A 216,814-nucleotide genomic window follows, 5' to 3' on the forward strand; every position below is an offset into this window, starting at 1 on the left:
GCTCGACGAGGCGGAGACGCCGGTCGAGTACTCGACGCTGCGGGCCGCCACCTCTATCGACGACAAGGGGCGGTTCAACTACCACCTGCGCCAGCTCCGCGGGACGTTCGTCGCGAACCGCGACGGGGGCTACGCGCTGGGCCAGTCCGGTCGACGCTTCGTCGACGCCGTCGTCGACGGCGACTTCCTGCCCGACGACTGATACTGCCGGCTGTAACAAACTGACGGAATTCGCCGCCCCGGGGTGGCGAATATCGTGCCGGACTTACAGCCGGCAGTATGAGACGGATTGCAGCGGGAGTCGCCGGACCCGAGGTCGACGATATCCGGAACAGACCGACAGCGGTCCGTGTGAACGGAGAACGCTCGTTCCCCCCATCGTCACCGATACAGCGGGCCGCCGGGCGGTATTCGCCGGCGTCGTCGTCCCTGTCCCGGATACGTCAAATCCGGTGAAGAAATGGCGTTCTCCGAGCGCTTAGGGGGCGCTGGCCGCTGGATACCGTATGACCGGACAACAGCTTCGGCCCGGACTGGAGGGAGTCACTGTCGCCGAGACGCGCCTCAGCGATATCGACGGCGAGGCGGGTGAACTCGTCATCGGGGGCTTTCCCGTCGAGACGCTGGCGACGAACGCCACCTACGAGGAGACGGTGTTTCTCCTGCTGGAGGACCGACTCCCGTCGGCCGCGGAACTCGACGCGTTCCGCGCGGACCTCGCCTCGCGGCGCGAACTCTGTGAAGAGACCCACGCCGTCCTCCGCCGCGCCGCCGAGGACGGGGAGCCGGCGATGGACGCGCTCCGGATGGGGCTGGCGGCAGCGACGCTCGACGCCGACACCGACGAGCCCTCCGAGGCCGCAAAGCGCGTCGTCGCGGTGATACCGACCGTCGTCGCGGCCTACTGGCGCTACCGGAGCGGGGAGGCGCCGGTCGCGCCCGACCCCGAGCTCGGCCACGCCGAGAACTACCTCGCGATGCTCACCGGTGACCCGCCCGATGACCACGCCGTCCGTGGACTGGAGACCTATCTGAACACCGTCGTCGACCACGGGCTGAACGCCTCCACGTTCACCGCTCGTACCGTCGTCTCGACGGAGTCGGACCTCGTCTCGGCGGCCACCGCGGCGGCCGGCGCGCTCAAGGGCCCGCTCCACGGCGGCGCGCCCGGACCCGTACTGGAGATGTTGCGGACCGTCCACGAGTCGGGTGACCCGGAGCGGTACGTCCGGGAGGCCCTCGACGCGGGCGAGCGACTGATGGGCTTTGGCCACCGAGTGTACCGGGTTCGCGACCCGCGTGCCGAGGTGCTGTCGACCGCCGCCGAGCGGTTCTACGCGGCGGCCGCCGAGACCGACTTCTACGACACCGTCGAGCAGTTCGAGACGGTGGCGCTGGACCTGCTGGCCGACCACAAACCCGACCGACGGCTGGCGACGAACGTGGAGTTCTACACCGCCGCCTTGCTCCACGGCGTCGGCGTCCCGCGAGCGCTGTTCACCGCGACGTTCGCCGTCGCCCGGAGCGGCGGCTGGATGGCCCACGGGCTCGAACAGCTGGCCGACAACCGGCTGGTCCGGCCGGTCGGGCGCTACGTCGGAACGCGTGACCGCTCGTGGACGCCGGTCGAGCAGCGGTGACGCCCCGGAAAGGGCCGGGCTGGGTCACCGTCCAGTCGGCCGACGAATCCCACCGTCCGGCTGCTGTGTCAGCTGGCCGGTCGGCTGCTGTGGTGGCTGAGCCGTAGATTGCTGTGGCATCCCACCGGTCGGCTGTTGCGGCGGCTGGCCCGTCGACTGCGGTAGCGGGTGGCCGGTCGGCCCACCTGCGGGCCTGACGCCGTCGGGGAGGATATACTGTAACATCACGTCTGGAACGAACCCGATCTGGTGGTCGTCGGTGTCGGACTCGTAGCGCTCCGGGGCCTCGTCCGCGGCGCCGCTGTACAGTTTCACGCCCTTATCGGTCAGTTCGTAGCGGTCACAGCGAAAGCTGGTGCCGTCGGTGCATATCACGTTCATCGACACGTCGGCGGTTCGGGCTCGACGCAGTTAGCTGTCGGCCCGGCGCCGCTTGAGCTTCTCCACCCTGGTCGCGAGCGCGAGGAACGTCGCCAGAATCGTCAGCGTGACCGCCCAGCCCGCAGCGAGGTCGTGGGCCAACGCAGTGTGGTCGAACCCGTAGACCGAGACGCGAGGTTCGCCCCGCAGCCACGTGTGGTGTGGGCCGCCCAGCACGGGGACGAAGTAGTCCACGATGTCGTTGAAGCCGTACCAGAAGGCCGCCACCGCGACGGCCGGGACGGAAAAGGTCGCGTAGCGGTGGATGAGAAACGCCTCGACGGCCATGGCCAGATGCGAGAGGATGAGAAACCAGTAGAGCCACGCGGCGATGCCCTCGCTGCCGTTGATGACGAGCTGGACGTACGGCGTCCAGAGGCCGAGCTTGATACAGCCGAAGAAGGCCAGCGCGTGGAGCCACTGGAGGTCCCAGTCGAGTTTCCACGCCGCAAAGGAGAGCCCGATGAACATCGTCGCGACGGGCGAGTCCGGAATCAACGGGTACGCCAGGGGCGTGGCGGCGCCGAGCTGCCCGCCCAGCAGCGGCGGTGACAGGTCCGTCGGCTGGCCGGCGTAGTACCAGAAGCCAAACAGCGTCCCGACGAGATTGACGATCGCGATGGGCCAGGCGAGGCGCAACCCGACGTTTTCCAGCCACTGGGGGAGCGGCGCGACGTAGCGGGGCAGCCCCTCCGGGTCGGGGAGCGACCCGTCGAAGTACCGCGCGACGACAGCCTCGATTCGGCGCCCCACCCGGTTCACGACGGACATGGACAGGGGGACGCGAGGCTGGCTGAAAACGCTAGCGGTCGGCCGGTGGTCACTGACTCAGACCGCGTTCCAGCACCGAGAGAACGTCCGGCCAGTGCTCGCGGGCCGCCGTGGCGTTCGCCGCCGGCGAGCCACCGAGCACCAGCGGCCCGACCTGCGTCGAGCCGTAGGTCGGGGTGAACGGCGGCGTGATGGAGTGGCCGGCACCGTCGTACACCGTGAGGTCGAACGCGTAGTCGTACTCCGAGCCGTCCAGCCGGTCGGTCGCGAGCCGGCTGTATCGCGGGCTGTTCCAGAGCCGGTCGTCGCTGCCGGCGACGAACTCGACGGGTCCGTCGATGCGCTCGACCGGGATAGTCGCCGCCTCGACCGTCGACGCGGCGGCGGCCTCGAAGCCGTCGCCGTAGTACGCCCGGCCGTTCGACATCGTCGGCTGGCGCTCGGGGTAGGGGATGTACGGAACGGGCTCGCCGTCTATCGTCCACGAAGAGGCGTCCGGCGCCTCGCCGAGGGACTCGATGCCCTCCCAGACCAGGCCGCCGCCGGAGACGCTCACGACCGCGCCGACCACATCGCTGTTGGCCCCCGAAAGCAGCGCCAGTTCCGCCCCCTTCGAGGCGCCGTACAGCCCGACCTGCTCGCCGGCGACGCGGTCGTTCGCGGCCAGGGTCTCGCAAGCCCGGACGACGTACTCCACGGGGACCTCGACGAGCGTCTCCGGAACCGGTTCGGGTTCGCCGAAGTACTGCAGGCTCGCGGCGACGAACCCGTTGGCGGCCAGCAGGCGTGCCGGCCCTCGCAGCTCCCGCGGCTGGGAGCCGTGCAGGAGCACGACGCCGGGTGCCGGACCGTCCGACGGTGGGTAGTGGACCGTCCCGGCGAACTCGTCGCCCAGTGGTTCCTGTTCGACGGACGGGAGCACGCGCTCGGTCGTCGTCTCGGCGAGCGCCCTGCCCTGTGTGTCGGTGACCGTAATCGTCACCTCGTGGGTCCGGAGTGGGAACAAGGCCCGCCGAGCGGCGAGGTCCGTCTCCATGGCCCAGAACAACCCCATCGGGTCGGCGTCGTCGTAGTCGCCGGCGACGGGCGACTGTGAACCGAGTGTGACCGTCCCGCCGTCACCGACGGCGAACGTAGCGGAGGACGACCAGTCGACCGGACCGTCGGGTCCCGGTGTCGACGTCGCGGCTTCGACGGACACCCGTTCGCCGGGTGGCAACCCGGACAGCGTCGGGGATATCGACTCGTCGATGCGCGCGGTCGCGGGCACTTCGATAGCGGCGTCCGCAGGGTCGTTTCCCGTCGGGGTCCGTGGGCTGTCGGTCCGAGCGTCGTCCGTGGCCGTGCCGGTGTCGGACTCGTCCCCGAGGCCGCCACAGCCGGGAAGCGTGCCGAGACCGGCGGCCGCCGCCGCTGTGAGCAGTCGACGGCGGCCAATCAGCGGAGGGAACTGATTCTTATCCGTCATTATCTGGCAGATTTATTGACATGACGGCGTAATAAACGTTCCTCTCCCGGCGTCGCACTTCGCAGTAGACACCAGATACGCACAGTCAGGCGAAGGACACGCGTTAAGTAAATCCAGTCCTAAGCCCGGCGTAATGCCTGAAGCTACCGATTTGGAGGAACTCCGCCGCGGGACCGATCTCGTGAAACGCGGCTTCGCGAAGATGCAGAAAGGCGGCGTCATCATGGACGTCGTCACGGCCGAACAGGCCCGCATCGCCGAGGACGTGGGTGCAGTGGCCGTGATGAACCTCGAAGCGGTGCCCGCCGACATCCGCAAGCGCGGCGGCGTCGCGCGGATGGCCGACCCCGCCTCGCTGCAGTCGGTCATCGACGAGGTCTCTATCCCGGTGATGGGGAAGGCCCGCATCGGCCACACGAAGGAAGCCGAGATTCTGGAGGCCGCGGGCGCGGACATGCTCGACGAGAGCGAGGTGCTCACCCCGGCCGACGACCGCTACCACATCGACAAGCGGGACTTCACCGCGCCCTTCGTCTGTGGCGCGCGGAACCTGCAGGAGGCGCTGCGCCGCATCGACGAGGGCGCGGCGATGATTCGGACGAAAGGCGAGGCCGGTACCGGCGACGTGAACCAGGCCGTCCACCACCAGCGCAACATCAAGGGCTCCATCCGCAAGCTCGAAGGGATGAGCCACGAGGAACGCGAAAAGTGGGCCCGCGAGCACGAGGCGCCCGCCGACCTCGTCCACGAGACCGCCGAGATGGGGCGCCTGCCCGTCGTGAACTTCGCTGCCGGCGGCATCGCGACGCCCGCCGACGCGGCCCTGATGATGCACCACGGCTGTGACGGCATCTTCGTCGGCTCGGGCATCTTCGGTGCGGAGGACCCGGAGGCGATGGGGACGGCCATCGTCGAGGCCGTCAACAACTGGGACGACGCCGAGGCGCTGACCGAGATCAGCAAGAACGTCGGTAAGGGGATGAAAGGCGACGCGAACGCCGACCTCCCCGAGGAAGAGAAACTGCAGGGCCGCGGCGTCTGAGCGGCCGTTTGTCGCGGCGGGGTCGGGTCTATCGAAAGACGAAGAACCAAGTCGGTCGGTACGTGACTGAGGGGTGTGCAGCAGACGGAGACCGCGGCGACCGACGCAAACGAGGGTATCCTCGACCTCGTCAGAGCCTTTCAGGAGTCACTGGAAGGGCTCGCGGCAACGCAGGGTCGCCTCGTCGCGACTGGCCTGCTCGTGGCGGCGCTGTTCGTCAGCGTCGTCGTCGTCCCGGCGCTTCTCTCCCGGCTCCGGGCGGCCTCACTCGGTCGATTGGGGACGGAGCAGTCCGGGAACTGGCTCCAGGTCGTCGCGGGATACACGCCGACGACGTTCCGGGGCCTGTTGTTGCGGACGGCACAGCTTACGGTGTTTTCTATCGTCGTCGTCTCGTTTCTCGTGGTCTGGGGCGTCGCCGACATCGTCGAAGTGCTCCAGCCGTATCTGGAGGACAGGGACCCCACGCTCGTGCCGACGATTCAGACCCTCGTCCTCATCATGCTGGCGTTCGTCGCGTCGGACCAGCTCCAGCGGTGGATAGACCGGTTCAGCACGGCGCTGTCGGATTTCACCGAACACCAGGAGGAGATCCTCCTACGGGTGGGGCAGGTCACCATCTTCGTGACGGTCGGCGCGACGATCTTCGCGGTGTGGAGCATCAACGTCGGCGGCCTGCTCGTGGGGGCCGGCTTTCTGGGTATCGTCGTCGGCTTCGCCGCGCGCCAGACGCTGGGCTCGCTCATCGCCGGCTTCGTCCTGATGTTCTCCCGGCCCTTTACCATCGGTGACTGGGTGGCCATCGGCGAGCAGGAGGGTATCGTCACCGACATCACGATATTCAACACGCGACTGGAGAACTTCGACGGGGAGTTCGTCGTCATCCCGAACGACAGGGTGAGCGACAGCGCCATCACCAACCGGAGTCGGAAGGGGCTCTTGCGGCTGACCCTCGACGTGGGCGTCGACTACGACACCGACGTGGACGCGGCGAGAGAGCTCGCCCGCAAGGCGATGATAGACGTCGCCGACGTCGTCGATTCGCCGCCGCCACAGGTCGTCCCCAAGTCGTTCGGTGACTCCGCCGTGGTGCTCGAACTGCGCTTCTGGATCGACCACCCGACGCCGCCCCGGAAGTGGCGGGCGGTCTCGGCGGTCGTCCGGGCGGTCAAGACGGCCTTCGACGAGGAGGGAATCTCGATTCCCTTCCCGCAGCGCACACTCACAAGGCGCGGGGACGACGCGGCCACGGACCACCCCCACAGCGTCACGTCGGAGGACTAGTCGAAGAGCCCGTCCAGAACCAGCCCGGCACCCAGCAGCCAGCAGCCACTGAGCAGCGCAAGCGTCGCGACGTGGAACAGCCAGCGGAGGCCGAAGCCGGCAAACAGCGGTCCGTCCATCGCGTGCGTCGTGACAGCCACCGCGACGGCGGGCGAACCGGCCTCCGTGACCAGCCCCGCGGCGGCGCCCGCGACGAGGGGGACTGTGACGGCGATGAGAGCGAGTCCGACCCGTGTCAGAACGGTGCCCACGGTCGCCGGGTCGAGGCGACCGGTGGCCCGGACCGTCGAACCGCGATGTGCCATGTCTAGACACACCATCCGAGCGCCGATAAATCCCGGCACCGAACCAGGTGAGCATGAGTCCACAGGTCCGACTGCCGTCGCACGGTTTCCTCCTTACAGCCAAGGGAACCGCCTGTCGAAGCTATTATCCCCGGGCGCACGTACGGGGAGATATGAGCACGCCGCCGGGGGAGTACTACACCGACGAACGCTGGCAGAACTGGCTGGACCGTATCGAAAACGAGGGGATAGACCCCGAAGACGAGGACTCGGCGCGCCTCCTGTTGAACCTGCAGGACGACGCCGCCATCGCCGTCGCGAAGATACTCACTGACTACGACGACGGGGAACTGGACGAGGAGACGGCGCTGTCGGAGCTCGCGGGCGTCCGGGAGATAGTTCTCGACGATATCACCATCGACGACGAGGAGACGCTGATGCTTATCGACGGCGTCCAGACCTCGCTGGTCTGTGTGTTCTACGCCGCAGAGGAGTACACCGCCGAGGGCGTCGCGAGCGAGGCGACCGTCACGGACTACGTCGGCGCGGCCGCCGACGCCGAGGCCGAGGAGGACCTCGACGCGGCGCTTGGCTACTGCGTGCAGGCGGGGACGCGTATCATCGACGGCGACGAGCTCGCGATGGAGGTCGTCGAGGACCTCGAATACGGCCTCGTCTCCGAGTGGGTCAACGGACTGGACAGCCTCCAGACCGCGCTGTCGGACCCGGAAGTCGTCGAGGAAGACGAGGACTGAGACGGGCAGCCACGCGTCGGATATCGCTGACGCGAGTCGGCGGACGTCGCAGCGTCCGAGCCGGCGGATAGGCTTTTACGTGGTACTACGTAAGTAGTCGGCATGGATTTGGTCGGGGACCGGCGAGGGCAGTCGATTCAGATAGGTGCCATTCTCCTGTTTGCCGTCCTCGTCATCGCCTTCGCCAGCTATCAGGCGTTCGTCGTCCCCAGCCAGAACAGCGAAGTCGAGTTCAACCACAACCAGCAGGTCCAGTCGGAGTTACAGGACCTGCGCAACGCTATCGTCTCCGTCGGCGGCGTCGACCGGAGCCGGAGCGTCTCCGTCCGGCTCGGGACCCGCTATCCGAGCCGGCTGGCGGCCCGCAACCCCAGCCCGCCCTCGGGCTCGTTGCGGACGGTCGGGACGACCGACGAGCGCGTCGACCTGACCATCGCGAACGCGCAGGCCAGCGGTGAGGCCGGCGACTTCTGGAACGAGAGCCAGCGCTACAACACCGGTGCCATCACCTATCGGCCGAGCTACAACGTCTACACCAACGGCCCGACCACGACCTACGAGCAAACGGTCCTCTACAACCGGTTCCGGACCGGCAATACAACCGTCGCCAACCAGTCGTTCATCGACGGGACCGACATCTCGCTCGTGGCGCTCAACGGGACGCTGTCGCGGTCTTCGACCGGGACCACGTCGGTCGACGTCCGGTCGGTCAGCAGCTCGACCGAGCGAATCCGACTGACCGACGACGGGACACCCATCAACATCACGTTCACCTCTACGCGGCCCGCGACCTACTGGGACTTCCTCGAGAACACGCAGCCAAACGTCACGGACGTACGCCTCGCATCCAGCGGCAACGGGTTCTACAACGTCACCGTCGAACTCCAGCCCGATCAGAGCTACATGCTGCAGTTGACGAAAGTCGGTGTCGGGACCGGCGTCATAGACGAGCCGGCGGCGTACCTCACCGACGTCGAGTGGGACGGCGACTCCGTCCCGCAGGGCGGGACGAAAGAGCTGACCCTGGAAGTGCGAGACCGGTTCAACAACCCGCCGGGCGACGCCGGCGAGCTGACGGTCAACGCGTCCGTCGCCGACGACGGGTCGTTCCAGTCGTCCGGTGCCGGAGACGCGACCAAGACGCCCGACGAGGACGGGAAGGTGACGTTCGTCTACGAAGCTACTGGGTCGGCTGGTCGACAGGAGATACGTTTCAGCTACACGACCATCAACGGGAGCTTCGAGGCGTCGACGCCCGAGGACGTCTCGGTGAACGTCACGGTACAGCCGTCGAGTAGTGGTGGCGGCGGTCGACTGGTGAGCCTGAACAACGGACAGGCGTTCGACGGCAACGGTAACGGGGTCGCGGGGGCGTTCTCCGTCACGGTGGAGAACCGAGTCGGACGGCCAGTCGAACTCACCGACGTGGCGGTCGTGCCCGAGAACAGCGATATCAACGGGCTCTCGGACGAGTCGGATGGAACTGCGCCGGGCGAATCAGAACTCGCCGTCGAAAACCTCGCAACGGGCGAGACACGGGTCGTCGAACTGGGTCTGTTTACCGGCGCCCAGTACGGGTTCGTCTCCGGTCGCGGCACGGTGCTCTCGCTCGAGAGCCCGACGGACGAGGAGACGTACAGTGTTAGCAGCGGCTCCTTTGGCACCGTCGAAACCGACCTCACGGGTTCGGCTATCGAACTGGGGTCGGGCGAGTCGGCCGACGTCACCTTCGCGGAGTTCTGGACTGTCGGCGGCTCGACGGCCGTGCCCGCCAACGTCTCCGGCGAAACGTTCCGTCTGGCGGTTACCTACGCGGCGGGCGGCTCCCGGGTCGCCGACGAGTTCGTGGTCAACGTCGCCCCGCCGTCGGCCAGTCCCGGGAACTCGCCGCCGATGGCTGATATCGCCGGGCCGAGCTCGGCGTCCGTCGGCGACCCGCTCACCTTCGACGCGGGAGGTTCGAGCGACCCCGACGGTGACACGCTGAGCTACGAGTGGGACCTCGACGACGACGGCGCCTACGACGACGACACCGGTGAGACGGCCTCGACGAGCTTCGGCAGTTCCGGCGACCAGACTGTCTCCGTGCGGGTGAGCGACGGCAACGGCGGGTCCGATACCGCGAGTCAAACCGTGACTGTCAGTGGTGACAGCGGGGCGACGACGGTGTATCCGACTGCGTTCAACGACCGGGACAACGACAACACCGAGTCCGGCGAGGACGAGTCGCTTCCGCCGGCTCCCGCCGAGAGCGGGAACCTGGCTTCGTTCTCGAACATGCAAGCGGCCGACGGCTCGTTGACGCCGGTTCAGGACGGTGGACAGACCACCAACGTCGGAATCGAGCTCGACGGTATCACCACGAGTGCGGACGACTACCGCATCGAGACGCGGTACGAGAGCCGGGAGTACGGTGGCGTCGGAACGCTCGACCTGGTCGTCGTCGACAGCGACGGGAACGAGCTGCAACGCAAACCGCTCCGCAACACCGGCGAAACCGACACCCTGTCGTTCACGGTCAACGACGCCGCGGAGCAGGCCATCTCGAACTCGGGGGCCGTCTACCTCGTGGTCGAAAAGACAGGTGGTAACTACGCTCGCGTCGACTTCGATTACATCCGTGCGACGGCGCTGACCGACGGCGACGCGAGGGCGGGCGGACCGCCGTCTGCCTCGGTGACTGTCACGACCGGGAACTGCAACAACGGCAATGGCGCTGGCTACTGTGCCGCGTGGAGTGCATCCGACACCGACGGTGACCTCACGAACGTGACGACGGTCATCGAGGACAGCGACGGAAACGCCCTCAGTACGGTGTCGAACACGTTCGGACAGACCAACTCCCGGAACGGTGAGGACCGCCACGAGGGCATCAGCGGGACGGCGGCGAAAGTCCGGGTTATCGCGACTGACGCCAACGGTAACGAGGTCACGTTCACCAGACCGGCACCCTGACAGTTCGAGGGTGGTACCGATTTCTCACGGGGAATACTCGTCCTAACGGTCGTGCCGTGTCTTTCCCCAGTTCCAGCGGAGACGAGGGGACAAGTCCGCTCGGCGTCCGGGCCAGCCGACGGCGTGGTTCGACATCTGTCGAATGCATGGTCGACACTCATATATACGTACACGCTGACCCTCCGGTAATGACAGCAGTCGGCATCGACGCGATGGAAATCTGGACAGGAAAACTCAAACTGGACCTCGCGGAGACGTTCGCGCCGGCACAGGGCGACGACCCCGGCAAGTACACGAAAGGGCTCGGGCTGCACGCCTCCTCGTTCCCCGACGTCCACGAAGATATCGTGACCATGGCGGCCAACGCCGCCCACCGACTGATGGACCGGAAGGGGCTCGAACCGGAGGACATCGGCCGTATCGACGTGGCGACGGAGTCCTCCTTCGACAACTCGAAGCCCGTCTCGACGTACGTCGCGGGCTGTCTGGAGAAGGTGTACGAGGGCGACTTCCATCACGCCAACAAGGGCGAGCGGAAGTTCGCCTGCATCTCCGGGACCCAGAGCCTCGACGACGCGTACAACTGGATTCGCGCCGGCCGGAACCGGGGCCGGGCGGCCATGGTCATCGCGACCGACACCGCGCTGTACGCCCGGGACGACCCCGGCGAGGCGACCCAGGGCTCCGGTGCCGTGGCGATGCTCGTCGACGAGGACCCCGACCTCGTCGAGCTCTCGATGGAGCAGGGCTTTGGCAGCGCCGACGAGACGGACTTCCTCAAGCCCAACCAACAGTTCCCCTCCGTCGACGGGAAGCGTTCGGTGAAGGTGTACCTCGCCCGGTTGCGCGAGGCGCTCGACGACTTCGCCTCGGTCGCGGGCGACATCCACCCCGAGGACTACCCGCTCATCCCGTTCCACACGCCGTTCCCCGGGATGGTCCGGAAGGCCGCGGCGCTGGGCTACCGACACGTCACCCGTGACACCGAAATCGAGGACGAACTCGCCGAGGAGATCGGCTACCAGCCCGTTCCCGACGCCTACGACTCCGACGACGCCTTCTACGAGGCCATCCGGGAGTACACCGACGCGCTGACCGAGACCGAGCGCTACCGCGACTGGTACGCCGAGACCATCGACCCGACGCTCGAAATCTCGCGCCACGTCGGCAACTGGTACACCGGCTCGGTCCACATCGCCCGGGCGGCCGGCCTGAAACACGCCCGGGAGAACGGTCGCGACCTGAACGGCAAGAAGCTCCTGGTCGCCTCCTACGGCTCCGGCGCACAGGCGGAGGTCCACGCCGAGACCGTGGTCGACGGCTGGGAGGCCGAAATCGCCCAGCTGAACGTCGACGAGCAGATTCGCAAGCGGTACGAGATGTCCTTCGAGGAGTACGAGCAGATTCACGACGTCCACAACCACGACACCGAGGCCGACGCCGAGGCGTTCACGGAGCCCGAGGCGGAGTTCGTCTTCGACGGCTGGGGCCGGATGGGCGAGCGAACGTACACGTACGTCGACTAGTCCGATTTTCGACTGGCGTTCGTGCGGGTAGAGACTGTTGACAGCCGGAGAGCCCCGCAATCGACCGCTCCGCGAACGGCCAGAGAGCTCCGAAAGCGCCCTCTGCCCTCGCGGTCCGCTCACTCCAACCCGTACCGGTTGGTCGACCGCACGAGCGCCACCGGAGAGCGCGACTAGGGCAGCCCGCGCAGCCCGTCCAGCACCGTTTCCAGCTCCGCGTCGGTGACGGCGAGCGAGACGTCGTCGATGCGGGCCAGCTCCGAAGCGTGTTCCCAGATAGCGTCGCTGTCGAGGCCGTGCAAGACGACGGCGCTCGGCGTCGGTGAGAGGACGCGCATCGCGACCAGCGGCGACTCGCCGCGGGTGACGCCGGTGAAGACGAGCGCCCGGTTCGTCGACTGGCCGTACAGCTGGTGGAACTGGTCCGAGGAGAGCCGCGTGATGGCCGCGATGGAGTTGATGACGGTGTGGCCGGCGACGGTGTCGGCCCCGCCGCGGTGGATCTCCTCGGCGTCGATGGCGTCGTACACCCGCTCGACGCCCACGTTGGCCGGGTACTCCCGGAGGTCGTGGACGACGTCGCTATCGAAGCCCGACGAGAGGACGCGGGCGTACTGGCGGATGTGGTTGCCGCCGCGGCCCTCGTCGATGTCGAGCAGGGCGACGACCAGCCGGCGGACGACGCCGATACCGGGGTTGTCCCGGCGACCGCTCTCGTAGTCGGAGACGACCGACGGCGACACGTCCAGCCGGTCGGCGAGCTGGGTCTGTGCGATATCGAAATCGGTGCGCCACTTCCGGAGTGTCGCCCCGGGGTCGTCGCTGAGCGCGACCTCGCCGGCGATCTTCTCCGCCAGTTCGTCACGGACACCCCGTGCCATTAGGTGACGAGAAAGGTGGACGCGGACAAAAACGTACCGGAGCGCGGGCCCGGACGACGTCTCAGTCCGCGCGAACGGGCTGGTCGATGACGACGCTGTCGGTCGGTGTATGGACGACACGGACGGTGAAGCTGTCGCCGGTGTCGAGGGGGCACTCCCGCGTCGAGAGCCGGAACTGGACCGTCTCGCCGGCGGACCACTCGCCGTCGTCGTCCACGTCGCCGGTGCCGATGGGTCCCTCCACCGAGTTCGCGGCGTTGTCGAAGACGTCGTCGCCGCGGACGTACTCGCTCGTGGGGCGCGGGTCGTCGCCCGACGCCGGGAGGTTCACCAGCCGGCCCGTCTTCCCGCAGGCGTCGCTCGCGTCGACGGCGATTTCGATGTCGCGCACGGTCAGCGTGTCGCCCGCCTCGTGGGTGACGCGGACGACCTGCTCGTCGTAGCGCCCGCCGCCACTGGCGTAGCGCTCGTAGGTCCCGCTCGACTGGGCGACGGTGGGGGCGACCCCGGTCAGTTCGTCGGCGAAACCGAGCGCGGTGGCCGAGACGGCGGCGGCCAGCAGGAGCGCGAGGCCGACCAGCAGGACGGTACCCACGACCGGCGATAGCGCCCGGTCGTCCGGGGGAAGGCAGATCGCTCGTACCACGACCGACGCTGGCCGCGGCTTCCGATAAAAACAGTCGGGCGGCTTACTCCCCGGCGAGCACCGCGCCGACGACGGCCCCGACTGTGCCGAACACGACGGGGTAGACGACGCCGGCGAGGACGACGGCCGTCAGTAGCGTCGGCGACCCGCCGCTGTTCTCACCGATGCTGATGGCAAACAGCACGGCGCCGCCGACTGCCAGCGGGAGATAGCCCAGAGCGACCGAGGGGCCGACTCTGAGCGCGTCCGCGGCCTCGGTCACCCCGTCCAAGCGCGCCGCGGCGAGGCCGGCGGCGGTCAGGAGAGCGGGCGGAATCAGGTACAGCACCGCCGACAGCGAGTCGCTCTCGGCGACGAAGTTCACCGCGTCGGTCCCGCCGAACAGCGGGACGTCGATGGTGACAGTCGTCGTGACGAAGTGGGCGTTGAAGACGAGCCAGCCGACGACTTTCCAGTCGGCGTTCTCGTCGCCGAAGGCCTCGGCGACACCGGTCAACAGGGAGTCCCGGACCGTCGAGATTGTGAGCGCGTATATCAGCACGTACGTGATGGCGAAGGCGACGACACCCGCGACGGCGGCGGTGCCGTAGCGACGGCTGTTCAGGTTCATAGCGGATTGGACCCGGGCCGGCCCCGGTATAGGTCTTCGGGCCGCTCCGCAACCCCTAAACGACCCTCGCGCCAACCACGGACCAATGGACTGGACCGAGAAGTACCGCCCGAGCACGCTCTCGGAGGTACGGGGGAACAACAAGGCCCGCGACAGCCTGAAACAGTGGGCCGACACGTGGGCGGACCACCGTGAGGCCGTCATCCTCCACGGCACGCCCGGCGTGGGCAAGACCTCCGCGGCCCACGCGCTCGCCAACGACATGGACTGGCCGACCATCGAACTGAACGCCAGCGACTCGCGGACCAAGGACGTCATCGAGCAGGTGGCCGGCGAGGCCGCCAAGTCCGGGACGCTCACCGCCGGCGGGGCCGGCCGCCGACTGGTCGTCATGGACGAGGCCGACAACATCCACGGGAACGCCGACCGCGGCGGCGCGCGGGCCATCGGGTCGCTGGTCAAGGAGGCCAGCCAGCCGATGATACTCATCGCGAACGAGTACTACGAGATGTCGAACAGCCTCAGGAACAGCTGTCAGGACATCGAGTTCTCCGCGGTCCAGAAGCGCTCTATCGTCCCCGTCCTGCGGGATATCTGCCGCAAAGAGGGCATCGAGTACACCGACGCCGCCATCGAGGACATCGCCGAGCAAAACAGCGGCGACCTCCGCGGGGCTATCAAGGACCTCCAGGCCACCGCGGAGGGCCGGGACCGCATCGAGGCCGACGACTACGTCTCCGGCGAACGGGACACCTCCTCGGGCATCTTCGAGTATCTGGACGTGGTGCTCAAGGAGGGGGACGCCGAGACGGCGCTGAAGGGGAGCTACGACGTCGACGAGACGCCGGACGACCTCATCAACTGGATAGAGGACAACATGCCCAAAGACTACGAGGGGGCGGAACTCGCGCGGGCCTACCGCTCGCTCTCGGACGCCGACCGCTGGCTCGGTCGCGTGCGGGCGACACAGAACTACTCGTTCTGGAAGTACGCCGGCGACGCGATGACCGCCGGCGTCGCCGCCGCCCGCGACGGCACCAAAGGCGGCTGGACCCGCTACGGCCCGCCCAGTTACTGGTCGAAACTCGGCCGCTCGAAGGGGGCGCGGTCGACGCGGGACTACGTCGCCCGCCAGATCGCCGCCATCGACGGCGTCTCCATGCGCACGGCGCGCCGGGAGATCATGCCCTTCCTTGCGACGATGACACACCACTGCACGAACCGCGAGCTGACGGTTGCGATGGCCGCGACCTACGAGCTGGAGGCCGACCACGTCTCCTTCATCACCGGCTCGGGCGAGTCGACGAACAAGGTCCAGTCCATCGTCGAGGACGCCGAGCGGCGCCGGGAGGAAGCTGCGGTGGAACACTCCGGCGGGGCGTTCGAGGGCGGCGTCGCCGGCGGGACCGACGACGGTGAGCGCGCCGAGGAGTCCGAGAGCGATGCACAGGCGACGCTGGCCGGAGACGCGTCCGAAGAGACCGAGGAGACGCCCGACAGCGAGAGCGCGGACGACGACCAGCAGTCCGGGCTCTCGGATTTCATGTAGCTCAGCCCTGTCGCCGCCCGCCGAGACCCGGAATCGCCGTCCGTTCTTCGACGACGTTCATCGCCACCGACGCCGAGACGACCAGCGCGATGTAAAACAGCGCCGCGAGCACGTAGAGCTCGGTGTAGCGGAACGTTTCGTTGGCGATGCTTTCGGCCCGGAAGAACAGCTCCCGGACGGTGATAAAGGACGCCAGGGAGGAGTACTTGATGAGATAGACGAGCTCGTTCGACCAGCCCGGGATGGCGTAACGAAGCCCCTGTGGGAGCACGACGTAGCGGATGCCCTCGCGCTTCGAGAGCCCGATGGACCGGGCGGCGGTCAGTTGTCCCGCGTCGACGGATTCGAGCGCCGAACGGATGTACTCGGCCTGATACGCCGCGCTGTTGATTGTGAAGCCGACGATAGCGACCAGCGCCGCCGTCCCCGGGACGAACCCCGAGCCGACGCCGGGCACGTAGCGGAGTAGCTTTGTCGACGGCAGGCCGAAGTACAGCAGGAACAGCTGCGCCAGCAGCGGCGTCCCCCGGATGAGCTCGGTGTACGACAGCGAGAGCCAGCGCAGCGCCCGCCCGCCGTACACCCGGGCGACCGACAGCGGCACCGCGAGGACGAAGCCGAGCGCGATGCCGACGACGGTCAGGACGATGGTGAGCCACGCGCCGCGGGCCAGCGCCGGAAGCGAGGGGATGGCGCCGGCGACGAACGATAGCAGCCCGGCCGCGAACGCGAGCGGCGCGCCGGCGACCCCGAGTGAGGACGCCGTCGCGGTGAGGGACTCGGCGGCCGACGCGAACGGCGCGGCCGGGAAGAACGACTGGTCGCTCGGGAGCGCGACGGCGGCGGGAAGCAGGAAGTCGTTGGTCCAGCGGACGACCAGCCAGCCCCAGAACACCGCGAGGCCGAGCAGCGCCCACGGCCGGTCGGTGTCGACGTCGATGGTCGTCCGGACCTGCTCGGCCGCGGTGGGGTCCTCGGCGCTCATCGCTGCTCGCCCGACTGGAGGCCGGTGAGAAACGTCTCGGTTCGGTCGTGTTCCGGGTGCTCGAACAGCTGTTCGGGCGGCCCCGACTCGACGACGCGGCCGCCGTCGAGGAAGTGGATGTCGTCGGCGGCCGACCGGGCAAAGCCCATCTCGTGGCTGACGACGAGCATCGTCATCCCGCGGTCGGCCAGGTCACGCATCACGTCGACCACCTCGCCGACGAGCTCCGGGTCGAGCGCGCTGGTCGGCTCGTCGAACAGCAGTAGTTTCGGCTCCATCGCCAGCGCGCGGGCGATGCCGACCCGCTGTTGCTGGCCGCCCGAGAGCTCGGCGGGGTACGAGTCCGCCTGGGCCGCGAGTCCGACCTGTTCGAGGTGCGCCGTGGCCGCGTCGGTGGCGTCGGCCGCGGGCATACCCCGCACCCGTTTCAGCCCGAGCGTGACGTTTTCGAGCGCCGTGAGGTGGGCAAAGAGGTTGAAATCTTGGAACACCATGCCGACGTCCTGTCGGAGTTTGTTCACGTCCGTCTCCGGGGCGGCGACGTCGGTTCCGTCGAGCCAGATGTCGCCGCTGTCGATGTCGGTCAGCCGGTTGATACAGCGCAACGTCGTCGACTTCCCGCTGCCGCTGGGGCCCATCAACACGTCGACGTCCCCGCGGTCCATCTCGAAGCTGACGCCGTTCAGTACCTCCTCGTCCCCGTAGGACTTGTCGACGTTCTCGACTCGTAGCAGTGTCATCTGTTTTCTCCCGAGGGAATCGCGTAGTAGTCGGCCAGTCGGTCCAGCCCGCGGTTGGTCACGAACGTCAGGACGAAATACACCGCGCTGATCGCCAGAAACACTTCGAGGACGGCGGTCGAACGCCCGCTCTGGGTGAACAGGTCGTACCCCCGCGTCAGCAGCTCCGCGAGGCCGATGGCGAAGGCGATGCTGGTGTCTTTCAGAACGATAGTGAACTCGTTTTGGAAGCCGGGCATGCTGCGGCGCAGCGCCTGCGGGACGACGACGTGACGGATAGCCTCGAAGCGGCTCATGCCGACTGCGCGGGCCGCCTCCAGTTGTCCCTCGTCGACACTCTGGATCGCCCCTCTGAATATCTGTGACTGGTAGGCCGCGCTCCGCAGTCCGAGGCCGACAGTCGCCGTCACGAACGCCGACTTCGAAATCGAGACCACGAAGAACAGCACGAGCATGATGACGACGATAGGCGTGCCTCGGAGGAGAACGCCGCCCGTGCTCACGAGCCGCTGTAGCAGGCCGTCACCGTACACTTCGAGCGCCCCGGCGGGGAATCCCAGCAGGAACCCCACGGCGAGGGCCGCGAGCGTCAGCCCGACTGTGACGGTCGCACCGCCAAACAGGTAGCCGAGATTGTCGACGACGAACGCCCAGTCACCTGCCTGTAACATCGGTCTACTCGCCGAACCACTTCTGGGTCAGTTCCTCGTAGGTGCCCGACTCGCGGACCGTCCCCAGCCCCTCGTTGAGGGCGGACTGGCGGGCCTCGTCGCCCTCTCGGACGCCGAAGCCGAACTTCTCGCCTGTCTCGTAGACGAACGCCACCTCGACGGGGCGGTTCGCCGCGAAGGAGTTGGCGACGGGGACGTCGATGACGACGGCGTCGACGTTGCCGTTCTCGAGGTCCTGAATGGCCAGTACGTAGTTGCCGTAGGCGTTGTACTGGTTCTCGGTGATCTCGTCTCCGACGAGTTCGTCCTGAACGGTGCTCTCCCCGGTAGTTCCTTTCTGTGCCCCGACGGTTCGGTCCGCGAGGTCCGGGAGGCTCCCCGGCGAGAAACTGCCGTCCGACCGTACGACAATGGCCTGGTCGGAGGAGTAGTACGGGTCGCTGAAGTCGATGTTCTCGTCGCGGTCGGGGCCGATAGTCAACCCGGCGGCGATGACGTCGATGTTGTTGTTGAGCAGCGCCGGGGTCAGCGAGTCGAACTTGAACTCCTCCCAGCCCGACAGCGTGTAGTCGGTCTGCTCGACGACGGCCGTCAGCAAGTCGACGTCGAAGCCGACGAGCTCCCCGCCCTCTTTCATCTCGAACGGCGGGAAGCCGGGTGCGGTACCGGCCGTAATCGTCCGTTCGTCGCCGTTACTACTGTCGTTGCCGGAACAGCCGGCCACCGACAGGGTGACGGCTGCCCCGCCGACCGTGGTGAGATACCGCCGTCGCGAGAGTCCTCTCTCAGACATACCCGACCATCGGGGTATGCCGGGATGAGTGTTACGAACGGAACAACACGTGTTGTAAAACGGTCGACAGTGTGTGCCGTTCAGTCGGAGCTCGGTGTCGCGTCGGTGTCCGTCCCCGACTCGGCCGATGTATCGGCGGTCGCCGTCGTCGCGGACGCGTCGTACGACCACGCGGTCGCGGCGACCAGCGCGGTCAGGATCGCCAGCGCGGCGGCGTGGTGGAGCACCTGCGCGGCCGCCCCGAAGTTGACGATGGTGTTCGCCCCGAGCAGTATCTGGACCGGGAGCACCACCGTAGCGACGGCGGTAGCGTACTTGAGTCGGGACGAGTAGTCACCGCGCCAGGCGGCGGCGGTCGAGCCGAGGATGGCGAAGCCGGTTATCATCGCCACGAAACGGTGGAACCACTCGACGAAGCTCGCCCAGTTGGCCGGGAAGAGTCCGAGCCAGCCGTCACACAGCGGCCAGCGGCCGTCACAGGTCAGCCCGGCACCGATGGCCCCGGTGTACACCCCGAGCAGGATGAGACCGAAGGTCAGCGCCGTCGTCGCCGTGAGCAGCCGGCGGAAACGGGTGGTCATAGTTGCCACTGAGGACTCGACGTACTTAGGAATCGCTCTTTGCGGTCGCCGCTCCCGCCCCCGTCGTCACGGGGCGGCCGCTCGTCGTCGGTACGAGGGCGCAAGCGGTCGCTATCGCGGTCGGCGGTGACGACCCAGACGTGTCCGACGCACCGCCCATGTGCCAGCGTACATTTATACGGCCCCCTGACTCCCATTCCCTATGGGACTCGACGAGGACGCACTCGACTATCACAGCCAGGACCCGCCGGGCAAGATAGAGATCGCGACGACGAAACCGACCAACACCCAGCGGGACCTCTCGCTCGCGTACTCGCCCGGCGTGGCCGCGCCGTGTGAAGAGATAGCCACCGACGCCGAGAAGGCCTTTCGCTACACTGCGAAGGGGAACCTCGTCGGCGTCGTCTCCGACGGGACGGCGGTGTTGGGGCTGGGCGACATCGGCCCCGAGGCCTCGAAGCCCGTGATGGAGGGCAAGGGCGTGCTGTTCAAACGCTTCGCGGACATCGACGTCTTCGATATCGAACTCGACACCGACGAAGACGTGGACGTGATGGTCAACGCCATCGGGGCGATGGAGCCGACTTTCGGCGGCATCAACCTCGAAGACATCGCGGCCCCGGAGTGTTTCGAGGTGGAACGGCGTCTCCGCGAGACGATGGACATCCCCGTGTTCCACGACGACCAGCACGGCACCGCCATCATCTCCGGGGCGGCGCTGGTCAACGCCGCCGACATCGCGGGCAAGGAGCTCGCCGACCTGAACATCGTCTTCTCCGGAGCCGGTGCGAGCGCTATCGCGACCGCCCGTTTCTACGTCTCGCTGGGCGCCGAGCGGGACAACATCACCATGTGTGACTCCTCGGGCATCATCACCGCGGACCGCGCCGACCACGAAGGGCTCAACGAGTTCAAGTCGGCGTTCGCCCGCGACGTGCCGGAGGGCGACCTGGCCGACGCGTTGGCCGGCGCGGACGTGTTCGTCGGCCTCTCCGTGGGCGGCATCGTCGACGAGGCGATGGTCCGGTCGATGGCTCAGGACCCGATTATCTTCGCGATGGCCAACCCCGACCCCGAAATCGACTACGAGACGGCCAAACACGCCCGCGACGACACCGTCATCATGGCGACGGGACGCTCCGACTACCCGAATCAGGTGAACAACGTGCTGGGCTTTCCCTTCATCTTCCGGGGCGCACTGGACGTGCGGGCCACCGAAATCAACGAGGCGATGAAAGTCGCCGCGGCCGAGGCGCTGGCCGAGCTGGCGCGCAAAGACGTGCCCGACGCCGTAGTCAAGGCCTACGGCGACCAGCCGCTGCAGTTCGGGCCGGAGTACATCATCCCTAAACCGCTCGATCCCCGCGTCCTCTTCGAGGTGACGCCGGCCGTCGCGGAGGCGGCGATGGACAGCGGCGCGGCCCGGACGGAGCTTGACCACGACACCTACGTCGAGGAACTGGAGGCCCGCCTCGGGAAGTCCCGCGAGATGATGCGCGTCGTGTTGAACAAGGCAAAGAGCGACCCCAAGCGCGTGGTGCTCGGCGAGGGCGACGACGAGAAGATGATTCGCGCCGCATACCAGCTCGTCGAGCAGGGTATCGCGGAGCCGGTCCTTCTGGGCGACGCCGAGAAGATAGAGGCCACCCGCCGCCGGTTCGGCCTCGAGTTCGACCCCGTCGTCGTCGACCCCGAGACGGCAGACATCGAAACCTACGCCGACCGCCTGTACGAACTGCGCCAGCGCAAGGGCGTCACCCGCCGGGAGGCCGAGGAGCTGCTCCGGAACGGGAACTACCTCGGTAGCGTGATGGTCGAGATGGGCGACGCCGACGCGATGCTGACTGGGCTGACCCACCACTACCCGCGGGCGCTGCGCCCGCCGCTGCAGGTCATCGGCACCGCCGAGGACGCCGACTACGCGGCCGGCGTCTACATGCTGACGTTCAAAAACCAGGTCATCTTCTGTGCCGACACCACGGTCAACCAGGACCCCGACGCCGACGTGCTGGCCGAAGTGACCCGCCACACGGCGGACCTGGCCCGCCGGTTCAACGTCGAGCCCCGCGCGGCGATGCTGTCGTACTCGAACTTCGGCAGCGTCGACAACTCGGGGACCCAGAAACCCCGCGACGCGGTCGCCAAACTGCAGGCCGACGACCGCGTCGACTTCCCGGTCGACGGGGAGATGCAGGCCGACACCGCGGTCGTCGAGGACATCCTCAACGGGACCTACGAGTTTTCCGAACTAGAGGACCCCGCGAACGTGCTCGTCTTCCCGAACCTCGAAGCCGGCAACATCGGCTACAAACTCCTCCAGCGACTGGGCGGCGCCGAGGCCATCGGGCCGATGCTCGTCGGGATGGACAAACCGGTCCACGTCCTCCAGCGCGGCGACGAAGTGAAGGACATCGTCAATCTCGCCGGCGTGGCAGTCGTAGACGCACAACAGGAGTAGCGTACGCCGAGTAACGGTCACTTCAGCCGTTCAGTCGGGGGGTTCAGAAAGAGCGCGTCCGCGAGCACCGCGACACCGAGGACCGACCCCCCTGCGAGCGCGGTGGGCAGGGCCACGCCGAAGAGCCCGCTGGCGACAGCGGTCAGTAGGAACGCCATCGGGATAAGGGCCAGCACGATGTCGTAGCGCGAGACCTGCCAACGCCGCGCTCGCTGGTTTCGGTACTGTCCGTCGGGTCCGCGTGTTTGTCGTCCGGTACTCATTTTCGACAGCTCTCACCGGAGAGTATGTATCTCCCCTCACTTAAAATTTGAGCTGTGTGACGTTTCGGGAACGTCCTCGAAGTCACAAACAATCATCGCCATAACTTATCGGTCGCGTCCACAGAGCGACGGCGCTCACGCTAGCGGACCGCAGGAACCTTTCAATCTACCGGATGTACGCCGGTACATGACAGAGACGGTCGCCGTCACAGGCGGGAACGGTCGCATCGGTGGGGCAGTGCTCGAACACCTGTCCGGCGAGGGGTTCCGGACGGTGAACCTCTCGCGCGGGTCCCGCGAGGAGTCACACGCGGACGCCTACCTCCGGACAGACCTGCTGGAGATGGGGGAGGTGTACGGCTCGCTCGCCAAGAGCGACGCCGACGCGGTCTGTCACCTCGGGATGATTCCGACGCCCGACGCCGGACCGGGGTTCCGGACCTTCGAGAGCAACGCGATGTCGACCTACCACGTGCTGGAGGCGGCGGGCGAACTGGGCGTCGAGACCGTCACCCTCGCGTCGAGTCTGAGCGCCATCGGGGGCGGCTTCGAGCCCGACCCGATCACCGTCGACTCGCTCCCGGTCGACGAGACCCATCGGCTCACGCCGTCGACGGCCTACGGCCTCGGGAAACAGACGCTAGAAGCGGTCGCCGACGGGTTCGCACGGCGGGCCGACGGCCCGCGGACCATCAGCTCACTCCGGTTTCCGTGGGTGGTCGACGACGAACTGGCCCGGGAGACGTTCGTCGAACCGGACCGGCGCCTGGCTGCGTTGCGTGACTCGCCGCGGTTTCACACCCAGCGCAACACCCTCTTTGCCTACGTCCACGTCTCGGACATGGTCGAACTGGTCACCGAAACGCTCACCGCTGGCTTCGACGGCCACGAGCGGTTCTGGGTATCGGCGCCGGACACGGTGACGGAGACGCCGACGGCAGCGGTTCTCGCGGCGGTGTACCCGGACGCCGAACGCCGTGACGGGTTCCCCGGGGACGAGTACGCGTCGCTCGTCGACACGGGGAAGGCACAGTCGCTGCTCGACTGGACACCGCAGTGGCAGTGGCGACACCACCGCTGACGCCGAGTGGCCGGCCGCTCAGTTCGAGGCCTCGCCGCGGTCGGCCCGCGACGGCGGCGGGACCCGTTCCTCACCGCTCGCCGACTCGGAGCGCAGACAGCGGTCCGGTTCGGCGTTGACGTGGTCGTACTGGTCCGGCGCGTTCGCCAGCGGATGGGCCGGGTTCCGGTCGCTCGATATGCGCGCGGCCCTCACTTCTCCGAAGCCGTTGATGCGGGCCTGAATGCCCCGCCAGTGGAGCCCGGTCGCCGGCGGCACGCTGACGCCGTGTGGCGGGTCGTAGGCGGAGCCGTGTGTCGCCAGCACCTCGGCGTTGACGTTCTCGGCCAGCTGGTCGTGGTCGATGAGCAAGCCGACGCGGGCGTCCGTCGGGGCCCGCGACGCTAACACGTCGAGTCCCAGATGGAGCGCCCGATACTCCGCGACGTTGTTGTCCGGGGCGCTGTCGGGCACCGACAGCCGGACGACGCGCTCGCCGTCGAGCGTCTCGATGACGACGCCGAGCCCGCCGGATTCGGTGGGCGTCCGGTCGCCGTTGACGGGCCCGCCGCTGTGCGGTCGAAACGAGCCATCCGTGGCGATGTAGAAGTCTCGATGGTGGCTACGAGGCGGGTGAGCGATATGCGGCGTCGGTGACTCATCGAACAGGTCTCGTAAGGTCGGCCGGCCATAAGCGGCCATACGACAGGTAAGTCAAGCGGGATATTAAATATGTGGCCCGTTCGACCGGACAGACCGGGCCAGAAACCGCTCGATACCGATGGGTCCGTCGTGACTGTCGCTCACTCGCCGGCGTAGGAGTGACCGACGAGCAACGCGGCGACGTTCGCCAGCACCAGCAGACCGAACGCCGTCCGAACGGCGGACGACCCGAGACCTGTGGCGAGTAGCGGGACGTAGAGGAACGGGAGGGCGATGGCCATCCAGAAGGCGAAGCCCCGGACCGGTGCGACGACTGACCGGCCGAGGCTGGGGACAGCCTCGTCGACGAGCGCGAACAGTTCGTGTACTGACGAACTAGGCATGGTGGCAACTGCTACAATCTACAGGGGAGAGTGTCTTATAACCGAGAGAGGTTTCGCTATATTTCGGCCCGTTTCACGCTGCTAGGAGGCACATTGTGTACCTTTCATCACCGCCCCGTAGCAATCGAGAGCTTTTATCGGCACCTCTGAGCGCGTGAGAAGGTATCTGCCCGCCTATATACCGCTCCCCCGTGCTCCGGAGGCTATGGGCCGAGCACCGAGACGTCGATATCGCGGTCGAGAGCAGGAGGTGTCACGGTGTCGGTGACGTGGTCGAGTACTGTCTCCCGCCAGTCGTCGAGTCGCTGTTCGTGATACTCGCGGTGCCGGTCGACGGAGTAGGTCGCGTCGTCGGCCGAGCGGAGTTCGTCGGCCGTCTCGTCCGGCGTGGGATAGGGCGGCGCGTCGTCGTCGAGAAACGCCGCAGGCGGGACGTGTAACGTCGCGCTATCGGTCTCGTCCCGAACGACGTGCAACCGAGCGCGCATCCGCCCGCTGAACGGTGGGGTGACGCGCAGGACGGTCCGGGGACCCCCGCGAGCGTCGGCTTCCACTGCCGCGAGGAGGTCCTCGGCGCTGACGGCGAGCGACCGGAGCACCGACGGGTCGGTAGTCATCGACCGACCGTACGGGCGGGCGGTACAAAGCGCCGACGAAACGACTCACATTCGGTCACTGTAGTCCCACGAGTGGAGGCGGTCGGGCGCGATACTGACGCGGACCTCACTGCGGTCGGGCGAGAGCAGTTTCTCGGCGAACGGGCCGTCGGTGCCGCCGAGATATCGGTCCAGCAGCGCTCGAAGGACGGCTTTCTCCGGGTCGGGTTCGACCGTCGCCGTCCCGTTGCCCCGGACGCCGCGATAGGGCGGGTCGTTCGTCGACACCTCGAAGGAGACCGACGGGTCGTGGTCGAGATACGAGACGACGTCGGCGTCGGCGGCCGTCGCACACTGGAGGGCGCCGTCCCGGTACCGATACCACAGCGAGAGCATCCACGGGTCGCCGCCGGGCCGCCGGCAGCCGAGTCGGACCGGTATCGTCTGTTCCTCGAGGAACGTGGCGACCTCCTCCCGTGACCACGCGCCAGTGACAGTCACCATGGGGAGTTCGTAGGGCGGCCGCCGGTATCTGTGCTGGGGTGGCATCGAGGAGAATCAGTTCTGATAATTTTGAGGGTGGATTTATCATGGTGCTTATGTCATATATCGTACGCGGAGCCCAACCGAGCGGAGGTGAGAGCGTGCATTCAACAGCAACACAAGAGTCGGCGACTGTGCTCGTCGTCGACGACGAGCGCGACGTAGCGGAACTGTACATCACGTGGCTCGACGGGGCACACGAGGTACAGAGTGCCTACGACGGGACCGAGGCACTCGAACTCGTCGACGAGACAGTCGACGTGGTGTTTCTGGACCGGCAGATGCCGGATATGAGCGGCGACGAGGTACTCGCGGAGATAGCCGAGCGGGGAATCGACTGTCGGGTCGTGATGGTGACGGCCGTCGACCCCGACTTCGACATCATCGAGATGCCGTTCGACGACTACCTCACGAAACCGGTGAGTCGGAGCGACCTGCTCGAGACGGTCGAGTCGATGCGCACCCGCGACTCCTACGACGAACAGCTCCAGGAGTTCTTCGCGATGGCCTCGAAGAAGGCCACGCTCGAATCGGAGAAGAACCCGGTCGAACTCGACGCCCACGAGGAGTACCGCGAAGTGAGTCAGCGAGTGGAGCGACTCCGCGAGGAGGCCGACACGGCCGTCTCTGAACTCGACGACTTCGAGTCCGCGTTCCGCGATTTTCCCAGCGGGTAGTGCCCTACTGCGTCGCCCTGACCACGTCCTCGTCGGTCGGCCCCTGTCCGTCGTAGGCCGCGACGAGCTCGTCCAGTCGGTCGGGGTCGTCCGCGCCGGGCAGCCGTCGCGTCGCGGTCTCGCATTCGGCGTCGACGCCGAGCCGGTCGCAGACGAGGTCGGCGGTCGCCTCGGCCATCTGCCGGTAGGTCGTCAGCTTCCCGCCGACGACACTGACCATGTTCGAGACCCCGTCGTCGGCGTGGTCGAGCGTGAAAAAGCCCCGAGAGATACCTCGTCGGTTACCGTCGCCCTCGTCGGGCGCGTACAGCGGTCTGACGCCCCACCACTTCCTGACGACCGGGGCATCGGCGACCGGCGGCAGCATGTCGGCACACTCCTCGATGGACTTCTCGACTTCCCAGTCGGCCGTCTCGTAGTCGTCGGGGTCCGAGACGGAGACGCTCGTCGTCCCCAGGACGGCCTCGTGCTCGTGTGGGACCACGATGTCGCCGTCGTCGGGGTTCCGACAGCGGTTGAGGACCGGCCCCAGCCGGTCGTACTCGACAGAGACCATCACGCCCCGCGAGGGCGCCATCTCGACGTCGAGACCCGCCAACGCCGCTACCTTGCCGGCCCACGCGCCCGCCGCGTTGACGACGTATTCGGCCTCGACGGTGTCGTCGACGTCCCCGCCGAGTCGGGCGTGTGTGACCTGCCCGTCCTCCACGGTCAGCTCCTCGACCGGGCCGTGGGGATGGATGGTCGCGCCGTGGTCCTCGGCGTCGGCGGCGTTGGCCGCACCGAGCCGCGAGGGGTAGATGGCGCCGTCGGGGACCAGCATCGCCCGTACGACGTCGTCCGAGAGGTCCGGCACGCGCTCGCGGGCTTCGTCGCCGTCCATCACCTCGGTCTCGATACCGATCTCCTCGCAGGCGGCGTGTTTCTCGTCGAAGTAGTCGGCGTCGTCCGCCGCGAGCTGGACGAACAGCCCGCCCGTGTCGCGGATGCACGCCCCGGCGATGTCGCGGAGTATCTCGTTTTCCGCGATACACTCCTCGGCGCCCACACGGTCGGCCTCGGCGTACCGGGCACCGCTGTGGAGCAGCCCGTGCGAGCGGCCGGAGGTCCCACTGGATATCCCCCCGCGTTCGGCGAGTGTCACGTCGACGCCGCGGAGCGCGAGGTCCCGCGCGATACCAGTGCCCGTTGCACCGCCGCCGATGACCAGAACCGTGGTAGTGGTTGCCATCGGTACACATTGGACTGTGTACGTATGTGTCTAACGCCGCCGTTACGGAGTGACGAGTACCTTGATAGCATCCCGCTCGTCCATCGCGCGATACCCTTCCGGGACCCCGTCGAGGTCCACTTCCTTCGTGAAGATAGGCGAGGGGTCGAGCGTCCCCTGTAACACGTCGGCCAGCAACTCGTCGGCGTAGGCCCGCACCGGCGCCACGCCGCCCCGGAGGGTCCTGTTCTCCCGGAACAGCCCGAACACGTCCAGCCCGGCCTCGTCGACCCCGTGTGGGACACCGACGTAGCCGACGGTCCCGCCGGGCCGGCAGACGTCGACGGCGGTGTCCATCGCCGACGCCGCGCCCACGCACTCCATGACGTGGTTCGCGCCGCCGTCCGTCAGTTCGGTCGCCGTCTCGACGGCCTCGTCACCGCGGGCGGCGACCGTCTCGGTCGCGCCGAACTGTTCGGCCAGTTCGAGTCTGTCCTCGTGGTGGCCCATGGCGACGATGCGCTCCGCGCCCAGCCGCCGGGCCGCCAGCACGCCACACAGCCCGACGGCGCCGTCGCCCACGACGATACAGGTGTCGCCCTCGCCGACGCCCGAACTGACCGCAGCGTGGTGGCCCGTTCCCAGTACGTCGGTCAGCGGGAGCACCGACCGGAGGGTGTCCTCGTCGTCGGCGTGGCGCTCGGGAACCCGGACGAGCGTCCCGTCGGCGTGGGTCGCCCGGACGTACTCGCCCTGGCACCCGCCGTTCTCCCCGCCCCACGAGTCGCCGTTGACACAGGAGGTGTGCAGTCCCTTCCGGCAGAACTCGCAGTAGCCACAGCTGATGAGGAAGGGGGCGAAGACGCGGTCACCGGGTGCGACCGAGGTGACGTCGTCGCCCACCGCCTCGACGATACCCATCGGTTCGTGGCCCACCCGGGACCCCGCCTCGCGGTCGCTCTCGCCGCGGTAGAACCACAGGTCAGAGCCACAGATTGCCGTGTGGGTGACGCGGACGATGGCGTCGGTCGGTGCGTCGAGTGTCGGTCGAGGGACCTCTTCGACGGTGATGTCGCCGGGACCGTTGTAGATCGCTGCGCGCATGCCCCCGCTTGGGCCGGCCGCGCCTAATTCGTTCGCCCCATAGCGGTAAGTCCCTCCGGCCGAATTCTCCCGTATGGACGCCCGGGCCACGATTCAGGACTACTACGACTCGCTGCGCCACGGCGCACCGCTCGACACCTTCTTCGTCGACGACCGAGCCGCGGACGACCCCATCGTGAAGTTCGGCATCTCCGAGCGGCTGGTCGGTTCCGACAGCGTTCAGGCGGGGCTCCGCGACCAGACCGCCTCGACGAGCGACTGGACCGTCGAGAGCCGCGAACTGCGCGTCACCGAGCGCGACTCGGTGGCCTGGTTCAGCGACGCCGTCACGCTGGCGTGGGAGGAAGACGGGACACACCACGAGTTCGACACCCGCTGGAGCGGCGCCCTGGAACGCCGCAGCGGCGACTGGTCGTTCGTCGGGCTGCACGTCAGCGTGGCCACCGAGTTCTGAGGACGGGTTCGATTCAGCTTCAGGGCGCCGCATTTATCTTCCCGGCCCGTCACCCCCAGTTATGCCAGAGCGACGGACACGACGGCGAATCGTATCGCTACTCGGAGTGGTCGCGTCGGCGGGACTGGCCGGCTGTTTCAGCGACACGCAGTCGGAGTCGTCGGGTACCCCGACACCCACCGACGAGCGGACCAGTCCGACGGCGACCGAGGTCCCCACGCAGACCGAGGAGCCGACACGGACTGAGGAGCCGATGCAGACCGAGGAACCGACGCCGACCGTGACGGAGGAATCGGTGCCGCCCGAAACGGAGGGTCGACCGGCCGTGGACGCCCATCTCGCCGAGACCGACAACTACGACGGAACGATAGTCGACGCGCGCGGCCGCGAGCGGACCACAGTCCGGGTCGGCGTCGAGGGCAACGGCGGCAGGTTCGGGTTCGGACCGCCCGCGGTCCACGTGGACAGCGGCACGACGGTGGAATGGGAGTGGACGGGCGACGGGAGCGGACACATCGTCAGGTCTGTCGGCGACGGCCCGCTCGATTCGGGCGACGCGCTCGCGGAGCCGGGCGTCAACTACGAGTTCACGTTCGAGGACGACGGCGTCTACAACTACTACTGCGACCCACACCAGGGGGTCGACATGAAGGGCAGCATCGTGGTCGGGACGGAGTATCCCACGACCGAGCGGACCGACAGCCGGTACTGAGAGCGGGCTCCGAACCACGAGAAGAGCAAGCTCTTCTCTGCTCTCGGCTCGTTCCACTCGCCGAGACCCTACGGGTTCGTCGCCACCGGGACATTTCACGGCGTCACGACTCGCTGTCGCTCGTCGTTCCTTGGAAAATGCCCGGGGAGGGCTCCGAACCCTCGATCTCCGCATAACCCAGGTCCGGGGTGTGACGAGCACCCCACGGGTCATGCCGGTGTGGTACCGCATGAGTCGTAAGACCCTATGAGTGCGGCGCTATGTCCAGCTAAGCCACCCGGGCTCAGTTGCACTCGGTCGTTGGCCGCTTGCCGTCTTGAAGGTTCTCATCTCCGGGGACGCTGTGGCGCCCTCACACGGTCGGGGGATTTAAGCCACCGCGCTGGCATGCACCCTGCATGGATATTCCAGACCTCGTCCAGCAGGAGCTGGGGGACGAGGAGATCCAGGCCGGCGTCACGCTCGGCGACGAGGACGCGGTCTGTTTCACACGGACCCGGACGCTCGTCTACCGCGGCGAAGGCCTGCTGAGCGACGAGAAAGTCGAGACCTACCCTTTCGACTTCGAGCGACTGACCATCTCGACCGGCCGCCGGAAGACGAAGTTCACGCTTGTCTACACCGACCAGAAACGGGAGTTCGGCGTCCCCGGCAGCCGGGCCGACGCGGTCCTCGAACGCCTCATCGAGGGGACGCTGCGGGGCTCGACCGTCATCGGCGCCGAGGAGAGCGTCACCGGCGTCTTCCGCTTCAGCGAGCTCACGCTCGTCGTCACCGACAACCGCCTGCTGAAACACCTCGGCAACGTGACCTGGGACAACGACTTCGAGTCCTACGAGTTCGACGCCGTCACCGGGCTGGAGTTCGAGGAGGGCAGCGTCGCGACGGCCATCGTGCTCGGCGTCAACGACCGGCCCGAGCGCATCAAAGCGCCCAGCGAGCAGGCCCCCGCGGTCCGCAAGACGTTACAAGAGGCGCTGTTTGCCTTCCACGAAGTCTCGTCGCTGGCCGACCTCAACGCCAAGGTCGCCTCGAAACCGGAGGCGGAGCCCGACGACAACGACGGGCTCGGTCTGGAGAGCGGTATCGACCCGCTGGTCAGCGACGGCGAAGACGAGGCGAGCGACCAGCCCGCGGAGCCGGACCCGACGACCGACACGACGACGTCGGCACCGGACCGAGGGCCCGGGGAACCGTCGCCCCACAGCGGCGACAGCGGGGACATCGCCGCCCTCGAACAGCAGGTCGCCCGCCTCACCGCCGCTATCGAACGACAGAACGAGCGCATCGAGGCCCAGGAAGAGACCATCAAGACGCTCATCAACGAACTGCGGCAGGGTCGCTAGCCGTCGTCTTTTGCGAGCAGCCCTCCCGTCACTGCGTCTTCGCTCGCCGTTCCGCTTCGAGGCCTCCCTTCGGTCGGCCTCGCTATTCCTCGCTACTGCTCCACGGCTCGCTTCGCTCGCCGTTCCGCTTCGAGGCCTCCCTTCGGTCGGCCTCGCTACTCCCTCCCGAGCACTTTCCGAACACACGTCGAGCCGAAGGGGCCGAGTTCGCCGCCGTCGAACTGGACGAAGTGGCCGGTGCTAATCGACGCGCCACAGCGCTCACAGGCGAACTCGCCCTCCCGGACCACCACGTCGGACTCGAAACTGACGTAGGTCCCGCCCGACCGGGGGCGGACGAGGCCGTCCTCGCGGTCGATGACGCCGCGCATCGCCGCCGTGTCGAGAATCTCCCGCTGGACGCCGGGGTTGGTCGTCACCGTCTCGATACGGTCCATCGCCTCGGCGACCGACAGCGACGCCGCTTCCAGATGGGCGAGTAGTTCCACCCCCAGTTCCACGGGGTCGCGCTCGTCGTCGGGCACAGCAACACCTCCGGCTGCGACCGGATTAATTCTTCCCGCCGGCGGCGGGCACGCGAACAGTTCCCGTGACACCGGTTCGCAACTCGGTACCGGTCGAAGAGTAACTGATTATTACGATTGTGCACATATAGAACTATATATGGCGATAGTACGTGAATTAGCCAGACTTTTCGTGACATTTGTGTCGAATTCTGAACAAGAGTTATAACAATCGAAGCACTTTGTCCGAGTGCAATGACGTACACACCACTCAGCGAGTCGGTCGAACTGTACCAGACCACGGAGCTGAGTCTCTCCCAGGTCGCGTCCCGTGCAGGGGTCGACGAGAGCGAACTCGCGTCGGAACTTCGCGCCAGCGGTATCGCCCTGCGGTCCGAAGACCAGGACGCCGTGACGACGACACGCTACTAACACCGGACCCGTCCGGCCTTTTTATATACGTCCCCGCTGACGGCTGACCACAAGAGGTTTGCCCGCTGGTCCCACTGACACGTGTAGATGGACCGTCTCGCCAGACAACAGCTGCTCGGTTCGGCTGTTCTCGTCGTCGCGGTGGCCGCCGTCGCGGCCGTCCTCTCTCCGGCGCGGCTCGTTCGCGAGGCCATGCATCTCGCCGACCACCCGGTGTATCTGGCCGGCGTCATCGTCACGCTGTATCTCGTCCGGCCCTTCTTCGCGTGGCCGACGATGCCCCTATCGGCGTTCGTCGGCTTCGTGCTGGGTATCGGCTACGGCATCCCGGTCGCGCTGATGGGCGCGCTGGTGACCTGTCTCATCCCCTACCGGTTCGCCGAGCGGGCCGGCGAGCAGGGCGGGATGTTCGGCTGGCTCGGCGAGTCGGGCCAGCGCATCATCGAGGTGACCGGCGAGACCCGCGGGGTGCTGGCCGCGCGGCTCTCCCCGGTGCCCGCGGACCCGGTCTCCTACGGTGCGGGCTTTGCCGGCGTGTCGACCCGGGCGTTCGTGGTCGGCACCTTTTTCGGCGAGATTCCGTGGGTCGTCGTCGAAGTCGTCGCCGGCGCGTCGATGCGGTCGCTGACGCTCGAAGGACTCTCTATCGAGGCGCTGCCACAGCTGCTCGTTTTGCTCGGGTCGCTTTCGATACTGGTGCTTGCGGGCCCGACCTACCGACACTTCAGCGGTCGGCCCGACTCGTCGTGAACTCGAAGCGGGCACCGCCGTCGGCGCTCTCGGTCGCCCGCACCGACCAGCCGTGCGCCGTGGCGATGTCCTCGACGATTGCGAGGCCGAACCCGGTTCCGCCCTCGGAGGTCGTGTAGCCGCGTTTGAACACTTTCTCGCGGTCAGCGGCTGGGATACCGGTGCCGTCGTCGGCGACGTAGAATCCGGTGGTGGTGTCGGCGGCCGTGGATATCGTGCCGACGGTTACCGTCAGCTCCCCGCGAAGCGTATCGTCGGGCGGTCGACGGGCGAAAGCGTCGTCGGTCACGCTGTCGAGCCCCCGGCGGTGCGGGCCGTGCTCGACGGCGTTTCGAAACAGGTTCTCCAGCAACTCCCGAAACCGGTCGGGGTCCGCATCGACGGTGTCGGTCCCGGCCAGTTCGAGCGTCGCGCCCACGGTGTCGACGTTCGCCCACGCCCCCTCGGCGGCCGTCGCGATGTCGATGGCCTCGACGCTTCCGACGGCGTCTCCCTGACGGGCGAGCGTCAGCAGGTCCTCGATGAGTTGCTCCATCCGGTCGGCGGCCGCCGACGCCGCGCCGAGGTGGTCCACGTCGCCGGTCTCCTGGGCCAGCGAGAGCCGCCCCTGAACGACGTTCAGCGGGTTCCGGAGGTCGTGGCTGACGACCGAGGCGAACTCCGAGAGCCGTTTCTCCCGGGCCTTGCGCTCGTGGATATCCCGGATGACTCCGGCAGTGCCGACGAAGCCACCGTCCTCGGCCGGGAGCAGGGCGAGGTTGTTCTCCGAGGGGATTCGCTCGTCCCACCTCGTCACCACGTCCATCTCCAGCGTCCCGCTGTCGGTGTCGGGGTCAGCGAGCAGGTCCTGAATGAGTCGGTCGCCCTCCGCGACGTCGCTCTCGGTCATGATGCGCCCGATGTGCTCGCCGACGAGGTCGTCGGGACTGTATCCCGTCATCGGCTCGATGGCCTCGTTGACGAAGGTGAAGACGCCGTCCTCGTCGAGCGCGTACACGGGGTCGCCGACGGCCTCGACGATGGCCTCGTACCGGCCCAGCTCCCGGTCGCGCTGTCGGCGCTCGGTCACGTCCCGCATCACGCCGACGGAGCCGGTGACGGAGCCGTCTGCGCCGACCAGTGGCGCGACCTTGTTCTCGGTCACCGTCCGGGCCCCATCGGCGTCGACGGTGCGCATCTCCACCGTCTCCCACGTCCGGCCGGGCGACTGCAGGAGCTCGGTGAGGGTCGCCGTCACCCGGTCGACGTCCGCCGTCGGGATGAACCGCTCGGGGTCGGCCCCGACGATCTCGTCGCGGTCGTACCCCAGATGGTCGACCATCGCGTCGTTGGCCATCCGGACCGTCCCCTCGCTGTCCAGAATGTACATCGGGTCGCCGACGTTCTCGACGAGCGTCCGGTACTGTTCGAGCGTCCGCTCGCGGGCCCGCCGGTCGGTGATATCCCGGGCGATGCCGGCCACGCCGAGGATGTCGCCGGCCCCGTCCTCGATGAGCGAGCCGCGGAACTCGTGTCGGATGCGGTCGCCGTCGCTGGTCACCAGCGGCACCTCGAAGGTGGCCTGTCCGACCTGGACGGTCCGCTCGACGGTCTCTTCGACCGCCTCGTGGAACGCCTCGGGGACGAGGTCAAAGAGCGTCATCGTCGAGAGCGCCTCGTCGTCGTAGCCAAGCACCGCCGTCGTGGTGTCGTTCCAGCGCAGCAGTTCGCCCTCGAGGTTGACGAGGTAGAACACGTCGTCGAGCGTGTCCACGAGGTTCTCCGTGAACTCCCGCTCGCGTTCGAGTTCGCGCTCGCGTTCCTTGCGGGCGGTGATATCGGTGACGAACCCCTCGAGCAGTTCGACGCCGGCGTCGTCGGTCCCCACCACGCGCCCGCGTTCCCACAGCCACCGCCGTTCGCCCGATTTCGTCGTGACGCGGTAGCTCACCTCGAACGGCTCGTCGGCGGCGATGCTCGTCTGGACCTGCGAGCGTATCCGCGCTGCGTCCGCCTCGTCGATGAGCGAACCCCACGTGACCGACCCGGACTCGATGGCGTCGGCGTCGTAGCCGACCAGCTGTGCCGCCCCGTCGCTGACGAACTCCATCGGCCACCCGCGTTCGTTTCGCGCCCGGTACACCATCCCCGGGAGATTCGAGATGAGCGTCGAGAGCTGCCGTTCGGACTCTTCGAGGGCCGACTTCGCCCGTTTCTCGCCGACGGCACGCCTGATGCGGTTCGCCAGAACCGTGTACTGGTCGGTCCCCACGTCCTTCTGGAGGTACTCCGTGACGCCGGCGCTGATGGCGTCGCTCGCTATCTCCTCGTTCCCCTTCCCGGTAAAGAGGACGAAGGGGAGCTCCGGATACTCCTCGCGGACGGCTTTCAGAAACTCCAGCCCGTCCATCCCGGGCATATCGTGGTCGCTGACGACGCAGTCGACCGGCGAGGTCCGAAGCGTCGAGAGTCCGTCCTGTGCGGAGAACTCGGTGACGACACTGAGACTCCCGTCGGCCCGTTCGAGATGCATCGCGGCGACCTCGGCGAACTCCCGCTCGTCGTCGACGTGGAGTACGCGGATGTCGCCCTGACTCCTCATTGCCTGATACTACGGGCCCAACCCTATAAATCCGTCAGCAGTCTCAGTAGAACGTATCAGCGCAGTCGTACACGACGCCGTGTTCCGGACAGACGTACTTGCAGTGGCGGTGGTACATCGCCCGGTCACACAGCGGGCAGGGGCGCCCGCCGACTTCGTCACTCATACCGGCTCGGACACGCCGAGTACCCATCCGTCTTTGGGACGAAATTGGAACAGTGTTGGAAAAACACCTTTTGAGTAGTTCCGCCAACGATGAGGCATGAAAGACGCACTGCTCGACAGTCGAGGCGGCCGGCTACTGGTCGGATTCGCCGCCGCTGGCGCGGGGGTCGCCGGCTCCTACGGCGCGACCGGCTACACGCCGACCTTCGTCGCCTCGCCCATCGAGCGGACGCTCTCACGGACGATGCCCGGCGAGGTGGTCTCCGTCGCCATCACGACGCTGGGAAGCCTCGGCCAGCAGCTGAACCTCCTCACGGCCATCCTCCTCACGTGGCTGTTGTTCGCCGCCGGTATCACCGGCGCACTCCTCGCCGGTAGCGAGGCCAACAACCGACTGCTCCCGACCGTCGGCACGGCGGTGTTCTTGTGGGTAGTCACCGCCGCGCTCACCCGGGAGCTCGCCCTCTCGCTGGGACCGGTCGTCCCGGCGGTCGCCGTCGTCGGCCTCGCACAGGCCGTCGACGCCTATCGGGGCTCCGCGGACCCCATCTCCTCGAAGCGGCGGCGCGCCCTCTCGACGTTCGGCGTCGCCATCGGGGCCACCGCCGTCGGCTTCGCCGTCGGCGAGGGAAAGACCTCGATGGGCGAGGACGCCCCGCAGCTCGACGCCCCGGGCGCAGACACCGAAGACCTCCAGGCGAAACTGGACGCCGCCGAGGCCAACTCCCTCGACGTCAGCGGCATCGAACCGCTGGTCAGCGAGAACTTCTACGAGGTCGACATCAACTCCATCGACCCCAACACCAAGGCCGCGGACTGGTCGCTCTCGATCACCGGGGCCGTCGAATCGGAGGTCACCGTCGACTACGAGGAGCTCCAGGGGATGGCGGCGGTCAACCAGTTCTCCACGCTTCGCTGTGTCGGGGACTCGCTCAACGGCAAGAAGATAGACACCGCGCTGTGGACCGGGGTCCCGCTCCAGCGCCTCGTCGAGCGGGCCGGCGTCCAGAGCGACTGCAACTGTGTCCTGCTCAAGGCCCAAGACGGCTACGAAGTCGAGTTCCCTCTGGAGGCGTTCAACCGCGGTATCGCGGTCTACGGCATGAACGGCAAGGTCCTCCCGCGGGGTCACGGCTACCCCGTCCGCGCCGTGATTCCGGGCCACTGGGGCGAGGTCAACACGAAGTGGCTCACCGAAATCGAGCTGCTGAACAGCGAGGTGGACGGCTACTGGGAGCAGCGCGGTTGGGAGGGGACCGGCCCGGTCAAACCCACCGCGACGCTCAGGGCCGACACGATGCTCGACGACGGGACGCGACAGCTCGCCGGCCACGCCTACGGCGGGCTCCGGGGCGTCTCGACCGTCGAGGTGTCGACCGACGGCGGCTCGTCGTGGTCCGAGGCCACGCTCTCGGAGCCCCTGCCCGCCGTCGACGGCGAGGGCCCCGCCGAAGACGCGTGGCGCCAGTGGACGTACAGCTACGACCCGCCCGGCTCCAGTCACACGGCCGTCGTCCGGATGGTCACCCGCGACGGCACCGTCCAGACCATGGAAGAGACCGGGCCACGTCCGAGCGGGCCGTCGGGCTGGGTCCAGAAGGAGTTCCAGTCCTAGCAGCGGTCGTGTCCGATTCCCCTGTTCGCGGAGTGCTCGACGGAATACAGCACAACAGCGACCCCAACAGGAAACACCCATCCGACTAGACGCCAATCAGCGCGTATGCCCAGAGAGATAACGGGCGAGGTCATCCACGTCGTCCCGCCCGAAGAGCAGGGCGACTACGAACTCGACGGGACCGTCGCGGAGCTGGCGGAGTCCCGGTACCTCCTCGTCTGTCGGAAGGGGGGCGCACCGTCGTTCTTCGAGCGAGTGGTCGCCTTCTTCAAGCGCGACCCCATCAGGCCGGTCACGCTCGTCTCGGACGAGGGGGCCGAGGAAGGGACGGAAATCGAAGCGACGGTCGAGTTCACCACTGTCGACGACGTCTACGAAGTCATCGAATTCGAGTGAAAACGGGCAGCGAAGACGGCTCCGGTGTCACACGCTCCGTCCGGCCACGGATTAGTTTTTCAGCGATTCAGCACTCGGACCAGCCACAGGACTCGCACGTCTTGCAGCCTTCGGAGTAGTACAGCGACATCGAGCCACAGTCGGGACACTCGGGGCTCTCGCCCGCGTCGATGAGTTCCTGCTGGTCGCCGGTCTCCGTACCGGCGTCGGCCTGCGGGCCGGCGTCGACGCTCGTATCGGCAGTCTGTGGCCCACCGTCGGTCTTGTGAGAGGCGGACTGCTCACGAGCCTCCTCCTCCTCGGCGGTCTCTTCGAGGGTGACCTGCTGTGGGTAGGCCTTGTCGACGTCGCCGTCGAGGTAGCGACGCAGGGCCGTGCCGATGGCGTCCGGGATGGACTGGATCTGCTCGCCCTTGTCCCAGGCGACCTTCGGCGACCGGATGCCCTGCAGCTCGTCGGCGATTTCGCTGGGGTCGACACCCGAGCGCAGCGCCGTCGAGATGGTCTTTGCCAGCGCCTCGGTGAAGGAGGCGGTGAAGCCACCGGAGTTCCCGATGTTGGCGAAGAGTTCGAACGGTCGCTCGGCCTCGGGGTCCTCGTTGATGTTGACGTAGAGCTTCCCGTAGCCGGTGTCGATGCGCTGAGTGACACCGTGGAGCACGTCGGGTCGGCTGCGCTTGCGGGCGAACTCGCTCTCCTCGCCGTCGGCGGCCGACAGCATGCCCTCGACGGACGTCTGCAGCGCGTCCTGCACGGCGTCGTCTTCGAGGAATCCCTCGATGCCGCCGAAGACCTCCTCGATCTGGGCGACGAGCTCCTCGGTGTCCATATCGGCGAACTCGGCGTTCTGGGCCCGCGTGGTCAGCACCTGCTTGCTGCGGGTGCCGTCGCGGTAGTAGGTGACGCCCTTGCCGCCGTGGTCGTAGATGTACTGGAACACCTCGGCGGCGTCCTCGATGGTCGAGTCGTTGGGGGCGTTGACGGTCTTCGAGATGGCGGAGTCGACGCCCTCCTGACAGGCGACCTGGATGCCGGCGTGGTCGCGGGCCGAGAGGTCGCCGGTGGTGACGAACAGCTCACCGATGGCGTCGGGCACCGTCGTCAGGCCGTCGACGCCGTCGAACTCGTTGTTGGCCATCTGCTCCTGGGCCTCTTCTTTCACCGCGTCGACGTCGATGTCGTTGTCCTCCAGCGCGCGGAGGAAGTAGTCGTCGAACTCGACGAGCATCTCGTCGCCCTGGACGTCGTCGGAGACGTTCTTGTAGTAGGCGACGTTGTAGATGGGCTCACAGCCGCCGGTGGTGTTGCCGATCATCGACGTGGTGCCCGTCGGCGCGATGGTCGTCGTGTTGTGGTTGCGGATGGGGAAGCCCTCGGCCCAGTCGTCGGCGTCCTCGCCGGTCTGTTTCTCGAACCACTCGCGGTACTCGGTGGGGCTCGCGTACTTGGAGTTGTCCCACTCGTCGAAGACGCCACGGGATTCGGCGAGCTGGCGGCTCGCTCGTTTGGACCCGTGGTTGATGTGGCGCATCACCTGACGGGCGATCTCGTTGGCCTCGGGCGAGCCGTACTCGACGCCGAGCTGGATGTACAGCTGGGCGAGCCCCATGATGCCCAGTCCGATCTTTCGCATTTCCCGGACCTTCTCCTCGATTTTCTCGACCGGGAAGTCGGACATCGTGACGACGTTTTCGAGGAAGCGGGTGCCGAGCTCGATGCGGTGGTCGAGCTCGTCTATGTCCAGCGCTTCTTCCAGGAAGGCGTCGATAGCGGCCTCCTGAGAGTCGTACTCGTCGGCGTGTTCGTCGGCCCAGACGCGGTAGTCCGGGGCGTCGAGCGCGGCGAGCGTCGAGAGGTTGATGTGACCGAGGTTACAGGCCTCGTACTCCTCCAGTGGCTGCTCGCCACACGGGTTCGTCGCGAGAATCTGGTGGTCGGGGTGTTCCTCGACGTCGAAGGAGTGTTCCTTGTTGACGCGTTCGAGATAGATGACGCCCGGTTCGCCGTTCTCGTGGGCGCCCTGAACGATGCGCTCGAACAGCTTTTCGGCCGGAATCGAGAGCTCTTCGCCGACCTCGACGTGCTCGCCGAGGTCGAACATCGAGTACAGCTCCTTGGTCTCGGCGGTGGCGATGTGGGGCTCTTCGGTGCGCGGGTTGGTGAAGGTGAACTCCTCGCCGTTCTTGTACGCCTCCATGAAGTCGTCGGTGATGCCGACGGAGATGTTGAAATTCGAGAGGTGACCCTCGACGGCGTTGCGGAGGTGTTTGGGCACCTTGCCGTCCTCGTCGATGAGCTCGCGGGCCTCTTCGAGGGCTTCGGCGAAGGAGTTGTGCGTGAAGTCGTCGGGGTCGTTCAGGCGCAGCGTCTCGGCCAGCGAGACGTCCTTGTTCTTGGCGTGGATGAACTGGATGACGTCCGGGTGGGAGACGCGCATGACGCCCATCTGGGCGCCTCGTCGGGCACCGCCCTGGGCGATGGTCTCGCACATCTGGTCGTAGGTCCGCATGAACGTGATGGGGCCCGAGGCGATGCCGCCGGTGGAGCCGACGGGGTCGCCGTAGGGGCGGAGCTTCCAGAACGCGTAGCCCATCCCGCCGCCGGACTGGAACACCTGTGCGGCCTCCTTTGCGGTCTGGTGGATGTCGTCGATGTCGTCGCCGGGCGAGTCGACGAAACAGGCCGAGAGCTGCTGGAGCTCGTCGCCGGCGTTCATCAGCGTCGGCGAGTTCGGCATGAAGGAGAGCCGCTCCATCTGCTCCTGGAACGAGTCGGCCGTCTCCTCGACGTGGTCGCGGACCGAGTCGGGCAGCTCCGGAACGACGGTGTCGTAGGCGAACTTGTTGACGTTGTAGACAGAGAGCGTCGTCTCGGCGTCGTCCGTCGCCGTGGTCCCGGCGCCGAAGACCTCGGCGGCGAGTTCGTCACGGCGCGGGTGGCCCGGCTTCAGCTGGTCGGGCGTGACCGTGACCTCGATGTCCCGCTTGTCGGCCTCGAAGACGGCCTCGGCGAGGGCGATGTTCTTCGCCACGCGCTCGAAGAGGTCCTCGGGCGATTCGACGAGGTCCCCGTTCGCGTCCTTGCGGAGGTACCGCGCCGGCAGGATGTTGTGATAGGCGTTGCCTGTCAGTCGGTCTTCGAGGGTGTCTCCCTCGGTGCGCTTGATGGGTAGGGTGAGGTCGTCGGCGGTGAGCTCCGCGTCACTCATCCGTCGTCCTCCCGACTGTAGCGGCCCGCTGATGGCCGTTTTTCCGTCGTAGTGTAGTCCGGGCTCCGGTCATTTCTGGCGGCGAATAGGTAATCATGGATGCGGTATAACGCTTGCTTTCTCAGTTTCGTGTCAGTTCCCGTAGCTGTCAGATAGTGGATACTACGGTGGTTGTGAGTCGATGCCGACGACACGATACGGACTGTTCGTGTACGACCACTAGCAACGTCGGTTTCTTATTAATGGTATGTAGACCGCAGTGAAAGTGAAACGGACACCTCACTAACCGCCTGATGGAAGCGGGAAATCCAGTGGAAACTGGCGGGGGTTTCAGGTGGAGATTTGCGTCGAATCAGCGCGGATTGTCCGGTCTGAAATCCGCGTCAGACGCGACGCCCTCTGGCGGTTAGCTCGCGACACGGCCGCTGTCGGGCGATGCGCGATAGCGGTGGTCGGTGGACCGGCGATGAGCGTGGGCCGACCTATCATTTCAGACATGTGTTGTCAGGTTCGTTTCACTGGTCAGGCAGTTATCACTACCGCGAACGCAGCCACGAAGTATTTGTGTCCGCTGTGTGTCATAGCTCGTATGCTATCCCTGTTGCAACTCGGCGGCGGAATCGGGACGCTGCCGGCGGTGCTCGCTGGCCTGGTCGTCATCGCTATCGTCCTGCTCGTCGGTCGGCTCGTGATGAAAGTCGCGTGGCGACTCGTCGTTATCGCCATCATCGCGGTCTCCGTGCTGTGGGGTCTCGGACTGCTGGGTCTGGGGCTCTAGAGACCGGAGAGGAAGTTCTCGATGACGTCGTGGCCGACCGCCGTCAGCACCGACTCGGGGTGGAACTGGACGGCTTCGATGGGGTATTCGCGGTGACGGACGCCCATCACCAGTTCGGTCTCACCGTCTGAGTCGGCCGGGTCCGACGGGCCCTCGGTCGTCGTCGCCGAGACCACGAACTCCTCGGGGACCTCCGTCGCGACCAGCGAGTGATAGCGCCCGCCCTGCAGCCCCTGTTCGAGCCCGGCGAAGACCCCCTCGCCGTCGTGGTCGATGGGGAACGCCTTCCCGTGAATGGGCTCGGGGGCGCGGCCGACCGTCCCGCCGTAGGCGTAGACGGCCGCTTCCAGCCCCAGACAGACGCCCAGCGTCGGCGTCTCGGGGCTCAGTTCGCGTAACACGTCCATCGTCACACCCACGTCCCGGTCGTTCTTCGGGTGACCCGGCCCGGGGGAGATGACGATGGCGTCCGGGTCGAACGCCCGGACCTCCTCCAGCGTGGCCGTGTTCCGAAGGACCTCGGTCTCCGCGTGTTCGGAGACGTACTCGACGAGGTTGTAGGTGAACGAGTCGAAGTTGTCGACGAACAGGACGCGGGGCTGGTCCGCCGCCGTCTCGCTCGCAGGGCCGGCGCTCATCGGCGGACCTCCACTTCGTCCGCGGGCGATTCGACCGCGTCGTCGCCCCGCGCTATCCGTTCGAGCGCCGCCAGCACGCCGTCCATCTTCTGTTCGGTCTCGACGTACTCGCTCTCGGGGTCGGAGTCGGCCACGATGCCGGCCCCGGCCTGCACCGTGATGCGGTCGTGGACCGGGTCACCGGTACCGTCCGGCAGCGAAACGCCTTCCTCGACGGTCGCCGAGCGGATGACGATGGCGAAGTCGGTGTCACCGCCCCAGTCGAAGTAGCCGACACCGCCGCCGTACGGGCCCCGTGGCGAGCGTTCCAGTTCGTCGATTATCTCCATCGCGCGAATCTTGGGTGCCCCCGAGAGCGTCCCCGCGGGGAACGTCGCCCGAGCGGCGTCGAAGGCGTCGCAGTCCGGCGAGAGCGTCCCAGTGACCGTCGACTCGATGTGCTGGACGTGGCTGTATTTGAGCACGTTCATGAACTCCTCGACGCGGACGGAGCCGGCCTCGGCGACGCGGCGCACGTCGTTTCGCGCCAGGTCGACCAGCATCGTGTGTTCGGCGCGCTCTTTCCCGTCGGCGAGCATCTCGCCGGCCAGCCGGCGGTCCTCGACGGGTGAGTTCCCCCGCGGGCAGGTGCCCGCGATGGGGTTCGAGACGACGCGGTCGCCGGCCACCGACACGAGCGTCTCGGGACTGGCGCCGACGATACTCAGGTCGTCGTAGCCCAGCAGATACATGTACGGCGATGGGTTCACCTCGCGCAGCGCCGCGTACAGCCCCAGCGTGTCCACGTCGCCGTACAGCTCCCGGGTCCGGGAGATGACGCCCTGGTAGATGTCCCCGGAGAGAACGTACTCCTTGGCCCGGGAAACGGCCTCTTCGTAGGCGTCCTGTGGCCCGGCCGTTTCGGCCTCGCGCGTGAACCCGCCGGTGTCGAGCGAGTCGGCGCCCGACAGGGCCGCCTCGACGCGCTCGGCTTCCGCGACGAGTTCGTCGTAGCGCTCGCCCGCGTCTTCGTGGGCGCGGACGACGGGCGTGAACACGAGTTCGACCGCCGCTTGGGCGTGGTCGAACCGCAGCGTCGAGGTCGTCAGGACGAACTGCGCGTCCGGGAACCGGGACTCCGGTCGGTCCATCCCGACCTCGTCGAGCCAGAGGTCGTACACCGCGTCGTAGGAGAGGAACCCGACGAGCCCGCCGTCGAGGTGCTGGCGGTCCATCTCGGGGAAGGCCCGCAGTTCCACGTCGGGCATCGCCGCCCGGAGGTCGTCGACCACGTCGCCGCCGTCGGTGGTCACGAGGTCCGCGTAGCGGTCGTCGAACACCTCGACTGAGCTCTCGTCGCCCGTGACCGTGACGACCGCCCGCGGGTCGTAGCCCACGAAGGAAAACCGGGCGTGGCGGTCGTCGGTCTCCGGGGCGAAGGCGCCGTCGGGGTCGCTGGAGGCGACCTTCTCGGCGCTCTCTAGGAGGAAGGTGTAGTCGCTCTCGGCGGCGTCGCTGGTCCGGCCCGAAAGCGCCGCGTAGGCCGCGAGCGGTTCGATGTCCACGTCGACCTGTGCCGCGGCGCGGACCACGACCGGCCGGTCGGCCTCGGCGTGCTCGACGAACTGCTCGCGCGAGATGTCGAGCGTCACGCCGACACCTCCGTCGCAGTCGCCGCGGTCGCGTTCGCGACGAACGCCCGGACGGCGTCGTGGTCTTTCACGCCGCCGTCCGACTCGACACCACTGGCCGTATCGACGGCGAACGGGCCGACTGTCTCGACGGCCTCGGCGACGTTGTCGGGGGTGAGCCCACCCGCCAGAATCACGGGGACGCCGAGCGAGTCGACGACCTCGCGCGTGCGCTCCCAGTCGTGGGTCTCGCCGGTCCCGCCGGCGCCCTCGTCGTCCACCGAATCCACCAGCACGGCGTCGGCGTGGTTCGCGTAGTCGGCCAGGTCGTCGGCCGCGGCGTCGACCACGGCGATAATCTGCTGGTTCACGCGCCCGGAGAGCGCGCCCAGCTCTGCCGGGGTGAGCCCGTCGTGGACCTGCACGACGTCGGGCTTGACGGCGTCGACCCGCTCGACTGCCGCCTGTACCGTCGTGGGCATCGTCACGAGCACGCTCGTCGCGAGCGGCGGGACGCCGGCCACGAGGTCGGCCGCGGTGGCCGCGTCGACCTCGCGGGGCGTGTCGACGGGGACCCCGTGGATGACGCCGACGGCGTCCGCGCCGGCCGCGACCACGGCGTCGCGGTCCCGAGCGGTGGTGACGCCACAGATTTTCACGCGCGTCATGCCCCGATCAGGTCCTCCAGCTTCGCGGCGGCGTCACCCGACTCGATGGCCTCGCGAGCGTGGTCGACACCCGCTTCGTGGCTCCCGGCGACGCCCGCGACGTATATCGCCGCGCCCGCGTTCGCGAGGATGATGTCCCGCTTCGCGCCGGTGACCTCGCCGGAGACGATTCCCCGGAGGTCCGCGGCGTTCTCCTCGGGCGAGCCGCCCGCGATAGCGCCGATGTCGTGCCGTTCGAGCCCCATGTCGGCGGGCGTGACGGTGTACTCCGAGATGGAGTCGCCGGTGACCTCGGCGACCGCCGTCTCGTCGTGGATGGCGATTTCGTCCAGCCCGCTCCCGTGGACGACGAGCGCCCGCTCGGTGTCCAGCCGGGCCAGCGCCTCCGCGAGGACCGGGACGAGGTCGGGGTCGTACACCCCGAGCACCTGCGCGTGGGCGCCGGCGGGGTTCGTCAGCGGCCCGAGGATGTTGAACACGGTCCGCATCCCCAGCTCCTTGCGCGGGCCGATGACGGCCTTCATCGCCGGGTGGAACACCGGCGCGAGCATGAAGCCGATACCGTCGCGTTCGATGCGTCGCTCGACGGCCGGCGGCTCGGCGTCCACGTCGACCCCGGCGACCTCCAGCACGTCGGCGCTGCCCGACGACGAGGACACCGAGTAGTTGCCGTGCTTGGCGATGGGGACGCCGGCCCCCGCCGCGACGATGGCGCTGGTCGTCGAGACGTTGATGGTGTTGTAGTCGTCACCGCCCGTGCCACACGTATCGACCAGCCCCGCCCGGTCGGGCTCGATGGTCCGGGCCGCGTCGCGCATCCCCTGTGCGAAGCCGGCGATTTCGGCCTCCGTCTCGCCTTTCGCCCGCAGCGACGACAGCAGTGCTCCGATCTGGGCCTCGGTGGCTTCCTCGAAGACGAGCGTCGCGACCTCGCGTGCCTCGTCCTGTGTCAGGTCCTCGCCGTCCGTGACGCGCTCGATGTAATCCTTCATATTGGTCACCAATGGCCTCTTTCGTGTTGTAATGTACAAATCTGCACACTGACTTAAGCCTATCGGGCTGGGGGAACGAAGCGCAGGTGTGGGGCGAACCAACAGACGACGTGCGGGTCTCCAATCCGAAACCTTCAATTATACCCCCCGGCAAGGATTGGTTGCACGAGGCAGCGAGGGTTCGTGGTCTAGGTCGGTTATGACACCTCCTTGACATGGAGGAGGCCGGCGGTTCAAATCCGCCCGAACCCACTACTTCTGTCGCGAACATCACCGTGAGCGACGAAATCGTCCGCGAGTACCCACTCTTTGTCGGTATCGTCTCACTCTTTCACCGGTTCGCCGGGTGCGTCCGGTGGGTTCGACAAACCGCCACGAGATTCCGGAGTACATGAGCATCGTCTAGCGACGCGTCCCTGTCGCGGCGGTCCATCCCCGCGACGGGACTGGTTCCGCCCTCGCGTATACCGTTCAGTTGTCGAATCCGAGGGCGTTTCAGTAGTTTCTTGGACGGGCCAACGGGATTACACGTATGGACGCCACCCTCGATTCGATTCAGTCGTTCGAACAGTTCGTGCTGCTCTCGGTCGTCGAGCTGTCGGCGGCGGGAGCGACGCCGGCCCACTCCTACGAGGTGACGGAGACCGCGAAGGCGCGCCTCGACGATATCGACCGCGACCCCTTCGGCGGCGTCGAGCGCCAGGAGGTCATCACCGCGCTGGGGGCGCTCGCCGACGCGGGGCTGCTCGCGAAGGCCGAGACGGAGTCGGCGACGGGGAAGGGACGGCCGGCCTACGAACTCGCGGCCGACAGCGAGGCCGTGCTGGCGTCGCTCTCCGGTAACGACGACGTCGGCTCGTACGCCCGGTCGCTGCGCGCGTAATCAGACGAAACTCGCGCTGGTCGCTCGCTCTTCGAGGGCCGACGGCTCGCCCGCTTCAAGGCGCTCCAGCCGGTCGGTGATGGTGTGGACTTCCTCGCCCTCCGTGCAGGGCGCGACGTGCGTGAGCTCGTCCTCGTCGTACTCGGCCAGTCCCATCACCGGGAGGACCATCGCGTCGTACGCCGCCCCGGTGACCTCGGAGTCGACAGTGGTCCGCTGGTAGAACGACTCCAGCGAGACGTTGTTCGAGAGCGCCCACTGCTTGAACTCGGCGACGCGATTGAGGATGTAGCGGCCCTCTTCGGTGGCGGCGGCCCCGGACTCGGGGGCGATCTGCTTGCCCCAGACGACGACGTTGTAGCCGGCTATCTCGTCGGTGCGGTCCAGTTCGTCGAGTTTGTCGATGACGCTCTCCTGGCGCTCTCCGGCGCCATCGGGCAACATGGACCTGACGTACAGTTCGATGTAGGGGGATGGCTGATTCATGGGTGTCTCGGAGATGAAGACGAGTCTACAAATACGTTCCGTGGGGAATGTACCCATGCTCCAGTGGAATATATACTCCTAGAACCTGATTTGGCCGGTCGTCAGCGTCGTTCGCACTCGTGAAGCGTCTCGTGAATCCCCACGATGAACGCCGGCACGACGACCATGAAGATGTGCTCCTCGATTGGGATGCCGAGCAGGTCGACGCCCGTCCGCAGTTTGATAGCGAACACGCCGACTTGGAGCGTGTACCAGTCCCAGACGTAGGCGATCGGGTAGAGCGCGACGATTGTCCGGCCGGCCCGTCCGAGCGCGTCGACCCGCCAGAGGAGCAAAAAAGCGAAAGTCCCGAAGACCACTTCCGTTACCAGATACGTGTAGGGGCCGAACACACTGATGTCGGGGAGCATATCCGACAGAGGGCGCGGACATCCTAAACGTTGTCCCAACCCCCACGAGGTGGGAATGTAACCAACCTTGATAACCCTTCACGTATAACCTCAGGTCGTGAAGCACGATGGATATTTCTGACATCGCCACGAGAGAGTTTGTCGAAGTCGACGCCAGCAAGCGGCTCGGGAAGGTCCGCGCGATCTTCGAGCGGGAGAACCCGAAAGGCATCATCGTCACCGAGGACGGTGCCTACGCCGGCGTCATCACGCAGAAGCAGTTGGTTCAGTCCCACGTCGAGGACGACGCGAAAGCCGGGGCGATGACGCGCTCTGCGCCGAAGGTCGAGCGGACGGCCGACGTGCGCAAGGTCGCACGCGTGCTCGTCGAGGGCGGGACGAAAGTCGCGCCGGTGTTTCAGGGCGAGGAGCTCTGGGGTATCATCACCGAGGACGCCATTCTCGAAGCGGTCATCGAGAACCTCGACGCCCTGACCATCGAGCAGATCTACACGGAGGACGTCATCACCGTCGACGAGGACACCAACGTCGGTCAGGTCGTCAACCTCCTGCGGAAACACAGCATCTCACGGCTCCCGGTGCTCGACGACACCGACGGCCTCACCGGGATGGTCACCCGCCACGACATCGTCGACGTGGTCGTCCGGGACATGGACAAGGCCACCCGCGGCGACCGCTCGGGCGAGATCGAGCGGGTGCTGGACCTGCCCGTCTACGACGTGATGAACAGCCCCGTCGAGACGGCCGAGCTGAGCGATTCGGTCCGGGACGCCGTCGAGCGCATGCTGGACCACGACTTCGCCGGGCTGGTCGTGACCGACGACGTGAACCACGTCATCGGCATCGTCACCAAGACGGACGTGCTCCGGGCGCTGACCTACACCGAGGAGGACCACATGGACGTCCAGATCACCAACATCTCGCTGCTGGACACCATCTCCCGGGAGGACATCCGCGCCGACATCAGCAAGGTCGCGGACAAGTACCAGGCGATGCAGGTCCAGCACGCCCACGTCCGGTTCCACGAGCACAAGGAGAAGCTCCGTGGCACCCCGCTCATCCAGTGTCAGATTCGCCTCCGGACCAACAAGGGTCAGGCCGCCGGCTCCGGCGAGGGGTACGGCGCCGAGATGGCGTTCAACGTCGCGCTCGACAAGCTAGAGCGCAACGTCCTCGAACGGAAAGGCGTCCAAGCTGACGAGGAGTACCGCGGCCAGTTGCTCCGGAAGCTCGGCGAGCTGTAGCGGTCAGTTCGCGGTGGTGTTGCCCGTCGGGGTCTCGTCGGTGACGCCACCGTTGCCGCCATCTGTCTCCTGCCACCAGTCCTGCGCATCGAGGAGGGCGTCCTCCTCGTCTTCCGCCAGCGGGCTGGCGTTGATGGTAACGAGCCGCTCGTTGTCGCCGAAGGGCGTCCACTCCTGATTCACCTCGTACACCTGGGGCTGGTCCGAGTCGTCGTCCTCGTCCGGGATGAACCCGAGGTCCGAGTCGTACTGGCCGACAGGGGCGTCCTCGGCGACGAACAGCGGGACCACCTCGTCGGTGTCCAGCCACCGAATCTGATACGTGTTGTAGTCGGTGAAGAAGCTGTCCCGGACGTCGCCGTAGTTCGGGGTGAATTCGACCACGTCCGAGACGAAGACGAACCGGCCGTTGGGGTGGAAGTTCGAGATGAAGATGAGCGCCTGCCACCCCTCGCCGAGGATGCCGCCGTCGTCCTCCTGCGCAGCGGCGGTCCCGGACGCCCCGAGCAAGAGCCCGCCCGAGGCGAGCGCGCCTTTCTTCATGAACTCCCGTCTGGAGTCGGCGATGCGATTGAGCAGTGTCTCGTTCGTGTCGTCGGTCATAACAATGGCCTCCGCCCTTAGTAGCCGGTGTACGGGCCTAAGAACTGGGCCTGCGTACGCTGGCGGACGTGCGACGACGCCGCGTCCGGGACTGCGGGCGACGACCGGAGTGGGCGCGCTACGGAGCGGTCTGCCCGCCGTATGCCACCGGGAGCTATTTGCATTTGCCACAGGTGGAGCCACGCATGGGTCGGTCTCACCACCGCGCTGTGCTCCCGTGTACCCTCCTGCTCGTCCTCCTCGGCATCGCGCCGGTCGTCGGCAGCGCCGCCCCGCCGCCGCGGCCGCTCTGTGACGCCTGTGGCGACTCCTTCGAGACGACCGCCGAACGGCACGGCGTCTCGCTGTCGGTCGAGCGGAGCACGGCGACAGTCACCGTCCACGGCGACGGGACGGCGACGTGGGTCGTCCGCAACCGGCTCGCGGCGGGGACAGACCGCCTCCGGTCGAACGCGACGCTGCGACGGGCCATCGCCGAGCGGGCGATGTGGGACACCGAGTTGCGCGGGTCGACCGTCACCGCCGACAGCGTCATGCTCCGGTACCGCGAGCCCGGCTTCGCCGACCCCGCCCCCGGCGACACGCTCCACTCGGGCGAGTTCACCGCCGCCTACGGCTACCGGAACCTCGACGGCCTCGGCGCGGACCGTCTCACCGTGGTCGCCCCGCCGGGGACCCGAATCGACCGAGCAGTGCCCGGTGCGACGGTCGCCGACGACGGGTCGCGGATGACCCTGACGGCGCTGGACCGGGGTACCGTCGTCACGTTCGTCCCTCGTGACAGCGCCGTCGGCCCGCTGTGGAGCCTCGTCGCCCTGGCCTCCCTCGTCGGCCCCGTCGCGGTCGTAAACGCCGTCGTTCTGGTCGGACTGCCGGCGGTGGTCGCCGCGGCGACCGTCTCTGTCGTCGGGTACGGCCGCGACCGGGCCGACGCGAGGCTGGTCCCGGAGCTCGACCCCGCCGGGCCGGGACTGGCAGTGTGGGGCGCTGCGCTGGTGGCGCTGTCGCTGGTCGGCGCCAGACTGAACGCCGGCGGACCGGCGATGACCGGGGTCGGTATCGGTGCCACCGTCGCCGGCCTCGGCGGTGTACTCGGCCGCCGCGGCGTCCGCGAGGTCGTTTCGTACCGCCTGCTCGTCGGTGTCGCCGCCCTCGGTGCCGGGCTGGCCGCCGCTGTCACGCTGGTCGCAACGACCCTTGTATCCGGGAACAGCCTCACGTGGTCGGCCGTCGGCAGCCTCCCACTGCTGGGGCCGCTGTTCGCGCTCCTCCCGGCGGGGTACGCGCTCGAACGGGGGCGGACGGACCGCGCCGTCCTCACCGCCGCCGCCGGGGTCGCGGTCGCGCTGTTGCCGGCCGTCCCGCTGTTCGGGCCGGTCACCGGTCTCGGGTGGCTCCTCGTCCCCTACGTGCTGGGCACGACTGGTCTGGGGCTGCTCCTCGGGTCGCCGCTACTCGCCGTCGGCGTCGCACTCGGTCGGCGGTGAGAAGCGCGGGACGAGTAGCCGGTCGGTATGTCGAACGCACCCGGCCGCAGGTGGCACTACGCCTCTTTGAGTGACCGTGTTGTATGCTATCACTGGTGATCTGCAATGCACACGACCAAACAGGAGCTCCCGACACTGATGGAGACGCCGGACGCCGTCGTCCAGCAGCAGACCGACTTCGGCGAACTCCCCGCTGATACCACGCTGAGCGCCGAACACATGCAATTCACGGCCGGAACGGACATCACCCCGCTGCTGGAGGGGCTGCCGGAGGACCACTGCCCGGTCCCACACTGGGGCTACGTCGTCGAGGGCGAGATAACCATCCGGTACGTCGACGGCAGCGAGGAGACCGACCGCGGCGGCGACGTGGTCTACTGGCCGCCGGGCCACACCGCCGTCGCGGAGCGGGACACCGAGGTCGTCCTCTTCAGTCCGCAGGACGACCACCGAGAGGTGTTCGACCACATGGCGGCGAAGATGGAGGAGTGAGAGGGGGTCGGGAACCCGGAATTATACGTTCCGCTTCGGTAGGTCTCCGTATGACCGTCCGGCTTCGTGACGCGACGCCAGCGGACGTAGACAGGCTCTGTGAGGTCAACAGAGTCGCTATCGAAACGCTCGGGACCGAGCCATACGACGAGCACCAGATTGCAGCGTGGAAGCGCGGCGTCGACCCGGAGCTGTATCCGATCGAGGCTGCCGAGACGCATTTTCTCGTCGCCGAAACGGACGAGCGAGTCGTCGGATTCGGCTGGATGAAACCCGAAGCTGACGAGTACTTCACGATCGACGTCAGCGGAGAGATCACCGGTATGTACGTGCATCCGACCGCCGCGAGGAACGGGGTCGGAACGCGGCTCCTCGGTGAACTCGAACGGGCGGCAAGAGACCGCTCGGTGGAATCACTCGGCCTCTGGGCCTCGCTCAACGCGGTGTCGTTCTATCGAAAACACGGCTACGAGACGATGGGCGAGCAAGCGCTCGAATACGACGACGGAACCGAACTGCCGGTCGAAGAGATGCGAAAGGTGCTTTAGCTGACCAGCCGCGTGGCCGTGAGCGGCCTGTGTTTTTCCCCAGAGTGGCGTCCACAGGGCCTCGGAGCGGCCCGAGAACACCCGACGAAGTGAAAAGTGGGCTTACTGGAAGCCGATGCGGCCGCTGCCGCCGGGCTGGCGCTGCGGGCTGGAGCCGCCCTTGAACTCCTCTTGCATCTGCTCGTAGTACTCCCGGATCTCGTCGTTGATGGTCGGGCGAACGCTCTCCATGGCCTGTCGGAAGTGGCGCATCTCGACCTCCTCCGCGTCGTCGGCCTCGCGCAGGGCCTCGATGGCCGCCTCGCGGGTGATGGACTCCAGATCGGAGCCGACGAACCCGCTACTGCGTTCGGCCAGCTCGCGCAGGCTCACGTCGGGGGCGAGCGGCGTGTCGTCGGTGTGGATGCGCAGGATCTGTTCGCGGCCGTCCACGTCGGGCTCGCCGATCATCACGAGGCGGTCGAACCGGCCCGAGCGGATGAGCGCCGGGTCGATCATGTCGGGACGGTTGGTCGCGCCGATGACCATCACGTCCTCCATCTCTTCTAACCCGTCGAGCTCCGTCAGGAGCTGGTTGACGACGCGCTCGGAGACGTTCGACCCCATCTCCCCGCCCCGCCCCGGTGCCAGCGAGTCGAGCTCGTCGAAGAAGATGATAGTCGGGGCGACCTGCCGCGCCTTGCGGAAGGTCTGGCGGATGGCCTTCTCCGATTCGCCGACCCACTTCGAGAGCAGTTGCGGGCCACGGACGCTGATGAAGTTGGCGTCGGTCTCGTTGGCGACGGCCTTCGCCATCAGCGTCTTGCCGGTGCCGGGCGGGCCGTAGAGCAACACGCCCGAGGGCGGCGTCACGCCCATGCGCTCGAACTTCTCGGGGGAGCTCATCGGCCACTCGACGGCCTCCTGGACCTGCTCTTTGGCCTCGTTGAGGCCGCCGACGCTGTCCCAGGACATCTTCGGGAGCTCGACCAGCACCTCCCGCATCGCCGACGGGCTCACCTCGTTGAGCGCGCCCTTGAAGTCCTCCCGTTTGATTATCATCCGGTCGATGAGACTGGGCGGGATGTCCTCCTCGTCGAGGTCGATTTCGGGGAGGTACCGGCGCAGGGCTTTCATCGCGGCCTCCTTGGTCAGACTCTCGATGTCGGCGCCGACGAAGCCGTGGGTGTCGGTGGCGAGCTTCGAGAGGGTCACGTCGTCCGACAGCGGCATCCCGCGGGTGTGGATCTGGAGTATCTCCTCGCGGCCAACCTCGTCCGGAACGCCGATCTCGATCTCGCGGTCGAAGCGGCCCGGGCGACGCAGCGCCGGGTCGACGCTGTCGACGCGGTTCGTCGCCGCGATGACGATGACCTGCCCGCGCGATTCGAGGCCGTCCATCATCGTCAGGAGCTGGGCGACGACGCGGCGTTCGACCTCGCCGGTCACGTCCTCGCGTTTGGGCGCGATGGAGTCCAGTTCGTCGATGAAGATGATGGCGGGGGACTCCTCGCTGGCGTCCTCGAATATCTCCCGCAGCTGCTGTTCGCTCTCCCCGTAGTACTTCGAGATGATCTCCGGCCCGGCGATAGAGAAGAAACTGGCGGATGTCTCGTTGGCGACGGCTTTCGCGAGCAGGGTCTTCCCCGTGCCCGGCGGGCCGTGCAGCAGGACCCCCTGTGGCGGCTCGATGCCGAGTTTCTTGAATATCTGGGGGTGTTTCATCGGCAGCTCGACCATCTCGCGGACCCGCTGAATCTCGTTTTGCAGCCCGCCGATGTCTTCGTAGGTGATGCCACCGCCCGTTTTTTCGAAGCCCGAGATGGGCTCCTCGCGAAGTTCCACTTCAGTGTCCTCGGTGATGAGACAGACGCCCTCCGGCTCGGTTTCGACGGCGATGAGCGGAATCGCTTGCCCGGGCGAGCGCATGAACGGGTGGTTCGTGGAGCTCATGACGGGGACGATGTCGCGCTCGACGACCGGCCGTTTCAGAATCTGCCGTTTGACCATGCCGGCCGCGTCGGAGCCAAACTGCACCGACGCCTCCTCGGGCGGAGCCAGCACGAGCTTGTCCGCCTTCTCCGCTTCCGCCTTGCGGATAGTCACGCGTTCGCCGATGCCGACGTCGGCGTTCTGTCGCGTGAACCCGTCGATGCGAACCGTGTCCGTGTTCCAGTCCTGCCGGTCCGCACGCCACACCTTCGCAGCCGTCGTATCGCTACCCTCGATTTCGATGATATCACCGGGCGAGAGCTTGAGATGCAACAACGTATCGGGGTCAAGACGGGCGATGCCACGACCCGAGTCGTTCGGGTACGCTTTCGCCACTTCTAGTTGCACTTCGTTCATAGAGTGAGACTACCACGAACTCCGTCACGGCGGGAGATATGCTTTATGCTACCGGCGGGCGCGACGAGCAGCGACGGGTTTTTATGTTGACTGGTATCACACACCATGTCTTCGGCCCGAATCAGGTGAGTACGTCGCCCGTTTCCGCCGATTACTCGTGCGTGGACCGTTCCGAGACCTCAATCGAGAGCCAGCGGCGCGGCCTGCTCGATTGCGGCTCCGGTGAGGTCACCCTGTCGGAGAATCGTCGCCGTCCCGGCCCCACCAGAGGCGAGCGAGAGGATGGTCGAAGCGCGGGTGGTGCCGTCCGGTTCGCCCCCGAGGATGTAGTCGACCGACCCGCCGACGTGGTCGGCCGCCAGTTCGACGTCGACCAGTCGGTCGTCGGGCACCGTCCCGGAGCGGTTCGCCGAGGTCATCGCGACGGGGCCACCGACGGCGTCGGCGAAGGCCCGCCACACCGGGTTCGAGAGACAGCCGACACTGACGGTCCCGTCCCGACAGCAACGGTCGTCCAGGTCGGGGGCGTCCCGTTCGAGCACCAGGTTCAGCGGTCCGGGCCAGAACGCCTCGGTCAGTGCGTCGACGACAGCGGGGTCGTCGTGGCGGGCGAACCGACGCCAGTCGTCCGGGTCGCGAACGAACAGCGTCAGCGGCTTGTCCCTCGGCCGGTCCTTGCTGTCGTAGACGCGCTCGATGGCGGTCGGGCTGTCGGGCACGACTGTCAGCGCCATGTTCGTGTCGCTGGGAGCCACGACGACACCGCCGTCGCGGACGCAGGCGGCCGCGAGCGAGATGTGCTCGTCCGACGGCGAGAGTATCTGCGCGGACATGTCAGGGGAGAGTTACGCCATCTTCAAAACAGTCCGGGTCTCCGGTCGGTGTCAGTGTGGCCCGTCCACCGACCGTCCGGCGTCGAGTGGGACTGAAAAGGCGACGCGGACTGCCGCCACCGCCGCGTTTGATAAGGCTGGACCCGGAATGCGCGGTATGGTATTTCTCGTTCCCTTCGACGGGTCGCCGCTGGCCGACGCCGCCCTCGACCGCGCGGTCGACTACGCGGCCGCCATGGACGCCGAAGTCGTCGCCGTCAGTCTGGTCCCGACGGGCGCTGACTACGCCGTGCGCCGTCGCCGGGTCGACCCCCACGAGGACTTCGCCGCCGAGACCGCGGCCAGCGACCTCCGGCGGAAGATCGAGGAGGCGACCGACGACGCCGAGCTCAACTACGAGGACGTGAGCGCCTACTCGGCCAACGAGCTCTCCGACACCGTCCGGCAGGTCGCCCGGGACGTAGACGCCAGCGTGGTCTTCCTCGGCAGCGCCGACACCGACGACGTCGTCGTCCCGATCTCCGAACTCGACGACGAGGACGCCTACGACGTCCACATCGTTCGTCGAACCTAGCGACGGCCGGAGCGAGTTGCGCGAGCGCGGTCCTGAACAGCCGGAAAGCCCCGCGGTCCGGGCTCCCGCAACGAGTCCCGCGAGCGGTGCTTTCTGGCTGCTTGCGATCTCGTCCGCTGAACGATAGCCTGCGGTGTGGTAGCCTTTTGATTCTCCGGGGCGAGATGCGGGTATGCGAACACTCGCTTTCGACGGCCGAATGGGGGCCGCCGGCGATATGATTCTCGCCGCGCTGCTCGACGCCGGCGCCGACCGGGACGCGCTCGACCCGGTCGAGCGAGCGCTGGACGTGGAGTACGTCGTCTCGACGGTCGACCGGAACGGCATCAGCGCAACCGGCGTCGAAGTGGTGCTGACAGACGCCGCGCCGGACGGCGGAAACGGCGACGAGAATCGCGACCACGGGGACCGCGCCGCCGAGGGCCACGGCCCACACCGCACGTATCCGGAGGTCGTCGACATCGTCGAGGGGATGGCCCTGCCCGACGCCGTCGCGTCGGACGCGCTCGGAATCTTCGAGATTCTCGGCGAAGCCGAGGCCGCGGTCCACGGCACCGACCTCGAAGAGACGCACTTCCACGAGGTCGGGGCCGACGACGCCATCGCAGACGTCGTCGGCGCCGCCCTGTTACTCGCCGACCTCGACGTCGAGCGGGCGGTGACGACTCCGCTGTCGACCGGCGGCGGCACAGTCACGATGAGCCACGGGACCTACCCGGTGCCGACGCCCGCGGTCGTCGAAATCGCCGAGCGGGCCGACTGGGCGCTGCGGGGCGGTCCAGTCGACGCGGAACTGCTGACGCCGACCGGCGCGGCCATCCTCGCGGGCGTCGCCGACGGTGTCGAACACGTCCCGTCGCTGACCGTCGCGGGGTCGGGCTACGGCGCCGGGGCACGTGAGTTCGCGGAGCACCCGAACGTCCTCCGGGCGATGGTCGGCGAGCGCGAGGGTGGCCTGCGTCGCGACGACATCACGGTGCTCGAGACGAATCTCGACGACGCGCCGCCGGAAGTGCTGGGCGACCTCCACCGCTCGCTGAAGGCCGTCGGGGCGCGGGACGTGTCGGTTCTCCCGGTGACGATGAAGAAATCGCGCCCCGGCCACCTGGTGAAGGTCGTCTGCAAGCCCGACGACGCCGACCGGGTCGCCCGCCGTCTCGCCGAGGAGACCGGCACGCTGGGCATCCGTGAACACGGCGCTGGCCACCGCTGGGTGGCCGACCGGGCCTTCGAGACGGTCGAGGTGGCGATCGACGGCGAGACGTACGAGGTGGCGGTGAAGATAGCGAGCGACACTGACGGGACCGTCTACGACGTGAGCTGCGAGTTCGACGACGCGGCGGCCGTGGCCGAGGCGACGGGCGCACCAGTCCGGCAGGTCATCGAGCGAGCCGAGCGGCTGGTCCGGGAGTGAGACGCGGTCACAGCGCCGTCAGCGGTCGGTCGGGTCCGCCCCGTCGAGGGGTCCACCGCGGTGTTCGACCAGCGCCTCCTCGATACTGAGTTCGCCCGCCGCGACCCGGCGAGCCAGCTCGGCGTCGATGGCCCGGTTAGTGTCGCTCGCCTCGCGCGAGCGGTCCTTGATACGCTGGAGTTCCCCCGCCGTGGGTTCGATATCCCGGCTGGTGATTTCCTCGCCCGCCCGACGGGCGATGTTCGCCGCCGCCAGCACGTCGCCCATCCCGCGGGCGCCGCTTCCGAGATAGGGCGTCGTCCCCGTCTCGTCGACCAGTTCGACCGGGACGTCGTCGATGTCGTCGATGACGCGTGACCCCACCAGCCGGGCGCCGTCGCCGATGCGCACGAGCGGGTCGGGGGCGTCCTCGACCTCGCGACGGACCGCCTCGGCGGCCTCTGTGGCCGGCACCTGAAACGCGGCTACGACCGTCTCGCCGTGGAGCACGGCGATGCCCGGCCGCTCGCCCGGGTCGATACCGACCACGGTGCGCCCGGGTTCGCCCCGGAGCGCCTCGATAGCGTCCTCGACCGCCCGCCGGGGGCGCTCGGGGTCGGCTCCCACGCGCTCGACGCCGTCGGGAATCTCCACGGCCTCGCCCGCCGCCACGACCGCGACCGCGGTGTCCTCGGGCCACTCGTCGCCGGGCTCGATGGTGGTAAAGTCGACGCCGCGGTCGCGCAGCTCCGTGACCACGCCGTGGTACACCTCGAAGTCGCCCGTGGCAACGACTATCACAGCCGAGCTTGGTCGGGAGTCCACTTACGACTGCTGGCTCTCCCCGGCGGCGACGAACACAGTTTTGTTCCCCGGCCGAGAACTCGAACCGATGTCGCCCTCCTCGCCAGCCAGTCGGTCCAGCGACTCGCTCTGGGGCGTCCTCGTCGGGACGTATCTCGGTCTGTTAGCCACGCCGCTGGCGCTGCTCGCGGTCGTTCGTCTCGGTGTGGAAAGCGCTGGCCTGCTGTATGGCGTCTCGCTCGCCGCGCTCACGGCCGTCCTCGGACTCGGCTGGTGGGCGACCGCACGCTGGGACGGGACGGCGGTCCGGCTGGGCGCGACGCGACTGCGCTGGCTGCCGGCCGCACTGCCCGTGCCGTACGCGGTCGGGGGCTTCGCCAGCCTGTCGGCCACCGGGGTCGTCGGGCTGCTCGCGTTCTTTTTCGGGCTGGGCGCGACTGTCCTCGGGCTCGTTCTCGGGGTGATGGCCCGGACCCGATACACCGACGCGGTACTCGACGGGGTCGACATCGCGTGTGCGTTCCACGCCGGCTGGCCGGCCGCCGCCCGCCGCCGACTCGGCGTCGTCGCGGGCGCGGTAGTCGTCGTCGGGGGCGCCTGTTTCGTCGGAAGCCTGTTCACAGACGGAAGCCTCCTCCAGTTGGCAGGACAGCTGCTGTTCCCGGTCGGCTTCGTACTGTACACGTCGACCGAGAAACGGGAGTACACGGTCAGTCCCGCCGGGCTGGAACAGCGCATGCCCGTCGCCAGACGGCTCTCCCGATGGGACGCCTTCGAGAGCTATAGCCGGACAGCCGACGCGCTCGTTCTCCACCGGCCCTGCCGGCTGGACGCGCGGTTCGCCCTCTCGGACCTCGACGACCCGGACGCCGTCGAGGCCGCGGTCGCCCGGCATCTCCCGGCAGCCTGACGCCTCGGTGCGAGCGTTTTTATCCGAATACGTCCAACTCGCGTTCGTGAGTGAGTACGTTCCGACCGGCTGTGGCCCGGTCGACGAGCTGCTGGGCGGGGGGCTCGAACGCGGCGCCGTCACGCAAGTGTACGGGCCGCCCGCCGCCGGCAAGACGAATCTGGCGCTGTCGGCGGCCATCGAGGTCGCGGCCGCGGGCGACGCCGCTCTCTACATCGACACCGAGGGGCTCTCGCCGGACCGGATGGCACAGATCGCCCGAGGCCGCGCCGACGGTACCGACCAGACCGTCGACGACCTGGCCGGTCGGCTCATCGTCTCCGAGGTGTACGACTACGACGAACAGACCGAGGCTGTGCAGGACGCCGCCGAGTTCGCCGCCGAGGTAGAGCTCGTCGTGCTCGACAGCGCGACGGGACACTACCGACTGCGACGGGACGACGGCGACGGCGGCGAGACCCTGCGCGACGTCGCCCGCCAGATAACCCACCTGCTCTCGCTGGCCCGCAAACACGACATCGCGGTCGTGTTCACCAACCAGGTGTTCACGGACCCCGACAGCGACCGCTCGACGGCGCTCGGCGGCCACACGCTGAACCACTGGTCCGGCGCTATCCTCCGGCTCGACCGCTTCCGCGGCGGGAACCGCCGCGCGACCCTGGAAAAGCATCGCGCGAAACCCGCCGGCGACACCGTGCAGTTCTCCATCACTGACGCGGGACTGGCCGGCGAGGAGACCGTCGAGCCGACGCGGAATCTGGACTGACGGGAAATCGCCGCGGTCGGCGCACACCCTCGCGGCGACGGCCGCGAGGTACGTATGAGGTCTTCGGGAGCAGCGCGACCGAAGGGAGCGTGAAGGGAGTTTTTAGCGTAGATTTCTGCAAGCGGAGGTGCCCGCAGCGAGCACCGCGAGCGAGGACACCTCCCGTAGTAAAAGGTACTCTTAGTAGATGAGCGCCGCGTCGTTCTCGACCATATAGAGGGTCCGTGCGGCGATGTTGACGGCGTGGTCGCCGACCCGTTCGATGTCCCGGATGGTCAACAGGAGCCGCGACACGTCGGCCATCAACTGCTCTATCTCCGCGTCGCTGGACTCGGTGTCCATCTCGCGTTCGATGAGGTCGCGCACGACCGCTTCGGAGGCGGCCTCACACCGCTCGTCGACCAGATCGTCGGTCTCGCTGATGGTGTAACACAGGTCGGGGTCCTCGCGGTCGTAGGCGTCCATCGACTCCTCGATCATCTCGATGACGACGGTGGCGATGTCCTGGATGTCGACCTCCGGGAAGACGTCGCGTTCGGCCTCCAGAGAGTACTCCCCGAGGTTCGTCGCCAGGTCGCCGATGCGTTCGAGGTCGGTGATTATCTTGAACGACGCGGCGATGAAACGCAGGTCCGAGGCGACCGGCTGTTGCAGCGCCAGCAGGTCGATGCAGTCCTGTTCGAGGTCGAGATACAGCTGGTTTATCTCGTCGTCGCCGTCGATGACCTCCCAGGCCAGCTCTTCGTCTTTCTGCTCGATGGCAGAGAGCCCCAGCCGCAGTCGGTCCAGAACGAGTTCGGACATGTAGAGTACGTCCTCCCGGAGTGACTCCAGGAGTTCCTGATAGGATTCGCGTGGCATTGTCGGGACTCTCCGGGCCGGCCGTATCAGCCTTTCCCTTCTCCCAAAATACGCCGTCAGACGGGCGTTCGACGGTATTGTGGGGTATATAGCCCCGGGGACGGCTGGGGAGGGTGTGGCTGTGGTGAGGAGCATACCGCGCCGGAGGCGCGGTTTCACCGGACGCGAGCACCGCGAGCGTCCGGCAGTTTTTCCCCAAGTTCTTGCGAGGAGCCCTCCCGCAGCGCGCTCTCTGAGCGCGCGAGGAAGGGCGACGAAATAAAAAGTGGGTGCTAATAGATGAGCGCCGCGTCGTTCTCGACCATATAGAGGGTGCGGGCGGCGATGTTGACGGCGTGGTCGCCGACGCGTTCGAGGTCCCGGACGGTCAGCAGATACCGTTTCGTGTCCGCCAGCGTCGCCGCCACGTCGTCGGGCGAACGGTTGACCAGCGAGCGGACCAGGTCGTTCGTGGCGGCGCCACACCGCTGGTCGAGGTCGGTGTCGGCCGCGGCGACGTCGTGACAGCGCCCCGGGTCGCCGGTCTCGTAAGCGGTCAGGGCCGCCTCCAGCTGTGCCAGGGCCATCTCGCCGATGTCGGTGATGGGCACCGACGGGACGGTGTCGCCGGCCATCGCGTCGACGGCGCCGCCGAGGTTGCTCGCGAGGTCGCCGACGCGTTCGAGGTCGGTGAGAATCTTGAACGACGCGACGACGAGCCGGAGGTCCGAAGCGAGCGGCTGGTGGAGCGCCAGCAGGTCGATGCACTCGCCTTCGAGGGCCAGATACCGCTCGTTGATATCCCCGTCGGTCGTGGCGACCGCGCGGCCCGCTGTCTGGTCACGCCGCTCGTACGCAGTTACCGCTCGTTCGAGCCGCGCGGTAACGGTCCGGCCCATCTCGCAGACGTCGGCCCGCAGCGCGTCCAGTCGCGCCTCGAACGTGTCATCGGGCATGTAGGTGAACTGTGGGAGAGCGCTCGCAAAGGCGTGTCGGTGGTCGGGCGGCTACTCGTTCCAGAAGGCCCCGGTGAAGATGACGAAGACGGGGATTATCTCCAGCCGGCCGATCCACATCAGGAATATCATCAGGAGCTTGCTGGTCGCCGGGAACTCCAGGTAACTCCCGAACGGCCCGAGAAAGCCGAATCCGGGGCCGATGTTCCCGACGGTGGCGATGCTCGCACTCGCCGCCTCGAAAACGGTGAGTTCGAGCCCGACGCGGCCGGCGTCGAGCGCCAGCAGGACGGTCGCGAAGCCGAACACGAGGAAGTAGAGCATCGTGAAGCCGTAGATGGCCTGCACGACGTCCTCGTCGATGACCTGCCCGCCGAGCCGGACCGGCTTGACGGCGCTGGGGTGGGCAGTGGTAAAGAGCTGGCGGCGGATGCCCTTGAACACGACCAGCCAGCGGACGATTTTGATACCGCCGCCGGTCGACCCCGCGGAGCCGCCGATGAACATCGCCAGCAGCAACACCGCCTTGGAGGTGTCGTCCCACTTGGCGAAGTTGCTGGTCGCGTAGCCGGTGGAGTTCAACAGCGAAGCGACCTGGAACGTCGCCTGGCGCAGCGAGTTCTCGATGGCGCCCTGTGTCACGCCGCCGATGTCGAGCGGCGGGGCGGAGCCGGTAAAGAGGAGCCCCCAGAGCATGAGTGCGAGCCCGGCGTTGGCACCGAGATACACCTGGAACTCCCGGTCTTCGAGCACCGCCCCGAACTCGTCGCGCAACAGGAAGAAAAACAGCGCGAAGTTGGTCCCCGCGACGAGGATAAACGGGACGATGACCCACTGGACGGCCGGCGAGAACGCGGCGATGCTCTCGGACTGCGGGGAGAAGCCGCCGGTCGGCAGCGTCGAGAAGCCGTGGGCGACGGCGTTGTAGACGTTCATATTGGGGGCCAGTCCGGCGTAGTGCAGGGCGAGCAGGAGGACGACGAGCAGGACGGTAAACCCCAGATAGAACAGCCAGAGCAGCCGGGCGGTCTCGGCTATCTTCGGCGTCAGCTTCTGGAGCTCCGGGCCGGGCGCCTCGGAGTCGATGAGCTGGGCGCCGTTGACCGCGGCCTCCGGGAGGATAGCCACCATCAGGACGATGATACCCATCCCGCCGAGCCACTGGCTGAGCTGGCGCCACATGAGGATGGCGTGGGAGTGGCGGTCGAGCGATATCTCGCCGAGAACTGTCGCCCCGGTCGTCGTAAAGCCCGAGGTGGACTCGAAGAGGGCGTTTATCGGATGGCGCAGCGTCGACTCGGTGCCGTAACCCGCGATGAGGTAGGGGATGGCACCGATGATAGCGACAGCGCCCCAGGAGAGCGCGACCAGCAACAGCGCCTCCCGCGGGCCGAGCTGGGTGTCGTCGTCGAGGCGCTCCAGTACGAGACCGACGGTGACCGTAATGATGATAGACGCCAGAAAGGTGACGATGTCCTCGCCGTAGACGATACTGACCGCCAGCGGCACGAGCATGGCGACGGCGAGATACTTGATTACCGTGCCCGTAAACGCGACACTCTGTCGCCAGTCGACGCGGAGCGACATCACCGAACACCGTCCATTGGCCTACGGTGCCACCCCGACCCGGAAAAACCCCCCGCTATGAGCGCGGTGTCCGGAAACCGGCGTGTCGTGGCCTAGAGCTGGCTGCTCGCCGCTTCGAGCACGTCGGTGTCGACGAAGACGACGACGTGGTCCCCGCGCTCGATGACGGTGTCACCGCGGGGGATGACCAGCTCGCCGTCGCGGGTGATGGCACCGATGACGACCCCCTCGGGGAGGTTGGCGACCGACTCGCGGATGGGACGGTCGGCCAGCGTGCTGTCGCCGTCGATTTCGATCTCTAACACCTCGGCGCGGTCGGACTCGATGATGGCGACGTTCTCGGCCTGGTGTTCGCGGGTGAATCGAGTTATCTCCTCGGCGGTCGCCTCACGCGGGTTGACGGCCACGTCGACGCCGACCGCCTCGAACAGCTTGACGTACTCGCCCGAGTCGACGACGGCGACGGCCCGCTCGGCACCGAGTCGCTTCGCCAGCAGGCTCGCAAGCAGGTTCTTCTCGTCGTTGTCGAGCGTCGAGACCACGATGTCCACGTCCTCGACGTGTTCCCGTTCGAGGAACTCCCGGTCGGTGGCGTCGCTCTCGAGGACGGTCGTTCCGGGGAGGTCCTCGGCAAGCTCGCGGGCCCGGTCGTGGTCGCGCTCGATGAGCCGCGGTTTCAGGCCCCGTTCCTGGAGCAGGCGGGCCGTGTGGTAGCCGATGTCGCTGCCGCCGACGACGAGCACGTTCCGGACCCCCTCGACGCCGGGCGAGATCTCGTTTGCGAACGTGTGGACGCTCTCGGGACTGCCGATGACGACGACGTCGTCGGCCGGTCGGAGCTCGGTCTCGCCGGTCGGGATGACGACGTCGTCCCCGCGAATCAGTGCGGCGAACGTGAGCGACTCGTAGCGGTCGGCCTCCCGGACCGTCTGGCCCGCTATCGGGCTCTCGGCCGGAATCTCGAACTCGGCCATCTGGACGGTGCCGTCGGCGAACGTCTCGACGTCGTGTGCCGCCGGCATCCCGACGACGCGGGAGATGGTCTCGGCGGTCAGCAGGTTCGTCGCGACCATGTGGTCGACGCCGAACGCCCGCGAGGACTGTTGCCAGGTCCGCAGGAACTTCGCGCTCTTGACGCGCGAGATGGTGAAGACGTCAGTCACGGTGTTTGCGGTGCCACAGGTGACGATGTTCGTCTCGTCGTCGTCCGTACTGGCGATGAGGATGTCGGCGTTTCTGACGTTCGCGTCCTCGAGCGTCTCGAGGTCGGCACCGTCGCCGGCGACACCCAGGATGTCGGTCTCGTACATCAGCTCCTCGACCCGCTGGCCGTCGATATCGATGACGGCGACCTCGTGCGTGTCAGCGAGGCTGGCCGCGATGGTCGACCCGACTTCGCCGGCGCCGACGATTACGACGTACATCGGCGTCCCTCTGCCGTGTTCATAGCAGGTGCGTTCAGTCGGCCCGGTCAAGTGTATTACTATCTCCCAGCACGTCCCGAGGGTGAGTCTCGGCGCGCGAGGACTGGTTTCCGTCGGTCTCGGCGTCGCGGACCTCGCGCTGCGGGTAGCGACGAAGATGACGCGGCGCGGAAACGACCGACGGCCCTCTAGGATGCGGGATACACACTCTTAACAGAGTGCGCACTCAGTGGAGTGTATGAGCAGTAACCCCGAGGGGGCCACCGAGGACCTCCTCGACCACGTCCTCCTCCCAGTGGCCAACGAAGCGGACGCGTTGGCCACGGCGACCGCACTGAAACCGTACGGGCCGACTCGCGTGACAGCGCTCCACGTCGTCGAGAAGGGCGAGGGCGTCCCGGACAAGACTCCGGTCGAGCAGTCCGAGGAACTGGCCGAAGAATCGTACGCGGCCGTGCGGTCGGTGTTCCCCGACGCCGACGACCACACGGCCTACGACCGGCATATCGCCGAAGCCATCTTCGAGGCCGCCGACGCGGTCGGCGCCAGCGCCATCGCCTACCGCTCTCGCGGCGACGGCAGCCGGCTCATGAAGTTTCTCTCCGGCGACATCTCCCTGAAACTCGTGACGAAAGCGAACATCCCCGTGATTGCACTTCCGCACGAGAACGACCATGAGTGACGAGGAACTCGCGAAAGACCTCGGCCCGCTTGCGGCGCTGACCATCGGTGTCGGGACGATGATCGGCGCGGGTATCTTCGTCCTGCCGGGCGAAGCCATCCTCAACGCCGGTTCGCTGGCGTCGGTGGCGTTCGTCCTCGGCGGCGTCATCGCGATGTTCACCGCGCTGTCGGCCAGCGAACTCGGGACGGCGATGCCCAAGTCCGGCGGGGCCTACTACTACGTCAACCACGCGCTCGGTCCGCTGTTTGGCTCGGTCGCCGGCTGGGCCAACTGGCTCGGGCTGGCCTTTGCGAGCGCGTTCTACATGGTCGGCTTCGGCCGCTACATCGCCCGCATCTTCGGGCTGTCGGGGTCGGTCGGCGTGGGCCTCGTGTCGATGTCGGTCGTGAAACTGGTCGCGCTCGTCGGAGCGGCGCTGTTCGTGCTCATCAACTACGTCGGCGCGAAGGAGACCGGGCGGCTCCAGAACGTCATCGTGGTCGTGCTGGTCGCGATTCTCGCCGTGTTCACGTTCCTTGGGACCCTTCGGGCCCAGCCGGGGAACCTCCCGCCGGCGACGGACGTGGTCACGACGCTGGAGACGACGGGCCTCATCTTCGTCTCCTATCTCGGCTTCGTCCAGATTACGAGCGTCGCCGAGGAGATCAAAGACCCCGGCAGGAACCTCCCGCGGGCGGTCATCGGCAGCGTCGTCATCGTGACGGTCATCTACGCGCTCGTACTCGTCATCATGAGCGCGGCGGTGCCGGAGGGGTTTATCGCGGACGTCATCACCGACCCCAGCACCGAGAACCCCATCGCCGTGGTCGAGGTCGGGCAGTATCTCCAGGGTGCACTGATGGGCGGTGCACTGCTGTTTGGCGGCCTGCTGGCGACGGCCTCCAGCGCGAACGCCTCCATCCTGGCCTCCTCGCGCATCAACTTCGCGATGGGGCGTGACCGCATCGTCACGCCGGCGCTCAACGAGATTCACCCGCGCTTTGGGACACCGTATCGCGCCATCGGTATCACCGGCGGGCTCATTCTCCTCTTTATCGTCGTCGGCGACCTGACGCTACTATCGGGCGCGGCCTCGGGCCTGCACCTCATCATCTACGGCCTCCTGAACCTCGCGCTCATCGTGATGCGCTACGTCAACCCCGAGGAGTACGCGCCCGACTTCGTCGTGCCGCTCTTTCCCCTCCTCCCGATTCTGGGCGCCGTCCTCTCCTTTGCCCTGCTGGTGTTTGTCGCCACCGACGCGCTCTTGCTCACCTTCGGCATCGCGGCCGCAGCGATAGTGTGGTACGGGCTCTACGCCCGCTCCCGAACGGAGAAACAGGGTATCCTCTCGAAACACATCCTCTCGCGCTCCGAGAATCTGCCGGACGCCGCCGTCAGCGCCGCCGCGGGCGTCCAGCCCGACGGCGGGCAGTACCGCGTGATGGTGCCGCTGGCCAACCCCGAACACGAGAAGGAGCTCATCACGCTCGCAAGCGCCATCGCCAAGCAACGGGGCGGCACCGTCGTCGCCACCCACATCGTCACCGTTCCGGACCAGACGGCCCTGGCCGGCGCCGCCGAGAAGGCCGACGAGCTCGACGCCACCTCCGAGCGGCTCCTGCAGAGCGCCCGCGAAGACGCCGAGACCTTCGGCGTGGAGGTAGAGCAACACACCATCATCTCCCATAAGTCCTACGAGGCCATCTTCGACGCCGCCCGCAGCCACACCGCCGACCTCGTCGTGATGGGCTGGGGCCCCGACTCGCACGGCTCGCCCGGGCGGGCCGAGTCGGCGATGGACGAACTCACCGAAGCCGTCCCCTGTGACTTCCTCGTCCTTCGGGACCGCGGCTTCGACCCCTCGCGCATCCTGCTGCCGACCGCCGGCGGCCCGGACTCGGAGCTGTCCGCGGCGATTGCGAAGCTGCTCCAGGCCGAATACGACTCCGAGGTGACGCTGCTCAACGTCGCCGACGACGAGGAAAACGCCCAGCAGTTCCTCCAGGAGTGGGCGGTCGAACACGGGCTCGAAGACGCCAGCCTCCGAATCGAGTCGGGCGACGTGGAGACGGCCATCGAGGACGCGGCCGCCGACCACACGCTCTTGCTCATCGGCGCGACCGAGGAGGGGCTGCTCCGGCGGCTCGTCTCTGGCTCGCTCGTGCTCGACGTGGTCGACGACGTGGACTGTTCAGTGCTACTTGCGGAGAAACACCGCGACCGCGGCCTGCTCGAACGGCTACTGTAGCCGTCTGCGATTCGGCGGCGGGGACCGAACGCGGTGGGGGACGCCCTTTCCCGGCCGGGGCAGTTGACTCATCGCCGTTCGCCCCCGATTATTAATCTGTGAAATTTGGACGCGAGCCTTAAGACCACCATAATAGATGTACGAGTATGCCGGACAATCGCAGCGGCCAGAACACCCGTGACGAGGTGACCGCGGACGGCGGCGTGGTCGAGCCCAAATCGGACGGCGAGGAGGCGGTAGACATCGAGTCGCTGTCCGACAGCGAGCTCCGGGCCGCGTTCAGGGAAGTCGAGAACGAACGGGACCAGGCCCGGAACCGCGTCAGCGAACTCGAAGACACAGTCGACGACCAGCAACACCGGCTCTACGACCTCGAAGGGTCGCTGGCCGAGCTTCAGGGCGTCGTCGAGGCCAACGCGTCGGGCGACCTGACCCGCCGGGCCGACATCGACTCGAACGTCGACTCCGTCGTCGATTTCGTCTCCAGCTACAACCGGATGCTCGACGAGTGGAACTCGATGCTCAAGCAGGTCAAGGAAGTCAGTACGTCCGTCGACGAGTCGACCTCCGAGGTCGAGGAGGAGGTCGCGAAGGTCGACGAAGAGGGCGAACAGGTGAGCCAGTCCATCGGCGAGATCGCCGACGGCGCCCACGAGCAAAACGAACACCTCCAGCAGGTCGGCGACGAGATGCGCTCTATCTCCGCGACCATCGAGGAGGTGGCCGCCTCCGCGACCGAGGTCGCGAACACCGCGGAAGACTCCGTCGAGAGCGGGGACAGCGCCCAGCAGGCCGCCACCAAGGCGATAAACGACCTGGAGTCCATGGAGGTAAAGACCGAGGAGATGGTCCAGCAGGTCGAACAGCTCTCCGACCTGATGGAGGACATCGAGGAGATAACCGAGTTCATCAACGACGTCGCGGACGACACGAACATGCTCGCGCTGAACGCCAACATCGAGGCGGCGCGGGCCGGCGAGGCCGGCGCGGGATTCGCCGTCGTCGCCAACGAGGTCAAGGACCTGGCCAACGAGACGAAGGAGGCGACCGACGAGATAAGCTCGACCGTCTCGGAGGTGCGCGACCAGACCGAGACGACGGTCGAGAACATGTACGAGACACAGGAGGTCGTCTCGCAGGCCGGCAGCGCGGTCGATTCGACCATCGACGGGCTGGACGACGTGGTCCACATGATAGACCAGGTCAACTCCAGCATCAAGGAGATAGACACCGCGGTCGACGAGCAGGCCCAGACCACGCAGTCGGTGGTCTCGATGGTAGACGAGGTGAGCGCCGTCAGCGAGGAGACGACGGCGGAAGCGGAGACCGTCGCCGACGCCGCCGAGAGCCAGGCCGAGTCACTCACCGACGTGACTCAGGAGGTCGGCGAGATGTCCCGGAAGGCCGAGCAGCTGGGCTCGACGGCCTCGCAGTTCACGACCGGCGAACGACAGCACCACACCGTCTCGAAGGGCGATACCGTCATCGACTTCTGGCACGCGATGGGCGGCTCGAAGTCGCTCCTGTTGCACGACTTCGCGCGGGAGTTCGAGGAGCGACACGGCTCCGTCCACTTCCGGCTGTCCTCGCTGGGGAGTTACGACGGCGTCTTGGACGAGAGTCTGGCTGCGGCCGGGAGCGACGAGATGCCCGCCATCGCACAGATAAACGAGATCGGTAGCATGAAAGCGCGGCTGAGCGGGGCGTTCAAACCCGCCGAGCGCGTCCTGCCGGGGGCGTCGAAAGCCTCCCTGACGGACTCCGTGTCGGACTACTACACGGTCGAGGGGGAGCTCCAGTCGGTGCCGTTTAACTCCTCGAACCCAGTGCTGTGTATCAACAGGGACGCGTTCGAGGCCGCCGGGCTGGACCCGGAGAACCCGCCCGAGACCTTCGCTGGGGTCCGCGAGGCGAGTCAGCAACTCGTCGACGCCGGCGTCTGTGACTACGGCATCACCTTCGCGAACTACTCGTGGTTCGTCGAGCAGTGGTTCGCCGAGGCCGGCCAGGAACTCGTCAACGAGCAGAACGGCCGGGCCGGCGTGCCCGACAAGGCACACCTCGACAGCGACTTCGGCCGCGAGTTCTTCCAGTGGTGGACCGATATGGAGGCCGACGGCCTCTACCACAACAGCGGTATCAAGGCCCGCGGGAAGGCCAAGAAGGCGTTCCACGACGGGCGTGCGGCCATGCTCGTCGGGTCGACCTCGTCGCTGGGAAGCATCCAGTCCGGCGCCGACTTCGAGCTGAAAACCGGCTATCTACCGGTGCTCGACGAGCGCAACGGTGTCCTCGTCGGCGGCGCCTCGCTGTGGATCGGCGACGAGCTCGACCCGCAGGTCGAACAGGCCGCCGGCGAGTTCCTGGCGTGGCTGCTCGAACCGGAACAACAGGCACGCTGGCACCGCGAAACGGGGTACTTCCCCGTCTGTGACGGCGCGGCCGACCTGCTGCGAAGCGAGGGGTGGTTCGAGGAGAACCCGCACTTCGCCACCGCCTTCGACCAGTTCCAGCAGTCCTCGGACACGCCCGCGACCAACGGGGCCCAGATGGGGCCGTTCCCGGAGGTCCGGGGCATCATCGAACAGGCCCGGGCCGAGATGCCCGTCGGCGACGACGTCGACGACGCGCTCCGCGCGCTGAACAACGAGATAGAAGCGGAGCTGTACAGCTGGGAAGCGCGATAGGTCGCGGGCCCGGTAGATACTGTCCGCCATCGCGTCGAGCGCTCGGGTTGTAGCTCGGCCACGAAGTCGAGCGGACCGGCGCGGCAATCGATCGGTTAGAGGTCCCCGACCAGCCGTGCCTGTGTCAGAATCAGCTCGGCGTTGTCCGCCACCCACTCGGGGTCGCGGTGCTCACACATCGAATCGAGAATCCGCTGTTCATCGGCCGACCGCTCCGACGGTGTCTCACTCATTGGCACGTCTGTTCGGCTGCGTCGGTAATAACCGTTTCTCGGCCGCGGGCCACAGTCCGATGGGCACGTGGCTTCGGCAGCCGTCAGACGCGTACGCGGCAGTTTCTGTCTGCTCGTGTACCACGGTCGCGTCCATAGCCACCTCCCGCAGGTCCGCCTGACAGTCCTCACAGACCGACCCACTGTGTCAGCACAGACGCGCCGCTGGCGGGTCAGTGTGGACGAGAGAAATAGTACCGGTGAGCGGATTGTCGGCTGGCTCAGCCGAACATCTGGCACATTATACGCCAAGATTCAAACAGGATGTTACTATCGCGTTCCACACTATAGTGAAAAGGACCTAGCAGATAGCTAGAAATGATTGGATTGGTGCAGTATATTACAACGATTAGAGGTCGGGAATCTGTCTGGTACAAAACTGACGCATAGCACAGTAGTCGAAGTTTCCACGGGTCATAATGTCAGATTCGACGAACAAGTCGGTGAGGTTCCGTTTTGACAGCCAATCTCGCCCATTCGCTATCTTACCCGTTTCTTCGCGCTTTTGTTGCTCTGTCAGTTGGCTATCTAAATATGTGAAAACCGAACTGACAACGTCGAACCTTGGGGGAGGGTAATTCAGTCGACCCATAACGTTCTTCATGTCACTGTCAAAAAACAACACAACTGCCACATCTTTGTCCCCATACATGATATAATCGTGGATACTCTGTTCACCTTTTGTGTCATCTCCACTGTCGTGAGCGACCCGGTGCTGCGTGAGTGCAGTATCGAAATCAACGTGTGAGTTCGCTCTGAGGCAGGATTCCACCTCTTGTGCAGCGGTTTTAGTATCGCTGTTGCTTTGCAGTCCGCAGATCTCTTCTTTTACCCCCGCCGTGATCCGGAGAGAGTTTGCCTTCTTTAAATAAAGCTGACCGACTCTCGAATATACGAGACCGAGGAGTGAATCTGTATCGATAAGAACGACAGCACACATTAAAGAGGAGAACCGATTCTACAACTCTACGCCTTCAGTCACCACATCAGCAACATCGTCTCGACTCTTCACGTTAGTCCGCTCTGCTTTGGCAACGGCGATAGAACGCTCAATACCCGGGACGTCCCCAAACTGGCGCATAATGAGTGATTCACCGATCGCGCCACTTTTGAAGGCGTCGAGAGCCACCTGAACGTCGTCGAACTGGTGATTCCGAGTGGCGTGTTCGCTCATACGGTGGGGTAGTGCTGTGGTTATTATAGACTTTGGGGTTGCTTTGGTTCATAATCGCATAGTGGATTGCTCCAGAATCGCTAAGGGGCGGTAAATTTGGCCTTTTGCGAGTAGCCCGATCACAGTGGCGGTTTCGTGAGCTGTGGACACTTTATCGCTTCCCGGGTTCAAAATGAGTTTCATATTCGTAAGTGAGGAGTGGTCTCGATAGGTGTGACTGAAGGCTCCATCGGACCTACGAGTAACCCGGAGAGAAAACCCGAGTCCCGTTCGCCGACCCACTTCATTAGCGTGGGCGTCGAGGCCGACAACCCGACTCCGGTACCGATGTCGACATAGATGGGGTCCACGAGTGACTGAATAGCATCCAAGATGAGATGCGGGAGATGGCCGTACCACCGACGAGACCCAATCCTCGTTCGAAATGACGAGATAACCGATTACACCCGAGATACGAACGCAGAGACGCACCGAGTGGATTGGCTTCGGGCCGTCGACTCGGGCGTGTCCGGTGAAGCAGAGCGGGAGCGCGTGGACGAACTCCTCGTGACGTAGGCCGGTTCGTGCGTCGGACGGGTGCTGCTGCTAGATAATTATGACGTTCGCAAAGAAGTGTACCGCCGGAGTTGGTGGATTCAAGCCACCGATCGAAACAGGATTGTAATCCTATCCGAACATCTGGCGCATCATCGGGTGCATCTCCATGAGCTGCTCCTCGGCGATCTCCTCGTACAGCTTGTACGTGATGGAGACCGTCAGCAGCAGGCCCGTACCGGAGACGTTACCGATGGTGCCCATCATGTTCGCCATGACGGCCAGCAGTCCGACGAGGGCACCGCCGATGACGGTGACCTGCGGAATGTAGCGTTCGAGCACCTTCTCGATGACGCCGACGTTCTGGCGGAAGCCGGGAATCTGCATCCCGGAGTTGTGAATCTGCTTCGCGGTGGCTTCCGGGCCCATGTCCGTGGTTTCGACCCAGAAGACGGCGAAGATGGCCCCACCGATCAGCATGAACGTCAGGTCCACGCCGATGCGGATGAGGATCTGCCAGACCGGGTTCGTCGTCGCGTCGAGGAACCACATCCAGTCACCGGGCGACTGGATGGGGTTCAGGTAGTAGAAGAACCCGCCCACTGGCTGTCCGTTGTTGTTGTAGACGCCCAGCCACGCCGGCAGGCTCCCGAGCTGGTCGTTGAGGATCTGGCCCAGGAACTGGATGTTCTGCTGGAGCGCCCGGACGAGGATCATCGGCAGGACGCTCGCGTAGATGAGCTTCACCGGGAAGCGACCGCGCGCGCCTTTCACCCGGGCGTTCGAGAGCGGAATCTCGACGCGCACCGACTCGGCGTAGACGACGACTGCGAAGATGAGCAGCGTCGTCAGCAACGCGAGCAGTCGGCCGCCGCCGGGCGAGAGGAACAGCGTCTGCAGCCCGTCGATTGCGAGCACCGGACCGGTCGCCTGCTGTCCCGTGATGTACAGATACCACGTGTAGAGGATCCCGTTCTGATTGCCGAGGAACGGGGTCGACAGCAGTCCGCCCAGCAGTCGCTGACTCACGCCGGCGACGATGAACAGGCCGATACCGGAGCCGACGCCCCACTTGGAGATGACCTCGTCCATGAAGAGGATGAGGACACCGCCGACGAACATCTGGGCGAAGATGAGCGCCCGCACGCCGTCCGCACCGATGCCGAGCGACGACGCAACGGCCATGTTCGGCGGCAGGAAGTCCGCCGCGAACACCATCGGGATGCCGGTCAGGCAGATCATCACGAGCACCAGCAGCTTCTGGAGCCCCTGATAGAGGATCTGGTCGCGCGGGTCGTCCTGCGTATTCAAGCCGAGCAGGTTGGCCCCACCGAGCAACTGCAACACGATGGAGGCGGTGACGATGGGTCCGATACCCAGCTGCATGATACTCCCCTGCCCCGACGCCAGAATCGACGCGAACTGTCCGAAGACCTGCTGGCTCGCGTCGATATCGAGGCCGAACAGCTTCACGTTCGTCAGGAAGAAATACAGTATCAACACGCCGCCCGTCCAGGCCAGCTTCCGCTTGAACGGGACGTGTCCTTCCGGACGACGGACTGCGGGCATGCGGACGAGCAGCGGTTCGGCGGTGTCCTTCCAGCTCATAATTCCTTACTCCTCGTCGTCCGCGTCGTCTTCGGTGTCGGCGCTCTCCTGGCGCTCCTCACCGAAGTCAGTCAGTTTCGTGGTGCCACCGGCGGCCTCGACTTTCTCGACGGCGCCGTCGGAGAAGTCGTCGGCGATGACGGTGAGCTCGTTGCGAACCTGCCCCGACCCCAGCACCTTCACCAGGTCGGCGTCGTCGGACTCGTCGACGACCTCGCGGGCGTCGATGATGTAGCCGTCGCCGGCGTCCTCTGCGAGCCCGTCGGCCACGAGCAGCGGAGCGTCCTCGTCGAGTTCGCGGACGTCGACCGTCGCGACCTCCTCTTGGACCTTCTGGGGACGCTTGAAGCCGCTCTTGCCGAGCGGTTCGTAGTTGTGGAACTCGTGTTTGTCGCGGCCAGCCGCACCGCGACCACCGCGGTGACCGGCACCGCGTCGGTTCTTGTGCGAGCCGCCACCGTGCGTACGCGAGCCGCGCTGTCGTCGTTTCTTGCTCGTCATTATCGCATCGCCTCCAGGAGCGCGTCGATGCCCTCGGTGTCGTGTCGACCGAGTTCACCGCCCTCCTTCGTTGGGTGTTTGATGCCGTCGTGGCCGCCACGTGGCGGGTGCAGACGGAGTGTCGGGGAGAGACCCTGCTCTTGCAGCGTCGTCTCCTCGGAGACCAGCGCCCACGCCAGTCCCTCGATGTCGTCGAACTCGGTGTTCTCGGCGACCCACTCGTCGTCGACGTCGGCGTCGCCCTCGGCGGGCTCGGCGCGCGTCTCGATGAGCAGCTCGACCGTCTTCTGGCTGGGTTCACCGAAGGCGACGAAGTCGTTGACCTTCGTCACCATCCCGCTGTACGTGTCCGTATCGGGGACGAACGTACAGTGGTTGACGTGGTGGACGTTCAGCATCTTCAGCGTGTCGTGGATGTCCGTATCCATGTTCACGTCGCCGCGGATCTGGACGAGTGCGTGCATCACTCGATCACCTCTCGCTTCTCGAAGGTGCGCTCGGGGACGCGGGCCTCGGCCGTGTTCTGCAGGGCGTTGAACGTCGCCTTCGCGAAGTTGACCGTGGTTCGCGTGTTACCCGACGAGCGGGTCCAGATGTCCTCGATACCGGCGAGTTCGAGCACCTTGCGGACGGTCTCCCCGCCCGCGAGACCCAGACCGCGCGGGGCGGGCTGGAGCTCGACCTCGACGCTCCCGGCCTTGCCCTCGGTGCGCAGCGCGACCGTGTGTGGACGGCCACAGCCACACTCCCAGGACCCGCAGCCGCGGGAGACGTCGATGATGTTCAGTTTGGCCACGTCGATGGCCTTCTGGATGGCACCGCCGACCTGGTCGTCACGCCCTTCTGCGTAGCCGACCAGCCCGTCGCGGTTGCCGACTGCGACGACACAGCGGAACTTCACCCGCCGGCCGGAGTCGGTCATCCGCTGGACCATGTTGATGTCCAGCACTTCGTCTTCCAGATCGGGAACGAGCTGGTCGACGACTTCCGATTCTTTCAGGGGAAGACCCGAGTTCAGCGCCTCCGTCATGGAGTCGATTTCGCCCTCGACAACCTGCTTGCCGAGGCGTGTCCGGGGTTCCCAGCCGTTGTTACCACTCATAGTTCGATGTCACCTTCCAGTAGGGTCTCCCGGACATCGTCGAAATGCTCCGGGAGGTCTGCTGCGTCGAAGTCACCGCTGTACAGCGGTTCGTCCAGCTGCTCGGCGTACTCGGCGATGTGGCTACCGCGCGTGCGCTGCCAGTCGGCGAGCACGTCGTCGTTGTGCGGGACTTCGAGGCCGGCGTCGATTGCGCCTTCCTGTATTGCGAACACTTTGCTTCCGGGGGTCGGTGTGTTGAGGCCGATGTCGAGCACCGCTTCCTCGACGCCCGCGTCCAGCGCGCGGAGCCCGGCGAGCAGGCCGGTGAGGTAGGCCGCGGGCATGTTGCCCGTCGGCGCCTCCCAGCCGTACTCCGCCAGGTCACCGGACTGTGCGGCCGCCAGCGTGCGGTCGCCCTCGGGCCCGAGGGTCACCAGCTGCGCCCTGGTGTGCTTGTTGCTCTTTCGAGCGACGAGACGGGGCTTGCCGGATTTCAGCAGGCGCAACCGCTGATGGTAATCTGTTCGGGCCTCGCGGCGTCGCCGCATCGGCACCTTGTATCGTGGTCCTGTCGCCATTATTCGTCACCGTGGTTTGCGTCGATGTATCGTTCGAGATCGGCGACACTGTCGAACTCGCCACCGCCGGCCTTGTCGTACAGGTCGCGGTAGACGGACTTCGACAGCGTGCCGTCGTCACGCAGTTCGCGCAGCTTCGACCGCTGTGCGCGAATGCGGGACTCCCAGTCTTTCTTCTTGTTCTGTCGGGCACCGGCCTTCCCCTTCCGGGAACCGGCTCCCTTCTGGTGGCCGTAGGCCTGTTTCTCCTTGCGTTCGCGAGCGCGACCGCGGGAGTTGCCCTTCTTGTCTTTGGCCGTGATAGCGCCTTCGTCGACCAGCTCGCGAACGTCCTCGCGAGTGATGGCGTCGGCGATGTCTCCCTGACGCTCGGGGTTGAACCAGACGCGGTTCTTCCCGACGTCGAGGATGTCCGATGCGAGTCGCTTCTGTGCGGAGAGATCCGTCATTCCTCGGTCACCTCGACTTCGACGTAGGTGGGGTTGAGCACGCGGACGCCCGCGTCCTCGGCCTCTTCTTCGATGCGCTCGCGCTTGCGGGCGCCGACCTTCGAGGCGATTCGGACGGCTTCGACGTCGCCGTCGACGCCCTCCAGATCGTCCACGTTGTGGACGCGGACTTCCTCGAAGCCCGAGGGGTGTTTGCCGCGGGCCGCCTTCGGCGTTCGGAAGCCGGCTTCGACGGTGGCACCCTTGCCTTTGATACCGCGGCGCTGTTTCGAGAGTTGGCCGCGCGGGCGCCGCCAGGACGTCGAAACGCGCTTTTTCTTGTGGTGGTCCTGTCGGTTGAACTGCGGGCCGCCGACGCGGTGTCGCTGGGCCAGCAGTCGGGCCGTCTCGTCGTCGAGGTCCGGCGTCTTCTCGGTGAGACCGCGGGGCTGGAGTTCCGTCTCCACGTCCGCCCCTGCCTCGGCCTCCTCCTCGCCTTCCTCTTCGACCTCGGCCTCGGTCTCGGTCTCGACTTCGAGACCGCCGACGTCGGCCTTGATTCGGGCGGCGAGAGCGTTCCCGACGCCGTCGGCCTCGGCCAGTTCGGACTGGTCCGCGGCGCGGACGTCGTCGACCGTCTCGAAGCCCGCCTCGCGAAGCGACTCGGCCTTGGCGTCGCCGACGCCGCTGATGTCGGTCAGTTCCTGGGCCTCGACTGCCTCGTCGTTGGATTCGTCATCTGCCATCAGGCGTCACCTCGGTTCGGTTTCTGGGTGATGTACACCCCGTCCTGGAACACACGCACGTCCTTGTCGTTGATGCGTGTGAGCTGTTCGATGTCCGCGGCGGTCTGACCGACGGCCTCGATGTCGGGGCCGGTGACGGTCAGTTCCTCGCCGTCGACCGACACGTCGGTCGCACCGTGGACGGTGGTCCGACGGGCGGCCTTCTCGCCGAGGAAGTTCTCGATGACGACTTCGTCACCCTCGACGTTGACCTGCATCGGGAAGTGAGAGTAGAAGACTTCCATCTCGTACTCCCATCCCTCGGTCACGCCGTGGAACATGTTCTCGATGTGGCTCTCGAAGGTCCCGATGGTCGACATCGTCTTGGCATCGTCCTCGCTGGACTCGACCGCAACGGCGTCGTCCTCGACTGTGACGTCGATGTCGGGATACCAGAGCCGACGTGTGACGCTCCCCTGGGGACCCTCGACCGTGAGGTCGAGATGGTCCTGGGAGACGGACACGTCCTCCGGAATCTCCAGTTCTACTCGTGGCATTGTTAGTACACGTACGCGATTACTTGGCCACCGACGCCTTCCTCACGAGCCTCGTAGTGGCTCATGATTCCGTGGCTGGTCGTCACGACGAGGGTCCCGTAGTCACGGGCGGGGAGGAACCGCTTCTCCCACTTCTCGAACTCGTCTGCGCCCGCAGAGTAGCGGGGCTTGACCGGGCCACACTCGTTGATGGCACCTTTCAGTTCGACCTCGAACTCACCGGCTTTGCCGTCGTCGACGAAACTGAATCCGTCGATGTACCCGCGGTCGTAGAAGACCTCGAGCACGCTACCGATTTCGTTCGAGGCGGGCGCTACCGTCTGCTCCAGATGCCCGACGCTCTCGGCGTTGTCGAGTGCCGACAGTGCGTTGGCGAATGGGTCGTTTCCTGTCATTGTTAGCTGTACTTCTTGAAGCCCATGCCCCGGGAGATCTCCCGGAAGCACTGGCGACACAGCCAGATGTCGTACTTGCCGACGAGACCCTGCTCGCGCCCGCAGCGCTGGCAGGACTCCAGCTGGCCGGTCCGGTCTGCTGTTTGGGTTTCACTTTCGCTCATTCGCTCACCTCGACGTCGAAGGTCGACTCGATGAAGGCGACGGCGTCGTCGGGGTTGAGTCGATGGTTGGACGGAATCGAGCGGGACGCCTTGTCCCGCTTTGCGACGCGGTAGCCGGGGCGGACGAGGTTGACCGTCACGTCCAGCCCGTAGATTCCGATGGACGGGTCGTACTCCTGGCTCGGGAACTCCGTGTGTTCCTCGACGCCGAAGCTGAAGTTGCCGGTGTCGTCGAACTGCGACGACGAGAGCTCGGCAAGTCCCAGCGCGGTCTCGAGGAACTCGGCGGCGGTCTCGTCACGCAGCGTGACCTTCGCGCCGATTGGGTCGCCCTCGCGGATCTCGAACTCGCCGACAGTCCGCTTGGCTCGCGTCCGAACGGGGCTCTGGCCGGTAATCTCGCCGAGGATGTCCTCGGCGTTGGCCAGGTCCTGGCCACCGTGGCCGATACCCATGTGGACGACGACCTTCTCGATGCTCGGTTCGCGCATCTCGTGGAAGTCGGCCGAGTCGGCGTCGCTACTCATCGTCATCACCCGTGAAGTTCTCGTCGATGACGACGACGTACTCTTCGACCGTCTCGAAGCCGTCGCCGTCCTCTTGCGAGACCAGCACGTTGTTCTGTGCCGAGCCGGGCGTCACCTGAATCTCGTCGATCTGGCCGATTTCGCCGGCGTGTGCGCCGTCGACGGCCGTGACGAGTGCGCCCTCTTCGTACTCGAAGTGGGCGATGACCTCGCTGGTCTCGTTGTCGACGACGACGGAGTCGCCGCCGGAGTAGTCGTCGGCGTCCTCGACGACGAGCGTCTCGCCGTCGTGGAGACCGAGCTGGACGTCGCCACCGGGAACCTGCGTCTTGTTGACGATCTTCCCGAGCTTGGACTCGGCGGCGTCGGGCTCGATAGCCGTCAGCGCCAGCCGACCGCCCTCGCCGGGGAAGACACGGTAGTACTCCTCTCGCTGGGTGAACGCGAGGATGTCGAACATCCCGACGGGGCGTTCCTCGTCGGAGACCGCCTTCCCGTTGATGAGGACGTTGTCCTCGTTGAGCGCGTAGCGCGCTTCCTTCCGGTTGTCGGCGTAGCCCAGCACGTCCCGCAGGACGATGAGCAGGGGGACCCCCGACTCACCGTGCGGGCCGGCGCCGGCCTTGACCGTAAACGTTGCCGTCTTGCGCTCGACGGGCCAGCTGTTTGGCACCGACAGGCGCTTTTGATGCTTGCTCATGCGGAATCATCCTCCGATTCGAGACGCGCTTCCCGGCGGTCGTCCTCGAGGTTCAGGTCCGTGACCCGGACGTTCGAGGTGTCGAGCGGGCGGGGGACCTCTTCACCGTCGGTGGTCTCCAGGGTGACGTCTTCCACGTGGATGACGGCGTCCTGCAGGTCGACAGTGAGGACTTCCCCGTCCTCGCCGGCGTAGTCGCCACGGAGCACCTCGACGGTGTCCCCTGAGTTGACGCGGACGTTGCGCTGGCCGTACTCCTCGCGGAGGTCGGCCGACAGCGTGGCCCGCACCTGCTTGTGTCGCTCGTGCAGCGGGGCGTCTCGTTGACTCGTTCGCTGTTTGTCTGGTTGTGTTGTCATGGTTCTATACGATCATCGTCGCTGCGGAGGCGACACTCCCGAACCGTTCCGCGACTTCCCGCGAGATGGGCCCTTTCAGCTCGGTCCCGCGCGGGTCCTCGTTCTCGTCGACGATGACAGCCGCGTTGTCCTCGAACTTGACGCGGGTGCCGTCGGGACGGCGGATCGGCTTTCGCTGGCGGACGACGACGGCTTCGAGCACCTGACGACGCATTTCGGGCGTCCCCTTGGTGACCGAGACCGTGATCTTGTCGCCCAGCCCCGCCTTCGGATGGCGGTTCTTCGTCCCCGAGTAGCCGTGGACGGAGATGACTTTCAGCTGGCGTGCGCCCGTGTTGTCGGCACACGTTATCAGCGAGCCCTTCTCCAGGCCCTGGGTGACGTCAGCGTTGAGCGCCTCCATTATTGCTCACCGTCCTCGATCGCCACGACGACGTGGCTCTTGGTCTTCGAGAGCGGTCGACACTCTGCTATCGTGACCGTGTCACCGACCGCGAGGTCGAGACAGTCCGGTGCGTGAGCCGGAACGCGGCTCCGCCGCTTCATAAAGCGGTCGTATTTCGGCACCTTCACGTCGTACTCGCGTTCGACGACGACGGTCTTCTCCATGTCAGTGGAAGCGACCGTTCCGTCCAGTGTCTGACCGCGCACGGAGAGCTCTCCGTGGAACGGGCAGTTAGGGTCGGAACAGGTCGTCTCCGGTTCCTGTACGTTCAGTCCTAGCGCCATTTGGAATCACCTGCGTTCGCTGTGCGTCGAGCGGGACGGGCGACGAGTCGCTCGCCGTCGACGCGGACCCGCTGTCCGCCGTCGAGGGTGAACGCGAACGTCGCGTCCGCCTTCGGCACGTGCCACACCCGAGTGTCTCGCTCGACGGACAGCAGCTGGGTCGTCTCCATGACGACCGAGCCGCTGATACCGATCGCGTCCGGGTTGGACGCAGCGACGACCTCGACGTCGAGGCCGACGAGTTCGTGTCGTGTGAGCGTCTCGGGTGTCAGTGGCATTATTCGTCCTCCGACTGGAGGTCGCCTTCTTCGCCCTGAATCGTCTTGATTCGGGCGATGGCCTTCTTCAGTTCCTTGATGCGGCCCGGGTTCTCCGGGGCGCCACCCGCGGCCTGCACGGCCCGGGCGTTGAGCAGTTCCGTCTTGAGCTCGTCGAGTTCCCCCTCTCGCTCGGCGGGGGTCATGTCGCGGATCTCCTGGACGTGGAGGACGGCCATTATTCGTCAGCCTCCTCGTCGTCCTCGGTGTCCGCGTCGTCCATCTCGTCCATGAGCTCCTCGGCTTCCGCTTCGACGTCCTCGTCGAGCTCTTCGTCGACGGCGTCTTCGAGTTCGTCGACGTCGACGTCCTCGACATCGTCGTCGGTCGGGACGTCGACCTCCTCCTCGATGACCTCTTCGTCGGGAGCGGTCTCGTCGGCGTCGGCGGCTTCGACAGCCGCCTCGTCGGCCTCGTCGGCCTCCTCCGGCTCGCCTTCGAGGAGTTCCTCGACGCTCTCGCCGTCCGTGTCGGCGACGTAGTCCTCGACCTCGACGTCGTCGTAGATCTCGAAGTCGTCGGGGAGTTCCGCGTTCGGCGGGATAATCTTCACGCGCACGCCGATGGTCCCGAGCTTCATCACGGCGACGCCGACACCGCTGTCGACGATGTCCTCGGCGGGCTCACCGTTGTGCTTGATGTAGCCGCGGTTGAACTTCTCGACGCGCGAGCGAGCACCGGTGACCTTCCCGGAGAGGACGATTTCGGCGCCCTTCGCGCCGGCCTCCATGATTCGGTCGATGGTGGTGTGACCGGCCTTCCGGAAGTACCAGCCGCGTTCGAGGGCGTTGCCCAGACGGTCCGCGACGATGCGGGCGTTGAGGTCCGGCTCCTCGACTTCCTGGACGTCGATCTGTGGGTCGTCGAGGTTGAACCGCTCCTCGAGTTCCGTCGTGATCTTGCGGATGTTCTTCCCGCCCTTGCCGATGACCATCCCGGGCTTCTCGGCTTTCAGGACGATCTGGGTCCCCATCGGCGTCTTGGCGACATCCATGCCGCCGTAGCCGGCGCGACCGAGTTCGTCCGCGAAGAACTCGTCGATCTGGGTCCGCTGGAGTCCGTCCTCGATGAACTGCTGTTCGTCGGCCATTAGCTGTCGACCTCCTCGAGGACGAGTTCGACGTCGACCAGCGTGGAGTTCCAGGCGGATGCCCGGCCCATCGCACGCGGTTTGCGACCCTGCGACTCGCCGACCTTGTGGGCGGCGACGTGCATGATCTCCATGGCTTCACCGTCGAAGCCCTGGTGGTCGGCGTTCCCGATTGCGTTCTCCAGCAGGTCGATGAAGGCCTCGCTGGCCTTCTGCGGGTAGCGCCCCGCGTCCCAGCCGTCGACCTTCGATTTGTGGCCGACGCCGGAGTTGTGCTGTTTGAACGCGACCGGCTGGTCGCCCTCGATGACCGCTTCGAGGAACTCGACGGCCTCGCCGGCCGTCTTGCCCTTGATCTCGCGGGCGATGGCCTTGCTGTGCTTGTTGCTCATCTGCCGCTCTCGGAGCATCGCTTTCGCGGTGGTGTCCGGGTCGGCGTCGACTGAGTAGCTGATTCCCATGATTACTTGAGCGGTACGAATTTCGAGGAGCGTGTCGCCCCGATACCGGCCTGACCGTGTTCGACCGAGTTGCGGGTGAGCTGGAACTCACCGAGGTAGTGGCCGAGCATCTCGGGCTCGACTCGCACGCGCTCGAACGACTGGCCGTTGTGGACGGCGAAGGTCAGGTCGACCATCACCGGCAGCACCGGCATGTCGCGCAGGTGCGTGCGGATGGGGTCGTTGGCCGTCGCCTCCTCCTCGGCGCCACGGGCCTTTTCGAGGAGCTTCTGCTTTTCCTCGGTCAGACCGCGCTGGATACTTCGCCGCTGGCGTGCGGGGAGCAGTTCCGCGACTTCCTCGAGCTCCATGTCCTGCAGCTCGTCGAGCGTGTGGCCTCGGAAGGAGAACTCCCCTTCGTGGCCGATTTGATACTCTGAACTCATTCGTTACCACCTCGACCGGTCCGCTTCGAGGCGATGTCCCCGACTTTGCGGCCCGGTGGGGCGTTGCGGGAGATGGACTTTGGCTTGCCGGGGTGCTGTCGGCCACCGCCACCGAAGGGGTGGTCGACGGCGTTCATCGCGACACCACGGACGCGTGGGTACTTCGTCCCGCGGGCTTTCATCTTGTGATGCTTCTTGCCGGCCTTGACGAACGGCTTGTCCGTTCGGCCGCCACCGGCGACGACGCCGATGGTCGCGCGACACTGCGGGTCCAGTCGCTTCATCTCCCCGGAGGGGAGTTTGACGACTGCCACGTTGCGGTCGTGGGTCAGCAGCGTCGCGTTGACGCCCGACGAGCGGGCAAAGCGCCCACCGTCGCCGGGGCTGGACTCGACGTTACACACCGGCACACCCTCGGGAATCTCCGCGAGTGGGAGCGTGTTCCCGGGGGCGATTTCGGCGCTGACGCCGACCTGCAGTTCGTCGCCCACGCCCACGCCTTCCGGCGCGAGCACGAGGCGGTGGTCGTCGTCCTCGAACTCGACGGCGGCGATGGGTGCCGAGCGGGCCGGGTCGTGTTCGATGTCGACCACGGTGCCGGAGATGACGTCGCCGTCTTCGACTTTTCGGTGCTCCAGGTCTGCTTTGTAGCGGTGGGAGGGCGCCCGGAACGTGGACGTCCCGCGACCGCGTCGTTGTCCCTGAATTCGTCGTCCCATCGTTAGAACACCCCGATTCTGGAGGCGACTTCCTGGGCGTCGTCGTCCTCGGAGAGGCGAACGACGGCCTTCTTTTCGCCGTCCATCGTGTTCTGCGTGTTCACGTTGATGACGGTCACGTCGTACTGGGTCTCGACGGCCTCCGCGACCTCGGGCTTCCCAGCGTTGTCGTCGACGACGAACTGGAGCTTGTTCTGGAAGTCCATGTCGTTCATCGCCTTCTCGGTGACGTGTGGGTACTTGATGACGTCCCAGCTCATTTGTTCTCACCTCTGGTGAGACCAATGAGGTTGTTGCGCGCGAAGCGTGCAACAGAACTCATCGGGAACCGACCTCCTCGATGGCGGACTCGGTGAAGACAGTGAGTCGACCGGGCGCGGCGCCGGGCGCGAGGTCTTCCGTGTTGACCTCCCGGGCCGTGGCCACGTCGACGCCCGCGAGGTTGCGGGCGGCCTTCGAGGGCTCGTCGCTGGTCACGAACAGGATCGACGATGGGCGGCGGTACTTCCGGCCGCGCATCGAACCCTTGCCAGCTTTGATCTTCGTGTCGTCGGCGCGCTCGATGTCGGCGTCGACGTCGAGCGCTTCGAGCAGTCCGAGCACCTCCTGCGTCTTGACCAGGTCCTCGAAGTCGTCGGAGACGACGACGGGGACCTCGTCGCGGTCGAACTCGTGGCCGCGCTCGGCGACGAGTTCGGCGTCCGTCGTGGCGGCGAGTGCCGACCGGACGGCCAGCTGGCGCTCCTTGTCGTTGATGTCGACGGAGCGGTCTTTCTCGGCTTTCGGCGGGTGGGCCGCGCGGCCCTTGACCGCCTGTGGGACGCGGCGGGCACGACCGTCCTGCTGTGGGACGTGTGCCTGACCGCGACCGCTACCGAACGACTCTGCGGGCGTTCGGAGGCCGGCGTACTCGTCGGCCCCGTAGTCCTGCTTTCGGTTTGCCTGGGCGGCGTGTACGGCCTTGGCGATGAGGTCCGAGCGCACCGGTGTCTCGAAGACATCGGGGAGCTCGACCTCGCCGTCGGCCTCGCCGTCCAGATTGTAGATAGTTGCCTGCATGGATTATCCCTGATTCGATTCCGTGGAGACGAAGCGCACCTCGGGGTCGAGGCGCGGCTGGTCGTTGGGCCGTACTGCGGGCCGGAACCGGACCAGACGCTTGTCCGGACCGGGCACCGAGCCCTTCACGAGCGTGTACGGACCGTCGACCTCGCCGTAGTTGACGAAGCCGCCGTCGACGGAGGCGTCGTCGCCCTCGCCGATGTCGATGAGGCGCTTGTTCAGTTCGGTGCGCTGGTGGTAGCCGGTCTGCCCCTGCTGGGGGACCGTCGAGCGCACGCGAGATGGGTTCCACGGGCCGAGGTTACCGATTCGGCGCCGCCAGCCCTGACGGGCGTGTTTCCCCTTCCGCTTCTGGACGCCCCAGCGCTTGACGGGACCCTGTGTCCCCTTGCCCTTGGTGACGCCCGCGATGTCGGTGTACTCACCGGCGCGGAAGACGTCGTTCATCGAGTGCTCGCCACCGTCGTCGACGAGTTCGAGGGCGTGACTGAGGCGGTCCTCGAGGGACCCACCGCCGACGCGAGTCTCCATCACGTCGGGCTTTTTCTTCGGGACGCTCGGGACGGCGTCAGGGACGGTGTGCGTAATCAGTCGCACGTCCCCGAGAGTGCCGGCTTCGAGAGCGTCTCGTACCTGTTCCTCAGCAGCGTCCGGGTCGTGGTCCTCCGGCAGGTTCAGGGTCCGGTCGAGATCCGAATGGAACTCGTCGGTCCAAACCTCCGTCAGCGGACGCTGACCGTACGGCGTGTCTTCGTACGCACGCAGGGCGACGGCGCGCATCGGCGGCGTCTCGACGACTGTCACCGGGACAGTCTCCTCCATCCCTTCGCGGGGGGAGTTAGGTTCGTCGTTGACGAGCACGACGTGTGTCATGCCCGCCTTGTAGCCGGCGAACCCCTGGACGCCCGGCTGTCCGTCGTCGGACGGCCAGCTGTTGAAGCGAGGCGTCTCGCTCGTCGAGCGCTTGCGCGGGCCGAAGCCCAGCGAGCCTTTGCGTGGTCTGCTTGGTTGTGGCATTCGTTTACTCCGTGAGGGTTAGACAGGCGAGAGAGGCGAACAGTGCTTCTTCCGTTCGCACGACCTCGCTGCCCTGGTTCGGAACCGTATTCAGCCAGAGGTCGAACCCTGTGGATTCGTCATCTGCTTGGTCTCTGCCGACGGAGCCCGGGTCCACGTCGAGTATCGACGGTAACCCACGCTCGGGTGCCCCGAAGGCGACTGTCATGCCGCCCTCGCGGTCCCGCCGTTCGGCCAGACGGCCGAGCCGACGAGTCGTTGCCAGCTCACCGTATCGCGACGATGCGATGGTGAGTCCGGCGTCGTCACGCGAGAGTGCCGTATCGAGGTCCGCGGAAACGACGTCGAACCCCGGCGTGGGGTGGTCGACGAGTTTCGCCCGGACCGGCCGTCGCGAAGAGACCCTGACGGTCACGCGCTCCCCGGCTCCCACGTCCATATCCGCTGGAACGGGGAGGGAGATCGGGTGTTGCATGCCGCAATTGACCCGGACGCGCCCATCAGCTCCGACCTCGGTCACGATTCCCTGTCTTAACGACCCCGAACCCTCGGATCCGGAGCCGGTCTGTGAACGCACGCGGAGCGGCGGCAGGACGCCGACGTACTCTAGTTCGTCCCGCTTGCCCCACATCTCCTTTCGGAGGTGCGGCGGCGTCGCGGCGTACCGCAGCACGGTTTCGACGAACCCGTCTTCCCATTTCCCCTGACCATCGGGGTCGGGGAACACCGTCAGCCGATCGACCCGGAACACGGTGGCCGCGCGGGCCACGTATCCCAGTTTGCGAGTCGCCTCGCGTCTGTCCTCGGCTTCCCGTGTGAGGGAGTCGGGCACGAGTACGCTGGTCGTCATGCCGTGACGCTTCCACGTCACGCCACTAGACTGTAGCGATACATCTCCGGTCCTACGGTAAAAAGACCCCGCTTCGCGCACGCGTTGGCATGCGTTCACACGCACCCTCGACGCCCGTGGCGTGCGAACGGCCCGCACGCCGATTGCCGCTTCCGAAAGCTGTCGGTGTGGGCCCAGTGTGCATACCAGTTGGCACCAGGATACCCACGCTGCCCCCCAATTTTCCCCGCGAAACGCAAGGCTTTTTACTATCACCCTCGCCACATTGGAATGCAGAGAGGCGACGTGCGAGACGATGCGCGCTGGTAGTGTAGTTGGTATCACGTGACCTTGCCATGGTCACAACCTGGGTTCAAATCCCAGCCAGCGCATTTCTCGTCATCCAAAGTTTCAAGCGGCGCGTTTCATCGCGCTGCGTACTGGATGTTGTGAAATCGTTCTGGATTTGAGCCCTGCCAGACGCAGCGCCCGCAGCGAGTGAGGACGACCGTCTGGCTCCGGTTCAAATCCCAGCCAGCGCATTTCTGCCGAAGCAAACCGACGAGCGTAGTGAGTCGCGTTTCGAGGCGAAATCGCACTTGGATTTGAAGGAGAGAAGTCGCAGCCCGCACAGCGAACGAAGTGAGCGAGCAGGACCGTCTTCGCGCGGTTCAAATCCCAGTCGGCGCATAGCCTGTAGACGTGGGGCCGCGTCGCTCACTGGGTCAGTCTCCCGGTCGCATCCCTCCGAGCGTCTCGACCTGCTCGTCTATCTCGGCCTCTAACCGCTCGATTTCGGTCTCCAGGCGTTCGATTTCGGTAGAGAGACGGTCGATTTCGGGGCTGTGTCGGAGCTCCGTCGACGCCTGTTCCCGGACCCTGACGCTCTTTTCGACGCGCTTCTGACTCAGTGTTCGGTAGGCGGCGTCGTACTCGGCCAGCGAGAAGAGCCGGTCGACGGTGTCTCGCAACTGCTCGATGGTCAGGGGCCTGACGAGATAGTCGTCGACGCCCAGCCGGCTGATATCGAACGGCGGCGCCACGCCGGTCACCATGGCCACGTAGCAGTCGTGGTGTCTATTCTTGAGTTCGCTGACGAGCGTGTCGACAGTCACCGCCGGGAGCGGTCGGTCGAGGACGACGACGTCGGTGTCGTCAGTGATAGTCTCGACCGCGTCCGCCCCGCTCGCGGCCGTCGAGACGGCGCAGAACTCCGAGAGCACCCGGTGGTACGCCTGCCGGAGCTCGGCGTTGTCCTCGACGACGAGGACGCAATCTCTCCCACCACCCATTTGATATATCGATTTGTCGCCTGATAATAAATGTTCGTGATATGGATATTATCCCGACGAACTGTCTACGTTCATACCGATACGGCCCGAACTGTGAGTATGTCTATCGCAATCGGTCACTTCGTGGTGGGCGCGGCGCTGACCACGGCGGCCGTCACGCTGTTCGTTCCGGACGTCAGCTATCCGCGGACCATCGTGCTCGCGGGCGGTGGGTGGGCGATGGTCCCCGACTTCCATCAGGTGAGTCCGGTGGCCCGCGAGGCGCTGTTCGAGTTCCACCAGTCGTCGCCGTGGGCCGACCTGTTCTGGTTCCATCGGACGCTGGACACGCTGGACGCGACGGACTCGAACGCGATCGCGGCGGTGTTGCTTTCCGGGTTCATCCTGACCACCGCGGTCGCCGAGCGGCGGAGCTACCGGACGCCGACGGCCGTCGCCGAGAGCTACGAGACGTATCTCGACATCGAGACCGACGAGTGAGCGGACCGGTGTAGCGATTTGCCGGTAGAGGCTGACCGCGGGGTCGGCGCTATCCGGGGATGATCTACAACGTCCCCTGCGAGTCACCACGCTTAGGACCGCGCCGGCCCCAGTTGTCGGTATGACCTGCATCGGATTCCTGTCCGTCGCACCGGTCGTCGAGGAGAGCATGGCCCCGTACGTCGCCGACGCGGTGGCGGCGCTCGACGAGTTCGACGTGGCGTACGAGACGACGCCGATGGGCACAGTGATAGAAGCCGACGACAGCGAGGAACTGTTCGCGGCCGCCCACGCGGCCCACGAGGCCGTCGGCGCCCGATCGGACCGCGTCGAGACGTTCCTGAAAATCGACGACAAGCGCGGGGTCGACCAGCGGGCCAGCGAGAAGGTCGACGCCGTCGAGCGGGAGCTGGGGCGTGACGCGAAAAGCGACGCCGAAGGCGGAGACTAAAAGGCCGGCTGGCGAAGGCGGGGTATGAACACGCTCAATCGGATGGCCACGGAGCTGGTCGACGAGGCCATCGACTTCGCCGACGAACTGACGATAGACGTCCACGCGCTGTCGGGCGACGCCGCCGTCCTCGACTTCGGCGTCGAGGTGCCCGGCGCCGTCGAGGCCGGACTGGTGCTCGCGGAGCTCCAGACCGCCGGGCTGGCGACGGTCCAGACCACGATGGACAGCGTGGCCGACGTGCCCCTGACCCACGTCGAGCTCTCGACTGATCATCCCGCGCTGGCACTGCTCTGCTCCCAGAAGGGCGGCTGGGAGCTGGCGACCGAGAGCTTCGAGGGGCTGGGCAGCGGCCCGGCCCGGGCGCTGGTCGCCGAAGAAGACATCTTCGGACGCATCGGCTACCAGGAAGACGAGCAGTTCGCGGTGCTGGCCGTCGAGACCGACCAGCTCCCGGACGAAGCCGTCGCCGCGCAGGTCGCCGAGCGCACCGGGGTCCCCGAGACGGGCGTGTTCCTGCCGGTGTTCGCGACGGCGAGTGTCACCGGGAGCGTCGTCGCCGCGGCGCGAGCCGCAGAGATCGCCGTCTTCAGGCTGGCCGAACTTGGCTTCGACCCGGCCGAAGTGCTCTCGGCGAACGGGCGCGCACCGGTCGCACCGGTCGCCGCCGACGAGGAGACGGCGATGGCCCGGACAACGGACGCGCTGGCCTACGGCGCCGAGGTACACCTCACCGTCGACGAGTCGTTCGACCGCTTCGACGAGGTGCCCTCCGTCGCCGGCACGGAGTACGGCCGGCCACTGGTCGACGTCTTCGAGGACGCCGACTGGGACTTCGCCGAGCTACCCGTCGAGCTGTTCGGCCCGGCGAAGGTGACCATCGACGTGGTCGGCGGCGACACCCACGTCGTCGGCGAGACCCACGAGGACGTGCTGGCCGAGAGCTTCGGACTCTGAGACGGGGGCGAGACTCGCGATGACGCGCTACAAGGTGGCCCCGCCGGCCCGCTCGGTCGAGTTCCTCGAAACGGCGCGGGCCGCGATACCGCTCGTTCCGGACAGCGAGGCCGACTGCTGTGGGGCCATCCGGCGAGCGACCGGCGTGGCCGACCGCGAGACGGCCCGTGAGTATCTGACCTTCCTGCGGGCGCTCGGGCTGGTCGCCGAGAGCGACCGCGGCTATCACCGGACCCGGGAGGACCTCGACCGGGACTCGGTCGCGGCGGCGTACCGCGAGCGCGTGTTCCTCGTCGCCGAACTGCTCGATGCCGTCGCGGTCCGGCCCCGGAGCGCCGAGTCGGCGTTCGAGGCGGTGCGCGACGAGATTCCGAACTGGGAGCGCCAGCGCGACCCCGACTGGGAACGCCACTGGCTGGAGCGGGTCGACCGCCTGCTCGCGTGGGCGGTGCTGTTCGACTGTCTGGCGGTCGAAAACGACCGTTTCGCGCCCGCTCAGTAGCCGATACCGACGGGGTCGCGGCCGTAGCTACCTGTCACGGCCGCGTCGTCGACGAGTAACTCCGTACGAACGGACGATGTGGCGACAGAAGCGAGGTACCGAACAGCTCAGTCGGTCCGGACCTCCGTGACCGTCCCCACGCCCTTCGAGCGGCCCTCGCGGAACACGAACTTCTGGCCCTCCTCGACGAGATACGACCGGAACTTGAACGCGACGGTCGTCGTGCCCGCGTCGCCGGGCAGGAGCTGGCCGTCGTCCGGGTAGAACCGAGCGGCCTCGCTGATTGTCTCCAGGTGGACGACCGGCTCGTAGCCGTCGCCGATACGCGTCGGGTGGTTCAACACCATCACCTCGGCCTCGAACTCCCGGACCGGCTCCGGCTCGGCGTCGCGCGGGAGCAGGACCATCCCCCGCTCGATGTCGGCCTCTCGCACCCCTTTGAGCGCGATACCGACGATGCGGCCCGCCTTGGCCTCGTCCACGCGGTGGTAGTGCATCTCGATGGAGCGGACCTCCACCTCCCGGAACTGCCCGTCCTGCATCGGGCCCAACAGCAGGTCGTCGCCGGCCTCGACTTCGCCCGATTTCACCGTCCCGGACGCGACCGCGCCGACGCCCTGGACGTTGTACGTCCGGTCGATGTACATCCGGAACTCGCCGACCTCGCCGCCGGTCTTGGGCAGGCGCTCGAACATCTCGTCGAGCGTATCGAGCCCCCGCTGTGTCACGGCACTGGTCGTCACGACGGGCACCACGGTCTCGGAAATCTCCTCGATGGCCGCCTCGACGCCGTGGCGTTCGACCCGCAGCGGCGTCTTGTCGACCTCACGCAGCGCCCGCTCGACCTCGCGTTCGACCTCGCTGACGCGGTCGTCCGTGACGAGGTCCGTCTTCGTCAGCGCGACGATGGTCGGCAGTTCGGTCGCGAGCAGGATACCCAGATGCTCGCGGGTCGTCTCGGTGACGCCGTCGTCGGCGGCCACGGTCAGCAGGCCGTAGTCCAGTTTCTGCCCCACTAGCCCCCGAATCGTGGTCCGCAGCCACGGCTCGTGCCCGACGGTGTCGACGAAGCTCACGAGTCGGTCCGACTCCTCGACGATGCGGGCACGGTCGGTCTTGCGGTGGGGATTGTCCATCCGGACGGGCCCGTCCTCGTCGAAGCCGTAGACGCCGTAGGAGAGGTCCGCCGAGAGCCCCCGCTCGACTTCGTGGGGCTGGACGTCGAGGAACCCCCGGGTGCCGCCCTCGCCGTCGTCGGGCTCGCCCGTGACCAGCGACCCCACGAGCGTGGACTTGCCGTGGTCGACGTGGCCCGCTGTGCCGACGACGATGTGGTCGTCGTCCTCCAGCACCGTCCCCTCGCGGACGGTGGCGACGCCGACGATTCCCTTGTTTTCCCCGTCAGCGTCGCTCCCGACGCCGTCGACACCCCACGTCTGTACCTCCTCGATGTGAGCGCCCGCCTCCTCTGCGAGCAAGCTGAGTACGTCCATCGACTCGGAGAACTCGTCGGTGGAGATACCCGCGAGGCCGCCCTCGTCGGTCACGCCGACCACGTAGGTCGCCTCGCCCTCCCCGGAGAGGACGCGGTGTCGCAACTGTGCGGCCAGTGACTCCAAGCGCCCCTCAGAGAGGTGCAGCTCCTCGGTGAGCCGTTCTTTGAACTCGACGCTCCCACCCTCCTCCTCGCCGCGGTCCAGCGCGCGCTGGAGGACGGCCCGGTCAGGGCTCATGGGATTCCGTAACGGAGGGTCAGATAAAAGCTTTCCCCGGGTATGGGGTCGCTTAACGCTGTTGAGTGCGATGAGTGTCTCTGTCTCTCACAGTAGGGTCTGCCGAGAATTTATCCGCCAAGCCGAGACCAGCACGACCCATGTAGGACCGTCGCCGACGGGAGCCAGCGGGCGCGCGATGTCACTCCCGTCGCCTCGGCCGGACATCGCCAGTTCGCCCCTATCGGTACGGTTCGACCGCTTCCAGAAAGCCGTCGGCGTAGGGGGCCGTCGTCACGCGGTCGGCCCGTGACTTCGCCGTCTCGTCGGCGTTGGCCACCGCCACCGACTCCCCGGCCACCTCGAACACCTCCGCGTCGTTCTCGGAGTCGCCGACCGCGAGGAACGACTCCGGCTCGCGGTCGAGTTCTGCACAGACCGCGTGCAGGCCCGTCCCCTTGTCGATGCGTGCGTCGGTGACGTGGTAGGCGAACCCGGTGTCCAGAAATTCGAGTCCGTGCTCCTCGGCCAACCGCTGAAGCGGTTCCTCGGGCTGGGACAGGTTCACCACCACCTCGGTCTCGCGCCAGCGGTTCGCCAGGTCGACCTCGCCAAAGCCCATCTCGTAGCCCAGCTCCCGGTACGCCTCGGCGACCGCGAGACACGCCGCCTTGTCGCCCTCTATCTGGAGCGTGTCCGTGGCTTCGACGAACACCACGCCGCCGTTCTCCGCGATGACGGTGTAGTCGATACCCAGGAACTCACACAGCGCGATGGGGTACGGCATGGCTTTCCCCGTCGCGATGACGACCTGCTCGGGCCACTCGGAGAGCACCGGGAACACGCGCGGGTCGACGGCCCGGGATTCGTCGGTGAGCGTCCCGTCGATATCTACCACCAGCGGCGGCGTCTCGGTCATACAGGGAGTGACATCGGCACGGATTTGACGGTTGCGGCCCGCCGTCAGTCGTCGCTCAGCCTCTCGTAGGCGGCTTTCACCCGCTTGAACTCCCGTTCGCTTCCGCTGTCCGTGTCCGGGTGCGTCTCCTTGACCCGCTCGCGGTAGGCCTGTTTCACCGCGCTCTCGTCGGCGCTGGGGTCCAGCCCGAGGCGGTCGTAGGCCTCCGCTGGACTGGGGCCCGTGGACTGCTGGACGCGGCGTCGCTGCTTGGTACCTTGCCGGGCCCGCTGACGACGGGTGCGCTCCTGACGGACTCGCTCTGCGGTGCGACGCGCCCGACCGTCGCGCGGTGGCTCCCACTCCTCCCGTGGCCCCGCGCCGAAGCCGCCGCGGCCATCGGTCGCGGCCCGCTGCTCGACGCGCGCGTAGACGCTCGCCGCCATCTTCCCGCTCACATGGTAGTACATCAGATACGTCGAGGCGCCGAACATCAGCGCCAGGAAGAGCACGGACGGACTGGCTAGCAGCCCCACGACGGTCAGCACCGCTGTGAGGCCGGCGAAGACGACCGCGACACCTGTGATGAGCCGGTCGTACTGCACGAGCCAGCTTTCGGTCCAGAGAACCGTAAGCGTCTCGGGTACTCAGCAAGTGAGCGTCAGGCGCGCTCGACAGTCACCCGGCCGTTATCGACTGCGAGGTCACATCCGGCGTCGTCGAGCCAGTCGGCGGCGGCGCCGTCGCTGTGGAGCATCACCTCCACGAGGTCGCCCGGCTCGTCGATATCGGTCGCCAGCCGACGGGAGTCGACCTCGGCGACGGTCGCGCCGGTCTCGCGGGCGATGCGTCGGTGGTCCCGGATCGACGCACCGTGGTAGTCGACACGGAAGCCCGGATGGCGACAGACGAACGCGTTGGTCCCGCCGCCCAGCCCGGGCGCCAGTACGACATCGGCGTCCGGTTCGAAGAGCCCCTCGACGGTCGGCGGCGTGAGCAGCGGGAGGTCGGCCATCACGACCGCCAGCTCGCCGTCAGTCTCCGCGAGCAGGCCGTTGACGAGCGGGTCGAGTCCGCGGTCGTCGACGGTCACCGGCGCGTCACAGGCCACGGGCGCCGTCGCGACCACTTCGGGACTGTGGCCGGCCGCGCCGACTGCGGCCAGCACGTCCGCGAGCATGGCTTCGGTGAACTCGCGGCGCTCGTCGGGCGTGAAAACGGAAGAGAGCCGCGTTTTCGGGTCAGACCCCGAGACGGGGACGACGAGTCGCATTACAGCTTGCTGTAGTTGTCCTCTTGGGACTGGCTGTAGAGGTAGTAGCCGCCGCCACCGAGCAGGAGGAGCAGGACGACGGCGCCACCGGCAATCAGCAGCGTCTGCGTGGTCTGCTGGCTCTGCTGGGCCTGTTGGGCCGTGTTCTGGGCCTGGTTCCCGAGGTCGATGGCGTTCTCGAAGTTGCCGTTCTCGTAGGCGGAGATAGCGTTGCCTCGCAGGTTCTCGGCCTCGCTGTTCCCGCCGGCTTCCTCGATGGCCGTCCCGGCGGCGTCGATCGCGTTCCGGGCTTCGCTGCTCTGGTTCGTGTAGTGATGCGCCGAGTCGCTACGGAACTCGTTTTCGTTGCTCCCGGTCACGCGAGCGAACTCCGCGACCGTGTAGTTCTCCCGGGGCTCGTACGTGTAGTTCTCGACTGCCGGGACGGTCCCTTCGAGCGTGATACGTACCTCGTCACCGTTCTGCCCCCCGTCGCGGTCCATAGGGTGGCTGAAAGACTGCTCGCCGTACGTCTCTTGGTCGACGCCGTCGCCTTGGTCGAGCACCTCGACAGTCCAGCTCACGTTCTCCAGTGCGGTCTCACCCTGAAGCGTGTACTCGTTTGGCGGCCCGTCGTAGGGGTCGTCGATGACGTACGTGACCGATACCTCGCTACCGACGGCCGTTTCGTTGGGGACAGCACCGTCTGTGGAGACGCTGAAGGCACCCGCTGTGCCCGCAACGGCCAGCAGTCCCGCGACACAAAGCAGTGCTGCTGTCGCCCTAGAATAACGGATCGAGTTCATCTTCATCGTCTTCAACCAAGTTCTCTAAGTTATCTTCGCTTTGCTGGCGGATGTCGTCGATGTTGTCCTGTGCCTCGATGGCGACCTGCTGGAGCTCCTTGATTCGGGGGACGTTGTGGACGCCGGCCAGCAAGATAGAGGCGGCGACCTTGGGGGCGTTGGTCGGGTAGTCCCCGCCGCGGACCTCCATGGAGCCGGTCTGCTCTTCGAGCCACTTGCGGCCGCGCTCGATACCCTTCCGGTTCAGGTGTTTCGGCGGCCCGGCCATCACGAGCAGGGCGCGTTCGGTGCCCTCGATCTCGCAGGGCAGCGTCAGCCGACCGAGTGCGGCCTTCCGGACCAGCGAAGTGATGCGGTTCGTCGTGTTGGCCGTATCGATGCCGTCGTCGCCGCCGTCGTCCCCCTTGAACCGCGAGAGCAGCCCGCCGCCGCCGGAGCTGACCTCCACGTCCTCGGAGGCGTAGCCGACGGTGGAGACGCCGCCGCCGTCGAGCGTGTTGATGATCTCCGAGGAGTCGACGACGCTCTCGGCGATGTTGTCGCCGGCCTCGACTTCGCCGGCACCGAAGAGGACGCCGAACCGACGGACGATCTCCTCGTTGATGTGGTCGTAGCCGCCCTCGACGGACTCGCCGGTCTGTCGCCAGGCGTCGTTGTCGAACACCATGAGGTTGTCCACCTCACGGACGAACGTCTGGAACGAGCGCGCGGCGTTGAGCGTGTAGATGCCACCCTCGTCGCTGCCCGGCAGGACACCGAGCCCGTAGACGGGTTCCGTGTAGATGCGTTTGAGATGTTTCGCGACGACAGGGGAGCCGCCCGAGCCGGTCCCGCCCCCGAGCCCGGCCACCACGAGGAACGCGTCGACCTCGTGGACGGGGATGTTGTCGATAGCGCCCTGGACCTCGTCGATGTCCTCCTCGGCGATTTCGGCGCCGAGTTCGTTGTCCGCGCCCACGCCGTGTCCCTTGACGCGAGCCTGGCCGATGAGTACCCGATTCTCCTCCGGAATGTGTTCTAGCCCCAGCAGGTCAGCTTTGGCCGTGTTGACCGCCACGGCCGAGCGAACAATCCCCGAGCCCGTCTGCTCGTCGTATTCGAGGAATTTGTCCACGATTTTGCCACCGGCCTGCCCGAAGCCGATCATCGCGAGTTTCATTGATATGGTGCTCCAGTTAAAAGGGCTAAGTAGGAATATGCGTATAAGTTTTTTGCCCAAATCTCATCAATGAAAGCCCGACGGAGAAAGTAAAGTACGCTGACGTTCTCGGCTCGCGAAAATCGGGCAGTGGCTCCTGCGGGCGACAGCCGGCTGTTCACGGCAGTTGCGGAACCGGCAGGCCCGTTCCAGAATCTGTCAGGACAGCGATGGCCGATTATCTGCCCTGACAATACAGGGATTTACGATACGCCGAGATACGAGCGGAACGTCCGCATCGAATCCGGGTCGCGCCCGAACGCTTCCGCGTCGTTGGTCGCGGGCGTGTTGTCGAAGTCTAGACCCTCGTACTGGTCGCTGCCCATCGGGAAGCCGAGCGACCCGAGCACGGGGAGCCCGATTTTCGCGAGCGGCATCGGGAGCGGCACGATGGTGATAGACTTGCCCTCGGCCGCGAAGACGAGCTCCGTGGCCTCCCGCAGACTGAGCGTCTCCGGCCCGCCGACCTCGTAGGTCTGGCCGACGTGCTCGTCGCCCTCCAGAGCGTCGGCGAGCATCGGCACGAGGTCGTCGATCCAGATGAGCTGGAAATGAGCCTTCTTCCCGCCGCCGGGCAACGGGTACAGCGGCACCGCGGGGGCGAATATCTGCTTGAGTCGCTTGGTGAAGTAGACGAACTCCCCGCCCTCGCCGAAGACCACCGAGGGCCGGAAGATGACCCAGTCGAGGTCGGAGTTTCTGACCACGTCTTCCGCCTTCCCCTTGGCACGGAGGTAGTGTGTCGCGCCGCCGGGGTCCGCACCCAGCGCGCTCATCTGGAGGAACCGAGAGACCCCGTGTGTCTCGGCCGCGCGAACGCAGTTCTCGGTGCCGCCCAGATGGACCGTCTCGTGCATCTCGTCGCCGCCGTCGGGCTTGAACAGCGGCGAGAGCGCGGGCAGGAAGACGACGGCGTCTTGCCCCTCGAAGGCGTCCTCGATACTGTCGTAGTCGGTCACGTCGCCCGTCTTGCGGGTCACCCCGTCGGGAAGCTCCGCGTCGTGGGGGTCGCGCGACAGGGCGGTCACCTCGTGGCCCCGCTCGTCGAGTTCCCGGCACAGGTGCTGTCCAACGAAGCCAGTCCCGCCGGCTACAAGTACGTCCATATCGCTTCCTTTCCGCCGAGAGACTGTAAAGATAGGGAGAAACCAGTATGGGCCGCAGGTGTTCGGGGCGCTTACGTACCCCGCTACCGAGGATCCGATATGCTCGTCACGCTCGAAGGACTCGACGGCAGCGGCAAGACGACGGTCTTGGAGCGGCTCCGGGCCGACGACGCCCTGCCGGCCGACACCGCCTTCACCCGCGAACCGACCGACAGCTGGTACGGTGAGACCGTCACGCGCTCAATCGAGGACGACGACGCCGACTCGCTGGCCGAACTCTTCCTGTACACCGCCGACCACGCCGCCCACCTGACCGACACCGTCCGCCCCGCCCTCGACGACGGCCGGCTGGTCGTCTCCGACCGCTACTCGGACTCCCGATACGCCTACCAGGGGGCGACACTCGCCGACAGCGAGTGGTTCGACGACCCCCTGGCCTACGTCAAACAGGTCCACGAACCGTGGACCCGCCCGCCCGACAAGACCGTGTACCTCGACCTCGACCCGGAGACGGCCGCCACGCGGAGCGGCGCCACCAACAAGTTCGAGACCGCGGACTATCTCGCCGACGTCAGGGAGAACTACGAGCGGCTCGTCGACGCAGAGCCCGACCGGTTCGTCCGCGTCGACGCCACCGCGTCCCTCGACACCGTCTACGAGCGGGTCCGCGAGGCGGTTGTCGACTAGTTCGTCGACGTCGGCAGGTCGACCTCGTCGGGCGAGGGCATCCAGACGTAGTCGAAGGTCATCCCGAGCGCGAGCGGTATCAGTATCGTCAGCGCGACCGCAGCGACGTTGCTAAGTCCCAGCCCGGCGCCGAAACCCAGCACGGCAAACAGCATGAACACGACGAACATCGCGAACGGACAGAGCAGCACGGAGTAGACGAACCCGCCCCACCGAGTTTTCAGCCGTACCCGGAAAAAACGGGTCATGAGTGCCGTCAAAGCGCTGTTCAGCAGCACGATGACGAGCAGTCCGGCGAGTCCGACGACGCTGACCATACCGGGCCTAGCGAGTCGACGCCCTTTGCCGTATCGGAACGGCGCTACTCCAGACAGATGTACGTCCTGGTGTCCGCGACCCCGTCCAGGTCACGCACGCGAGTCGACACCGACTGCATCACGTCGTACACCTCGTCACCGCTGGCTTCGGCGATGATGTCGTACTGTCCCGCCACGATATGCGCCTCGGTGATACCCTCGGAGTCCCGGACAGCGGCCAGCAGGTCCTCCGATTTGCCCGCGACAGTCTTGATCATGATGAACGCGGATGCCATACTTTGGTACAACGTACCATAGTATCAAAAACTTTCGCGCGGCTGTCGGCTTCCGGTGTCAGGGAACCCGCCGGTGAGTGAGCCGGCGAGCGGGGTACTTTTATTCGTCCCGGTTACGTACTGCCGTCTATGCTATACGTTATCGTGGGTGCAGGCCGTGTGGGACTCCGGACCGCACGGGTACTGCGGGAGAGTGGCCACGACGTCACACTCATCGAACGCGACGAGGGCGCCGTCGAGCGGGCGGAGGCCGCGGGCTTCGACGTCATCTCCGGTGACGGGGCCCTCGAAGAGACGCTCGAGTCGGCCAACCTCGACGCGGCCGACGCGCTGGGCGCGCTGACCGGCGACCTGAACGACAACTTCGTCGCCTGCATGATCGGCAAGGAACACGGCTGTCGCACCGTCATGCGCATCGACGAGGACTACCGCGAGGAGATATACCGCCGCTACGCCTCCGAGGTCGACGAAGTCATCTACCCCGAACGACTCGGTGCCATCGCCGCGAAGAACGCGCTGCTGGGCGGCAACATCCGCGCCATCGCCGACATCGCCCAGCACCTCCAGCTCGTGGAGTTCACCGTCACCGACTCGGCGCCGATGAAGGGGTACACGCTGTCCGAACTCGAACTGCCGGCCGACACCCGACTGCTCGCCCACGGTAAGGGCGAAGCGCCGCTCGACATCCCCGACCCCGACGAGACGCTGGAGGCGGGCGACCACCTCGTCGTGCTCGCCGACTTCGATACGCTCGCGGACGTCCGGAGTATCGTCGTCGGTGAGAGCGGCCCCGCGAAGGCCCTTGGAGGTGCTTGAGAATGGTCACCGCCTACGTCATGGTCAAAGCCCACACCGGCGACGCCGACCGACTGAAACGGGAAATCGAGGGCATCGACGGCGTCACCGAGGCCCACATCGTCGCCGGCGACGTCGACCTCATCGCCAAGGTGAGCGTGGACACGCCGGCGGCGGTCAAGGACGTGGCCGCGACCCACGTGCAGGACATCCAGGGCGTCGAATCGACACAGACGTACATCGCGATGGACTGAAAGCCCACTTTTCGCACCGTCGCTACTATTCGAGGACAGCCACGAGGAGTCGACCGCTCGTCCGGCGACCGCCGTGCCCGCTACAGCGGCGTCCCGCCGCGGCTCCCCTCGCTCCCGCCCGTGCTCGCCGAGTTCATCAGCTCTGCGACGACGCCGACGTAGTCGTAGCCGGGGATGATACCCTCGACGTAGGTCCCTTCGACGTACTCCACGAAGGTCTTGGCCACGTCGGCGGCTTCCCGTTCCCCGCCGAGGCTGTAGCGGTAGGTGACGACGACTTCCTCGTCGTCGCGCTCGACGGTGTATTCGTCCAGTTCGACCACGACGCGGGTCGATTTGGGGGCGTCTTCGAGGCGCCGTTCCAGTGTCTCGAACCAGCCGTCGCGCACCGCGGGCCCGACCTCGCCGGCCGTCGCGGCCTGCAGCGACGGCGCCCGGACCGTCACCTCGTACTCGGTCCGCCACTTCTCGCCCTCGCTCGCGGTCACGCGGCCGTCGAAGCTCGTCGTCTCGACGACGAACCCCTCGCCGCTGGCCACGAAGGTGTCACGACTGCCGAAGACGTCGGCGACGTCGTCTGGAACGTCCGTCATTGGGCTTCGATAGTGCGCTCACCAGCAAAAGCGCGTCGTCTCCGGACGGTCACTTCCAGGTGACGTAACTCAGCGCGGCGATACCGAACGTCTCGAGAATCTGGAGCACCATCATCACCTCGACGGCCAGGGCCGGCATGGCCGGCGCGTTGAAGTAGAAGTACAGCGCGACGACGTTCTCGGCCAGCAGGAAGGTCGCGAAGACGATGGTCCCGAGCGTCAGCGGCGCTCGAATCTCCCGGTAGGTCCGGACCCAGATGGCGATAAGTCCGGCCAGCAACAGGATGTTGATCGCGGCGGCGATTCTCGCGGCGTCCAGTACGAGACTCATAGCGCCTCCCGAGTCCCGCGGCCCTGCATGGCCCGTGTTGTTGGAATCATGTCAGTCGTCCACCTGTGTGAGTATCTGCTCGACCGTGTCCCAGTTGTTGCGTGCGCGCTCGCTCGGGAGATAGATGACGCCGTAGCTGGCATCGCTGCTAGTGATGACACCGTTGTCTTCGAGGACCTCGAGATGGTGCCGGATAGTGTTGTATGCCAGGTCGAGGTCATCGGCTAGCTGGTTCGCGTTCCGCGGCTGGTCGTCGAGCGCGCGAAGGACACGGGCACGGTTCGGTCCCCCACGTGTGCCAGCGAGAGTCTGCCAGAGGACCGTATCCATTCGGTATGGGGTTCCGGAGCGGATATCAAGAACCTACCGACATCGCGGGACAGAACGCCGCCGGTGCACCGTCGGTGTGGGTCGGGAACGGAGCGCGGGGGCGCCCGTGACGCCGACGCAGCAGTGTCTACGGGGACAGTGTGTTGCATATATTATATCTCGGAGAATAATCGGTAAATGCTTTTCGGGCAGTATGGGTTCAGGGGCCCCCAGAGGCCCTCTAGTTGGATTTTAGCCGAATTTGAGGGAGATTTTAGTCCGAGTTGCGAAATGTATTATATCCATAACACCCTTCGGGTCGTCTGATGTCAACGGACAAAAGTCGACGACGGGTCTTACTCGGAATCGGAACCGCAGCGACAGTCGGGCTCGCTGGCTGTGGGGGGAGCGACGGCGGTGGTACCCCGACGGGGACGGAAACGGGAACCGGAACTGAGACCGAGACCGGGACGGAGAGCGACGGCGGGGAGATGTCCGGCACGGCGATGGTCCGGGTCTCGCACATGTCGCCCGACGCTCCGAACGTCGACGTCTACCTCGACGGGAGCGCTGTCTTGGAAGACGTCGCGTTCGGCACGACGAGTGGCTATCTGGAGGTGGGTGCCGGGGAGCATCAGGTCGAGATTACCGCAGCGGGCGACCAGAGCGCGTCGGTCTTCGACGACACGATTACGGTCGAAGCGGACACGGCCTACAGCGTCGTCGCGGCGGGGGAAATCAGCGAGGGGGCCGACGAGGCGTTCGCCCCGCTCGTGCTCGAAGACGACAACAGTGACCCGGGGAGTGACACGGCGCGACTCCGTCTCGTGCACGCCTCACCCGACGCGCCCGCGGTCGACGTCACCGCCGCCTCGTCCGGTGACGCGCTGTTCGACGGTATCGCCTACACCGAATCGAGCACCATCGAAGTGCCGGCCGGCGACTACACCGTCGAAGTTCGGGGTGACACCGGGAGCAACGACGGCGACGTCGTCGCCGACTTCGACGTGAGTCTCGGAGGAGGAGCAGTGTACACCGCCTTCGCCGCGGGGTATCTCTCGCCCGACGACGAGCCCGCCGACACCGCCTTCGACCTGTTCGTCGCGCAGGACAGCGGGGCGACGGAGATGGACGACGGGATGTCCGGCACGGCGATGGTCCGGGTCTCGCACATGTCACCCGACGCCCCGAACGTCGACGTCTACCTCGACGGGTCGGCGGTGCTCGAAGACGTGGAGTTCGGCACCACGAGTAGCTATCTGGAGGTCGGTGCCGGCGAACACGACGTGGAAATCACCGCCGCCGGCGACCAGAGCACGTCGGTCTTCGACGACTCGATTACCGTCGAGGCGGACACGGCCTACAGCGTCGTCGCGGCGGGGGAAATCAGCGAGGGAGCAGACGAAGCGTTCGCCCCGCTCGTCCTCGAAGACGACACCAGCGCGCCGGGGAGCGACACGGCCCGACTCCGCCTCGTGCACGTCTCGCCCGACGCACCCGCGGTCGACGTCACCGCGAACGCCTCCGGCGACGCGCTGTTCGACGGCGTCGGGTACACTGAGTCGGGGACCGTCGAGGTGCCGGCCAACGACTACACCGTAGAGGTTCGGGGCGACACGGAGAGCAACGACGGCGACGTCGTCGCCGACTTCGACGTGAGCCTGAACGGCGCCACGGCGTACACCGCCTTCGCGGCCGGCTACCTCTCGGCCGACGACGAGCCGAGCGACACGTCCTTCGACCTGTTCGTCGCGCAGGACTCGGGCGGGAACTAAGCTCGGCGCAGAAACGGTACAGCGGCCTCTGAGACAGCCCTCTGCGAACTTTTTTGCGTATCCCGATAGCGGCGGCCGCCGATAGAATCGCTCGTCGCAGATGCGAGGGATGGGATTCGAACCCATGGACCCCTACGGGAGCGGGTCTTAAGCCCACCGCCTTTGGCCAAGCTCGGCTACCCTCGCGCATCTGTCCCTGTACGCCGCGCGGGAAAACGGGTTTCGGTTACCAGTCGACCGAGAGGCTGCCGTCGCCCTCGGGGTCGGGCGCGATTTCCTCGTTCGTCCGGCGGTCGACGATGTGGATGACGCCGCGGTCCTTCTTCGCCGGGCAGATCTCGGCGGCTTCGATGTTGTGGTCCAGTTCGTCCTCGCCGAAGAAATATGCGTTGGGCTGGGCGATACCGGTGTCCAGCGAGAGCGACCAGTTCGTCGACACCTCGGCGCACTTGCCCGCGCCGAAGCACTTGTTGGCCTCGAAGATTATCTTGTAAGGCTGGTCCTCGACCGGCGGCGCGTTCTGCTCCCCGAACTCGCTGGGGTCGACAGGTTCGTCGGCCTCTGTCATGGCCGACTGTAGCGGGCCGACCGTCTTTCCGCTGTCGGTTCCCGCAGCCGTCACTCGACGACGTCGACCGCGTCGCCGACGGCGAGCGTCTTCCCGCGGTCGGCCTCGGGGACGCTGGCGATGAGCATCAGCGTATAGAAGTGCTCGAAGGCGTCCCGGTCGGCCCAGTCGGGAAACGTCTCGCCGCGGTTCGTGATGAACTGCGTGCGGAACTCGGGCGTCGGTTCGCCGGTGTCGGGGTCCCGCGAGGGGACGACACAGCGGCCACAGGGCGTAACGCCCTCGATTCGGACGTCGCCGGCCCGGAACGCCGGGGCCCCCTCGCCGACGAAGCGGTCCTCCCAGAACGCGGGGACGCCGCCCACCTCGATGTTTGCCCGAAGGCGGCGGCGCGCGCTCTCGACGGTCAGGTCGTCGAACCAGCCGGCGACGGCTTCGAGCGTCGCGGTGCTGACGACCGACGGGCCCATCGCCTGACGGTCGACGTGGCCGAGCTCCGTGCTCCGGTCGAGTCGCAGGTCGGCGTCGAGCGCGAGCGCGTCGGCGAGCCACGCCGCCGCCTCGGCCCGCCCGGCCTCGGTGTCGAGGGGGAACTCACGGCGTTCGGGCGAGGCGACGCGTAGCGTTTCGGTCTCCGGGTCGTAGGTCGTCTCCAGCGCGTGAAAGCGGTCGGACTGTTTCGCGTTGATGCGCTCGCCGTCGTCGAGCAGCGCGAACTCCCGGTCGTGTTCGAGCGTGCCGCCCGGGAGCACCCGCGACCGGTCGACGTCGAGTCGGTCCAGTCCCTTCACCGGATAGACTGTGAGTCGGTCGATATGTGCCACTGAGCGGGGCAAGGCGCGCCGGCGTCATAGCTGTTGGCCACACGTCAGATACTGTGCCTGACGTGGGGCAGCCGACAGAGTTACTTGTCAAACAACCAATATTACAGAGGCACTGATGGTCGAACACACGCGGACCCTCGATTTCAAAATCGCCTTCGCCATCGGGCTGGGGACGATGATCGCCGCGGGCATCTTCTCCCTGTCGGGGACGGCCGTCGCGGCCGTCGGGTCGAGCGCCGTCATCGCGTTCGTCATCGCCGCCCTCGTCGCCAGCGTGACCGCTGGGGCCTACTCCGAGTTCGCCTCCATCTACTCGGAGAACGGCGGGGGCTACCTCTTCTGCTCGCAGACCTTCGAGGACCGGGACCTGCTGACCTACGCCATCGGCATGTCGCTGTTCCTGGGGTACACCGGAACGACGGCGTTCTATCTGGCGACGATGGACGAGTGGTTCTTCCGGTTTATCGTTCCCGAGTCGCTGCAGTTCCTCCCCCACGGGACCACGGGCGTACTCGCTGCCCTCCTGTTGGGAGTCCTCAACGCCCGCGGCACCGAGGAGAGCGGTGGGTTCCAGCTCGTCGTCACCGGCGCGAAGGTGGCGGTCCTGCTGGCCTTCGTCGCCGGGGCCTTCAGCTTCCGCGGCCCGTCGTCGGCCGTCGGCACGTTCGCCGGCGGGTTCGTCGTCGCGCCAGTCGACATCGTCACCATCTCCGCGCTGGCGTTCATCACGTTCTTCGGTTTCTCGGCCATCGCGGCCAGCGCCGGCGAGATAATCGACCCACAGCGGACGGTGCCACGGGCCATCGCAGCGAGTATCGTCACCGTCACCGTCCTCTACACGCTGGTCATCGTCGCGATGGTGAACTCGCCGGTGCCGGCCGAGATAATCGCACAGGAGGGCGAGACGGCGATGGGGCGAGTGGCCGAGGGGTTCCTGGGGAGTATCGGCGAGTCACTCATCGTCGCCGGGGCCGTCTTCTCGATGGTCTCGGCCTCGAACGCCTCGATTCTCGCGGCCAGTTCCATCGGCTCGCTGATGGGGCAACGCGGTCAGGCACCCCGTCGGTTCGCCCGCATCCACCGCGAGTACGGGACGCCGTTCTGGAGCGTGACCACGGCGACAGCCACCATCGTCTCGCTCATCGTGGCGTTTATCGCCGTCTTCCCCTCGGAAGGGGGGCTCTTCGGACTCGACCTCGGGCTGACGGCACTGACCGGGTTCGCCACGCTCAATCTCCTGCTCCCGCTGGCCGTGGTCAACGTCGCCCTCGTCTTCTCCCGTCGGCGCTATCCCGACATCGAGCGAGGGTTCAGTGTCCCCGGCGTCCCGCTCGTCCCGGTCGTCGGCGTCCTCGCCAACCTCGGCCTCGTCTACAATCTGCCCCAGTCGGGCGTCGTCACCGGCGTCGTCCTGACGGCGGCGCTCGTCGGCGCGTATCTCCTGTGGGGCGGCCGGCCGGCGACGACCGACATGTTCCGGGAGATCGTCCCGCGGTCGACACCGGCCGAAGCGTCCGAAGGGACGCCCGCCGAGGCCGAGGCGGCGGAGCGGTTCCGTGTCCTCGTCCCGGTCGCGCGGCCCGACCGGGCGCTTCGGTACGTCCGGCTCGCGGCAGCGCTGGCCCGGGCCTCCGAGGCCGAACCCGTGGTCAACGTCCTCAACGTCACGCACGTTCCGGACCAGACGCCGTGGGAGACGGTCCAGGACACGGCCCGCGCCCGCACCGAGCGCCTCCAGGCGGAACTCGAACACGCCGACGTCGGCGTCGACTACACAGTCGAGGGCCACACCTGCCGCGATATCGCCTTCGACATCGTCCGGACGGCCCGCGAGGACGACGCAGACCTGCTCCTGCTCGGGTACCCCGAGCGCCACCGGGACGTGACCGAGACCGTCGAACGCGAAGCCCCGTGTGACCTCTTTTTCGCCGACAGAACCGTGGCCGCCGACGACCTCTCGACCATCAACATCGGCGCGGGCGGTGGGCCCCACCACGAAGCGTTGCTTCCGCTGGTCGACGAGCTCGGCAAACTCGGCAGTGAACTCCATCTCATCAACGTCTCCTCGACCGAGCAGGGGACCGACGAGACGCCGGGGACGACACTCGACGCGTTGGCCGGCGCCGAGCGGACGGCAGTCACTAACGTCTTCGCCGAGTCCGTCGCCGAGGGGCTCGTCGAGACGGCCGCGGACAACGGCGGTGTCCTCGTCGTCGGGGCCTCGCGGGACCGGTGGCTCAAGCAGGCGCTGTTCGGCAGCACGCCCGACGAGGTGGTGCGGCTGTCGGCCGAGCGTGACGTACCCGTCCTCGTCTACGCCAGCGAGACGGGCGTCCGAGGGCAGCTGAGCGAGCGGCTCTTCCCCCTCCTGCGATACCTCAGAAAGCGCCTTCCGCGCCGGGGGTCACCGTCCGGCGGGACTCCGAGCGATCCGAGTGACTACCGGTGAATCTCGACGGATTCGAGATGAATCGGCGTCGTCGGCGCGTCGTTTGGGTCCGTATCGGTGTCGCCGATGGCCTCGACGACGTCCATCCCGTCGGTGACCTCACCGAAGACGGCGTGTTTGCCGTTGAGGTGGTGCTGGGCGCCCAGCGTGATGAAAAACTGCGAGCCGTTCGTATCGGGACCGCGGTTGGCCATGCTGAGGAGGCCGGCCTCGTCGTGGGTCAGGTCGTCGTGGAACTCGTCTTCGAACGTGTAGCCGGGGCCGCCGCGACCGGTGCCGGTCGGGTCGCCCATCTGAATCATGAAGTCGTCGATGACGCGGTGGACCTCGATATCCGAGTAGAGCGGGTCGATACGCTTCTCGCCGGACTCCGGGTCCTCCCAGGCACCGGTGCCGGGACCGACCTCGGCGGCGTCGTAGTCGTCGGCGCCCTCGGCCAGCCCGACGAAGTTCTCGACGGTGTTGGGGACGCGGTCGTCGTACAGTTCGACTTCGATGTCGCCCTCTGTCGTGTGGAGCGTCGCTGTCAGGTCGCTCATACACTGGCCGAGGGCATCACGGGCCAAAAGCTTGCCCACTGGGACCGAAGCTTCATCAACGGGGACGGAACCACAGCCGCTATGTCCTGACCTGTCACCGCGAGGCGGGTCGCGATTGTCCGACACGTCGCCTCGCGGCCGTGTGTGTCGGCTGTCCGCCCTAGTCGAGATGGTCCAGCAGTAGCGCCGCCACCCGCTCGGGCGCGTCGAACTGCACCCAGTGGCTCGCGTCGGGGAGCCGTTCCACGCGGATATCCGGGACCCACTCGTCGAGTCCCTCTGTCAGCGAGATATCCAGCGCCGCGTCCTGTTCGCCCCAGACGAGCAGCGTCGGCGCCCGCACCGGGAGCGCGCCCACGCCGCCGCCCGTCAGCGTGAGTCGCGCGTTCCGTCGAGCGAGCGACCGATAGTAGTTGAGCGCCGCCGTGCGCGCCCCCGGTTGTCCGAACGCCTCCTTGTAGCGCTCGATATCGGTCCGGGTGAACGCGTCGCTCCGGACCGTCCCCTCGCCGAGCATCCGGTCCAGCGCCTCGAAACCGTTCGCGCCGAGGGCCCACTCCGGCACGACCGGGAGCTGGAAGAAGCCGACGTACCACGATTTGCGGAGCTGAGTCGGATTCGAGCGCAGCGTCCGCTCGTACTTGCTCGGGTGGGGTGCGTTGAGTACCGCCAGCCGATCGACGACGCCGGGGCGGTCGGTGGCAGTCTGCCAGGCGACCAGTCCGCCCCAGTCGTGGCCGACGATATGGGCCGACTCGCGGTCGAACGCCCGGACCAGCCCGGCCACGTCGCTGACGAGTTCGTCGATGTGGTAGGCGTCGACTCCCGAGGGCTTCTCGGAACGGTTGTAGCCGCGCATGTCCGGGGCGACGACGCGGTAGCCCGCATCGGCCAGCGCCGGAATCTGGTGGCGCCACGAGTACCAGAACTCCGGGAAACCGTGCAAGAGGACCACGAGCTGGCCGTCCTCGGGACCGGCCGTCACGACGTGGAGCAACACGCCGTTGGTCTCGACGGTGTCGTGGCTCCAGGGTTCGCCCTCGGCAGGGACCGTCCAGTCGTCGGTCGGGACCATAGCGAACCCTGGGTCGCCGCGAAAAAGCCGCTTTCGCTCAGAACGCCCGGAGTGCGTCGAGCGCCTCGGCCGCGCTGCCGTCCTCGATGGCCTCGCGGGCCTGTTCGAGCCCGGCGTCGATGCTGTCGGCGTCCTCGCGGGCGTAGATGCGCAGAGCGGCGTTGAGCGCGACGGCGTCGGCGAACCCGTCGGTTCGGTCGCCGGTCAGGACGGCCTCGGTGATGGCCGCGGACTCGCCGGCCACGTCGTCGACCTGCAGGTCGTCGCTGGTGACGTCCATGCCGTATTCGCTCGTGCGAATCTCGAAGTCCGCGATGTCCTCGTCGTCGCTCTCCTCGCCCTCGACGGGCCACTCGGCGACGACGGTCTCGCCGGGACGCACGTCGTCGTACCCCTCCATCCCCTGGAAGAACAGCGCCCGTTCGACCGTGCTGGAGTCGGCGTTGGTCAGGGTTCGAACCATCTTCTTCGCGAACGGGAGATGGTAGAAACTACCCAGGTGGACGCTCGCACCGGCGGGGTTGGCCAGCGTCTCGACCGTGTTGACGAACGAGCGGACGCCCATGTTGTCGCGGCGGTCGAACAGGTCGTCGATGCCGGGGTTGAACGCGGGCTGATAGTAGAAGCCAAAGCCCACGTCGTCGACCATGTCGGCGCTCTCCTGTGGGTCGAGTTCGGTTCGGACGCCGAGTTCGTCGAGCACGTGCTTGTAGGCGTCCTGCTTCTGGGTGGGGACGCGGTCGCCCGAGTGGACGACGACGGGAGTCCCCGCAGCGGCGGCCACGAGCCCGGCGGCGACACCGAGGATGGCCGAGCGGCCCTTCCCGTCGTAGTTCGCACCGCAGTCGACCGGCTCAGCGTCGGGTTCGGCCGTGACGACGGACTCCTCGGCCATGACGTCGACGTACGCGCCCAGTTCCTCGGGGGTGTTGCGCTTCCAGCGGTTGGCCAGCCAGAACGCGCCCAGCGTCGTCTGGTCCGGTTCGCCGTCCAGAATTCGCTGGAAGGCTTCGCGGGCCTGCTCGCGGGTCATGTCGTCGGCGGACTTGTGGCCCGAGCCGACGACCTCGGTCATCAGCCGTTTCAGCGGCCAGTCACCGTACTCACGGGTCGCTTGTGCCATGCGGGGGCGTTGGGATGGGAGTTTGAAAGCCCCTCCGTTTCGTTCTCATATTGCGGGAACGCCGGCAGTTCCCGAAAGGGATACACCGGTCGACTCCTAAGCCGGACCAATGAGTCTCGGGGCGAGTGACTGGCAGGAGCGTATCGACGACGTGGACGCCGCACTCATCGACGAGTTCCAGAGCGACTTCCCGGTGTGTGAACGGCCCTTCGACGCGGTCGGCGAACAGCTGGAGATTCCGGCCGGAGAGGCCCTGAAACGAGTCGAACGGCTCCGCGAGGACGGTATCTTCCGACGCTTTGGCGCCGTGTTGAACCCGCCGGTCATCGGCTCCTCGACGCTCGCGGCCGTCTCGGCCCCGGCGGACCGCTTCGACGAGGTCGCCGCCGTCATCAACGACTACCGGCAGGTGAACCACAACTACGCCCGCGACCACGAGTGGAACATGTGGTTCGTCGTCACCGCCGGCTCCCGCGAGAAACGCGACGACATCCTCGCTGACATCGAGGCCCGAACCGGCTGTTCGGTGCTCGTCCTCCCGATGCTGACGGACTACTACATCGACCTCGAGTTTCCGGTCGTCAACAGCGACAGGTTCGCCCGTGAGAGCATCGAAGGGACGGACGCGAGCGCCACGCGAATCAGCGAGGAGGCCGCGGCGGACTTCTCGGAGCTGGACCGCCGACTCCTGCTCGAGATACAGACCGGCTTCCCGCTGTCGGCGACGCCCTACGGAGACATCGCCGCCGCCGTCGGTGCCGACGTGGGCGAGGTGCTCGCAGCCATCGAACGGCTGCGTGCCGAGGGCTGCATCAAACGCATCGGCTGCGTGGTGAACCACATCACCACCGGGTTCGACAACAATTGCATGGTCGTCTGGAACGTCCCGGACGACGAACTGGACGAGCTGGGCGAGCGCGTGGGCGAACTGCCCTACGTCACGCTGTGCTATCACCGCCCGCGCCGACCCGAGCAGGACTGGCCCTACAACCTCTTTACGATGATTCACGGCCGCGACGCCGACGCCGTCGACGAGAAGATAGACGAACTCTCGGGGGCGTATCTGCCCGTCGACCACGACCGGCTGTACTCGACGAAGACGCTGAAACAGACGGGAGCTCGGTACGACGACATCGTCGGGGAGTAGTCCCGCGAGGGCCGTGGCCCGAGCGGCCTTTTTCATCGACGTTTTTCGAGGAGCGGTGCCCGCAGCGCCGCAAGCGCGAGGACACCCGACGACGAAAAAGGTCGGCTGAAACAGACGGAGCTCGGTACGACGACATCGTCGGGGAGTAGTCCCGCGAGGGCCGGGGTAGTTTCACGCTGTGTTAATTGCCACAACCCTTTTGTTGTCTTTGTACCTCCTGTTACCCGAGACAATGACAGAACGTGGGGGGACTCAGATACTCGTCGTCGACGACGACGTCGACGTGGCGGAGACGTACGCGTCGCATCTGGGCGGACAGTACGCTGTCGAGACGGTGTACAGCGGCGAGGCCGCACTCGAAGCGCTCTCGCCGGCCGTCGACATCGTGTTGCTCGACCGCCGGATGCCGAAGCTCTCCGGGGGCGAAGTGCTCGCGGCGGTCCGCGAACGCGGGCTGGAGACGCGCGTGGCGATGGTGACGGGCGAGAAAGCGGACTTCGACATCATCGATATGCCGTTCGACGACTATGTCCAAAAGCCCGTGACGCCGGCGGCGCTACTGGGAACGGTCAGACACCTCGAACGGTGTCTGAACTACGAGGAACAGATGCAGGAGTACTACGCGCTGACGGCGAAACGGGCGGCGCTCGTCGAGAGCAAGACGCCCGGAGAGCTCGAAGCCAGCGAGCAGTTCAGTGACCTCGAAGCGGACATCGAAGCAGCCGAAGCGGCCCTGTCGGAGCTCGTCTCCGGCTTCGAGCCGACGGACTTCGACCGGGCGTTCCGGGATATCGACCGTCCCGAACCGCCGGCCGCGGACTGAGACGCCCCCCCAACGACCCGCGGCGCACTCGTTCTCTGCCCCCAAGAGACCTGCGGCAGCCGACCTGTGGGTTCCGAAAGCACTAACCGAGCCTCGTCCTAAGCGAGGCCAATGAGTCAGCAACTCCCGGACGTGCAGGCGTCGAGTCCGGACGTGACGGTCGGTCTCAACCGCGTCGGTGTCACCGGTGTCGAGAAGCTCGTCAAACTGGGCCGGCGCGACCGGGACCCGATAGTGCTCATGGCCGAGTTCGAGGTGTTCGTCGACCTCCCCTCCTGGCGGAAGGGCGCGGACATGTCCCGGAACATGGAAGTCATCGACGAGACGCTGGAGACCGCGGTCTCCGAACAGGCCTACCGGGTCGAGGACGTCTGTGGCGACGCCGCAGAGCTCCTGCTCGAGAAACACGACTACACGACGAAAGCGGAGGTCCGGATGGAGGCCGACTACGTCACCCACGAGCTGACCCCCGAAAGCGAGATGGCCACCCAGTCGACGGCGACTATCATCGCCTCGGCGACGGCCACCGAGGACGGCACCAGCGAGGAGATCGGCGCACAGGTCACCGGGATGACGGTCTGTCCCTGCTCGCAGGGGATGTCCGCGGCCCGTGCCCGCGAGACCCTCCGCAGCATGGCCGTCGAGGACGAGGTCATCGACGACTTCCTCGAACAGATGCCCCAGGCCGGTCACTCCCAGCGGGGCCACGCCACGCTCACGGTGGAAAGCGACGGCGCGCCGGAGGTCGACCTCAACGAGCTCATCGAGGTAGCCCGGGACTCGATGAGCGCTCGCATCTACAACCTCGCGAAGCGGCCAGACGAGGACCACATGACCTTCGAGGCCCACAAGGACGCGAAGTTCGTCGAGGACTGCGTGCGGGCCCTCGCCGAGGGCGTCGTCGACCGGTTCCCGGACCTGCCCGACGAGGCCATCGTCTACATGGAGCAGTCCAACGACGAGTCCATCCACCAGCACAACGCCCACGCCGAGCGCGTGGCGAAGCTGGGCGACCTGCGGGGCGAAGTGGCCACAGAATCGACTGGCGACGACTAAGCGGTCCGAGGCGACGGTCGCTACGGCGGCCCGACCGGCGTGGCCTCGGCCCAGTGGTCGGCGAACGCCTCGCTGACGTCGGCGGTGAAGTCGGGGTCCGTGAGGTCGATGACGCCGAACGTCTCCTCGCGACCCAGCGGGTGTGGCACCTCGATGCACACCTCCACGTCGTCGATGAGCTCGAACGTGGTCGAGACGTTCTCGCTGTAGCGGGCGCTGTAGTTCTCGTAGGCCGAGAGGCGCTCGTAGTACGCGCGGTTGGCGGCCTCGGGCAGCTGCTCGAAGAGGTCCCGTTCGACGAGCAGCGACACGTCCACGCCGCGTTCCAGGGCTTCGACCAGTTCGTCGACGGTCCGCTCGGTCGCCTCGACGAGGTCCACCTGCTGGGCCGGCGGGGAGCCGACCACGACGATGCGGTCGTCGGCAGCGGCCAGTCGCTCCAGCAGGAGGTCGAGCGTCTCTTCCGGTCCGACCGCCGCCGTCCAGAACGGCTCCTCGACGTGGTCGCCGGCCTCCAGTTGCTCGCCCAGCTCCGAGACGATGTCCTCGTACTGTTCGGCCTTCGCCTGGAGGTCGGCCTTCTTGTCGTCCAGCAGTCGGTCCAGCGCGGTGTCGGGCTCGACGGCGACGTACTTCTTCGGTCGGCTCGCCGTCTGACTCCGCACCAGACTGTAGGTCTCTAAACTGTTGAGCACGTCGTAGATGCGCCCCATCGGGACATCACTGGCTCGTGACAGTTCCTTCGCCGTCGTCGGTCCCGTCTCGAGCAGCGACCGGAACGCGCGGGCCTCGTACTCCGAGAGCCCCAGGTCTCGCAGACTCGCCATACGCCATCCTCTCGTCGGGAGAACAAAAACTCGTCGGTGGTTTACTGTTTCGAGTCGCCGGTCAGCGCCGCTTCGAGCTCCCCGGGCGTCGCGCCCTCGGCCGTGACGGTGTCGCCCTCGAACCGACGGGCGACGCCGTCGCCGTCGGGGTCGGGTACCACCGTCGTCTCGTGGTCGGCCATGCGGAGCGCCGCGCGGTGGAGGTCCGTCCCGGCCTCGGTGCCGACGACGAGTCGCTGGGGGTCCTGCAGGCGGGCGGCGACGCTCGCGTAGCCGGCGACTTCGACGCCCATCCGCTCGGCGGCGCCGGCGAAGGACTCGACGGCCTCGGTGGCGACCGCCCGGTACCGGTCCTCACCGGTGAGGGCCGCCAGGTCCACCAGCGCGTCGGCGAGTTCGACCGTCGAGTCCAGCGGGTGCAGCGAGCGGCCACACAGCCCCGCCCCGCTCGCCGGCCCGTCGCGGAAGGCGCCGGAGTCCTGCCGGCGCTGCTCGATGGTCCAGTCGGCGACGGCCTCGGCCGGCCCGCCCTCGCCCAGCACCTGCCAGCTCGTCGTCAGCCCCTGGAGCACCCCCGCCTGGTCGACGAGGAGGCCGCGGTGGCTGTCCGCGGCGTCGTCGTGAATCACCACCCCGTCGCCCACGAGCTCCGTACAGACGTAGTCGCGCGCCCGCTCGGCGTAGCGCCGGGCAGTAGCGTCGCCCGTGTAGGCGTGAGTCCACAGCAGCCCGTCGACGGCCAGCCCGTTCCGGTCGGCGAACACAGTCGTATCGACGTGGGGCGCGTCGGCGTCCTCCCGGTCCGTCGGGCTCGCCTGATAGTAGTCGTCGTCGCCGGCCTGACTGCCGGCGAAGGCGTCGCCGGTCCACAGCTCCGTGGTCAGGTATTCGACGGTCCGCATGGCGGTGTCCCGGTAGGCCTCCGTCCCAGTGTAGCGGTAGCCGTGGGCGAACGCCCGGACCAGCGCCGCGTTCTCGTCTAACAGCTTCTCCCGGCGCGGGTTCGACCAGTCCCGGCCCGTGGCATAGCGGTAGAAGCCGCCGTCGTACGTGTCGAGCAGATGCGTCTGGACGGCTTCGAGGGTGCGGGTGGCCTGGTCGCGCGCCCTGACGAGCGCGAACTCGATAGTGCGGGCCAGCGGGAACTTCACGTCCGACCCCCACCCCCCGAACTCCTCGTCGAACGAGCCCAGCAGCTGCTCTACCATGTGTTCCTCGATTCGGGGGCGGAGCTCGCCCGCGGGCGGGGCCTCGTCCTGCAGCTGGCGCGGCACCGAGCCGGCCGTGGCCCCCTTCGCGTCCCACGATTCACGCACCGAGTCGAGAATCCCCCTGAAGCCGTCGGGCCCCAGAAAGGTCGCCCCGCTGATGACCTCGCCCTCGGGCGTCAGGAACACCGTCGACGGGAACCCGCCCATCGTGTAGCGTTCCCGGACCAGCGGGTTCCGGTCGGCGTCCACTCGAACGGGGACGAACCCGTCGTTGATGTTGGCCGCGATGCGTGGCTCGCCGAAGACGCCCCGGTCCATCGCCCGACACTCCGGACTCCAGGGCACCGTCAGCGAGAGCAACAGCGGCTTGCCGCTACCGGCGGCCCGCTCGAACGCCTCGGGCCCCCACTCGCGCCACTCCACTTTCGTCTCCGCTGCGAATTCGTCCATACCGGGTGTCGGTGATGGGCACACATAGGGGCTGTCACTCCGGGTAAACATGGGTCGATGCGAGCGATGTCGACAGACCTGCACCATGATAGACGGAGTCACCGCTGCGAGAGCGACAGTAAGAACAACCAGAAAGTCCCACCCATGCCGGCTGACCAACCAGCTACGGGTGGACTGAAAGGGGCGAACCGTTCGACGACGGCGGACGACGCAAGCACTGGACCGAGCGAAGTCGTTCGAAAGGCGCGAAGCGCCTTTCGTGATGACGAGAGAGCTACGCTCTCTCGAACCAGGGAAGCGCACAGCGAGTCCCCCGAATCGAACGGTTCGGGGCTTTCTAGCTGTCAGTATCGGGCTGCTATCAGCCAAGAACCGTAGCCAAACCTGCTGGGACGAAAGACCGAACTGTCCGCCCTCCAAAGCCCGAGCATGGCAACTCAGGAGGTGGACCGTCCGGGACCGGTCACGCCGGGGTCGAAACCACCCCGACCCGGTCGCGTGCCGCTGGTGGACAACACGCTCTCGATGCTGCGGGACCCGCTGGGGTTTTACGACCGCGTGGGCGAGATGGACGCCGACGTGGTCGGCTACAACGTGGCCGGGACGACGGGCTACTTCGTCACGCATCCGGACCTCGTCGAACGGATACTGGTGACAGACGAGGGCGACTACGAGAAGGGCGCGCTCCTCCAGCGCACGCTCGGGGAGTACATCGGCGAGGGGCTGTTCCTGCTGGAGGGCGACGAGTGGAAAGCGCAACGAACCGCGCTCCAGCCGGCGTTCTACCGCGAGCGAATCGCGGCCTACGGGGCGACGATGACCGACTTCGCCGCCGAAATCGGCGACGGCTGGACCGACGGCGAGCGCTTCGACGTGCTCCCCGAGATGCGCGAGTACACCCTGCGAGTGCTCGGGAAGACGCTGCTGGACGTGGACATCGACCGGACCGCCGGCGCGCTGGAGCCGCTGCTGGCCGCGCTCCGGGAGCGACTCGACCCCCGCTCGCTGTCGGCCTACGTCCCGCTCGCCGTGCCGACGCCGACCAACCGCCGCGTCCGGTCGGCTCGGGCGACCTTCGAGGCGACGCTCGACGACATCATCGCCGAGCGACAGGCCGAGACCGCCGAGGACAGGGCGGCCCGCGACGACGTGCTCTCCCTGCTGCTGTCGCTGGACGAAGCGACGATGACCCGCGAGCGGCTGGGCCACCAGCTCCTGACCTTTCTGGTGGCGGGCCACGACACGACGGCGCTGACGCTCACCTACACGTGGTACCTGCTGGGCCGCCACCCCGAGGTCCAGGCGACCCTCCACGACGAACTCGATTCTGCGCTGGGCGGCGCCGACCCGACGGCCGAGGACCTCTTCGAGCTGCCGTATCTCGACGACGTACTGACCGAGGTGCTGCGGCTCTACCCGCCGGCGTTTACCACCTTCCGCCAGCCGACGCGGCCTGTCGAACTCGGCGGCTACGACATCGCGCCCGACGCCCAGCTCACGATTCCCCAGTGGCTGGTCCACCGCGACGAGCGCTGGTACGACGACCCCGACAGCTTCCGCCCCGAACGCTGGACCGACGCCTTCGACGAGTCGCTGCCCGACTACGCCTACTACCCCTTCGGCGGCGGCCCACGGCACTGCATCGGCATGCGCTTTGCGCGCATGGAGGCGAAACTCGCCATCGCCACGCTCGCCCAGCGCTACCGCTTCGAGACCGTCACCGAACCCCCGCTGGAGCTGGCAATGCGGATTACGCTCTCGCCGACCGAACCGGTCGACGTTCGGGTTCACGAGCGGGCGTGACTGCTCGGTCGCTATCGCTCACGACGCCGCTTCGAGGTGTCTCCCTTCGGTCACGCCTCGCTACTCCACGGCTCCACGGGTCGCTCACGGCTTCGCCGTTCGCCTTCGAGGCGTTCCCTTCGGTCACGCCTCGCTACTCCCCGTTCCGCTTCGAGGCGTTCCCTTCGGTCACGCCTCGCTACTCCCCGTTCCGCTTCGAGGTGTCTCCCTTCGGTCACGCCTCGCTACTCCCCGTTCCGCTTCGAGGCGTTCCCTTCGGTCACGCCTCGCTACTCCACGGCTCCACGGGTCGCTTCGCTCCCCGTTCCGCTTCGAGGCGTTCCCTTCGGTCACGCCTCGCTATCTCTCGAAAAGCGTTTGAGTCCAGCCCTGCAAGCCGGGGTATGCTCCGGGCTATCGCGCTGCTGTTGCTTATCCCGCTGTTCGACGCCGTGTTACTGGTGGCGCTCGCGACGGGAGTCATCTATCAGGTCCCGCCGCTGGTCATCGTCGCGCTCGTCGTCCTCACTGCCCTCGTCGGCATGTTGCTCGTCCGCGCCGAGGGCCGGGCGACGCTCCAGAAGATCCAACAGAAGCTGGCGACCGGCGAGGTGCCGACGAACGAACTCATCGACGGCGGGCTGCTCATCGCCGCCGGCGCGTTCTTCCTCACGCCCGGCCTCGTGACGGACTTCGTCGGCCTGCTGCTGGCGTTGCCGCCGACCCGCTACCCGGTCCGTGCGGCCCTGCGACGCTGGGTCGTCCGCCCCTACATCGACGCCAAGACCGGCGGCTTCGCGAGCGGGCAGGTGTACATCGGCGGCTTTCCCAACGAAGAAGGTGCCGCCGGCCCCAGCGGTGCGGGCCCGAGCGGACCCGGCGGCGCGGGTGGCGGCGACGCGAACGGGAGCGGCTTCGACCCCGACAACGCCACCGACGTCGACTTCGAGGAACGCGACGACAACTGAAACTGCCGGCGTTCTCGACGGCGGGACTCTCCCGGTGGGTCTCGACTGACACTCTCCCGACAGTATACCGCCCTGTGGCGGTTTCACACCGCGGTGGCGAAACGTCACCCTTTTCTATACCCCTCGGGTACACTCTGATGCGCTCACTTGGGCCAATAGCTCAATCAGGTTGAGCGCTCGGCTGATAACCGGGAGGCTCTCGGTTCAAATCCGAGTTGGCCCACTCCAACCGACGGTCGTTTCGGCCGTCATTGGGGTCAAAACTCCCCAGCCAATTCATCTTCAGGTCACACAGTTCTGAGCGGTTGGTCTGCGTTACGTACCGAGAGCGACGCGCAGGCTGAACGTCGCAACGAACGGCAGCGACGACTCGACAGAGCGTCGCGAGCGACTCCGACGACGAGCCGCCGATGTCTAACGTGCTGGACGCCGCACTGACGCACCGTGGAGAGCGAGGGGGACATCGACGACGAGCGTGAGGACTTGACCCCGAACGATGCAGCAGTCCAATCACGCTAAACGACATCGTCTCGTCGGAGTGGCGCGAGCCCGACGAGTTCCTCGAACCACTGACGAACTCCCCGTTCCAGAAGTTGCGTGTCGGCGGCTACCGTCTCGGGTGTCGATTACACCGCGAGTCGACGATACTCCGTGTCGAGAGCGTTCGGAAGCGAGAGGGTGCGTACAAAGGCGACGACTAGTCTGGTTGTGGTGAGCGAGCCGCACGAGGACCCACCGATACAGGTCGCGCTGGGTCGGCAAGACGTTCGCTTCACCGGTGACTTCGTGGGTGTCGGCTCCAGCAAGCCGTCACATAAATCGTCCGACCGGGTTCGGGACGGCCCCTAGACCCCGCAGATAGGACGTGTGCGGTCGTTTCTCTATGAGACACCGACAGTCCTGGAGAGCGAAACCCCCGAGAGTGAGGCCCTGAAAGCGGCCGTGGCCCGATTCGCGTCTCCGACAGTCACAAGCTACTTACACAGCTCCCCGAATTGGTACCATGATATGATCGAAGCAGCGGTTCGCTACCAGACAGCGGGAGACGGCTGGATCAAGCGGGTAGTTATCGGCGGTGGCCTGGCGTTTCTCGCGTTCTTCGTTTTCCTGCCTATTTTCACCGTGTACGGTTACGTGCTCGAAGTGATACGGAACGTCCTCAGGGGCGAGGACGAGGTGCCGCCGTCGTGGAGCGAGTACGACATCGTCGACCTCAGCGTCAACGGGGCCAAGGCGTTCGTCATCCTGTTCGCCTATGGAATCGTCGTCGGGCTCGTCTCGTTCGTTCCGCTGGCCGTGGTGTCCGGGCTCGGCCTCCTGCTCGGGAGCTGGAGTATCACCGTGCTGGGGACGCTGCTGGGCGGGGCCATATACGTCGTCGGGGCCCTCGTCCTCGGCGTGGTAACGCCCGTCGCGGTCGGGAACTTCGTCGTCGAGGACGACATCGGCGCCGGCTTCGACGTCGAAGTGTTGCGGCGCGTCGGGACGAACCGTGCGATGCTGAAGGCCGCGGCGTTCGCCATCCTCGTCAACATCGGCGTGAGTATCGTCTCGTTCGTGCTGTCCGTCACTGTCGTCGGCGCACCGGTGGCGTTCGTGGTCTCGTTCATCGGGCTGTCGGCCGTCGCCTACATCTGGGCGAAGGGGTTTGCCGACGCCTACGAACAGGTCTACGGCGAGCTCCCGTCGATTCCGGACGGGCCGACCAAGGCGGGTGCTGTCGGTGCGTCGGCCGACACGTCGGCGGGCGAGAGCACGGCCGCCAACGGTGGCACCGCGACGACCGACCTCTGGGACGACGACGCGACGACCGCGGCCGGTACCCCCGAAGAGACGGCCCGGAGCAGTGCGGAGATGGACGACGCGGATGGGGACACCGGTGACGCCGACAGCGACAGTTCGACCGACGCGGAGAGCGCCGACGGGGACGCCGAGAACCGCTGGGACTGACTCCGGCGTCCGTCTTCGAACCACCGGAACCGCGTTCGTGGCTCCGTCTCACCCGCTGTAGCGGCGGGACCGTGACGCGAAGCGGGGCGCTCATTTCCCGAGCCAGCCGCCGGTAGAAAGTCGAAGCGCGTAAGACACAGGCGTGTATCATAGGAAACATGACTTCCGACGCGGCCGAGACTCACGAGAACGCCGAGCAAGACGTCATCGCCGTCGACGCCGACGACAACGAGCAGGGACTCGTCAACAGACTCGACGCCCACACCGGTGACGGCATCCGCCACCGCGCCTTTACCGCTCTGCTGTTCGACGAGGACGGGCGGATTCTGCTCGCCCAGCGGGCCGCCGACAAGCGGCTGTGGGACACCTGCTGGGACGGCACCGTCGCCTCCCACCCCGTCGAGGGCCAGACACAGGAGGAAGCGACCGAGGAGCGCCTCGAAGAGGAGCTGGGCATCACGCCGGACCAGTACGATGACCTCCGCGTGACCGACCGCTTCGAGTACAAGCGCTACTACGAGAACGCCGGTCTGGAGTGGGAGGTCTGTGCGGTGTTGCAGGCGACGCTGACCGACACGTCGCTCGACCCGAACCCCGAAGAGGTCGACGGTCTCATGTGGGTCCCCTACGAACGGCTCGACGAGCATCCGGAGTACTACCGCCAGCTGCGCCTCTGCCCGTGGTTCGAGATTGCGATGCGCCGCGACGAGGAGCGCTAGCGCGGGGACGCCGTCGCGGTCCGGTCGGACTGGCCGACGGACGGCCCGAATCCGGATAGCTGTGGATTTTGGTGGACACGAGCGACGAGTACAGACACGCGAACTCGGACCGGGGGAGCGATGAGATACGAGCTGCTGTCAGTTTAATTTTAAATCTGACCGTCACTTTTACAAAATCCGTCGAAGTATCGCTCGGTGGACAGGCTTGGTCCCTGTTCGCAAGACAACGATGACACGATTGCCACCCTTGCAGGCCGATCGGGGAATCGCCCTCCTGCTCGCGGCTTTGATGCTCATATCGCTCCCGGTGGTGGGGGCGTCTGTAGGCACTGCCGCGACAGCAGAGAGAACAGAACAGTCAGCGGACGGCTTCCAGATAAATATCACCGGAACGAACGGTCCCGTCGAGGCCGGTGACCGGCTCACGGTCACGGCGACCGTGACCAACGACGGACAGAGCAGCAAGTGGGAACAGCTAACGCTGCGAGCCGACAACGGCACTGTCGTGGACCGACAGTGGGTGTGGCTCTGGTCGGACGAAGAACGGAACGTCACCCTCTCGTGGGACACGGGTAGTGCCGCCGTCGACAGCGATTCGATCAGCGTCTCCGGCGCAGTCGACGAAGCGACGACAGACGTGACTATCTACGAGCCGGGCGACGGGCCGGAGTTCGCGGTGTCGGTCGACGATGCCGCCCTCGAATCGACCAGTGAGGGACGGGAACTCAACGTCACCGCCACCGTCAGCAACGACGGCAACGTGACCGGCACACAGACAATCCAGCTGCGCAAGGACGAGGGCACCCTCCTCGCGGTGAGTGAGGAGAGCCTCGAACCCGGCGAAGAGCGGGCAGTTACGTTCAGCGTGACACTGGACGAATCAGAGGAAATCGACACGGCAGTCGTCAAGAGCGACGACGACTCCGACAGCGCGGCGGTGACCCAGGCAGCGCCCGACCCCAGCGAGCTGGACCTACGTATCGACGAGGCGACCCTCAACTCCACCAGCAACGACGCCCGTCTTGATATCACCGCGACCATCAGCAACGATGGACCGGAGAACGTGACAGAGGAGATCCAGATTCGCGACGAGGACGAGCGGCTCATCCGGCTACGACAGGAAACGGTCGGTGGCGGAGAACAGAAGACGGTGACCTACACTGTGGCGCCTGTCGACGAGTCCGACCTGAGCACGGTCACACTCAGAACCGCGAACGCCTCCGATACCGCCGATGTGGAGTTTGACGTGCCCACTGATGATGCGGCGTTCGACCTGAGTATCGACGAAGCAGTCCTCAGCTCCACCAACAACACCGACCAGCTCACCGTCACCGCAACCATCAGCAACGATGGACCGGAGAACGTGACGGAGGAGATTCAGATTCGCAACGAGGACGAGCGCCTCATCCGGCTACGACAGGAAACAGTCGGTGCCGGAGAACAGAAGACGGTGACCTACACAGTGACACCTGTCTATGAGTCGGACTTAGACACGGTCACACTCAGAACCCCAGACGCCTCCGACACCGCCGATGTGGAGCTTGAGCAGCCCACCAGTGGGCCTGAGTTCGAGGTGGCTATCGAAGACGCCGTCGTCAACGCGACCGACGAGGGCGACCAGATCGACGTTACTGCCACTGTCAGTAACGACGGCGACGAAACCGACACTCAGAGTATCACGCTCCGCAAGGACGACGGCACGCTGCTGGCGGTGAGTGACGAAACGCTCGAACCCGGCGAAGAGCAGATGGTTGCGTTCAGCGTGACGCTGGACGAGTCGGAGGAAATCGACACGGCAGTGGTCGAGAGCCGGAACGACTCCGATAGCGCGGCGGTGACGCAGAAAGAGCCAGCTTCGTTCTCGGTGACGGTCGACAATGCAACGCTCGACACCGCCGGTGAGGGGAAGAACCTCACCGTCACTACGACTGTCGCTAACGACGGCGGCGAGACCGACACTCAGGACATCCAACTCCGCAAGGACGAGGGGACGTTGCTAGCAGTGAGTGACGAAACGCTCGAACGCGGCGAAGAGCGGACGATTACGTTCAGCGTGACACTGGACGAGTCGGAGGAAATCGACACGGCAATCGTCGAGAGCCGGAACGACTCCGATAGCGCTGCAGTGACGCAGAAAGAACCCGCGGAGTTCTCGGTGACGGTCGACGACGCGGTTCTCGAATCGACCAGTGATGGGAGAGAACTCAATGTCACGGCCACCATCGCTAACGACGGCGACGAACCGGACACCCAGAATGTCAGGCTCCGCAAGGACGACGGCACGCTCCTCGCAGTGAGCGACGATACCCTCGACCCCGGCGAAGAGCGGACGATTACGTTCAGCGTGACACTGGACGAGTCAGAGGAAATCGATACCGCCATCGTCGAGAGCGACGACGACTCCGACAGCGCCGCTGTCGAAGAGTAGACGCCAGCACGTGGCGACCGCGAGCCCGCTCGGGTGAACGCGGGCGGGCTCGCTGTCGAACGGCCCGACTGCAGCGGGCTACTCGGAGCCTGACAGGAGATTCTGTTGTGCCGACGTGCGAGAAACGCTCCCGGTGCGACTCGCCAGCGGGAGCTCTATCTCGACTGTCGTCCCGTCGCCCTCGGCAAAGGAGAGCGTCCCGCCGACGTTACGGACGACCCACTTCACCAGCCAGAGCCCGACGCCGGACCCGTGCTGTAGGGGGGTCTCCTCGCCGGCGAGGATGACGGTCCGCTCGTGGGGCGCGATACCCGGCCCGTCGTCGCTGACGCGGACGACGACGCCGCTCTCTCGAACGGTGACGGTGATATCCACGACCGGCGCCCGCTCGCTGTGTTCGACCGCGTTGTCGACGAGCTCCTCGACGGCGAGCGTCAGCGACGGCGCCCCCTCGACCAGACACTCCTCTGGGCAGGTGAGCGCGATGTCGGCGTCGGGGTGGCGAGCGCGGGCCTCCTCGACGACGGTTTCGAGCAGCTGGGGCAGGCGGATGGGGCGCGCACGCTCGCTCTCGAGGGCCTCGGAGACGCGACCGATCTTGTTGCTCCGGTCGACGATGTCGTCGACGGTCCGGACGATGCGGTCGATGCGGCCCCGTTCCTCGGGGTCGACGCTGTCGGAAAGCAGGTCGGCGTTGCCCCGGACGACGTTCATCTCGTTGCGGATGTTGTGTCTGAGCAAGCGGTTGAGCACGTCGATACGCTGGCCGCGCTGGCGGCGCCGGGTCACGTCACGCAGGCTGATGAGGTGGCCGGAGACGACGCCGTAGGAGCGGTATAGCGGCGTGATTCGCACGTCGTAGTACCGGACCGCGCCGTCCCGTTCCAGCCGGGTCTCCGTCTGGGCCCGCTCGCCGGCCTCGGGGACGGTCGCGGCGAGGTCGGGCAGCTCGGCGGCGAGTTCCCGCCCGGAGATGTCACGGGGAGACCCGGTGAAGAACGTCGTGGCAGCGGCGTTGATATCGACGAGCCGGCCCGCGCCGTCGACGATGATGACGGCGTCGTCCATCTCGGCAAAGACGGCTTCCCGCCCCAGTTCGCGCGTGACGGGGGCGACGTCGAGCAGCTGGCCCCGGAGCAGTGCCCCGGAGAGGACGACGCCCGAAATCACGTAGCCGAGACTGGTCGGGTCGAACTGCGCGGGAACCAGGTCGAAGGCGTGGACCGAGTGGCCGACCGTCGGAATCGTGATCGCGACCAGCAGGGCGAGCACCTGCCCCTGAAACCGGTCGGTCGTCCGGAGCATCATCCGGATGAGGAGGACGCCGCCGGCCAGAATCAACACGAGCATGTACGCGAGGTGACCCCACCGGGCCAGCCCCCAGACCGGCGCCAGCGTGCTGGTCTCTACACTGGTAGCGACCGTCGCACTGCGCCAGACGAGCCCGTGGGCGCCGTTTGACCACACCAGCGTGACGAAGACGGCGGGTTCGACCAGCAGGAGGGCGACCCGTCGGCGCGTGAGCCAGTGGGGGTGGCCGGTGTACTCGAGTACCGTCACGAGCCACGCGACGGGGATGATGACAGAGAGCGTGAGCTGTGTCTGCAGGAGTCGTTCCATCAGCGCCACGCCGGGGACGGCCAGTTCGAGCCCGTGTGCGACGGCCCAGAGACTCGCGGCGATGACGAAGGTCGCGAGCGGGCCGGCGCCCGGCCGGTCGCGGTGGAGCCAGACCAGAACGGCCACGCCCATCCCGACGACGGCGGCCAGCAGGACCACCGACAGGGGCGACGGGAACATTTGTATCGACGGTGGGTAGACGGTAATATAAACGTTCGCGGCCGAGTATCGACTCCGATACTACGACCGGCGCGAGCGCAGCGCCGACCACACCGCGACGGCCCCGAGCAGGAACGCCGGGACCAGCGGCAACGCGAGGTACGCGGCCCGGAGTGTCAGCCCGAGCGAGCGCACGAGGTCCTGAGCGGCCGGGAGCAGGAGGATAGCGATCGGGATGACCAGAAAGCCCAGCACGATCATCCCGACGAGCACCCACCCCTCCCGGCCGAACGCCTCGCTGGTTTCGGCCTGACGGGGCGGTTCGCCGCTGGGCCGGTGGACGTACCCACCGTCGTCGGGCTCGGCTGTCTCCGCGTCGTCGCGACCGTCGCTACCCATCGAACGCACCGGCCGTGACGACCGATTGCTGGGCCGCGCGTCCCGCGGAACGCCCGATACTGGGGCCGGCGGTCTGAACTGCCTGCATGGCTCACCGTCGGGTCAGCGGCCGCAAAACACTGGCGGTCGGCCGGGAGAATCACTCGACCGGCTCGGGTCGGCCTGTCCGGACGACCGAGCCCGGTCAGGCTTCGGTTAGCGGCTTCGGCCGATTGATTTCGAGGTGGCTGACGCGATGGCCGTGCTCGTGTTCGTGGTCCTCGAGCTCCCCGGTTGCGGTGGTGGCCGACGTGTACAGCCCCTCGAACGGGCACTCGTGACACACCACGTGGTACACCCCTTCCATAGCTGATTTCTCTCGGGACCGTAACATAAATTTTCTCATGGCTTGAGTACAACTATCACACCCAGCGTCGCAACTTACAGCAGGGGGAACCGTTTAGCGGGCGTGGGCCGATGTGGCGACATGGTCGATTTCCAGTCCCGCGATACGCGCCGTGGACCCGTAAGCGACGAGGAGACGGCGGAGTCCGACACCGAATCGTCGACGTCCGGGGACGGCTCGACCGGTGGGACGGACGAAGCGAGCGACACAGAGACCGTGGACGAGACAGCCGAGGGCGACGAGCCGGTCCCGGCGGCGACTGACACCGGCACGGACGAGCCGGCGGAGACCGGGACCACAGAGGTCGACGAACCGGCGGAGGCCGAGACCACAGAGGTCGACGAACCGGCGGAGGCCGAGACCACAGAGGTCGACGAACCGGCGGAGGCCGACGCGACCGGTGACCGACAGTCGGTCTTCGGCACGGCGCCCGCCGCGTCGACGGCAGCCACACCGACGCTTTCTATCGACGTGGCCGTGGTCGTCGTCGGGACGGAGACCGGGCACGTCACAGACACCGTGACGACGGCTGTCAGGTCGGCCGGCCACGACGTCGCCGCGTGCGAGCGCCTGCGTGGCGGGTACGACGCCGTCCAGCAGATGGTCGAGTCGCTCGTCGGGCGCGAAGACGTGGACGCGGTCGTCACCGTCGGCGGCGTCGGGGTCGCGCCGGACGAGTCGACCATCGAGGCGGTCCACCCGCTGCTCTCGAAGGCGCTGCCCGGCTTCGGCGAGGCGTTCCGGTCGTTACTGTCCGAGCGTCTCGGCACCGGTATCGTCGCCGTCCGGTCGACGGCCGGCGTCACCGACGGGACGCTCGTGTTCTGTCTGCCCGGCGACGAGGCGGCAGCGGAGCTGGCCGTCTCGGAGATTCTGGCCAGCGAAGCGCCCGAACTCGTCGCGCAGCTCCGGGACTGACCGCGCCCAGAGCCGCCACCCGGGGGGAACCGACCGCGCCGGCGACCCGCTCGACACCGCCGTTTTCCCGCTGGCGTGCCAACCAACGGTATGGAAAACATCGATGTTCAGGGAGCGTCGGTCCCCGCACTCGGCCTCGGAACCTGGCAGCTCACCGGGCCGACCTGTCGCGAGACGGTCAGGGACGCCGTCGAGATGGGGTATCGCCACGTCGACACCGCACAGGCCTACGGCAACGAGCGCCAGGTCGGGCTGGGTATCGAGGCCGCCGAGGTGGACCGCGAGGACGTGTTCCTCGTGACGAAACTCGACGGGAGCAACCGCGACGCCGCGAGCGTCCGGCGGTCGACCCGCGAGAGCCTGCACAAGCTGGGTACCGACTACCTCGACTGCCTGCTCATCCACTGGCCCAACAAGCCCTGGACGGCGCCCCTCGAAGAGACGCTGGGGGCGATGAACGACCTCGTGGACGAGGGACTTGTCGAGCATATCGGTGTGAGCAACTTCTCGCCGTCGCGTCTCGACCGGGCCCGCGAACACTCCGCGGCCCCTATCCTCACCGACCAGGTCCAGTACCACCCCTACTGGGACCAGCGGAAGCTGCTCGACTACTGCCGTATCCACGACGTCCTGCTGACGGCCTACAGCCCGCTGGCCCGCGGCGGCGTGCTCGACGACCCCGCGCTGGTCACCATCGGGAACCGCTACGGCAAGTCCCCCGCACAGGTCGCCCTGCGCTGGCTCGTCCAGCAGGACGGCGTCGCGGCCATCCCGAAAGCCTCCAGTCGGGAGCATCTGGAAGCGAACATGGCTGTCTTCGACTTCGAGCTGACCGACGACGAGATGGCGTGGATTCGCGACCCCTCGAAGGTCAAGACCGGCGTCCAGTTCGTGCGGTCCCAGCTCCCGTTCTGAGCGGCTCGGACCCCCCTATCGAGTGAATTTTGCACGCGGGAACCCAACAGCCGGTATGGTGACCCCGCTTGCCGACGGCGTGTGGTGGTACGACCTCCGTGGAACCAACGCCTATCTCGTCGACGACGACGGGACGCTGACGCTGGTCGACACCGGGATGCGCTTTCACGCCAGTGCACTCATCGGCGGCCTCCGTGAGGCAGGGTTCGAGCTGCGTGACCTCGACCGGATTCTCCTGACGCACTACGATATGGACCACGTCGGCGGGCTCGGGGCCTTCGACGGCGTTGACCTGACTATCCACGTCGGCGCGGCGGACGCCCCCCTCGTCACCGGCGAGCAGAAACCGCCGCTGTCGAACCACAAGGGGCTGATACAGCGCGTCGGCCGGCTGCTGACTTCGGTCCCGGACAACCCGGTCGAGCCGGTCGAGGACGGCGATTCCGTGGGCACGTTCACCGTCTACGGGACGCCGGGCCACACGCCGGGTCACGTCTGTTACGTCAGCGAAGCGCTGTCGACGGCCCTCCTCGGCGACCTCGTCCTCGAACGGGGCGGCACCGTCTATCCGTCGCCGTGGCTGTTGAGCTACGACGCCGACGCCGTCGAAGCGAGCGTCCGGTCGCTGGCCGAGCGGGCCCCGGCGTTCGAGGTGGCCGCGATGGGCCACGGCGTCCCGTTCGAGGAGGGCGGAAGCCGGCGGCTGGCCAGTGTCGTCGAGACGCTGTGAAAAGCCGCCGGACGCTACAGTTCCTCGGCGACCGCGTCGGGCCCCAGCAGGTTCGGGTCGACGACGAGGTCGGTCTGTCGGCTGGCGAAGTCGGGCAGGGACCCCTCCGCGTAGACGACGACGCGCAGGTCGGGGTTGAGGTCCTTCGCGACGGAGATAGAGGTCGCCTGGGCCATCTCCGTCAGCAGGTACACCTCGGCGTCGTGGATACCGGCCTCTTCGAGCCCCGGTCGGTTGCCGACGTCGGCGACGGTGACCGCGTGACCCTCGGCCGCCAGTGCCTCGCGCATCCGTTCGGGGTCGTCCCCGACGACGATGACGTCCATCGTCACTCGTACTCGATGGTCGCGGGCGGTTTGTGGGTCACGTCGTAGACCACGCGTGCGACGTTCTCGTGGGCACCCGTGATACGGCTCTGCATCCGCTGGAGCGTGTCCCAGTCGAGTTCCTGAGCGCGGGCGGTCATCCCGTCGCGGGACTCGACGGAGCGGACGGCGACGACCCAGCCGTGGACGCGGTTGTCGCCCTTGACGCCGGTGGCCTTGCCGATGACGGCGGCCAGCGCCTGCCACGGCTCGTACTCTTCGAGTTCTTCCTCGACGACGTGGTTGGCCTCCCGAGCGACGTCCAGCTTCTCCTCGGTGACTTCGCCGATGATCCGGACGGCGAGCCCGGGACCGGGGAACGGCATGCGCTCGGAGATTATCTCTTCGAGGTCGAGCGCGCGAGCGACCTCGCGGACCTCGTCCTTGTACAGATCGCGCATCGGTTCGACGATGCCGTCGAAGTCGATGCGTTCGGGGAGCCCGCCGACGTTGTGGTGGGACTTGATGGTCCCCTCGCTCTCGATGCGGTCCGGGTAGATGGTCCCCTGGACGAGGTAGTCCGCGTCGACCTCGCGGGCGACCGTCTCGAACTCCCGGATGAACTGCTCGCCGATGATGTGGCGTTTCTCCTCGGGGTCGGTCTCGCCACCGAGCTCTTCGAGGAATCGGTCCTTCGCGTCGACGATTCGGAGGCTCTCCATGTAGTCGAACGTCTCGCGGATCTCGTCGGTCTCGCCTTTCCGCATGAGCCCGGTGTCGACGTACACCGCGGTCAGCTGGTCGCCGATGGCCTCGTAGGCGAGCGCGGCCGCCGTGGACGAGTCGACGCCGCCGGAGAGGCCGATGACGGCGTTCTTATCGCCCACTTCGTCGGCTATCTCCGCGACCTTCTCGTCGATGAACTCCTCGACGTCGACCATCAGTGGCTCACCTCCTTGGTCCCCGCACCGTCAGGGGCGTGCGGTTCGTCGCTGACGACGGCATCCAGCAGGCCGACGAACGGCGGGCTGGCGCGGGTGGGACGGGAGCGAAACTCCGGGTGGAACTGCGTCCCGATGAAGTAGGGGTGCTCCTCGGCTGCGAGTTCGAGTATCTCCATACGGTTGCCAGAGCGCCCGGAGAACTTGAGGCCGGCGTCTTCCAGTTCCTCGAAGTACTCGGGGTTGACCTCGTAGCGGTGGCGGTGTCGCTCCGTACAGGAGTCGCCGCCGTACAGCTCGGCCGCCAGCGTCCCCGGGTCGATGTCGGTCTCGTGGGCGCCCAGCCGCATCGTCCCGCCCATGTCCTCGATCTCGTACTGCTCGGGGAGGATGTCGATGACTGGGTGTGGCGTGTCCTCGTCGAGTTCCGCGGAGTGAGCGCCCTCGAGTCCGAGGACGTTCCGGGCGTACTCGATGACCGCGAGCTGAAAGCCCAGACAGAGCCCCAGATACGGGACGTCGTTCTCGCGGGCGTACCGGATGGCGTCGATTTTGCCCTGTGTCCCGCGGTTGCCGAAGCCGCCGGGGACGACGATGGCGTCGGCCTCGCGCATCCGGTCGGCGTGGTGGTCCGGCATCTTCTCGGAGTTGACCCAGTGGACGTTGACGTCGACGTTCTTCTCCAGCCCGGCGTGTTTCAGCGCCTCGTGGACGGACATGTAGGCGTCTTCGAGGTCGTACTTGCCCACGAGCGCGACGTCGACCTCGCCCTGGGTCTGCTGGGTGACGAGTTCGCGCCAGCGGTTCTCGCGTTCGTCCTCGGGGAGGGCCTCTTCTTTGATGTCCAGCCGCTCCATGACGTACTCGTCGAGCCCCTCTTCCTCGACCATCAGCGGGACGTGGTAGATGTCGTCCACGTCGGGGTTCGAGAACACCGCGTCCGTGGGGACGTCACAGAACAGGGCGATTTTCTCCTTGGTGTCGATGTCGAGCTTGTCCGAACAGCGCCCGACCAGCACGTCCGGCTGGAGGCCGATAGAGCGCAGTTCCTTGACCGAGTGTTGGGTCGGTTTGGTCTTCTGTTCGCCGTTTTTCGAGTACGGGACGAGCGTGACGTGGGTGAAGAGAATGTCGTCCTCGTCTTCCTCGTGAGCGAACTGGCGAAGGGCTTCCAGAAACGGCATCCCCTCGATGTCACCGACGGTCCCCCCGACCTCGATGATACAGACGTCGTTGCCCTCGGCGGCCTCCCGTATCCGTCGCTTGATGTCGTCGGTGATGTGCGGGATAATCTGTACGGTGCGGCCGAGGTAGTCGCCGGCGCGCTCCTTCTCGATGACGTGCTGGTAGGTCTTCCCCGTGGTGACGTTGTGGTCGAACGTCATGTCGATGTCGAGGAAGCGCTCGTAGTTCCCCAGGTCGAGGTCGACCTCACCGCCGTCCTTGAGGACGTACACCTCGCCGTGCTGGAAGGGGTTCATCGTACCGGCGTCGACGTTGAGATACGGGTCGATCTTGACCGCGGTCACGTCGAACCCGGCGTTCTTGAGAAGGCGGCCCGTGCTGGCGGCGGTGATGCCCTTTCCCAGACCTGACATCACGCCACCGGTGACGAAGATGAACTTGCGACCCAGTTCCGGGTCGTAGTCCGTTTCGGGTTCGGTCGGCATACTGTCGGTGAATCCCGTGCCCTCAAAACGGTTTCGGAGCACGCCATCTTCGCCACTCGCTCGCACTGTCGGCCGTGGTGTCGCCTAGCTACTGCGCCCGCTTGCGGCCGCCCGGTCGCAACACCCGCGAGAGCAGCCCCGGTTGCTTCGCCGTCGGGTCGTATCGGAGATACGCCAGCAACACCTCCCCACGATCGGTCAGGCGCACCAGTTTCGTGTCCTCGTCGTGGACCAGCACCCCGGCTTCCACCAGTCGGGGAATGTGTGTCTGGTACAGCGAGACGTACACCGTCTTTCGTTCCTTCACGCCGGCGTCGTCCCCGTGCTCTCCGCCGGCGAGCTCGTTCGTGATGTCGCCGACGGTCGCTTCCCCGCCGGCCCGGTCGAGCGTGCGGAGCAGTTCCCGCCGCCGGTGCATCGCGAGGAGCGTGAAGATCTCGTCTTCGGACAGTCCTGACCCGCTCGTGTCTGCGATTTTGGCTTTTTTGTCCACTACGACTCCTCATTTGTTATATCAAGCCACCGATTATCAGTGTTCTTTCCATGTACTGGTCGTTTGGAGCTCACAGGTCCGGACCGCCGGCGCACTCAAGCGCTCTGGGCCAGGGTACGGGTGACCGCGACCAGCGCCGCGAGCGCCAGCGCCGAGAACACGGCATCGCCGGTCGCCGCACCGATGGCGAGAAACAGGACGAGCCCGGCGAGAAAGCCGGCGACGAGCGAGAGCGCCCCGTGGCTGGCGCGCCGGACGACCGGTCCGGGACTTGCCGTGGACATGTATCGCTATTGTGCGCTATAGAGAATAAATATACGCCCGGCAGCTGCCGGCCGGTTCAGTTCGCCAGCGGCTGGGAGATAATCCACAGCGAACAGACGGTGTAGCCGACCATGACGACGGCGAGGGGCGCGTGCGCTCGACGGCCGGCGGAGACGCCATACCGGCGAACGGCGGCGGCGTGGGCGGCCGCGACGGCGACGAGGTGGCCGCCGACGACTAGCAGTACCTGTGAGCCCCAGAACACGGACACCGAGAGCCCGGCGACGGGGTCGACAGCGAGCAGGCCGGCGGTCGACAGTTCGAGGAGTCGGCCGAGGTTCCGGAGGACGAACGGGTAGGTGTGGGCCACCTCGTAGGCCGCGGCGATGGGGAGCAACGAGGCGGCAAAGGCCGTCGGCCCGGCTTCGTCGCCGGCGCGGCCCGCGAGCGCCACGGCGAGCCAGTACCCGCCCAGAAACAGGCCAAAGCCGACGAGATACAGCGCGACTGCGGCGGGGACCGGTCCGGCGAGCCCCCGCGTCGCGGCCAGCAGGCTCTGGAACGCGGTGGTTTCCGCCAGCCCGTCGAAGCTCACGGTGTACAGCGCCAACACGACGAACGCGGCGGTCGAGACGCTCCGGACCGAACGGGTACAGCTCCGCCACGGGGCCCGTAACGCGACGCGGTAGCCGCCGGCCTCGCGGCCGACCGACAGCGGCGCGACCAGTCCGAGCAGGCGGTACAGCACTGCCAGCGCGTCGGCCCGGCGGAGCCACGCCGGCCCGAACGCGAGCGCCCCGAGCAGCATCACCAGGGCGTACCCGGCGACCAGCACCGCCGTGAGTCGCGGCGAGCGCGGGAGCGTCGTGAGGTTCTCGGCGACGCCGACCACGAGGGCAAAACCCGCGACTGCGGGCCACTCCCCCAGCCACTCGGGGTACGTCCCGAGGAGTCGCGGCGGTGCCCCCTCCAGTCGAGTGAGGCCCCGATAGACGGTCTCCCAGGGCGAGACGACGGGCCACGGGCTCCCGACGACGACGGCGAGCAGCCCGATTCCCTTCAGCCAGACCGGCCAGAAGAGGACCGTCGCGACGTTCGCCGACCGTATCTGGGGGCCGACCACTCCGAAGGCGAGCACGGCGACGAGCGCCACCAGTCCGAGGGCCCTCCCGACGTTTTCGAGCGCCCGGGCGAGCCAGACCGGGACCGTCACCGAGGGCGGGGCGGCGGTCCCTTCGCCGGCGTCGCCCGTCCGGTCGCCGACGGCCAGCCAGACGGCCGTGAGCGCGACCGTCCCGCCGGCCCCGGTGTACAGCAGCCACAGCGGAATCGGGGCCGCGGCGGCGCTGCCGACTGCCCCGTGTGCGCTCGCGACGCCGGCAGACGCCGACAGCCACAGCGCCGTCACGGCGACTCCGAGCGGGCGCAGCCAGCGACGGTCGTCCATACCGGAACTGACGCCCCGGCCCGAAAGTACGTTCCGCTCTCTGTCCACGGGCTTATGGTCGCTGACGACCGAGCACCGGCAATGCGAGGCCGAACGGCGCTCGTGGCACTGCTGTGTTGCGGGGCGCTCGCCGGAGTCGTGGTCGCCGGGCTCGCGGCCGAAAGCGGCGCGCTCACGCAGACGTGGGTCAGTGACACCCCCCGCGACAACGAGGTGAACCACCACGCCGTCGGGGTCGGGCCGCGCGGCGAGGTCGTCGTCGCGCCCGTCACCGCCGTGCCGGCGGACGGGAAAACCCTCGGCCCCACGGACTGTTCGCTCGTCCGGCTCCGGCCCAGCGACGGCGCGGTCCAGTGGCGCTGGAGCGTCCCCGGCGAGGACTGTTTCTCCCACGCGCTCACCCAGCCGGCCGTCGCCGACATCGACGCCGACCCCGGACTGGAGCTCGCCGTCGGCACGACGCAGGACGCGCTGGTCGTCCTCGACGCGGCGTCGGGCCGAGAGGAGTGGCGGCTCCCGCTGTCGACGTACGGCTACGGCCAGCCCGCGGTCGGGAACCTCACCGGCGACGCCCGCCCGGAAATCGTCGTCAGCGACATCGACGGCGGGCTCCTCGTCGCTCACGGCGACGGGACGGTGGCGTGGCGAGCCGAGACGAACACCACGGTGTGGGCCCGGCCGCGCCTGGCCGACACCGACGGCGACGGCGAGAGCGAGGTCGTGGTAGGTGGCAACAACAACGTCAGCGTCTACGGGAGCGCTGGGAGCAAACAGTGGGACACCGAGGTCTCGGCGAAGACGCTCGCCGTCGGTGACGGCACCGTCCTCACGGGCGATACGCGCCAGCTCGTGGCGCTCGACGGCGCGACCGGCGAGCGGGTCTGGGAGCGACGCCTCGACGGCACGCCGCGCATCCACGACGTGGGCGACGCCGACGGCGATGGCCGCACGGAGGTGTACGCGACCGTCTCCGGGCAGGTGCTCGCCATCGAGACGGCCGACGGCGATATCGACTGGCGTACCGACCTCGGGGGGGCCGAGCGCCAGTCTTCGTTCGCGCCCGTCCTCGGGGACGTCGACGGCGACGGCACCGAGGACGTAGTCGCCGTCGCGAACGACGGCACCGTCGCGGTGCTCGCCCCCGACACCGGCGAGGAGCGGGCCGCCTACGAGCGGGCGGTCCCCATCTGGACGTTCGCCACGACGGCGGACACCGACGGCGACGGCGACGACGAGGTGTTCGTCAGGTACGGCGACGGACGCGTCGTCGCCCTCGACTGGGTCGACGGCGAGTTCACGGTCGCCGGCTGAGAAACGCGGCGACCAGTCGCCCCATCCGGTCGCGGGCCAGCCGGAACTGGTGGGTCGCGGGGAGTGTCTCGACCGGGTGGTCCAGCGCGCCGGCGCGGTCGACCACCGGCGTGGGGTCCACGGCGGTGTCCCGGTCGCCGACGACGACCTGTACCGGGCAGTCGACGGCCCCGAGCGCGTCGGCCGCGTCGGCCGGCGGCGCGAGAACCGAACACGCGGCGGGCCCGGCCTCGGCGGCGGTCCGGAGCGCCACGACGGCCCCGAAGCTGTAGCCGAACAGCCCGACGCGGTCGAACCGGTCGTTGGCCCACGAGAGCGCGTTCTCGGCGTCAGTGGTACACAGCGCCGGCCCGCGGGCGTCGTCCCAGGGGCCGTAGTCGAACCGGAGACAGGCCACCTCGCGGCCCAGCGCGTCGCTCACCGCCCGGAGTCTGGGGTCCGACCGGGAGCCACCCGCCCGGGGGTCCGGCGGGCAGGCGACGACGACGCTGTCGGCATCGGCTCGGTCGAGTCGCCCCGCCACGTCCCGCCCGCCGGGGATTAGCACCGGCTCGCTCATGACTGGACTGTCGGCGACGGAGGGCCTGTATCTGTCGCCGGAGTCGCCGACGGTCTCCGGCTCGGACCGTCGCCGCCGACGGGCCCTCGTCGATGGCTCTGGCTCCACCTGCTCGGCGGGAGATGAGCGCACACCCTGAAAGAAGTTTAAGGTCAGGGAACCGAACTGTGGGGTATGGGAATCCTCTCGCGTGCGTCGTACGTCATCCGGTCGAAGGTGAACGCGGTGCTGAACCGGTCGGAAGACCCGACCGAGACGCTTGACTACAGCTACGAGCAGCTCCGCGACGAGCTTCAGGACGTGAAACAGGGTATCGCCGACCTGACGACCCAGAAGAAACGCCTGCAGATACAGAAACGCAGGCTGGAGGAGAACGTCGAGAAGCACAACGACCAGGCCCGCCAGGCCGTCGAGCAGGACCGCGACGACCTCGCGCGGCAGGCCCTGGAGAAGAAAAAACAGAAGATGAGCCAGATAGAGGAGCTCGAGGGCCAGATAAGCCAGCTCCAGCGCCAGCAGGACCAGCTCGTAGAGCAGAAAGACGAGCTCCAGCGCCAGATAGAGCAGTTCCGCACCAAAAAGGAGACGATGAAGGCCCGTCACGAGGCCGCCAAGGCCTCCGCGCGGGTCAACGAGGCCATGACCGGTGCCGGCGACGAGATGGAGGACGTGAGCCGGGCCATCGAGCGCGCCGAGGAGCGGACCGAGGATATGGAGGCCCGTGCACAGGCCATGGACGAGCTCCGCGAGAACGGCGCACTGGAGAACCAGCTCGACGACCGGAGCTCGCTGGAGAAGGAGCTCGACGCGGTCCAGCAGGACGGCGAGGTCGACGCCGAGCTGGATACGCTGAAATCGGAGATGGGGAAAGAAGAGGAGCCGACGGCCAACGGCGGCGACGAGGCCGCCGAGACCGAACTGGAACAGGAACTGGAGGACGACACCGTCAGCGACGTCGAGGTCGACGACAGCGAGGTCGAGGCCGAGCTGGACGAGCTGAAAGACGAGGAGTAGCGAGGTCGCGAACGGAGTGAGCGACCTCGGACGGCGAGCGGGGAACGGAGTGAGGCCCCGTCCCGGAACGGGGAGCAGTAGCGTAACGGGAACAGGGAGACAGTCACCGCTGTGGCGACGCCGGGTCGCACTCAGAGCGGCCAGATGGCGGCGACCGACAGCGTCGTGACGGCACAGAGCAGCAGTTGCAGCGGTGCGCCGACGCGGGCGTAGTCAGTAAAGCGGTAGCCGCCCGGGCCGTACACCATGAGGTTGGTCTGGTAGCCGATAGGAGTGATGAACGCGGTGGCGACAGCGAAGGTCACCATCACGAGCACCGGGAAGCCGGCGACGCCGGCGCTCTCGGCCGTGGCGACGGAAACGGGTGCCATCAGGACGACGGTGGCGACCGGCGTGATGATACTCGCAAGCAGCGCGGTCAACAGGTACAACACCGCGAGCAGCGCCAGCGGCGGGAGGACGCCGGCCACACCCGCCAGCAGGTCGCCCACGAACGCCGACCCCCCGGTGGCCTGCATCGCCGTCCCGAGCGGCAACAGGCCGGCGAGAAGGAAGACGACGTTCCAGCTGACGGCGTCGTAGGCGCGAGTGGCCGTGAGCGTGCCGGCGGCGACCATCGCGACGACGCCGCCCAGCGCGGCGATGTAGATATCGACCAGCCCGGCCGCGGCCAGTGCGATGACCGCCGCGAGGACGCCGAGTGGCACGAACGCACTCGGGTCGAGCGACGGCGTGCCGTCGTCGGTGCCGACGCCGAACAGCTCCGGTGGGCCATCGGTCAACAGGAGATACCCCTCGTCTTCCAGGTGACTGAACTTGTCCGCGGGCGTCTGGAGCAAGAGCGTGTCCCCGGCGGTCAGTTCCACGCCGTCCAGTCGCTCCCGGATGACCGTCTCGCCGCGGCGGACGGCAAGCACCGTCGTGTCGAACCGCGAGCGCAGGTCCACCGCACCGAGCGTCCGTCCGAGCAGCCGCGACTCGCGGTGGACGACGGCCTCCGCGAGCACGCCGTCGTGGTCCGGGTCGACCAGTACCGACTCGGTCACCGGCTCGCGGGGGAGCTGCCGGAGGTCGAACCGGTCGCCGAACCGGTTGACGGCCTGTCGGTTGCCCCGGACGGTGAGCACGTCGCCCGGCGCGAGCGGGCGGTCGGTCGCCGTCGCGAACAGCGACTCGCCGTCCCGGTCTATCTGGAGGACATCGACGTCGATGGCGGCGGGGTCGCCGTCCGCGATGAGCTGTCCGTCGTCGACGGGCGCGAGCGGCCCGCCGTCGTCCAGCGCCTCGTCGACGGTGTGTCCCACCAGCGGCGACCCCTCGCGGACCGACAGCCTGGCCAAGTGCCGTCCCATCCCGAACTCCTCGGTGAAGTCCTGTGTCGGGGGGACGCGGGCGGGGACCAGCGCCCGGCCGACGGTGAGGAGGTAGCCGACCCCGACCAGCAGGACGGGGACGCCGACCGGTGTGAGCGTGAACATCGAGAACGGCCGTCCGAGCAGCTCGCGGGAGACGTCGCTGGCCAGGAGGTTCGTCGAGGTGCCCACGAGGGTCAGCGTCCCGCCGAGCATCGCGGCGAAAGAGAGCGGCATGAGGAGTTTCGAGGGGGAGATGCCGTACCGGTCAGAGAGCCCCGTCACGAGCGGGATGAACACGGCGACGACCGGCGTGTTGTTGACGAAGCCGGCGCTGACGCCGGTCGTCCCGACGACGGCGCCGAGCAGGCGGCGCTCGTCGCCGCCGGTCAGCGCCGCCAGCCGACCGCCGAGCCAGTCGACCAGCCCGGTCGCCTCGACGCCGGCGCTGAGGATGTACATCGCGACGATGGTGACGACGGCGGGACTGGCGAACCCGGCGATGGCCTCGCGGGCCGGGACGCCGGTGTACGGTTCGAGCACGGCCAGCGAGACCAGCACCGCGATGGCGGTCATGTCGGGCGGGAGCCACTCCGTGACGAACAGGGTCAGCGCGACCGCGATGAGTCCGAAGACGACGAGCGCGCCCGTCGAGAGTGCAGCCATCGTGGCGACTCAACGGGAGACGGTGGGATAAATCCCAGTGAGGGGTGGAAATAATGTTACGCGGACAGGAGACGTAGTGAAACGCGGGAAGTGAGGTTATCGCGTGGCGAGGAAGGTGACAGCGGACCGCTGCTGTTCGACCTCGGTTTCGAGGTGGTCACGGAACTCGTCCAGCTCGACGTCTTTTTCCTCGTCTTCCTGGCGATCCCGGACCGAGATGGTGCCGGCTTCCTCCTCGTTGTCGCCGATGATGAGCATGTAGGGCACGCGGTCGTCGTGGGCCACCTGAATCTTCTTGCCGACGGTCCACGAGCGGTCCTCGATTTCGACGCGGTAGTCGCCCAGTGCCGCTTTGAGCTCCTCGCAGTAGGGGATGTTGTCGTCGGAGACGGGGAGGATGCGGACCTGCTCCGGCGCGAGCCACGGCGGGAAGTTCCCGTTGTAGTGCTCGGTCAGCACCATGAAGAACCGCTCGTAGCTCCCGTAGAGCGCGCGGTGTATCATCACGGGGCGGTGGTCCTCGTTGTCCTCGCCCGTGTAGGTCAGGTCGAACCGCTCGGGCATGTTGAAGTCCAGCTGGACCGTCGGGCCGTCCCAGTTCCGACCGAGGGCGTCCTCGAAGGCGAAGTCTATCTTCGGGCCGTAGAAGGCGCCGTCGCCCTCTTCGACGACGTAGTCGATGTCCTGCTCGTCGAGGACGGATGCGAGCTGGTTCTCGGCTTTCTCCCAGATCTCGTCGCCGCCGACGCTCTTCTCGGGTCGGGTGGCGAACTGGACCGTGTAATCGAGGTTGAACGTGTCCAGCGTATCGAGGATGATGTCGACGGTCGCCAGCACTTCCTGTTCTATCTGGTCGGGCCGGACGAACAGGTGGCCGTCGTCGATGGTAAAGGCCCACGTCCGGGAGAGCCCGGAGAGTTCGCCGCGCTGCTCTTTCCGGTAGACCTTCCCGTCCTCGAAGTACCGCACCGGGAGGTCGCGGTAGGACCACGACTTCTGGTCGAAGATGGTCGCGTGGCCCGGGCAGTTCATCGGCTTCAGGCCGTACTCCTCGTCGTTGACCTCCAGCAGGAACATGTCGTCGACGTAGTTCTCGTAGTGGCCCGACTTCTTCCAGAGCTCGGTGCGGAAGACGTGGGGCGTCTCTATCTCGTCGTAGCCTGCCGCGCGATTCAGCTGGCCGACGTAGTCGGAGAGTTCGTTGAGGATCTTCTTGCCGTTTGGCTCGTACAGCGGGAGCCCCGGCCCCGTCGTGTCGTCGATGGAGAAGAGGTCCATCTCCTGGCCGATCTTCCGGTGGTCCCGCTCCTGGGCCTGCTGTCGCATCTCGAGGTACTCGTCGAGCCCCTCTTCGGTCGGGAACGCGGTGCCGTACACCCGCGTGAGCGTCTCGTTGTCCTCGTCGCCGCGCCAGAACGACGCCGAGATTTCGAGCAGCGCGAAGCCGCCGATTTCGCCGGTCGACTCGACGTGGGGACCCTGACAGAGGTCGTAGAAGTCGTCCTGCTGGTAGAACGAGACCGGGTCCTCGTCGGCGGCCTCGGTCTCCAGGATGTCCTGCTTGAACGGGTTGTCCTCGTAGCGCTCGAAGGCCGCCTCGCGGGAGACCTCCTCGCGGACGATGTCGTAGTCGGCCGCGATTATCTCCTCGGCCTCGGCCTCGATGTCTTCGAGGTCGTCCTCGTCGAGGTCGACGCCGGTGATATCGTAGTAGAAGCCGTCGTCGGTCCACGGTCCGATGGTCAGTGTCGCCTCGGGGAACTCCCGCTGGAGCGCCTGCGCGAAGACGTGGGCGGCCGAGTGGCGGAGCACGTCGACGTACTCGTCGCTGCTCGGTGTGACGATGACCAGTTCGACGTCCTCCGTGAGCGGCGTGTGCTTGTCGACCAGGTCTCCGTCCACGACGCCCGCGACGGTGTCCGAACCGAGTCCCGGTCCGATTTCGTAGGCGACATCCTCGACCGTGCTGCCTTCGTCCATCGAGAGCGTGGACCCGTCCGGCAGTGTGACCGTGACCGTACTCATACCCGTGGTACGAGAGCGGCCGGGGATAAGTGTATTGAGATTGGGGCGGTCCCGCGTGAACGAAGTGAACGCGGGAGCACGGAGACGACCTCGGAGTCTCCGGCGGTCCGATGGTCGCGAGGCGCGTCAGCGCTGGGCGAGGAGCGCCCGCTCGTCGGTGTCGTCGTCCTCGGCGTCGATATCGGCCGGCAACGTCGAGGGCGACCGCGGTGGCAGGGGCTCGAACACGGTCGGCTCGCCGGCCTCCAGTTCCGCGAGGCGGTCTTCGACCGTGCGGACGGTGTCGCCGGCACAGTGTGGCGTCACACAGCGGAGGGCCCCGTCGCGGTACTCAGCGAGCAGGAGCGTTGGGAGGCGAACGGCCCGGTAGTGAGTGTCAGAGAGCGAGTCGTCCACGTCGCGAAGCTCCATCGCGGGGCCGAGCGTGCAGTCGTTTCGCTGCGCCCACGCCTGAAAGGCAGACAGCCGGCTGACGATGCGCTCGCCGACCCCGGTCCGCGTCGCCGTGACCGACGCGGGAACCTGGCAGCCACACACCTCTACGTGGCGTTCTCCGACGACACCGCGGTCGACGAGCTCGCTGACGCGGTCCAGTGTGCTGGCCTGTTGCCGGCTGTACCCCTCCGGTAACAGCGACCGGAGGTACAGCTCCGCGCGGTCTGCCACCGGCTGGTGCTCCCCCTGCATGGTAGTATATAGCATGGTTTGCCGAGACCAAAAACATATACCATGAGTGGCGAGGTGTGAGCGAGGCGACCGCCGCGACCCACGTCGTGTGATGTGCCAACAGGGGTGATTATGTACCGCGAGGACGCATAGCCACCAGATGTACGACAACGTACTGGTCGCGACCGACGGCAGTTCCGGGACGACCGAGACGCTCGCCCACGCCGTCTCTATCGCCCGCGACAACGACGCCCTGCTGCACGGACTCTACGTCGTCGACCGGCGGCTGGTGCTGGCCGCCGAAAAAGAGACCCAGGACGACGTGCGCCACTCCCTTCAGGAAGAGGGAGAGGTCGCGCTCGACGACATCGCTGTCGGCGGGGAGGAGGCCGGTCTGGAGGTGGAGACGCGCATGGAAGAGGGCATCCCACACAAGCTCATCGTGGACTACGCCGAGTCGGCCGATATCGACCTCGTCGTGATGGGGACACACGGCCGGACCGGCCGCGACCGGGTGGCGAACCTCGGCAGCGTCACCGAGCGCGTCGTCGAGAGCTCGCCCGTCCCGGTGCTGGTCGTCCACATCGACTAGCTGCTACGCGAGTTTCAGCGCTGATACTGTCGGCATCACTGATTTACGCCGGGGTCGCAAACTCGCGGCAGATACCCATATGTCCGTTCCGACCGGCAGCGAGACCCTAGACAGCATCCTCGACGGAGGGCTCCCCGAGGACCGGACGGTGCTGGTCACCGGCGGTCCGGGAACGGGGAAGTCCACCCTGGCCATGCAGTTCCTCGCCGAGGGGCTGGACCGCGGCGAGGACTGCCTGTTTATCAGCACCGAACAGACCTTCGACGAACTCGACGACGCCTTCGAGGCGTTCGCGTTCGACCTGCGCCACGACGACCTCACGGTCACGTCGGTCCACGCGACGCCGGGCCAGACCGTCGAGGGCGGTGACGAGCGCGAACTCACGCTGGAAACGCTCGACGGCGGGAAGATGCTCGGCGGGGACTACTCCGCGCCCTTCGAGTCCGAGTACATCACCCAGTATCTCGAACGGTTCGCACCGGCCGACCGGGTCGTGCTGGATTCGGTCTCGGGACTGTCGGTCATCGGCGACGATCAGGACGTGTTCCGGCGGACGCTGCTGGATTTCATCCGCCTGCTCAACGACGAGTTCGGGGCGACCGCGCTCTTTACCGCCGAGGAGTCCCAGCCCGACCTCACACAGAACGACGTCAAGACGGTCGCCGCGAGCGACGCCGTCCAGTTCAACACCCACGGCGTCCTCCGGCTCTGGCGGGAGAACGTCGGCGGCGACTACCACCGATTCCTCGAAGTCGTGAAGATGCGCGGCGTCGACCACGACACCCGCGTCCACGAGGTGAGTTTCACCCACGAGGGGTTGCGCATCTCGCCGCGGCTCCGGACCCACCCCGGGGAGTTCGTCCCCTCGGACCACATGTCGACCGGCATCCCCGGCCTCGACCGACTCATGGGCGGCGGCATCGTCAACGGCGGGACGCTCCTGCTGGAACACGACGGACAGGCCAGCCCCCACTCCATCCTGACGAACCTCATGGTGCAGGCTCGCGAGGCGGGGATGCCCATCACCATCATCCCGCCCGTCGAACTGCCGCCAAAGCGCCTGCGGACCATCATCGACGAGCGCATCGGCGATATGGAGGCGCTGCTGGCGAACGACGACCTGTTTCTCGTGGACTTTGCCAACATCTGGGAGAACACCAAGCGCAACGTGTTCAAACCGCAGGAACACGACACGGACAACCCAGCTGCCGTCTTCCGGACCATCGACGACCGCCGGGGGGACCGGCCCATGTTCAGCGTCCTCAACGTCGAGGCCCAGCTCCCGGTGCTCTCCGACGACGAGCTCAGGCAGATACGCTTCTGGGAGGAGGAGAACCTCTACCGGCCCGGCGACACGTCGATGTACATGTTCAACCCGGCCACGCTGGACGACGAGCTCGCCGCCTTCTACGAGAACGGGGCCTGGCAGACCCTGGAGACGTGGGTGACGGACAAAGGGCTCCAGTATATCGAGCTCCAGAAGTCACCGAGTGGGTTTATGGGGTCGACCCGCCTCGTGGAGTACATCGAACGAGAGCCATACATGCGAATCCAGCGACCGCCGGGCGCGGGAAGCACCGAATCGACCCTCGACGGGGGAGCGGAGTAGATGGGGTCACAGACGCCAGCCCCCGGCAGGAACGTCGTCGTCATGGCGCCGTCGCTCAGCGACGAAAAGCGGGCGACCTGTCTCGACCTCCAGCACGCCGGCCCGCCGGACCAGCTCGACGTGTTGCGCGTCGCCTACTCGGCCTCGCCGACGGAACTGGTCGCGGAGTGGCGCGACCACGGCGGGGAGCTGCCCGGCCGGATGGGTATCATCGTCGTCGGCGACCAGCCCGGCCACCGGACCAGCGACGACGACCTCCCCGAGAACGTCTTCGTCACGACGGCCAACCCGAACGACATTACGGGACTGGGGATGCGGCTGAACAACTACCTCAACGACCACGACGAGGACGCCCAGCTCGTGGTCTGTTTCGACTCGATGACGGAGATGCTGCAGTTCTCGGCGCTCCAGCCGGTGTTCAAGTTCCTCCACATGTTCACCGGGCAGCTCCGCGACGTGGACGCCGTCGGCCACTTCCATCTGGACCCCGGCGCTCACGACGACCAGACCATCAGCCGCCTGAAACCGCTGTTCGACGGGGCCGTCGACCTGACGTAGCGGCCACTTTCAGTTCCGCTCCGCCCATGGCCGCCGCTTATTCCCCGCCGGTCGGTAGGGACACGGTGCGTCCGACGGGCAGTCCCCGCGGGCGCGTCCACCATGTTCCCCGAACGCCCCGATTCGACAGTAGCGTCCGCTCGGCGTCTCCTCGCGCTGGTCAAACAGGTCGTGACGATTCTCGTCGCGCTGGCCACCTTCGCGGAGATACTCGGCTGGGTGTGACAGTCGGCGAGACCGCGGCGACGAGTCCCAGTCGCCGGCGCGCGTTGCGAGCGTCGCTACCGGGCCTGACTCGCCAGAAACCCGACCCCGGCGACCAGCACGACGACGCCGGCCAGCAACAGGTCACCCGAGCCAAACAGCGGTCCCGCCACCAGCAGCGCCCACGCGACGGCGAACACCCCGTGGGCCGTCGCGAACAGCCGCCGGCCCCGGAGCGCGAACACGACGGTCCCCAGCGCGAACGCGGCGGTGAGCGTGACCGCCGACAGCGCGACGGGACTGACGGCCAGCCCGCCGACCGGGACCGGGTCGACGACCGGCGTGACCAGAAAGAGCAGCCCCGCGAGCCCGACGAGCGTCCCGACCGCGACCGGCCCCGGTTCGAGGTCCAGCGCGGTCATACCAGCCGGTAGCGTCCGCGCGATTCCGAGGCCTCGCCGGCCCGGACCAGCTTCCGGAGGGTCTTGCGCGTGTAGTCGGCGGCGACGCCTCGCTCCGCTGCGTAGGCGACCACGTCGGCTTCCGCCGGTTCGTCGAGCTCACGCAGCGCCCCCAGTACGGTCTCCTTGCGGCTGGTCCCGCCGCCGGTCCCCCGTTCGACGCGGTCGCCGGCGGCCGCGACGGAGTCGCTGTCGATGCCGGAGGCTTCGAGGTATGTCTCGTCGTCGATGCCCGACTCCTCGACCTGACGGTCCATCTCGGCGAAGGAGTCGAGTTCGGCGAAGGCCTCGCCGTGGCCCTGCCGGTTGGCGAGCATGGAGCCCCGGACCTCCCGGGCGTGGTCCTCGTCGTCGGTCTCGACGAACTTCCGCCGTTTCGCGTGCTGGCGGCGCTGTCCGCAGCGGGGACACTGGCTCGTCTCGGGGCGCCCGGAGACGACCCAGAGGGCGCTGCACTCGCTACAGCCGACGACCGCGTACATGGTCAGGCGTTGGGTGCGTTCAGGGTTGAACGTTCGGGTCGTAGCGACGACCACGCCGCTCGCCGGCGGACAGTACATTTACACCCGACGATGGTGACGGGGAGGTATGGACTGGTCGCGGGAGTGGCTCAGCGCGCGGGCGACGATTCTGCTGCCGACGGTCGTCGCCGTGCTGTCGTTCGTCACCGGCGTCACCAACATCACCGCCCCTGTCGGCGGAGCACTGGGGAGTGTTATCCCCGAGAGCTTCCAGCTCGCAGTCGGCTTCACCGGGGCGCTGACGGGCTTTACGCTGCTCGTGAGCGTCGCGGGACTGCGCCGCCGGCTGCGTGTCGCCTGGTATCTGACCGTCGTCCTGCTGCCGATGTCGGCGGTCCAGGGCGTTGTCCAGACCTCGCGGCTCTCCGTGCTCTCCTTGCCGCTGGTCGCGCTCTCGCTGGTCGCGCTACCGACGCTGCTGGTCAACCGCCGGCGCTTCGACCGGGCGCTCGACCTCTCGACGGCACAGCTGGCCGCCGGCGCGGCCCTGCTGGGCGCGCAGGTGTACGGCACCGTCGGGACGTGGGCGCTGCGCGAGGAGTTCACCAACGTCGCGACGCTCACCGACGCGTTCTACTACACGCTCGTCACGGCGAGTACGGTCGGCTACGGCGACGTGACCCCGGCGAGCGAACGCGCGACGCTGTTTGGCATGTCGGTGGTCCTGCTCGGGACCGCGAGTTTCGCCATCGCGCTGGGGACGCTGCTGGGGCCGGCCATCGAAAAACGCCTCTCGGAGGCACTCGGGAACATGACTGAGGAACAACTTGAGCTGCTCGAGGACCACGTCGTGGTTCTTGGCTTTGGCGACCTGACGGAACCGATAATCGACGAACTCGCGGCCGCGACGGACTTCGTCGTCGTGACGCCGGACACGGAGAAAGCGACGCGGTTGCAACAGCGGGACATCGCGGTCTTGACCGACGACCCGAGCGACGAAGGGCCCCTCCTTCGGGCCGGTATCCACGACGCGGCGGCCGTCGTCGCCGCCACGAACGACGACGCACAGGACGCGCTATCGATTCTGACTGCCCGCGCGCTCAACCCCGAGCTGAACATCGTCGCGGCCGCGACCGACCGGGAGAACGTCGAGAAGCTCCGCCGGGCTGGTGCAGACACCGTCATCAGCCCCGCGGTCATCGGTGGCCACCTGCTCGTCCAGTCGGCGCTGGGTCGCGAGGGGATGGAGAGCGTCGCCGACCACCTCCTCGACGTCAAGGACGAGGGCGACCTGTAGCACAACCGCTACCGGACCTCGCCGCGTCGAAAAAAGGACCCTGTTCGGAGGCGACTCGCTCTAGAACGACTGGGAGAACGTCGTCCCGCCGGACTGTGGGTTCACCGTGACCTCGACGGTGTAGCTCCCCATGCCGGAGACGCCCGACAGTTCGACGGCCATCTCGTCACCGCTCCCGATCTGGTAGTTCCCGCCGAAGTCGAGCGTCAGCGTTTCCCCGTTGTTCGACGTCGAGGAACCGTCGAGGTCGTCGGAGATGTCGGTCCCGCCCAGCGTGGCGCTGGCGACCGACGCGTCACTCACGGCCCCGGAGCCGTCCGGGTAGTCGAACGTCGTCCCCGTCAGCGAACTCCCGACGACGTCGTCGCTGTCACTGAACGTGTAGCTGTACGCGTCAGTGGACCCGCTGTCGTCGCCCGCGTTCGAGTCGGAGTCGTCCGTGCCCGAATCGGTGCTGGATTCGGTCATGTCCGAACTGTCCGTGTTCGAATCGGTGTCGGAGTCGTCCATCTCCGAATCGTCCATCTCCGAATCGTCACCGCCGGCAGCCGGGGATTCGGTGGCTTCGCTTCCGCCGCCACCGCAGCCAGCTAGTCCGACCGTTCCTGCGACGCCAATACCTTTCACAACGTCTCGCCGCGACAGATTTCTCGTCACGCGACGACCCACACAATCACTACTAATAATAGTGTATACCTCCGCTGGGCCCGTACGTATCGTTTCAGCTACTCTATTCTCATATTTGGTATTGGTTTTATCCGTGGTCCCGGGGTGACCGTGGGGGAGACGAGACCGGCTAGTGGTTGCGGTCGACGATGGCCACGTCGGCCTCGACGTCCTCCAGTCGCTCGAAGGTCGGGGGCGCGATGAACCGCGAAGCCGCGCTTCGGTCCTGACTCGCCCCGATGATAACGAGGTCGTACTCGCCGCTGGTCCCGGTGAGAAACGACTGGATGTCGGTCTCACTGACCCGCGTCTCGATCGGACCCTCGAACGGCTCGGCGAGGTCGGCCAGCATCGACTCCGCGCGCCGGCGGTCCCCCCGCTTCCCGATACAGGTCGCGACCGCCACGCGTCCGCTGTGGGTGCTGAGACGTACGGCGAAATCGATCATGTGGTGTGCCACGTCGCTGGCCCGCCTGACGGGGACGAGCACGCGCTGCCAGCGCGTGCGGCCGTCGCGCGAGCGGTGGACGAGCACGTCCGTCTCCCCGCGGAACAGCTGGCGCAGATACGTCGTCAACGCGCCGTGTCTGCTCTCGTAGGGGGCGACGACGAGGTCGCAGTTCGTGGCGGCGGCGGCCTCGAGCGTCGTCGCGGCCGCCGACTCCTCGCCCGTGGCGACGACCACCTGACAGGGGACGCCGACGCGCGTCTCGATGGTGGCTGCGCGGCCTTCGAGCCGGTCGACTCGCTCGCGCAGCGCACCGCTCGTGTCCGCGGGCGCCTCGACCCCGGCGGCCTCGACGCCGCCGTTCAGCATCGCTCGCTCGGCCTCCGCGGCGTCGGTGTCCGCCACGATGTCCAGCAGGACGACCTTCCCGGCCTCGTGGGCCGCGGCCAGCCGAGCGGCCAGCATCGCCGTCGCGTCGGCGCGGTCGCCCCGCATCGGCACGAGGACGTGGTCGTCACCCGTCGTCGACTCGTACAGCACCGTCGCCCGCCGGTCGTAGAACCGGTTGCGCCAGACGACGAAGACGACGGCCACGATGGCGCTCGCGAGGAAGATGCTGCCGAGGAACGTCCATCGCTGATCCGGCTGGACCAGCAGCGCCAGCAGGGCCGTCGAGTACGCCGACGGCTCCTCGATGTCGAACGGCCAGGTGACGAGCCCGGTCGCGAGCGTCGCCAGGACCGCCGCCCCGGCGGCCACCCGGAACTGGCCCACCGGCGGCGTGAGCAGCGCGGTAGACACCCACAGCGCCCCCAGTCCGCAGGCCGCTCCGATAGTCAGCCCGGCGACGAACTGCCCCGGTTCGGCGTACTTCCCGCGCGGGTCCACGAACAGCGTGTAGCTCCCCGAGGCCAGCGGCGGGAAGAGCAGAAAGGAGAGCTGCGGGACGGCGTTCGACAGCAGCGTCACCAGCCCGATGAGCAGCGGCACGAACACCAGCACGGAGAGGTGGACGAGCCTGTCAGTCGTCTCCGCCCACCGGCGGAACTCCCGGAGCTCCCGGCGCTCGGCGCGGCGGAGCCTGACCGCCAGCGTCCGGACCCGCCTGAGGAGGTCCCTGAGCATAGCTAGAGGATGGTTCGACGACGCCCTAAGCGCACCGGCCGGCGCTCGGACGGGTCGCTGTAGCCGCTTACCGGTATCGGCGACTCCAGCGGCCGCTTACCGGGCCGTAGCGACGACGGTCCGTCTCACAGCGTCGTCGCGGCCGTCAGCGCGATTTCGATGGCCCGCTCGACGTTGTTCTTTGCCTTCTCCGGGAGCTCGTCGGCGTCGGTCTCGCCCTTCTGTGTCCCCTCGACGAGGTTCCCGTCGACGGTGCAGATGGCGCCGGCGGAGAGCCCCTTGCGGCGGGCCAGCGAGAAGATGGCGGCGGCCTCCATCTCGACGCACTGCAGGCCGGCGGCCTCCCAACCCTCGACGTACGCGTCGGTCTCGGCGTAGAACGCGTCGTCCGTCGCGACCGGGCCGACGTGGACAGCTTCGCCGTTCGCCTCGGAGGCGTCCACGAGCGCCGTCAGCACGTCGTAGGACGGCACCGCCGGGACGGCCTTGTCCTCGTAGCGTTCCGTCGTGCCCTCGTCTTTGGCGGCGCCGGTCGCGACGACCATGTCGCCGATATCGATGCCGCGCTGGAGCGCGCCGGTCGTGCCGACGCGGACGAACGTCTCACAGCCGACCGCGGCCAGTTCCTCCACGGCGATGGCCGCCGACGGCGAGCCGATACCGGTCGAGCAGATAGTCAGTTCCCGGCCCTCGTAGGTCGCGTTGACGAGCTTGTACTCGCGGTTCTGTGCGACGACCTCGCTGTCCTCACAGTGGCCCGCAATGCGGTCGACGCGACCCGGGTCGCCGGGCAGCAGCACGATGTCGTTCAGGTCGCCCGGTTCCACCAGCAGGTGGGGTTGTTTTGCCATGCAGGGGGTTCGGCGTGGGGTGATAAAACCGCCGGGGATTCGACGGCCCACGGAACGTGGCGGCGCCGGGAGCCGTGTCGACACGCGCTCACAGAATCGAGACGAGCAGCCAGCCGACACCGAAGACGACCCCCGCCGCGCCCAGAACCTTCGTGACCGCGACGTTCCACTCGGCGGGTTCGACCTCGCTGGCTCGGGTTGTGCTGCCGATAGCGTCGAGCTGCTCGCTGATTCTCGTGATCTGGTAGGCGTATCTGTACGAGAGCGCGCCGCCGATTGCCAGCAGCGGACCGAACGCGAGTCCGTTCGCCGTGTCCTCAGACCGGTCCGGAGGGTCGTTCTCGGGGACCGAGTCGGGGTCGATGGGGAACATATCGTCAGTCTCGGCCTCGTCCGCTGGCGCAGTCGCCCGGCCGGTCGCGGTCGACGACTCGCCGTCGGTCTCGGCGCTCTCGTGGGTGCCGACTCCGATTTCGTCCAGATACGCTCGCCCGTCGAGTCGGACCGCCCAGGAGGCGTTCCCGTCGCCGGCCTCGACCGCGGCGGTCACGCGGTCCGGCCGCGCCCGCTCGGTGTCCCACAGCGTGACGTGAACGGTGCCGTCCGGATACCATCGGACGTCGAAGGCAACGAACCGACCGGACGGGGCGGTGAACCGCTCGCGGTACGTAGTCGCGCCCGTTTCGTTCGTGACTACGACGGCCAGTCGGTCGCTGTTCTCCCGACCGACGTTCTCTACGGCGACGGCGGCCGTGGCGTTCGCGTCCGTTCGCTGGACGAAGCGAAGCGCGCCGTCACGGCCGACATCGACCATCCCGGTGACGCGCCCGCGGTTCGGGTCGACTGTCGCGGCGGTGAGTGTGGCAGTCCGAGCAGCGCCGACACCGAGCGAACAGTCCCCGGCCGCGCCGATGCGAAGCGGTTCGCCGTCGGTCCAGTCGGCCGTCGACCGGCCCGAGAGCCCGTCGACGTAGCTGTAGTCGGACGGGTCGTCCACGAGCCGAGTGGGCTCGTCCGCCGTGGTACAGTTCTGGCCGAACCCGTCCGTCTCAGCGGGACTACCGAACGCCCCGGGCTCGGGAGCCGCTGCGCTCGTCGGCGGGCTCGGAGGTGCCTGCCCCGGCGCGACCGTCGCAGCCCCGGCGTGGGCCACAGTCGGTACGGTCAGGAGCAAGGCGACGAACGCGACGGCGTATCGAGTCGTGTGTGAGGACCGGACGGTCATAGTCTGGAGGGGCGGTGGCAACGGCGGTTCCTCGCCGTACACGTACTCCACTACGAGTGACAGTATTCACCTTTGTGATTATCGTCGGCCGGTCCGTAATCACTGTCAGCCCGCCGTGATTCCACCGTACGCGCCGCTCACCGGGCGTCCTGTGGGAAAACACCGTCGCTGCCGTCCCCGTCGCGCCGGGCAGGACTCGCGGGCGAGAGGGCGTCGGAAACGGGACTTCCACAACAGTAAGGTGGTTCGGTGGCAACGGTCCAGTTATGAGCGACGACATCTCACCGTTGCACCCGCGGATGCGAAAGCCGGCGGTCATCTCACTGGTGTTCGGCCTCGCGCTCGGCTTCCTGGCGATGGGCGCCCAGCGAATCAGGGGCGGGTCGGGTCAGTCGCTGCCACTCGCAATCGTGCTCGGACTGCTGGCCGCTGCGTTCCTCTTCGGCATCATGTACCGCAACCTCTCCCAGCACCTCGCCGATCAGGACTAGCCGCCGACGGTTGGCTCGCGACCGTCTCAGCCCGCGAAGAGAAACAGGACGACGTTGTTCGTCGCCGGCCCGATGCCGACGGCGGCGACCAGCGAGAGGAGCAGGCTCGCTTCGACGGGGTCGTCGTTGAGGTAGTCGTCCATGAGGACGACGACGCCGGTCGCGACGACGATCTTCACGAGGACGAACAGCCACCCGCTACCGATGGCCGCGGCCGTCGGCAGGCTCCCGGCGAACTCCATTATCGCCCGCGGGAGAGGGGAGCGCTCGCTGACTCCGAGGATGTCGGTCCCGATGGCTGTCGACACCCCGTCGAAGACGTGCGCGAAGACGACGACCGGGGCGGCGTACCGCGCTCGGATGATTAGCGGCGTCCGCCAGAGCGCCACCGCGAGCACGACGATGGCGGCGACGAACAGCGAGACGAGGACGGCAAGCGCCGGCCAGACGGGCTCGACCAGCCCCGACCGGAGAGCGGTGATGGCCGACAGCAGCAGGACGACGGTCAGGACGCCCGTGCCCACGAGGCCGAGATTTCGCGAGACGTTCTCGGCGTGGCCGGTGCGGACGCCGAACATCGAGAGCAGGAGCCACACCGTCGCCATGGTGTTGAACGTGGTGAGATAGACGGCTGGCGTCCCGAACAGCGGCGAAAGCGTCGCGTCGTACAGCTCGATGGGCGGCTGGTTGAGCGCGTGGAGGGCACCCCCCAGTGCCATCCACGGTGCCAGGGCGACGACAGTCCGCTGGTCGACAGGGGGCTCCAGTGCGACCAGCAGCGCCGCGAGCAGGACCACCCCGCCCAAGAGCACGACCAGATACGGCAGCGGTGGCAACCCAAAGCCCGTCGGCAGTACCATATCCCCCACGCCGCTCCCGGGCGACGAAAAGGTTCCGGCCTGTTCGTCGGGACGTTTAGGTACGTGCCTTCTGTGGAGGTGGTATGGACGACGTTCCCGACCGCATCGAGCACACAGTGCTGGGGCCGACGACGGGCCCGAGCGACGTTCGCGCCTGTCTGGACACGGCACTGCAGTACGGCATGCGGGCCTGCGTGCCACCGTGGGCGCTCCCGCTCGCGACCGACTACGCCAACGTTCCGCTGACGGCGGTCATCGACTTCCCGCACGGCCAGGGGGCGACCGACGCCGTCTGTGCGGCGGCCCGGGCGGCGTGGGACGACGGGGCCGACGAACTCGACGTGGTCTGTAACGTCGGGCGCCTGCAAGCCGGCGACGACGAGGCCGTCCGAGAGCACCTCTCGGAGGTCGTCGCCGGGGTGCCGATCCCGGTGAAGGTCATCGTCGAGGCCCCGCTGCTGACCGACGCGGAGCTCCACCGAGTCGGCCAGCTGGTCGCGGACAGCGACGCGGACTACCTGAAGACCGCGACGGGCTTCTCGGAGGGCGGCGCGACCGTCGAAGACGTCGCGACGCTGAGTCAGTACCGGCCGGTGAAAGCCAGCGGCGGCATCGGCTCGTGGGCCGAGGCCGAGGCGATGTTCGACGCCGGGGCCGACCGCATCGGCGCCTCCAGCGGCGACCGCATCGTCGAGGAGTGGCGGGAGGAGGGGTAATGGGCTTCCTGACGGCTCTGGTCGATGCGACACCGCTCGCTGTACTCGTGGCCGTCGCCGCGACGTGGGCGACGACTGTCAGCGCGAGCCTGCCGCCGCTGCTGGTCGGTCCGCTCGCTGGGCTCGCCGTCCTCGCGGCCGGGACGATGCTGAGCCTCCGCTACCAGACAGACGAGCGACGGTTCCCGGTCTTCAGAGTGGTGTTCGAACTCCTGACGTTCTGGTGAGCGGGTGAGCAGCGGCGAGTCGAGGGACGCACCGTCTGGTTGTCGGTTCCCGGAAGCAGGCTCGGCAGTCCCGGCGGGGACGGCCAATCCGTCGCACTTTTGCCCGCAAAGATACTGCTTCCAAGCAAGCGATGGCCCGCTATCACATCGAGACGTACGGGTGCACCTCCAACAGAGGTGAGACCCAGCAGATAGAGCAGGCGCTCCGCGAGGGCGGCCACCACCCGGCCGAGGACCCGCAGTCGGCCGACGTGGCCATCCTCAACACCTGCACGGTGCTGGAGAAGACCGAGCGCAACATGCTCAGCCGGGCCAGAGAGCTGGACGACGAGACGCCCGCCGACCTCGTCGTCACGGGGTGTATGGCGCTGGCACAGGGCGAGGAGTTCCGCGAGGCCGGCCTCGACGCCGAGGTGCTCCACTGGGACGACGTGCCACAGTACGTCCTCAACGGGGAGTGCCCGACGGTCACGCCCGACACGGAGACGGTCATCAACGGCGTCGTCGGCATCCTCCCCATCGCGCGGGGCTGTATGTCGGACTGCTCGTACTGCATCACGAAGCAGGCGACCGGCCGCATCGAGTCGCCGTCCGTCGACGAGAACGTCGCGAAGGCCCGCGCGCTGGTCCACGCCGGCGCGAAGGAGCTCCGGATTACGGGCCAGGACACCGGCGTCTACGGCTGGGACACGAATCAGGGAACCAGCCTCCTCCCGGAGCTGCTGGACCGCATCTGCACCGAGATCGAGGGCGACTTTCGGGTCCGGGTCGGGATGGCGAACCCGAAGGGGCTCCACGGCGTCCGCGAGGAACTCGCGGCGGTGTTCGCCGAGCACGACGAGCTGTACAACTTCATCCACGCCCCGGTCCAGTCCGGCAGCGACGACGTGCTCGCCGAGATGCGTCGCCAGCACAGCGTCTCCGAGTACCTCGACGTCGTCGACGCGTTCGACGACGCGCTCGACTACTGGACCCTCTCGACGGACTTCATCGTCGGCTTCCCGACCGAGGAGCCCGCCGACCACGAGCAGTCGATGGCGCTGCTGCGCGAGACCGCGCCGGAGAAGATAAACGTCACCCGCTTCTCGAAGCGGCCCGGCACCGACGCCGCCGACATGAAGGGGCTCGGCGGTCAGACGAAGAAGGACCGCTCGAAGGCGATGAGCGAGCTGAAGATGGACGTGGTGGGCGCGGCCCACGAGGAGATGGTCGGCCGTACCTCGTCGGTGCTGCTGGTGGAGGACGGCACCGACGAGTCGCTGGTGGGCTACGACGAGGCCTACCGGCAGGTCGTCATCGTCGACGCCGAGGAACGCGGGCTGGAAGTCGGCGACACCGTGGACGTGGAGATAACGAGTCACAGCACCGTCTACGCCTTCGGCGAGCCGGTCGAGCGCGCGCCGCTCGCGGACTGAGGAACGGGTAAGCCCGTGGGCCGCGGAACCACTCCGAAATTACCGGGAGTAAGCTGGCTGCGCGACGCGGCTAGGCCGACCCTCACGGCATCGCGCGGAAACGCGCGGACGCCACACCGCACGGAAACGACCGTCTGTCCGTCGCCGTGAGCGAACGGACGCGGCCGGTAATGGCCCCGTACGAGCGCGACGACCCTACCCGATAGAACGTCAGCACGCAAGCGGGGCCACGCTCGGAGTACCCGCAGCCACCCGAGCGATGGCGGTTTATAACTAATTCGCTGTGACGACAACGGCTCTCATGGCAACGGACCACTCACACGACCACGAGCGGACGGACCACGCCCACCACGACCACAGCGGTCCGGGCTACATGACGCCTCAGGCGGCCGTCGAGAACGCCCCGCGGGAGCGCCTCGCCTACGTGATGGGGAACCACGTCGGTATCGACGAGACGGCGCCGGACTTCCTCGCCGTCGTCGACGTCGACCCCGACTCGGACAGCTACTGCCAGCTCGTCGACCGCGTCGACCTGCCGAACGTCGGCGACGAGCTCCACCACTTCGGCTGGAACGCCTGCTCCTCGTCCTGTCACATCGGCGGGCTGGAGCGGCGGTATCTGGTCGTCCCCGGAAACCGGAGTTCGCGTCTCCACATCGTCGACACCGAGGACCGCGAACACCCCGAGATAGCGAAAGTCATCGAGCCCGAGGCGGTCCACGAGTACGACCTCTCGGCGCCCCACACGGTCCACTGCATCGGCGGCGGGACCGTCGTCATCTCGATGCTGGGCGACGCCGACGGCGACCTCCCGGGCGGGTTCCTCGAACTCGACGACGAACTGAACGTCAAAGGGCGATGGGACCCGGCCGGCGAAATCGACTTCAACTACGACTTCTGGTACCAGCCGCGACACGACGCGATGGTCTCCTCGGAGTGGGCCGCCCCGAAGACCTACCAGCCCGGCTTCGACATCGAGGACGTCGAGGCGGGCAACTACGGCCACGAACTCCAGTTCTGGAGCTGGGAAGACCGCAAGGTCGAGCAGACGGTCGACCTCGGCGAGGAGGGGTTGATTCCGCTCGAAGTCCGCTTCCTCCACACGCCCGAACACGCCCACGGGTTCGTCGACGCGGCGCTGTCGTCGAACATCTTCCACTTCTGGAAGCGCGACGGGGAGTGGCACACCGAGAAGGTCATCGACTTCGAGAGCCGTGAGCTGGAGGGGTGGGACATGCCGGTGCCGGCGCTGCCGACTGACATCCTCGTCTCGATGGACGACCGCTACCTCTACGGCGGGAACTGGCTCCACGGCGAGCTGTGGATGTACGACATCTCCGACCCGGCGAACCCGCGCCACGCCGACTCCCTCTCCGTCGGCGGCTACTTCGGCGACGTCCAGGAACTGCAGGGCCGCGACATCGTCGGCGGCCCCCAGATGCTCCAGCTGAGCCTCGACGGCGAACGGCTCTACTGGACCACCTCGCTGTACTCCACGTGGGACGACCAGTTCTTCCCCGAAGAGGCGGAGAAGGGGTCCGTGATGCTGAAAGCCGACGTGGACCCCCGCCGCGGGACGATGACGCTCGACGAGGAGTTCCTCGTGGACTTCGGCGACCTGCCGGACGGCCCGGCCCGCGCCCACGAGATGCGCTGGCCCGACGGCGACTGCACGAGCGACGTCTGGGAGTGAGTCGGGTCGGCGATGTCGACGCTCAGACTCGCGTGGCGAGACGGGCGGACGGCCGCCGTCGAGGACCCGGAGGGGACGGTGCTCGACGCCGCCGAGGCCGCCGGGCTGGCACTCCCCTTTGGCTGTCGCACGGGCGCCTGTGGCACCTGCACCGGGCGCGTGCTCGCGGGCGAAGTGAGCCACGACCGGCGGCCGCGCGCGCTCAAGCGGCGCCACCTCGACGACGGCTACGTGCTGCTCTGTATCGCCACGCCCGACGGCGACTGCGCGGTCGAAGTCGGTGCCGAGGTGAAACGCGACCTGCTGGCGAACCCGTTCAGATAGCCACTCAGCGATACCATGCCCCTGCTCGAACAACTGACCACGCACTCGCGCCAGTCGACGGCCACCGTCGCCGTCGGCACCTATCTCGTCGCAGCACTGGCGTGGCTGGCGCTCGTCCTGCACGACCCGCTCGAACACGCTCTCGTCGGCCACTCGGTGCTCGGGAGCCACGGCGGGCCGGGCGTCGCCGAGACCACCGCCGTCGCAGACGGCACCCTCGGCGTCGTCCACTACCTGCTGATGTGGGGCCTGATGATGGTGGCGATGATGTACCCCTCGACTGCGGCGGCGTTCCAGTGGTACGCCGACCGTCAGCGCCGCCGGCCCGACGCTGGACCGGCTACGGCCGTGCTCGCCTTCGTCGCCAGCTACACGCTCCTGTGGGTCGCCGTCGGCGTCGCCCCCCTCGCCGTCGTCGCGCTCGTCCCGCTGGGCACGGTCGCGGCCGCCCTCGGCCCGGCGTATCTCGGTGTCGCGCTGCTGGCCGTCGGCGGGTTCCAGCTATCGCCGGTCAAACGCCGGTCGTTACGGGCCTGTCGCTCCCCAGCGGGGTTCCTCCCGCCCGGCACCGAGGACCGACGCCCCGCCAGCCTAGGGTGGCAGTTCGGCCGGCAGGACGTCGCCGCCTGCGGCGTGCTCATGGCCCTGATGGTCGTCGTCGGCTCGATGAATCTGGGCTGGATGGCGCTCATCACAGTCGTCCTCTCGCTGGAACGGCTGACGGACCACGGAGAACGGTGGGCCCGGTGGACCGGCTACGTCGCCGTGGGGAGCGGTGTGGGTCTGCTCGCGCTCGCCGCGCTGTGAGTCGGCTCTGTGCGGGGCTCACGCCGGCCTACTCGCCCCGGTAGGCCTCGTGTAGGAACGCCAGCGCCGCGCCGAACATCGCGAGGTTGCCAAAGAACGCCAGTCGCTCGCCGTCGCGGTCGTCCGGGTCGGCGTTCCAGAAGTCGTGCATCGTCAGGGTCACGACCCCGAGGAAGCTGGCGACGGCGCCGGTCGCGACGCGGGGGAGCCGCCAGAACGCGACGCCAAGTCCGCCGACGAGCATCATCCCCGAGGCCATCGGGGCGAGGAGGTCCGGCAACGGGACGCCCGCCGACTCCGCGTACTCGATGGTGTCGTCCATATCCCGGAAGTCTTCGGAGGCCTGCAGCGCCATCCCGAGCCCGAAGACGAGGCGTCCGAGTCTGAAGTTCGTGCTCTCGCTGTCCGCCGACTCGTCTGTCATACCACAGTACACGGTATCATGACCCATAAACTTCGAGCCGATTATTCCAAATCGGAGAGCCGTTCCACCTCGTCGTCGGCCTTCCACTCGCCCAGCTCTCTGGGGTCGACGTGGACGAACACGTCGTCGACCTCCGGCAGGGCCTGTATCGACTGGATGACCTCGGTCTCGATGTCGTGGGCCTCGTTCAGCGTCAGTTCGCCCTCGACCTCGATGTGGAGGCTCACGTCGATTTCGGGGCCGACGTAGTGGGCGATGACGTCGTGGGCGCCCTCGACTCGCGGGTGGGAGAGGGCACGTTCGAGGATCTCCCGGCGGAACTCCTCGGGCGGCGCGGCGCCGACGAGATAGTCGACGTTGTCCCGGACGACCTCGACGCCGGTGTAGAGGATGCCGACGGCGACGACGATGGCCGCGAGCGGGTCCGCGAGCGGGTAGCCGGCGGTCGCGCCGAGCACGCCGACCAGCGCCGCCCCCGCCGTCAGGATATCGTTGCGGTTGTCCTTGGCCGTCGCGACCAGCGCGGGGGAGTTGCGGTCGGTCCCCGCGGCCAGACAGTACCGGTAGAGCCCGTACTTCGCGGCGGCCGACAGCAGGAGGACACCGACGGCGACGGGGCCCTGCGTGACCGAGATATCGCCGGTGAGCAGCGCTCGACCGGCCTGCCAGAGGACGACGCCGCCGGCGAAGAAGATGCCGGCGGCGACGAACAGCGAGACGAACGGCTCGATGCGCTCGTGGCCGTGCGGGTGCTCGAAGTCCGGCGGCCGGGTCGTCAGGTAGAGCCCGGCGACGATGACGAGCGAGTAGGCGGTGTCGGCGGCGCTGTTTACCGCCTCGCTCTGGATGGCCAGACTCCCCGTCGTGACCCAGACCGCGCCTTTCAGCGCAGCGAGCGCGAGGTTCACGCCCAGAACGAGCAGCCCGACCCGCCGGAGTGTGCCACGGCGAGACATCTGTTCGAGAGTAGTCAGTGCCGACTAAAGCCCCTTCGGAGGCGCGTCGACGCGAACGGCGGCATCGGCCCCCACGACGCTGGTGCCGTCCTGCTCGGCGAAGGCGTCGTGGATGCGGTCGTAGCTATCGTCGACCGCCTCGACGATGACCTGCGTGTCGCCCACGACGGGCATGAAGTTGGTGTCGCCCTCCCATCGCGGGACGACGTGGGTGTGGAGGTGGTCGTCGATGGAACCGCCCGCGGCCTTCCCGCCCAGATTGAGCCCGGCGTTGAACCCATCGGGTGAGAGCCCCCGCTCCAGGGCGTCGAACGCCCGCTGTTTCAGCCGGGCGTGGTCGAGCAGCGTCTCGTCGTCCAGCGCCCCGTACTCGCCGGTGTGCGTGTGGGGTATCACCATCACGTGGCCCGGGCTGTAGGGGTAGTTGTTCAACAGGACGAAGGCGTGGTCGCTCCGGGCGACCACTCGGTTCTCGCGGTCGGTCTCGGCGTCCCGGAACGCACAGAACACACAGTCGGCGTCCGGGTTCTGCTCCTCCCGTTCGACCCACTCGATGCGCCACGGCGCAAACACGCTCTCCATACAGGACGCTCCGCCCGCCGGTCCAAAACCACTTCGACCGGCGCGGGCCCATATTTAAATTTTTCGGCCGTTCAGGCGGTTGCGTCCGATATCACGGTTTGAGAACGACCGCTAAGCGCTCTGTCGCCCGCGCAGACCCTCGACCGCTCTGTCCGGTTGTTGTCGGGCGATAAACGGTCTGAACGAAGGACAACGGTAGACTGTTTTTATACTCTAATCGGCGCGAATCAGGGACGAGATGGCCACGACAAACGACGGGGTCGACATGTCAGAGGCGTGTGCGGACTGCGGTCGCGACACCCCCCACACGGTCAGCGTCCAGATACAGACCGAGAGCAGCAAGACCGAGAACGCGGAGTTCTCCCGCGAACCGTACCGGGTGAGCGAATGCCGGGTCTGTGGCGAGACGACGAGTACGCGGATGAACAACGCATAGACGGCCTGTTTCTACCGTTCGACTCCCGGGCAGCCGTCGGCTCGCCAGTCGCGAGCTTCGGACGGCGGAGCGCGAGTCACGCGCTGGCAGCGCCCGGGACCGGGGCTCCGCTCACGGATGGCCTCGCCACCCGTTCGCCTTTCACGGTCGTAAGCGACCGCGCTACCGCGTCGTCACGTCGACCCCCTCCTCCCACCTTTTTCTTCCTCGGATGTCCAGAGGCCACCCTCGTTGAAAAACGTAGGCGAAAAAACGGGCCCTCACTCCGTTCGGCCCCGCGAACCGCGCTCGCTCCGCTCGCGCGGACGGGATTTGTTACCGCGACCGCGTCGTCACGTCGACGCCGTCGTCGGTCACGATGACGGTGTGTTCCTTCTGGCTGACGAACCGCCCCTCGGCCTCCTTGAGCACGGGGTAGCCGTGGACCATGTCCTGCTGTTTGAGCCGTCGCAGCGCCATCTTCGCGCGCGGCGAGTCGAGCCAGCGGGCCGCAAAGGGGAGCGTCTTGAACTCCTCGGTGACCTGGTCGAGCACCTGCCGGGCGTTGCGGTCCCGAATCGACCCCTCCCGTTCCAGCGCGAATATCTCCTCGCTCGCGCCCTCCTGTACCTTGCCACGGCCGTCCGTCGCGAACGGTTCGATGGCGACCACGTCGCCCGGCGACAGGGTCGCCCCCTGTGCGACCTCTCGGTTCGGGATGTTCGGCGCGGTGTGTTGCTCCCAGTGACCCAGCCCGTGGCCGGTGAGGTTGACGACGGGGTTGAACCCGTACCCCTCGATGACGTCCTCGACGGCTGCACCGATGTCGCCCACGTTGACGCCGGGGCCTGCGACCTCCAGCGCGGCGTCCAGGGCCTCTGCAGAGGCGGCGGCCAGTTCGTCCTGTCCCGAGAGGTCGACGGTGACGGCCGTGTCGGCCAGCCAGCCGTCGACGTGGACGCCGATGTCCAGGTTGACCATCTCCTCGCCGAACGTGGCGTCGTCGTCGCGTTCGGGGGTCGCGTGGGCGGCCTCCTCGTCGATGGAGATGTTGACCGGGAAGGCGGGCTCGCCGCCCAGCTCGCGGATTTCGTTTTCGGCCCACTCGGCGACTTCGAGGTGGGAGACCCCCACCTCGACGCGCTCGGCGGCTTCGTCGCGCACCTGCGCGAGAATCTCGCCGGCCTCACGACACTTCTCGTACTGCTCGGCCTCGAAGTCCACGTCGCTCATATCCCGGCGTTGGGTGGTGTCGGTGAAAGCGTTTGTCGTTGTGTCACGCCGGCCGGCGGCGGGCCAGCAACCCGTACCCCGAGAGCACCGTGCCCGCGACGACGGCCGTCGCTGCCGCGGTCAAGGCGAGCAGTTCACGCGGTGTCGAAACCACCAGTGCCTGACCGTTCAGCGCGGCGTACGCCGACAGCAGGACGCCGTCGGCCGCGAGGACGGCGACTGACGCGACCAGTGCGACCACGCCGACGCCCAGCGCGGGTGCGAGCCACGCCCGACCGCGGCGGCTGGCGTCCACGCCGGCCAAGAGGCCCGCGAGGCCGGCGAAGACGGTCGTCAGGGCGATCTGGAGGGGAACCATACCGGGATGTCCACAGGAGCGCACAAAAACCTTCACTCCGGTCCGGCTCGCGCGGTCTGCATCGCGGCGGTGTTGTGCTCGCGCCCGACGCGGCCCTCGTGGTCCAGCAGGAGAACGCCGGTCCGACCCCCGGTTTCGGCCTCGAACTCGGCGATGGCCTCGTCGGCGGCCTGTTGCGGACTGAAGGTGTCGAGCAGTTCGACCGCCCGCCGGGCCAGCCCGAAGCGGGCGATGGCCTCGCCCTCCCCGGTCGCGCTGGCGCCGCCCCTGTCGTCGGCGAAGAAGCCGGCACCGAGCTGTGGCACGTCGCCGACGCGGCCCGCGAGCGCGAACCAGCGGCCCGCGGTCGAGGTGGCCGCCGCCAGCCGGTCGCCGTCGGTCGCGACCGCGCCGACGGTGTCGGTGCCGCCGAAGTGGTCGCGGACCCAGTCGAGGTGGTCGTCGCTGCCGAGCGGGGGCGGGTCCGCCGCGTCGTAACGCGTTCGCGTCGCCTCGGTCAGCAGCTCGCCCTCGGTATCGATATCGTGGGCGGCCGCCAGCTCGACGGCCGGGTCGCCGGCGACGAGCAGGTGTGGCGTCGCCGTGGCGACGACGTGGGCTACGTCGACGGCGTGGACCACACCGGTCAGCCCCGCCGCGGCACCGGTGTTCCCCCGGTCGGTCATCACGCCGGCCTCTGGTCGGACGACGCCGTCGCTCTGGACCGCGCCGCCGACGCCGGCGTTGAACGCGGGGTCGCGTTCCAGCGGTCGGACGGCTTCGCACGCGGCGTCGAGCGGTGTATCGGCGTCGCTTGCGGTTCGGGCGGCCGCTGCGAGCGACCGCTGGCGGTCCGCGGGCTCTTCTGGCGTACTCCCGGCACCGCCGTGGACAGCGACGAACATACGCACAGTTTGGCTGTCGACGGGAAAATAGATACCCCGCCAGCGGGAGGGCAGGTCGATGGGCGACGCGGTGTGGTAGTACTGCTGCCCCTTCGTGTGGCCCCCGTTACCATATCGACGGCAAAGCGGCAGCCATTTAGGGACAACTATCATGGGCCGCGATATGGGCTACGACTACGACAAAGTGGATGTCCCGGACGAGGGACAGCAGATCGAAGTTACCGACGACAACGAGCTCGACGTTCCCGAGAACCCGATTATCCCCATCATCCACGGGGACGGCATCGGGACGGACGTCGGCCCGGCCGCCCAGAAGGTCCTCGAAGCGGCCGCCGACGCCACCGGTCGCGATATCTCCTGGATGCGCGTCTACGCCGGCTCCAGCGCCCGAGAGATGTACGACGAGAACCTGCCCGACGACACCGTCGAGGCCATCAAGGAGTTCAACGTCGCCATCAAGGGCCCGCTGACGACGCCCGTCGGCGCCGGCTTCCGCTCGCTGAACGTCGCGCTGCGGAAGACGCTCGACCTGTACGCGAACGTCCGACCGACCTACCACCTCGACGGCGTCCCGTCCCCGGTCAAGGACCCCAGCGCCATGGACATGGTCACCTTCCGGGAGAACACCGAGGACGTCTACGCCGGCATCGAGTGGGAGGCCGGCACCGACGAGGTCGAAGAGGTCAAGGCCTTCGTCGAGGAGGACATGGGCTACGATTCGACCATCCACGACGGCCCGGTCGGCATCGGTATCAAACCCATCACCGAGTACGGCACCAAGCGCCTCGTCCGCGAGGCCATCGACTACGCCATCGAGGAGGAGCGCGACTCGGTCACGCTCGTCCACAAGGGCAACATCATGAAGTTCACCGAGGGCGCCTTCCGCGACTGGGGCTACGAGGTCGCCGAAGAGGAGTACGGCGAGGACGTCATCACGGAGGACCAGCTGTGGGAGGAGTACGACGGCGAGGCCCCCGAGGGCACGCTGGTCGTCAACGACCGCATCGCCGACAACATGCTCCAGCAGCTCCTCACTCGCACGGGCGAGTACGACGTCATCGCGACGATGAACCTGAACGGGGACTACATGTCCGACGCCGCCGGCGCACAGATCGGCGGGCTCGGCATCGCCCCCGGCGCGAACTTCGGCGAGGCCCGCTGTCTGGCCGAACCGGTCCACGGCTCGGCCCCGAAATACGCCGGCGAGAACAAGGTCAACCCGACCGCGATGATCCTCTCCGGCCGCCTCATGCTCGAATACATGGGCTGGAAGGACGCCGGCCAGCTCGTTCGCGACGCCGTCGAGGAGACCATCTCCAGCGGGCAGGTCACCTACGACCTCGAACGACAGATCGAGGGCGGCGAGAAGCTCTCGACCTCCGAGTTCGCCGAGGCCGTGGTCGAGAACATCGAAGAGCTCGCGTAAGCGGCCCCGAACACCGCCGTTTTTTGCCGTGTCGAAACCGGCCAGCCCCGTCTTCAGCCCGTCTCGGTCGCGTTCGAGGCGGCCGCCCACGCCGGCCGCACGGGGTCGCTCTCGCCGACGCGCCGGACGCTCACCCGCAGTCGCACGTCGACTGACTGGTCGATGTCGGGGTAGGCGGCCCGCGCGGTGACCGTGACCGTCCGGACGATATCCCCGCGTATCACGGCGTTCAGTCCGGCGTCACGGCCGATTCCCAACCGTGCCGGCAGCGGGACACCGCGAGCGCCGTCCTGGCGGCCGCTGACGACCGTCTGTCCACCGGTCCGCTCGGCGGTGCGGTCGAACCCGCCCAGCAGGTTCCCGAGGAAACCCGACAGCGAGACGTCGTCGAAGCCCGAGCGGCTGCGGCTGGTCACCGTCTCGCTGCCGTTCTCGGCAGTCCGGGTGAACTCGTAGCTGTCGTTCTGCCAGAGCGAGCGGTTCGAGACGGCTTGCGGATAGGGACCACGCGCCCGACGCTCGTAGCTGTAGGTGCCGTCGGCCCCGACGACGAACTCGTCTGTGAGCCGGGCAGTGGACCCGTTTTCGTAGGTGACGGTCAGAGCCACCGTCGTCGTGTACGACCGGTTCGACAGCGCCGCTCGGTGGGCCGCAGCGACCCGCTCGGCGTCGACGGACACCGCACCGGACGCGGTCGGGACCGGGGCGGGCGTCACCGTCTCGGGGACGGCGCTGGGACCCTGACAGCCCGCCAGCACGAGGACGGCGAGCACGACCACCGTACGGCCACGATTCATACGCACCAATCCGACCGGTCGGGCAAATCGTTTGTGCCGATGCGGGAGTCCGCTGGACCGGTGTGGCCGTCCCACGGGGCTGTGGCGTCGGAAGCGCTTTGTGAACGGAACGGTTCCGTGGGCACATGGCTTCGCTCCCGGTCGAGATTCTCCTCGGTATCTATCTGGGACTGCTGGTGGGCGTCATCCCGGCGCTCGCCTCGTGGGCCCTCGGATTTGCGTTCAAGTACTTCACCGGGGTGACCCTCCCCGGCTTCGGTGTCGCCGTGCTGGCCATCGCGCTGGCCGGCGTCAGCGGCGGCCTGCTGGCGCTCGCGGACCGCTCTATCACGACGGCACCGAACGCGGAGCGGGTCATCACGGCCATCATCCTCGTCGGGATGGTGTCGCTGTACGCCCACAGCAAGGGCGACCAGATGGGCGCGACGTTCCCGAAACGGCTCTCCCTGCAGGGGCTTCGGGACAAGCGCCTGTCGGCGGACGTGGTAGAACTGGTCGGCGGGCGCGACGAGGTCCGCATCCGCGTGGTCGGCGACGTGGCCGACATGGAGGGGTACCCGCCGCTGCCCGAGTCGCTCCGGGCCGAGATTCGGGGCGGCGAGTGGACCTTCCCCGTGGACCTCCGCATCGGCGAACTCGAAGCGCGCATGGAGGAGCGCCTGAAGACCGAGTTCGACCTCGGGGACGTGGCAGTCAGCATCGACGAGCAGGGGCGGGCGACCGTCGTCGCCGCCCCGCCCTTCTCCGGGCTCTCGAAGCGGGTGGGCGACGGCCGCCACGCCGTCTCCGTCGAGGCGCTGCTCCCGACTGGGCTCGCGCGCAACGACGAGGTGACGGTGCTGACCCCGGACGCCGAAGTGCGGGCGACCGTGGTCAGCGCCACCACCAAGCGCACCGAGAAACCCGTCGAGACCCCGGAGGAGCCCACAGTGGTCGACGCCGACGCCCCGCCGGCACCGGTCCGGGCGCCGACGACCGACGGCGGCGAGGGGCGGCTGACCGTCGCTGCCAACCGCGCCGACGTACAGGCGCTGCTCCGGAGCGAGAGCGCGAAGGTCGTCGTCGAACCGCGGGGCACCCGCCGGGAGTACGAACTCATCTCGCTGTTGCGCCGGGCTGGGAACCGCTTCCGGAAGCTGAGCATCGCCGGCGAGGGCGCGCTCGACGGGGTCTCGCTCCGCGAGGCCCGCGTCCGGGACACCTACGGCGTGGCGGTGCTCGCCGTCCGCAAACAGGGCGGCTGGCGCCTCGCCCCGCAGGGCGACACCGAACTCGCCGCTGGCGAAGCGGTGTACGCGGTCGGGACCACGGACGCGCTCGACGCGTTCGCGGAGGCGGTGGCATGACCGTCGCGACGCTGTCGGCGACACCCCTCCAGGGGCTCGCACTGCAGGGCGGGTCGACCGCGACCACGCCGCTCCAGGTGGCGGCACAGGTCCTGGTAATCGGTATCGGCGCCGCGACGGCCGCCGGCCTCGTGGCGCTTGGCTACCGCTGGTACGTCCGCGAGCGCGTCCCGACGGGTCTCGGGGTGCTGTTCGGTCTCTCCGTCGTCGCCGTCAGCCTCATCCCGACCGGCGCACTCGGGCAGGTGATACTCGGCGACGACGCCGTCCTCGGCTCCCAGTACGTCCTGCGGAACCTCGCCGCCTTCGCGCTGGGCGCGCTCGGCTCCTCGGTGGGCATCCGGGTCGGCGACGCCGTCGGAACGGACCTCTTTGCCGCCACCGGCGGCCGCACTGTCAACGCGGACGTGAGCGACATCGTCCAGACCGTGGGCCGGGTGACGTCGGTGCGCCTGCCGTCTGATATCGACGACATCGTCGGCTACGACCCGATGCCCGACAAGACGAAGGAGGGGCTCGCCGGCAAGCGGTTCCTCTTCCCGCGTCGCCTGACCAAGACCGAGCTCCGCGAGCGGCTCGTCACCCGGCTCAAGACGGACTACGGCGTCGGCCACGTCGACGTCGAACTCGACGACGACGGCGACGTGACGTACATCGGCGTGGGCTCGCGGGCGGCCGGTATCGGCCCGACGCTCCCGCCGGCGACCAACGCCGTGGCCGTCCGCGCCGACCCGGCCAACGCCACGAGCGCCGGCGACCTCGTCCAGGTGTGGGACACCGACCCGTTCGAGCGGGTGGTGACCGGGGAGCTCCGCGGCGTCGCCGACGACGTGGTGACCGTGGCCATCGACGCCGCGGACACGCCGCGACTCGACCCGAGCGAGGAGTACAAACTGGTCACGCTCCCGGTGCAGGACCGGCCTGACCGGGAGTTCGCCTCCCTGCTCCGGGCCGCCGACGAGACGATGGGAACAGTGACCGTCCCCGCCGGGAGCGAACTCGTCGGGACCCCCGTCGGCGAGCTGGGTGTCACCGTCGCGGCCATCACGCGGCCCGACGGCCCGCCGGAACCGATTCCCTCCCGCGACCGACCGCTGGCGGCCGGCGACGTTGTCTACGCTATCGCCACGCCCGAGGCGCTCCGGCGCGTCGAGGCGGCCGCCGGCCGGCAGCGCGAGGTCACCGACGAGACGACCGACGGGGGCGAGCCCTCGGACGGCGACCTCGTGGCCGAGGGCGGGTCCGACGCCGACGCGGGGGCGAGCGACGAGGAGACGCCGGCGACCGGCAGCGAGGGCGCTGCCGGGGATTCCGACGCTGCCGAGGACACCCGGAGCTGACGCCGGGACCGTCGGTGCCGTGTCACAACGCTCAATAGTGGCGCTCTCCGGGTTCGGGTATGGAGTGGAAGCTGTTCGCACACCTCCGGGACATCGCCGGCGACGAGACGGTCGGCGTCGACGTCGAGGCGGGCGCGACGGTCGAACAGGCGCTCGCGGCGCTGGTCGAGGCGCGTCCGGAGCTACACGACGAGCTGTTCGAGGACGGGGAGCTGGCCGACCACATCCGGCTGCTGGTCGACGGGGAGGACGCCTTCGCCGCGCGCGAGGGGTTGGAAACGGCAGTGAGGGGCGACACCGAACTCGCGCTCTTCCCGCCGGTCAGCGGCGGCTGAGAGGGAACATAGAGCGAGTGTGGGCGCGAGCCGCCCCACCGGAGGCCGCCCACAGCGCGACCGCGCCGACAGCGAGGACGCCCGAGATAAGCAGCCGTATCGACGGGCCGGAGCCGACGAGCGTTCCCCCAGCCCCGGTCGGGGCGAACGCGACTGAGTCGGCTGCCACCGCCCGCAGACCGGTCACAGTCACCATCACGGTGACCGGCAGCCGAGTCGACTGAACGGGCGATTCTCGCCGCCGGAGAACGGCGTCGCTAGTATATGTTCCACTGCCGAATAGCAGTCAGTGAATGCCACAGAACAGTCACACGCCACGTTCACAGCCGCTCTGGGCGACGGTCCCAGAGAGCGACCGCGGGTCTGTGCGCCTCCTCGGCGCGGTAGTCGGAATCGGCGTCCTCCAGCTGCTGTTCTACTTCGGAGCCGTGTTACACCCGTGGACGAAAGCGACGATCAGCAGACCAGTGTACGCCGCGACGGGCGGGTTCGTCCATCCGGAGCTCGTGATGAATCTCGCCTGGCTCGGGCTCGTCTTGTTCGTCCTCCGCAGTGAGTCACTAACCGCCCGGGACGTCGGACTGAGGCGAGCGGTCGTCGGTCCGGCGCTCTGGAGCGTGGTGCTCGTCTGGCTCGGGGCACAGATGCTGCTCGTGACAGCCACCGTCGTGACGACGGGACGAGTCCCGGGGTTCGCGGTCACACCACTGTTTTCCGACGGTGTGGTCGTCTTCGTCGGACTGCTCGTCAGAGAGCTCTTTGGGAACTCCCTCTACGAAGAGGTTCTGTACCGGGGCTTGCTCACAGAGCAGGTCCGACTCCACCTCGGTTCGCTGTCCGGGGTCGGGCCGTCGAGCGCGCTCGCGCTCGCACTCGCGGGCTCTCAGGCACTGTTCGCGTTCGTGCACGTCCCTGCCCGGTTGTATCAGGGCGCGACCGTCCCGCAGACGGCGCTGAGCGTCGCCGCGCTGTTCGTCGTTGGGCTGCTGTTTGCCGTCGTCTACTACCGGACTGGGAACCTCTTGCTCGCTGTCGGCGTTCACACGCTCAGCAATTTCCCGGTGTTCGTTTTCGGGGCCACAGCGCAGTGGGCCGTCTGGCTCGCGACGCTCGGACTCTTACTCGTCTGGCCGCGGCTGTCGCTGAGTCAGACGGCCGCTCGGCCCGCGACCGTACAGCCGGGCGACTAACTGGCTAAGCTAGGTCAGGTCCGCCGAGAGGACGAAATCGGGCCAGTCGGCAAGCTCCGCCCGGACCGCCGCCGCCTCCGCGACGTGGCGCGGGGTCTCGGGAATCAGCACCCGAGTTCCGTCGACGTCCAGCGCGGCCGCGTCGGCCCGGATCGCGTCGAACAGCGCCGCGGCCGTGTTGCGGTCCTCCCACGCGCCGACGGCGTACTCGGCGAGTCGGTCGCCGTCGGGGCCATCTCGCTCGCCGGTTCGACAGGCCATCCCACTCGTCCCGCCTCCGTTGACCGCGAAGACGGTCTCGTCGTCGGCCAGCCGGTGGAGTCGCTCGCGGGTCAGCTCGGAGAGGGCCCACGGCTGGTCGGGGTCCAGTGCCAGCCCGGAGAGGTGCGTCCGAGCCCCGCTCGCGGTCCAGTAACTCCAGGCCGCGGCGGGGTCGTTCTCGACGGGCGTGTCGGGGTCGGCCCCCGCGTCCGGGGCCGGATGGGCGAACCGGAACGCCGTGTCGGGCTCGAACCCCGCGGCGACCGACTGCCCGAGCCCGGCGTCGTTCCACGAGAACACCATGTTCCGCCCGACGGTCGCACCCCGGTCGCGGACCCACTCGAAACAGTGCTCGACCATGGCGAGTCCGAGCCCCTCGCCCCGATAGTCGGGGGCGACGCGCATCCCCTGGAACCACGCCTCGTGGCCGGTGAGGCGGAGCGCCTGACAGAGCCCCGCGGCCGTCCCGTCGACCTCGGCGACGACGGTGCGCTGGTCCGGCCCGTCGCTCTCGACCCAGTCGGTGAACACGTCGGGGATGTAATCCACGGTGTCCGGGCGGTCGCGCCAGACCTGTTCGGCGAACGCCACGACGTCGTCGCGGTCCTCGGCGCGGGCCTGCCGGACGGTCGGTGTCATACCGTCAGTTGGCGACGAGCGGCAAAAAACACAGCGTGCACACCGTGGGTCGGGGCCGGGCGACGGGCGCTCTCCGTGCGCTCGCGCTCGAATCGGTGTGGAATTCACCCCGCAGCGCCGAACCGGGAGCAGCCTCGGCCGCCTCAGAGCCACGGCGTCGACCGCTGCTGGATCTCGCCCGCTAGCGGCTCGGCCATCGTGTCCGCCGCGTCCTCGCTGTTCGCCAGTGCCCACATCAGTTTGACTTTGGCCGTCCCGGGGAGCATGTCCTCGCCCTCGATGACGCCGGCGTCGAGCAGGTCCCGCCCGGTGTCGTAGACGCGGTCACAGACACGGCCTTCGAGACACTGACTGGTCATCACGACCGGGATATCCAGGTCATCGATGACCGAGATCCAGTCGGTGTTGACGTGGCCCAGCCCGGTCCCCTCGATGACGAGCCCGTCGGCCCCCTCGGCGGCGGCTTCGAGCACGTCGGTGGTCATGCCCGGCGTGAACTTGACGAGCTCGACGTCGGTCGCGAGGTCCTCGTGCAGGGCGAGTTCGCGCTCGCCCCGTGGCACGTGTTCGCGGCGGAAACTGACGGCGTTGTCCCCGTCGGTGTCGTAGTCGACGACCCCCAGCGGCTTCGCGCCGACGGTCTCGAAGGCGTCCCGTCGGGAGGTGTGGTTCTTGCGGACGCGGGTGCCCCGGTGGAGCGCACAGCGGTCGTCGGACTCGTTTTCGTGCATACAGACCAGCACCTCCGCGCAGTCGCTCGTGGCGGCCTCGACGGCCGAGACCGCGTTCATCACGTTGTCCGAGGACGGCCGGTCGGCCGAGCGCTGGCTCCCCGTGAAGACGATGGGGACCGGCGTGTCGAGCATGAAGGCCATCGCCGAGGCGGAGAACTGCATCGTGTCGGTGCCGTGCATGACGACGACGCCGTCCGCGCCGGCCTCGATTTCGTCGTGGATGGCTCGGGCGAGGTCCTGCCACACCGCCGGTGTCATGTTCTCCGAGAGGATGTTGGCGACGACGCGGCCGCGGTAGTTGGCCATGCCCGCCAGGTCCGGCACCGCCCGGAGCACGTCCTCGGCGTCGAACTGGGCCGTGACCGCGCCGGTCCGGTAGTCCACGGTCGAGGCGATGGTCCCGCCGGTGGAGATGAGCGACACCGTCGGGAGGTCGTCGTCGAACTCGATTTCCGAACTGGACGCCTCGTCCTGTGCGCTCTCGACGTCGTAGACGTCCGATTCGAGCACGTCGACGCTCGCCGCGTCGCGGTCGATACCGACGTTGTAACCGCCGTCGAGTTTCACCACGAGGTGGTCGGGCGTACTGGAGGGGAGCAAGACGCCCTCGTAGCGCTGGTCCGCGCGGTCGACGCGAACCCGGTCGCCTGCGTTCATAGGGGGACGTTCCGGCCGGCGTGACTTGAACCCATTTGTTCGTCGGCCGACCGCCGTCGGCTGACGCCCCCCACAAAGGCCATACGTCCGGCGGTCGGAGTGCGAGTATGTCCGACCGAACGGTGGAGCGAACCCGCGACGCGGACGCCGAGGGGTCGACGGACACCGACACGGCGGCGTCGACAGCCGCCAGCGCGGACCTGCTGAGCGATTCGGGGAGCGAAACGGCCGAGGAATCGACGGGTAGTTACTTCTCGGTTCGGGCGCTGCTCGTCGCGTTCGGCGCCATCGGCATCGGAATGACGCTCGGTAGCCTCATCCCGATAGTTCCGTTCACCGCGTTCGCCGGTATCCCCGTGGGCTCGTTTCTCCACGGGTTGCTCGACAGCGAACGCCGCTACGCCGAGACGGCGGTCGCCGGCGGCCTGCTGTCGGGACTCGCCGTCGTGACCTCGCTGCTGCCGATGCTGCTCGCCGGGCTGGACGGGACGCGCCTGTTCGTCATCGCCGCGGCCGCCGGGATGGTCCTGGCCGTCCTGGGCCACTACTTCGGCCGGGACCTCAGAGACGGGCTGACCCGAGACCTCTAGCGGAGTTCCCAGCCGTCCTCGGTCCGCTCGACGACGTCTTCCTCGGCGAGTCGTCCCAGCGCGTCGTCGACGAGCTCCGGCGGGGCCTCGACCTCGCGGGCGAGCGAACGCACCGACGACGGCCCGTGAGTGAGCGCGCTCACCAGTTCGGCGTACAGCCGTCCCTCGCCGTTCTCGACAGCGCCGTCGAACCGGTCGCGAACGTCCGTCACCCGGCCCTGGACCCACCGCTGGGCCATCGACAGCTCGTTTTCCAGCTGTTCGAGCCGGGCGAGCTGGGCGGCGAGGTCGCGGAGGTCGCCGCCGTCCTCGTCGTCGACCTCGATGGACAGGTGTCGGCACGAGGACATGTCGAGGCCGGTACTCGCCGGGTAGGCGCTCTTGGTTCCGAACTCGTAGGGCGAGACCCGGACCTCCAGCCGGAGGTTCCGCGAGATGGAGAAGTACTTCCGGCGCTGGTCGTCCGTTCGCGAGTCGACGAGCCCGGCCTCCTCCAGTTTCTTCAGATGGTCGATAACGGCTTTCGGGCTGACGCCGAGATACTCGCTGATCTCTGTGACGTAGCAGGGTTTGTGTGCGAGCAGGCGTAGAATCCGCCGGCGGTTAGCGTTTCCAAGCAGGTCGAGTAACTCGGCGGAGTCCATTCACCTGACGTAACGGGTCATAGTAAAAAAGGGTGACTCTCGAATGGCCGTCAGTTTCCGCTCCGGCCCGGGGCCTCGTCGGCCCGGTCCCCGCCGGCACCGTCGCTGCCCGAGCCACTGCCTTTCGTGTCGTCGCTGCTCGACCCACTGCCCTTGGTGTCGTCGCCGCCCGACCCACTGCCCTTGGTGTCGTCGCCGCCCGACTCACTGCCCTTGGTGTCGGGGCCGTTCGACCGGTCGGCAGCGCCGCCCTCGCTCCCGTCGGTCGCACCGCCAGCGCTGTCCGGTTGACCGGCAGCGGACGTCTCGTTCGTGGCGGTATCGCCGCCGCCCGACGACCCGGGTGCTTCGCTGCGGTCCGTGGACTGGCCGGGCCCGTCCGTCCGGTTCGCCGCCTCGCCGCGCTCCTCGCTCCGGTTCGCCGTCTCGCCGCGCTCCTCGCTCCGGTTCGCCGTCTCGCCGCGCTCCTCGCTCCGGTTCGCCGGTGGGCCGCGAGCGTCGTCGGGCGGGCCACGCTCACCGGCCTCGTCAGGTGGACCGCGAGCGTCGTCGGGCGGACCACGTTCACCGGCCTCGTCTGGTGGCCCCCGGTCAGCCGGCGGACCGCCGCCCAGCCCACGGGCGATGGCCGCGACTTCCGGTCCGTCGAGTTCGCTCGCGTTCTCGCGGAGCCGCTCCAGCCGGCTGTCGTTCACACCGGCCCGGGCGGCCGCCTCGTCGGTGTCGTTCACCGCCGCTCGCAGGCCGTCGATACGGGCGCTGAGCCGGCTCTGTCTGGCGATGTAGGCCGGCTGTGGGAGCGAGCCGTTCTCGTACTCCGCCCGGAGGCTCTCGTTCTGGCGCTGGAGTCGGTCGAGACGCCGTTCGAGCGTTCCGGCCCGGTCACGGACGAGATTGGTCCGCTCACCGGCGTCCGACTGGTCGAACCCCGCCCGCCACATCCCGTTCTCGACGGAGTCGTTGGCCGCGGCCGAACTGGACTGGGTGAACGCAGTCAGCTGCGCTCCCATGCCGGCGGTTCCCCCGCTCCCGTTGGTCGTGTTCCGAGTCGCCGTCGCGGTCTCCTGGGCCATGATAGTCGGCGAGACCAGCAGCGCGACGGCGACACACACCACGAACACTGCGTGCCGGTTGGTCATCTATCTGTGCTTGGACCACCGACTAATAAAAACTGGACCGTTCGTTCGCGCCGTTCATCTCCGGACGAGACCCCCCGAGCTAGTCCAAGAGCGTTTATCGACGACTCTCGTCCAGCCGCGGCATGACTCTAGCGGCCACCGCCACCGAGAGCACCGAGAGCGCCACGGTGGCGACGACCAGGGTCGGCCCGGGGTCGTAGCGCAGCGGCGGGTAGTAGCCAAAGCCGTAGTCCAGTAGGTCGTTGCCCAGGGCGAGCACCAGCGCCGTCGCCAGCGCACCGCGAGTCGTCCGTCCGTAGTGGGGGACGAGGAACCCCTCGGCGACGAAGCCCACGTGCGTGATGACGATGCCGAAGTAGGCCCACGCCGCGGGGAAGTAGACGTCGAAGCCCAGGTTCAGCGCGACGACCGTCCAGACGCCCATCTTCACGAGCCACACCAGCGCGATGGTGTGGAGATAGGCCAGCGGGCGGTTCACCGGCACCTCGTCGAGTGACTTCCCGAGGAAGGGCCACAGCGTCACCAGCGACAGAGTCATCAGGAAGAGCGCGGTCGGCGAATCGGCGTACAGCGGCCAGAGGAACGTCGACACGTCCGGCATCGTCTCGACGTAGTAGCGGACGCCGACGAGGACGGCGACGGCGTTGACGACGACCAGCCACACCAGACTCGGCGTGTTCTCCAGATAGTACCGCGCGTACTTCCGTGGTAGCGGCCCCCGCGTGTCCATACACGTCGTCCAGTACGACGGTGTGAAACGCTATCGGTACGAGTCGGCGACGGGACCGTGACCGACGTGAGGGCGCTCACCGACGGCCGGAATCTGCGTCGCACGCGAGACAGCACCGCAACCACGCCGAGCCGACAGAAACCGCGTTCGCTAGAATAGCCCGCCGACAAGAGAATTTCGCCGAAGGCTTTTATATAAGCATGCGCATCGTTCACGTGCACCGATGTTCGAACAGTTCTCACGCGGCTACTACCTGGGGCGCCTCTACGTCGAGCCCCGCGACGGTGGGGCCGCGATGTGTCGGGACCAACACGAGCGAGTCAACCAACAGCTGTACGGCGACGAGGGGGTTACACGGACCGACCTACCGCTGGTGATGAAGCTCGGCCGTCGCCATTTCCCCGTCCACGGGGACGACGAGGTACCGGCGGACACGCTCGCAGTCCCGGAGGCAGTGCTGGCGGCTGCGGACGTCCGGAACCCGCCGAGCCTCAAGGAGGTGTTCCTCGCGAAGGCCGACCACGCGGCACAGCTCCTGTCGGTCGCGGACACGGCGGAGCCACTGCCCGACAGCGCGGTCTGACCGGCAGCCACTTTTAAGCCCGTCGCCGTAGCCAGTAGCGTTCATGCTGGACCGGTTGCTGGGGCGCGCGTCGCTGAAGGAGCGCGTCGCCGAGCTCGAAGAGGAGAAGCGCCACCTCGAACGGCAGCTAGACGCCGAGGAGGAGCGCCGCGCCGAGGCCGCCACCGAACGCCAGCGGGCCGAGGAGCGGGGCAACCGCCTCGAAGACCGAGTCGCCGAACTGGAGGACCGCGTCGAGCGCCAGGGGAGCGCCGACAGCGCCGGCACCGACCGCGACGCCGAGCGCCTCCACGGGAGCCGCGTCGGGGAGATACTCGACCGGCTCGAATCCTTCGAGACGGGCCGAGAAGGCGTGTTCACCGCCTACGTCCCCGGCGAGCACGACGTGCCGGCGGCGGTCCGCGAGGCCTTTGGCGACCGCACCGAAGCGGTCGCCGGAGCCGCGCCGTGTCTGGCAGTCACCGACGACGCGGGGCTGTTGTCGGCCTGTCTCTCGGTCCCCGTCCCGCCCGAACCGTTCGCCGGCTGGGACGACCACGTGCAGTTCGAGCGCGGGTGGTTCGAGCCGACGGGCCCCCACACCGTCGCGCTCGTCCGCTCGGACCTCTTCGCGCTGGGGGAGTACGACGGCCGCGAGCGGACGGCGTTCCACGGCTTCGACTCCGAGCTCAAGAGCCAGCACTCGAAGGGCGGGTTCTCCCAGTCCCGATTCGAGCGCCTGCGCGACCAGCAGATAGCCAGCCACGTCGAGCGCTGTCGGGCCGCCATCGACGAGGTCGACCCCGAAACCCTGTACGTCGTCGGCGAGGGGTCCGTCATCCACGAGCTCGAAGAGCGGGCCGCGGTAACCAGGACCGTCGACGCGACCGGCGACCCGGAAGACGGGCTCGCTGACGCGGTACGGTCGCTGTGGACGGTCCGGCTCGTGGTCCCGTAATCCGGCGCCGACCCTAGCTTTAGGCGGCGGCCCCGCGACGCTACTGGTATGCAGGTCGCCGTCCTCGCCCACGACGCGTTTCCCGACCGCGCCAAGACGGCCGTCGGACTCCTTCGCTACGGTGACCACGAGGTCCGGGCGGTGCTGGACCAGGCGCGCGCGGGCAAGCGCGTCACCGACGAGCTCCCGGGCGTGCAGGACGCCCCTATCGTTTCCTCGATGGCCGACGTGCCCGCGGTCGACGCGCTGGTTATCGGCGTCGCCCCGATCGGCGGCGGGTTCGACGAGTCCTGGCGACCGGACGTGCGAGCGGCGCTGGAGCGGGGTTGTCACGTCCTGTCGGGACTGCACTACTTCCTCGGCGAGGACGACGAGTTCGCCGAACTCGCCGACGAGCACGGCGGCCGGCTCGCCGACCTCCGAAAGCCGCCCGACGACCTCACCGTCGCCGACGGGACCGCCGGCGGCGTAGACGCCACGGTGGTCACAACCGTCGGCACCGACTGCTCGACGGGGAAGATGACCACGGCCTTCGAGCTCCGGGACGCCGCCCGGGAGCGGGGACTCGATGCCGCCGTCGCCCCGACGGGCCAGACCGGCGTCGCTATCGAAGGGTGGGGTATCGTCGTCGACCGCGTGATTTCGGACTACGCCGCTGGGGCGGTCGAGCGGCTGGTCGAGACGCCGGCGGGGCTGGACCTCGTCGTCGTCGAGGGACAGGGCGCGCTCGCCCACCCGGCCTACTCGGGCGTGACGGCGAGCATCCTCCACGGCTCGGCGCCGGACGCGCTCGTCATGTGCCACGAGGCCGGGCGCGAGTCGGTCCACGGCTACGAGTCGTTCGCGATTCCGCCGCCGGGCGAGTACGTCGACATCTACGAGCGCCTGGCCGGGCCGGTCTCGGGCGCGTCGGTCGTCGCCGGCGCGCTGAACACGCAGGGGCTGGCCGACGACGCGGCCGACGACGCCGTCGCGGACTACGCCGAGGCCATCGGCGCGCCGGCGACCGACCCGGTCCGTGACGGGATTCCCGACGAGGTGCTCGACGTGATAGTATGAACTGGACCGTCGAGCGCCACGACCTGCCGCTCTCGACGCCCTTCGGCATCGCTCGGGGGACGGCCGAGACGAGCGAGACCGTCGTCGTCGAGTTGACGCACGAGGACATCACGGGGTACGGCGCGGCTACTCCGTCGTCGTACTACGACGAGACGGCCGAGTCGGTGGCCGGGGCGCTCCCGGCGCTGCTCGAAACCGTCGACGAGGTCGGCGACCCGCACGCGGGCCAGCGCATCGAGCGACTGCTACACGAGGAAGCGCCCGACCGGCCGGCGGCCCGCAGCGCCGTCTCCATCGCCGTCGCCGACCTCGCGGCCCGGGCGCTGGGCGTCCCGCTGTACCGCCAGTGGGGGCTCGACCCCGAGCGGGTGCCGCCGACGACCTACACGGTCGGTATCGACCCGCCGGCGGAGATGGCGCGGAAGGCCCGGGCGGCCGCGGAGGCCGGCTTCTCGATACTGAAGCTGAAGCTCGGTACCGACGGCGACCGGGCGCGGTTCGAGGCGGTCCGCGAGGCCGTCCCCGACGCCGAGCTCCGGGTCGACGCGAACGCGGCGTGGGAGGCCGACGAAGCCGTCGAGAAGAGCGGGTGGCTGGAGGCCGGCGGCGTGACGATGCTCGAACAGCCCGTCGCGGCCGACGATATCGCCGGCCTCCGGCGAGTCGCAGACGTGACCGCGATGCCGGTGTGTGCCGACGAGGCCTGCCGGACCGCGACGGACGTGCCCCGGCTCGCGGACGCCTGCAGCGTCGTCAACGTCAAACTCGTCAAGTGCGGCGGGCTCCGAGCGGCGCGGCGGCTGGTTCACACGGCCGACGCCCATCGGCTCTCGACGATGGTCGGCTGTATGGTCGAGTCGAACGCCTCGCTGGCCGCCGCCGTCCACCTCGCCCCGCTGGTCGACTACGCCGACCTCGACGGGGCGCTCCTGCTCGCCGCGGACCCCTTCGACGGCGTGGCGCTCGACGACGAGCGCTTCGACCTCCGAGCGGTGGCGACGGGCACCGGCGCGCGCCGGGCGTGAGCGGGGCGAGTGACCGAGCAGTTCGAGCGGTCGTGTCGGCTGGCAGTACTGTTGTTGGCGCCTGCTTTATTTACGGAATTGCTTGAGAAATCATGGCTGATAACCGGCAGCACAGAGCTATATGTCGGTTTCCGAACGGTGATGTATGTCCAAAGCGACAAGCGAGGAGACGACCGACCTCTCCAGAACAGTGCTGTGTGTGGACGACGACGAGCGTATCGGAGCGGTGGCCGAGGCCATCGACACCGAGGGGACGCTGTCGGCCGTCGAGGCGACCTCGGTCGAGGGCGCGACCCAGCGGCTCCGCGAGGAGTCCGTCGTCTGTGTCGTCACGAGCTACGAGCTGTCCGACGGGACCGGGATGGACGTCATCCGCGCCGTGCGCGAACACGCGCCGCAGGTACCGAGCGTCCTCTTTACCGACCGCCCGCCACAGGATATCGACACGGACTCCTTCGAGGAGACCATCGTCGAGTATCTCAACCGCGACCTCCCGGACGCCCACGACCGACTGGGCTTTATTACCAACGACGTCATCGAACACAGCGCACAGGTCGGCTTCCTGCGGCCCGACGACGAGGAGGAGCGGCTGGCGACGCTGGCCGAGTACGACATCGACGAACTCCCCATCGAGGAGAGCTTCGAGCGGCTCACCGACCTCATCGCGAGCCACTTCGACGCCGGCGTCGCCTTCATCGGCCTCATCGAGAAAGACGAGGAGAGCTTCCTCGCCTGTCACGGGGCCGACCTGGACAGCCTCACGCGGGAGGACACCATCTGCACCCACAGCATGCTCCAGGAGGACGTCATGGTCATCGAAGACATCGCCGACGACAACCGCTTCAACAAGAACGAACAGCTCGAGAACCTCGGTATCGTCTCCTACGCCGGCGCGAACATGACCGCCCCGAACGGACAGGTCATCGGGCAGGTGTGTCTCATCGACTTCGAGAGACGGAGCTACGACGCCGAGGAACGCGCCGAACTGCAGGACTTCGCCGAGACGGCGATGGAGATTCTGGACCTGCGACAGTCGCTTCGAGCCGCCCGCGGCGAGGAGGTGGCACAGTGAGCCTCGCGACCGACGGCTTCGACGTCGACTCCCTCTCGCTTGGCCCCATCGACAGCGGGACGAGCGTCCTGCTGACCGGCGAGGACGCCGACGCGCTACAAGCGGTGTTCAGCCGGCTCGTCGCGGCCGACGACGACGAGCGCTCCATCGTCCTCTCGACGGGCAGCGGCGGGCGGTCCGTCCAGCGGGACCTCAACAGCGTCCGAACCGGGGCCGGCTCGCGCGCCTCTGTCCTGACCTGTGAGGGGCCCGCGGCCGGCGACGACATCCAGTCCGTCGACGACATCAGCGACCTGACGCGGCTGGGCATGGACTTCTCGACGCTCGTGGCGTCGGCCCAGCAACACTCCGACCGGTTCCGCTCGGGCATCATGCTCTGTTCGACCATCGCGGGCGAAGTGGACGACACCCGGTCGCTGTATCGGTTCCTCAACTCCAACTTCCTGACCGAACTGCGCCGGGGCGAAGGGATCGGCGTCTGTGCGCTGGACACCAGCGCCGACATCGGCGCCGACATGGGCAGCACCATCAGCGGCCTCCAGACCTCCTTCTCGGCACACATCGAGGTCGAGAAGACCGGTCCCGGACAGGCGACGCTCACCGTCGACGGGCTGGGCGGGTCGGAGACGGTCGACGTCGCGCTGTAAGGTCGAAAAACGGTTTTGCGGGATTCAGGCGCTCTGGACGGCGTCGAGCAGCTCCTCGTAGTCGGGCTCGTTGGTCGGGTCGTCGGCGACCCAGCTGTAGGTGACCTCGCCGTCGTCGTCGAGGACGAACACCGAGCGGTTCGCGACGCCGTGGAGTCCGAGGTCCTCGATGTCGATTCGGACGCCGTAGTTGTCGATGGCGCCGCGACTCATGTCGCTGACGAGCGAGAACTCGAGGCCGTGCTCGTCGCGGAAGGCGTTCTGCGAGAACGCCGAGTCGGCGCTGACACCCAGAATCGTCGCGCCGGCGGCCTCGAAGTCGCCGAGGTGTTCCTGCAGCGCGACCATCTCGTTGGAACACGGCGGGGTGAACGCGCCGGGGAAGAACGCGAGCACGACCGGACCGTCACCGAGGTGGTCGGACAGTTCGAAAGCCTCTACCTCTCCGTTCGCGACCGTCGCGGAGATGTCGGGCGCGGAATCGCCTGTTGATACCATCGGGCAGGTGTAGGTGCGGGACCCGGATAAATGGTCGTCCGCCGGCGTGAACTGCCAGCTTCCTCTGGCTACTTTTCGCTCCGGGCCGACCATCCGGACGTGCGTCAGGTTCTCGTCCTCGCCGTCGTCGTGCTGGCCGGCTGTAGCGGCGTGTTCGGCAGCGGCGCGGCGGGTGACACCCCCGAAGTCACGCCGGCGCCCGTGCCGACCCCGTCGTCGGGGAACGTGTGGCTCCCCCAGACCGCCGACGGGACGCCAGCCGTGGGTCGTATCATCGCGGGCCATCAGGAGGCGCTTTCGAGCCGGGACTTCCACCGACGGGTCGTCGACGGGGACCTCTCGACCACGGATGTGTGGGTCGACCGCGCCGCCAACCGGGTTCGAGTCCGCCGCGTGACCACGCAGACGAACGACGTCGTGCTGGCCGACGGTCGTCGGTACGTGCGGAGCGCGGACGGCCCCGTCAGCAGCGAGCGCCTCGACGACGACAGCGTCCCGTACGTCGACAGCACGACCGGCTTCTTCGTCCTCCAGCAGCACGTCGCCGGGCTCGTCTACAACCGGACGGAGACGGTCGAGAGGAACGGGACCGAACTGGCGGTCCTGCGGGCGAACACGACCGAGTCGACCATCTCGCGGTCGGGCTCCCGGACCGTCGTCGCCGCCGACTCGACGCTGTACGTCGACCGCGAGGGCGTCATCCGGGCGATGGACCACCGCGAGCGCTACGCCGACGGCACGGTCCGGACGCTCCGCTATCGGGTCTGGACCGGCGAGGACAGCGTCGCGATGCCCGACTGGTTCACCGAGCGGTAGTCAGAGCCACTCGGCGAAGGCGTGGTGCTCGCGACAGTGCTCGAAGTACTCCCGTTGCATCTCCATCATCGCCTCGTCGAGCGCTAGCCCGTCGTCGAGATGGGCACGGACGCGGTCGACCTTCCACGAACTCGGCGTCTCGCCGGCCGCGTACCGCTCCTCGATTGGGCCGAGATACTCGTCGATGCGGGTCTCGGGAATCTCCTGTGCCTCCAGTCCCAGCCGGGCGTAGCGGAATATCTCGTCGAAGATGACCTCGTGGTCGGTGGTGCGCTCGCCGTGGACGGTGACCCACGAGAGGTCGGCGTCCAGCCCGTCCGAAGCGGCGGCGTAGAAGCTCCGCTCGGCCTCCTGCCACGGGAGCTCCGTCACGGGGTGGTCCGCGACCACGAGGCCGCGGATGAGCCCGACCGTCAGCGCCTGCAGGCCGATCATATCCTTGACGTGTGGCTGGGTGGGCAGCGGGCGGTACTCGATGCGCAGCGACCGCTCGTCGCTCGCGCCCTCGACCGGCGCCCCGCCGACGACACAGCGGAGCCAGCGCCAGTAGGTCCCCCGCTTGTGGTCGAACTCCCAGATGCGGTCGTCCAGCGCCTCGCGTTCGCTCTCGTCGAGCCACTCCCGGAGGAACGGGCCAAAGAGGTCGTCGGTCACGACGCGGTCGACCACGTCCGAGACGGTGTCGATATCACGAGGCACCTTCACCTTCGGGCGGTCGCTGGTGTTGACCGACTGCTCGAAGGCGGCGATTCGCAGCTCGTGGTCGGTGTTTTCACACAGCCACTCGCCGTCGGTGTCGGCCGGGTAGAAATCCGCCGGCAGGAACGGCGAGTTCGTCGACAGCGCTACCAGCGGGCCCAGCGTCCGGATAGCGGCGTTGTAGTACTCGGGGAACGCGTCGCTGTCGGGAATCTGGAGGTGTGGCTGGATGGAGGTCGCCAGCGACTCGAACAGGATCGTCGGGAACGACCCCTCGTAGCCCGGCACAGAGAAGTCGATGGCGCCGCCGGCGTGCCGGACGGCTTCGTTGTCCAGCGCGACGTAGCGGGGGGCCTGACGCATGTTCTCGGCCAGAATCACGCCATCCCGGTTCTCGTGGTCCGAGAGGTACGCCTCGCCGCCCTCTTCGGGCGGGATGGTCCACATCGCGTCCAGAATCAGCTCGCAGTTGTGTTTGCTCGCCTGCTGGCGGGCCTGCTTGGTGTGCATCTCGACGGCGGTCGTCTGGACCTCCATGCCGGCCCCGTCGAAGGTGTTCGGTTCGGTGTTGATTTCGGCGTTGTGCAGGCCCAGCTCCTTGTTGGCCTCGCCCTCGAACACCACGTCGGGCAGCCGGGTGAGCCGGCCCTCCCACTCCTCCGGCTCCATGTACGGCTCGTCGTCGTCCTCGGCTTCGGCCTCGACGGTCGGTTCGGCCTCCGGTTCCTCGGGTTCGTCGGGCTCGTCGGGGGCGAGCGGGCTGTCGGGGTCCACGTCGAGGGACGGCCCCTCACCGGGCCCGAAGCCGTCGTCGGCCTCGTCCGCGTCGGCCTCGTCCGCGCCGTCGTCCGGCGGCGGCGTCTCGCTGTCCGGCTCCAGCGACGCGCCGCTGCCGCCGGAGTCGCTCCGGGGCTCCAGCGAGCCGTCCCAGGCGTTCCCGCTCTCGTCGCCCGCGAGGTCGTCCTCGGCCTGTTCCTCGCCCTCGTCCGCGTCGTCCTCGTCGGGTTCCGGCGGCTCGGGCACGCTGTTGATCGCGTACAGTTCGACCTCCAGCCCGACCGAGAACCCCTCGTTGTCGAACTCGCCGGCATCGATCGCCCGGCGCAACTGGTCGGCCTGTGCGTCGACCCGGTCGGTGAACTCCACGTAGGTCTCCTCGGCCAGCGACCGGCGCACCAGGTCGACGATATCGTCCATGCAGCAACTGTGGCGGCTCTTGCATTATAAGTGGTGCGTCCGGTAGTGACATCGGTTGCCGCGACAGCCGAGTGTGACAGCCAGAAACCCCCGAGCCCAGCGCCCCTCGGCGCTTTCCGGCCGTACAGGCCACGGCCCGCCGAATCAGCCGCGCCTTATTCGAACAGGTCCTCGTGGCGCGCCGCGAGGTTCGCGTAGTCGCCCGAGGAGAAGGCCTCGAACACCTCGTCGGGGTCGATTGTCGTCTCCGAGAGCGGCGTCACCTGTGCGGGGCTGCCACGGACGAACGACTCGGGGGGCACCTCGTAGCCCGGCGGGACGACCGTCCCCATCGCGACGATGGAGCCGCGGCCGATGGTGGCGTCGCTGACGGTGGAGTTGAACCCCACGAGCGCCCCGTCTTTCACGTCGGCGTCGTTCAGCACGGCGCCGTGGCCGACCATCACCTTCTCGCCGACGGTCGAGGCGTGGAGGACGGCCCCGTCGCCGATGGCCGTCTCGCGGCCGACCTCGACCGGCCCGACGTCGCCCCGGAGCACCGCGCCCGGCCAGACGTTGGCGTTCGGCCCGACGGTCACGTCCCCGACGGCCGTCGCTTCGCGGCTGACGTGGGCGTAGCCGTGGATATCGGGTGTCGCTCCCTCGAACTCGTACTCGCGACTGTCCATACGGATATCGGGAGTGGGCCATCCGAAAAGATACCGGTCGTCTAGAACGTGAGCCGTTCGAGCAGCCGCCGACCGAGCCCCGGTCGTCGCGACTCGTGGGGGTACACCGTGACGGTCGTACAGCCGGGGTTCGGGACGGTCGGGCGGTCGTCTAACACCGCGTCGCGGACCCGCTGGTCGGCGCCACGGCGCACCAGCAGGTCCGGTCGGGGCGGGGCGCCGCCGTCAGTCCGGAACGGTTCGGACTGGACGGGAACGGAGAGCAGCGCCGACAGTTCGGACTGGTAGTCTTCGATAGTCCGCTGCTGCTCGTCGGTTCCGTTCCCGGGGTGCCACATCGAGATGTGCCCGCCGTTGGCGGCGGCGATGGCCCCGGCGACGTTCACCGCGAGCGGCGGGTACGGGCCGCCGTCGCCGGAGAGCGCGACCGTCTTCGGCTCGTCGTACCCCAGGTTGTCGACGAGCAACACGTCACACGGGGCGTGGCGGACGACCCAGTCGATGGGGTCGCCGAGCAGCCGGGAACGGAGCCGGAGCGGCTCGTGTTCGGCCACGACAGTGTCGACGCCGCGGTGCTCGGCGAAGTTCACGACCGCGTGTTTGGTGTCGTGGCTGACGATCTCGTCGGGCTCGATGTCGACGCCCAGCTCGTCGGCGAGTTCGCCGATACGCGTCTCGAAGGAGAGGTCGGCCGACGACTGGACCGTGGCGTCGTCGGTGAGCGGGGCCTGGTCGGGAATCTCCTCGAACCGGACCGCGACCACGCGACCGTCGTCGGCCCTGACGAGGTCCGCGGCCAGCGCCACGAGCGCGCGTTCGCGGGCCGGGTCGGCCTGCTTCGTGAGCGCGACGAGCACCTCGTTGGGCGTCTCCTCGATTGCGGATTCGACGTCCGTCAGCGCCTCGCGGCCGACCTGCCGGCGGATGGCGTCGGTCGCCGCGCCCTCGCGGTCGACCCGCGAGCGGACGTACACGAAGTACCAGACCACGCTCCCGACGGTGATACCCGCCGCACCCCAGATGGCGTCTGCCCCCATCTGCGTGAGCAGCAAGATGCCGGTGAGGGCCCCGAATATCTGCATCCACGGGTACAGCGGCGAGGTGAACTCGGGCTCGTACTCCACGCTCCCCTCCCGGAACGCGACGACGGCCACGTTGATGAGTGCGAACACCAGTATCTGGAAGGCGCTTGCGAGCTTCGCTATCTGGAGGATGGGGAGGAAGGCGATGAGCGCGAGCAGGACCGCACCGGTGAGGGTGATAGCGTTCAGCGGCGTCCCGAACCGCTCGCTGACTTCCGAGAACGACGGCGGGGCGAGCTTGTCCCGACTCATCGCGAACGGGTATCGCGACGAGGAGAGGATGCCCGCGTTGGCCGTCGACACCAGGGCGAGCATCGCGGCGAGGATGACGGCGAGCCAGCCGGCGTAGCCGAGTGTCGCGTCCGCGGCGACGGCCACCGGCGTGTCCGACCCGGCGACGCTACCGGGGTCGGTCACGCCGACGAGCACGGCGACGATGGCGACGTAGAGCAGCGTGGTGAACACGAGCGAGCCCAGTATCCCGAGCGGAATGTTCCGGCCGGGGTTCTCGACCTCCTCGGCGACGCTCGCGACCTTGGTGACGCCCGCGTAGGAGACGAACACCAGCCCAGTCGCCGCGAGTAAGCCCCCGACCCCGTCGGCGAAGAAGTTCGCGTAGTTGGCCGACTGGACGCTGGGAGCGCTCCCGGCTGCGAACCAGCCAAGCGCGGCCAGCATCACGACGACGATGGCGACCTGCAGCCGACCGGTCTGTTTGGCACCGACGATGTTGATGAGGATGAGGACGGCGGCGAGCGCCAGCGCGACTGGCTTCGTCGGGAGATCGAGGAGCAAGAGGAGGTAGGGGACCCCGCCGACCAGCGCGAGCGCGCCCTTGAACGACAGCGAGAACCACGTTCCCACACCCGCGATAGTCCCGAGCAGCGGTCCCATCCCGCGCTCGATGTAGATGTAGGTGCCGCCGGCTTCGGGCATCGCGGTTGCCATCTCCGACTTCGAGAGGGCGGCGGGCACGACGAGCAGGCCGGCCAGCGCGTACGCCACGATGACGGCCGGGCCGGCGATTTCCAGCGCCAGCGCCGGGAGGATGAAGATGCCGCTGCCGATCATCGCGCCGATACTTATCGCCAGCACGGACGGGAGTCCGAGGTCGCGTTCGAGGTCTTTCGTCATGAGTGAGATGAGGTGGGTTCCGAGAGCGTCTGTTCGACCGCCGCACCGAGCGCCGCCGAGAGACAGGTGGAGCCACAGACGACGGTAGTCGCGATGTCCGCGACGGCCTCGCGTCGCTGCGGGTCGTCGAGCAAGACGACGAGAGAGCCGGTTTCGAAGCGCGTTCGCAGCAGTTGCGCCACGAGCGACGCCCGCCGGTCACGCCGGAGCGCGACAACCGCCACGGCCGCCCCAGCGCCGGCAGCGAGCGTCGACCCGACGTTGCTGTCGGTGACGACGAGCAGCGACGGCGCTGACGGTGAACGGGCGAGTGTGTCCGTCAGGCGGGTTCGGAGGGTCATGTCGTGTGGGACGGCGGTGTCGGACCGGCAAAGCGCCGCCGCACCGCGCAGTCACTACCCGCCTTTATATTCCGGAACCGGATAAAGAACTAGGTTCGGGTTCCGTTTCGGAAATATGTTAGAGTATATATCCGTCCGCCGGAACTATATCCTCATTTATCATCGTCAATTCTCTCCCCGCAGAACTGGTGGAACGGGCGCGTGTACTCGTTGCGGATGAGGTCCTCGTCGACGACTTCGAGCCCGATGTCGTTGAGGTCGCGGCCGATGCGGCTGAGGTCGTTGCCGTCGACGCCGACGACCTCGACGTGGACGTTGTCCGCGCCGGTCATCACCTCGCGGAGCGCGACCACGCCGTCCACGTCGAGCGCCCGCGTCGCTATCTCCTCGCGCTCGTGAATCGGGGCGGTACAGACGATGAGCGTGTGGAGCTGGTAGCCGGCGGCCTCGTAGTCCACGTCGACGTCGTACCCCCGGATGACGCCGCTGTCCTCCAGGTTGGTGATGCGATTGCGGACGGTGCGGGCCGAGACGTCCAGCGACTCCGCGATTTCGCTGGCGGACGTGTGGCGGGCGTCGCGTTGCAGCGCGTGGATTATCTGTCGGTCGAGGTCGTCTATCGGGTACTCCGAGTCGGCCATGCCCACCCGTTTGCGAGGGGATGGCACAAAAGTTCGTGATTCTCGCGCACGTAGACCGCGGGGGAGGAGAGCCTCGCCGTCGGGTCGTCGTGGACTCGGAGACGCGTTGTTCGACAGAAAGTACTCAAGGGCATCGTGCGTGTATCGGCCAATGCAACCGCGTTCGGCCGCCCTGCTCCTGCTTTTGCTTTCTGTCACGGCCGGCTGTCTGGGCTTCGACCAGCGGTCCGATATTCCCGACCCCGACAAGCAACTGGAACTGCGTAACGACTGGAACCAGACCGTCACAGTCGGCGTCGAGGTGATTCGAAACGCCACGAACGCCACGGTCCACCGCGGGAGCTACGAAATCGAACCGAACACGCAGCGAGCAGTGTACAGCACGGCCAAAGCGAACCCGGAGGGGGCCGAATACTTCAGGTTCGTACTGACCGCCCGGAACACGACGGTACAAGAGACCATCAGAACGAGTACCTGTTACGGCGGCCCGGTGCTCGAGATAGCCGCCGACGGGACGGTGTCTTCGCACTACAGCGTCTGTTGAGTCGCTCCGGGTCAGCGTCCGAGTTCCGCGTGCGCCGAGGAGAGATGTCGGGAGGACAGCGCCGCGAGCAGGGAGAGCTCGCCGGCCAGCACGCCCGCGGCGATGACCTCCGCCAGCGCGTCGGCGTTGCTCCCGGCGGGGTCGCCGCCGCCGGCGTAGCCCAGTACGTCCAGTGCTTCGGCCTGCGTCGGTAGCGAGGTGCCGCCACCGACGGTACCGACTTCGAGCGACGCCAGCGTCACCGAGGCGTAGAGCCCGTCCTCGCGCGCGTCGACGGTCGTGATGGTGTTGCTCCCTTCGACGACCTGGGCGGCGTCCTGTCCCAGCGCGAGGAAGGCGGCGGCGACGACGTTGGCGGCGTGGGCGTTGAAGCCCAGCGCGCCCGCCTTCGCCGAGCCGACCAGGTTCTTGCGGGTGTTGGCCTCGGCGATGGCTGCCGTCGTCGTGTCCAGCCGTTCCTCGACCTGCTCGTGGGGGACCAGGACGTCGGCCGAGACCGTTCGGCCGCGACCCTCGACGGCGTTGATGGCAGCGGGTTTCTTGTCCGAACAGAGGTTCCCCGACAGCGCGACGAGGTCCGCCGGCGTCTCGGACTCGACGACATCGCAGGCCGCCTCCGTGGCGATGGTGGCCATGTTCATCCCCATCGCGTCCTTCGTGTCGTAGGAAAAGCGCAGGAAGACGCTGTCACCGACGACGTAGGGCGTCACGTCCTGTAGCTCCCCGTGGCTGGTCGTCGACTCGGCGGCCTCGGCCAGCTCCGCGACGTGTTCGCGGACCCACGCCGACACCTCGCCGGCCTCGGCCACGTCGGCTACTTTGAACACGGGCGCACGCGTCATCCCCGATTTCAGCACCCGCGCGGTCGCGCCGCCGGCGTGCCGGATGGTCGAGACGCCCCGGTTGACACTCGCCAGCAGCGCGCCCTCCGTCGTCGCCAGCGGGAGGTAGTGCTCGCCGTCGGCGGCGCCGCCGTCGACGGGGAGCGGGCCGACGACGCCCATCGGAATCTGGGCCGCGCCGACCATGTTCTCGACGTTGCTGTCGGCGTCGGCGGCGTCGAAAGCGTAGTCGCCGACCGTCGAGAGGTCGGCCCCGGTCTCTTCGGCCAGCAGGTACCGGCGGGCCGCGGCGGCCGTCTCGGCGTCGGCGTGGTCTTCGAGTTCGTAGAGGCGCAGTTCGCCCTCGCGGACGCGCTCGGCGAGGGTCGCGGCGTCGGTGTCGGTCATACAGGTCGGTTGCGGGCCGGCCCCCTAACAGTTGCTCTTGTCGGTCGTTGCGACGCGAACGGAGGCGAGCGGTGAACCGCGACCGGCGGCTGTAGTAACAATTGAAACGATTCACACACCGACCGCACCGTCCTCAGAAATCTTCGATTTCTGATGGGCTGCACGAGATCGGAGCTCTCGTGAACGCTGTCGGCGGTCGGGTGTGCGTTAATTTTCAACGGCTACTACAGTCCGTCCGTTGCAGGTCCGGCTCGCCGGGCGGCGTCTCGTACCGGGCCAGCAGTTCCCGGTCCGTGTCGGCCGAGTCCTCGCTCTTGTCGACGCTGTAGGCGCTGTACGTACACTTCTCCGGCGTGAACTCCACGGTCGCGTACCCCCAGTGGTGGCTGTCGAAGAAGTCGATGTGGGGGTTGTGCGTCTCGACGTACTCGCGGACGGTCGCTTCGCTGTCGGGGTCGTCCTCCAGTTCCAGCAGTTCCAGCAGGTTCTGGCTTGTCACGGCGGGGGTCATGAACTCGACGCCGTAGCGGGTGCCACCGCCCTCGATGTAGCCCGCGAGCGCGGTGTGCATGTCGCCCGTGAGCGCGACCAGCGAGCTCTCGCCCGCGTCGGCGTACTGGAGCAGGTGGTCGCGTTCGGCGGGGTACCCGTCCCAGGCGTCGGCGTTGCGCAGTTCGGCCGACTCGATATCGAGGTCGAGCGACATCGCCAGCACCTCGTTGGCCCAGGCCGTCCACGTCGCCGAGCAGTCGGCCAGTCGGTCGGCGAACCACTCGCGCTGGGGCGCCCCGAGCATCGTCGCCGTGATCTCCTCGCCCGCGCTGCCGATGTCGACGGCGCGCTGGTCGGCGTCGGCCGGTGCGGTCCGGTAGAGCCGCTCGTCGGTGAGGACCAGGTCGACGAGGTCGCCAAAGCGCAGCCCCCGCTGGAGTTCGATACGGTCCAGCAGCGAGTCGGCGTCGGGGTCGAACGGGACGCGTGTCGGCGTGTACTCCCACCACGCGCGGATACCGTCGGCGAACAGCTCCGTCATGAACTCGGCGTCGTCGTTGCGCGGGTGGTCGCCGTCGCCGGCGTGTGGGCGGTCGTCCTCGTAGTCGTAGTACCGGTCGTTGACGATTTCGTGGTCGTCCCAGACGGGCACGACGGGGTGGGCGGCGAGCGCATCTCGCAGGAAGCGGTCGGTGCGATACGTGCGGTGGAGATAGCGGAAATCGTCGAGCCCCATCGCGACCGACGCCCCGCTCGGCAAGGTCAGCGAGCGGCCGTCGTACTCGCTGTCGCCGCCGTACTCGTAGATGAAATCGCCCAGATGGACGATGAAGTCCACGTCGGCGTCCGCGATGTGACCGTAGGCCCCGTAGTAGCCGTTCCGGTAGTCCTGGCAGGTCGCGAGCGCGAACGCGACGCGCTCGGGGCTGGCGTCGGCGGTGGGCAGCGTCCGACAGCGGCCGACCGAGGAGGTCGCGCCGTCGTAGGCGAACCGGTAGTAGTAGCTCCGGTCGGCGTCGAGCTCGCCGTTCAGGTCTACCTTCGCCGTGTAGTCGTGTGCCGTGAGTCGGTCGGCGGGCACCTGCCACGAGCCGACGACAGCCGAGAGCTCGCGGTCGGTGGCGACAGTCAGCGTAAGCGGCGTGTTCGCGGTGTGGGCGTCGGGGGCCACGCGGGTCCAGCAGACCGCACCGGCGTCGGTCGGAGCGCCGCTGGCGACGCCCTGCGGGAACACGTCCGCGTCCGGCGTGCCCTCGGTCCGTGGCGTCGCTGTCGGAAGCGCGTCGGTGCCGTGTGCCCGGGCGACCCCGGTCGGGAGGGCCGTCGCCAGTGCGGCCGCGAGAACGGCCCGCCGCCCCGAATCGACGTCGTCTGCGCCGGTCATACCGGTGGAAGGGGCGAGAGCCACAAAGTTACCAGAGGTCGAAGGCGCCGTAGGGCTCGCTTACGGCGCCCTCGTCGTCCCCGGCGACGGACGCGTAGCGGGCTCGTGGATGTGTTACCCGGTACCATACACCAAAATCTATCGGTTCGCCGCTCCGACCTACTATTCTCCTCACCGGGCCCTATTGAAGGCAAAATCTTTTCAATAGAGGGGTCCGAACGGCTAGACACCTATAGGAGGGTCAACTTTGCCCGAAATGGAAACGGCTGAGTTCGAGACCGACCTCAGCCTCTTCAAATACGACAACCTCGAACAGCTCCCACCGGCCTATCGGGAGCTAGAGGAGGACGAACGGACCGAGCGCATCGAGCGAGCGCTCGAGACTCTGGGTGACGACGTGGTCATCCTGGGGCACAACTACCAGCGTCGCGAAATCGTCGAGCACGCGGACTTCATCGGGGACTCCTACCAGCTCTCCAAGGAGGCCGCGGCCGCCGACGCCGACTACGTCGTCTTCGGCGGCGTGACGTTCATGGCCGAGTCCGCCGACATCATCACCGACGACAGCCAGAGCGTCATCCTCCCGTCCATGGAGGCGTCCTGTCCGATGGCCGGGATGGCCGAGGCGCTGCAGGTCGACGCCGCGTGGGCCGAGCTCACCGCCGAGACCGACGAGAACATCATCCCCATCACGTACATGAACAGCTACGCCGACCTGAAGGCCTTCTGCGCCCAGCAGGGCGGGCTGGTCTGTACGTCTTCCAACGCTCACAAGGCCTTCGAGTACGCCTTCGAGCAGGGCGACAAGGTCCTGTTCCTCCCGGACAAGCACCTGGGCGAGAACACCGCCTACCGTCTGGGGATGGAAGACGAACTCGTCGACTGGGACCCGTGGGACCCCGAGGGGACCACCGCCGAGGACGCTGTCGAGAACGACATCATCCTCTGGGAGGGGTACTGTCAGGTCCACGAGCGCTTCCGCGAACACCACATCGACCAGATTCGGGACGAGCACCCCGACGCCAACGTCATCGTCCACCCCGAGTGCCGCCGGGAGGTCGTCGAAGCGGCCGACGTGAGCGGCTCCACGGCGACTATCTGTGAGATGGTGGCGGAGGCCGACCCCGGCGACACCTGGGCCATCGGCACCGAGATCCACCTCACCTACCACCTCCAGCGCTGGCACCCCGAAGTGAACGTCGTCCCGCTGTGTGGCGACGCCTGCATGGACTGCAACGCCATGCGCCAGATAGACCCGAACTACCTCACCTGGGTCCTCGAAGAGCTCGTGGCGGGCCGCGAGCGCAACGTCATCGAGGTCGCTCCCGAGGAGAAGGAGCTAGCACAGGTCGCACTGGACCGGATGCTGGAAATCTGAGTATGAGCGAGTACGACACTTCCGACGTACTGGTCGTCGGCTCCGGTATCGCGGGGCTGGCCGCCGCACTCGGCGCCGTTCGCGAGCTCGAACAGCGTGAGCGTTCGGAGCAGGCGAGCGGCGAAGCCGCGAGCAGCGAGGTCACGATAGCCACGAAGGCCACCCGACCGGAAGGGGCCTCCTCGTGGTGGGCGCAGGGCGGCATCGCCGTCTCCCGGGACCACCCCGACCAGTTCAAGCGGGACATCCTGACCGCGAGCGACGGCACCGCCGACCCCGACGCCGTCGACGTGCTCGTCGAGAACGCCAACGACGCCGTCGAGGACGTGCTGCTCGACACGCTGGAGGTGGCGTTCGACGCGAACGGCGACGACCTGGACTTCACCCGCGAGGCCGCCCACAGCGAGGACCGCATCCTCCACGTGGACGCCGCGACGGGCAAGCACATCCACGTCCCGTTCCTGAACTACCTGGACGACCACGAGCGGGTGCGGATTCTGGACGACACCGCTGCACTGGAACTGATTCGCCACGAGGGCCGCGTCCACGGCGCGATGCTCGACTCCGGCGGCGAGGTCCGGCCGCACTTCGCCGGGAGCGTCGTGCTCGCCACCGGCGGCATCGGCGAACTCTACCCCCGGACGACCAACCCCGACAACGCCACCGGCGACGGCATCGGGATGGCGGCACTGGCCGGTGCCGAGGTCGCGGACATGGAGTACGTCCAGTTCCACCCGACCGTGGCGACGCCGGGCGAGGCCCAGCGGGCCTCGGCGCGAGGCGGTGAAACCGCCGAGGACGACGGCGACGTCTTCCTCGTCAGCGAGGCCGTCCGCGGCGAGGGCGGCCTGCTCAGGAACGGCGACGGCGAGCGGTTCATGCCCGACTACCACGAGGACGCGGAGCTGGCACCGCGAGACGTGGTCGCCCGCGCCGTCACGGCCGAACGCGAGGCGACCGGCGAGGTCACCCTCGACGTGAGCCCGCTGGAGTTCGCCGCGGAGTTCCCCGGCCTGGCACAGCGCTGTGTGGACCACGACATCGACTACGAGGACGGCATCCCGGTCGCGCCCGCCGAGCACTTCCTCTGTGGCGGGGTGGCGGTCGACGACCGCGGCCGGACGACGCTCGACCGCCTCTACGCCGTCGGGGAGTGTTCCCGGACCGGCGTCCACGGCGCGAACCGGCTGGCCTCGACCTCCCTGCTCGAAGGGCTGGTCTGGGGCCTGCGCGCCGGCGAGGACGCCGCCGGAAACGGCGTCGAGCCCATCGAGGCCCCGGACCTGCTGGAACGGGACCCCGACCTGCCCGCGCGGTTCGCCCGGGACAAGATGCACCGACTGCGCCGCGTGATGGACGAGCAACTCGGTGTGGAGCGCGACCCGGACGAACTGGGCCGCGCCATGGCGATGCTCCGCCGGCTCAAAGGCGAGGTCGACGCCTACGTCCGCACGCGGACCAGCCGCTCGCTGTACGAGCTGCGCCACGCGAGCGTCACCGCGCTGCTCGTCGCGCGCCACGCGAGCGAGAACACCGAGAGCGTCGGTACCCACAACCTCGTCACCGGGGAGCCGGCGGAGCCCTCCGCCGACTGATGCTGACCGACGCCGACGTCGAACGGTGGCTCCGCGAGGACGTTGGCCACCACGACGTGACCAACCAGGTCCCGGGCGACACCGAGGGCCGTCTGGTGGCGAAAGAGAGCGGGACGATAGCGGGCCTCGATGCGGCAGACGCCGTGTTCTCGTATCTGGACTGTGAGCCGGCGCTGGAAGTCGACCCCGGCGACCGCGTCGAGCCCGGCGACATCGTATTGGGCGTCGACGGCCCGGCCCGCGAGGTCCTGCGCGGCGAGCGCGTCGCGGTCAACGTCGTCGGCCACGCCGCGGGTATCGCGACGGCGACGGCGGCGGCCGTCGCAGCGGCCAGGACAGTCTCCGACGACGTGGCCGTCGCCGGCACCCGAAAGACCACGCCCGGACTGCGCGGCGTCGAGAAGCGCGCCGTCGCGGCCGGCGGCGGCGATACCCACCGACTCGACCTCTCGCACATGGTGATGGTCAAGGACAACCACGTCGCCGAGATGGGGCTCGAAGGGGCTATCTACCATTTCCGGGACCGGGCGTCCTTCGCGACGAAGCTCGACGTGGAGGTCGAGACCCCAGAGGACGCGCCCAGGGCCGCCGAGGCCGGTGCGGACATCGTCCTGCTCGACAACATGACGCCGGCCGAGACCGAGCGGGCCGTCGAACTGGTGGCCGAGAGGGACGGGGAGACGCTGACCGAGGCCAGCGGCGGCATCACCGTCGAGACGGTCGCCGACTACGCCGCCACGGGCGTCGACATCGTCTCGATGGGGTCGCTCACCCACTCCGCGCCGACGCTCGACCTCTCCTTTCGGACCGGGTGAGCAGGACACTTTTCAGCGACGGCGACCGAGTCGGAGACGATGCCAGCGGACGCACGCACCTGTCCGGACCACGGCTTCTTCGAGGGGCCCGACTGCCCGCGCTGTGGCGCGGCGGGTGAGCCGGTCGTCGAGGGCGGTCGGCGGCGGCAGCTCTCGAAGTTCGTGTCGGGCGCTCTGCGACACTTCCCCGACGACGCCGGGCTGGAGCTGGACGACGCGGGCTGGACGCCGCTTCCCGACCTCGTCGACGCCGTCGAGTCGAAGTACCACTGGCCCGACCGCGAGACCGTCGAGGCCGTCCTCGCGACGGACCCGAAGGGCCGGTTCGAGCGCGACCCCGGCTTCGGGACCGCGCCGGACCGCGTCCGGGCGGCCTACGGCCACTCGGTCGAGGTAGACATCGAGGACGACGGCGGCCCGGTGCCGGAGACGCTCTATCACGGCACCGCGCCCCGAAACGTCGAGTCCATCACCGACGAGGGGCTCCGGCCGATGAGCCGCCAGCGGGTCCACCTCTCGGCGAGCGTCGAGACGGCGACGGACGTGGGCAATCGCCACGCCGAGGACCCGGTAGTGCTCGAAGTCGACGCGGGGGCGATGGAACGGGACGGCCACGACATCGCACACAGGGGGGAAGCGACCTACACCACCGAGTGCGTCCCGCCGCAGTACCTCTCGCGGCGGTCGGAATAACGCCGTTACTCCACCAGCGGTTCGCCGGTCATCTCCTCGGGCTGGTCGATGTCGACGAGCGAGAGCATCGTCGGCGCGAGGTCGGCCAGCGTGCCGCCGTCGCGGGCCGACCGTCCGGCGGCGGTCCCGTCGGGCGCGACGTAGATGAACGGCACCGGGTTCGTCGTGTGTGCGGTGTGGGGGTCGTCCTCGGTCCCCATGTCGTCGGCGTTGCCGTGGTCGGCACAGACGAGGACGTGCCCGCCGGCGTCGTGGATGGTCTCGACCAGCCGGCCGAGCTGTTCGTCGACGGCCTCGACGGCGGTGGTCGCCGCGTCGAAGTCGCCCGTGTGGCCCACCATGTCGGGGTTGGCGTAGTTCAACACCAGGGCGTCGGGGTCCTCCGTCTCGATGACGTCGATAGCGGTGTCGGTGACGCCGGGGGCGCTCATCTCGGGCTGGAGGTCGTAGGTCGGCACGTCCGGGCTCTGGACGATTTCGCGGCGCTCGCCCTCGAACTCCACTTCGCGCCCGCCGTTGAGGAAGTAGGTGACGTGCGGGTACTTCTCGGACTCGGCCAGCCGAAGCTGGGTCAGGCCGGCGGTCGAGAGCACCTCACCGTAGGTCTGCTCGGGCTGGTTCGGCGGGAAGGCGACGGGGAGGTCGAAGGTGCTGTCGTACTGCGTCATCGTGACCATCCGGATGGTCGGCGGCTCGGTGTCGGCGCCCCACGCGTCCGGGCGGATGTTCGCGAGCAGCCGGGTGAGCTGGCGGGCGCGGTCCGAGCGGAAGTTGAAGAAGATAGCCGCGTCGCCGTCGGCCATCCCCTCGTAATCGCCGACGACGGTCGGCTCGATGAACTCGTCGGTGGTGTCGCGGGCGTACGATTCGGTGGTGGCCGTGACGGCGGCGCCGACCTCGTGGTCGCCGTCGGCGTCGACGACGGCGTCGTAGGCCCGGCGGGTGCGCTCCCAGTTCTGGTCGCGGTCCATGGCGTAGTAGCGGCCGGTGACCGTCGCGACGTGGCCGGTACCGTGTTTCTCGGCGTGGGACGCGAGCTGGGAGAGGTACCCCTCGCCGCCCTTCGGCGAGGTGTCGCGTCCGTCGGTGAAGGCGTGGGTGACCGCCTCCGTCCCGCGCTCGTCGGCGAGTTCGATGAGCGCGTGGAGGTGGTCCTGATACGAGTGGACGCCGCCGTCGGAGACCAGACCCATGAAGTGGACTGTGCCGTCGTTGGTCTCGGCGTAGTCGAAGGCAGACAGGATCTGTTCGTTCTCGAAGAAGGGCGGGTCCTGGTCGTCCTCGTCGGGCGGGCTCGTCCCACGCGACCGGGCGACGGCGTCGCTGACGCGCGCGGAGTCCTGCTTGACGACGCGGCCGGCGCCGATGTTGAGGTGGCCCACCTCGCTATTGCCCATCTGGCCCTCGGGCAGTCCGACGCGGCGCCCGTGTGTCGTCAACGTCGAGTCCGCGCCCGCCTCGCGGTACCGGTCGAAGTTCGGTGTCTCGGCCGCGGCCACGGCGTCCCGTGCGTTCTCGTCCGGATTCAGTCCCCAGCCATCGAGGATTACGAGCCCGACTTGCATACTCGAAGGGTCACACGAACGGCGTAATAGCGCTTCGGTCGCCACAGTGTGACGGCCGGCGGCGAATTCGACACCGCAGCCATCGACGTCGTCGAGTGGGAGACTGGCCAGACCGAGTGCGCGCTAACCTACGCCACGGCGGAGAGAAGTAACAAGGCTATCGGCGACGAAATCTGAGAGGTCGCCAGGCAGTACGCGTCGGCCGCCGATATCGGGACCCAGCGGCTGACTGCAACAGTTACCGATGGGACCCAGACGGTGGCCACGTGGCACATCCGTAGCGAGTGGTTGGACCAGTTCGAGGACGGGACGCTCTCCGTGGGGAGTTTGAACGAAAGGTAGTGGGAACGCTCTCTCTCTCAGCGGCTGCCAGCGAGCCGTTCGCGGTCCGAGTCCGGACGCACGATTTGTCGTGCCGTCCGGTGGCATTCGGGACGCGATGCAGTGACTGGGGGACTGTTCAGCGTGTGTGAACCGTGGGGTAGATATGGCACATACCTTGCCGAGCCACGACTGCCCGACGGACTGGTTCCACACGCAGCACGGGTGGCCCTCCGATACTGCGTGGGTCTCGCCGCGTCGTCGTACTGATGGATTCACACCAACAGGGACGCGAAATATTTTAGTGTAGTTTGAGTAAATTTTATTCACGCAAATTTAAGTACACGCGATTGCTTTCTCCAGAGGAGTAATGTTCGGCTGGCGCCGGTGTGGGGAGGGAACCTATGACAGATGACGGACCGACAGTTCAGGACACAGCAGAGCCGATAGACGACGCCGACGAGAACGAGCCGGTGACCACGGCCACCGCGGACAGGGGTCGGTCGGGCAGCAGTACGTGGCCCGGGCGGAACCTGCTCGAACCCGTCGACAACTGGCAGAACAGTGGGGCCGAATGAAACGGACGCTGTATGGTGTCGTCGCCGTGGTACTCGTCGCGGTACTCGCAGCGCCGGCGGTAGCTGAGCCGGCGACCACGTCGATAACCGGCCCGACCCAGGTGCAGCCCGGCGACACGGTCACGTACACGTTCACCGTGACGAACACCGGCGGGAACGAGAGCGGCTACCTGCTGGACGCCACCCTGCCCGACGGCTGGGCGATAGTCGAGCGGAGCGACGACGGTGGTCGGTGGAAGGCCTCGGAGAACCAGTGGCTCTGGCTGTCGATAGAGCCTGATATCACGAAGGCGACCTCACTCACGCTCTCGGTACCGGCCAACACGAGCGCCAGTAGCGTGACAGTCACGTCCCGGGCCTCCAATAGCGACGGGCTGCAGGACGTCGCGACCAAAGAGGTGACTGTCGAGGACGACGACGGGTCGGGCGGCGGCGGGTCCGACGACGGCGGGACCTATGGCGGCGGGTCGGATGACGGTGGCCCCTCCGACAGTGAGGCGAACGCTACCGGCAGTGAGGCGAACGCCGCCACCGACAGTGAGACGAACGCCGCCACCGACAGTGAGCAGAACACCGCGACCGGCAGTGAGCCAGACCCCAGCACCGAGAGCGAAGCGGTCGGTACAGCGGGCGGCTCCGCGTCCGAGCCCACCGACGAGTCCGCGACGGACAGCGCGTCCGAGACCGGCGACGAAGCGGGGGCTTCGGACACTGGAGGCGGGACGAACACCGCCCTCGGGATGGGGATCGGAGCACTGGTGGTGCTTGCTGTCGGGGTCGGTATAGGTACCGCCCGGTGGAACGCGGCTGGCGAGTCGGCGGCGACTGACACCGCGAGTGGCGACGTGGAAGCCGAGTCCGGGACGACCGCGAGTGACGACGTGGAAACCGAGTCCGGGACGACCGCGAGTGGCGCTACCGACGACGGCGTGTCGGCGTCAGGTGACGAGGGCGGAACGGGGGACATCGACGTGCTCGATTTACAGAAGGGATCGGCCGAGTGTACGATCACGTATTCGACGGCCGAGACGAGCAACAAAGCGATCGGTGACGAGATACGGGAGATAGCGCAGGGCTACGCCTCGGCCGGCGCCGACGATATCGGAACCCAGCGGTTAGAGGCGACGATTACCGACGGGGAGCAGACGGTGGCCACGTGGCACATCCGCAGCGAGTGGCTGTGCCAGCTCGAAAACGGGGAACTGTCCGCGGAGACGTTCGAACGGAAGGTGCTGGGGACGATCTGTTTCAGTAGCTGAAACGGGTCGTCTCGCCGCTCGGTACCGGCGGCAGGTGGCCAGTTCCGTCCGGAAGGGGGTGGCGAGGCGACTCCGAGCCTGGGTAACTACTAAGTGGGTGTGTAAAGTACACTTTACTGTAAAGCGTGCTTTCCACCACGTGCTACACAGAATATGACGACTGCACACGAACGACGTACTGACCGCCTGACGAACTGGTCCCACAGAACCGCACTGGCGTTGCTGACTGCCACGCTTCTGGTCGGCTCGCTGTCGACCGTCGCGATGTCGCTTGGCGACCCCGAACTGCTCGCGCTGCTCGCGGCGGTGGGCTGTGGCCTCGCGCTGCTGGGCATCGGGCTGACCGCGATGACACAGCGCCGTATCGCGGCGTCGAACCGGCGCGCGTCTCCCGACGCGGCGTAGCCCACCGGCGCCGTTTAGCCGGGGGGTGCCGGGAACCCCGAGGTTAAGAGGATGGCCCGTCACCCTACGGGCATGACGCGAAATATCCTCTCGGACGATCTGGCCGACAGCATCGTCACGACAGCGCGGACGGCCACGGGCGACTCGCTGCGGTCGGTGACGTACTTCACCCGGGCGAACTTCGAGCAGCTGTATCTACGCGAGGACCTGGAACAGGACGCCGATCTCAACGACTTCGTCGGCCACGAGTGGCAGGGGTACAAACAGACCAAGAACGCCTACCAGGACTCCGAGCTGGGCGAGTACCGGTTCACGGTGCGGGCCTTCGAGAACGGCTATCTGCTGCGGGCGACCACGGAGCGACAGGGCGTGCTCATCACCACCGACGGGCTCTCGATGGGCTCCTACGAGGAGATCGCCGAGGCCATCGAACGGCTCCTGCGCGAGGAGTCGGGCAAGGAATAGAGCGGCGTATTCGGTGACCGCTTCGGGGGAGCGTACAGCCGGAAGAGAGCGGGTTCGGTCTAATTTACAGAGAGGCAAGGAGAAAGCCCACGAGTTCAGTCGTGGGTGGATGTCAAGCGACCGAAAGCTGTCGACGCCACCGGGGGGAGTTTTACACCAGGTTCAGGAGCCAGTTCGCAGCGTTGAGCACGACCAACAGCCCGCCCTCCAGTCGTGAGAGCGTTTCTTCGGTGTAGAACAGCACCACTACCAGTACGGTGGTTCCAAGCAGCCACGCTGTCCCCTCGACACCGACCGGTGAGACGGTGAGTGGCTGGACCAGCGCGGCCAGTCCCAGCACGCCCAGGGCGTTGAAGATGCAGCTGCCGACCAGATTCCCCGCGGAGATGCCCGTCCGACCGGTCCGAGCGGCGGCGAGCGAGGTGGCGAACTCCGGAAGCGAGGTGCCGGCGGCGACGACAGTGAGCCCGATGACCCACTCGGAGACGCCGGCGACGCGGGCGATGTCGACCGCCGAGACGACGAGCAGGTGGCCGCCGCCGACGACCAGCGCGAGGCCGACGACCAGCCGGCCAACGTCGGGCGGGTGAAACGGGTCGGCCGCGGTCGTCGCGCCGTCGGACTCGGTGCGGACGAGCACGCCCAGATACGCGAGCAGCGACGCGAAAAGCACCGCGCCTTCGAGTGCCGAGAGTCGCCCGTCGGCGGCGAGGCCGAGCAGCAGCGCCGTCGAGGCGACGAGCAGGAGGCCGTCGCGGCGCACGAGCGTCGGCGAGGTGACGAGCGCCCGAACCAGCGCGACCCCGCCGAGGATGAACCCGAGGTTCAACACGTTGGAGCCGACGACGTTGGCCACGGAGATGTCAGACTGGCCCGCGAGGGCGGCGTCGAGCGTCACCGCGAACTCGGGGGCCGAGGTGCCGAAGGCGACGACTGTGAGGCCGACGACGAGTCCCGAGACGCCGAGTCGGCGGGCGACGCGGGCGGCACCGGTGACGAACTGGTCGGCACCGAACCAGAGCGCGACGACGGCGACGCCGACGTAGAGCACGTCGAACAGGACCACGTCAGTTCCCTCCGGCGTGACCGTTCGAGCTCGGTTGCGATAGCACTGGACTAGCGTAGCGACAGGACCGCCCTAACTGTTGCCCCGCGGCCCACCAGAGTTATGCCCCCGCCAGCGAACGCTGGCATATGACGCTGGACCCGGTGCACGTCGACGGAATCGCCCAGCTCGCCGGGCAGGTGCGGGCGACCGTCGAGACGAGTGACCAGGGGGCCGCCGCCGAGGAGGTGTGGGAGTCGTTTCTGGACCCGCTGTGGCAGGACGGGCGGGAACTGCTGTCGCCCATGGGCGAGCAGCGCCGCCGGAAGGTCCCCGTCGCGGACATCGCGCTGGAGGACCCGCCGTTCCCGACCCAGCACGGGCTCGACTCGGGGACCATCAACCCGACGACGTTCAAGAACGGGCTCGTACTGGACGTGGCCCAGGCGGCCATGAGTGCGGTTCCCTCCGACGTCGAACTCCACCGCGGTCGGACCATCATCATGGGCGTCCACTCGAACGACACCACCATCTCGCTCGGCGGCGAGTGGCGCCGCGGCGACCGCGGGTACGCGCGCCGGCGGGTGCTCGACGTGCCGAAAGTCGACCGCTACGAACAGCGGGTCGTCCACGCACTGGCGCTGTATCTGGCCGAGAGCGAACACGCCCTGTTGAACGCTGACGTGGTCGAGGACCTGTTCATCCTCGACGGCCCCGTCTACCCGACCGGCCTGCTCCGGTGGGCCGAACGCGACACCGAACTGGCCGACCTGCTGTCGGAGGACGACCGACCGAAGACCGTCGTCGGGAACTACGTCGAACTGGTCGAGCAGTTCGTCGAGCGGGACGTGCCGCTGGTCGGCTTCATCAAGAACTCCGCGGCGAAGGGACTCACGCGAGCGGTGCGGCGGAAGACCAACGCGCCGTGGGTCGACGACACCGCCTTCTTCCGGCGGGTGCTCGAACGCCGCGACGACGGCGGCGAGCTGCAGACCGAGGCGCTGACCTGCACGAACTGGTTTCGCTCCCGGGGCGGCACCGACGGCGTGATGGCCGCCGATGGGGACGCGCTGGGCATCGAGCGCTCGCTCGACCCCGAGCTGTACGAGGTGACCTTCTTCGTCCTCTATGACCCCCGGACGGACCTCGTCTTCCGCGTCGAGGCCCCCTACGCCTTCACGCGGGACCCCGACCGCCGGGAGCGGCTCACGCGCCAGATACTCCACGAGGTGGCCTGCGAACAGGGGCCGCCACTGGCCGTCGCCAAGGCCGACGAGCTGGCGGGTATCGACCGGCAGGGCAGCGAGGAGTTGACCCGTCGCATCGAGCGCGCGTTCGACATCGACCGGGAGAAGAGCTACGACGACTCGCGGTGGGGCGCCGTCGACGAGGCCTTCTAGGCGTCGGCTGCCTGCCGGACCGCCAGGTCGAATCGCCGCCCTCGAACGCGCGGCTCACTCACCGAAGCGGAACGGTTCCCACACCGAGTAGTTCCCCGTGCCGAGAAGGACGATCCCGACACAGCCGACCAGGACGAGCGCGTTGAAGACGTTGACAGCATCGACCGCCATGGCGGTCAGCATCACCGGGACCGTCACCAGCGCGCCGAGTCGCCCCGCAGCGCCGGCAGCGATCGTCACGACGGCAAAGAGCTGGGCGACGCCGACGAGCAGCACGGTTATCTCGGGGGCTGGAATCCCGTACGCGGCGAAGTTCGCCGCGCGGTCGCTGTAGCGGAGGAACTTCGACACCGCTGGAGCGGTGAGAATCAGAACTACGAGGCCGCGCAGTACGACGGGCAGCCAACCGCCCGCGATATCGTCTCCGACGGTCCCGAACTGGAGTGTGTCTTGAACCATACGAGACTGTCAGGCCGACACGTAATCGGGATTCCGTGCCACATCTGGGCCGGGTTTATCCGTCCACCGCTCGGCGTCGACTACGGTACGAACTCGGCAAACACCTTCGATTCCACGGATCGGAGATGTCTGCCGACCGTCCCGGGGTCGATATCGAGCGCCGTCCCGAGGTCGTCGAGCGTCGCCTCGCGCGGCGTCTCGTAGTAGCCGAGCTGCACTGCGGTGGTCAGCGCCTCCCGCTGGCGGTCGGTGAGCGCCGAGAAGACGCCGCCGGCGTCCGGGACGTACGGGCCGGTAGAGACGAGTTCGACGTCGATGTCGTCGAACAGGTCCGGGACGGCCGTCAGGTCGCTCTCCGACCCGACGATGGTCATCTGGAGCCCGCCGTCGTCGGTGAACGTCATCGGCATCTCGACGATGAACTGCCCCGCCTCGCGGCGCTGGAGCAACGCTTTGCTGGCCGCCGTCGGTTCTATCTGGGAGTAACAGTAGCCCGACTCGTCGCCCGAGACCGCGAACCGTCGGACCTCCGGCGTCTCGCGCAGAATCTCCCGGTACCGGTCGAGGTCGCCGTCGACCTCCGCCAGCGCTGCCACGGTGCCGTCGTCGAGGAGTTTGAGCGCGTGGAGCTTCCGCCGTCGGATATCCGGTTCCCGAAAGAGCCGCTGTTTGAGCGACGGAAAGGTCTCCCAGTCCGGATACATCCTGACGTCCATGTATCGCATCGATAGTTACCAGACGCGTGGCACCGACAAAAAGGAAACCACTGGGTGCGTATCTGTCGACCTCTGCAGCGGTCGTCAACTGCGACCACGTCGACTGGTCCGGCCTGCTCTGGCACCGGGCCCGACCCCCGCGCGGCCAGTTGTGGGGTGACTGGGACCGCGCTCCTATGCGTCGGCGGCCTGCCGGACCGACAGTTCGACCTCGTTCGTCGGGACGCCGAGCCGGGCGAACTGGGTGCGGATGTGCTCTCTGGCCGCCGAGAGCGCCGCCGCCCGGTCCTGAAATCCCCGGGGCGAGGGGGACTCGAAGGCCACCCGGAGGTCTCGGTCCCCGACGGTCTGGCGTTTCCCACCGCTCTCGACTTCGTAGAAGGCGTCACACACCCAGACGTACGGCGCCGCCTCGTCCGGTGCGCCCCGGAACGACGGCGGCTCCTCGCCCGGTTCGTACAGCGTGCCGGTCAGCCCGGTCCCCCCAGCGGTGCCGGATACCAGTAACATAGCGACCGGTAGGCGCCCGACGGACAAAAGCCTCACCGGGGTCGTCAGCACTCACAGTCGACGACGACGGGCAGGTGGTCGGACGCGTAGTGGGCGTCGTCGCGGTCGGTGACGGCCGACCAGCCGGTGACCTCGGTGTCGTCGCTGACGAAGACGTGGTCGATACCCATGTCGGGGACGAGCGTCTCGAAGTCGGTCCGGGTCGTCGTCGGCCCGTGGCAGTGGGGCGCCAGCCGCCGGCTGTCGCGGAGCCGTCGACCCCCTGGGAGGGGGGAGCCACTGGCGGCGCCGTGGGCCGGCTCGCCGACGACACAGTTGAAGTCCCCGCTCAGAACGACCGCCTCGTCCTCGACGAGCGCGGCCAGTCGCTCCAGCACCAGCCTGATTCCCTCGATGCGGGCGCGTTCGCCCCGGTGGTCCAGATGTGTGTTCATCAGCAAGAGCCCGTCGCCAGTGGCCCGGTCCCGGAGGCGAGCCCACGTCGCGACGCGAGGGTGGCGTGCGTCCCAGCCGACGGAGTTGGCCTCCTCGGGCGTCGGCGAGAGCCAAAACGTGTCGGTCCCCTCGGCAGTAAAGCGGTCGCGCCGGTAGCCGACCGCCGTGTGCTCCCCGCTCGTTGCGACGGTGTCTCGGGCGTCGCCGACCCACTCGTACCCCGGGAGCATCGTCTCCAGCTCCCGGAGCTGGTGGGTCATGGCCTCCTGCACTCCGACGACGTCCGGGTCGTGGTACGTGACGGTGTCGGCCACCAGCCGTCGCCGGTGTGCCCAGTTGTGTACACCGTCCTTGGCAGTGTCGTACCGAACGTTGAACGACATCATCCGCACCGGCTTCATACAGGTCGGTGTGTGTGCCAGAAGGGTAAGCGTTCCACTTTGGCTCGGCTGGGGAAAGGTGTTAATCCCCGGCTACCGTGGGTGGCTGTATGTCCGACCTCGGGGATTTCACCGATTTCGACGGCGATAGCGACGACGGGGCCGAATCGGACAGCGGCGACGCCGCTGTCGACGAGCCCGACGCCGCCGACGAGTTCGAGACCATGGACGTCACGCCGGCCGGGACGGACACCGGGCTGGGCGTCCTCTCGGCGGCCGACGGGCTGCGTATCAGCGAGGACGACGACGAGTGTAATCTCCGTGCGTACGTCACGGTCCAGAACCGCTCGCGAGTGCGACTCGGCAAGTATCTGCTCGTCCCGTACCCCGACGGGGCGGCTTCGACGCCGGCCGGAGGGCCCGCGGGCGGCGAGCGGCTCTTCTGTCGCATCTCGGCCCTGGAGTACGCCCAGGAGTTCCGCGCCGACGACGCGACCGAAATCCACGCCCGCCGGGCGATGCGCGAGGAGGGTATCGACGAGCAGGACTTCAAGTTCATGGCGACGCTCGACCCCATCGCCGTGCTGTACCGGGACGGGGACGAACTCAAACGCCGGATGACCGACCGCGTCCCCAAACCCGAGACCGTCGTCCGCGAGGCCAGCGACAAGTCCGAGATAAAGACCGGGCTGAAGATTCCGGAAGACGGCGTCTTCCTGGGCCACCTCTCGGTCGGCGGCGAGAAGGTCAAAACGAGCGCGAAACCCCCCACTATCGACTACCGGCTGAAAGACGACTACGAGTCGGGCGACCCGCTGGTCTTCAGGCACACGCTCGTGGCCGGTGGCACCGGGTCGGGGAAGACCCACAGCTCGAAGAACGTCCTCCGGCAGTATCTGGGCCGCACCTACGAGATGGGCGACGGCCGCACCCCAGAACTCGCCGTCGTCCAGTTCGACCCGCAGGACGAGTACGCCCAGATGCACGACGACAACCCCGAGATGGACGACGAGTTCGCCCGCCGGTGCGAACGCGAGGGGGTCAAGACGGGCGGGCACGACGACACCATCGCCTTCGTCCCGAAGGTCGCGGGCGCCGAATACAACGCCAGCCACCACCGCGCCGAACAGGTCGAGTTCACCATCCCGTTCTCGCTGGTCCACTCGAACCCGTGGCTCATCGCCGGCTCCAGCCTGAACGACAACCAGTACGGCGCGCTGGTGAACACACTGCTGCCGCGGTTCGAGCGCGAGTACGGCCGGAGCGCCAGCTACGACCAGTTCATCACGTTCCTGAACGACCCCGCGCTCAAGGAGGAACTCGACGAGACCGGCGACATCCACGAGGCCACCTTCGACGCCGTGAAACGACGGGTTCGTGGCTTCGGCGGCGTCTTCGACCAGGACGCCCGCCCCATCACCGACCAGATTTCACAGCTCGTGCGGGACGGCGGCCTGACCGTGATTCCGACCTACCACATCACGGACTCACGGACGGCCTCGACCATCGTCCTCGCGGTGTCGAGCCTGCTCATCGACCAGAAGCTCTCGAACGACCCGCTGTACGACCGCATCAAGGAGACGCCGCTCGTGTTGGGGATGGACGAGGCCCACAACTTCCTCACCGACGCCGACAGCGTCCAGGGCCGCAAGGTCATCGGGAAGTTCACCGAGGCGGCAAAGCAGGGCCGGAAAGAACGGCTCGGGCTCTATCTCATCACGCAGGACCCACAGGACATCGCCGACCCCGTGTTCAAACAGATAAACACGACGATGGTGCTGAATCTGGGCGACGAGGACGCGATCAAGGCGGTCAACATCCCCCGGAACCTCGAATCGAAGGTCCCCTACATGGAGAAGGGCCAGCGAGTGGTGTACTCGCCGGACAACTCCGAGCCGGTGGAGCTCATCGGCCTCTCGACGTGTGTGACCCGTCACGGGCGGGAGTGAGCGACCGCAGCGCGTTCGCGAACGGCGAGGGAAACACTGCAAAAGAGTGATGTGTCACTGCCGAGTGAGTCTCGGTATGAGCGGGTCATTTGGTGAACAGGCCGTCAACGCTACGGAAACAATCGACCAGAACCTGAACAAGATAATCGGGATAGCCACCGGACTCGTCGCAGTCAACATCCTGTTGCTGCTGGCGCTGTCGTTCGTGCCGCCGGTGGTCGCGCTGGGGAGGGTCCTGTTCGGGAACTTCTTCCTCGGAATCGCCGTCTTCGCCGTCACCGTCGGGGGCGGCTCGTGGGTCGCGAGCAAGGGGACCCAGCGCGGGAGTCTCCCGCTCGCGGGGGCCGGCGTCACGCTGACGCAGGTCGGGTACGCCCTCTTCGGAGCGACGATACTGGGCGGAGTGGCGGCGGCCCTCAAACTGACCGCCGTCGGCATCTCAGTCGTCGTTACCGCCGGTATCACCGGCGCGGTCGCCTACGTGGTGTTCACGACGAACAGGGACTTCTCCAGCTGGCAGAACTACTCTTTCTACTGTTTCATCGGCGGGTTCGCGGTCGGGGCGGTCGGGTTCTTCGTCTTCCAGCCGCTCGTCATACTCGCCAGCCTCATCTTCTTCGCCGCGTTCATCGTCAGCCTCACCTACGAGATCTGGGCGGTCAAGCAGAACCGCTACGCCAGCGACCTGCGCAACGCTATCGGCATCTACGTCGCCGTCATGGGCGTGTTCGTCAACGTGCTCCTCTGGGTGCTTCGCATCCTCGAACTGCTCGACGCCTGAGCGGACAGCGAGAGCGGTTTGGGACGGACGCACATCACCGACGCCGGGCTGCTGGACCGCATCGTGCGCTGGCGAAACGGGAACTAGACGGCCCGAGAACGGTGCTGCAGGGCCGAAGATTCAAGCCCGCCGGCAGTGCCAGTGCACGTATGAGCAAGCGTATTCTCGTCCCGGTCGACGGCTCCGAGCAGGCCGCGGTGGCCACGGCGTTCGCGGCCGAGAACTTCCCCGACGCGACGCTGGTACTCTTTCACGTCATCAACCCCGCCGAGGCGGGCTACAGCGCGCAGGCGTCCGTGCCGTCCTTCTCCGAGGAGTGGTACGAACAGAAGCAGACGGAGGCCCGGGAACGGTTCGACGAGCTGGCGGCCGTCGCCCGCGAGGCCGGCGTCGAGACGGTCGAGCGGGTGGTAGAGGTCGGCCGCCCGACCAAGACCATCGTCGAATACGCCGAGGAGAACGACATCGACCAGATCGTCATGGGAAGTCACGGCCGGTCGGGGATGTCCAGAATTCTGCTGGGTAGCGTCGCCGAAATCGTCGTTCGGCGAGCGACCGTTCCGGTGACTGTCGTGCGGTGAGCGGCGCCGAGTCCGTGTGACTCACTCACCGCGAATCTGCGTGAGAAAGCGCGGCTGTATTGCCGCGAATCTGCGTGAGAAAGCGCGGCTGTATTGCCGCGCTTACGCGTGAGAGAGCGCGGCTCACCTGCCGCGCTCACGCGTGCCGTATTATATACACGTCGTACCCCGGGTCCTCCGAGACGGGGGCGCCGACACTCGACACCGGCGAGGAGACGCGCCCGGCGTTCTCGCTGCCGATGAAGACGACGGAGGCCTCGACGTCGTGGGCGACCGCGCGGATGGTCCGTATCACGTCGGTCGTGATGGAGGCCATCGAACTCACGTCCTCGGGAATCTCGTAGCGGAAGTCGGCCTCGGGGGCGATGTCCGCGACGCGGTCGCGGAGCCGGTCGGCGATGGCGTCCGGGTCGAACGGGTCGTCGGCGTCGAGCCAGTTCCGCGAGAGTGCGTACTCCGGCTCGTCGGGGACGACCGTCAGCGCGACCACGTCCTCGCCGGTGAACTCCGCGAACTCGGTGGCGCGTTCGAGGGCGGCTTCCGAGAGCTCCGAGCCGTCGAAGGGGACGAGTAGCGTCATACCCGAGGGTTCGCCGGTCGGACGGATAAAACGTGGTTGCCAGTCGATAGCAGGTGGCCGGTCACACTGTCAGCGACGGACCGGTACTCGCGGTTGCGCTTTCGGGACGGGTCCAGCAACGGTCTCAGAAGATGTTGGCCTGCTGGTAGACGCTGATGCCGTCCATCGTGATCTCGTAGGGTTTGGTCTCCCGGGAGTGGTTCGCGTTGCGTATCTTCTGTATCTCGACGGCCAGGCGCGTCTCTCGGGTCTCCGAACGGACGTACTGGAGGACGAAGACGGCGTCCGTGAGGTACTCGATGATACCGTGGCGGGAGGCGTAGGGGTTGTCCTCGCTGGCTTCGGAGGTGAGCATCGTCGTGACGCCGGCGTTTTTCAGCGACCGGGTGAAATCGAACACCTCGGTGCGTCGCTTCGCTGGGTTGTCGTACATCATCTCCAGCAGCGAGACGGAGTCGAGCACCAGTCGGTCGGCGTCGAAGTCCTCGATGAGTCCCGGCAGCTCCCCCCGGATGTTGTCGAGGCTGTTCGCCATCTCCACCGGGTCCAGGTCGATGACGGCCAGCTGGTCGTTGGCCTCGTACTCGTCGAACCCCCACTCCCGGTCGTTCGCGGTGTCCATGATAGCGCTGTGGGACTGTTCGAGCGTGATGAACACGCAGTTCTCGCCGTTTTCGAGGCCGTGGTGCAGGAACTGCAGGCCGAAGGTCGTCTTGCCGGTCCCCGCCGACCCGATGCTGACGATGAGATGGCGACGGGGGATACCGCCCTGTATCATCCGGTCGAGGCCGTCGATACCGATGTCGATACGCGGGATGTCGGAGTCGAAGTCCTCGTCCTCGAACTCGGCGGCGCCCCCGCCGCCACCGCCGCTCCCGGCGGACTCGAACGCCGTCGCGAAGTCGTCACCGAACAGCCCGCCGCCGTCGTCGCCACCGGCCCCGTCGTCCTCGAACGGGCTCGGGCTGTCATCGTCGAACGAGCCGTCGTCCTCGAACGGACTCTCCGATTCGGCGTCGCTCGCGAATGGGTCCTCCTCGCCGTCGTCGCCGAAGGGGTTCTCCTCGCCGTCGTCGCCGAAGGGGTCGGCCGTGTCGCTGCCGGCGGACGTGTCGGTGGAATCGGCCTCTGCCGAGGCCTTGGCGTCCTCTTCGAGCGCGCTCTCGAACCAGTCGTCGTCCCCGTCACTCATGTGCGCGACCACCGGCCACAGGCGCAGGCCATGGGTGCACACTGTCGTGCAGACGGATATAAGCTTGCCGTCGTGCAGGGTTTATATTCGCCCGGCGGGAACGGCCACCAATGACCGTCGGTATCGTCGCCCAGCGGGACAACGACCGGGCGATGGCGCTCGCGAGCACGCTGGCCGACCGACTCCGGGAGGTGTCGGCGCCGGTCGCCGTCGACGAGACGACCGGAGCGGCGCTCACGGACCACGAGGCGTGGGACGCGGCCACGCCGTCGACGCGCCCGGTCGACGAGATGCACGAGTGTACCCTCGTCGTCAGTATCGGCGGCGACGGGACCTTCCTCTATGCCGCCCGCGGTGCGGGGTCGACCCCGATAATGGGCGTCAACCTCGGCGAAGTGGGGTTCCTGAACGCGCTCGCGCCCGAGGAGGCCGTCGAGACGGTCGTCGCAGAGGTCGAACACATCCAGAAGACCGGGAGCGCGCGGACCCGGGCGATGCCCCGGCTGCGGGCCAGCGGCGACGACTGGGAGCTCTCGCCCGCGCTCAACGAGGTGGTGGTGCAGGGGTCACACCGCGGGGACGGCGGCGGTGCCGAGTTCGAGATACGGGTCGACGGGTCGCTGTACACCCGCGGGCACGCCGACGGGGTGCTCGTGGCGACGCCGACCGGCTCTACCGCCTACAACCTGAGCGAGGGCGGGCCGCTGGTCCATCCCGAAGTCGGCGGGCTCGTCATCACCGGGATGGCCCAGGCCGACGGGATGCCGCCGCTCGTGGTCGACGTCGACAGCGACGTGACGGTGTCGCTGTCCGGGACAGAACGCGGCGTCGCCGTCAGCGACGGACGAATCCGCGAGTCGCTGTCGCCACCGGAGACAGTGACGCTGTCGCGGGCAAACGAACCGATACGGCTCGCCGGCCCACCGCTCGATTTCTTCACCGCCCTGCGAAAACTGGGGTAGTTACTGTCGGCCGACCGCGTACAGAATCGGCGCGAGCGCGAGCAGGACCAGCCCGACGAGCTTGTACGCAAACGCCGATGTGAGCAGGCTCCCGGCGTTCGGTTCCATCATCGATGCGGGAATCAGCAGGAGCAAGACACCTATCGAGACGGTGTGTGCCCCCAGCATCTTGAGCGAGCGCGTCGGCAGGATGCCGACTGCACCGAGGACGAACCCGAGCAACAGGACATCACCGATGGTGTAGTTCAGCAGAAAGCTGTCGATGACTTGCAGCGGTGGCGCGAGCATGCCTATGCGGAATCTCGCCGTGACGCAATCTTTAAAGTTCCGTTACGAACCGCAAAGGAGTCGCGGCGACCCCCGAACGCGACCGGGCAAGCGCCGCACGTGCCGCGATCGGTTCCCCTGGGAGCGGAGCTCGCTGTGTCCCCGCGACGGGAAAATGAGCATGACAATTCATGCATTCTACAGCAAATAATTATAAGCACGCAACCAACAGTATACGCTACCGTGTCAGAGTCTACTGCGGACGCAACCGTCCTCGTCGTGGACGACGAGTCCGAGGTCGCAGACGTCTACGCGTTGCGTCTCCGCAACCAGTACGAGACAGAGACAGCCTACGGCGGTGCGGACGCACTCGACAGGATAGACGACAGCGTCGACGTGGTGTTGCTCGACCGACGGATGCCCGACATCGGCGGCGACGAGGTGCTAGCGGAGATACGCGAGCGGGATATCTCGACCCGCGTCATCATGATAACCGCGGTGGACCCGGACTTCGACATCATCGACATGCCCTTCGACGACTATCTGTGCAAACCCGTCGAGAAGGAGGACCTGGTCGCGGCGATCGACCAGCAGCTGGCCGCCCGCCGGTACGACGACCGGCTCGCGGAGTATCTGGAGGTCACGTCGAAGCTCGCGCTGCTGAAAGGCGAAAAGACTGCACAGACCCTCGAAGGCAACGAAGGGGTCGAATCCCTCGAACGGCGGGCCGACACACTGCAGTCGGAGATGGACGACGCCCTCTCCGATTTCGACGACATCGACACCGCCTTCCGCGATATCACCCGCAAACCGAGCTAGCGTTACGTTTTCGGCGTGTACAGCAGGTAGCCGGTGTCCCCGTTCTGGATAGTCCTGAGCCGGAACTGTTCGGTCCCGACCGTCGTCTCACAGTCGACGACCCGGTCGAGGCCGCCTGCCGTGACCGTCTCTGCGTCGATCGTCTCCTCGCCGGCGACGAGGAGCGCCTCCGACAGGGGCGTCCCTTGCAGCCGGTCGGCGGGAACGTCGAACGTCTCGCCGAACGACGTGTTCGCCGCCCTGACGACCGGTCCGTGGCCCTCCGCGGCGTAGTACAGCACGGGGTCCGGGTGGCCGTCGAAGAGGTCGGCCGGCTCCGGCGTCGTCCCGCCCGTGGACTCGACGTCGACGGTCATCGTCTCGTCGGTCCCGTCAGCGTCCCCGTCGGCGCGAAAGAGGCGCGCGACACCGCCGATACCGCCGCCGAGCGCGAGTCCGAGACCGACGACCACCTCGCTGGAGAACGGGAGAGCGATGACGCTGTCGAGCGCGAGCAGGGCGGCAGCGAGCGACATCGCCCCTATCGCGATCCACCCCACGACGGTGAGGAGGCTCCCGAACTGTGGCCCCCCACTGCTCTTCCTGTTCGGTTGCTCGCTCATTCGAGTGGAAATCGTCGGTCCATCTGTTAACCTCTTTCGGGACACGAGCGGGCCGAGAACGTGCCGGTTCGCCGTGGGCTCGGGGCGCCGACGCCCCGTCAGTGAGTAGCTGCAGCCCGACGAGCGTCCCGACGCCGGCTCCGGGATGTTCGGCCAAAAACGGGTGAGACAGTCGGGGCTACGCCGCGTCGTCGGCCGATTCGAAGTTGTCGTCGAAGGCGTACTCGTCGACGTCGAGTTCGTCGCGAACGATGTGCGTCCGGATGTACTCGTCCATCTTCTCCCACACCACCGGTCGCGTGTCGTCGGTTCGAGTCGTCAGTTCGAGGATAGCACCGTCGACCGTCGTGAGCAGGAACCTCGCCGTCTTCTCGGCTTCGACGTCTTCGAACACTCCCTGTTCGATACCCGCCGCGATGATATCGGTGAGATTCTCCACGTACTTCTCGGTCGTCTCGGTGAACTTCTCGGCGAACGCCGGGTCGTGAATCGCCTGGGAACGGAGCTCTATCCAGACGCCCATCCGCTCGACGGAGTCGGGTCGGTCCCGCGCGATGGGGTGGGTACCGAGGGCGAAGTTCAGGAACGCATAGAGGTCCTCGACCGGGTCGCCGGTCGATTCGACCTCGAAACCGCGCCCGAACTGCGCTATCGTGAAATCGGCAAACGACAGCAGGAGGTCCTCTTTGTCGTCGAAGTGGTGGTAGAACGTCGACTTGCTGAGATCGCCCTCGTCGGCGATGCGGGAGATGGAGAGCCCAGCGTACCCGTGTTCGTGCAACGCGTCGTAGGTCGCGTACATAATCGCTTCACGCGTATTGGCGGGCTCCCTGTTGGACGCCGTCCCGTCGCTCATACGGGGCTGGTAGTCCACAGCGGGACAAATAGCTTGTCACAGGACGAGGGAGTCTGTCGCGGGCACCAGCGAGAGCAGTCATGCCGTCCCTTCGAGGTCGTAGAGCCGCCGGAACACCTGCGTCGGGAACCGGGGCTCGACGCGGCTCGGCGGCCGGCCGGTCGTCGAGCCGTCCATTCGGACCCGCTCGACGATACCGTCGTCGGCGAACTCGTACAGGTACCGTTTGACTGTCCCGGCCGAAAGGTCGACGTCCGCGGCGATGGCGGCGGCCGTGTCCTCGACCGACGAGCAGTCGTCCGCCCCGACGTCCAGCAACGCGCGCAGGACCCGCTGGCGGTTCGGGGGAAGCATGAGCACCTGCGCGAGGGGGACACAGGGGCGGGGAATCCCCTCGCACGCGTGGGCGATGTCCTCGTCGTCGATACGGGACCGGCGGCGCTCACTCGCCCGGGTGGCGGCGGCGAACAGCGCGGCCAGCGCGTCGTGGGCGTTCCCGTTCGCCCACGTAGCGATGGTACGGCACCGCTGGTACGTGAGCGCGTGGGCGTCGAGCCCCGACATCACCCGGCTGGAGACGACGTCGGCGAGGGTCTCCGTGTCGTAGGCCGGCATCTCGATGCGTTTCGCGGGCGGGTCCTCGAGGGCGGCCGGGCGGTCGCGGCCGATAGCCAGCAGGGCGAGCGAGTCGCCGAGGCCGTCGAGCCGCTCGGCGAGCGCCGACAGCGCGTAGGTCTCTGCCTCGCCGACGTGGTCGACAGCGACGACGGCGCGGCGGGACGACGGAGCCAGCGCGTCGCGGAGCTGGGTCAGCAGGGTGTCGGTGCGGACCCCCTGTGTCGGGACCGACTCGTCGACGATACCGTCGAGGACGGCGTGGTAGAGGCCGAAGTCGGTCGTGGCCGCCCGCGCGTCGACGTAGACGAACGACTGGGGCGGTTCGCGGTCGGGGCGAGCGCGGGTGGCCGTGTGGACGACAGCGCCCAGCCGTGACGGTCGGGGCTGCAGATGCGCGAACAGCGCGGTGACGACGGCTGACTTGCCGGCCCCGGCGGGGCCCCAGACGTAGGCGTCGGGCGGGAGGTCACCGTCGAGTATCGGGTCCAGATAGTCGAGCAGCGCTTCGAGGGTCGGACCGCGACCGACCGGGTCCGCGACGTGGGCGACCGGGCTGATGGCCTCGTCGTCGAGGACGAGTCCGGCGGCATCGACCTGCCGTCGTGTGATTCTCGCGTCTATATTCATTGGTGCTACGGAGTTGTCGGACTGCCAGGTTCGTACAAAAATGATGTGCCGACCCCTGTCGGATTGGTTAGAAGGGGACGTAGACTCCTCGTACGGTGACACCGGCGACCGTCAGCACGCCGAGGAAGATCGTCACCACGAACAGAGCGAACGCGGGCGGGTCCACGTGCGTGTCACCGTGCGCGTAGAAGACACGCTGGCCCGCTTCGCCGACCAGTCCGCCGAGGACGCCGAAGGCGCCACCGAGCAGGAGGGCGACGAGCTGGGACGTGCCGGTCGGGTCCACGACGAACGCCGCCGCACCGGCGCTGCCGGACAGCGTTATGTGGTGGGTCACCGGGATCTTCTCGACGCCCAGATTGAGGAAGGTAAGGGACGCCGCGGAGATACCGAAGCTGAGGAACATGCTCCCCGTCGTGATGACGAGGAAGCCGCCGAGCAGCCCACCGACGAGGCCGAGCATGGCGACGTTGCCCCACTTGTACTGGTGGGGGAGCCACGGCTCGACGGCCGGGCGCATGACCTCAGTCCCGCCGTCGGCAGCGACTTCCTGACCGTTCTCGAACGGCGTCATGTCGAGGTAGCCGTTTCCGCCGGGCGAGCCGAACAGCGAGTAGCCGAAGACGAGTCGGTGGATGAGCGCCGACGTGAACACCGTGAATCCGACGGTGTCGAACCCCACGACCGGGGCGACGACGTTGGAAGCCAGGATGTTGATGCAGGCACCCATGATACCGAAGACACCACCGACCGCGAGGACGTCGGGGCGCGTACCGAGCGCGTAGGCGATGTCCTTACCGGGGTGGTAGCCACCGTCTTCCTGAGGCGGCATGGCGCCTTCCTTCTTCGCGGCGTAGGCGGCCGCGGCCGCACCGCCGGCGAAGGCGATGTGCGGACCGAAGACCGGGCCGAAACCGACGAGACCGGTCAGACCGGACGCGCCGAGTTCGGCACCGGAGCCCGCACCGGAGAGGCCGATGGCGTTGGCGGCTTCCCCGGCGATGACGGTGAAGCCGGTGAAACAGAAGGCCGGGAGCGCGCCGATGGCCGCACCGAAGCAGCCACCTGCGAAGGCCGCGATGAGCCAGTAGGCGAACTCGACGCCTGTCCGGCCGCCGAGGACGTCGATCTGGAGTAGGACTGGGTCCATACGTTACTCCTCCTGTGCCCAGTCGAGCGATTTCTCGACCGCGTCGTCCCAGCGGCCGTACATGCTGTCCGCTTGCTCTGTGCTCATCTCCGGCGTGAACTCCTGGTCGATCTGCCAGTTGTCGCGCAGCTCGTCGACGGTGTCCCAGTAGCCGACGGCGAGGCCGGCGGCGTAAGCGGAGCCAAGCGCCGTGGTCTCGTCGACCTCCGGTCGCGCGATATCGGTGCCGATGATGTCGGCCTGGAGCTGACAGAGGAAGCTGTTCTTGACCGCGCCGCCGTCGACACGCAGGGTCGTCGTCTCGACGCCCGAATCGGCCTCCATCGCTTCCGCGACGTCGCGGGTCTGGTACGCGATGGATTCGAGGGTCGCACGCACGATGTGTTCCTTGCGGGTGCCGCGGGTCATACCGACGATAGTCCCGCGTGCGCGGCCGTCCCAGTGCGGGGCGCCGAGACCCGTGAAGGCCGGCACCATGTAGACGCCGTCCGTCGAATCGACGGAGCTCGCGAGCTCTGCGGTCTGAGCGGCGTTGTTGATGAGGTCGACGTCTTCGAGCCACTCGATAGCGGCGCCGGTGATGAAGATGGCGCCTTCCAGCGCGTACTGGACGGGCTCGCCGGACATCTGGAACCCGATGGTCGTCAGGAGGCCGTGGTCCGATTCGACCGCCTCGTTGCCGGTGTTCATCAGGTAGAACGAACCGGTGCCGTAGGTGTTCTTCGCGTCGCCCGCGTCGAAACAGGTCTGCCCGAACAGCGCGGCCTGCTGGTCGCCCAGCGCGCCCGCGACGGGCACTTCGGCGCCGAGGAAGCCGTCCGAATCCGTGTGGCCGTACAGGTTCTCGTCGGAGGACGGGCGGACTTCCGGGACCATCGATTTGGGCACGTCGAACTCGTCGAGGAGCTCGTCGTCCCATTCGAGGTCGCGGATGTTGTACAGCATCGTCCGCGACGCGTTCGAGACGTCGGTGATGTGGTTGCCGGTGAGGTTGTATATCACCCAGCTGTCGATGGTCCCCATCATCAGCTCGCCGTTCTCCGCGCGGTCACGGACGGCTTCGCCGCGGGAGGCCTCCATCTTCAGCGGCTCTGCGTTGTCGAGAATCCACTCGGTCTTGGTCGCCGAGAAGTACGCGTCACATTCGAGGCCGGTCTTCTCGCGGATCCACTCGACTTTCCCCTCCTCTTGGATCTCTTCGACGCGGTCCGTCGTTCGGCGGTCCTGCCAGACGAGCGCGTTGTGGACCGGTTTGCCGGTCTCGGCGTCCCAGACGATGGTCGTCTCGCGCTGGTTCGTGATGCCAAGCGCCGCCAGCTGTTCGGCGTCGATGTCGTTCTGGGAGAGTCCCTCCCGAACGACGGCTTTCGTGTTCTCCCAGATCTCCATCGGGTCGTGCTCGACCCAGCCGGGCTCCGGGTAAATCTGTTCGTGCTTCTCGTATGCGTTGGCGACGACCTGACCAGCGTGGTCGAATACCATGAATCGCGTTCCGGTGGTCCCCTGGTCGATCGCGCCAACGTAGGTGTCTGCTGTCATTGTGTCTTCGACTCCGCGCAGACGAACGAACGTTCGTTCGGTATATTAAACTTAGGGTACAATCGTGATAATACCAACCCCTCAGGCCGGGAATCGGGCACGGCGTCGCACTGTACCGGTCCCTGCGACACATTGTGACCGGTGACGGACCCCAGTCGAAGCGGCCTCCGGGGAACCGACCCGTGCCAGTGCGACGGTGGCTGTCACTACCGAAACTGGAACAATCAGGGAGGACGGGCGCTGTCGCACCGATGCGCTGGTAGTGTGAAATCACAAAGCTAATAAACGAATTGCACGTTGGTCGTAACTGACTGAGTAGCCGCTCAAAAGGAGTATCGGGTGGGCCACGGGGGTGTCCACCGGGTACGACGTGTAACCCCCGACACCGCCCTACCCGTCATACATGAATTCACGCACTGTTCCCCTGTTGTTGACTGTCGTAGCGCTCGCAATCGCTGCCGGAAGTGCCGCTGCCGCCATCTCCGGGAGCCCTGATATCAGTGTCTCCCTCGAAGAAGACACCATCGCGGCCGGCGAGGAGACGACACTCGGCGTGGTCCTCGTCAACAGCGGTGATATCGACAGGGGCTCGTCCCAGAACCCGAGCCTGAGCAACGAGGTGACGACCGCCCGCGCGCTGCGGGTCGATGTCAGAGACAGCAACGCCCCGATATCTATCACGACCGGCACGCGGTCGCTCGGGACGGTCTCGACCGGGACGCCCACGACGGCGTCGTTCGACATCAGCGTCGACGAGGACGCCGAACCCGGCACCTATCAGATCCCCGTCGAACTGGAGTACGACTACTACAACTACATCTCGGAGAGCACCGGAACGCGGTCCAAAAGCAGCGTCTCGCGGACGCGTTCCGTCACGGTCACCGTCAGCGACGACGCCACGTTCAGCGTGACGAACGTCTCCTCGAACACGCAGGTCGGCTCCAGCGGGACCGTCGCCGTCACCGTCGAGAACACCGGCCGGACGGCCGCGAACAACAGCGAGATCACGCTCACGAGCCAGAACGGGGAGCTCACGTTCGGCGAGCGGTCCAGAAGCACCCGTTCGGTCGAGTCGTGGGCCCCCGGGGAGCGCCAGACCTTCCGATACGATATCTCCGCGACCGAAGACGCGCAGGCCGAACCCTACCCGTTCAACCTCTCTATCGCGTTCGACAACCCCGACGGCGTCCGCAAGCAATCCACCGGCACGTCCGTCAGTATCAGCCCCGACCCGGAACAGAGCTTCTCGCTGTCGGACGTCGATAGCACGCTTAGAGTCGGTGACGAAGGCATCATCGAAGCGACGGTGACCAACGACGGCCCCCGCGCCGTCAGTAACATCGTCGTGAACTGGGAGAGCGACCACAGTAACCTCTCGCCACAGGAGACGCAGATCGCGGTCGGGAACCTCGAACCCGGCGACTCGGAGCGGGTCAGTTTCACCGTCGAAGCCACCGATAGCGCACAGCAGACCACGAAGCAGTTCGACTTCGTGGCGAGCTTCCGGAACACCAACGGTGACCGCGAGGACAGCGACACCCTCGAAGCCCAGGCCCCGATTAGACCCGATAGGGACGACTTCGCCGTCGACAGCGACAACACGTCCATCGGCGTCGGCCAGTCCGGCAACATCGAGCTTACGGTCACGAACACGCGCAACGTGACGATGACGGACATCACGGCGAAGGTCTTTACCTCCTCGCCCATCAGCGCCGACGACGACGAGGCGATCGTCGACGAACTCGCTCCCGGCGAGTCCGAGACGCTGACGTTCAGCGTCAGCGCCGAGGGCAGCGCGCTGGAGAAGGCCTACCCCATCTCGCTGGACTTCGAGTACCAAGAGCCCGACGGTGACACGAAGCTCTCCGACACCTACCGTGTCGGCATCGACGTCACCACGCCCGACAACGGCGGC

The 216,814-nt window shown here is 67.4% G+C and carries 234 protein-coding genes, 5 tRNA genes and 3 pseudogenes (2 of these 242 running past the window's edge); 101 read left to right on the forward strand and 141 right to left on the reverse strand.

The genetic code is table 11. The features are described 5' to 3' along the window. Positions 1–202, forward strand: partial view of a citrate/2-methylcitrate synthase gene (locus tag NDI56_RS08810; RefSeq protein WP_310919096.1) — the 3' end only. It extends 1,220 nt beyond the left edge of the window; only the last 202 of its 1,422 coding nucleotides appear in the window; its start codon lies off the left edge, out of view; its stop codon occupies positions 200–202. Positions 203–506: 304 nt separating this feature from the next. Further along, entirely contained in the window at positions 507–1,640 is a 1,134-nt protein-coding gene (locus tag NDI56_RS08815) for a citrate synthase (protein ID WP_310919097.1), read from the forward strand. 24 nt (positions 1,641–1,664) lie between these two features. Here the strand turns inward: NDI56_RS08815 and NDI56_RS08820 are convergent, their stop codons facing one another. From NDI56_RS08820 to NDI56_RS08830, 3 genes are read right to left on the reverse strand one after another with little or no spacing between them, the layout of a single operon-like run. Continuing rightward, positions 1,665–2,021 (reverse strand): hypothetical protein, encoded by a 357-nt coding sequence (locus NDI56_RS08820; RefSeq protein WP_310919098.1) that lies wholly within the window; start codon positions 2,019–2,021, stop codon positions 1,665–1,667. Between the two features lie 30 nt (positions 2,022–2,051). Continuing rightward, positions 2,052–2,831, reverse strand: a complete 780-nt coding sequence (locus NDI56_RS08825) for a DUF1405 domain-containing protein (RefSeq protein WP_310919099.1) — start codon at positions 2,829–2,831, stop codon at positions 2,052–2,054. A 49-nt stretch (positions 2,832–2,880) separates the two neighbouring features. Beyond that, positions 2,881–4,299 (reverse strand): acyl-CoA thioester hydrolase/BAAT C-terminal domain-containing protein, encoded by a 1,419-nt coding sequence (locus tag NDI56_RS08830; RefSeq protein ID WP_310919100.1) that lies wholly within the window; start codon positions 4,297–4,299, stop codon positions 2,881–2,883. A gap of 133 nt (positions 4,300–4,432) precedes the next feature. Between NDI56_RS08830 and pdxS the strand changes: the two genes are divergently transcribed. After that, positions 4,433–5,341, forward strand: a complete 909-nt coding sequence (gene pdxS, locus NDI56_RS08835; RefSeq protein ID WP_310919101.1) for a pyridoxal 5'-phosphate synthase lyase subunit PdxS — start codon at positions 4,433–4,435, stop codon at positions 5,339–5,341. A gap of 75 nt (positions 5,342–5,416) precedes the next feature. Further along, positions 5,417–6,625, forward strand: a complete 1,209-nt coding sequence (locus NDI56_RS08840) for a mechanosensitive ion channel family protein (protein WP_310919102.1) — start codon at positions 5,417–5,419, stop codon at positions 6,623–6,625. Here NDI56_RS08840 and NDI56_RS08845 read toward each other — a convergent pair. Further along, the gene (locus NDI56_RS08845; protein ID WP_310919103.1) at positions 6,622–6,930 is read right to left on the reverse strand and encodes a hypothetical protein; all 309 of its coding nucleotides are present in this window, start codon (positions 6,928–6,930) and stop codon (positions 6,622–6,624) included. The two genes, NDI56_RS08840 and NDI56_RS08845, sit on opposite strands and share 4 nt — an antisense overlap. A 152-nt stretch (positions 6,931–7,082) precedes the next feature. Between NDI56_RS08845 and NDI56_RS08850 the strand changes: the two genes are divergently transcribed. The 3 genes from NDI56_RS08850 to hmgB all read left to right on the forward strand — a co-directional run bounded on the left by NDI56_RS08850 (position 7,083) and on the right by hmgB (position 12,145). Next, positions 7,083–7,664, forward strand: coding sequence for a DUF2150 family protein (locus NDI56_RS08850; RefSeq protein ID WP_310919104.1), 582 nt, complete (start codon positions 7,083–7,085; stop codon positions 7,662–7,664). Between the two features lie 102 nt (positions 7,665–7,766). Then, complete coding sequence (locus NDI56_RS08855) at positions 7,767–10,619, forward strand: PKD domain-containing protein (protein ID WP_310919105.1); 2,853 nt, start codon at positions 7,767–7,769, stop codon at positions 10,617–10,619. 188 nt (positions 10,620–10,807) lie between these two features. Next, positions 10,808–12,145, forward strand: coding sequence for a hydroxymethylglutaryl-CoA synthase (hmgB, locus tag NDI56_RS08860; protein ID WP_310919106.1), 1,338 nt, complete (start codon positions 10,808–10,810; stop codon positions 12,143–12,145). A gap of 173 nt (positions 12,146–12,318) precedes the next feature. Here hmgB and NDI56_RS08865 read toward each other — a convergent pair whose 3' ends face one another. The 3 genes from NDI56_RS08865 to NDI56_RS08875 all read right to left on the reverse strand — a co-directional run bounded on the left by NDI56_RS08865 (position 12,319) and on the right by NDI56_RS08875 (position 14,282). Continuing rightward, complete coding sequence (locus NDI56_RS08865) at positions 12,319–13,026, reverse strand: helix-turn-helix domain-containing protein (protein ID WP_310919107.1); 708 nt, start codon at positions 13,024–13,026, stop codon at positions 12,319–12,321. Between the two features lie 61 nt (positions 13,027–13,087). Then, positions 13,088–13,672, reverse strand: a complete 585-nt coding sequence (locus NDI56_RS08870; protein ID WP_310919108.1) for a type IV pilin domain-containing protein — start codon at positions 13,670–13,672, stop codon at positions 13,088–13,090. A 43-nt stretch (positions 13,673–13,715) separates the two neighbouring features. Continuing rightward, the gene (locus NDI56_RS08875; RefSeq protein ID WP_310919109.1) at positions 13,716–14,282 is read right to left on the reverse strand and encodes a DUF7978 family protein; all 567 of its coding nucleotides are present in this window, start codon (positions 14,280–14,282) and stop codon (positions 13,716–13,718) included. Between the two features lie 85 nt (positions 14,283–14,367). Here NDI56_RS08875 and NDI56_RS08880 point away from each other — a divergent pair, with 85 nt between their 5' ends. Further along, the gene (locus NDI56_RS08880) at positions 14,368–15,831 is read left to right on the forward strand and encodes a replication factor C large subunit (protein WP_310919110.1); all 1,464 of its coding nucleotides are present in this window, start codon (positions 14,368–14,370) and stop codon (positions 15,829–15,831) included. A gap of 1 nt (position 15,832) precedes the next feature. On the opposite strand, the gene NDI56_RS08885 is transcribed toward NDI56_RS08880, so the two are convergent. The 5 genes from NDI56_RS08885 to NDI56_RS08905 form a co-directional block, all read right to left on the reverse strand. Then, on the reverse strand, positions 15,833–16,816 hold the full coding sequence (locus NDI56_RS08885; RefSeq protein ID WP_310919111.1) for an amino acid ABC transporter permease: 984 nt from the start codon (positions 16,814–16,816) through the stop codon (positions 15,833–15,835). Beyond that, on the reverse strand, positions 16,813–17,556 hold the full coding sequence (locus tag NDI56_RS08890; RefSeq protein WP_310919112.1) for an amino acid ABC transporter ATP-binding protein: 744 nt from the start codon (positions 17,554–17,556) through the stop codon (positions 16,813–16,815). The genes NDI56_RS08885 and NDI56_RS08890 overlap by 4 nt, the downstream gene beginning before the upstream one ends. Further along, complete coding sequence (locus NDI56_RS08895) at positions 17,553–18,227, reverse strand: amino acid ABC transporter permease (RefSeq protein ID WP_310919113.1); 675 nt, start codon at positions 18,225–18,227, stop codon at positions 17,553–17,555. The genes NDI56_RS08890 and NDI56_RS08895 overlap by 4 nt, the downstream gene beginning before the upstream one ends. A 4-nt stretch (positions 18,228–18,231) precedes the next feature. Next, complete coding sequence (locus tag NDI56_RS08900) at positions 18,232–19,020, reverse strand: basic amino acid ABC transporter substrate-binding protein (RefSeq protein ID WP_310919114.1); 789 nt, start codon at positions 19,018–19,020, stop codon at positions 18,232–18,234. An 80-nt stretch (positions 19,021–19,100) separates the two neighbouring features. Beyond that, positions 19,101–19,601 carry a COX15/CtaA family protein gene (locus tag NDI56_RS08905; RefSeq protein WP_310919115.1) on the reverse strand — a complete coding sequence of 167 codons (501 nt, stop codon included), beginning with the start codon at positions 19,599–19,601 and terminating at the stop codon, positions 19,101–19,103. Positions 19,602–19,803: 202 nt separating this feature from the next. Between NDI56_RS08905 and NDI56_RS08910 the strand changes: the two genes are divergently transcribed. Next, entirely contained in the window at positions 19,804–22,059 is a 2,256-nt protein-coding gene (locus NDI56_RS08910) for an NADP-dependent malic enzyme (RefSeq protein WP_310919116.1), read from the forward strand. A 17-nt stretch (positions 22,060–22,076) separates the two neighbouring features. Here NDI56_RS08910 and NDI56_RS08915 read toward each other — a convergent pair whose 3' ends face one another. Further along, positions 22,077–22,322 carry a DUF8015 family protein gene (locus NDI56_RS08915; RefSeq protein ID WP_310919117.1) on the reverse strand — a complete coding sequence of 82 codons (246 nt, stop codon included), beginning with the start codon at positions 22,320–22,322 and terminating at the stop codon, positions 22,077–22,079. 187 nt (positions 22,323–22,509) lie between these two features. Here NDI56_RS08915 and NDI56_RS08920 point away from each other — a divergent pair, with 187 nt between their 5' ends. Then, positions 22,510–23,403 (forward strand): NAD-dependent epimerase/dehydratase family protein, encoded by an 894-nt coding sequence (locus NDI56_RS08920; protein WP_310919118.1) that lies wholly within the window; start codon positions 22,510–22,512, stop codon positions 23,401–23,403. Between the two features lie 18 nt (positions 23,404–23,421). Here NDI56_RS08920 and NDI56_RS08925 read toward each other — a convergent pair whose 3' ends face one another. The 4 genes from NDI56_RS08925 to NDI56_RS08940 all read right to left on the reverse strand — a co-directional run bounded on the left by NDI56_RS08925 (position 23,422) and on the right by NDI56_RS08940 (position 25,528). Beyond that, positions 23,422–24,084: a ribonuclease H family protein gene (locus tag NDI56_RS08925; protein ID WP_310919119.1), complete on the reverse strand. Its 663-nt coding sequence runs from the start codon at positions 24,082–24,084 to the stop codon at positions 23,422–23,424. Between the two features lie 101 nt (positions 24,085–24,185). Beyond that, a complete protein-coding gene (locus NDI56_RS08930; protein ID WP_310919120.1) occupies positions 24,186–24,428 on the reverse strand; it encodes a DUF8028 family protein in 243 nt (80 codons plus the stop codon). A 203-nt stretch (positions 24,429–24,631) separates the two neighbouring features. Beyond that, a complete protein-coding gene (locus NDI56_RS08935; RefSeq protein WP_310919121.1) occupies positions 24,632–25,045 on the reverse strand; it encodes a DUF8009 family protein in 414 nt (137 codons plus the stop codon). A gap of 45 nt (positions 25,046–25,090) precedes the next feature. Further along, positions 25,091–25,528: a pyridoxamine 5'-phosphate oxidase family protein gene (locus NDI56_RS08940; protein ID WP_310919632.1), complete on the reverse strand. Its 438-nt coding sequence runs from the start codon at positions 25,526–25,528 to the stop codon at positions 25,091–25,093. 140 nt (positions 25,529–25,668) lie between these two features. On the opposite strand from NDI56_RS08940, the gene NDI56_RS08945 reads away from it, so the two are divergent. After that, positions 25,669–26,244 (forward strand): response regulator transcription factor, encoded by a 576-nt coding sequence (locus tag NDI56_RS08945; protein ID WP_310919122.1) that lies wholly within the window; start codon positions 25,669–25,671, stop codon positions 26,242–26,244. A gap of 4 nt (positions 26,245–26,248) precedes the next feature. Here the strand turns inward: NDI56_RS08945 and NDI56_RS08950 are convergent, their stop codons facing one another. Both NDI56_RS08950 and NDI56_RS08955 read right to left on the reverse strand, forming a co-directional pair. Then, a complete protein-coding gene (locus NDI56_RS08950) occupies positions 26,249–27,475 on the reverse strand; it encodes an FAD-dependent oxidoreductase (protein ID WP_310919123.1) in 1,227 nt (408 codons plus the stop codon). A 42-nt stretch (positions 27,476–27,517) separates the two neighbouring features. Beyond that, the gene (locus NDI56_RS08955; protein WP_310919124.1) at positions 27,518–28,558 is read right to left on the reverse strand and encodes a zinc-dependent alcohol dehydrogenase family protein; all 1,041 of its coding nucleotides are present in this window, start codon (positions 28,556–28,558) and stop codon (positions 27,518–27,520) included. A gap of 73 nt (positions 28,559–28,631) precedes the next feature. On the opposite strand from NDI56_RS08955, the gene NDI56_RS08960 reads away from it, so the two are divergent. Then, positions 28,632–29,012 carry a nuclear transport factor 2 family protein gene (locus NDI56_RS08960; protein ID WP_310919125.1) on the forward strand — a complete coding sequence of 127 codons (381 nt, stop codon included), beginning with the start codon at positions 28,632–28,634 and terminating at the stop codon, positions 29,010–29,012. A 253-nt stretch (positions 29,013–29,265) separates the two neighbouring features. Further along, positions 29,266–29,697 (forward strand): annotated as a pseudogene (locus tag NDI56_RS08965) (halocyanin domain-containing protein); the annotation flags it as partial. Positions 29,698–29,862: 165 nt separating this feature from the next. On the opposite strand, the gene NDI56_RS08970 reads toward NDI56_RS08965, so the two are convergent. Beyond that, a tRNA-Met gene (locus tag NDI56_RS08970) sits at positions 29,863–30,007 on the reverse strand. 115 nt (positions 30,008–30,122) lie between these two features. On the opposite strand from NDI56_RS08970, the gene NDI56_RS08975 reads away from it, so the two are divergent. After that, complete coding sequence (locus tag NDI56_RS08975) at positions 30,123–31,070, forward strand: DUF7115 domain-containing protein (RefSeq protein ID WP_310919126.1); 948 nt, start codon at positions 30,123–30,125, stop codon at positions 31,068–31,070. Positions 31,071–31,225: 155 nt separating this feature from the next. Here the strand turns inward: NDI56_RS08975 and NDI56_RS08980 are convergent, their stop codons facing one another. Continuing rightward, entirely contained in the window at positions 31,226–31,594 is a 369-nt protein-coding gene (locus tag NDI56_RS08980) for a DUF5830 family protein (protein WP_310919127.1), read from the reverse strand. Between the two features lie 234 nt (positions 31,595–31,828). Here NDI56_RS08980 and NDI56_RS08985 point away from each other — a divergent pair, with 234 nt between their 5' ends. Both NDI56_RS08985 and NDI56_RS08990 read left to right on the forward strand, forming a co-directional pair. Further along, positions 31,829–32,005: a DUF7317 family protein gene (locus NDI56_RS08985; protein WP_310919128.1), complete on the forward strand. Its 177-nt coding sequence runs from the start codon at positions 31,829–31,831 to the stop codon at positions 32,003–32,005. An 87-nt stretch (positions 32,006–32,092) separates the two neighbouring features. Then, a complete protein-coding gene (locus NDI56_RS08990; protein ID WP_310919129.1) occupies positions 32,093–32,755 on the forward strand; it encodes a TVP38/TMEM64 family protein in 663 nt (220 codons plus the stop codon). Here NDI56_RS08990 and NDI56_RS08995 read toward each other — a convergent pair. Both NDI56_RS08995 and NDI56_RS09000 read right to left on the reverse strand, forming a co-directional pair. Beyond that, positions 32,730–35,336, reverse strand: a complete 2,607-nt coding sequence (locus NDI56_RS08995; RefSeq protein ID WP_310919130.1) for a PAS domain S-box protein — start codon at positions 35,334–35,336, stop codon at positions 32,730–32,732. The genes NDI56_RS08990 and NDI56_RS08995 overlap by 26 nt on opposite strands. 43 nt (positions 35,337–35,379) lie before the next feature. Then, the gene (locus NDI56_RS09000; protein WP_310919131.1) at positions 35,380–35,502 is read right to left on the reverse strand and encodes an HVO_2523 family zinc finger protein; all 123 of its coding nucleotides are present in this window, start codon (positions 35,500–35,502) and stop codon (positions 35,380–35,382) included. Between the two features lie 96 nt (positions 35,503–35,598). Here NDI56_RS09000 and NDI56_RS09005 point away from each other — a divergent pair, with 96 nt between their 5' ends. Beyond that, positions 35,599–37,116 carry a molybdopterin-dependent oxidoreductase gene (locus NDI56_RS09005; RefSeq protein WP_310919132.1) on the forward strand — a complete coding sequence of 506 codons (1,518 nt, stop codon included), beginning with the start codon at positions 35,599–35,601 and terminating at the stop codon, positions 37,114–37,116. Between the two features lie 105 nt (positions 37,117–37,221). Then, complete coding sequence (locus tag NDI56_RS09010) at positions 37,222–37,512, forward strand: DUF7526 family protein (RefSeq protein WP_310919133.1); 291 nt, start codon at positions 37,222–37,224, stop codon at positions 37,510–37,512. 67 nt (positions 37,513–37,579) lie between these two features. Here the strand turns inward: NDI56_RS09010 and NDI56_RS09015 are convergent, their stop codons facing one another. Then, a complete protein-coding gene (locus tag NDI56_RS09015) occupies positions 37,580–40,720 on the reverse strand; it encodes an adenosylcobalamin-dependent ribonucleoside-diphosphate reductase (protein WP_310919134.1) in 3,141 nt (1,046 codons plus the stop codon). 589 nt (positions 40,721–41,309) lie between these two features. On the opposite strand from NDI56_RS09015, the gene NDI56_RS09020 reads away from it, so the two are divergent. Beyond that, positions 41,310–41,498 carry a DUF8029 family protein gene (locus NDI56_RS09020; RefSeq protein WP_310919135.1) on the forward strand — a complete coding sequence of 63 codons (189 nt, stop codon included), beginning with the start codon at positions 41,310–41,312 and terminating at the stop codon, positions 41,496–41,498. Here NDI56_RS09020 and trpG read toward each other — a convergent pair. The 4 genes from trpG to trpD are packed head-to-tail and all read right to left on the reverse strand — an operon-like array spanning position 41,495 to position 45,406. Further along, complete coding sequence (gene trpG, locus NDI56_RS09025; protein WP_310919136.1) at positions 41,495–42,136, reverse strand: anthranilate synthase component II; 642 nt, start codon at positions 42,134–42,136, stop codon at positions 41,495–41,497. The genes NDI56_RS09020 and trpG overlap by 4 nt on opposite strands. Further along, on the reverse strand, positions 42,133–43,767 hold the full coding sequence (gene trpE / locus NDI56_RS09030; RefSeq protein ID WP_310919137.1) for an anthranilate synthase component I: 1,635 nt from the start codon (positions 43,765–43,767) through the stop codon (positions 42,133–42,135). The genes trpG and trpE overlap by 4 nt, the downstream gene beginning before the upstream one ends. Further along, complete coding sequence (locus tag NDI56_RS09035; protein ID WP_310919138.1) at positions 43,764–44,414, reverse strand: phosphoribosylanthranilate isomerase; 651 nt, start codon at positions 44,412–44,414, stop codon at positions 43,764–43,766. Before NDI56_RS09035 ends, trpE begins: the two co-directional genes overlap by 4 nt. Further along, positions 44,411–45,406: an anthranilate phosphoribosyltransferase gene (gene trpD, locus NDI56_RS09040; RefSeq protein ID WP_310919139.1), complete on the reverse strand. Its 996-nt coding sequence runs from the start codon at positions 45,404–45,406 to the stop codon at positions 44,411–44,413. The genes NDI56_RS09035 and trpD overlap by 4 nt, the downstream gene beginning before the upstream one ends. A gap of 177 nt (positions 45,407–45,583) precedes the next feature. On the opposite strand from trpD, the gene NDI56_RS09045 reads away from it, so the two are divergent. Then, positions 45,584–45,658 (forward strand) — tRNA-Val (locus NDI56_RS09045). Positions 45,659–45,938: 280 nt separating this feature from the next. Next, positions 45,939–46,289 (forward strand): hypothetical protein, encoded by a 351-nt coding sequence (locus NDI56_RS09050; protein WP_310919141.1) that lies wholly within the window; start codon positions 45,939–45,941, stop codon positions 46,287–46,289. On the opposite strand, the gene NDI56_RS09055 is transcribed toward NDI56_RS09050, so the two are convergent. Then, entirely contained in the window at positions 46,290–46,775 is a 486-nt protein-coding gene (locus NDI56_RS09055; protein WP_335342705.1) for an HTH domain-containing protein, read from the reverse strand. Between the two features lie 101 nt (positions 46,776–46,876). Then, a complete protein-coding gene (locus NDI56_RS09060) occupies positions 46,877–47,185 on the reverse strand; it encodes a lycopene cyclase domain-containing protein (RefSeq protein WP_310919143.1) in 309 nt (102 codons plus the stop codon). Between the two features lie 107 nt (positions 47,186–47,292). Here NDI56_RS09060 and NDI56_RS09065 point away from each other — a divergent pair, with 107 nt between their 5' ends. Continuing rightward, positions 47,293–48,429, forward strand: coding sequence for a CBS domain-containing protein (locus tag NDI56_RS09065; protein WP_310919144.1), 1,137 nt, complete (start codon positions 47,293–47,295; stop codon positions 48,427–48,429). Positions 48,430–48,432: 3 nt separating this feature from the next. On the opposite strand, the gene NDI56_RS09070 is transcribed toward NDI56_RS09065, so the two are convergent. Continuing rightward, positions 48,433–49,032, reverse strand: coding sequence for a hypothetical protein (locus NDI56_RS09070; RefSeq protein ID WP_310919145.1), 600 nt, complete (start codon positions 49,030–49,032; stop codon positions 48,433–48,435). Positions 49,033–49,217: 185 nt separating this feature from the next. Between NDI56_RS09070 and NDI56_RS09075 the strand changes: the two genes are divergently transcribed. From NDI56_RS09075 to NDI56_RS09085, 3 genes are all read left to right on the forward strand, one after another. After that, positions 49,218–50,519, forward strand: a complete 1,302-nt coding sequence (locus NDI56_RS09075) for a hypothetical protein (protein WP_310919146.1) — start codon at positions 49,218–49,220, stop codon at positions 50,517–50,519. Positions 50,520–50,624: 105 nt separating this feature from the next. Beyond that, positions 50,625–51,011, forward strand: coding sequence for a cupin domain-containing protein (locus NDI56_RS09080; protein WP_310919147.1), 387 nt, complete (start codon positions 50,625–50,627; stop codon positions 51,009–51,011). A 50-nt stretch (positions 51,012–51,061) separates the two neighbouring features. Continuing rightward, a complete protein-coding gene (locus NDI56_RS09085; RefSeq protein ID WP_310919148.1) occupies positions 51,062–51,559 on the forward strand; it encodes a GNAT family N-acetyltransferase in 498 nt (165 codons plus the stop codon). 102 nt (positions 51,560–51,661) lie between these two features. Here the strand turns inward: NDI56_RS09085 and NDI56_RS09090 are convergent, their stop codons facing one another. Both NDI56_RS09090 and NDI56_RS09095 read right to left on the reverse strand, forming a co-directional pair. Then, positions 51,662–53,887 (reverse strand): CDC48 family AAA ATPase, encoded by a 2,226-nt coding sequence (locus tag NDI56_RS09090; protein ID WP_310919149.1) that lies wholly within the window; start codon positions 53,885–53,887, stop codon positions 51,662–51,664. A 179-nt stretch (positions 53,888–54,066) separates the two neighbouring features. After that, a complete protein-coding gene (locus tag NDI56_RS09095) occupies positions 54,067–54,720 on the reverse strand; it encodes an L-threonylcarbamoyladenylate synthase (RefSeq protein WP_310919150.1) in 654 nt (217 codons plus the stop codon). Between the two features lie 157 nt (positions 54,721–54,877). Here NDI56_RS09095 and NDI56_RS09100 point away from each other — a divergent pair, with 157 nt between their 5' ends. Beyond that, entirely contained in the window at positions 54,878–55,294 is a 417-nt protein-coding gene (locus NDI56_RS09100) for a universal stress protein (protein ID WP_310919151.1), read from the forward strand. A gap of 172 nt (positions 55,295–55,466) precedes the next feature. Continuing rightward, a complete protein-coding gene (larC, locus tag NDI56_RS09105; RefSeq protein WP_310919152.1) occupies positions 55,467–56,708 on the forward strand; it encodes a nickel pincer cofactor biosynthesis protein LarC in 1,242 nt (413 codons plus the stop codon). A gap of 18 nt (positions 56,709–56,726) precedes the next feature. Here the strand turns inward: larC and NDI56_RS09110 are convergent, their stop codons facing one another. Next, on the reverse strand, positions 56,727–57,488 hold the full coding sequence (locus tag NDI56_RS09110) for a hypothetical protein (RefSeq protein ID WP_310919153.1): 762 nt from the start codon (positions 57,486–57,488) through the stop codon (positions 56,727–56,729). A gap of 91 nt (positions 57,489–57,579) precedes the next feature. On the opposite strand from NDI56_RS09110, the gene NDI56_RS09115 reads away from it, so the two are divergent. Both NDI56_RS09115 and radB read left to right on the forward strand, forming a co-directional pair. Next, on the forward strand, positions 57,580–58,401 hold the full coding sequence (locus tag NDI56_RS09115; RefSeq protein ID WP_310919154.1) for a hypothetical protein: 822 nt from the start codon (positions 57,580–57,582) through the stop codon (positions 58,399–58,401). Between the two features lie 46 nt (positions 58,402–58,447). Beyond that, on the forward strand, positions 58,448–59,167 hold the full coding sequence (radB, locus tag NDI56_RS09120; protein WP_310919155.1) for a DNA repair and recombination protein RadB: 720 nt from the start codon (positions 58,448–58,450) through the stop codon (positions 59,165–59,167). A gap of 180 nt (positions 59,168–59,347) precedes the next feature. On the opposite strand, the gene phoU (NDI56_RS09125) is transcribed toward radB, so the two are convergent. The 4 genes from phoU (NDI56_RS09125) to trkA all read right to left on the reverse strand — a co-directional run bounded on the left by phoU (NDI56_RS09125) (position 59,348) and on the right by trkA (position 63,974). Continuing rightward, positions 59,348–60,028: a phosphate signaling complex protein PhoU gene (phoU, locus tag NDI56_RS09125; RefSeq protein ID WP_310919156.1), complete on the reverse strand. Its 681-nt coding sequence runs from the start codon at positions 60,026–60,028 to the stop codon at positions 59,348–59,350. Between the two features lie 272 nt (positions 60,029–60,300). Continuing rightward, positions 60,301–60,963 (reverse strand): phosphate signaling complex protein PhoU, encoded by a 663-nt coding sequence (gene phoU / locus NDI56_RS09130; RefSeq protein ID WP_310919157.1) that lies wholly within the window; start codon positions 60,961–60,963, stop codon positions 60,301–60,303. 51 nt (positions 60,964–61,014) lie between these two features. Beyond that, entirely contained in the window at positions 61,015–62,550 is a 1,536-nt protein-coding gene (locus NDI56_RS09135) for a TrkH family potassium uptake protein (protein WP_310919158.1), read from the reverse strand. 92 nt (positions 62,551–62,642) lie between these two features. Continuing rightward, a complete protein-coding gene (trkA, locus tag NDI56_RS09140; protein ID WP_310919159.1) occupies positions 62,643–63,974 on the reverse strand; it encodes a Trk system potassium transporter TrkA in 1,332 nt (443 codons plus the stop codon). 238 nt (positions 63,975–64,212) lie between these two features. Here trkA and NDI56_RS09145 point away from each other — a divergent pair, with 238 nt between their 5' ends. From NDI56_RS09145 to NDI56_RS09155, 3 genes are all read left to right on the forward strand, one after another. Further along, on the forward strand, positions 64,213–64,656 hold the full coding sequence (locus NDI56_RS09145; protein ID WP_310919160.1) for a universal stress protein: 444 nt from the start codon (positions 64,213–64,215) through the stop codon (positions 64,654–64,656). Then, positions 64,649–66,889, forward strand: a complete 2,241-nt coding sequence (locus NDI56_RS09150; protein WP_310919161.1) for an amino acid permease — start codon at positions 64,649–64,651, stop codon at positions 66,887–66,889. The genes NDI56_RS09145 and NDI56_RS09150 overlap by 8 nt, the downstream gene beginning before the upstream one ends. A gap of 146 nt (positions 66,890–67,035) precedes the next feature. Next, a complete protein-coding gene (locus NDI56_RS09155) occupies positions 67,036–69,576 on the forward strand; it encodes an extracellular solute-binding protein (RefSeq protein WP_310919162.1) in 2,541 nt (846 codons plus the stop codon). A gap of 95 nt (positions 69,577–69,671) precedes the next feature. On the opposite strand, the gene NDI56_RS09160 is transcribed toward NDI56_RS09155, so the two are convergent. The 27 genes from NDI56_RS09160 to NDI56_RS09290 form a co-directional block, all read right to left on the reverse strand. After that, a complete protein-coding gene (locus NDI56_RS09160; protein WP_310919163.1) occupies positions 69,672–69,809 on the reverse strand; it encodes a hypothetical protein in 138 nt (45 codons plus the stop codon). Between the two features lie 997 nt (positions 69,810–70,806). After that, the gene (locus NDI56_RS09165) at positions 70,807–71,022 is read right to left on the reverse strand and encodes a hypothetical protein (RefSeq protein WP_310919164.1); all 216 of its coding nucleotides are present in this window, start codon (positions 71,020–71,022) and stop codon (positions 70,807–70,809) included. A 666-nt stretch (positions 71,023–71,688) separates the two neighbouring features. Then, positions 71,689–73,164 carry a preprotein translocase subunit SecY gene (gene secY, locus NDI56_RS09170; RefSeq protein ID WP_310919165.1) on the reverse strand — a complete coding sequence of 492 codons (1,476 nt, stop codon included), beginning with the start codon at positions 73,162–73,164 and terminating at the stop codon, positions 71,689–71,691. A gap of 6 nt (positions 73,165–73,170) precedes the next feature. After that, entirely contained in the window at positions 73,171–73,665 is a 495-nt protein-coding gene (locus tag NDI56_RS09175; protein WP_310919166.1) for an uL15m family ribosomal protein, read from the reverse strand. Continuing rightward, positions 73,665–74,129 carry a 50S ribosomal protein L30 gene (rpmD, locus tag NDI56_RS09180; protein ID WP_310919167.1) on the reverse strand — a complete coding sequence of 155 codons (465 nt, stop codon included), beginning with the start codon at positions 74,127–74,129 and terminating at the stop codon, positions 73,665–73,667. Before rpmD ends, NDI56_RS09175 begins: the two co-directional genes overlap by 1 nt. Beyond that, positions 74,129–74,767, reverse strand: a complete 639-nt coding sequence (locus NDI56_RS09185) for a 30S ribosomal protein S5 (RefSeq protein ID WP_310919168.1) — start codon at positions 74,765–74,767, stop codon at positions 74,129–74,131. Before NDI56_RS09185 ends, rpmD begins: the two co-directional genes overlap by 1 nt. Continuing rightward, the gene (locus NDI56_RS09190) at positions 74,764–75,327 is read right to left on the reverse strand and encodes a 50S ribosomal protein L18 (RefSeq protein WP_310919169.1); all 564 of its coding nucleotides are present in this window, start codon (positions 75,325–75,327) and stop codon (positions 74,764–74,766) included. Before NDI56_RS09190 ends, NDI56_RS09185 begins: the two co-directional genes overlap by 4 nt. Beyond that, positions 75,327–75,776: a 50S ribosomal protein L19e gene (locus NDI56_RS09195; RefSeq protein WP_310919170.1), complete on the reverse strand. Its 450-nt coding sequence runs from the start codon at positions 75,774–75,776 to the stop codon at positions 75,327–75,329. Before NDI56_RS09195 ends, NDI56_RS09190 begins: the two co-directional genes overlap by 1 nt. Next, complete coding sequence (locus NDI56_RS09200) at positions 75,773–76,501, reverse strand: 50S ribosomal protein L32e (RefSeq protein WP_310919171.1); 729 nt, start codon at positions 76,499–76,501, stop codon at positions 75,773–75,775. The genes NDI56_RS09195 and NDI56_RS09200 overlap by 4 nt, the downstream gene beginning before the upstream one ends. Then, positions 76,501–77,037, reverse strand: coding sequence for a 50S ribosomal protein L6 (locus NDI56_RS09205; protein ID WP_310919172.1), 537 nt, complete (start codon positions 77,035–77,037; stop codon positions 76,501–76,503). Before NDI56_RS09205 ends, NDI56_RS09200 begins: the two co-directional genes overlap by 1 nt. Before the next feature lie 2 nt (positions 77,038–77,039). After that, positions 77,040–77,432, reverse strand: coding sequence for a 30S ribosomal protein S8 (locus NDI56_RS09210; protein ID WP_310919173.1), 393 nt, complete (start codon positions 77,430–77,432; stop codon positions 77,040–77,042). A 2-nt stretch (positions 77,433–77,434) separates the two neighbouring features. Further along, on the reverse strand, positions 77,435–77,596 hold the full coding sequence (locus tag NDI56_RS09215; protein ID WP_310919174.1) for a 30S ribosomal protein S14: 162 nt from the start codon (positions 77,594–77,596) through the stop codon (positions 77,435–77,437). Further along, entirely contained in the window at positions 77,593–78,123 is a 531-nt protein-coding gene (locus NDI56_RS09220) for a 50S ribosomal protein L5 (RefSeq protein WP_310919175.1), read from the reverse strand. Before NDI56_RS09220 ends, NDI56_RS09215 begins: the two co-directional genes overlap by 4 nt. Then, a complete protein-coding gene (locus tag NDI56_RS09225; RefSeq protein WP_310919176.1) occupies positions 78,116–78,823 on the reverse strand; it encodes a 30S ribosomal protein S4e in 708 nt (235 codons plus the stop codon). The genes NDI56_RS09220 and NDI56_RS09225 overlap by 8 nt, the downstream gene beginning before the upstream one ends. Beyond that, complete coding sequence (gene rplX / locus NDI56_RS09230; protein WP_310919177.1) at positions 78,820–79,182, reverse strand: 50S ribosomal protein L24; 363 nt, start codon at positions 79,180–79,182, stop codon at positions 78,820–78,822. The genes NDI56_RS09225 and rplX overlap by 4 nt, the downstream gene beginning before the upstream one ends. A 4-nt stretch (positions 79,183–79,186) precedes the next feature. Next, positions 79,187–79,585, reverse strand: coding sequence for a 50S ribosomal protein L14 (locus NDI56_RS09235; protein WP_262180531.1), 399 nt, complete (start codon positions 79,583–79,585; stop codon positions 79,187–79,189). Beyond that, a complete protein-coding gene (locus NDI56_RS09240; RefSeq protein ID WP_310919178.1) occupies positions 79,585–79,911 on the reverse strand; it encodes a 30S ribosomal protein S17 in 327 nt (108 codons plus the stop codon). The genes NDI56_RS09235 and NDI56_RS09240 overlap by 1 nt, the downstream gene beginning before the upstream one ends. After that, positions 79,902–80,189, reverse strand: a complete 288-nt coding sequence (locus NDI56_RS09245; protein WP_310919179.1) for a ribonuclease P protein component 1 — start codon at positions 80,187–80,189, stop codon at positions 79,902–79,904. Before NDI56_RS09245 ends, NDI56_RS09240 begins: the two co-directional genes overlap by 10 nt. Continuing rightward, on the reverse strand, positions 80,189–80,407 hold the full coding sequence (rpmC, locus tag NDI56_RS09250; protein WP_310919180.1) for a 50S ribosomal protein L29: 219 nt from the start codon (positions 80,405–80,407) through the stop codon (positions 80,189–80,191). Before rpmC ends, NDI56_RS09245 begins: the two co-directional genes overlap by 1 nt. Continuing rightward, a complete protein-coding gene (locus NDI56_RS09255) occupies positions 80,407–81,318 on the reverse strand; it encodes a 30S ribosomal protein S3 (RefSeq protein WP_310919182.1) in 912 nt (303 codons plus the stop codon). The genes rpmC and NDI56_RS09255 overlap by 1 nt, the downstream gene beginning before the upstream one ends. Then, on the reverse strand, positions 81,318–81,779 hold the full coding sequence (locus tag NDI56_RS09260; RefSeq protein ID WP_310919183.1) for a 50S ribosomal protein L22: 462 nt from the start codon (positions 81,777–81,779) through the stop codon (positions 81,318–81,320). The genes NDI56_RS09255 and NDI56_RS09260 overlap by 1 nt, the downstream gene beginning before the upstream one ends. Before the next feature lie 2 nt (positions 81,780–81,781). After that, the gene (locus NDI56_RS09265; RefSeq protein ID WP_310919184.1) at positions 81,782–82,204 is read right to left on the reverse strand and encodes a 30S ribosomal protein S19; all 423 of its coding nucleotides are present in this window, start codon (positions 82,202–82,204) and stop codon (positions 81,782–81,784) included. After that, the gene (locus NDI56_RS09270; RefSeq protein WP_310919185.1) at positions 82,201–82,923 is read right to left on the reverse strand and encodes a 50S ribosomal protein L2; all 723 of its coding nucleotides are present in this window, start codon (positions 82,921–82,923) and stop codon (positions 82,201–82,203) included. Before NDI56_RS09270 ends, NDI56_RS09265 begins: the two co-directional genes overlap by 4 nt. Before the next feature lie 2 nt (positions 82,924–82,925). Then, positions 82,926–83,183, reverse strand: a complete 258-nt coding sequence (locus NDI56_RS09275; RefSeq protein ID WP_310919186.1) for a 50S ribosomal protein L23 — start codon at positions 83,181–83,183, stop codon at positions 82,926–82,928. A gap of 58 nt (positions 83,184–83,241) precedes the next feature. Beyond that, complete coding sequence (rpl4p, locus tag NDI56_RS09280; protein WP_310919187.1) at positions 83,242–83,982, reverse strand: 50S ribosomal protein L4; 741 nt, start codon at positions 83,980–83,982, stop codon at positions 83,242–83,244. Between the two features lie 3 nt (positions 83,983–83,985). Beyond that, positions 83,986–85,002, reverse strand: a complete 1,017-nt coding sequence (gene rpl3p, locus NDI56_RS09285; protein WP_310919188.1) for a 50S ribosomal protein L3 — start codon at positions 85,000–85,002, stop codon at positions 83,986–83,988. A 4-nt stretch (positions 85,003–85,006) separates the two neighbouring features. Continuing rightward, positions 85,007–85,852 (reverse strand): RNA methyltransferase, encoded by an 846-nt coding sequence (locus tag NDI56_RS09290; RefSeq protein WP_310919189.1) that lies wholly within the window; start codon positions 85,850–85,852, stop codon positions 85,007–85,009. 299 nt (positions 85,853–86,151) lie between these two features. Between NDI56_RS09290 and NDI56_RS09295 the strand changes: the two genes are divergently transcribed. Continuing rightward, positions 86,152–86,223 (forward strand) — tRNA-Gly (locus NDI56_RS09295). A gap of 333 nt (positions 86,224–86,556) precedes the next feature. Here NDI56_RS09295 and NDI56_RS09300 read toward each other — a convergent pair. After that, entirely contained in the window at positions 86,557–87,123 is a 567-nt protein-coding gene (locus tag NDI56_RS09300; protein ID WP_310919191.1) for a response regulator, read from the reverse strand. A gap of 99 nt (positions 87,124–87,222) precedes the next feature. Between NDI56_RS09300 and NDI56_RS09305 the strand changes: the two genes are divergently transcribed. The 4 genes from NDI56_RS09305 to NDI56_RS09320 all read left to right on the forward strand — a co-directional run bounded on the left by NDI56_RS09305 (position 87,223) and on the right by NDI56_RS09320 (position 89,513). Then, the gene (locus NDI56_RS09305) at positions 87,223–87,603 is read left to right on the forward strand and encodes a hypothetical protein (protein ID WP_310919193.1); all 381 of its coding nucleotides are present in this window, start codon (positions 87,223–87,225) and stop codon (positions 87,601–87,603) included. A 121-nt stretch (positions 87,604–87,724) separates the two neighbouring features. After that, positions 87,725–88,054, forward strand: coding sequence for an MTH1187 family thiamine-binding protein (locus NDI56_RS09310; protein ID WP_310919194.1), 330 nt, complete (start codon positions 87,725–87,727; stop codon positions 88,052–88,054). Positions 88,055–88,078: 24 nt separating this feature from the next. Continuing rightward, the gene (mch, locus tag NDI56_RS09315; protein WP_310919195.1) at positions 88,079–89,011 is read left to right on the forward strand and encodes a methenyltetrahydromethanopterin cyclohydrolase; all 933 of its coding nucleotides are present in this window, start codon (positions 88,079–88,081) and stop codon (positions 89,009–89,011) included. Positions 89,012–89,030: 19 nt separating this feature from the next. Beyond that, positions 89,031–89,513, forward strand: coding sequence for a double winged helix-containing putative transcriptional regulator (locus NDI56_RS09320; RefSeq protein ID WP_310919196.1), 483 nt, complete (start codon positions 89,031–89,033; stop codon positions 89,511–89,513). A 107-nt stretch (positions 89,514–89,620) separates the two neighbouring features. Here NDI56_RS09320 and NDI56_RS09325 read toward each other — a convergent pair whose 3' ends face one another. The 7 genes from NDI56_RS09325 to NDI56_RS09355 form a co-directional block, all read right to left on the reverse strand. After that, positions 89,621–91,246, reverse strand: a complete 1,626-nt coding sequence (locus NDI56_RS09325) for a GTPBP1 family GTP-binding protein (RefSeq protein WP_310919197.1) — start codon at positions 91,244–91,246, stop codon at positions 89,621–89,623. 220 nt (positions 91,247–91,466) lie between these two features. Continuing rightward, on the reverse strand, positions 91,467–92,144 hold the full coding sequence (locus NDI56_RS09330) for a phosphoglycolate phosphatase (RefSeq protein ID WP_310919198.1): 678 nt from the start codon (positions 92,142–92,144) through the stop codon (positions 91,467–91,469). A gap of 44 nt (positions 92,145–92,188) precedes the next feature. Beyond that, a complete protein-coding gene (locus NDI56_RS09335; protein ID WP_310919199.1) occupies positions 92,189–92,728 on the reverse strand; it encodes a J domain-containing protein in 540 nt (179 codons plus the stop codon). Between the two features lie 56 nt (positions 92,729–92,784). Next, complete coding sequence (gene cofC, locus NDI56_RS09340; RefSeq protein WP_310919200.1) at positions 92,785–93,396, reverse strand: 2-phospho-L-lactate guanylyltransferase; 612 nt, start codon at positions 93,394–93,396, stop codon at positions 92,785–92,787. Beyond that, positions 93,396–94,181, reverse strand: coding sequence for a hypothetical protein (locus NDI56_RS09345; RefSeq protein ID WP_310919202.1), 786 nt, complete (start codon positions 94,179–94,181; stop codon positions 93,396–93,398). Before NDI56_RS09345 ends, cofC begins: the two co-directional genes overlap by 1 nt. Continuing rightward, positions 94,159–95,340: a tubulin/FtsZ family protein gene (locus NDI56_RS09350; RefSeq protein WP_310919203.1), complete on the reverse strand. Its 1,182-nt coding sequence runs from the start codon at positions 95,338–95,340 to the stop codon at positions 94,159–94,161. Before NDI56_RS09350 ends, NDI56_RS09345 begins: the two co-directional genes overlap by 23 nt. A 242-nt stretch (positions 95,341–95,582) precedes the next feature. Next, entirely contained in the window at positions 95,583–96,485 is a 903-nt protein-coding gene (locus NDI56_RS09355) for a complex I NDUFA9 subunit family protein (protein ID WP_310919204.1), read from the reverse strand. A gap of 99 nt (positions 96,486–96,584) precedes the next feature. On the opposite strand from NDI56_RS09355, the gene tmk reads away from it, so the two are divergent. After that, positions 96,585–97,172, forward strand: coding sequence for a dTMP kinase (tmk, locus tag NDI56_RS09360; protein WP_310919205.1), 588 nt, complete (start codon positions 96,585–96,587; stop codon positions 97,170–97,172). Here the strand turns inward: tmk and NDI56_RS09365 are convergent. Both NDI56_RS09365 and NDI56_RS09370 read right to left on the reverse strand, forming a co-directional pair. Next, positions 97,169–97,489, reverse strand: coding sequence for a DUF7991 family protein (locus tag NDI56_RS09365; RefSeq protein WP_310919206.1), 321 nt, complete (start codon positions 97,487–97,489; stop codon positions 97,169–97,171). The two genes, tmk and NDI56_RS09365, sit on opposite strands and share 4 nt — an antisense overlap. A 44-nt stretch (positions 97,490–97,533) precedes the next feature. Continuing rightward, the gene (locus NDI56_RS09370; RefSeq protein ID WP_310919207.1) at positions 97,534–97,764 is read right to left on the reverse strand and encodes an Lrp/AsnC ligand binding domain-containing protein; all 231 of its coding nucleotides are present in this window, start codon (positions 97,762–97,764) and stop codon (positions 97,534–97,536) included. A 129-nt stretch (positions 97,765–97,893) separates the two neighbouring features. Between NDI56_RS09370 and NDI56_RS09375 the strand changes: the two genes are divergently transcribed. Beyond that, entirely contained in the window at positions 97,894–98,580 is a 687-nt protein-coding gene (locus tag NDI56_RS09375; protein ID WP_310919208.1) for a potassium channel family protein, read from the forward strand. Positions 98,581–98,582: 2 nt separating this feature from the next. After that, entirely contained in the window at positions 98,583–98,813 is a 231-nt protein-coding gene (locus NDI56_RS09380; protein WP_310919210.1) for an Lrp/AsnC family transcriptional regulator, read from the forward strand. A gap of 80 nt (positions 98,814–98,893) precedes the next feature. Here the strand turns inward: NDI56_RS09380 and NDI56_RS09385 are convergent, their stop codons facing one another. The 3 genes from NDI56_RS09385 to NDI56_RS09395 are packed head-to-tail and all read right to left on the reverse strand — an operon-like array spanning position 98,894 to position 100,067. Then, positions 98,894–99,406 carry a DUF5813 family protein gene (locus NDI56_RS09385; protein WP_310919211.1) on the reverse strand — a complete coding sequence of 171 codons (513 nt, stop codon included), beginning with the start codon at positions 99,404–99,406 and terminating at the stop codon, positions 98,894–98,896. Between the two features lie 49 nt (positions 99,407–99,455). After that, positions 99,456–99,737 carry a DUF8036 family membrane protein gene (locus NDI56_RS09390; RefSeq protein WP_310919212.1) on the reverse strand — a complete coding sequence of 94 codons (282 nt, stop codon included), beginning with the start codon at positions 99,735–99,737 and terminating at the stop codon, positions 99,456–99,458. Between the two features lie 51 nt (positions 99,738–99,788). Then, on the reverse strand, positions 99,789–100,067 hold the full coding sequence (locus NDI56_RS09395; protein ID WP_310919213.1) for a winged helix-turn-helix domain-containing protein: 279 nt from the start codon (positions 100,065–100,067) through the stop codon (positions 99,789–99,791). Positions 100,068–100,372: 305 nt separating this feature from the next. On the opposite strand from NDI56_RS09395, the gene NDI56_RS09400 reads away from it, so the two are divergent. After that, the gene (locus NDI56_RS09400) at positions 100,373–101,821 is read left to right on the forward strand and encodes a DUF4397 domain-containing protein (RefSeq protein ID WP_310919214.1); all 1,449 of its coding nucleotides are present in this window, start codon (positions 100,373–100,375) and stop codon (positions 101,819–101,821) included. Positions 101,822–101,922: 101 nt separating this feature from the next. Here NDI56_RS09400 and NDI56_RS09405 read toward each other — a convergent pair. The 3 genes from NDI56_RS09405 to NDI56_RS09415 form a co-directional block, all read right to left on the reverse strand. Then, positions 101,923–102,007 (reverse strand) — tRNA-Leu (locus tag NDI56_RS09405). Positions 102,008–102,047: 40 nt separating this feature from the next. Beyond that, entirely contained in the window at positions 102,048–102,389 is a 342-nt protein-coding gene (locus NDI56_RS09410) for a ferredoxin (protein ID WP_310919635.1), read from the reverse strand. Between the two features lie 50 nt (positions 102,390–102,439). Next, on the reverse strand, positions 102,440–103,213 hold the full coding sequence (locus NDI56_RS09415) for an MOSC domain-containing protein (protein WP_310919215.1): 774 nt from the start codon (positions 103,211–103,213) through the stop codon (positions 102,440–102,442). 115 nt (positions 103,214–103,328) lie between these two features. On the opposite strand from NDI56_RS09415, the gene NDI56_RS09420 reads away from it, so the two are divergent. Further along, a complete protein-coding gene (locus NDI56_RS09420; protein WP_310919216.1) occupies positions 103,329–105,662 on the forward strand; it encodes an amino acid permease in 2,334 nt (777 codons plus the stop codon). Here NDI56_RS09420 and NDI56_RS09425 read toward each other — a convergent pair. The 3 genes from NDI56_RS09425 to NDI56_RS09435 form a co-directional block, all read right to left on the reverse strand. Next, entirely contained in the window at positions 105,653–106,201 is a 549-nt protein-coding gene (locus NDI56_RS09425) for a peptidylprolyl isomerase (protein ID WP_310919217.1), read from the reverse strand. The genes NDI56_RS09420 and NDI56_RS09425 overlap by 10 nt on opposite strands. A 160-nt stretch (positions 106,202–106,361) precedes the next feature. After that, positions 106,362–107,276: an alpha/beta fold hydrolase gene (locus NDI56_RS09430; protein WP_310919218.1), complete on the reverse strand. Its 915-nt coding sequence runs from the start codon at positions 107,274–107,276 to the stop codon at positions 106,362–106,364. A gap of 37 nt (positions 107,277–107,313) precedes the next feature. Then, on the reverse strand, positions 107,314–108,399 hold the full coding sequence (locus tag NDI56_RS09435; protein WP_310919219.1) for an anthranilate phosphoribosyltransferase: 1,086 nt from the start codon (positions 108,397–108,399) through the stop codon (positions 107,314–107,316). Between the two features lie 109 nt (positions 108,400–108,508). Between NDI56_RS09435 and ahbB the strand changes: the two genes are divergently transcribed. From ahbB to mptA, 3 genes are all read left to right on the forward strand, one after another. Then, a complete protein-coding gene (gene ahbB, locus NDI56_RS09440) occupies positions 108,509–109,546 on the forward strand; it encodes a siroheme decarboxylase subunit beta (RefSeq protein ID WP_310919220.1) in 1,038 nt (345 codons plus the stop codon). 232 nt (positions 109,547–109,778) lie between these two features. Further along, positions 109,779–110,369: a HalX domain-containing protein gene (locus NDI56_RS09445; protein ID WP_310919221.1), complete on the forward strand. Its 591-nt coding sequence runs from the start codon at positions 109,779–109,781 to the stop codon at positions 110,367–110,369. A gap of 111 nt (positions 110,370–110,480) precedes the next feature. Further along, a complete protein-coding gene (gene mptA / locus NDI56_RS09450; protein ID WP_310919222.1) occupies positions 110,481–111,425 on the forward strand; it encodes a GTP cyclohydrolase MptA in 945 nt (314 codons plus the stop codon). A gap of 20 nt (positions 111,426–111,445) precedes the next feature. On the opposite strand, the gene NDI56_RS09455 is transcribed toward mptA, so the two are convergent. Beyond that, a complete protein-coding gene (locus NDI56_RS09455) occupies positions 111,446–112,252 on the reverse strand; it encodes a TrmB family transcriptional regulator (protein WP_310919223.1) in 807 nt (268 codons plus the stop codon). 41 nt (positions 112,253–112,293) lie between these two features. Then, positions 112,294–113,913, reverse strand: a complete 1,620-nt coding sequence (locus NDI56_RS09460) for a DUF255 domain-containing protein (RefSeq protein ID WP_310919224.1) — start codon at positions 113,911–113,913, stop codon at positions 112,294–112,296. 429 nt (positions 113,914–114,342) lie between these two features. Between NDI56_RS09460 and NDI56_RS09465 the strand changes: the two genes are divergently transcribed. The 7 genes and pseudogenes from NDI56_RS09465 (at position 114,343) to NDI56_RS09490 (ending at position 121,760) form a co-directional block, all read left to right on the forward strand. Beyond that, positions 114,343–115,716 (forward strand): cytochrome P450, encoded by a 1,374-nt coding sequence (locus NDI56_RS09465; RefSeq protein ID WP_310919225.1) that lies wholly within the window; start codon positions 114,343–114,345, stop codon positions 115,714–115,716. A 383-nt stretch (positions 115,717–116,099) separates the two neighbouring features. Further along, positions 116,100–116,663: an FxsA family protein gene (locus tag NDI56_RS09470; RefSeq protein ID WP_310919226.1), complete on the forward strand. Its 564-nt coding sequence runs from the start codon at positions 116,100–116,102 to the stop codon at positions 116,661–116,663. Positions 116,664–116,812: 149 nt separating this feature from the next. After that, a tRNA-Ile gene (locus NDI56_RS09475) sits at positions 116,813–116,886 on the forward strand. Positions 116,887–117,058: 172 nt separating this feature from the next. Then, positions 117,059–117,142 (forward strand): annotated as a pseudogene (locus tag NDI56_RS21840) (hypothetical protein); the annotation flags it as partial. 529 nt (positions 117,143–117,671) lie between these two features. After that, positions 117,672–118,613: a DUF4013 domain-containing protein gene (locus NDI56_RS09480; RefSeq protein ID WP_310919227.1), complete on the forward strand. Its 942-nt coding sequence runs from the start codon at positions 117,672–117,674 to the stop codon at positions 118,611–118,613. 158 nt (positions 118,614–118,771) lie between these two features. Further along, the gene (gene idi / locus NDI56_RS09485) at positions 118,772–119,332 is read left to right on the forward strand and encodes an isopentenyl-diphosphate Delta-isomerase (protein WP_310919228.1); all 561 of its coding nucleotides are present in this window, start codon (positions 118,772–118,774) and stop codon (positions 119,330–119,332) included. Between the two features lie 229 nt (positions 119,333–119,561). Further along, positions 119,562–121,760, forward strand: a complete 2,199-nt coding sequence (locus NDI56_RS09490; protein WP_310919229.1) for a COG1361 family protein — start codon at positions 119,562–119,564, stop codon at positions 121,758–121,760. Positions 121,761–121,838: 78 nt separating this feature from the next. Here NDI56_RS09490 and NDI56_RS09495 read toward each other — a convergent pair whose 3' ends face one another. From NDI56_RS09495 to NDI56_RS09505, 3 genes are all read right to left on the reverse strand, one after another. Beyond that, positions 121,839–123,560 (reverse strand): histidine kinase N-terminal 7TM domain-containing protein, encoded by a 1,722-nt coding sequence (locus tag NDI56_RS09495; RefSeq protein ID WP_310919230.1) that lies wholly within the window; start codon positions 123,558–123,560, stop codon positions 121,839–121,841. Positions 123,561–123,620: 60 nt separating this feature from the next. Then, positions 123,621–123,938 carry a DUF7977 family protein gene (locus NDI56_RS09500; protein ID WP_310919231.1) on the reverse strand — a complete coding sequence of 106 codons (318 nt, stop codon included), beginning with the start codon at positions 123,936–123,938 and terminating at the stop codon, positions 123,621–123,623. A gap of 184 nt (positions 123,939–124,122) precedes the next feature. After that, on the reverse strand, positions 124,123–124,284 hold the full coding sequence (locus NDI56_RS09505) for a DUF7542 family protein (protein WP_310919232.1): 162 nt from the start codon (positions 124,282–124,284) through the stop codon (positions 124,123–124,125). 120 nt (positions 124,285–124,404) lie between these two features. Between NDI56_RS09505 and NDI56_RS09510 the strand changes: the two genes are divergently transcribed. The 3 genes from NDI56_RS09510 (at position 124,405) to NDI56_RS09520 (ending at position 126,886) form a co-directional block, all read left to right on the forward strand. Next, complete coding sequence (locus NDI56_RS09510; protein ID WP_310919233.1) at positions 124,405–125,241, forward strand: molybdopterin-binding protein; 837 nt, start codon at positions 124,405–124,407, stop codon at positions 125,239–125,241. Positions 125,242–125,331: 90 nt separating this feature from the next. Next, positions 125,332–126,156: an aldo/keto reductase gene (locus tag NDI56_RS09515; RefSeq protein WP_310919234.1), complete on the forward strand. Its 825-nt coding sequence runs from the start codon at positions 125,332–125,334 to the stop codon at positions 126,154–126,156. A gap of 55 nt (positions 126,157–126,211) precedes the next feature. Beyond that, positions 126,212–126,886: an MBL fold metallo-hydrolase gene (locus tag NDI56_RS09520; RefSeq protein ID WP_310919235.1), complete on the forward strand. Its 675-nt coding sequence runs from the start codon at positions 126,212–126,214 to the stop codon at positions 126,884–126,886. Positions 126,887–126,900: 14 nt separating this feature from the next. Here NDI56_RS09520 and NDI56_RS09525 read toward each other — a convergent pair whose 3' ends face one another. From NDI56_RS09525 to NDI56_RS09550, 6 genes are all read right to left on the reverse strand, one after another. Then, positions 126,901–127,212 (reverse strand): DUF7126 family protein, encoded by a 312-nt coding sequence (locus NDI56_RS09525; RefSeq protein ID WP_310919236.1) that lies wholly within the window; start codon positions 127,210–127,212, stop codon positions 126,901–126,903. Between the two features lie 2 nt (positions 127,213–127,214). After that, on the reverse strand, positions 127,215–128,132 hold the full coding sequence (guaA, locus tag NDI56_RS09530) for a glutamine-hydrolyzing GMP synthase (RefSeq protein ID WP_310919237.1): 918 nt from the start codon (positions 128,130–128,132) through the stop codon (positions 127,215–127,217). Then, positions 128,132–129,802, reverse strand: coding sequence for a glutamine hydrolyzing CTP synthase (gene pyrG, locus NDI56_RS09535; RefSeq protein WP_310919238.1), 1,671 nt, complete (start codon positions 129,800–129,802; stop codon positions 128,132–128,134). Before pyrG ends, guaA begins: the two co-directional genes overlap by 1 nt. Before the next feature lie 88 nt (positions 129,803–129,890). Continuing rightward, entirely contained in the window at positions 129,891–130,295 is a 405-nt protein-coding gene (locus NDI56_RS09540) for a DUF7344 domain-containing protein (RefSeq protein ID WP_310919239.1), read from the reverse strand. A gap of 95 nt (positions 130,296–130,390) precedes the next feature. Beyond that, positions 130,391–130,579 carry a hypothetical protein gene (locus tag NDI56_RS09545; RefSeq protein WP_310919240.1) on the reverse strand — a complete coding sequence of 63 codons (189 nt, stop codon included), beginning with the start codon at positions 130,577–130,579 and terminating at the stop codon, positions 130,391–130,393. A gap of 56 nt (positions 130,580–130,635) precedes the next feature. Continuing rightward, positions 130,636–132,006, reverse strand: a complete 1,371-nt coding sequence (locus tag NDI56_RS09550) for a hypothetical protein (RefSeq protein WP_310919241.1) — start codon at positions 132,004–132,006, stop codon at positions 130,636–130,638. A gap of 81 nt (positions 132,007–132,087) precedes the next feature. Here NDI56_RS09550 and NDI56_RS09555 point away from each other — a divergent pair, with 81 nt between their 5' ends. Beyond that, positions 132,088–133,317, forward strand: coding sequence for an outer membrane protein assembly factor BamB family protein (locus NDI56_RS09555; RefSeq protein ID WP_310919243.1), 1,230 nt, complete (start codon positions 132,088–132,090; stop codon positions 133,315–133,317). On the opposite strand, the gene NDI56_RS09560 is transcribed toward NDI56_RS09555, so the two are convergent. After that, positions 133,301–133,876 carry an alpha/beta hydrolase gene (locus NDI56_RS09560; RefSeq protein WP_310919636.1) on the reverse strand — a complete coding sequence of 192 codons (576 nt, stop codon included), beginning with the start codon at positions 133,874–133,876 and terminating at the stop codon, positions 133,301–133,303. The genes NDI56_RS09555 and NDI56_RS09560 overlap by 17 nt on opposite strands. 174 nt (positions 133,877–134,050) lie before the next feature. On the opposite strand from NDI56_RS09560, the gene NDI56_RS09565 reads away from it, so the two are divergent. Then, a complete protein-coding gene (locus NDI56_RS09565; protein WP_310919245.1) occupies positions 134,051–134,890 on the forward strand; it encodes a PspA/IM30 family protein in 840 nt (279 codons plus the stop codon). Between the two features lie 131 nt (positions 134,891–135,021). Here the strand turns inward: NDI56_RS09565 and NDI56_RS09570 are convergent, their stop codons facing one another. The 3 genes from NDI56_RS09570 to NDI56_RS09580 form a co-directional block, all read right to left on the reverse strand. Next, entirely contained in the window at positions 135,022–136,908 is a 1,887-nt protein-coding gene (locus NDI56_RS09570) for an SLC13 family permease (RefSeq protein WP_310919246.1), read from the reverse strand. A gap of 96 nt (positions 136,909–137,004) precedes the next feature. After that, a complete protein-coding gene (gene thrS / locus NDI56_RS09575; RefSeq protein WP_310919247.1) occupies positions 137,005–138,933 on the reverse strand; it encodes a threonine--tRNA ligase in 1,929 nt (642 codons plus the stop codon). A gap of 126 nt (positions 138,934–139,059) precedes the next feature. After that, on the reverse strand, positions 139,060–139,620 hold the full coding sequence (locus NDI56_RS09580) for an HTH domain-containing protein (RefSeq protein WP_310919249.1): 561 nt from the start codon (positions 139,618–139,620) through the stop codon (positions 139,060–139,062). A gap of 139 nt (positions 139,621–139,759) precedes the next feature. Between NDI56_RS09580 and NDI56_RS09585 the strand changes: the two genes are divergently transcribed. The 4 genes from NDI56_RS09585 (at position 139,760) to NDI56_RS09600 (ending at position 142,583) form a co-directional block, all read left to right on the forward strand. Further along, positions 139,760–140,191: a universal stress protein gene (locus tag NDI56_RS09585; protein WP_310919250.1), complete on the forward strand. Its 432-nt coding sequence runs from the start codon at positions 139,760–139,762 to the stop codon at positions 140,189–140,191. Between the two features lie 79 nt (positions 140,192–140,270). Beyond that, positions 140,271–141,800 (forward strand): ATPase domain-containing protein, encoded by a 1,530-nt coding sequence (locus NDI56_RS09590; protein ID WP_310919251.1) that lies wholly within the window; start codon positions 140,271–140,273, stop codon positions 141,798–141,800. Further along, entirely contained in the window at positions 141,801–142,358 is a 558-nt protein-coding gene (locus NDI56_RS09595) for a DUF7504 family protein (RefSeq protein WP_310919252.1), read from the forward strand. 102 nt (positions 142,359–142,460) lie between these two features. Continuing rightward, complete coding sequence (locus NDI56_RS09600; RefSeq protein WP_310919253.1) at positions 142,461–142,583, forward strand: hypothetical protein; 123 nt, start codon at positions 142,461–142,463, stop codon at positions 142,581–142,583. 56 nt (positions 142,584–142,639) lie between these two features. On the opposite strand, the gene NDI56_RS09605 is transcribed toward NDI56_RS09600, so the two are convergent. Together NDI56_RS09605 and NDI56_RS09610 are read right to left on the reverse strand one after the other, a co-directional pair. Next, positions 142,640–142,984, reverse strand: coding sequence for a hypothetical protein (locus tag NDI56_RS09605; protein ID WP_310919254.1), 345 nt, complete (start codon positions 142,982–142,984; stop codon positions 142,640–142,642). Further along, complete coding sequence (locus NDI56_RS09610) at positions 142,981–143,505, reverse strand: DUF5817 domain-containing protein (protein ID WP_310919255.1); 525 nt, start codon at positions 143,503–143,505, stop codon at positions 142,981–142,983. Before NDI56_RS09610 ends, NDI56_RS09605 begins: the two co-directional genes overlap by 4 nt. 106 nt (positions 143,506–143,611) lie before the next feature. Between NDI56_RS09610 and NDI56_RS09615 the strand changes: the two genes are divergently transcribed. Beyond that, complete coding sequence (locus tag NDI56_RS09615) at positions 143,612–144,781, forward strand: NAD-binding protein (RefSeq protein WP_310919256.1); 1,170 nt, start codon at positions 143,612–143,614, stop codon at positions 144,779–144,781. Between the two features lie 60 nt (positions 144,782–144,841). Here the strand turns inward: NDI56_RS09615 and NDI56_RS09620 are convergent, their stop codons facing one another. The 4 genes from NDI56_RS09620 to NDI56_RS09635 form a co-directional block, all read right to left on the reverse strand. Further along, positions 144,842–145,306 (reverse strand): hypothetical protein, encoded by a 465-nt coding sequence (locus NDI56_RS09620; RefSeq protein ID WP_310919258.1) that lies wholly within the window; start codon positions 145,304–145,306, stop codon positions 144,842–144,844. Positions 145,307–145,577: 271 nt separating this feature from the next. Then, positions 145,578–147,020, reverse strand: coding sequence for an HPP family protein (locus NDI56_RS09625; RefSeq protein WP_310919259.1), 1,443 nt, complete (start codon positions 147,018–147,020; stop codon positions 145,578–145,580). A 125-nt stretch (positions 147,021–147,145) separates the two neighbouring features. Further along, positions 147,146–147,871 (reverse strand): nucleoside phosphorylase, encoded by a 726-nt coding sequence (locus NDI56_RS09630; RefSeq protein WP_310919260.1) that lies wholly within the window; start codon positions 147,869–147,871, stop codon positions 147,146–147,148. Between the two features lie 88 nt (positions 147,872–147,959). Continuing rightward, a complete protein-coding gene (locus tag NDI56_RS09635; protein ID WP_310919261.1) occupies positions 147,960–149,147 on the reverse strand; it encodes a DUF6199 family natural product biosynthesis protein in 1,188 nt (395 codons plus the stop codon). A 215-nt stretch (positions 149,148–149,362) separates the two neighbouring features. Here NDI56_RS09635 and NDI56_RS09640 point away from each other — a divergent pair, with 215 nt between their 5' ends. After that, positions 149,363–149,587, forward strand: a complete 225-nt coding sequence (locus NDI56_RS09640; protein WP_310919262.1) for a hypothetical protein — start codon at positions 149,363–149,365, stop codon at positions 149,585–149,587. A gap of 26 nt (positions 149,588–149,613) precedes the next feature. Here NDI56_RS09640 and NDI56_RS09645 read toward each other — a convergent pair whose 3' ends face one another. Continuing rightward, the gene (locus NDI56_RS09645; RefSeq protein WP_310919263.1) at positions 149,614–150,447 is read right to left on the reverse strand and encodes a DUF63 family protein; all 834 of its coding nucleotides are present in this window, start codon (positions 150,445–150,447) and stop codon (positions 149,614–149,616) included. Positions 150,448–150,530: 83 nt separating this feature from the next. Here NDI56_RS09645 and deoC point away from each other — a divergent pair, with 83 nt between their 5' ends. The 6 genes from deoC to NDI56_RS09675 all read left to right on the forward strand — a co-directional run bounded on the left by deoC (position 150,531) and on the right by NDI56_RS09675 (position 155,629). Next, complete coding sequence (deoC, locus tag NDI56_RS09650; protein ID WP_310919264.1) at positions 150,531–151,163, forward strand: deoxyribose-phosphate aldolase; 633 nt, start codon at positions 150,531–150,533, stop codon at positions 151,161–151,163. Then, entirely contained in the window at positions 151,163–151,390 is a 228-nt protein-coding gene (locus NDI56_RS09655; protein ID WP_310919265.1) for a hypothetical protein, read from the forward strand. The genes deoC and NDI56_RS09655 overlap by 1 nt, the downstream gene beginning before the upstream one ends. 131 nt (positions 151,391–151,521) lie before the next feature. Continuing rightward, on the forward strand, positions 151,522–152,805 hold the full coding sequence (locus tag NDI56_RS09660) for a tRNA (N(6)-L-threonylcarbamoyladenosine(37)-C(2))-methylthiotransferase (protein WP_310919266.1): 1,284 nt from the start codon (positions 151,522–151,524) through the stop codon (positions 152,803–152,805). 301 nt (positions 152,806–153,106) lie between these two features. Continuing rightward, complete coding sequence (locus tag NDI56_RS09665) at positions 153,107–154,498, forward strand: selenium-binding protein SBP56-related protein (RefSeq protein WP_310919267.1); 1,392 nt, start codon at positions 153,107–153,109, stop codon at positions 154,496–154,498. A 12-nt stretch (positions 154,499–154,510) separates the two neighbouring features. Then, a complete protein-coding gene (locus NDI56_RS09670) occupies positions 154,511–154,822 on the forward strand; it encodes a 2Fe-2S iron-sulfur cluster-binding protein (RefSeq protein ID WP_310919268.1) in 312 nt (103 codons plus the stop codon). A gap of 15 nt (positions 154,823–154,837) precedes the next feature. Continuing rightward, positions 154,838–155,629, forward strand: a complete 792-nt coding sequence (locus NDI56_RS09675; protein WP_310919269.1) for a DUF2182 domain-containing protein — start codon at positions 154,838–154,840, stop codon at positions 155,627–155,629. A gap of 28 nt (positions 155,630–155,657) precedes the next feature. Here NDI56_RS09675 and NDI56_RS09680 read toward each other — a convergent pair whose 3' ends face one another. From NDI56_RS09680 to NDI56_RS09690, 3 genes are read right to left on the reverse strand one after another with little or no spacing between them, the layout of a single operon-like run. Further along, positions 155,658–156,053, reverse strand: a complete 396-nt coding sequence (locus tag NDI56_RS09680) for a DoxX family protein (protein WP_310919271.1) — start codon at positions 156,051–156,053, stop codon at positions 155,658–155,660. Between the two features lie 41 nt (positions 156,054–156,094). Then, positions 156,095–157,009, reverse strand: coding sequence for a cation diffusion facilitator family transporter (locus NDI56_RS09685; protein WP_310919272.1), 915 nt, complete (start codon positions 157,007–157,009; stop codon positions 156,095–156,097). A gap of 24 nt (positions 157,010–157,033) precedes the next feature. Beyond that, a complete protein-coding gene (locus NDI56_RS09690; protein WP_310919273.1) occupies positions 157,034–157,591 on the reverse strand; it encodes an HIT family protein in 558 nt (185 codons plus the stop codon). Between the two features lie 238 nt (positions 157,592–157,829). Here NDI56_RS09690 and NDI56_RS09695 point away from each other — a divergent pair, with 238 nt between their 5' ends. Continuing rightward, the gene (locus NDI56_RS09695) at positions 157,830–158,027 is read left to right on the forward strand and encodes a DUF7835 family putative zinc beta-ribbon protein (RefSeq protein WP_310919275.1); all 198 of its coding nucleotides are present in this window, start codon (positions 157,830–157,832) and stop codon (positions 158,025–158,027) included. A gap of 315 nt (positions 158,028–158,342) precedes the next feature. Here the strand turns inward: NDI56_RS09695 and map are convergent, their stop codons facing one another. Genes map through NDI56_RS09710 form a run of 3 tightly spaced genes read right to left on the reverse strand, consistent with a single transcriptional unit; the run spans position 158,343 to position 160,481 of the window. After that, positions 158,343–159,239 (reverse strand): type II methionyl aminopeptidase, encoded by an 897-nt coding sequence (gene map, locus NDI56_RS09700; protein ID WP_310919277.1) that lies wholly within the window; start codon positions 159,237–159,239, stop codon positions 158,343–158,345. A 43-nt stretch (positions 159,240–159,282) separates the two neighbouring features. Then, entirely contained in the window at positions 159,283–159,597 is a 315-nt protein-coding gene (locus tag NDI56_RS09705) for a hypothetical protein (RefSeq protein WP_310919278.1), read from the reverse strand. Positions 159,598–159,629: 32 nt separating this feature from the next. Continuing rightward, entirely contained in the window at positions 159,630–160,481 is an 852-nt protein-coding gene (locus tag NDI56_RS09710; protein WP_310919279.1) for an isoaspartyl peptidase/L-asparaginase, read from the reverse strand. Between the two features lie 163 nt (positions 160,482–160,644). Between NDI56_RS09710 and icd the strand changes: the two genes are divergently transcribed. Beyond that, positions 160,645–161,907, forward strand: coding sequence for an isocitrate dehydrogenase (NADP(+)) (gene icd, locus NDI56_RS09715; protein WP_310919280.1), 1,263 nt, complete (start codon positions 160,645–160,647; stop codon positions 161,905–161,907). A 53-nt stretch (positions 161,908–161,960) separates the two neighbouring features. Here icd and NDI56_RS09720 read toward each other — a convergent pair whose 3' ends face one another. Then, positions 161,961–162,704, reverse strand: coding sequence for a hypothetical protein (locus NDI56_RS09720; RefSeq protein ID WP_310919281.1), 744 nt, complete (start codon positions 162,702–162,704; stop codon positions 161,961–161,963). 125 nt (positions 162,705–162,829) lie between these two features. Between NDI56_RS09720 and NDI56_RS09725 the strand changes: the two genes are divergently transcribed. Genes NDI56_RS09725 through NDI56_RS09735 form a run of 3 tightly spaced genes read left to right on the forward strand, consistent with a single transcriptional unit; the run spans position 162,830 to position 165,725 of the window. Further along, positions 162,830–164,050: a potassium channel family protein gene (locus tag NDI56_RS09725; protein ID WP_310919282.1), complete on the forward strand. Its 1,221-nt coding sequence runs from the start codon at positions 162,830–162,832 to the stop codon at positions 164,048–164,050. Further along, on the forward strand, positions 164,047–165,390 hold the full coding sequence (locus NDI56_RS09730; protein ID WP_417935957.1) for a TrkA C-terminal domain-containing protein: 1,344 nt from the start codon (positions 164,047–164,049) through the stop codon (positions 165,388–165,390). Before NDI56_RS09725 ends, NDI56_RS09730 begins: the two co-directional genes overlap by 4 nt. A 59-nt stretch (positions 165,391–165,449) precedes the next feature. Beyond that, on the forward strand, positions 165,450–165,725 hold the full coding sequence (locus tag NDI56_RS09735; RefSeq protein WP_310919283.1) for a ubiquitin-like small modifier protein 1: 276 nt from the start codon (positions 165,450–165,452) through the stop codon (positions 165,723–165,725). On the opposite strand, the gene NDI56_RS09740 is transcribed toward NDI56_RS09735, so the two are convergent. After that, positions 165,712–165,894, reverse strand: coding sequence for a hypothetical protein (locus NDI56_RS09740; RefSeq protein WP_310919284.1), 183 nt, complete (start codon positions 165,892–165,894; stop codon positions 165,712–165,714). The two genes, NDI56_RS09735 and NDI56_RS09740, sit on opposite strands and share 14 nt — an antisense overlap. Positions 165,895–166,018: 124 nt before the next feature. Between NDI56_RS09740 and NDI56_RS09745 the strand changes: the two genes are divergently transcribed. After that, complete coding sequence (locus NDI56_RS09745) at positions 166,019–166,915, forward strand: CPBP family intramembrane glutamic endopeptidase (RefSeq protein WP_310919285.1); 897 nt, start codon at positions 166,019–166,021, stop codon at positions 166,913–166,915. 9 nt (positions 166,916–166,924) lie between these two features. Here the strand turns inward: NDI56_RS09745 and NDI56_RS09750 are convergent, their stop codons facing one another. Both NDI56_RS09750 and gatD read right to left on the reverse strand, forming a co-directional pair. Then, positions 166,925–167,815 (reverse strand): GNAT family N-acetyltransferase, encoded by an 891-nt coding sequence (locus tag NDI56_RS09750; RefSeq protein ID WP_310919286.1) that lies wholly within the window; start codon positions 167,813–167,815, stop codon positions 166,925–166,927. A gap of 143 nt (positions 167,816–167,958) precedes the next feature. Then, a complete protein-coding gene (gene gatD / locus NDI56_RS09755) occupies positions 167,959–169,206 on the reverse strand; it encodes a Glu-tRNA(Gln) amidotransferase subunit GatD (protein WP_310919288.1) in 1,248 nt (415 codons plus the stop codon). 107 nt (positions 169,207–169,313) lie between these two features. Here gatD and NDI56_RS09760 point away from each other — a divergent pair, with 107 nt between their 5' ends. Continuing rightward, entirely contained in the window at positions 169,314–169,796 is a 483-nt protein-coding gene (locus NDI56_RS09760) for a hypothetical protein (protein WP_310919289.1), read from the forward strand. Here the strand turns inward: NDI56_RS09760 and NDI56_RS09765 are convergent. The 3 genes from NDI56_RS09765 to NDI56_RS09775 all read right to left on the reverse strand — a co-directional run bounded on the left by NDI56_RS09765 (position 169,793) and on the right by NDI56_RS09775 (position 172,309). Beyond that, positions 169,793–170,440, reverse strand: a complete 648-nt coding sequence (locus NDI56_RS09765; RefSeq protein WP_310919291.1) for an ArsR/SmtB family transcription factor — start codon at positions 170,438–170,440, stop codon at positions 169,793–169,795. The genes NDI56_RS09760 and NDI56_RS09765 overlap by 4 nt on opposite strands. Before the next feature lie 50 nt (positions 170,441–170,490). Continuing rightward, complete coding sequence (locus NDI56_RS09770; protein WP_310919292.1) at positions 170,491–171,579, reverse strand: hypothetical protein; 1,089 nt, start codon at positions 171,577–171,579, stop codon at positions 170,491–170,493. Between the two features lie 94 nt (positions 171,580–171,673). After that, positions 171,674–172,309: a DUF1405 domain-containing protein gene (locus tag NDI56_RS09775; RefSeq protein WP_310919293.1), complete on the reverse strand. Its 636-nt coding sequence runs from the start codon at positions 172,307–172,309 to the stop codon at positions 171,674–171,676. A 223-nt stretch (positions 172,310–172,532) separates the two neighbouring features. Here NDI56_RS09775 and NDI56_RS09780 point away from each other — a divergent pair, with 223 nt between their 5' ends. The 6 genes from NDI56_RS09780 to NDI56_RS09805 all read left to right on the forward strand — a co-directional run bounded on the left by NDI56_RS09780 (position 172,533) and on the right by NDI56_RS09805 (position 177,632). Beyond that, positions 172,533–172,892 (forward strand): DUF5802 family protein, encoded by a 360-nt coding sequence (locus tag NDI56_RS09780; RefSeq protein WP_310919294.1) that lies wholly within the window; start codon positions 172,533–172,535, stop codon positions 172,890–172,892. A gap of 43 nt (positions 172,893–172,935) precedes the next feature. After that, positions 172,936–173,829 (forward strand): Vms1/Ankzf1 family peptidyl-tRNA hydrolase, encoded by an 894-nt coding sequence (locus NDI56_RS09785; protein ID WP_310919295.1) that lies wholly within the window; start codon positions 172,936–172,938, stop codon positions 173,827–173,829. Between the two features lie 48 nt (positions 173,830–173,877). Next, positions 173,878–174,888, forward strand: a complete 1,011-nt coding sequence (locus NDI56_RS09790) for an N-acetyltransferase DgcN family protein (protein WP_310919296.1) — start codon at positions 173,878–173,880, stop codon at positions 174,886–174,888. Continuing rightward, entirely contained in the window at positions 174,885–175,913 is a 1,029-nt protein-coding gene (locus tag NDI56_RS09795) for a dipeptide epimerase (protein ID WP_310919298.1), read from the forward strand. Before NDI56_RS09790 ends, NDI56_RS09795 begins: the two co-directional genes overlap by 4 nt. Before the next feature lie 145 nt (positions 175,914–176,058). Further along, positions 176,059–176,985, forward strand: a complete 927-nt coding sequence (locus tag NDI56_RS09800) for a GAF domain-containing protein (RefSeq protein WP_310919299.1) — start codon at positions 176,059–176,061, stop codon at positions 176,983–176,985. Beyond that, a complete protein-coding gene (locus NDI56_RS09805; RefSeq protein WP_310919301.1) occupies positions 176,982–177,632 on the forward strand; it encodes a DUF7504 family protein in 651 nt (216 codons plus the stop codon). Before NDI56_RS09800 ends, NDI56_RS09805 begins: the two co-directional genes overlap by 4 nt. 24 nt (positions 177,633–177,656) lie before the next feature. On the opposite strand, the gene NDI56_RS09810 is transcribed toward NDI56_RS09805, so the two are convergent. Next, a complete protein-coding gene (locus tag NDI56_RS09810) occupies positions 177,657–178,130 on the reverse strand; it encodes a redoxin domain-containing protein (protein ID WP_310919303.1) in 474 nt (157 codons plus the stop codon). Between the two features lie 99 nt (positions 178,131–178,229). Here NDI56_RS09810 and NDI56_RS09815 point away from each other — a divergent pair, with 99 nt between their 5' ends. After that, the gene (locus NDI56_RS09815; RefSeq protein WP_310919304.1) at positions 178,230–178,946 is read left to right on the forward strand and encodes a hypothetical protein; all 717 of its coding nucleotides are present in this window, start codon (positions 178,230–178,232) and stop codon (positions 178,944–178,946) included. Here the strand turns inward: NDI56_RS09815 and NDI56_RS09820 are convergent, their stop codons facing one another. The 5 genes from NDI56_RS09820 to NDI56_RS09840 all read right to left on the reverse strand — a co-directional run bounded on the left by NDI56_RS09820 (position 178,947) and on the right by NDI56_RS09840 (position 184,708). Further along, entirely contained in the window at positions 178,947–180,842 is a 1,896-nt protein-coding gene (locus NDI56_RS09820) for a glutamate-cysteine ligase family protein (protein ID WP_310919305.1), read from the reverse strand. 155 nt (positions 180,843–180,997) lie between these two features. Next, positions 180,998–181,510, reverse strand: coding sequence for a gamma carbonic anhydrase family protein (locus NDI56_RS09825; protein WP_310919307.1), 513 nt, complete (start codon positions 181,508–181,510; stop codon positions 180,998–181,000). Positions 181,511–181,551: 41 nt separating this feature from the next. Next, a complete protein-coding gene (locus tag NDI56_RS09830; RefSeq protein WP_310919308.1) occupies positions 181,552–183,726 on the reverse strand; it encodes a universal stress protein in 2,175 nt (724 codons plus the stop codon). After that, entirely contained in the window at positions 183,723–184,067 is a 345-nt protein-coding gene (locus NDI56_RS09835; protein WP_310919309.1) for a hypothetical protein, read from the reverse strand. Before NDI56_RS09835 ends, NDI56_RS09830 begins: the two co-directional genes overlap by 4 nt. A 152-nt stretch (positions 184,068–184,219) precedes the next feature. Beyond that, positions 184,220–184,708: an Lrp/AsnC family transcriptional regulator gene (locus NDI56_RS09840; protein WP_310919310.1), complete on the reverse strand. Its 489-nt coding sequence runs from the start codon at positions 184,706–184,708 to the stop codon at positions 184,220–184,222. Positions 184,709–184,859: 151 nt separating this feature from the next. Here NDI56_RS09840 and NDI56_RS09845 point away from each other — a divergent pair, with 151 nt between their 5' ends. Then, positions 184,860–185,252 carry a hypothetical protein gene (locus tag NDI56_RS09845; RefSeq protein ID WP_310919311.1) on the forward strand — a complete coding sequence of 131 codons (393 nt, stop codon included), beginning with the start codon at positions 184,860–184,862 and terminating at the stop codon, positions 185,250–185,252. 11 nt (positions 185,253–185,263) lie between these two features. Here NDI56_RS09845 and hmgA read toward each other — a convergent pair whose 3' ends face one another. Then, positions 185,264–186,481: a hydroxymethylglutaryl-CoA reductase (NADPH) gene (gene hmgA / locus NDI56_RS09850; RefSeq protein WP_310919313.1), complete on the reverse strand. Its 1,218-nt coding sequence runs from the start codon at positions 186,479–186,481 to the stop codon at positions 185,264–185,266. Positions 186,482–186,695: 214 nt separating this feature from the next. Further along, on the reverse strand, positions 186,696–188,357 hold the full coding sequence (locus NDI56_RS09855) for an alkaline phosphatase D family protein (protein WP_310919314.1): 1,662 nt from the start codon (positions 188,355–188,357) through the stop codon (positions 186,696–186,698). A gap of 256 nt (positions 188,358–188,613) precedes the next feature. On the opposite strand from NDI56_RS09855, the gene nadA reads away from it, so the two are divergent. From nadA to NDI56_RS09875, 4 genes are read left to right on the forward strand one after another with little or no spacing between them, the layout of a single operon-like run. Then, positions 188,614–189,735 (forward strand): quinolinate synthase NadA, encoded by a 1,122-nt coding sequence (gene nadA / locus NDI56_RS09860; RefSeq protein ID WP_310919316.1) that lies wholly within the window; start codon positions 188,614–188,616, stop codon positions 189,733–189,735. Between the two features lie 2 nt (positions 189,736–189,737). After that, positions 189,738–191,330, forward strand: a complete 1,593-nt coding sequence (locus NDI56_RS09865; protein WP_310919317.1) for an L-aspartate oxidase — start codon at positions 189,738–189,740, stop codon at positions 191,328–191,330. After that, a complete protein-coding gene (gene nadC, locus NDI56_RS09870; RefSeq protein WP_310919318.1) occupies positions 191,330–192,145 on the forward strand; it encodes a carboxylating nicotinate-nucleotide diphosphorylase in 816 nt (271 codons plus the stop codon). Before NDI56_RS09865 ends, nadC begins: the two co-directional genes overlap by 1 nt. 39 nt (positions 192,146–192,184) lie before the next feature. Beyond that, a complete protein-coding gene (locus tag NDI56_RS09875; protein ID WP_310919319.1) occupies positions 192,185–192,838 on the forward strand; it encodes an RNA 2'-phosphotransferase in 654 nt (217 codons plus the stop codon). A gap of 5 nt (positions 192,839–192,843) precedes the next feature. On the opposite strand, the gene gpmI is transcribed toward NDI56_RS09875, so the two are convergent. Then, complete coding sequence (gene gpmI, locus NDI56_RS09880) at positions 192,844–194,403, reverse strand: 2,3-bisphosphoglycerate-independent phosphoglycerate mutase (protein ID WP_310919320.1); 1,560 nt, start codon at positions 194,401–194,403, stop codon at positions 192,844–192,846. A gap of 48 nt (positions 194,404–194,451) precedes the next feature. Here gpmI and NDI56_RS09885 point away from each other — a divergent pair, with 48 nt between their 5' ends. The 6 genes and pseudogenes from NDI56_RS09885 to NDI56_RS09905 all read left to right on the forward strand — a co-directional run bounded on the left by NDI56_RS09885 (position 194,452) and on the right by NDI56_RS09905 (position 197,431). After that, a complete protein-coding gene (locus NDI56_RS09885) occupies positions 194,452–194,580 on the forward strand; it encodes a hypothetical protein (RefSeq protein ID WP_310919322.1) in 129 nt (42 codons plus the stop codon). A gap of 15 nt (positions 194,581–194,595) precedes the next feature. Beyond that, positions 194,596–194,745, forward strand: a pseudogene (locus NDI56_RS21845) (DUF8159 domain-containing protein); the annotation flags it as partial. A gap of 383 nt (positions 194,746–195,128) precedes the next feature. Next, positions 195,129–195,302: a hypothetical protein gene (locus tag NDI56_RS09890; RefSeq protein WP_310919323.1), complete on the forward strand. Its 174-nt coding sequence runs from the start codon at positions 195,129–195,131 to the stop codon at positions 195,300–195,302. Continuing rightward, positions 195,299–196,561, forward strand: coding sequence for a COG1470 family protein (locus tag NDI56_RS09895; RefSeq protein ID WP_310919325.1), 1,263 nt, complete (start codon positions 195,299–195,301; stop codon positions 196,559–196,561). The genes NDI56_RS09890 and NDI56_RS09895 overlap by 4 nt, the downstream gene beginning before the upstream one ends. 153 nt (positions 196,562–196,714) lie before the next feature. Further along, complete coding sequence (locus NDI56_RS09900; RefSeq protein WP_310919326.1) at positions 196,715–196,966, forward strand: hypothetical protein; 252 nt, start codon at positions 196,715–196,717, stop codon at positions 196,964–196,966. A gap of 72 nt (positions 196,967–197,038) precedes the next feature. Continuing rightward, positions 197,039–197,431 carry a DUF7522 family protein gene (locus NDI56_RS09905; RefSeq protein ID WP_310919327.1) on the forward strand — a complete coding sequence of 131 codons (393 nt, stop codon included), beginning with the start codon at positions 197,039–197,041 and terminating at the stop codon, positions 197,429–197,431. A gap of 151 nt (positions 197,432–197,582) precedes the next feature. On the opposite strand, the gene NDI56_RS09910 is transcribed toward NDI56_RS09905, so the two are convergent. Beyond that, positions 197,583–198,497: a sodium:calcium antiporter gene (locus NDI56_RS09910; RefSeq protein WP_310919328.1), complete on the reverse strand. Its 915-nt coding sequence runs from the start codon at positions 198,495–198,497 to the stop codon at positions 197,583–197,585. A gap of 128 nt (positions 198,498–198,625) precedes the next feature. Between NDI56_RS09910 and NDI56_RS09915 the strand changes: the two genes are divergently transcribed. After that, on the forward strand, positions 198,626–199,876 hold the full coding sequence (locus tag NDI56_RS09915) for a DNA double-strand break repair nuclease NurA (protein ID WP_310919329.1): 1,251 nt from the start codon (positions 198,626–198,628) through the stop codon (positions 199,874–199,876). 54 nt (positions 199,877–199,930) lie between these two features. Here the strand turns inward: NDI56_RS09915 and NDI56_RS09920 are convergent, their stop codons facing one another. The 4 genes from NDI56_RS09920 to NDI56_RS09935 form a co-directional block, all read right to left on the reverse strand. Further along, on the reverse strand, positions 199,931–200,335 hold the full coding sequence (locus NDI56_RS09920; RefSeq protein WP_310919331.1) for a DoxX family membrane protein: 405 nt from the start codon (positions 200,333–200,335) through the stop codon (positions 199,931–199,933). Positions 200,336–200,415: 80 nt separating this feature from the next. Then, positions 200,416–201,060 (reverse strand): helix-turn-helix domain-containing protein, encoded by a 645-nt coding sequence (locus NDI56_RS09925; protein WP_310919332.1) that lies wholly within the window; start codon positions 201,058–201,060, stop codon positions 200,416–200,418. Positions 201,061–201,225: 165 nt separating this feature from the next. Further along, positions 201,226–201,561 (reverse strand): DUF7113 family protein, encoded by a 336-nt coding sequence (locus tag NDI56_RS09930; RefSeq protein WP_310919333.1) that lies wholly within the window; start codon positions 201,559–201,561, stop codon positions 201,226–201,228. Positions 201,562–201,605: 44 nt separating this feature from the next. Continuing rightward, complete coding sequence (locus NDI56_RS09935) at positions 201,606–202,397, reverse strand: endonuclease/exonuclease/phosphatase family protein (RefSeq protein WP_310919334.1); 792 nt, start codon at positions 202,395–202,397, stop codon at positions 201,606–201,608. Between the two features lie 89 nt (positions 202,398–202,486). Between NDI56_RS09935 and NDI56_RS09940 the strand changes: the two genes are divergently transcribed. From NDI56_RS09940 to NDI56_RS09950, 3 genes are all read left to right on the forward strand, one after another. Beyond that, entirely contained in the window at positions 202,487–204,325 is a 1,839-nt protein-coding gene (locus NDI56_RS09940) for an ATP-binding protein (RefSeq protein ID WP_310919335.1), read from the forward strand. 76 nt (positions 204,326–204,401) lie between these two features. Further along, a complete protein-coding gene (locus NDI56_RS09945; protein ID WP_310919337.1) occupies positions 204,402–205,106 on the forward strand; it encodes a Bax inhibitor-1 family protein in 705 nt (234 codons plus the stop codon). 149 nt (positions 205,107–205,255) lie between these two features. Then, positions 205,256–205,687, forward strand: a complete 432-nt coding sequence (locus tag NDI56_RS09950) for a universal stress protein (protein WP_310919338.1) — start codon at positions 205,256–205,258, stop codon at positions 205,685–205,687. Between the two features lie 136 nt (positions 205,688–205,823). Here the strand turns inward: NDI56_RS09950 and NDI56_RS09955 are convergent, their stop codons facing one another. Further along, on the reverse strand, positions 205,824–206,267 hold the full coding sequence (locus tag NDI56_RS09955; RefSeq protein WP_310919339.1) for a universal stress protein: 444 nt from the start codon (positions 206,265–206,267) through the stop codon (positions 205,824–205,826). A gap of 124 nt (positions 206,268–206,391) precedes the next feature. After that, the gene (locus NDI56_RS09960; RefSeq protein WP_310919340.1) at positions 206,392–207,459 is read right to left on the reverse strand and encodes a KaiC domain-containing protein; all 1,068 of its coding nucleotides are present in this window, start codon (positions 207,457–207,459) and stop codon (positions 206,392–206,394) included. Positions 207,460–207,569: 110 nt separating this feature from the next. Here NDI56_RS09960 and NDI56_RS09965 point away from each other — a divergent pair, with 110 nt between their 5' ends. After that, positions 207,570–208,421 carry an NAD(+)/NADH kinase gene (locus NDI56_RS09965; RefSeq protein ID WP_310919342.1) on the forward strand — a complete coding sequence of 284 codons (852 nt, stop codon included), beginning with the start codon at positions 207,570–207,572 and terminating at the stop codon, positions 208,419–208,421. On the opposite strand, the gene NDI56_RS09970 is transcribed toward NDI56_RS09965, so the two are convergent. Then, positions 208,422–208,709 carry a DUF8006 family protein gene (locus tag NDI56_RS09970; RefSeq protein WP_310919343.1) on the reverse strand — a complete coding sequence of 96 codons (288 nt, stop codon included), beginning with the start codon at positions 208,707–208,709 and terminating at the stop codon, positions 208,422–208,424. Between the two features lie 222 nt (positions 208,710–208,931). Between NDI56_RS09970 and NDI56_RS09975 the strand changes: the two genes are divergently transcribed. Beyond that, positions 208,932–209,507, forward strand: a complete 576-nt coding sequence (locus NDI56_RS09975; RefSeq protein ID WP_310919344.1) for a response regulator — start codon at positions 208,932–208,934, stop codon at positions 209,505–209,507. A 2-nt stretch (positions 209,508–209,509) separates the two neighbouring features. On the opposite strand, the gene NDI56_RS09980 is transcribed toward NDI56_RS09975, so the two are convergent. The 5 genes from NDI56_RS09980 to glpK form a co-directional block, all read right to left on the reverse strand. Beyond that, positions 209,510–210,109, reverse strand: a complete 600-nt coding sequence (locus NDI56_RS09980; RefSeq protein WP_310919346.1) for a nitrogen regulation protein NR(II) — start codon at positions 210,107–210,109, stop codon at positions 209,510–209,512. 178 nt (positions 210,110–210,287) lie between these two features. Further along, positions 210,288–210,965 (reverse strand): TetR/AcrR family transcriptional regulator, encoded by a 678-nt coding sequence (locus NDI56_RS09985; protein ID WP_310919347.1) that lies wholly within the window; start codon positions 210,963–210,965, stop codon positions 210,288–210,290. 78 nt (positions 210,966–211,043) lie between these two features. Further along, positions 211,044–212,210, reverse strand: a complete 1,167-nt coding sequence (locus NDI56_RS09990; protein ID WP_310919348.1) for an AAA family ATPase — start codon at positions 212,208–212,210, stop codon at positions 211,044–211,046. A 67-nt stretch (positions 212,211–212,277) separates the two neighbouring features. Further along, entirely contained in the window at positions 212,278–213,360 is a 1,083-nt protein-coding gene (locus tag NDI56_RS09995; RefSeq protein WP_310919349.1) for a DUF7973 family transport facilitator, read from the reverse strand. A 3-nt stretch (positions 213,361–213,363) separates the two neighbouring features. Further along, positions 213,364–214,899 (reverse strand): glycerol kinase GlpK, encoded by a 1,536-nt coding sequence (glpK, locus tag NDI56_RS10000; RefSeq protein WP_310919350.1) that lies wholly within the window; start codon positions 214,897–214,899, stop codon positions 213,364–213,366. Positions 214,900–215,302: 403 nt separating this feature from the next. Here glpK and NDI56_RS10005 point away from each other — a divergent pair, with 403 nt between their 5' ends. Further along, positions 215,303–216,814: the 5' portion of a COG1361 S-layer family protein gene (locus tag NDI56_RS10005; RefSeq protein ID WP_310919351.1), read on the forward strand. Its footprint extends 81 nt past the window's final position; the window shows 1,512 of its 1,593 coding nt (coding positions 1–1,512); it begins with the start codon at positions 215,303–215,305; its stop codon lies off the right edge, out of view.

Origin of the sequence: Halomicroarcula saliterrae, from assembly GCF_031624395.1 — an archaeon.
GTDB classification, from domain to species: Archaea; Halobacteriota; Halobacteria; order Halobacteriales; family Haloarculaceae; genus Haloarcula; species Haloarcula saliterrae.

Coding starts and splice junctions, on each gene's coding strand:
- NDI56_RS08815 (WP_310919097.1), top strand. CDS start 507: ATGACCGGACAACAGCTTCGGCCCGGACTGGAGGGAGTCACTGTCGCC.
- NDI56_RS08820 (WP_310919098.1), bottom strand. CDS start 2,021: ATGAACGTGATATGCACCGACGGCACCAGCTTTCGCTGTGACCGCTAC.
- NDI56_RS08825 (WP_310919099.1), bottom strand. CDS start 2,831: ATGTCCGTCGTGAACCGGGTGGGGCGCCGAATCGAGGCTGTCGTCGCG.
- NDI56_RS08830 (WP_310919100.1), bottom strand. CDS start 4,299: ATGACGGATAAGAATCAGTTCCCTCCGCTGATTGGCCGCCGTCGACTG.
- pdxS (WP_310919101.1), top strand. CDS start 4,433: ATGCCTGAAGCTACCGATTTGGAGGAACTCCGCCGCGGGACCGATCTC.
- NDI56_RS08845 (WP_310919103.1), bottom strand. CDS start 6,930: ATGGCACATCGCGGTTCGACGGTCCGGGCCACCGGTCGCCTCGACCCG.
- NDI56_RS08850 (WP_310919104.1), top strand. CDS start 7,083: ATGAGCACGCCGCCGGGGGAGTACTACACCGACGAACGCTGGCAGAAC.
- NDI56_RS08855 (WP_310919105.1), top strand. CDS start 7,767: ATGGATTTGGTCGGGGACCGGCGAGGGCAGTCGATTCAGATAGGTGCC.
- hmgB (WP_310919106.1), top strand. CDS start 10,808: ATGACAGCAGTCGGCATCGACGCGATGGAAATCTGGACAGGAAAACTC.
- NDI56_RS08865 (WP_310919107.1), bottom strand. CDS start 13,026: ATGGCACGGGGTGTCCGTGACGAACTGGCGGAGAAGATCGCCGGCGAG.
- NDI56_RS08875 (WP_310919109.1), bottom strand. CDS start 14,282: ATGAACCTGAACAGCCGTCGCTACGGCACCGCCGCCGTCGCGGGTGTC.
- NDI56_RS08880 (WP_310919110.1), top strand. CDS start 14,368: ATGGACTGGACCGAGAAGTACCGCCCGAGCACGCTCTCGGAGGTACGG.
- NDI56_RS08885 (WP_310919111.1), bottom strand. CDS start 16,816: ATGAGCGCCGAGGACCCCACCGCGGCCGAGCAGGTCCGGACGACCATC.
- NDI56_RS08890 (WP_310919112.1), bottom strand. CDS start 17,556: ATGACACTGCTACGAGTCGAGAACGTCGACAAGTCCTACGGGGACGAG.
- NDI56_RS08895 (WP_310919113.1), bottom strand. CDS start 18,227: ATGTTACAGGCAGGTGACTGGGCGTTCGTCGTCGACAATCTCGGCTAC.
- NDI56_RS08900 (WP_310919114.1), bottom strand. CDS start 19,020: ATGTCTGAGAGAGGACTCTCGCGACGGCGGTATCTCACCACGGTCGGC.
- NDI56_RS08905 (WP_310919115.1), bottom strand. CDS start 19,601: ATGACCACCCGTTTCCGCCGGCTGCTCACGGCGACGACGGCGCTGACC.
- NDI56_RS08910 (WP_310919116.1), top strand. CDS start 19,804: ATGGGACTCGACGAGGACGCACTCGACTATCACAGCCAGGACCCGCCG.
- NDI56_RS08915 (WP_310919117.1), bottom strand. CDS start 22,322: ATGAGTACCGGACGACAAACACGCGGACCCGACGGACAGTACCGAAAC.
- NDI56_RS08920 (WP_310919118.1), top strand. CDS start 22,510: ATGACAGAGACGGTCGCCGTCACAGGCGGGAACGGTCGCATCGGTGGG.
- NDI56_RS08925 (WP_310919119.1), bottom strand. CDS start 24,084: ATGGCCGCTTATGGCCGGCCGACCTTACGAGACCTGTTCGATGAGTCA.
- NDI56_RS08930 (WP_310919120.1), bottom strand. CDS start 24,428: ATGCCTAGTTCGTCAGTACACGAACTGTTCGCGCTCGTCGACGAGGCT.
- NDI56_RS08935 (WP_310919121.1), bottom strand. CDS start 25,045: ATGACTACCGACCCGTCGGTGCTCCGGTCGCTCGCCGTCAGCGCCGAG.
- NDI56_RS08940 (WP_310919632.1), bottom strand. CDS start 25,528: ATGGTGACTGTCACTGGCGCGTGGTCACGGGAGGAGGTCGCCACGTTC.
- NDI56_RS08950 (WP_310919123.1), bottom strand. CDS start 27,475: ATGGCAACCACTACCACGGTTCTGGTCATCGGCGGCGGTGCAACGGGC.
- NDI56_RS08955 (WP_310919124.1), bottom strand. CDS start 28,558: ATGCGCGCAGCGATCTACAACGGTCCCGGCGACATCACCGTCGAAGAG.
- NDI56_RS08960 (WP_310919125.1), top strand. CDS start 28,632: ATGGACGCCCGGGCCACGATTCAGGACTACTACGACTCGCTGCGCCAC.
- NDI56_RS08975 (WP_310919126.1), top strand. CDS start 30,123: ATGGATATTCCAGACCTCGTCCAGCAGGAGCTGGGGGACGAGGAGATC.
- NDI56_RS08985 (WP_310919128.1), top strand. CDS start 31,829: ATGACGTACACACCACTCAGCGAGTCGGTCGAACTGTACCAGACCACG.
- NDI56_RS08990 (WP_310919129.1), top strand. CDS start 32,093: ATGGACCGTCTCGCCAGACAACAGCTGCTCGGTTCGGCTGTTCTCGTC.
- NDI56_RS08995 (WP_310919130.1), bottom strand. CDS start 35,336: ATGAGGAGTCAGGGCGACATCCGCGTACTCCACGTCGACGACGAGCGG.
- NDI56_RS09000 (WP_310919131.1), bottom strand. CDS start 35,502: ATGAGTGACGAAGTCGGCGGGCGCCCCTGCCCGCTGTGTGACCGGGCG.
- NDI56_RS09005 (WP_310919132.1), top strand. CDS start 35,599: ATGAAAGACGCACTGCTCGACAGTCGAGGCGGCCGGCTACTGGTCGGA.
- NDI56_RS09010 (WP_310919133.1), top strand. CDS start 37,222: ATGCCCAGAGAGATAACGGGCGAGGTCATCCACGTCGTCCCGCCCGAA.
- NDI56_RS09015 (WP_310919134.1), bottom strand. CDS start 40,720: ATGAGTGACGCGGAGCTCACCGCCGACGACCTCACCCTACCCATCAAG.
- NDI56_RS09020 (WP_310919135.1), top strand. CDS start 41,310: ATGCTATCCCTGTTGCAACTCGGCGGCGGAATCGGGACGCTGCCGGCG.
- trpG (WP_310919136.1), bottom strand. CDS start 42,136: ATGAGCGCCGGCCCTGCGAGCGAGACGGCGGCGGACCAGCCCCGCGTC.
- NDI56_RS09035 (WP_310919138.1), bottom strand. CDS start 44,414: ATGACGCGCGTGAAAATCTGTGGCGTCACCACCGCTCGGGACCGCGAC.
- trpD (WP_310919139.1), bottom strand. CDS start 45,406: ATGAAGGATTACATCGAGCGCGTCACGGACGGCGAGGACCTGACACAG.
- NDI56_RS09050 (WP_310919141.1), top strand. CDS start 45,939: ATGGACGCCACCCTCGATTCGATTCAGTCGTTCGAACAGTTCGTGCTG.
- NDI56_RS09055 (WP_335342705.1), bottom strand. CDS start 46,775: ATGAATCAGCCATCCCCCTACATCGAACTGTACGTCAGGTCCATGTTG.
- NDI56_RS09060 (WP_310919143.1), bottom strand. CDS start 47,185: ATGCTCCCCGACATCAGTGTGTTCGGCCCCTACACGTATCTGGTAACG.
- NDI56_RS09065 (WP_310919144.1), top strand. CDS start 47,293: ATGGATATTTCTGACATCGCCACGAGAGAGTTTGTCGAAGTCGACGCC.
- NDI56_RS09070 (WP_310919145.1), bottom strand. CDS start 49,032: ATGACCGACGACACGAACGAGACACTGCTCAATCGCATCGCCGACTCC.
- NDI56_RS09075 (WP_310919146.1), top strand. CDS start 49,218: ATGGGTCGGTCTCACCACCGCGCTGTGCTCCCGTGTACCCTCCTGCTC.
- NDI56_RS09080 (WP_310919147.1), top strand. CDS start 50,625: ATGCACACGACCAAACAGGAGCTCCCGACACTGATGGAGACGCCGGAC.
- NDI56_RS09085 (WP_310919148.1), top strand. CDS start 51,062: ATGACCGTCCGGCTTCGTGACGCGACGCCAGCGGACGTAGACAGGCTC.
- NDI56_RS09090 (WP_310919149.1), bottom strand. CDS start 53,887: ATGAACGAAGTGCAACTAGAAGTGGCGAAAGCGTACCCGAACGACTCG.
- NDI56_RS09095 (WP_310919150.1), bottom strand. CDS start 54,720: ATGTCCGCGCAGATACTCTCGCCGTCGGACGAGCACATCTCGCTCGCG.
- NDI56_RS09100 (WP_310919151.1), top strand. CDS start 54,878: ATGGTATTTCTCGTTCCCTTCGACGGGTCGCCGCTGGCCGACGCCGCC.
- larC (WP_310919152.1), top strand. CDS start 55,467: ATGCGAACACTCGCTTTCGACGGCCGAATGGGGGCCGCCGGCGATATG.
- NDI56_RS09115 (WP_310919154.1), top strand. CDS start 57,580: ATGTCGCCCTCCTCGCCAGCCAGTCGGTCCAGCGACTCGCTCTGGGGC.
- phoU (WP_310919156.1), bottom strand. CDS start 60,028: ATGCCACGCGAATCCTATCAGGAACTCCTGGAGTCACTCCGGGAGGAC.
- phoU (WP_310919157.1), bottom strand. CDS start 60,963: ATGCCCGATGACACGTTCGAGGCGCGACTGGACGCGCTGCGGGCCGAC.
- NDI56_RS09135 (WP_310919158.1), bottom strand. CDS start 62,550: ATGTCGCTCCGCGTCGACTGGCGACAGAGTGTCGCGTTTACGGGCACG.
- trkA (WP_310919159.1), bottom strand. CDS start 63,974: ATGTACGTCGTAATCGTCGGCGCCGGCGAAGTCGGGTCGACCATCGCG.
- NDI56_RS09145 (WP_310919160.1), top strand. CDS start 64,213: ATGAGCAGTAACCCCGAGGGGGCCACCGAGGACCTCCTCGACCACGTC.
- NDI56_RS09150 (WP_310919161.1), top strand. CDS start 64,649: ATGAGTGACGAGGAACTCGCGAAAGACCTCGGCCCGCTTGCGGCGCTG.
- NDI56_RS09155 (WP_310919162.1), top strand. CDS start 67,036: ATGCCGGACAATCGCAGCGGCCAGAACACCCGTGACGAGGTGACCGCG.
- NDI56_RS09160 (WP_310919163.1), bottom strand. CDS start 69,809: ATGAGTGAGACACCGTCGGAGCGGTCGGCCGATGAACAGCGGATTCTC.
- NDI56_RS09165 (WP_310919164.1), bottom strand. CDS start 71,022: ATGAGCGAACACGCCACTCGGAATCACCAGTTCGACGACGTTCAGGTG.
- secY (WP_310919165.1), bottom strand. CDS start 73,164: ATGAGCTGGAAGGACACCGCCGAACCGCTGCTCGTCCGCATGCCCGCA.
- NDI56_RS09175 (WP_310919166.1), bottom strand. CDS start 73,665: ATGACGAGCAAGAAACGACGACAGCGCGGCTCGCGTACGCACGGTGGC.
- rpmD (WP_310919167.1), bottom strand. CDS start 74,129: ATGCACGCACTCGTCCAGATCCGCGGCGACGTGAACATGGATACGGAC.
- NDI56_RS09185 (WP_310919168.1), bottom strand. CDS start 74,767: ATGAGTGGTAACAACGGCTGGGAACCCCGGACACGCCTCGGCAAGCAG.
- NDI56_RS09190 (WP_310919169.1), bottom strand. CDS start 75,327: ATGGCGACAGGACCACGATACAAGGTGCCGATGCGGCGACGCCGCGAG.
- NDI56_RS09195 (WP_310919170.1), bottom strand. CDS start 75,776: ATGACGGATCTCTCCGCACAGAAGCGACTCGCATCGGACATCCTCGAC.
- NDI56_RS09200 (WP_310919171.1), bottom strand. CDS start 76,501: ATGGCAGATGACGAATCCAACGACGAGGCAGTCGAGGCCCAGGAACTG.
- NDI56_RS09205 (WP_310919172.1), bottom strand. CDS start 77,037: ATGCCACGAGTAGAACTGGAGATTCCGGAGGACGTGTCCGTCTCCCAG.
- NDI56_RS09210 (WP_310919173.1), bottom strand. CDS start 77,432: ATGACAGGAAACGACCCATTCGCCAACGCACTGTCGGCACTCGACAAC.
- NDI56_RS09215 (WP_310919174.1), bottom strand. CDS start 77,596: ATGAGCGAAAGTGAAACCCAAACAGCAGACCGGACCGGCCAGCTGGAG.
- NDI56_RS09220 (WP_310919175.1), bottom strand. CDS start 78,123: ATGAGTAGCGACGCCGACTCGGCCGACTTCCACGAGATGCGCGAACCG.
- NDI56_RS09225 (WP_310919176.1), bottom strand. CDS start 78,823: ATGAGCAAGCATCAAAAGCGCCTGTCGGTGCCAAACAGCTGGCCCGTC.
- rplX (WP_310919177.1), bottom strand. CDS start 79,182: ATGACAACACAACCAGACAAACAGCGAACGAGTCAACGAGACGCCCCG.
- NDI56_RS09235 (WP_262180531.1), bottom strand. CDS start 79,585: ATGGAGGCGCTCAACGCTGACGTCACCCAGGGCCTGGAGAAGGGCTCG.
- NDI56_RS09240 (WP_310919178.1), bottom strand. CDS start 79,911: ATGGCGCTAGGACTGAACGTACAGGAACCGGAGACGACCTGTTCCGAC.
- NDI56_RS09245 (WP_310919179.1), bottom strand. CDS start 80,189: ATGCCACTGACACCCGAGACGCTCACACGACACGAACTCGTCGGCCTC.
- rpmC (WP_310919180.1), bottom strand. CDS start 80,407: ATGGCCGTCCTCCACGTCCAGGAGATCCGCGACATGACCCCCGCCGAG.
- NDI56_RS09255 (WP_310919182.1), bottom strand. CDS start 81,318: ATGGCCGACGAACAGCAGTTCATCGAGGACGGACTCCAGCGGACCCAG.
- NDI56_RS09260 (WP_310919183.1), bottom strand. CDS start 81,779: ATGGGAATCAGCTACTCAGTCGACGCCGACCCGGACACCACCGCGAAA.
- NDI56_RS09265 (WP_310919184.1), bottom strand. CDS start 82,204: ATGAGTTCAGAGTATCAAATCGGCCACGAAGGGGAGTTCTCCTTCCGA.
- NDI56_RS09270 (WP_310919185.1), bottom strand. CDS start 82,923: ATGGGACGACGAATTCAGGGACAACGACGCGGTCGCGGGACGTCCACG.
- NDI56_RS09275 (WP_310919186.1), bottom strand. CDS start 83,183: ATGAGCTGGGACGTCATCAAGTACCCACACGTCACCGAGAAGGCGATG.
- rpl4p (WP_310919187.1), bottom strand. CDS start 83,982: ATGCAGGCAACTATCTACAATCTGGACGGCGAGGCCGACGGCGAGGTC.
- rpl3p (WP_310919188.1), bottom strand. CDS start 85,002: ATGCCACAACCAAGCAGACCACGCAAAGGCTCGCTGGGCTTCGGCCCG.
- NDI56_RS09290 (WP_310919189.1), bottom strand. CDS start 85,852: ATGACGACCAGCGTACTCGTGCCCGACTCCCTCACACGGGAAGCCGAG.
- NDI56_RS09300 (WP_310919191.1), bottom strand. CDS start 87,123: ATGGGTGGTGGGAGAGATTGCGTCCTCGTCGTCGAGGACAACGCCGAG.
- NDI56_RS09305 (WP_310919193.1), top strand. CDS start 87,223: ATGTCTATCGCAATCGGTCACTTCGTGGTGGGCGCGGCGCTGACCACG.
- NDI56_RS09310 (WP_310919194.1), top strand. CDS start 87,725: ATGACCTGCATCGGATTCCTGTCCGTCGCACCGGTCGTCGAGGAGAGC.
- mch (WP_310919195.1), top strand. CDS start 88,079: ATGAACACGCTCAATCGGATGGCCACGGAGCTGGTCGACGAGGCCATC.
- NDI56_RS09320 (WP_310919196.1), top strand. CDS start 89,031: ATGACGCGCTACAAGGTGGCCCCGCCGGCCCGCTCGGTCGAGTTCCTC.
- NDI56_RS09325 (WP_310919197.1), bottom strand. CDS start 91,246: ATGAGCCCTGACCGGGCCGTCCTCCAGCGCGCGCTGGACCGCGGCGAG.
- NDI56_RS09330 (WP_310919198.1), bottom strand. CDS start 92,144: ATGACCGAGACGCCGCCGCTGGTGGTAGATATCGACGGGACGCTCACC.
- cofC (WP_310919200.1), bottom strand. CDS start 93,396: ATGCGACTCGTCGTCCCCGTCTCGGGGTCTGACCCGAAAACGCGGCTC.
- NDI56_RS09345 (WP_310919202.1), bottom strand. CDS start 94,181: ATGAACTCGATCCGTTATTCTAGGGCGACAGCAGCACTGCTTTGTGTC.
- NDI56_RS09350 (WP_310919203.1), bottom strand. CDS start 95,340: ATGAAACTCGCGATGATCGGCTTCGGGCAGGCCGGTGGCAAAATCGTG.
- NDI56_RS09355 (WP_310919204.1), bottom strand. CDS start 96,485: ATGGACGTACTTGTAGCCGGCGGGACTGGCTTCGTTGGACAGCACCTG.
- tmk (WP_310919205.1), top strand. CDS start 96,585: ATGCTCGTCACGCTCGAAGGACTCGACGGCAGCGGCAAGACGACGGTC.
- NDI56_RS09365 (WP_310919206.1), bottom strand. CDS start 97,489: ATGGTCAGCGTCGTCGGACTCGCCGGACTGCTCGTCATCGTGCTGCTG.
- NDI56_RS09370 (WP_310919207.1), bottom strand. CDS start 97,764: ATGGCATCCGCGTTCATCATGATCAAGACTGTCGCGGGCAAATCGGAG.
- NDI56_RS09375 (WP_310919208.1), top strand. CDS start 97,894: ATGCTATACGTTATCGTGGGTGCAGGCCGTGTGGGACTCCGGACCGCA.
- NDI56_RS09380 (WP_310919210.1), top strand. CDS start 98,583: ATGGTCACCGCCTACGTCATGGTCAAAGCCCACACCGGCGACGCCGAC.
- NDI56_RS09385 (WP_310919211.1), bottom strand. CDS start 99,406: ATGACGGACGTTCCAGACGACGTCGCCGACGTCTTCGGCAGTCGTGAC.
- NDI56_RS09390 (WP_310919212.1), bottom strand. CDS start 99,737: ATGAGTCTCGTACTGGACGCCGCGAGAATCGCCGCCGCGATCAACATC.
- NDI56_RS09395 (WP_310919213.1), bottom strand. CDS start 100,067: ATGGATACGGTCCTCTGGCAGACTCTCGCTGGCACACGTGGGGGACCG.
- NDI56_RS09400 (WP_310919214.1), top strand. CDS start 100,373: ATGTCAACGGACAAAAGTCGACGACGGGTCTTACTCGGAATCGGAACC.
- NDI56_RS09410 (WP_310919635.1), bottom strand. CDS start 102,389: ATGACAGAGGCCGACGAACCTGTCGACCCCAGCGAGTTCGGGGAGCAG.
- NDI56_RS09420 (WP_310919216.1), top strand. CDS start 103,329: ATGGTCGAACACACGCGGACCCTCGATTTCAAAATCGCCTTCGCCATC.
- NDI56_RS09425 (WP_310919217.1), bottom strand. CDS start 106,201: ATGAGCGACCTGACAGCGACGCTCCACACGACAGAGGGCGACATCGAA.
- NDI56_RS09430 (WP_310919218.1), bottom strand. CDS start 107,276: ATGGTCCCGACCGACGACTGGACGGTCCCTGCCGAGGGCGAACCCTGG.
- NDI56_RS09435 (WP_310919219.1), bottom strand. CDS start 108,399: ATGGCACAAGCGACCCGTGAGTACGGTGACTGGCCGCTGAAACGGCTG.
- ahbB (WP_310919220.1), top strand. CDS start 108,509: ATGAGTCTCGGGGCGAGTGACTGGCAGGAGCGTATCGACGACGTGGAC.
- NDI56_RS09445 (WP_310919221.1), top strand. CDS start 109,779: ATGACAGAACGTGGGGGGACTCAGATACTCGTCGTCGACGACGACGTC.
- mptA (WP_310919222.1), top strand. CDS start 110,481: ATGAGTCAGCAACTCCCGGACGTGCAGGCGTCGAGTCCGGACGTGACG.
- NDI56_RS09455 (WP_310919223.1), bottom strand. CDS start 112,252: ATGGCGAGTCTGCGAGACCTGGGGCTCTCGGAGTACGAGGCCCGCGCG.
- NDI56_RS09460 (WP_310919224.1), bottom strand. CDS start 113,913: ATGGACGAATTCGCAGCGGAGACGAAAGTGGAGTGGCGCGAGTGGGGG.
- NDI56_RS09465 (WP_310919225.1), top strand. CDS start 114,343: ATGGCAACTCAGGAGGTGGACCGTCCGGGACCGGTCACGCCGGGGTCG.
- NDI56_RS09470 (WP_310919226.1), top strand. CDS start 116,100: ATGCTCCGGGCTATCGCGCTGCTGTTGCTTATCCCGCTGTTCGACGCC.
- NDI56_RS09480 (WP_310919227.1), top strand. CDS start 117,672: ATGATCGAAGCAGCGGTTCGCTACCAGACAGCGGGAGACGGCTGGATC.
- idi (WP_310919228.1), top strand. CDS start 118,772: ATGACTTCCGACGCGGCCGAGACTCACGAGAACGCCGAGCAAGACGTC.
- NDI56_RS09490 (WP_310919229.1), top strand. CDS start 119,562: ATGACACGATTGCCACCCTTGCAGGCCGATCGGGGAATCGCCCTCCTG.
- NDI56_RS09495 (WP_310919230.1), bottom strand. CDS start 123,560: ATGTTCCCGTCGCCCCTGTCGGTGGTCCTGCTGGCCGCCGTCGTCGGG.
- NDI56_RS09500 (WP_310919231.1), bottom strand. CDS start 123,938: ATGGGTAGCGACGGTCGCGACGACGCGGAGACAGCCGAGCCCGACGAC.
- NDI56_RS09505 (WP_310919232.1), bottom strand. CDS start 124,284: ATGGAAGGGGTGTACCACGTGGTGTGTCACGAGTGCCCGTTCGAGGGG.
- NDI56_RS09510 (WP_310919233.1), top strand. CDS start 124,405: ATGGTCGATTTCCAGTCCCGCGATACGCGCCGTGGACCCGTAAGCGAC.
- NDI56_RS09515 (WP_310919234.1), top strand. CDS start 125,332: ATGGAAAACATCGATGTTCAGGGAGCGTCGGTCCCCGCACTCGGCCTC.
- NDI56_RS09520 (WP_310919235.1), top strand. CDS start 126,212: ATGGTGACCCCGCTTGCCGACGGCGTGTGGTGGTACGACCTCCGTGGA.
- NDI56_RS09525 (WP_310919236.1), bottom strand. CDS start 127,212: ATGGACGTCATCGTCGTCGGGGACGACCCCGAACGGATGCGCGAGGCA.
- guaA (WP_310919237.1), bottom strand. CDS start 128,132: ATGGTCGACGTCGAGGAGTTCATCGACGAGAAGGTCGCGGAGATAGCC.
- pyrG (WP_310919238.1), bottom strand. CDS start 129,802: ATGCCGACCGAACCCGAAACGGACTACGACCCGGAACTGGGTCGCAAG.
- NDI56_RS09545 (WP_310919240.1), bottom strand. CDS start 130,579: ATGTCCACGGCAAGTCCCGGACCGGTCGTCCGGCGCGCCAGCCACGGG.
- NDI56_RS09550 (WP_310919241.1), bottom strand. CDS start 132,006: ATGGACGACCGTCGCTGGCTGCGCCCGCTCGGAGTCGCCGTGACGGCG.
- NDI56_RS09555 (WP_310919243.1), top strand. CDS start 132,088: ATGCGAGGCCGAACGGCGCTCGTGGCACTGCTGTGTTGCGGGGCGCTC.
- NDI56_RS09560 (WP_310919636.1), bottom strand. CDS start 133,876: ATGAGCGAGCCGGTGCTAATCCCCGGCGGGCGGGACGTGGCGGGGCGA.
- NDI56_RS09565 (WP_310919245.1), top strand. CDS start 134,051: ATGGGAATCCTCTCGCGTGCGTCGTACGTCATCCGGTCGAAGGTGAAC.
- NDI56_RS09570 (WP_310919246.1), bottom strand. CDS start 136,908: ATGGCTGCACTCTCGACGGGCGCGCTCGTCGTCTTCGGACTCATCGCG.
- thrS (WP_310919247.1), bottom strand. CDS start 138,933: ATGAGTACGGTCACGGTCACACTGCCGGACGGGTCCACGCTCTCGATG.
- NDI56_RS09580 (WP_310919249.1), bottom strand. CDS start 139,620: ATGCAGGGGGAGCACCAGCCGGTGGCAGACCGCGCGGAGCTGTACCTC.
- NDI56_RS09585 (WP_310919250.1), top strand. CDS start 139,760: ATGTACGACAACGTACTGGTCGCGACCGACGGCAGTTCCGGGACGACC.
- NDI56_RS09590 (WP_310919251.1), top strand. CDS start 140,271: ATGTCCGTTCCGACCGGCAGCGAGACCCTAGACAGCATCCTCGACGGA.
- NDI56_RS09595 (WP_310919252.1), top strand. CDS start 141,801: ATGGGGTCACAGACGCCAGCCCCCGGCAGGAACGTCGTCGTCATGGCG.
- NDI56_RS09600 (WP_310919253.1), top strand. CDS start 142,461: ATGTTCCCCGAACGCCCCGATTCGACAGTAGCGTCCGCTCGGCGTCTC.
- NDI56_RS09605 (WP_310919254.1), bottom strand. CDS start 142,984: ATGACCGCGCTGGACCTCGAACCGGGGCCGGTCGCGGTCGGGACGCTC.
- NDI56_RS09610 (WP_310919255.1), bottom strand. CDS start 143,505: ATGTACGCGGTCGTCGGCTGTAGCGAGTGCAGCGCCCTCTGGGTCGTC.
- NDI56_RS09615 (WP_310919256.1), top strand. CDS start 143,612: ATGGACTGGTCGCGGGAGTGGCTCAGCGCGCGGGCGACGATTCTGCTG.
- NDI56_RS09620 (WP_310919258.1), bottom strand. CDS start 145,306: ATGGACGATTCGGAGATGGACGACTCCGACACCGATTCGAACACGGAC.
- NDI56_RS09625 (WP_310919259.1), bottom strand. CDS start 147,020: ATGCTCAGGGACCTCCTCAGGCGGGTCCGGACGCTGGCGGTCAGGCTC.
- NDI56_RS09630 (WP_310919260.1), bottom strand. CDS start 147,871: ATGGCAAAACAACCCCACCTGCTGGTGGAACCGGGCGACCTGAACGAC.
- NDI56_RS09640 (WP_310919262.1), top strand. CDS start 149,363: ATGAGCGACGACATCTCACCGTTGCACCCGCGGATGCGAAAGCCGGCG.
- NDI56_RS09645 (WP_310919263.1), bottom strand. CDS start 150,447: ATGGTACTGCCGACGGGCTTTGGGTTGCCACCGCTGCCGTATCTGGTC.
- deoC (WP_310919264.1), top strand. CDS start 150,531: ATGGACGACGTTCCCGACCGCATCGAGCACACAGTGCTGGGGCCGACG.
- NDI56_RS09655 (WP_310919265.1), top strand. CDS start 151,163: ATGGGCTTCCTGACGGCTCTGGTCGATGCGACACCGCTCGCTGTACTC.
- NDI56_RS09660 (WP_310919266.1), top strand. CDS start 151,522: ATGGCCCGCTATCACATCGAGACGTACGGGTGCACCTCCAACAGAGGT.
- NDI56_RS09665 (WP_310919267.1), top strand. CDS start 153,107: ATGGCAACGGACCACTCACACGACCACGAGCGGACGGACCACGCCCAC.
- NDI56_RS09670 (WP_310919268.1), top strand. CDS start 154,511: ATGTCGACGCTCAGACTCGCGTGGCGAGACGGGCGGACGGCCGCCGTC.
- NDI56_RS09675 (WP_310919269.1), top strand. CDS start 154,838: ATGCCCCTGCTCGAACAACTGACCACGCACTCGCGCCAGTCGACGGCC.
- NDI56_RS09680 (WP_310919271.1), bottom strand. CDS start 156,053: ATGACAGACGAGTCGGCGGACAGCGAGAGCACGAACTTCAGACTCGGA.
- NDI56_RS09685 (WP_310919272.1), bottom strand. CDS start 157,009: ATGTCTCGCCGTGGCACACTCCGGCGGGTCGGGCTGCTCGTTCTGGGC.
- NDI56_RS09690 (WP_310919273.1), bottom strand. CDS start 157,591: ATGGAGAGCGTGTTTGCGCCGTGGCGCATCGAGTGGGTCGAACGGGAG.
- NDI56_RS09695 (WP_310919275.1), top strand. CDS start 157,830: ATGGCCACGACAAACGACGGGGTCGACATGTCAGAGGCGTGTGCGGAC.
- map (WP_310919277.1), bottom strand. CDS start 159,239: ATGAGCGACGTGGACTTCGAGGCCGAGCAGTACGAGAAGTGTCGTGAG.
- NDI56_RS09705 (WP_310919278.1), bottom strand. CDS start 159,597: ATGGTTCCCCTCCAGATCGCCCTGACGACCGTCTTCGCCGGCCTCGCG.
- NDI56_RS09710 (WP_310919279.1), bottom strand. CDS start 160,481: ATGTTCGTCGCTGTCCACGGCGGTGCCGGGAGTACGCCAGAAGAGCCC.
- icd (WP_310919280.1), top strand. CDS start 160,645: ATGGGCTACGACTACGACAAAGTGGATGTCCCGGACGAGGGACAGCAG.
- NDI56_RS09720 (WP_310919281.1), bottom strand. CDS start 162,704: ATGAATCGTGGCCGTACGGTGGTCGTGCTCGCCGTCCTCGTGCTGGCG.
- NDI56_RS09725 (WP_310919282.1), top strand. CDS start 162,830: ATGGCTTCGCTCCCGGTCGAGATTCTCCTCGGTATCTATCTGGGACTG.
- NDI56_RS09730 (WP_417935957.1), top strand. CDS start 164,047: ATGACCGTCGCGACGCTGTCGGCGACACCCCTCCAGGGGCTCGCACTG.
- NDI56_RS09735 (WP_310919283.1), top strand. CDS start 165,450: ATGGAGTGGAAGCTGTTCGCACACCTCCGGGACATCGCCGGCGACGAG.
- NDI56_RS09745 (WP_310919285.1), top strand. CDS start 166,019: ATGCCACAGAACAGTCACACGCCACGTTCACAGCCGCTCTGGGCGACG.
- NDI56_RS09750 (WP_310919286.1), bottom strand. CDS start 167,815: ATGACACCGACCGTCCGGCAGGCCCGCGCCGAGGACCGCGACGACGTC.
- gatD (WP_310919288.1), bottom strand. CDS start 169,206: ATGAACGCAGGCGACCGGGTTCGCGTCGACCGCGCGGACCAGCGCTAC.
- NDI56_RS09760 (WP_310919289.1), top strand. CDS start 169,314: ATGTCCGACCGAACGGTGGAGCGAACCCGCGACGCGGACGCCGAGGGG.
- NDI56_RS09765 (WP_310919291.1), bottom strand. CDS start 170,440: ATGGACTCCGCCGAGTTACTCGACCTGCTTGGAAACGCTAACCGCCGG.
- NDI56_RS09770 (WP_310919292.1), bottom strand. CDS start 171,579: ATGACCAACCGGCACGCAGTGTTCGTGGTGTGTGTCGCCGTCGCGCTG.
- NDI56_RS09775 (WP_310919293.1), bottom strand. CDS start 172,309: ATGGACACGCGGGGGCCGCTACCACGGAAGTACGCGCGGTACTATCTG.
- NDI56_RS09780 (WP_310919294.1), top strand. CDS start 172,533: ATGTTCGAACAGTTCTCACGCGGCTACTACCTGGGGCGCCTCTACGTC.
- NDI56_RS09785 (WP_310919295.1), top strand. CDS start 172,936: ATGCTGGACCGGTTGCTGGGGCGCGCGTCGCTGAAGGAGCGCGTCGCC.
- NDI56_RS09790 (WP_310919296.1), top strand. CDS start 173,878: ATGCAGGTCGCCGTCCTCGCCCACGACGCGTTTCCCGACCGCGCCAAG.
- NDI56_RS09795 (WP_310919298.1), top strand. CDS start 174,885: ATGAACTGGACCGTCGAGCGCCACGACCTGCCGCTCTCGACGCCCTTC.
- NDI56_RS09800 (WP_310919299.1), top strand. CDS start 176,059: ATGTCCAAAGCGACAAGCGAGGAGACGACCGACCTCTCCAGAACAGTG.
- NDI56_RS09810 (WP_310919303.1), bottom strand. CDS start 178,130: ATGGTATCAACAGGCGATTCCGCGCCCGACATCTCCGCGACGGTCGCG.
- NDI56_RS09820 (WP_310919305.1), bottom strand. CDS start 180,842: ATGGACGATATCGTCGACCTGGTGCGCCGGTCGCTGGCCGAGGAGACC.
- NDI56_RS09825 (WP_310919307.1), bottom strand. CDS start 181,510: ATGGACAGTCGCGAGTACGAGTTCGAGGGAGCGACACCCGATATCCAC.
- NDI56_RS09830 (WP_310919308.1), bottom strand. CDS start 183,726: ATGACGAAAGACCTCGAACGCGACCTCGGACTCCCGTCCGTGCTGGCG.
- NDI56_RS09835 (WP_310919309.1), bottom strand. CDS start 184,067: ATGACCCTCCGAACCCGCCTGACGGACACACTCGCCCGTTCACCGTCA.
- NDI56_RS09840 (WP_310919310.1), bottom strand. CDS start 184,708: ATGGCCGACTCGGAGTACCCGATAGACGACCTCGACCGACAGATAATC.
- NDI56_RS09845 (WP_310919311.1), top strand. CDS start 184,860: ATGCAACCGCGTTCGGCCGCCCTGCTCCTGCTTTTGCTTTCTGTCACG.
- hmgA (WP_310919313.1), bottom strand. CDS start 186,481: ATGACCGACACCGACGCCGCGACCCTCGCCGAGCGCGTCCGCGAGGGC.
- NDI56_RS09855 (WP_310919314.1), bottom strand. CDS start 188,357: ATGACCGGCGCAGACGACGTCGATTCGGGGCGGCGGGCCGTTCTCGCG.
- nadA (WP_310919316.1), top strand. CDS start 188,614: ATGGAAACGGCTGAGTTCGAGACCGACCTCAGCCTCTTCAAATACGAC.
- NDI56_RS09865 (WP_310919317.1), top strand. CDS start 189,738: ATGAGCGAGTACGACACTTCCGACGTACTGGTCGTCGGCTCCGGTATC.
- nadC (WP_310919318.1), top strand. CDS start 191,330: ATGCTGACCGACGCCGACGTCGAACGGTGGCTCCGCGAGGACGTTGGC.
- NDI56_RS09875 (WP_310919319.1), top strand. CDS start 192,185: ATGCCAGCGGACGCACGCACCTGTCCGGACCACGGCTTCTTCGAGGGG.
- gpmI (WP_310919320.1), bottom strand. CDS start 194,403: ATGCAAGTCGGGCTCGTAATCCTCGATGGCTGGGGACTGAATCCGGAC.
- NDI56_RS09890 (WP_310919323.1), top strand. CDS start 195,129: ATGACAGATGACGGACCGACAGTTCAGGACACAGCAGAGCCGATAGAC.
- NDI56_RS09895 (WP_310919325.1), top strand. CDS start 195,299: ATGAAACGGACGCTGTATGGTGTCGTCGCCGTGGTACTCGTCGCGGTA.
- NDI56_RS09900 (WP_310919326.1), top strand. CDS start 196,715: ATGACGACTGCACACGAACGACGTACTGACCGCCTGACGAACTGGTCC.
- NDI56_RS09905 (WP_310919327.1), top strand. CDS start 197,039: ATGACGCGAAATATCCTCTCGGACGATCTGGCCGACAGCATCGTCACG.
- NDI56_RS09915 (WP_310919329.1), top strand. CDS start 198,626: ATGACGCTGGACCCGGTGCACGTCGACGGAATCGCCCAGCTCGCCGGG.
- NDI56_RS09920 (WP_310919331.1), bottom strand. CDS start 200,335: ATGGTTCAAGACACACTCCAGTTCGGGACCGTCGGAGACGATATCGCG.
- NDI56_RS09925 (WP_310919332.1), bottom strand. CDS start 201,060: ATGCGATACATGGACGTCAGGATGTATCCGGACTGGGAGACCTTTCCG.
- NDI56_RS09930 (WP_310919333.1), bottom strand. CDS start 201,561: ATGTTACTGGTATCCGGCACCGCTGGGGGGACCGGGCTGACCGGCACG.
- NDI56_RS09935 (WP_310919334.1), bottom strand. CDS start 202,397: ATGAAGCCGGTGCGGATGATGTCGTTCAACGTTCGGTACGACACTGCC.
- NDI56_RS09940 (WP_310919335.1), top strand. CDS start 202,487: ATGTCCGACCTCGGGGATTTCACCGATTTCGACGGCGATAGCGACGAC.
- NDI56_RS09945 (WP_310919337.1), top strand. CDS start 204,402: ATGAGCGGGTCATTTGGTGAACAGGCCGTCAACGCTACGGAAACAATC.
- NDI56_RS09950 (WP_310919338.1), top strand. CDS start 205,256: ATGAGCAAGCGTATTCTCGTCCCGGTCGACGGCTCCGAGCAGGCCGCG.
- NDI56_RS09955 (WP_310919339.1), bottom strand. CDS start 206,267: ATGACGCTACTCGTCCCCTTCGACGGCTCGGAGCTCTCGGAAGCCGCC.
- NDI56_RS09960 (WP_310919340.1), bottom strand. CDS start 207,459: ATGAGTGACGGGGACGACGACTGGTTCGAGAGCGCGCTCGAAGAGGAC.
- NDI56_RS09965 (WP_310919342.1), top strand. CDS start 207,570: ATGACCGTCGGTATCGTCGCCCAGCGGGACAACGACCGGGCGATGGCG.
- NDI56_RS09970 (WP_310919343.1), bottom strand. CDS start 208,709: ATGCTCGCGCCACCGCTGCAAGTCATCGACAGCTTTCTGCTGAACTAC.
- NDI56_RS09980 (WP_310919346.1), bottom strand. CDS start 210,109: ATGAGCGAGCAACCGAACAGGAAGAGCAGTGGGGGGCCACAGTTCGGG.
- NDI56_RS09985 (WP_310919347.1), bottom strand. CDS start 210,965: ATGAGCGACGGGACGGCGTCCAACAGGGAGCCCGCCAATACGCGTGAA.
- NDI56_RS09990 (WP_310919348.1), bottom strand. CDS start 212,210: ATGAATATAGACGCGAGAATCACACGACGGCAGGTCGATGCCGCCGGA.
- NDI56_RS09995 (WP_310919349.1), bottom strand. CDS start 213,360: ATGGACCCAGTCCTACTCCAGATCGACGTCCTCGGCGGCCGGACAGGC.
- glpK (WP_310919350.1), bottom strand. CDS start 214,899: ATGACAGCAGACACCTACGTTGGCGCGATCGACCAGGGGACCACCGGA.